This window comes from Acinetobacter sp. 251-1 (assembly GCF_030329305.1).
GTDB classification, from domain to species: Bacteria; Pseudomonadota; Gammaproteobacteria; order Pseudomonadales; family Moraxellaceae; genus Acinetobacter; species Acinetobacter piscicola_A.
This window is the reverse complement of record NZ_JACANS010000002.1, coordinates 1-230,686: the sequence shown is the minus strand read 5'-3', so window position 1 is coordinate 230,686 and position 230,686 is coordinate 1. Positions and strand designations below refer to the sequence as shown.

Genomic DNA, 230,686 nt, shown 5'->3' with positions numbered 1-230,686 from the left:
TCATTACTCAAGTCATACACAACAGCTGCAATATGTGGACGATATGGCGTAAAACCGAGTACATCAAAAGGAGACTGTGTTTGATCTTTTAAGAATGCTTGAATCGGCAACTCAAAAGTTTTGATTTGACCCGCACGCTCTGCCTGAACTTCGATATGCCCCGTTTCACCCACACGATCGACCAAAGCATAATTTAACTTTTCCCAAGTTGTGGTTGGCGTACCATCAATCGCAACAATTTTGTCACCTTGCTGCATCTGTACTGTTGCAGCGGGGGTATTTGGTAAAACTTTGCCTACACGCGTATTTAGCTGCTCTTGTGCAGGTAAAAATAAAATCCAAAATAGAAATATTGCAAAAATCAGATTAATCAAAGGCCCCGCAGCAACAATTGCAATACGTTTCCATGGCGACTGACGGTTAAATGCATAAGGTAAATCTTCTGCACTCACATTACCTTCACGCTCATCTAACATTTTCACATAACCACCAAGCGGTAATGCTGAAAGCTGATATTGAATTCCTGATTTTTTGGATGTCCACTTTAACAAAGTTGGGCCAAAACCAATTGAATACACTAAAACTTTCACACCCAGTTTTCGTGCAACCCAATAATGCCCAAACTCATGAATGGCAATCAATGGACCTAAAAGGAAAATGGCAGCAACAATGATAAATAGCACATTCATAATTTAGCTTTCCAATTGCGCAATATGTTCAGTTGCAATATTTCGTGCAAATTCATCTGTATACAAAATCTTTTCAATTGATTCTGCTGAACTATTTTGAACGTGATTTAAAGTATGTTCAACCACTTGTGCAATGTCTAAAAATTGAATTTTTTCAGCCAAAAACGCAGCGACAGCAACTTCATTGGCAGCATTTAAAATTGCAGGTGCTAACCCACCCGATTGCATCGCTTGGCGTGCCAATTTTAATGCAGGAAAACGCACCAAATCAGGCTGTTGAAAATCTAACTGAGAATGTAAAAACAAATCTAAAGGTGGAACATGTGTTGTGATCCGTGTTGGCCATGCAAGTGCATGTGCAATCGGTGTACACATATCAGGATTACCCATTTGAGCCAAAGTCGAACCATCTACATATTGAACCATTGAATGAATAATACTTTGTGGATGAACAACAACTGTAACAAATTGTTCTTTAATTGAAAATAAATGACACGCTTCAATCAACTCTAAACCTTTATTCATCAAAGTTGCAGAATCAACAGAAATCTTGCGTCCCATCGACCAATTAGGATGTTTACATGCTTGCGCAGGCGTCACTTTTTGTAATTGTTCCAGACTATGATTTAAAAATGGTCCACCTGATGCCGTCAACAATACTTGCTGTACACCCAGTAAAGGCTCACCATTTTTTTCAATGTGTAAGTAATTTTGTGGGAGACACTGAAAAATAGCATTATGTTCAGAATCTACAGGCAACAACAATGCTTGATGCTCTTTTGCCGCTTGCAACATCAAGTCACCCGACATGACCAAAGCTTCTTTATTGGCCAGTAAGACACGCTTACCTGCTTTCACGGCTGCAAGTGTTGGCAACAAACCTGCTGCCCCCACAATTGCCGCCATCACCACATCTACATCAGGACAAGAGGCTACAGCAACCAAACCCGCTTCATCACAAAGAATTTCAATATCTTGCAAATTCTCTTGTTTCAACAAGCGTTGTAACTCAGACACTTTATCTGAAGGTACAACCACGATTTTTGGTCGAAATTGTTTGCAAATTTCACTCAGTTCCTGAATACGGCTATAAGCCGATATTGCAAAAACTGAATAGGTTTCAGGATGTTGTTCTATAATTTTTAATGTGCTGCGACCAATGGAACCCGTAACACCTAAGATACAAACAGATTGTGACATCTACAAATTTACACCAATAAGTTTTAATACAGCCATACCTGCAGCAAAAATCGGTGCCGCAGCAAGCAATGAATCAATACGATCTAGCACTCCACCATGCCCCGGCAAAATACGACCTGAATCTTTAATTCCTGCACGACGCTTGATCATTGACTCAAACAAATCGCCTAAAACAGAACTAAACACAGTAATAATAGAGAGAATTAAAAAGAGAATATGTTGTGGAAGCGTTAGATCCAAGTAATTATATTGCACAATAACAATGACTATTGCGACAGTAACAATACCGCCCAACAAACCTTCAATCGATTTGTTTGGGCTTACGTCAGGTGCTAGCTTACGTTTACCAAATTTACGTCCAACAAAATATGCGCCACTGTCCGCACCCCAAACCAATAAGAATAGGTACATGAGCCACCACGGTGAACTTTCCCATACTTTAAAAATTGCCGTGACTGCAGCACTAATCAACACTAAACCAATCACATTCAGTGTAGCATTATACCAACCATCATATTCAGGATAGGATTTTACCCAATATAAGCTGCACAACCATGTCAGAATAGATGCGCTCCACAAAATCAATGCAAGATCACTAAAATATAAAGCCAAACCAGAAATGCAGGCAGTAAACACACCAAAACAAGCTGCTTGTAGTTTAGACACAGTTTGAGTAGGATGAGGCATGAGTTTAAACCACTCATAACCTGCCGCCCCAGCTGCGATAATCATTAACACTAACATTGGATATTGTGAAGTTGTTGCAAACATACAACTGAGTACGACTGCAACCAACACCAATGCGGTAATTATCCGCTCTAACATTATAAATTCTCTATATGCTCTTGTTGAATTTGTTCAGATGTTTTTCCAAAACGTCGTTCACGACCCGAAAAAACATTAAACGCATATTCTAATTCTTTCACGGTAAACTCAGGCCATAAAGTCTGGGTAAAATACAATTCAGCATATGCAGCCTGCCAAAGTAAAAAATTGGACAAGCGGAAATCACCACCCGTTCGAATCAACAAATCAACAGGTGCCAAATCACCTAAACTGACCATTCGACCAAACATTGCTACATCAATTTGATTCACATCAATTTTTTCATCTTTCACCAATTGCGCAAGTTGTTGTGCCGTATGCGCAATATCCCACATACCACCATAACTAATAGCAATTGTTAAAGTCATGTTACTGAACTTAGCAGTCCTTTGTTCAGCATGCAACATTAATTCTTTTAGCTCAGGTGAAAGTCGACTACGATCACCAATAAAACGTAAAGAAATTTCAAACTTTTCCATACGCGGAATCTGCTCATGAATTGTTTCTTCCAACAATTTCATCAACAAATCCACTTCGTACTGCGGACGGTTCCAATTTTCACTGGAAAATGCAAAAACAGTCAGTGCTTGCACACCCACTTTACGACAATGCTCTACGATGGGGTCAAGAACATTCTTACCCTCACGATGTCCATCACCTTTTTGCAATTGTTTCTTTTTCGCAAAACGATTGTTGCCATCCATAATGATGGCAACATGTTGAGGAAGATGGTTGTCTTCAGATGTGGTCATTATACGTTTTAGACCTTCATCAAATCAGCTTCTTTGGCAGCTAAACGCTTATCAACTTCAGCCACAAATTTATCCGTGATTTTTTGAATATCATCACCTGCACGACGCTCATCATCTTCAGAAATTTCTTTATCTTTCAATAATGACTTAATATCACCCAATACATCACGACGAATATTACGGATTGCAACTTTAGCATTTTCAGCTTCGTTACGTGCAATTTTCAACATGTCTTTACGTGTTTCTTCAGTCAATGCTGCCATAGGCACACGAATTGCATCAGCAGTTACAGGGTTCAAACCTAGATCTGACTCACGAATCGCTTTATCAATCGCATTCACCATTGAACGCTCAAAAGGTTGAACCAACAAAGTACGTGAATCCTCTACACCAATGTTTGCCACTTGGTTTAATGGCACATCAGAACCGTAGTAAGGAACCATGACACCATTGAGAATCGATGGATGCGCACGACCTGTACGAACCTTTGCGAAACCGTGTTCTAAAGAGTCAAGCGACTTGTTCATACGGTCTTCAGCATCTTTTTTAAGATCGTTAATCATCTGATCTTCCTTACTTATCTATCTAAATTGTATAACCAAAAATGGTAATAGTATAAAGTGCTTTACACGTTACGTACATTAGTTTGTAACGTGAGTCCCTTCTTTCTCACCCATCACCACTGAAAGTAATGAACCCGCCTTATTCATATCGAACACTTGCAATGGCACATTATGGTCACGGCATAAACAAATCGCGGTTAAATCCATCACACCTAATTTTTCATCCAATACTTGGTCAAAAGTCAGTGCTTCATATTTCACAGCATCATCATATTTACTTGGATCTTTGTTATACACACCATCAACTTTAGTGGCTTTTAAAATCAAATCTGCTTCGATTTCAATCCCACGTAAACATGCTGCTGTATCTGTCGTAAAGAACGGATTCCCTGTACCTGCAACAAATACACACACTTCACCTTGAGTAAGATGACGAATCGCATCACGACTTGAGTAAGACTCAACTACCGCACCAATTGGTAAAGCAGACATTAAACGTGTTTTAATGTTACGGCGCACCAATGCATCACGTAATGCCAAACCATTCATCACAGTCGCAAGCATGCCCATTTGGTCACCTGTGACACGACCCACTAAACCATCTTTTTGCAATTGGCTACCACGGTATAAGTTACCACCACCAACAACAATACCGACTTGCACACCCAAACCCACCAAGTGTGCAATTGACAATGACATTTGATCCAAAACTTGCGCATCAATACCCATGTCTTTATTACCAGCCAATGCCTCACCTGATAATTTCAATAAAATACGTTCAAAACGTGGTTTTTTTGAATCTAACATTGTCAAAACTCCAATTTCTATACTTAATATTTTTTAAATTTCAAATTTTCAAGCGGATTGAATGCGAATCAATTTTGCAAATAAATCATATTCATCTGCATCTGTAATTTCGACTTCAAGTAAATCACCCGCTTTAATCAAAGACTTATCAATATCTTCAACAAAAACATTACCATCAATTTCAGGCGCATCTGCATAAGAACGTGCCACAGCAACAGGGAATTCTTCTTCCAAATCATCCACTAACACTGTCATAGTTTGACCAATACGTTTTTGCAATTTAGCTGCCGAAATCGCTTGCTGCACTTCCATAAAGCGCTCATAACGCTCTTGCTTAATCTCTTCAGGTACATGATCAGGCAAGTCATTTGCTGTCGCACCTTCAACAGGTGAGTAAGTGAAACAACCTACACGGTCAAGCTGTGCCTCTTTCAACCAATCAAGCAACATTACGAAATCTTCTTCAGTTTCGCCAGGAAAACCCACCACAAATGTTGAACGAATGACTAATTCAGGACATTTTTCACGCCATAATTTGAGACGTTCCAAAGTATTTTCGCTGTGGGCTGGTCGCTTCATCAACTTTAAGATGCGTGGGCTGGCATGCTGAAAAGGAATATCTAAATACGGTAAGATTTTACCTTGTGCCATTAAGTCAATGACTGCATCTACATGCGGATATGGATAGACATAATGTAAACGCACCCAAATTCCGAGCTGACCGAGTGCTTCACACATGTCATAGAATTTGGTTTTTACAGGTTGACCATTCCAAAAATCAAGCTTGTATTTGGTATCTACACCATAAGCTGAGGTATCTTGAGAAATGACTAAAACTTCTTTCACACCTGCTTTTTTCAACGCTTGTGCTTCATTGAGCACAGAACCTACAGGGCGAGAAACTAAATCACCACGCATACTTGGAATAATGCAGAATGTGCAACGATGATTACAGCCTTCTGAGATCTTCAAATATGCATAATGTTTTGGTGTTAAACGAATCCCTTGTTCAGGCACTAAGTCGATAAAAGGATTGTGTTTTGGTGGCTCAGGAACGTACTCATGTACGGCTTCCATCACTTCTTGATATGCTGCTGCACCTGTTACTTTTAAAACATTTGGATGCATTTGGCGAATTTTGTCTTCATCTTTCCCCAAACAGCCTGTGACAATCACACGACCATTGGCACTCATCGCTTCACCGATGGCGTCTAAAGACTCTTGTACTGCAGATTCAATAAAACCACAGGTATTTACAACAACTAAATCAGCACCATCATAATCCGATGCTACATCATAACCTTCAGTCTTTAACTGAGTTAAAATTCGTTCGGAATCAACCAATGCCTTAGGACAACCTAAAGAAACAAAACCGACTTTGGGGGACTTCATGAATCTGCGCTCCACTAGAATGCGCGTATTGTATGTCTTTTCTCACGATAAAAATAGTTGAAATAGTCACTCTTTGCATAATGCACCAAAATACAACCATAAATAATTGCAAATAATATACATGCACCATTTTAGAACATTTTAATTTTACAGTATGATGATGTTTGACATTTAAACCTGTAAAAAGTGCAATTTGCGCGCATATTCCATTGAATGCTCTAAATTTCCGCACAAATATAAAAAGTTGGCTTATTTATTGCTTTATATTAGGTCGATTTAACAACAATGAATTGTCATATTAGAGAATTCAATACATCAGGTTCAGATGCCATTGCGCTATTTTAAAACAGGAACATTCAGCTAATGGATCAACACCCTAGCATTGATTATCGTTTATTGGTGGATAATTTAACCACCGCGATACTTTTGGTCGACTGTGATTTAAATATTTTTTATTTAAATTCATCTTGCGAAGCCTTGTTTGATATCAGTTTACTACGAGCAAAAGGTCAACCTGTCATTAATATTTTACATGCGCCAAATGATGATTTTAATACACTTGATGCACTCAAAAATTCCATTACAACGGGTCAAGCCTATACACGCCGTGAAGCAATTATTAATGTTAATTTTAAAGATATGCACGTTGACTATTCTGTGTCTCAGTTAAACACAGGTAAACCCTACCACCCATTGCTTTTAATTGAGCTTAACCCCATTGATCGAATGCTCAAAATTTCCAAAGAAGAAAACCTCATCCAACAACATCAAATCACTCGCCAATTGGTTCGTGGCGTTGCGCATGAAATTAAAAATCCTTTAGGGGGAATTCGTGGTGCAACACAACTGCTTGCACGTAGTTTAAATGATCCCCAATATATTGAATTTACTGATATTATCATCAGCGAAGTGGATCGCCTGCGAAATCTTGCCGACACCATGTTAGGCTCAAGACAACTGCCTAGCTATGAACCTGTTAATATCCACGAACCACTTGAACGTGTGCGTGCGTTAATTATTAATCAAACCAAAAAGAAAATTAAAATTACTCGTGATTACGATTTATCGTTACCTGATGTCAAAGCTGATCGTGATCAACTCATTCAAGTCATGCTCAACATTAGTGTCAATGCTGTACAAGCCATGACAGAAAATAAAGAGTTCTTTGTTGATGATCAACCTGCACTGATCTTACGTACACGCATTCAACGTCTTGTCACTATTAATGGCGTATTGAATAAATCAGCGATTCGGATCGACATTGAGGACAATGGACCAGGAATTCCGCAAGAATTATTAGAATCTATTTTTTATCCACTCGTTACAGGACGTGCCAAAGGTACAGGTCTTGGGTTGAGTATTGCACAAAACATCATGCACCAACATAACGGAATGATTGAATGCCAATCTATTCCAGGCAAAACAGTATTTAGCTTATATTTACCTTGGGAGTCTCAACATGTCACAAAATAAAATCTGGGTCATCGATGATGATCGTGCAATGCGTTGGGTATTGGAAAAGACTTTCAAAGAAGAAGGTTTTGATGTCAGCAGCTTTGAAGAGGCACAATCTGCTTTAGATCAACTGAATACAGATACACCTGATGTGATTCTGACAGACATTCGTATGCCGGGTATTGATGGCTTAACATTTTTAGGTAAAGTCAAAGCCAATCATCCTGAGCTGCCTGTCATTATTATGACTGCACATTCTGACTTAGAATCTGCGGTATCGAGTTATCAAACAGGTGCGTTTGAATATTTACCTAAACCTTTTGATATTGATGAAGCATTGGCATTAGTGAATCGCGCAATCTTACACATCAATAAACTACAACAACAAGAGTCTGCAAAAACTACACCTATTCAATCTACCGAAATTATTGGTGAATCTCCTGCAATGCAGGAAGTTTTCCGTGCAATTGGGCGTTTATCCCAATCACACATTACCGTATTAATTAATGGTGAATCTGGTACAGGTAAAGAGTTGGTTGCACATGCCCTACATCGCCACTCACCTCGCAGCAGTAAACCATTTATTGCACTCAATATGGCAGCTATTCCTAAAGACTTGATTGAAACCGAGTTATTTGGTCACGAAAAAGGTGCATTTACAGGGGCAAATACTCAACGCCAAGGACGCTTTGAACAAGCCAATGGTGGTACATTATTTTTAGATGAAATTGGTGATATGCCATTTGAAACTCAAACACGCTTACTTCGTGTTTTAGCAGATGGTGAGTTCTATCGAGTTGGTGGACATATTCCTGTGCGTGTGGATGTACGTATTGTTGCAGCAACACATCAAGATCTAGAAAAACTTGTCCATGATGGACGTTTCCGTGAAGACTTATATCATCGCCTCAATGTTATTCGCATTCACATTCCAAAACTCTCTCATCGCTCTGAAGATATTCCGATGCTTGCCCAACATTTCTTGGCAAGCGCAGGCAAAGAACTCGGTGTTAGCCCAAAAATCTTACGCCAAGAAACTCAAGATTATATTAAACAATTGCCTTGGCCGGGGAATGTGCGTCAACTAGAAAATACCTGCCGTTGGTTAACCGTCATGATCACGGGACGTGAAGTTTATCCTGAGGACTTGCCTTCTGAGTTAAAACAAATCCCGCTCAATAAAGCCGATGAGCAAAACAAAGCGCAAGGTGGTATTGATCGAATTGCAGTACATCATTGGGATGAATTACTTGGGCAATGGGCGGTACAAAAGTTAAAAAATGGCGAAATGAAATTACTTGATATTGCCACACCAATGTTTGAACGCACATTGATTAATGCTGCACTGCAACAAACACGTGGGCGTAAGCGTCATGCAGCGGAGCTACTCGGTTGGGGACGCAACACCTTAACGCGTAAACTCAAAGAGTTAGGTATGGACTCCGCTGACGATGATGAAGAAGATGAAAATCATAAAGCGGTGAATGAATAATTTTTAGCTTTAAACCGATAAATTTAAGAATAGAAAGCTTTCGGGTTTTCTATTCTTAACCTCCTGACTCAGAAAATAGAGCCTACATCATCATGCACGACGCATGTTAAAATTTATGCAGCATGTTTTGGAAATTTAACTTGATATTTTTTTCAATATTTAAAAATTCTTGAATCATTTTTTATATCCTATTATTTTTTTAAATAAAAAAGGCATGCAATACGCATACCTTCTCTTTACACCATAACACATCATCAATGCGCAGGTTGAAAACCTAAACGCGCTTCAATCGTGTCATAACACCATTGGAAAATAAAGGTATACACTAAAATACACGAGGTCATGCCCAAATCAAGCAAAATCGCTTGCCAGATACTCATATCCATCGCATATGCCACCATTGGAATGGTCGCCAACATCAAACCACCCTCAAAGCCAATTGCATGCAAAACACGCACACCAATTGTTCTTTTAAACTGGTGTTTCTTTTCCAATTTTTCAAAAAAATGGTTGAAAATCATATTCCAGACCACAGATGTAACTGCCATCGCCACACCTAAAGTCCCCGTCACTTCCATAGGAACTTCAAAAATAAAACTCAACGCAATCGCAATGATCACCAATAAGATGATTTCATAGCTGAGTGCATGAATAATCCTTCTTTTGGAAATCAACATGTTTCAATACTCAAATTTATTCGACAAATGCAATTTTATTTTTATAATAGTGAATAATAAAGTTAGATTCTTTCAATAAAATTGATAGATAAATCCTAAAGTATGAATATCAACCAAGAACAACTGATTGTTTTTAAAACTGTTATGGAATGTGGCTCTTTTTCTGCGGCTGCACGTAAACTTGCAAAAGTCCCTTCTGCCATCAGCATGTCCATTGCAAATTTAGAAATAGATTTGAATTTAAAACTTTTTGAGCGCATTGGGCGTGAGCCTATTCCAACCGCTCAAGCACATGTTTTATATGAAAAAACAGAACAACTTCTGATTGAAATGAATCAATGGAAACAGCAAGCTTTGGCTCTAGCCAATGGCTTAGAAACGTCATTGAATATTGTCGTTGTCACTGAGCTTTTACATACCGATTGGACAGAATACATTGCCCTGCTTGCTGAGCATTTCCCAACCTTACAAATTAATATTTTTTCTGCACCGCAAGAAGATGCTTTAAAAATGCTGATTAACCAAACCGCACAGCTCGCTTTAATGTTTGAACGTGAAATCTTAGAACGCCGTGAACAATTTGTTGAAGTTAAACGTGAAGCTTTAGTACCTGTTGCTGCACAGCATTTTCCACTTGCACAACATGATGTGGTGACTTTCGAGGAAATTTTACAAAGTCGGCAAATCGTAGTGGCAAGCCGAGATAAAACCATTAAACCCGAACTGCTGTATTCTAAAAATTATTGGCGTACTGATAATCATCATTTGGCGTGTTCAATGATTTTACAAGGCTTAGGTTGGGGCGTTTTGCCTTTACAAATTTTTGAGGAAAATAGTCAGTACAAAAAAAATCTTAAAATTTTAAATTTGGCAGATTTTACGCCCAAGTTTGAATATTACGTTGATTTGGTTTGGAATCGTGAAAGTCATTTAGGACAAGCTGCTCGTTTTTTGATTAATCACATCAGAAATCAACGAATTCATACAAAATAATGCACACTAAAACACTGAAACCACTTTCGCTGAAAACACATTGTGATATAAATAAAGTTACACGTATTTTTATCTAAGAATTAAACAGCAATGACACAATCAGCATTAGAGCAATTAAAACAACTCACCACTATTGTTGCCGATACAGGTGATTTAACTGCCATTCAACAATTTCGCCCTTTAGATGCAACCACAAATCCATCTTTAATTACCGCAGCAGCACAGCAACCTGAAAGTAAAGAATTAATTGAGTCTGCTTATTTACAAGCAAAACAAGAAGGTTATGTAGCAGATCAGTTGCTTGAACGCACCATTGACATTTTAACAGTCAAGTTAGGTGTTGAAATTTTAAAACTTGTGGAAGGTCGTGTTTCTACCGAAGTTGATGCTGCTCTTTCTTATGATACAGAAGCAACGATTGCTAAAGCCAAAGAATTGTTAGCATTGTACAAAGACTATGGTGTAGATCAAAATCGCATTCTGATCAAAATCGCTTCGACTTGGGAAGGTATTCAAGCAGCGAAAGTACTTGAGGCTGAAGGAATCCACTGTAATTTAACTTTACTCTTTGGGTTGCACCAAGCAAAAGCATGTGCCGATGCAAATGTGACCCTCATTTCACCATTTGTAGGTCGTATTCTAGATTGGTATAAAAAAGCTGAAAATGTGGATCACTACGCTATTGATAAAGATCCTGGTGTATTGTCAGTAAAACAAATTTATCATTTCTATAAACAGCATAATATTCAAACAGAAGTGATGGGCGCAAGTTTCCGTAGTATTGATCAAGTACTCGGGTTAGCAGGTTGTGACCTATTAACTGTTGCACCAAGTTTATTACAACAACTTGAACAAGATAATCGCACAGTCACTGCACAAATTTCTGCAAATCATGCACATGCACATCAAGAACATGCTTATACTGTGCTAGAAAAAGCACAATTTAAACAAGAACTTGAAAATGACCTTATGGCATTTCAATTATTACAATCTGGCATTGATGGTTTTATCAAAGCACGTGAACAATTACAAAGTTTATTGCGTCAGTCTTTTGGTTTAGATGCTGAAATTCAGGCTTAAATAAATCTAAATTAATTTCTTCATTTTTATGCTCAAAACCGAGTTTAGGCTTATAATCCGACTCGGTTTTTTACCTTTAGATATAAAGTGAGCAGCTGGTGTTTGGTATTACAGATATTGTAACGTTTATTATCGGCACAATTTTTATTGTGATTTTACCTGGTCCAAATTCACTTTATGTTATGTCTGTTGCATCGCGCTTTGGTATTAAAATCGGTTATTTGGCAGCACTAGGCGTCTTTACCGGCGATTTAATTTTAATTTTATGTACTGTTCTAGGTGCAGCATCTTTACTCCATAGTTTTCCTTGGTTATTTATTTTATTAAAAATCATGGGTGCTGCATATTTATCTTATTTAGGGATTCGTTTAATTATTGCGAGCTATCATACTTGGTTAAATACTCACGCTCAAAACATCGAAGCTGCTGACGCCGGCGCGCAAAAAAATATTCATCCTTTTAGAAGTGCATTGACCATTAGCTTACTGAATCCTAAAGCCATTTTCTTTTATTTGTCTTTTTTTATTCAGTTTGTAGACCCTAACTATACTCATCCTACACTTAGTTTTTCGATTCTCTCGATCGTGGTGCAAATCACCAGTATGGCATATTTAAGTATTCTCATTTTTTCTGGCGTTAAATTAGCTCATTTTTTTAACCGTCGTTATAAAATTGCAGCAATAGGAGTTGCCTCAGTAGGCTTACTATTTTGTGGTTTTGGTTTAAAACTGGCTTTTTCAACAATATAAGTGTCTAAATAATATAAATATTCATCATATGAGAATTTTTCATGTAAAGTCTATTTTTGCAGCCTACCCAAACGTGTATGATTTACATACTTTTTAGCTCAACTCAAATCTACGCAACGGATTATGCAAAAACTTCTTCAAGATTTCTCGATCCCCGCTGTCTTCGCTGGCTTTATTACTTTTCTGGTCGGTATTAGTGTTTCTTCAGTCTTGGTAATTCAAGCGGCTCAACTACTCGGTGCAACACAAGCGCAAGTTACTTCGTGGTTTTGGGCTTTAGGCTTAGCAATTGGTTCATGCGGATTATTTTTATCTTGGAAATTTAAATATCCTGTTGCTACGTCATGGTCTACTGCGGGTTTAGCACTTATTCTTGCCTCAGGCAGTGACTATACGCTCTATGAAGCCATTGGTGCTTTTTTAGTGTGTGGGTTACTCACAGCAGTTTTAGGTTTTTTAGGCATTTTTGAAAAAGTACTGACTTATATTCCACAAAGCCTCACGAGTGCCATGCTTGCGGGCGTATTACTTAAGTTTGGGATTGCTATTTTTGCCAGTATGCAAAACGACTGGGGATTTATTCTTGCCATTTTAGCGATTTACATCATCAGTAAACGTCTATTTCCACGCTACTGTATTGTTATTACCGTAATTTTGGGTGTTATGATTTGCCCATTGTTTATGCAATTTAAGACCACAAACATTCATCTAGCACTAGCATACCCTGTTTGGATGAAACCTGAGTTTACTTGGTCTGCTTTGTTTGGTTTAGCATTACCTTTATTTGTGATTAATATGGCATCACAATATCTGCCGGGACTTGCCATGATTAAAAGTTATGGCTATGCGCCTCATGTCAAACACTTAATTGGTTGGACTGGTTTGATCCAAACCATTCTTGCACCTTTTGGCTGTTTTAGTGTCAACATTGCTGCGATTAGTGCTGCGATTAGCTTAGATGATCAAGTGCATCCTGATCCTAAAAAGCGTTATATTGCAGGAATGAGCTGTGGTATTTTCTACATCATCATGGGCTTATTTGCAGCCACGCTCACCAGTATATTGATGTCATTTCCATATTTATTTATTACCGCATTAGCAGGAATAGCACTGTTTGGCACAATCAGCCACAATATCGCGATTGCCTTTCATCGCATTGAAGACCGTGAAGCAGCACTACTGACCTTTTTATTTAGTGCCTCAGGTGTTCAATTCTTTGGGATAGGTTCTGCTTTTTGGGGCTTACTATTTGGCTTAGCGGTTTCTATGATTTTGAAATTCAAACTCAAAAACTAAACTCATTGCATTGAGTTTAAGATTTCATCGATTATGTTGATGAATATGTTGTTCTGTAAATATAATTTCATGCTCATCAAATATCTTCCAAATTTTAGAGTTCCATAACTCCGTCAGACCTTCCTGAAAATCTTCATTGCGATACATTTTTTTGCCAGCTAATGCAATGCACATTTGCTCAGGAATAGGACGAAGAACCTTGGATTTATCATATGTCATTGTCCAATCTATGCCATCCTGATCATGTGCTGGATTGAATGCAATTTCATTCTTGTACCAAAAACCACGGATGTACTTTTCTTCCAAATTTTCAATAAAATCAAAAGTATTAACATACCAACTATCTTTAGCTAAAACTTCATCTCTATTGAGATACTGCTTTGCAAAAGTTGGATCACTCATCCAATAAACTGCTAAAAGCACTGCTCGATCTACCGTCTGATCTTGTATAATCCAATCGAGCAACTGATTATTACTATCCCAGTTGCAACTGATAACAGATTGATATAAATCTTCCGAAGATGCCTGATGCAAATATTCACTCCAAACAAATTGGATTAGCAACTCCAATTGTTGCATCGTAATTTTTTTCATTACATTATTCTTAATAAGAATGATTTAAAGTTTTACAAAAATTCTAGCATACCTTTAATACTATTGGAAAATACAAGAATTGAGCCATAATAATAGCCCACATTCCAAAAAAAAGGACAAAAAAAAGCTTACCCTAGGATGGATAAGCTTGAAAACTGAAAATACTTCATTAGAAACTACAGCGATAATCTATGGATAAGAATAATACCTGCCCATAGAATAAACAAATATTAAAAAAGTATAATTTTATACCTTAAAAATAAATATAAATGAAAACAAAAAGTAAGATGACGTAAGACGTAAAAAACAAAATAGTTTATAGGATCAACGCCGTATCAAACACCTTAACCGATTAGACTTCATTTTAGATTTCAGGATATTGTCCAGTCCCTTCTGGCCAAGGTGAAAGCAATTCAAAACCAGTATCTGTCACATAAACCATATGTTCCCATTGTGCTGTCAAAGAACGATCTTTGGTCACTACGGTCCAACCATCATTCAATTCTTTAACACCCGCTTTACCTGCATTGATCATCGGTTCAATGGTAAATACCATGCCTTTTTTGAGTTTTAAACCTTGTCCTGGTTGACCATAATGTAAAACATTCGGTTGTTCATGATATACCTTACCAATACCATGACCACAATATTCACGTACTACACTATAACCTTCACGATGCGCAACAGACTGGATTGCATAACCAATATCACCCAAAGTTGCATCTGGTTTTACCGCATGAATTCCAGCCACCATCGCTTCATAGGTTGTTTCTACTAACTTTTTCGCAGCAGGACTCACTTCACCCACAAAGTACATACGACTCGTATCACCAAAATAACCATCTTTAATAATAGCGACATCAATATTGATAATATCACCTTCTTTTAAAATGGTTTTTGCCGATGGAATACCATGACACACCACTTCATTCGGAGAAATACAGGTCGTCTTCGTATAACCATAATACCCCACATTCGCAGGGATCACTTTCAATGTATTTACAATAAAATCATGACAAATATCATCTAAATATTCAGTCGTTACACCAGGTTTTACATATTGACCTATCATTTCTAAAACCTGAGCAGCCAAACGCCCTGACACTCTTAATTTCTCAATATCGTGTTCAGTTTTAATCGTGATAGTTGAAGCTTTCATATCTTCTGCCCTCAAATGTAAGCCGTTATTATATGCCTTATATAAAAAAAATGGGCAATATGAATGATAAAATCTAAGCATTTCTGCATTTTATAGCGTTTAATTTTACGTTAAAGCGCTCAATATAAGTACAATTGAAAATAAAATAATTCAAATATTTAAAATCATATTCAAAAAAACATTTTAGAAAAAAGTATATTGTTTTCATTTAGATAAATCCACTGAAACCTTGAACTATAAGTTTTTTATAATTAAATTTCATACGTTTTATAAAATAAAATACAAAACACCCAACTTTTCCCCTAAAATCTACAGTTTTTTGTAACACCACATCTCCTATGACTAATCTCCGTACCAAGGATATTATTGCTTTAGGGTTCATGACTTTTGCCTTATTCATTGGGGCAGGCAATATTATTTTTCCACCTATTGTTGCACAACAAGCAGGTGAACATGTTTGGTTAGCAGCGTTAGGATTTCTAATCACCGCTGTTGGCCTACCCGTTATCACGATTATGGCACTTTCAAAAACTGAAGGTTCTATTGCTATTCTTAGCTCGCCTTTAGGTAAAGTCGCAAGTCTGATTCTTACCGTTGTGTGCTATCTTTCCGTTGGCCCCCTGTTTGCAACCCCTCGTACAGCAACAGTTTCCTACGAAATCGGTTTTTCATCTTATTTTGGCAACTCAAGCTCGAGTCTACTGATTTATAGTGTCATTTATTTCGCATTTGTGACATTGGTTTCACTTTATCCCAATAAACTACTCGACACAGTCGGTCATATCCTTGCACCTTTGAAAATTATTTCATTGGCGATTTTAGGGATTGCTGCATTTGTCATTCCAGCAGGTTTTATTCCTCCTGCGATTGATGGCTATGTCTCAAGCCCCGTATCTGAAGGCTTTGTTAATGGTTATCTGACCATGGATACCCTCGGCGCTCTAGTGTTTGGTATTGTGATTATTCACGCAATCCGTTCACGTGGTGTGAATGAGCCTAAACTTATTACTAAATATGCCGTAATTGCCAGCTTAATTTCGGGTATTGGTTTAACTTTGGTTTATCTGAGTTTATTTAAACTTGGGTTAGGTAGCCACGAAGTTGCACCAAATGCGAGTAATGGTGCAGTGATCCTGCATGCGTATGTTCAACATGCGTTTGGCGATTTAGGTTCTTTATTCCTGACCGCTTTGATTTTCCTTGCATGTATGGTAACCGCAATTGGTTTAACCTGTGCTTGTGCTGAATATTTCTCTTTACTCACTAAAATTCCTTATAAAATTTTAGTATTTATCTTGGTTCTATTTTCTTTAGTTATTTCTAATTTAGGTTTAACCAAGTTAATTGCTGTTTCAGTCCCTGTGCTCAGCGCAATTTATCCACCTGCGATTGTGGTGATCATGTTGAGTTTTTTATGGAAATACTTTAACAATCCTCGCTTAGTCATTGCACCTGTAACCGCAGTGGCATTTATTTTTGGGATTATTGAAGGAATTAAAGTCACAGCATTTGCTGACATTTTACCTGATGCCATTCAGCATTTACCGCTTAATGCCCAAAATCTTGCATGGTTAATTCCATCTTGCGTCGTTTTAGTTATTTTTGTTGTCATCGACAAAGTTAAAAAATAGTTTTGGATGATTGTTCTAAAATCTTATTTTACCCAAATATAGATTTTAACAGCACTCAATAATTGTGACGTTTACCCAACGAACTTTTATTGCTTGCATCCCCCAAAACTAACGTGAATCACCATTCCACTGTTTTTAGTAAATGACCGTCTAGTCTTTTAGCTTATCTTACAATCCAATCACATATTTTACCCTTCTTTCCCCCCTTCCTATTACAAATAAAATATTGTATGTTAAATGTTCTGCAAAACAGATGAGTTAAATCAAATACATACATTCAGCGTGATTTAAGTAATTTATAAATCATCACTTAAAGTCAATTTGTCATAAATATGTCACATTTATTTAGGATAATATGATGTATTTGCATTTAAAATAATAATTTGCTATGGTAAGGATCAACCAAGCAATTCTGACTAAAACAATGGGGTTTTTGTCGAGCAGACAGGAGGGATGAGGATGTTATCACTACATTCAAACAAGCAAGTCTTCATTAATTCTTTGAAGGCGAACAAAAAACTGGTCATTTATCTCAGTACAACTTTTGCACTGATGACAATTTTATTTTTACATGGTCTGATTCAAGGTAACTTAAAACCTGAGTTTTTTGTTTATGCTTTAGTCGTTTCTGCTGCATTTTGCATTTGGGAATTGATTGACCACAAAACACGTAAATCTGCGAAAGCCGCAGCTGCAACAGAATAAAAGATGGATGCACAAGCATCCATCTTTAAAAGAAAATAATTAGAAATAACAAATTGAATATTAATAAAATTTTAAAACCACACCAAAAACTAATATTCCCGTTGCCAAAACCTCACCTAACGCCAATAGCAGCATGGCAAAGCTCATCATCCATTGAGGTAAATGCCATTTTCCCATCTGATGCGGTACTTTAAATTGATTCGTTGTATCTTTTAGTGCGCCATGCAAAATATAGCTCATGATCGCAAAACTAAAAAAAATTAAATTAATCACCACACAAATAAAAGTAATACTTGCTGACCATGCAGAAAAATAAGCTAAAACTGCCAAAATCAAAGTCGCTGGTGCATATAAAAGGCTACTGCGATGTGCAATATCTACATAATAATGCGCCCGTGATTGCGAAGACTGACGGATTTGCATATATTTCCACACGCCTGTCAGCATACCTACCCATAAATATAAACCACTGAAAACAATTGCTATTTTAACCGATTCTGAAAACTGTAAATCATCCATTGTCATTTTGAAACCCTTATATCCTTTTTATAGTGTAGCCTTGTTTAAATCTATTTTCTGACTTTCTAGTCATACTTTTAACAAGTTTCTTTTTGGAACTTATGTATGGTATATATTATTTTCTACAGCTATTTCTTAAAACTTATGCAAACACCACAACAATTAAATATTACCTGTAAAGATGGCTATAGCCTCAGTGCAACTTTTTATGACATAGCATTCTCTACTACAAATTTACCCATTTTGATTTGCCCTGCTACAGGAATTACTCAAGGCTTTTACCGTGCTTTTGCTGAATGGTTAAATGAACAAGGCTATCAAGTTTTGGTCTTTGACTTTCGAGGGATCGGTGCCTCCCTACATGGTCCTTTAAAAAAATCGGATGCCAGTATTCAAGATTGGGGACAACTCGATATTCCTGCAGCTATTGATGCTTTATTAGTCAAGACTGACAAATCACAAGTCATTTTACTAGGACATAGCGCTGGGGGTCAGCTCCTAGGAATTGTGCCTAACTACGCAAAAGTTGCCAAAGTCATTGCGATTTCAGGTTCAACTGGACATGTTAAAGGTCTAAAAGGTCGTACCAAACAATTAGCACCCGTCATGTTTAATCTGATCTTCCCTATTTCAAATCTTTTTAAAGGCTATGGCACAACCAAAATGCTGGGAATGGGGGAAAATTTACCGAAAAATGTAGCAAAACAATGGGCACAATTTTGCAGCCACCCAGGTTATGTTGAAAATGCATTAGGTAAAACCATTTTTGAAGATTTTCATCAAAATATTCGTTGCCCAATTACAGTATTTTGGTCATCTGATGATGAAATTGCCACCGAAGCCAATGTTAAAGATTTAATTCGTTTATATCCAAATGCCTCAACTCAAATGCATGAACTTGTACCCTCAGCTTTAGGTCACAAGCAAATTGGACATATGCTCATGTTCAAAAAATCACATCAAAATATTTGGCCAATCATTGCTAAAGAACTCAATATTTAAAAGTTTATGCACTTAGTGTCGTAATCCATGCTAAGTGTCTTTTTATTTATGCCATAAAAAATGCCTCATCAATGAGGCATTTTTTAATCCAAGTAATTAAGCAACGCTATAAGTAATTTTCACAGTTTTAATACGATTTTCATCCATTTCTAAAACTTCGAAATGTACACCTTCAACTTCAATTTGCGTGCCTACTCGGACATCGGATTGTGCTTTATCAAAAATTAAACCTGCCACACTGAAATAGCCAGAATCTTCTTGAACTAAATCAACGGTTTCAAGTGCTAATTCTAATTGATACAAGTCCAACATCCCCGATGCTTTCCAAGTATGATCATCGACTTTGACCAATTCAAGCTGTTCATCCGCATCTGGGAATTCACCAGCAATTGCTTCAAACACATCGAGTGGTGAAATCAAGCCTTGAATATTTCCAAATTCATTTGTCACGAGAACCAATGAACCTTTTGATGAACGCAAAGTGTGAATCGCATCAATGACCTTCATTTTTTCAAAAATAAAAATCGGACGTTGACGTTTAATCAAAGCTTGTAACTGCTCAGGATCATCCAAAGCATCAATCAATTCTTTAGCACGGACAATTGTAACAACTTTATCCAACTGACCACGACACACAGGGAACAAACTATGAGGTACTGACAAAATTTGTTCACGAATACGCTCAGGATCATCTTCAAGATTCACCCAAGAAATTTGATTTCTTGGCGTCATAATTGAAGCAACACTACGCTCAGCCAACGTTAATACACCACCGACCATGTAGCGTTCTTCATCAACAAAGGTCTTTTGTGCTTCCACTACGTCAGGAGATGCGACAACATCTGCATCCAACTTACTGCCCATCAATTTTAAAATAGAATCCGCAGTACGATGACGTAAAGGAATTTTTGCTTGATGTTTCGCCGCATTACGATTACTAAACTGATTAAATGCTTCAATTAAAATTGCAACACCAATACCAGAATAAATATAGCCTTTTGGAATATGGAAACCAAAACCTTCTGCAATTAAGCTAATACCAATTAACAATAAGAAGCTTAAACATAAAATAACAACGGTTGGGTGACGGTTCACAAATGCAGTTAATGGTTTAGAGGCTAATAACATCACTGCCATTGCGACAATCATTGCAGCCATCATGACATAAATGTTATCCACCATACCAATGGCTGTAATCACGGAGTCTAATGAGAATACTGCATCTAAAATAACAATTTGCGTTACAACCGCAGCAAAGCTGGCATAAACAACATTGGTTGTGACTTGAACTTCGGGTTTACCTTCAAGTTTTTCATGTAATTCAGTGACTGCCTTATAGACAAGGAATAATCCACCAAACAACAAAATCAGATCTCGACCTGAGAAGGTTTTATCAAATACCGTAATCAAAGGTTCTGTCAATGTAACGAGCCATGAAATGGCAAATAACAGTCCCAAACGCATAATCAGCGCAAGAGAAAGGCCTAAAACACGTGCTTTATCACGTTGTTCTGGGGGAAGTTTTTCTGCCAAAATAGCAATAAAGACAAGGTTATCAATACCTAGTACAATTTCTAAAACAATAAGAGTAAGTAAACCTACCCATATTCCAGGGTCTAATAAAAATTCCATTATTAGATCTCCTGCTCATTATTATAATTTACAACAGATAACTTAAATTTTAACCTACACGGCGACGGATCCATACATAAGACCTTTTCAACTAAATTATCTTAATTATGCATAATCTCACTATTTTGTAATTATTTTTTTTATTATTTTACAAATAGACACAAAATTTAAGGTTTTTTCAAGCTGAAATGTATAAGCAAAGATATCTTTATATTTTCGATATTTATTTCTATTTTTCAAAAATCTCATTTAAAAAATATTTTTACTTTAGAGCTTTATAAGCTGCCAATTTATAGTTTAATACAATAAAAAGCACATTGTTGACTATTAGAAACACCATATTGCAACATGCAATAAGGTATAAAACGATGACCTTTACAACAAATATTTTTTATAATCAACTATATTATGCTTAAATCTAAATCAATTTTTTTAAATATATCCCACTTGTCATTAGTGAAAGATATAAAAATAATGACATCATCAGATTAACTTTCTCATTTATACATCCATAGATATAAAAATATACCTACAGCTATTCAATAGAAAACAAAGCAAATTAATGAAGATCAACAAAAATTAAGATACAGTATCCTATCAACCATTACTTAGCATAAAATGATCGAAAAGATTTACATTCAATGATTCAATTTAATGTATCTACCCTATAAAATGAGTAAAATTCAGTCAAAATAACCATCATAATCAAGGAACAAATGAAGTATAGTCTTTGATCCAATCCTATAAAATTGATGTATTATGTATAAAAACTTAATAAATTTCTCATTTTATGCATACTTCACCTCATTTTTATGTTGATTTAGAACATCAATTTACAATACTATTACAATTGTTATTACATTGGGCTAATAATTAGAAAAAACAAAGGAATTTTTGATGACCAAAAAATATTCAAAATTTTTACCAACAACCGATAATTTTAATTTGGCAGAATTTCCGTACTATTGGATTACCCAAGTTCATTCTCAATATGTACTTAATGTCGACCACGCATTAAAAAAATATGGAGTGGATAATTCTCGACGTCGCTTGTTATTGGCACTTGAGTCTAAACCAGATGCGAGTGTTTCAGAACTGTCTGATATGATTGTATCAAAAATGTCAACGACCACTAAAATTGTCTATCGTTTAAAAGATGAAGGCTTAGTGGACACGCGTTCTTGTAGTCAAGATGCACGTATTACACGCGTAAACTTGACTGATGCAGGCAAACAAATGATTATTAAAATCAATGACTTAATGAGTGTCGTTTTAGAACAATCTTTCGAAGGTTTAACACCGCTGCAAATTGAAAAAATGATGGAAAGTTTAAAACACATTTTCAAAAATTTATCGCGCTAATTCATTCATCAAACATACTTAACTGTGGCGAGTTTTTGGCTTGACGTTGTTGTGGACAATAAAAGCACTCAAACTCATCTACAGGAAAGCCTTTGATAAATGGCGCAATATTTATATTTTTCCAACTCACCCATTGCTCGATGTGTTGTTGTGCAATCACAATAATAGAACGTTTAATATTGCCTGGTTCGTGAAACTCTTTCATCATAGCATGATCGATTGCATCCATGGTCAGCATACATGCCGAACGGATAATCTCTCCATTGATCTTGGTGATTTCATACAATGCGGCAATAAAAAAAGCTTGACCATCTTTACGTTTTACGCCCCAACGCTGCGCTTTTCCATTGATATACTTCGCCTCATAAAACTCTGTGACTGGAATCAGTCCAAATTTACATTTGAGCAATGCCTCTCTAAAACTGGCTTTTTCTAATAGCGTTTCATTTCGTGCATTATAGGTTCGTTTTGCAACATCTCGACTTTCAGCCCATTTTGGAATCAAACCAAAATTGACCAAACGCCACTCTAGCCCTAGCGCAGATTTAAACAATAACGGCGTTTGGAAACTAGGATATATTTCTTCAGGATATGAAAATGGAATTTCTGGTAAATTTAAATCGGCAATTTGCGCTAAAGTTGCTGGTTTATAATTTGCACACATAATCTAAAACACAATCATGATATTTGTATGACAGTATTTCAACAGATTACGTGTGCTTTGCAAAGTTAACTTTAATAATGATGTGTCTGACATCACACAAATATGGGGATTTCATCCCTATTTATCCATTTTCAATAATGCCTTGTTCACACAAATTATTTAGGTATTCTTTAGAATAAAATTCTTGTAAAACATGTTGGGTATGTTCTCCTAGACGCGGGGGGGCTCGATGATATTGGATAGGTGTACCTGACATTTTGATAGGCGATGCGATGACTTTAAAATTCGGATTAAAAACATGTGGAATATTAACCACCATCTTGCGATGTCGAATTTGCGGCTCATCTAGCGCATCCGCAATTGAATTAATTACCCCAACAGGAACTTTCAGCGCATGAATGGCATCAACCCAATGCTTGGCAGTATTGCTTAGAAAATACTCTTCCAATAGAGCAATTAATTCAGCACGATTTTTCACACGGTCTTGATTGCGAACATAGTTTGGATTGTCTAATAACTCAGGTTTACCAATCGCAATACACAGATCTTTGAATTGTTTATCATTCCCACATGCAATAATAAATGCTCTATCTTGTGCCTGAAATGTTTGATAAGGCACAATATTTGGATGACTATTGCCCATACGTTTGGGTACAACACCTGAAGTTAAATAGTTCATGCCTTGATTGGCTAAAGCCGCAACCTGAACATCAAGTAATGACATATCAATATGCTGTCCCTTTCCTGTTTGATGACGAGATAATAACGCCGCTTGGATCGCAATAGTTGAATACAAACCGGTCTGTAAATCGACCACAGCCACACCTACTTTTTGTGAGCTTGCACCTCGCTCTCCGTCTTTTTCCCCTGTAATGCTCATCAACCCTGACATACCTTGGATAATAAAATCATAACCAGGTTCTTCAGCACGTGGACCATCTTGCCCAAAACCTGTGATCGAACAATAGACCAATTTTGGATTGATTTGACTTAATGTCTCGTAGTCTAAACCGTATTTGAGCAAAGAACCTGCCTTAAAATTTTCAATGAGCACATCGGCTGTTTTCACAATTTCCTGAATAATTTTTTGACCTTCCGCAGAAGAAATATCCACAGCAACCGACAATTTGTTACGATTTGCACATTGGTAATAACCCGACTCTTTGGTTACTTGTCCATCTTGATCTAACATCCAAGGGGGTCCCCACATTCGGGTGTCATCCCCTAGTTTTGGTCGCTCAATCTTGATAACTTCTGCGCCCAAATCTGCCAAAATTTGCCCACACCAAGGTCCGGCTAAAACTCGGCTTAAATCTAAAACTCGAATTCCTTGTAATGCACCCACGTTTTATTCCTCTTAGACAAGGGCATTTTATTGCCCTGACTGCTCATATTTTAAGTTACGACTTGATTGGTTTTTTTCGTTGTTTTTAATGCTTGATTTTTTACAGTATTATGCTCAACACATTCAGAATGTTCAGTGGACACCAAACTTGATTGTTGTGGGTCATACTGACGCTCACGAATAAATAAAGCGGGGATCACACCTGCAATAAAATATGCCGTGCCCATCACAATAAATGCCATAGTGAATGAACCGCCTGCTGCGATCATGCCAATCGTTGCTGGCGCAATTGCTGCACCTAAACGTCCCATATTGTAAGCACCACCAATTGCAGTACCTCGTACATCTGTCGAGAATGATTCTGTCATATAGGTTGCATTTACACCGTATGGAATACCGTATAAAAATCCAAAAGTAACCAATAAATAAGCAATATTATCTGGCGTATTAAAGAAAATAATCACCGGTAAAAATGTGGCTGTCGCGACTGTACCAAAGACAAATGTTACTTTTCGTCCTAATTTATCTGCTGCATAACCTGCTAATATTTTCCCTAAAATCATCGCGGTATAAGCCCCCACCATATAACCAGTCAATGATTTGAAATTCATGTGCAATTCAGTTTCAAGATAGGTCGGCATCCAGTTATTGACCCCGTAATAACCAAATTGTAAAAATGCAGCTGTCATCATCAAAAATAAAAACATTTTGCGGTGCTGCATATTGCCAAATATACGCTTGTAAATACTTTCACTTTGAACTTGTGACTGCTGAACATTCACAGACTGAGCAAGTTGTGAGTCAACGCCTTGTGCCTGTTTAATCTTCGCTTCTTGCCATGTTGCTGGCTCAGGCACAAAGCGCATGAAAATCAAAGCAAATCCTGCTGGAATAATGGTCACATAAAACAACATCCGCCAACCATGTTCAGGAATAATTGCCCCTGCCATCAAGGTTGCCACGATATAGCCTACAGTTTGACCTGTTTGTAAGGTACCTAAAACCGTGGTTCTATATTTAGTAGGAACATACTCAGCCATCAGGGTATTACACGCCATGTATAATGAACCTAAGCCAAATGCCCCAATAAAACGCAACACCATAAACTGTTCATAACTTTGCGTCATTCCCAAAATACACGTCATGATTGAAAAGAAAACCACCGACCATGCAATCGTCCTTACACGACCAAATTTATCACATGCCCAACCACCAGAAATACCACCTAAAGCCATCCCTGCTAGCGATGCACTGCCTAACATACCCGCTTGAAATGTCGTTAAACCAAACTCAGCTTTTAAACTGGTTAAACTGAACGACAACAGCATGATATCCACACCATCAATCACGAGAGACACAAAAGCAAAAATAAATGCCAACTTCCATGTGCCACGATGAATCTTATGGGTTGTGCCTACATTCGATGGTAGTTTATAACTGAGTACATTGGACTCAGTATTTAAATCTTTATTCATTCCTTTACCTCATTTTCCCAAATGAGTCATCGCAATTCCGTTGCTCTACATCGACCTAAATCTTTGTCATTTTTTATTCTATTTATATTCAAAATTTAGACTGATACATCTGTAGATTCTCAAGAGGTTATTCACGATGAATCCTTTATGTTTTTCTATATTGACCTTTTTTCAGGCATAGGCGCTCTAAGGATGCTCAATGAGGAACACCCTAAAGAATTTTTAAAATTTGATTTAAATAGATTTAATTACAAAATGCAGCAATACCCGTTTGCGCGCGGCCTAAAATGAGTGCATGTACATCGTGCGTACCTTCATAGGTATTGACCACTTCAAGATTAACCAAATGGCGTGCGACACCAAACTCATCACTGATACCATTTGCCCCCATCATGTCACGTGCGACACGGGCAATATCCAGTGCTTTACCGCAGTTATTACGCTTAATCAATGACGTCCCTTCAACTGATGCAACCCCCTCATCTTTCATACGACCAAAACGCAATGCAATTTGCAAACCAAGTGCAATTTCAGTTTGCATATCTGCTAATTTTTTTTGAATCAATTGATTCGCTGCCAATGGACGACCAAACTGTTTACGGTCCATGGTGTATTGGTGTGCTGCATGCCAACAAAACTCTGCTGCACCCATTGCTCCCCAAGCAATACCATAACGTGCACTATTCAAACAGGTAAATGGACCACGTAAACCTCGAATTTCAGGGAAGGCATTTTCTTCAGGAACAAAGACATTATCCATCACAATTTCACCCGTGATCGAAGCACGTAAACCAACTTTGCCGTGTATTGCAGGTGCTGAAAGCCCTTCCCATCCTTTTTCAAGAATAAAGCCTCGAATCTCGCCTACATTGCCCTCAGCAGACACTTCTTTTGCCCACACCACAAATACGTCTGCGATTGGGCTATTGGTGATCCACATTTTTGTGCCTGTTAAACGATAACCACCATCCACTTTTTTGGCACGTGTAATCATACTCCCGGGATCAGAGCCATGATCAGGTTCAGTTAAGCCAAAACAACCTATGTATTCCCCTGTTGCCAGTTTAGGTAGGTACTTTTGTTTTTGCTGTTCTGAACCAAATTCATTGATCGGCACCATGACCAATGAGCTCTGCACACTCGCCATTGAACGATAACCTGAATCCACACGTTCTATTTCACGTGCGATCAGACCATAACTCACATAATTTAAGCCTGCACCACCGTATTGTTCAGGAATCGTCGGTCCCAATAGTCCTAATTCCCCCATTTCACGAAAAATAGATGCATCCGTTTGCTCATGACGAAACTGTTGTAAAACACGTGGCATCAATTTGTCTTGAGCATAGGCTTGTGCTGCATCTCGAATCATACGTTCTTCTGATGTTAATTGTTGCTCGATCAAAAACGGGTCTTGCCAATTAAATTGTGCATGTGATTTTTTAGTTGAATTTAACATTTGATTCATTGCGTCCTCTGCAAATAATATGTTTGGCTTCTATCTGATGCTATGTCCAATTTAAATTTCTTTCAAACGATTAATTTGCATCCAGATATTCCATTTTCGCATAACTTATGTTTTTATAAATCACAAGATTCAATCGATTCACAGTGAATTTCATCACAATATTAATCTATATCAAAATATGTAGATAATGCATTTATTTTAAATTGTATTGCATTTTCAATCTATTATTTAAATAAAAAGCATGGAAATGGTTATGCGTAGAATGATTCCATCATTACAAGCACTACTCTGCTTCGAAGCTGCTGCAAAACATTTAAGTTATACCTTTGCAGCACAAGAGCTGCACCTCACTCAAAGTGCCGTTTCAAGACAAATCCAACATTTAGAAGACTATTTAGGCTTGGCGTTGTTTAACCGTACCCGCCATGGTGTCGCACTCACGCATGCAGGTGCACAATATTATCAAACGATCAAATCTCATTTACTCGCAATTGAACAAAGCACTTTAGATTTAATCTCACATAAAGGTCTAGGAGGCACACTCAAATTAGGTGTTGTCCCCACTTTTGCAACACGTTGGCTATTGCCGCGACTATATAAATTTAATGAGATTCATCCTGAAATTACCATCCATTTAGAAACCAGTACCAAACCTTTTTTATTTAGTGAACATATTTTTGATGCCGCAATTTATACAGGCACGGCGCAACAAGTTGAAAATTGGCCTGATACCAAAGCACATTATTTGCTTAAAGAAGAAGTTGTACCTGTATGTTCACCAAGTTTAATTTATAAGTATTTTCCTGAACTTCAAGCAACAAAAATCACCGATATTTCTCTGAGTGCGGCACAAATAGCCAGTCTACCTTTGCTGCAACAAACCACACGTCCAAACATTTGGAAAGAATGGTTCGATGTATCGGGCTATGACCATCCCCATGCTCAACATGGACAACGGCATGAGCTTTTTTCTATGCTCGCAGTGGCTGCAACACATAGCATGGGTGTTGCCCTCATTCCCCAAACCTTGTTAGAAAAAGAACTTAGCTCTGGTGAGTTAATTATTGCATCGAAAATTCAATTAAAAGGCGTACGTTGCTATTATTTTGTCTACTCAGCACAACATCAAAGTCCTTTAATCGCTAAATTTGTAGAATGGTTAGTACAAGAGGCTGCGCAAACACAAACGAAATAGTCCTATCGTGTGCAACAAAATATTCTATATCTATAATCACTTAGATTTCAGATTTGAATATTTTGTTGCATATTTCAACTGACTTAAATATTAAATTACAGCATTTGGGCTAAAGCCAATATAGCGATATAAACCTTCTACCCCTAAATCCATTTTAAACATTTGATAATCGGCATAAGTCGCTTGTGAAATTTCAGCAAAAATCTGAATGCCTTGCTCATCATTGGCATGGATTTCATCTACAGTGCGTGACATACTTTGCTCAAAGCAATCTGAGATAAATTCAAAGCCTAAATCCATCGCAATAAATAAAGTATGTTCACAGGGTTGAATATATTGTTCTTGCGACCAATCCAAAACGGCATGTTGGCAATAAGGACATGTTACATTTTGCTCAGGATTATTGAGCTCAATCAGTTGAAAAGCCATCTTTTTCAGCACAAAATAAAACGCTAGTTTAAACGATTTTTTCGCGAGTTCGAAATATTGATCACATCAATTTATCATTTTCGAATCACAGCGCCTACATGATCAATCAACAAAAGGATTTTATGTCAACCATCGAAAAAGCCATTGCTTTCGCTGCAAAAAAACATGCAGGACAAGTCGACAAAGGGAATCAACCGTATATTTTTCACCCATTGCGTTTGATGCTCAAAGTTAAAACACCACAACAACAAATCGTCGCGGTATTGCACGATATTTTAGAGGATACCGATACAACCATCGTCGATTTAATCTCTTTGGGATTTGAGCAAGAAATTATTGATGCCATTCTTGCTTTAACCAAAAAATCAGGTGAAAGCCGTATTGATGCTGCATATCGCGCTCATCAAAATCCGATTGCCTGTGCAGTTAAACTCGCGGATGTTAACGACAATATGGATTTATCACGTATTCCACATCCAAGTGAAAAAGATTTACAGCGCTTAGAAGAATATAAGAAGGTTCATGCTATATTGCGTTCTGAAATGTTGTAATCCATACATTTTTATAGTGTAGAGTCTGTAGGTCAGCATTCATATTTTAAAATGAAACGACAATTCCTACATATTTTATGCATTGACATGTAATCACTCATTATTTTTAAAATACATCATTCTCATATTTTTGGAATCATTAATGCTCTCTGATTTAGATGATTTTTACTGTTTTGCCTTGGTTGTTGAACATGGTGGATTTAGTGCAGCAGAACGGGCAACAGATATTCCTAAATCAAAACTCAGCCGCCGTGTCTATAACCTAGAAGAAAGCTTAAATGTACGCTTAATTCAACGCAGTTCTCGACATTTTGCTGTGACTGAAATTGGTATGAATATTTACCGTTATGCCCAAGTGATGATGAATGCGGCACAATCAGCACATGATTTAGTCGATCATCTCAGTGAACAGCCTCGCGGTTTAATTAAAGTGAGTGTTCCCGTTTCCATTGCACAAAATGAGATTGCCCGCATTTTACCAAATTTTTTAAAAAATTATCCCGAGATTAAGGTACAACTTTTAGTCAGCAATCGCCGTGTCGATATTATCAATGAAGGCATTGATCTCGCTTTACGTGTACGTGACAATCTTGATGATGATCCAAATTTAGTATTACGAAAATTTGAACAGATTGAACAGCATTTATTCGCAAGCCAAGCCTATTTAAATGAGTTTGGTCTGTTAAAAAAACCTGAAGATTTATCTGAACATCGTACTTTAAGTATGATGGATGAACATATTGACCAACAAATTGTATTGCATGATGAAGAAGGCCATCAGAAGAAAGTGAAGATCAACCCTGTCATCATGGGTTCTGATCTACTGATGCTCGCAAAACTTGCCAGTCAAAATTGTGGTGTAGTACTTTTGCCTGACTCTATGGTCGAGGACTATGTGGCAACAGGACAATTAGTAAGAGTTTTACCTAATTGGAAAGTACCACAAGGGATTTTTCATGCCGTTTATCCTTCTCGCCGTGGCTTATTGCCTGCTGTACGAGTATTTATCGACTATTTAGTTGAACATTTAACAAAAAGATAGTGTTTACTGATTTTGAATCGCAGTTTATTGCAGCTAATTTGACTAAACTTTGTTACCATTCTCACTGCTTTAAACTTGTCTTTTCGAATTTATATGACTTCCACTTATCAGCTTCAGCTCGATGCCAAAATTGAGCGTATTCGCAATCAATTTAGCAAATTCAATCCACCAGAATTAGAAGTTTTTGCTTCTCCTGAACAAAACTTTCGTATGCGTGCAGAATTCCGAATTTGGCATACCGAAGATGATATGTTCTATGCCATGTTTGAACGTGATGCAGATCAGCAAAAAAAGGTGATTCGCATTAATGAATTTCCGATTGCCGACCAAAGCATTAACACGCTAATGCCCATTTTATTGGCTGAATTAAAAAGCAGCGACATCTTGTCTAAACGTTTATTTGAGGTGCATTTCCTTGCAACTTTAAATGGCGAAATGCTTGTGTCTCTAGTGTATCGTGCCCCACTCAATGAAGAATGGGAAGCTTTAGCCAAACAACTTGCAGAAAAACTGAATATTAAAATTATTGGTCGCAGCCGTGGTCAAAAAATGATTCTCAGCGATGAATTTGTAGTTGAAGAATTGCAAGTATTTGAACGTAAATTTAAATATAAGCAAATCGAAAGCAGTTTTACCCAACCCAATGCACATGTTTGCCAAGACATGTTGGAGTGGGCATGTGATGCAGCTCGACAGTCTGAACGTGATTTGCTCGAACTGTATTGTGGTAATGGCAATTTTACCCTTCCCCTTTCTTTACGTTTCCGCCGTGTACTCGCAACAGAACTGGCAAAGTCTTCCGTTTATGCTGCACAGTGGAATATTGAACAAAATCAAATTAATAATATCCAAGTTGCGCGTTTGTCTGCAGAAGAATTTACCCAAGCTTATCAAGGTGAACGTGAGTTCCGTCGCTTACAAGAAGCTGAAATCGATATTTCAAGTTATGACTTTGACACTGTTTTTGTCGACCCACCACGTGCAGGGATAGACCTAGACACCTTAAAATTAATACAGGGTTTTGAGCGTATTCTTTATATTTCATGTAACCCTGACACGTTATTTGAAAATTTAGAAATCTTAAGTCAAACCCATAAAATCCAAAAATTCGCCTTATTTGACCAATTTCCATACACACATCATATTGAATCAGGCGTATTGCTAGAAAAAATTTAAACAACTTATTTCAATGGTAACTTAGGCTACACGCATGTAGCCTATTTTATAAACACGAATATTTATATTGCTTATCAATGGCTTAATTTTTTAATGCAAAAAAACCTGTCATCATTCCGTTAAATTTTTACTTTATAATCGTTAAAATTCATGTTTTTTATTCAAGCTCGACCTTCGCATAGCTTGTATTTTATTTTAAACCCACTATATTTCAAGCTATGTTTGGTTGCATTAGAAGGCTCTATGAGTTTTTGGCAAAAGCTGTTTACAAAAGATGCGCAGCAAAATGAGCATAAAAATCAGATTGCTTGCGTGGAAAATGATTGCTCTTGTAAATCCAATGATCAGCTTCTTTTGGCTTTATCTCAAGCGAAAGACGAAGATACGATTCTTGGCATTAAGAAAGTTCTCATCTCGCGAGGCTTTAGTCGTAAAGAGCTAAATGAACTTCAACATCCACCGATTCAATAGTCATGGATGACACAAAAAGGCATTCAAAATGAATGCCTTTTTTAATACCTGTCATTTACAGCTCTTTTTTCATTATGTTAATGTGTTGAATAATTCTTTTGATTTATTACATCATCATTTAAATTTTATATCATTTTACAAAATCGAGCTAAAACAATGAAAAAAATCTATTTTGCCCTAACGATCAGCAGTTTACTTTTGAGCGCCTGTAGCAGCAATAAAATGCCAAAAGAATGTGAAGAATCATGGCAACAGATTGAAAAAATGGCCAAAACCAGTGGTATTCCTGAAGAAGCAATTAATAATCAGAAAAAGGCTTTTGAAGATGAAGTAAATAAAATGGGTAAAGAAGAAGCCACCAAAGTATGCAAAACACAAACCGCAATACTGGGTATGGTTAAATAAATTTCTATATGTTCTTAATCTAAGCGATCAGCATTTTAATACGCTCAAATAAAAAAACCCTGACAAGTCAGGGTTTTTAATCGCTTACAGATTAGTCACCTGTATAGCCTTTCAATTTTAAACGGTAAGCATGAAGCAATGGCTCTGTATAACCAGATGGTTGCTCAGCACCTTTGAACACTAAGTCATAAGCGGCTTGATAAGCAAAGCCATCAAAACTTGGTGCCATTGGTGTGTACAGTGGATCGTTTGCATTTTGCTCATCCACAATCTTCGCCATACGCTTAAATACTTCTTCAACCTGCTCTTTGGTCACAATACCGTGACGTAACCAGTTCGCAACGTGCTGAGAAGAAATACGCAGTGTCGCACGGTCTTCCATCAAACCAACGTTATTGATGTCAAGAACTTTCGAACAACCCACACCTAAGTCAACCCAACGAACAACATAACCCAAGATACCTTGTAAGTTATTTTCAAGTTCTTTGGTTTTCTCTTCTTCAGTCCAGTTGGTATCTGTCGCTAACGGCGGAGTTAACAAATCATCTAATGGCAACGCTTCTGTTTTCAACAATTCTTGCTGACGTACAGACACATTACATTGGTGATAATGGATTGCATGAATTACTGCGCCCGATGGAGATGGAACCCATGCACAGCTTGCGCCCGCTTCAGGATGTTCAATCTTAGTTTTATACATGTCTAAAAGCATGTCTGGTTTTGGCCACATGCCTTTACCAATTTGTGCTTTACCACGTAAACCCGTTTGCAAACCAATCATCACGTTACGGTTTTCGTACGCTGGGAACCAAATTTGACCTTTCACTTCACCTTTACGAACGAATGGACCTGCTTCCATGAAGGTATGGATTTCATCACCTGTACGATCCATGAAGCCTGTATTAATAAAGATCGTACGATCTTTTGCTTGTGCAATACAGTTCTTCAAGTTTACAGACGTACGACGCTCTTCATCCATAATCCCGATTTTTAAGGTTTTCGCAGGTAAACCTAGTGCTTGTTCAGCACGTTCAAACAATTCAACTGCAAATGCAACTTCTTCAGGACCGTGCATTTTTGGTTTAACGATATACATCGAACCTTTGCGAGAGTTTTTGTTTTCGTTTTGACCTTTGATGTCTGCAAAAGTAAGCAACGGCGTAATCAATGCATCCATGATACCTTCGTAGATTTCAGCACCATCTACTAGGATCGCTGGATTTGTCATTAAATGACCTACGTTACGAAGTAACATCAATGAACGACCATGAAGCGTTGTTTCACCACCGATCAAGTTTTTATGAGTACGGTCTTTATTCAAAGTACGCGTAATCGTTTTACCATTTTTCTCGATAGACTCTGAAAGTGTACCTTTCATTAAGCCTAACCAGTTACGATAACCTTCAACTTTCTCTTCAGCGTCAACTGCAGCAATTGAGTCTTCTAAGTCTTGAATTGTTGTTACAGCAGCTTCAAGCACTAAGTCTTTTACGCCTGCCGCATCAGTTTTACCAATTGGACTTGTTGCATCTACTTCAATAATAACGTGTAAGCCATTATTTAAAAGTACAATTTCATTTGGTGCAGTTTCATCACCATTAAAACCCACAAATTGAGATTCTTTCGCTAATGTTGTAGTCGAACCATCTTTAAGTGTTACAGCTAATTTTTTGCCATCAACAGCATATTTAGTTGCATCAGCATGAGAACCATTTGCCAATGGGAAAGTTTCATTTAAGAAATTTTTGGCAAATGCAATAACCTTTTCACCACGAACTGGGTTATAGCCACCTTTACCTTTTTCCGCGCCACCATCTTCTGGAATCACGTCAAAACCGTAAAGTGCGTCATAGAGTGAGCCCCAACGTGCATTCGCAGCGTTTAAGCAGTAACGTGCATTACGCACAGGTACAACCAATTGTGCGCCTGCCAATAATGCAATTTCTTCGTCAACATTTTCTGTCGTGATTTGAAAATCTTCTACTTCTGGTAATAAGTAGCCAATTTCAGTCAAGAAAGCTTTGTAAGCTTCTAGTTCAAATTTATTGTTGCGGTGCCATTCATCAATTTTAGCTTGAATGTCATCACGCTTAGCCAATAATGCTTTATTTTTTGGACTAAGATCGACAACAACTTGCTCGAAATCTTTCCAGTATTTTTCGCTGTCTAGACCTGAGCCTGGTAAAGCTTCATTTTCAATAAAATCGTAGAGTTCTTTAGCAATCGCTAACTTGCCTTTTTGAATACGTGCAGTCATTGTCTTTCCTGATATTGCTACTTTTTATAACAAGAGATTCTTAGTATACCGATTTATACCTTGCTGAATAGTAATATCACATTCCTAAATAGTAAGCATTTTAAATTGAATACATACCGATATCATCCAATTAAATACAGTTCAAGAAGTGAATAACATCAACAATTTGAATACTCTTTCCACAGTGTATAAAGTTTTTAAAATGTCGAAATTAGACTTAAGTGCCGAAAAGGTCATTTATTTGATCATTTTAATGTCAATATACTTTTTTTCATCCCCCGATTAAGCCATGAAAAATACACAATGTCGATAAAAGCTTGTGAACAATCTGTTTCATTGAACAAAAAAAAGCACTCTGGCGAGTGCTGAATAAGATGTAACGTACTTATTCCACTTGTAATTCTTTGCCTTGAATCTGGCGATGTTCAGACTGTAAATATTCATCTGATTGCATTTCTAACAAACGTGAACGAGTACGTTCAATTTCAAATGCTAATTTTTCACCCTCATAAATCTCAATGATCGAATCTGCTGAAGTCAGTAATAATTTCACCCCACGATCATAAAACTCATCGACCAAATAAATAAAACGACGCGTTCCTTCTGACAACAAATCATCCAAATGCGGGACATTACTGACTAAAACCGTATTATAAATATTGGCAATTTCAATAAAGTCAGATGGACTACGCGGCTTCATACATAGTTCACGAAACTCACACCACAATACATCTTCAGTATGCCCTAACGTTTCAACTTCACGATTATTGATGATGATCGAACTTTTAGACACCGATTGTGACAAGACTAAAGCATTAAAGCGCTCAGCCATCCATGCCGTATTTTCATCATTTAAAGGTGACTTAAACAATTGTGCTTGTTTTAATACACGTAAACGATAGTCTACACCTGCATCAACATTTAAAATCACACAGTTTTTCTTGACCATTTCAATGGTTGGCAGAAAACGATCACGATGAATACCATTTTTATATAAACCATCGGGTGCAATATTTGATGTTGCAATCAGCGTAATACCGCGTGTAAATAGTTTTTGAAATAAATCACTAAGAATCATTGCATCTGTAACGTTTGACACAAAAAATTCATCAAAACAAATCACTACAGCATCTTTATAAATTTGATCTGCGACCAAATCGAGTGGATTACGTTGACCTGAAAGCTTATTTAACTCTTTATGCACATACTGCATAAAGTGATGAAAATGCATACGGGTTTTACGGCGAAATGGAATTGACTCATAGAATTGATCCATCAACCACGTTTTTCCACGCCCTACACCACCCCACATATAGACACCTTTAGGTGAGGTCTGGCGGCGAAAACGACGAAATGCTTTTTTAGAAGCTTTATAACGTTGAATAAGTTCTTGCCAAACACGATCTAGCTCATGCACTGCTTGCGCCTGTGCTTCATCGGGTAAAAATTGCCCAGATGACAAAGCTTGAGCATAACGCTCAGCAGGAGATACGGGTGTAAATGCGGTGCTATGTGCTGATTTTTTGTCTAACATATTACGAATACTTTTAGGGGCTGATGGAAGTATAGCGAAAATTACAAACTGATAAATAAGACTTTCTCATTAATTTATCTTTGCTATACCGAAAATTGTTTTATTTGCCATATTGGCGTGGGCTTTGCCCAAACCAACGTTTAAATGCATGATTAAATGCCGCAGGTTCAGAATATCCCAATAACTCAGCAATCATCTCAATTGAATATTCTTTATATTCAATCAGACGCAATGCCTTATGCTTAATTAATTGCTCTCGAATCACCTTATAACTCGTATTGAGTTGTTGTAATTGGTGGCGTAATGTTCGTTCTGGCAAATTCAATGCCTGTGCTGTTTCTGCCATTGTCGGCATTACACCTTGTTGTAACTCTAAATAATCCTTTACACGTTGAATCAATACAGGTGTCTCATTTTCAACATCACTTAAACGCTGAATCTCTTCAACACATTTAACCTCATAAATACGATTGGTCATCTGATCCGCAGATGGAATTTTAACATCGAGTACATATTTATCTAACCCAAATGCAGCCGCCTTACCACCAAAGTGTAAGTCCGCACCATAATAATCCTGAAACTGTTTCAAAGTTTCAGCATCTTTAGGTTGAGCAAAAGGTAACTCAATACGTATATTTGGAGTAGGCAAACCCATCATTTTATAAATATCTTGTAAAAACTTATATGTTCCTGAAATTTCACATTGTGCCCGTAACAATCCCATATCAGTCGTGAGATCAATAGGTTGATAGCTTAAAGCAACTTGATATTGGTTTTCTATCAAATTTAAAACGCCATATAAATGTGTTAAACCTTGAAAATGAATACCATTTTTGATTGCATCACCAACCGTCTGACACGTCACCAACAACATGAGCAAAGGACCATAACCCGCTAAAGCATAGTGCTGTCCAATAAATACCCCAGTTTCAGGCTTAACGCCTTGCCCAATGACTTTTTGAATATCCCATTCTAAACTCGGATGAATAATTGAACTGGGTTCAAGGGCATCAGACTGGATACCAATACTTGCAAGACGTGCATCCACATCAATACCTGCATTACGCATGCCCTGAATTAAGTACATCAAACCAAGTATCGATCTTTTCATCTTCATTACAATATTTTTTACTGGCTATTTTTTACTACACTATTACTGATTTGAAAATTGCCGAATTGATCAATTTTTCTGTTGCTATAATCATATTACTGTCTAAAAAATTTCATTAACCTAAACAAAATCAAAAAAACTGGATTTAAAAAATGTGTGCAACAAACACGATCAATCATCAACAACCGACCCAATCCACACAAATTGCGATCATTGGCGCAGGCTTTGGTGGTTTAGCGATGGCTATTCGTTTACTACAAGCCAATATTCATGATTTTATCATTCTAGAAAAAGCCGATGATGTCGGTGGTACATGGCGTGAAAATCAATATCCGGGAGCTGCTTGTGATGTACAATCACACATGTATTCGCTCTCATTTGCACCGAAGAAAGACTGGTCAAAACGTTATGCTGAAGCGCCTGAGATTTTTGATTATATCCAAGACCTGATAAAAGAATATCAGCTAAAAAAATACATCCAATTTAATCAAGAAGTCATTTCAACACGCTACGATGAACAACAATGTCATTGGCATTTAGTGCTAAAAAATGGACAAAAAATTGAGGCACAATTTGTTATTTTTGCTTCAGGTCCTTTGCATGTCCCACAGATTCCAAAAATTAAAGGCATTGAAAAGTTCAAAGGTGAAGTTTTCCACTCGTCACAATGGAATCACCAATATAATTTAAATGAGAAAAATGTAGCATCGATTGGCACAGGTGGTAGTGCGATCCAATATATTCCCGAAATCGCAGCCAAAGTTAAAAATCTTTATGTGTTGCAACGCACAGCAGCATGGGTAATTCCACGCGATGAACGTGCTTATAATGCTTTAGATCAACATCTATTTAAACGTTTTGAATGGTTTAGAAAGTTACATCGTGCACGTTTATATTGGTCAAATGAATCGCGCGTCGTTCCGATTGTACAACCACAAATCATGAAATATGGGCAAAAATTGGCTGAAGCTTTTATTAAATTTCAAGTAAAAGATAAAGCTGTTGCGAAAAAACTGACTCCAGACTATGTCATGGGCTGTAAACGTATTCTGATTTCTAATAAATATTTCCCAACCTTTAACCGTGACAATGTAGAACTCATCACCGATACGATTCAAGAAGTGACTGAAAACAGCATCATCACCAAAGATGGTAAAGAACGTCCAATTGATTGCTTAATTTATGGTACAGGTTTTATTACCGACCCGCGTATTTATCTAAAATCATTTGAATGTTATGGTTTAAATGGTATTGAACTCAAAGATGCATGGAAAGATGGTGCAGAAAGCTATTATGGAATTACAACCAAAAATTTCCCTAATTTATTCCAATTGTTAGGACCAAATACCATACTTGGTCATAATTCTGTGATTTTCATGATCGAATCACAAGTGCAATATATTTTACAACTCATTCAATTGGTTAATAAAACTCAAACTCAAGCAATCACCATCAAACCTGAAGTACAAGATTCATTTAATGAACGTGTTCAAGAACAACTCAAAGGCACTGTTTGGCAGTCTGGATGTGTGAGTTGGTATCAACAAGATGGTGGCAAAAACTTCTCACTTTGGCCAACGTATACATGGAAATTCTGGCTACAGACTCGAACAGTTAACGCTAGCGATTATTTATTATTAGGTCAAAAACAAATGTCTAATAAAAGCACACGTGCTGCTTAAAACTTCAGCTATAATGGGCAAATAGTGACTATTTGCCCATTTTTATGCAATCTCTTTGGCTGATCTTCCAACTTTTATTTTGTTTATTTTTAGGTTTTATTCTGGCACGTCGATTACCCGTTTGGCTAGAAACTATCGCCTTTAAAATTCTGCCTTATTTTACTTATATCTTATTGATTGCCATTGCCATTGAGTTCGCACAAACCCTTCATAGCATCGCCGAACCTGCACAAATTGTGAGTGATGCCATTAGCATTGCTTTAGCAACATCGGTAGGGGCATTTCTATGCTGCTATATATTATTTAAAGTGATTGGCTTTCAACCTACACAAGGTAAAGTTTCAGCAGAACTGTTGATGGGTTCATTAATCAATATTAGCTATGCTTTTATCGCCTTAGCTTTAGGCTATGGTTTATCTGAATTATTTGCTTATTTTGACTATCAACCACAGATCAGCACATGGTATTTACTACTCGTCTTCATGCTGCTGATTGGTTTAGATCTCGCTTACTCTCCATTAGATCGCTCTTGGCTAAACTGGAAAATATTACTTGTACCCATAGGTTGTATTATCGGTTCTATTTTAGGTGCTGTCCTGTGTTCTTTAATGATCAATAACATCAACTTAAAAGATTTGATCATGTTGTCACAAGGTTATGGTTTTTACTCTATGACAGGAATCGTGGTCACTGAATTGAGAAATGCTCATCTCGGCAGTATTGCCTTAATTAATGATTTATTCCGTGAAATTTTCGCCATTTTATTTATGTATATGATCGGTTGGCGTTATCCACGTTCTGCTATTTCTTCTGCAGGTGCAACCGCAATGGATGTGACTTTACCCATGGTTAAACAAGCCTGTGGCAACGAGTTTATACCGCATGCCATGGTCAGTGGTTTTGTTCTCTCGGTACTCGCACCTATTGCTGTAAGTATTTTGGCAGCTTTATAGTTTTTCAAGCCTATAAGTAGAAAAAAAATCACCAATGATGGTGATTTCTTTTTTTAACCAAAATTCAGAACTAGATTCAAAAAATGAGAAATATGCAACTTGAACTAGCACCAATAGAAACACACACTAAAGTAAATATCACCCACTCAAAAATTTTTTAATGCATTCAAAAACGCTCTAACCCACTCAACAGCGTCAATATCTGAACCCCATTCATTATTTCCATTTTGAGCATGTTCTTCCTCTTGTATAGCTTCTTCTGAAAGTTGTTGCAGATTGTCGATCACATATTGTGGTGTATCATTCATTGATAAATTTTGATCAGTCATTTTATTTGTCTCATAGATCAATTTACAATTTCATCATAAACAAGAAAGCCTTTCGATTGAAAGGCTTTCTGCAAAATAACTGTATACCAAATCAGAACGATTACAATGTCACCAAAATATCTTTCAACGTTTGACTTGGATTCTCAGATTGAGTAATTGGACGACCAATCACCAAATGTGTAGAACCATCTAACATCGCTTGTTTTGGGGTCACAATACGCTTTTGATCATCCGCATTTGAACCTACTGGCCGAATACCTGGTGTAACCAAAGAAAAATCTTGACCTAATTCTTCACGCAACATTTTCGCTTCTTGTGCAGAACACACAACACCATCTAAACCACTGTCTTTGGTCAATTTTGCTAAACGTTTCACTTGCTCAAAAGGCTCAATATCCAAACCAATATCACGTAAATCTTCACGTCCCATTGAAGTTAATACTGTTACAGCAATCAATTGAGTTTTATAGTTCCCTGCTTGTAAACGCTCAACACAGGTTTCCATCATTTTACGACCACCTGACGCGTGTACATTCACCATCCAAACCCCCATGTCTCCCGCAGCACATACAGCTTGTGCTGTAGTATTTGGAATATCATGAAATTTTAAATCTAGAAATACTTCAAAGTTACGATCATGCAATGCTTTAACAATAGATGAACCTTCATGTGTAAAAAGTTCTTTACCCACTTTCAAACGACAAAGTGATGGATCTAGCTGATCAGCGATTGTTAATGCGTCATATTGGCTTTTGGCGTCTAAGGCAACAATAATACTCAAGAGATTCTTTCCATCACAATAAGGTGCCTTATTATAGAGATAATCCTGATGAGTACAAAGAATTAATACTTTACTTGGTGATTATTCGAATAATTATTAGAATGCAGAAATGATAAAACCCTCAATCTTTCATTATTATCATGATTGAGGGTTGATAAAATTATAATGGCTTAGAATTTTTATCTTCTGGATAAACATCCATCACTGTTTTTTCATGACGCACACTTGCTGCGGCTTCCGCTGCAGCCAATTGAGCGCTTTGGATTTGCTCCTTACGTAAATGATCAATATCTTTACGTAATCTGCGAATTTCCCAATTATTTTGAAATACTCGGAAAATCTGCACACCGATCAACAACCCCAATACAATACCAATGGCTAATGTTAACAACAACAATAAACCCAAACGCATTGCAGGCACTTGAGTAAACCATAAATCCACAGGTAACTCAGTTCCATTGATCAGTACCAGTGCTAGAGAATAAACAAACACTGCGACCAAAAGTAAACCTAAAATAAAGCGCATAAACACCCCATTCGAATTTTATTTATTTGCAGATTCGTTTACTGCGTCACGTAATGCTTTACCAGGTTTAAAATGTGGTACTGCTTTCGCTGCAACCTCAACTGATTTACCTGTTTTTGGGTTACGTCCCACACGTGGCTCACGATGATGTAAAGCAAAACTACCAAAACCACGAATTTCGATACGATCATCTCCTGATAGTGATGCAATCATTTGATCTATCATAATCTTCACTGCTTCTTCCACCAATGGCTCAGCCAAATGTGGATTTTTAAGTGCAATTCTTTCTATTAAGTCAGATTTGTTTAGAGCTTCAGTTGTCATCTACGACCTCAATTCATTTTAATGCTATTTAGCCTTGCTTCAAATAATATCCTTTTTAAATACAAAAAGGTAGCGCAGTGATCGTATACTACGCTACCTTTTACAGTATTTGTATAAAAAGTATTAATTAATTACATTTAATAATACTTTTTTACAGCAACTTAGTGATTCATTTGAGCTTTGATCAAGTCACCAATAGTTTTTGGACCATTGTCTTGAGCAGTTGTAGTTGTTTTCAAGTTTGCAACCGCTTCTTTCTCTTCAGCTTCGTCTTTCGCTTTGATCGACAAGTTGATAGAGCGAGATTTACGGTCAACGTTGATGATTTTCGCTTCAACTTCTTGACCAACTTCTAAGAATTTAGTTGCATCTTCAACGCGATCACGGTTGATTTCAGATGCTTTCAAAGAAGCTTCAACTTCGTCAGCTAACTTAACAGTTGCGCCTTTAGCATCAACTGCAGTTACTGTACCTTTAACCAACGCACCGCGTTCGTTAGCAGCTAAGAAGTCATTGAATGGATCGCTGTTCAATTGTTTAACGCCAAGGCTGATACGGTTACCTTCTGCATCTACAGACAAGATAACTGCTTCAACTGTGTCGCCTTTCTTGTAACGACGAATCGCTTCTTCGCCTTGTTCGTTCCAAGAAATATCAGACAAGTGAACTAAACCGTCGATACCACCGTTTAAGCCAATGAAGATACCAAAGTCAGTGATAGATTTGATCGTACCAGAAACTTTTTCACCTTTCTCATGAGCTTTAGCAAACTCTTCCCATGGGTTAGCACGAGTTTGTTTGATACCAAGAGAAATACGACGACGTTCTTCATCAACTTCAAGAACCATAACATCAACTTCATCACCAATCTGAACAACTTTAGATGGGTGGATGTTTTTGTTTGTGTGGTCCATTTCAGAAACATGTACTAAACCTTCAACGCCTTCAGCGATTTCAGCGAAACAACCGTAGTCAGTTAAATTAGTTACACGTGCTTTAACGATAGAACCTTTAGGATAACGGTTCATGATCGCTAACCATGGATCTTCACCAAGTTGTTTAAGACCTAGAGAAACACGGTTACGTTCTTTGTCAAATTTAAGTACTTTAACAGTAACTTCTTGACCCACTTCAACAACTTCTGAAGGGTGCTTGATGCGTTTCCAAGCCATATCAGTGATGTGAAGAAGACCATCAATACCGCCAAGGTCAACGAAAGCACCGTAGTCAGTAAGATTTTTGATTGTACCAGTAACTGTTTGGCCTTCTTCCAATTGAGAAAGAAGCGCTTCACGGTCAGCTGAAGATTCAGCTTCCATAACAGCACGACGAGATACAACAACGTTGTTACGTTTAGCATCAAGTTTGATGACTTTGAATTCTAACTCTTTACCTTCAAGGTGAGTCGTGTCACGGATTGGACGAGTGTCTACCAAAGAACCTGGTAAGAACGCACGAACAGGACCGATGTCAACAGTGAAACCGCCTTTAACCTTACCAGAGATAACACCAGTAACGATTTCGCCGTCTTCAAAGATTTTTTCAAGTTTAGTCCAAGTTTCAGCACGTTTTGCTTTTTCACGTGATAAAACTGTTTGACCCATACCGTTGTCAAGCGCTTCAACAACAACATCTACTGTATCGCCAACTTGAACTTCAAGTTCACGTTGTTCGTTTAAAAATTCAGCACGAGATACAACGCCTTCAGATTTAAGGCCAGTATCAACAGTTACCCAGTCAGAATCGATACTAACAACGATACCTTGGATGACTGCACCCTTTTCAACGTTGAGGTTTAATTCGCTTTCTTCAAAGAGGGCTGCAAAAGATTCGGTCATGATATACCTAGAAAAGTCAGCGGTCTTGGATCAGACAAGGCCGGTTTAGTTAAGTCTCCACATAGTCCGTATAAACTGATCAAGCTATGCTTCCACTGAATTTGTTATTTCGCTAACTGTGCATCGATAAAATCAGTCATCAATTTGAATACTTCATCGATATTTAATGTAGAACTATCAATAATATATGCATCTTGTGCTGGCTTCAATGGAGCGACTGTACGCTCCATATCACGCTTATCACGTGCCTGTATGTTAGCTAAAATGTCGTTTATTTTAACATCCAAGCCCATCGCCTGCAACTGTTTTAGACGGCGTGTCGCACGTGACTCTGCCGATGCAGTCAAGTAAATTTTTGCTTGTGCTTCAGGAAAAATTGAAGTCGCCATATCTCGACCATCTGCCACCAACCCCGGTGCTTGGGCAAATGCACGTTGACGGGCAAAAAGCGCTGTTCTAAGCACAGGAATTGCTGCGACTTTTGAAGCAAATTCACCAACACGTTCAGTACGAATAGTTTCAGTGACATTTTCATCATCTAAAAACACTTGTGTCGCTGAGTTTTGTTCACTGACAAACTTAATGTCTAAATTTGTTGCAATTTTCTCGCATTGCGTTAACACATCTGCATCATTTAAAGCATCTAGCAGATTATTTTTATGTAATGACAATCCAAGTAAACGATAGATCGCCCCTGAATCTAACAAGTGAAACTGATAATGCGCTGCTAACTTTGCTGCGAGTGTGCCTTTACCTGAACCACTCGGTCCATCAATCGTAATAATTTGAATTGTCATTGAAATTCCAGTTTTAAGCCATCGACTTTGCTAATTTCTTAAAGCCAAGTGTAATCGCTAGTTTGAGCTGTGCAAGTATTAATTTACTAACAAAGGGTGCACGTGCCTGTAATTCGATCGTATAGTCGACTTGTGTTTTATTTGCACCAAGTTCAGTAAATTCAATGATTCCAATATGATGTTTGATCAAAGGATTCTTGATTAATTTATATTCAATACGTTTATTTACATCCAACAAGGTAATTTGTTCTTGGATCGGTTTAATCGGACCAAGCCCCATACGACGTATAGACCCTAAGCCATCAGGACGTTCAGGATCAGCCGCATCTTTCACGCGTACCACTTGGATTGGAGCAAAAGCAACATTATAAGTCGCATGTTTTGATAACAAATCAAAGACTTGATCAATGGGTGCATTGAACTCTTGTTTTACTTGAATTGAATTCATTTTTATTTCCTTTATAAAGTGACAATACAGATTGTCAAATGTCTAATGATTTTAACTTACTTTATTTGATCTTTTAATGACTTTTCGTGTAAACGTTGCTGCTTTTTTTGCTCACGACGCATCTTAAAAAACTCAGACAATTGATTTGAACACTGTTCTTGCAAACATCCACCTTCGAATTGAAAAATATGATTGTAATAACCATTGTCCAAAAGTTGGCGACTGCTCACCAAAGACCCTGCTTTAGGCTCAGTTGCAGCAAATACCACACGTTGCACACGTGCGTGAATTAATGCCCCTACACACATGGTACAAGGCTCTAAGGTCACATATAAAGTCGCATCATCAGGTAAGCGATAATTTTGAATACTGAAACACGCATGGCGAATCGCTTGAATCTCAGCATGGGCGGTTGGATCATGAGCGGAAATAGGCGTATTGTAGCCTTGCCCAATGATTTGATTTTGACTCACAAGCACTGCACCTACAGGGATTTCACCCTGAGTTGCAGCATATGCAGCCTGCTCGAAAGCCTGCTGCATCCAATATTCATCTTGTATTTTTTGTGTTTCGCTCATTTAAACAATCATGCAATAACATCATAATGACGAAGTAATGCATTCCAGCTTTCGATCGTTGTGATCGGTGGATGACTTGCAAGAATACCTTTGAGCGTCATTGATTCAACTTCTTGCCATTCAGGTGATAAATCCTTATCCACCAAACGTGCACGAACACCTTCCACAAAATCAGGATGACGGATCTTCCAATCAGAAATTTGTGCTTCTAACTCAAACACTTCACTCCATGGATGAACTTGACGCCCCCATTGCCATAACAACCAAGTCAGTGCAGCAGTACTTGGTGACCCCTTTTGCAAGTTCTCGCTGGCTTGACGTAACCAATCACTACGCGCTTCACTCAAACCAATAATTGCATCATAATCTTGTTGAAAGTTCACACCACGACAAACACTATGAATCACATCCAACGAGTTTTGCAAAGGACCAGGCGATACTGGACGGTGTAAACTGTTTAAGGTGTCATCCAATGCGCGAAAATCACCCGCAGGATAATGATCCCAGTCAATATCAATAAGCTTTTGTAATACGACATCACGCTGTGCATCACAAATATGGGTCGCCCAACCAATCCCATAACCACCTGCCGCAGTCATAATCGATCCCGTTAAACCTGTAAACAAACCAACAGGCCCACGATCTGCAAGGAAGCGTGTCGCACCAACATCAGGATATAAACCAATATTGACTTCAGGCATCGCTAAACGTGAGTAAGGGGTAACTAAACGGAAAGGGGCAGCCATAAACAAGCCTAAACCACCGCCCATCACATAACCTTCACCCCAAACCACGATGGGTTTAGCATAGTCATGTAAAAGTAAGTCAAGTGCATATTCTGTTTTAAAGAATTGATTGGCTACATCAACTTCATTATTAATCACAAGTTGGCGTAATTTTCGTACATCACCACCTGCACAAAATGCTTTAGGTGTAGTTGAATCTAACCAAATTGCTTTAACTTGATCATCTGTATGAAAATCTTCAAATAATTTTAATAAAGCTGCAACAATGGACTCATCCAAGGCATGCAACGATTTTGGACGATTTAATCGAATTACACGCCAACCATTGGCTGCTTCTTCAATAATTAAATCAGGATGATAGAGATTACTTTCGGGAGAATTTGTCATGCGTCCAGCTGCCAGTCTATTGGCTCAATGCCATTTTGTTTCAGATAATTATTTGTTTTGGAAAATACCTTACAACCAAAAAAACCACCACGATTTGCTGCCAAAGGTGAAGGGTGGGCGGCTTTTAATACGAGATGTTTTTCTTGGTCTATACGTTGTCCTTTACGTTGTGCATAAGCACCCCACAAGATAAACACGACATGGGTACACTGCTCATTAATCACATCGATCACAGTATCGGTGAATTCTTCCCAACCTTGTTTTTGGTGTGAAGTCGGTTTCCCTGCTTCGACGGTCAATACACTATTGAGTAAAAGTACACCTTGTTCTGCCCATCGAGTTAAATCGCCATGTTTTGACACCGCAATGCCGAGGTCATTATGCAATTCATGAAAGATATTACGCAAAGATGGAGGTAATGCAACCCCCTTTTGTACTGAAAAACTCAAACCATGCGCTTGATTTGGGCCGTGATAAGGATCTTGCCCCAAGATCACCACTTTAACTTTATGCAAAGGTGTTGTATCCAATGCATTAAAGATTAGGGAGTTTTCAGGATAAATTTGTTTATTTTCAGCAAATTGTGATTTTAAGAATGCACGTAAATGATCCATCTTTGGACCCACTAAAAACTCAGCCAAACCTGCTTTCCAACTTTCATCCAAGCGAACTTGATTTAATTTTGCTTGCTCTTGTTCAGTGAATTGCACTGTGTTCAATCCCTCATTTACTCTTAGCCCTGAAGCCAATCCATTTTCGATCTAAATTTTGATCTCATTTATAACGCTATAAAAAATTACAATTTAACTTGTAAATCTACCGTAGGATTTTGAAATTTCAAACCTTTTTTCAGGTTCTCATACATTTCAGGGTCATGCCATTCTGCTTGAACTTGTTCTGAAAAAACAATGTCCTCTAAACTTAAAATGCCCATTTGTTCATTTTCAATATCTTCAATAAAACTTTGTGCATAGCCTGTATCGGTTTCATGCACAATCACTGAATAGACTTCAACATCGCCTTCGCCATTTTGAGTAATGGTCGATTGAAGAACCTGCTGTGCCAAAAAGAAAAAAATACGGGAAAATTGCTCTGCTGAAGGAGATACAGGTAAAGCCACCCAACGCGCACTAAAAGTTTTGCAAGCTTGAATGTACTCAGCACTATCATCTTGCCAAAAACAAATTGCGTGATCAAAACTATCAAAAATGTCTTTAATCACACCCTTGAGCAACCCAAAGTCATAGACCATTTGACCATGATCAAGCTTCGAAGCTTTAAGCAACAATTCTACTTTATAACTGTGGCCATGAATCGAACGTTTACAACGATCCGAGGTACAGTTACGCACAATATGTGCATTTTCAAATTTAAATAACTTACGAATTAACATGTGTCAAATTTTACAAAAAGAATAGTGAAGAAATTTGATTATAAAGCAAAACACTGACGCTGAGGATTAATTTTAACGTTCATTGCAATAGGCAAAAGGTATAAACAAAAAATCATCAGATTCATCCCCTGCTCTTCGTGATTTTATCAGCATATTTTATTTTACAATCGCATGTGGTGATATTGTCCAACAATTTAGTATTGAATTTAAAATGGTGCCAAACTACGAGCATACACGACCACTGTATTGTTTTTACGCATCAAATAACTACTCATTTGACGATTTCGATTGTTTAATGCCACTTCGATTTCTGCTTTAAAATAACCACTTTTTACATCAAAAACTTTTTCTGCCATGGCTTTGTTTGCAGGGTCTATACTTTTAAATGCATCAACACCCAATAGATCTTGCACACTATTAAAGTTTTCCATTTTTTCGAGCTTTTGTTTTTGTAAGCTTGCGACACTTGCAACATCGAGTTTGGGGTCTAATGCAGCCAAAACTAAGGCAGGTGCAGTATTGATGTTAATTTTACTCGTCACATCAGGTAATGCAGACACATATTGTTGGATTAAGTCGTATTTCGTGCCTTCAAAGCCTCGTACAAGTTTCAATTCTTCCACACTAAAAAATGGACGATTTGCCGCAGAATATGAGGGTTGTAAGCCGTTGTAATAATTACTTTCCGCACCCATCGCCCCCATAGGAAGATCATCTTGATCTTGCCAATCGATCACCGCTTGGCTAATTTCCGCAGCTAAGCCTACACGGACTAAAATACGCTCAAAATAGACTTTATTTTCCTCATTCACTTTTCCATCTATTGTAAATAAGCTATTTAAATTAAATTTTCCAGACTCATCTTTGAGTGTGCCTGTGATAAAACCACCTTCAATAGGAAAGGCAGGCATTGGCTTTGCCCAATTTTCTTGCAAATTGTCCGTATTTGGACTGTTTTGTGCATCTTGAATCAATAATTCGGAAAAAAAATCTTCAGCACTTTTGGCATAATTCAATGCTTGATTTTGACGCATCAATACTGCGGTATTTTCATTAGCAGCATATTGGCGTTTAGCAATACTTGCAGCAAGAATAGTTGCTAAAGCCACCATGACCAAAATGGTAATTAATGCGATTCCTTTTTGCTGCTTCATATTTTTCTCAAATCATGATCCATTATTGACAGGTGTACTCGCACTCGTTTGCTCACGCAAAAACTCAGTATCTAATAAACTAAAAATCCACTCATATTCAACATCACGGATCATCACTTTAATTTTAATGCCTCGTGGTAATTGACGCTCATTAAAGGCATTTTCATCAGGCCACCGCTCACCTTCGTTCGGGTTTAGCGTACTGACCTGATATTGATCGACATCGTTGAGCAGTACACTCGATAAAGGCTGTGCAGCAGCAGATAAATTCAAATTGCTATATTTCAAACGATATAATTTTTTATCTTGTGCGCTATAAACATATTCAACGCGCTCAAAACTGGCAAGTCCCTGCTTCAAAGGATCAGTCATCCCTGTTTTACTAAAACTCAATTTCTGCTGATCGAGTTGCAATGCAGGCAATATTTGTTGTCCCATACTCGCTGTTACAGGAATAATTTGCAAGGTATCGCGTTGCATTTGCTGATATGCTTCTTGTAGTTGTCCCAAATTTTGCTCATGCATCGCATTTCGTTCTTTGACTTTATTTAGATAATCAAAAATTTTCCAACCCAACGCCGCCAAAACAGCAAAGATTGCAATGGCAACCATCAGTTCAATCAATGTAAATCCTTGTGTTTTTGTTTGATTAGACATGAAATACACTCAAACTAGGATTGAACATTTTTTTGTGGATTGTTAAAAAACACAGCATTGGTAATACCTGCTTCCACTTTATGAGTTTCAGGATTATATAAACTAATTTGGATCTCTATTTTTTGAATGTTTGGACTGATCGTGCTTTCAGCTTTTTTATCGACTTGCCAGGTTTCACCTTGCGACGTAATTTGTTCAGACTGGGTTCCTGTCAATTTCGCTTGATTAATTTTCATCAACGCGACTTGATTTTGTGCCACAAATTGCGCTTTTGTTCTTAAAATCGCGTTTGCTGTAGACTGGGTATATTGCATCGCAACTTTGGTGAGTGCCATGGCAGCCACCGCAAAAATTGCCAATGCCACCACAACCTCAATGAGGGTAAACCCTAAAATACGATTCAAGTGCACACGGCTTGATGGTGTCGGACGTCTAAAAATGATATTGAATGAAAAAGCATCAGTAAAACCATATTGTGCCTGAGTACGAGATAAGGAATCACACTTCATTTTTTTATTCTTCATCTGTGACTTTTCCCAAATAATCCAAATCAATCAAAGCACCAATTGGCTTTTGATCATAATACATTTGAATTTTGACAGGTTTCGCCTCACCATTGCCAAACCAAATGACTTTAGGGGCATTATTTCCCAACAAATCAGCATTATTGGCATTTACAAAACGATGTTCTTGGCTTTGTACAACAAATGACACACGTTCAGGCAAGCTACGCAAATCAAAATTTTGTACATCTTTCCATGGTTTTCCTTCGATCACTCTTAAACTTTTATCAGCACTTTCAGTAAAAGGCTGATATTGCACAAGCTTATAGCGAAATGGTGCAACATCCGTAGCTGGTAAAATATCAAGCGCATAGATCTGTGCTTGATCATTGGCATCACGGTTTATTTTCTTTAAATCCAGCAATAAAAATTCACGTGCTTGCAAGGCTTTACGATGATCCACACCATCAATATTGAGCATGATCAAAGATGCCATAATGCTTACAATCACAATGACCACCATCAACTCAATCAAGGTAAACCCTTTTTGTAGAATAAATGATGATGGCTTATTCATGACTTAGCCAAACTCGCCAACAGATTGGGCATGTTTTGGCATCAATAAAGCTTGATCAATCAACGCCACACGCAAAGTGTCTCTTGAACCCAAATAACGTTGGTAAAAACTCGAGTTAAGAATTGCAGCACCACCATGGGTGATTGACCAAATTGAAGCCAAATAATCACGCCCTGACATTTGACTGTCAATGTCTGCCAAATATTGATCAGTCATACGAATGATAATGCGCAATCGTTGCTTACGCACTTGGTAAAGCTCATGAAATAAATCATGAATCCCTTGTCCTGTCGTCGATAAACGTTCTTCAATTTGATGAAATAACACAGTACGTTCAGGATGATGCAAATGATGCAACATAAAAAAAGCCAAATGCTCAGGAAATTCCTTTTCTGTATCTTTGACCATCTCCAACAACATGCGCTCATTACGAATAATCAGCAGCATGTACAATTCATCTTTACTCTGAAAATGTTTATAGAGCGTCCCTTTTGCGAGATCTAGTTCGGCTGCCAAAGCATCAAGCGTCATGCCTGACTCACCATTTTCTAGCAATAACTGTTCAGCCACCTGAAAAATTAATGCTTCTCTTGCTCTAAACTGAGCCTGACGATCCATCTTCACTCGATAAACTCTCTTCTTAATCTTATATCTATGGCATTAAATTTAATTTTGTCTGAGTAAATTTTCAAAATTTTGTGATGTGATTAATCCAATTTCCTCAGGTGTTTTATCATATACATCACTTAAGGCTTTGGCTACATAGGGAACGTATTTTGGCTCATTGCTTTTACCCCGATATGGCATCGGCGCAAGATATGGACTGTCCGTTTCAATTAAAACTCGATCGAGTGGCACCTGCTTCGCAACATCGCGGAGGTCTTGTGCATTTTTAAATGACACAATGCCAGAAAATGAAATGTAATAACCACAATCCAAAACAGCTTTGGCAGTTTCCCAATCTTCAGTAAAACAATGCAAAATACCATGTGTAGATTTTTCAGCACGAATAATATCTACAGTGTCATGTTTTGCAGAACGGGTATGTACCACCACGGGTTTTTTGATCAGATGTGAAGCATGAATATGGCGGGCAAAACATTCTTTTTGTTCTGCAATAAACGCTGTACTATGAAAATAATCTAAACCAGTTTCACCCAATGCCCAAACATTGTCAGGCTGTGCCAACTCAACTAACTTTTCAACAGTTGCACGTTGCATTGTGGCAACATCTTCACATGGGTGAACACCCACACTATATCCCACATCAGCATGACGTGCAGCAATGGCAGATAGCGCAATATGATCATCCAAATCTACAGAGATTGCCATAAATTTGGACACACCACCATCACGTGCTTGTTGTAATGCTGCATCCAAATCTCCCGCATAAGGCGCAAGATCTAATAAAGTTAAATGGCAATGGGTATCAACAAACACGATTTTTTCCTAAATTTCTAACGATGGCGACTTACATGGTAAAGCTATTACGTTCAGAGGCTTTTACCCCCGCCAATAATTTTTCAGCTTCATTTTTGTAATATACGCCTTTTTCACCACTGAGTTGGATCGCAAAACCTTGTGGCTTTTTGCCTGATTGTTTTTGCGAAATCCAAATGACTTTTCCTGTTAACGGAATCTTTTGTGATTGTTCAGGTAAAGTCGCCAACAAGAAAACTTCTTCACCCATTTTCACGGCTTGATTAGAAGGCACAAATAAACCACCGCCTTGCACAAAAGACATATAACTTGCTTGTAAAGTTGCACGATCTGCAATAACAACTTGTAATAAACCGCCCATACGTGGTTGCATCATTATTTCCCCAAATTATGAAACATTCATTAATTGTATAGAAAGTTGATCAATAATTAGATTGGTTTGCACATTTTGATCAACTTTTCTTTTTGATTGCTGCAAACCTTCATAGATTGAAAATAATACCTCTAAAACATACTGCTCTGCGAGTGTATTTAAAGTCAAATCGGTGTTTTTTATCTGTTGTTGTAATTTTACCGCGATCATATCCGCCAATAAATACTCAAACATTTCAATAAAATCTTGAAAATTGAGTTCTTTATTCCATTTGGTCGCAAATTGCATAGGCATACTTTTTTGCGTGACTAATTTTTGCCAATCTTGCACAAATTCAGCACGACGATTTAACCATTCTTTTTGGGCTAACTGCATGGCTTGTAATGGCATTTGATTCGACAAATTCATTAACAATTGAATTTGTTGTGTAGATGCCGTCGTTAAATGTTGTTGTAAATAATGCTGTGCTTGCTCAGGTGCAATACGATCTAAAGCAAAATGCTGTAAACGACTGCGAATGGTCGCAGGTAATTTTAGATAATGCGCTGCCAATAAAATAATCAGCACCTTTTCGCCCGGTTCTTCTAAGGTTTTTAGCAATGCATTGCTTGATGCGATATTCAATGCTTCCGCAGGCTCAATCACGATTACCCGCCAACCATCTACCGTTTGCTGCACAAAAGGCAAAAGCTCACGAATTTTTTCGATTTTAATTTTGGCATTTTGCTTTTTATTGTCTTCATCCGTACTGATATGCACATAATTCGGATGTGTATCTGACTTGAGCCACAAACAACTACTACATTCACCACATGCTGCATCAGGTTGTTTATTTAAACATAACACCCACGACAAAAAATGCTGCGCAAATGCATGTTTGCCACAGCCTTTTTTACCGTAAAACAATAAACCATGTCCAAGTTGTGGAAAACGCCCAGTTAACGTTTTCCATACATGTTCTTGCCAAGGATAAACTTGATCATTGGAAGGATTCATACTCATTTTTGCAGCCAATTATTCAAAATTTGACACATCCATGGCATTTAAACGATCCAAATCTGCTTGTGTATCCACACCCGGTGGTAAATTCACTTGCGCAACATCGATGGCAATGCGATGACCATTCTCCAAAATACGCAACTGTTCTAGGCTTTCTAGCTGTTCTAATGTTCCCATATCCCAAGTCACATAATCTTGTAATAAACGCACACGATAAGCGTATAACCCTAAGTGACGATAAGCATGACGATGCAAATTTTTCACCTCTTGCTTTGCACCTTCACGGTCATAAGGAATCGGTGAACGACTAAAATATAAAGCTTCATTCAATTGACTCATCACCACTTTGACAATACTGTCACGCTCGAATTCTTCAAGTTGATGAATCGGTTCACACAACGTTGACATTGAACAATCTGGTTTTGCCACCAATAAATCAGCAACTTGATGTACCAATGCCGCAGGTAATAAAGGTTCATCACCTTGCACATTCACAATAATATCATCCGCTGCCCAACCTTTTAGGCGAGCAACTTCACTGAGACGGTCTGTACCTGACGGATGATTTGGATTAGTCATCACCACATCTACACCTTCCGCACAACATACCTCAGCAATACGTTCATCATCCGTTGCTACACATAAGTCATCAAAATCCAAAACTTTTTTTGCTTGATCTACCACACGTAAAATCATTGGGCGACCATGAATCAACAGCAATGGTTTAGCCGGTAGTCGAGAGCTCGAATAACGTGCAGGAATAACGATATGTTTCATTTTATTCACCTTGTGAAAGTGCAATACCTAGTTCAGCCAGTTGCTGATTTAAGACGTGATAACATTCATCTGAAAGCACAGCTTCCACAGGAATCACCCAAATTTCACGCTGAAAATGCGGGTGTTGTTTTAACAGCGGCAATAATTTTACGGCATCTTTTTCAGTCGTAATAATCGGGTTGCTATCTTCAAACTGTAAGTCTTGAATTTCATAATCATAATGGTCTGGAAATTCATGACATTGAAAATGCTGTACGCCCATACTTTCCAAGGTGTGATAGAAGCGCTGTGGAAAACCAATTCCAACCACAGCATAATAATCCAAACTGGAATCAAAAATCTCAGCTTGGTCATAGCTTGGATTGAGTAAATAGGGTGCCGCAACTTCTAAATGCATATTTAATGCAGACTGCGGTTGATGTGCATGTTCAATCACCGTACTCTGCCGTAAACGAGATACTGGCTCTCGCAAATAACCTTCAGGTAAGAGTTTTTCATTCCCTAACCCACGATTATTATCCAAAACAATCCACTCAATTTGACGTTCTAATGCCCAATGTTGTAAACCATCATCACTAATGATCAGATCAAGTTCATGCTGTTTTAATAACAATTCAACACTGGCTTTGCGATTTGAACCCACCACCATCGGCACATCAGTGGATTGCACAATCAAACATGGCTCATCCCCCACTGTTTCAGGCACAGAATCCAAAGTCACTTGCGCAGGAAAAGGACCATTACCACCATAGCCACGGCTAATCACACCAACACGCACACCACTTTCTTGCAAATATTTAACCAAATGAATAAGCAATGGTGTTTTACCACTCCCGCCCACAGTAATATTTCCAATAATCATCACAGGCACAGGCGCACGATAACGCTGTTTAATACCAGATAGATAAAGCTGACGGTTGACCACAAAACCCAAACGATAGAGCCATGACAATGGGCGCAAAACAATCAACCATTTTGCTTGTCGGTTCCAAGCATTTTGAATGATTTGCGCTATAGACATAAGGTGTTATTCCTCAAAGCTACGTTCATGTAATTGATGATATGCACCATGTTGCGCCAAGAGTGCTGCATGTGTACCCTGTTCAATGATACGCCCTTTATCCATAACCACAATCACATCTGCATTCTCAATCGTCGAAAGTCGATGTGCAATCACAATCGTCGTCCGATGTTCCATCTGCTCATCAAATGCTTTTTGAATAAAATGCTCTGATTCATTGTCCAAAGCACTGGTCGCTTCATCCAAAATCAGAATTGGCGCATTTTTCAAAATCGCACGAGCAATTGCAATACGCTGACGCTGACCACCCGACAGAGTTAACCCCTGCGCACCCACCTCAGTATCATAACCACGGGGTAATGCCATAATAAAATCATGCGCATATGCCGCTTTTGCTGCAGCAATCACTTGCTCATCGGTCGCACCTTCAAGCTGACCATAAGCAATATTCTCACGAATACTACGGTTAAATAATACAACTTGTTGATTCACGATTGCGATTTGAGTTCTCAAACAAGTGATTTCGATGTCTTGAATTTGATAACCATCTAGTTCGATTTGCCCTGAGCTAATCTCATTATAACGCATGAGTAAATTCACTAAAGATGATTTACCTGCACCTGAGCGCCCAACGATTGCAACCGTCTGACCTTTCTCAATGGTCAAAGTAAAATCTGAAATGGCTTGATAACCATCAGGATAAGTCATATTGACATGCTTAAACTCAACACGACCTTGCAACTGCGGTGTCAATGTCCCGGTATTCTTTTCTTCAGGTAAATCAAGCAATTCAAATACAGAATGTGCTGCAGCCATACCACGTTGCAATTTTTCATTCACATCCGTCAAAGTCTTAATCGGCTTACTTAACATACCTGCCGCAGTGATATAAGAGACAAACTCACCCGCCGAAATATCCCCAATAATTTCGGGACGTAGTGCAATCCACATGATAATACTGAGTGCAATCGACATGATCAATTGAACGATTGGACTATTGAGCTGTTGCACCACCACCATTTTCAAACCACGCTTTAAGTTTTCTAAAGAGTGATCCTTAAAACGTGTTTGCTCAGCTATTTGTCCACCAAAACCTTTCACCACCAACTGACCATTCACCGACTCTTGTACCACATGGTTCACATCCCCCATGGTATTTTGCACTTGGGTCGATAATTTACGCATTCGTTTAGAGGCTTTACGAATAATCACCCCAATTAATGGTCCAAAAATCAAAATACAACAGGTTAATTTCCAATTGATATACAACAAATAGCCCAATAGAGAGATAGTGATCAAGCCTTGTTGTACGATAGTTTTAAGTGATTCTGTAGATGCGGCTGTCAACTGCTCGACGTTATACATAATTTTAGCTGTGATATGACCACTGCTATTGTCTAAATAATACTGCGCAGGCAGTCTTAACAATTTAGCAAAGACTTCCTGACGAATATTAAAGATTAAATTTCGTGAAATCACCGCAGTGAAATAACCACCCATAAATAAACCCACGCCACGAAAGAACATGAGCAATACCACTAAAGCAGGAAATAGCGTCGTAAAACTACGGTCTTTTTCTTGAATGGCTGTGATGATTTTTTCAAGTAGTTTTGCAACAGAAACTTCTGTTGCCGCGTTTATTGCAAAACCTAAAACGACTAAAATCGCTATGCCCCAAAATGGCTTTAAATAACTTAATAGTCGTAAATAGACTTTGAAATCTTGTTTCACTAATTAATAACCTCGGGATGGAACTTTGGTGCTGATGTTGATATTAACAAAACCGAGTTGACCTGCAACATCCATCACGCGAATGACATCTTGATGGGTTGCTTTTGCATCAGCAGCAATCACAAACATCAGATCACGCCGATCTTGGGATGTTTGTTTAATTGCGGTACTCAAATCTGCTGTTTCTTTAGATGAAAGGGCCTGACCATTCACAGCATAATGTCCACTTGAGTCTACCACGACTTCAATTTTATGTTGGTAGTCTTTCGGTGGCACACCTTGCGCGTCTGGCAGAGATAAATTGATACGGCTCTGCTGTGTAAATGTCGTAGTTAACAACAAAAACACCAAAATAAACAGCAAGCAGTCAATCATTGGCGTTAAATTAATGTGCAGATCTTCAACACTTTTTCTTTTAAATTTCATTGAAGTTGCCTATTTCTAACCTGCAATTTTTAAATCTTTATCAGTTTGTATTGTATCATTTTGTTGATAAAACAAAGCTGCGTGAAATAAAGTTGCTTGCTGCTCAAGCTCTGCTACATATTCTTGCACTAAACGTTGAAAATAACGATATGCAAACAATGCAGGAATTGCAATTAGCATCCCTGCCGCCGTGGTAATCAGCGCTTTTGAGATTCCAGGAATCATCATGGTTGGATTGGAACTTGATCCTAAATCAATCACCAAAAAGGATTCAATAATCCCTACAACCGTTCCCAACAACCCTAATAATGGCGCAGCAGCACTCAAGGTGCCTAAAAAATTAATATTTTTCTCTAAATATGAAATTTCACGAGATGCCGTAGCTTCCATTTGTGCGCGTGCAAATTGCTCACCCTTACTCGCTGCATCCAAACCTTCATGAAAAATAAATCCCAATGAACTTTGGCTCGCATTTTGGTCTGCTTTTAAGTTGTCAATCACCACAGACACTGGCTGATTTTTTTGAATCAGCAATTTTTTTGGCAAGACAACTACACGCCGCAAACGAATGAAACGTTCAATTGAAATAGCAACGGTAAAGATTGAGCACAATACAAGCGGCAGCATCAGCCAACCGCCCGCTTTGACGAGTTCCCACATGTTTATTTCCCCAAATTTAATTTTTAAAACATGATCTATAAATTTTATTATTCAGCTAAACAAATATTTAAAATGCCATCTAACTCATCCAGTGAGTTATAACTGATTACAAGTTTACCTTTTCCTTGCTTATTGTAATCAAGTTTGACATTTGCACTAAAACGCTCAGCAAGTTTTTGTGTTAACTGCTCAACGTCAGGTGCGATCTGTTTAACTTTATCTTGCTTCGGCGTATTCCAATCACGCACCAATTGCTCAGTTTGACGTACAGATAAACTTTTTTCGATGACTATTTTAGCAATCTGCAATTGATCTTTGGCTTTGAGGGTTAAAATAGCACGTGCATGCCCCATATCCAAAGCACCTTGCTGCATCAAATCTTTAATTTCATCCGCTAAACTTAAGAGACGCAATAAATTACTGACTGTAGTACGCGCTTTACCCACCGTCTCTGCAATTTCTTGATGGCTTAAACCAAACTCTTCATGAAAACGCTGCAATGCCAATGCTTGGTCTATTGGATTCAGATCTTGGCGCTGAATATTTTCAATCAATGCCAAAGCAATGGCAACTTGATCGGTTAAATCACGTACAATCGCAGGTATCTCAGTTAATCCCGCAATTTGCGCTGCACGCCAGCGACGCTCACCCGCAATAATTTCATAGGGTATAGCAGAATCATCAACAGGACGAATCACAATCGGCTGCATTACACCATGCTTTTGAATCGATGCTGCCAGCTCTTGTAAATCTTGTTCATGAATAAAACGGCGAGGTTGATACTCCCCTCGTTTTAACTGACTGACATCAATTTGTTTCAACTGACCATGATCTAAGGCTTGTGCTTCAAGTTGTAATTTTTCTTTTTGAATTGAGCCCAATAATGCATCTAAACCACGACCTTTTGCCAAGCCTCGTTTTTTAATGGTCATGCTTTGCTTCCTTTTTTCACTTTACTTTTTTTCAACATTTCTGCGGCTAAGTTAAGATAAGCAACCGCACCCTTAGAGCTTTTTTCAAAATAAATAATCGGTAAACCATGTGCAGGGGCTTCAGCCAAGCGTACATTACGCGGAATGACCGTTTCGTAAAGTTTTTTACCAAAATATTGTTCAAGCTCTGCCGATACATCACGGGTTAAGGCATTACGTGCATCATACATGGTACGTAACACACCAATAATCTCTAACTCAGGATTTAAAGCTTGTTGAATTTTATCAATCGTTTGTGTGAGATCAGCCAAACCTTCTAAGGCATAATATTCACATTGCATTGGAATCAATACACCATGTACTGCCGCCAAAGCATTCACAGTAATCAAACTTAAACTTGGTGCACAATCGACAATAATATAATCAAACTGATGCTCTATCTCTTTTAACGCTTCACGTAGAATAAACTCACGCCCATCCTGATCTGCGATCGCCAACTCGACACCCGCCAAATCACGATTTGAGCCCAAAACTTTATAACCCACTTCTGCTTTGCTAATCGCTGTTTCAATAGGCACTTCACCTAACAAAACATCCGTAACAGAATACAATAGGTCATTTTTTTGAATGCCTGAACCCATCGTTGCATTGCCCTGTGAGTCCATATCCACCAATAAAACACGCTTCTTTAAAACTGCCAAAGAAGCAGCCAAGTTCACTGCTGTTGTGGTTTTACCTACGCCACCTTTTTGGTTTGCGATTGCTAAAATTTGAGCCATGGTAACCCCAATGCTTAAGATGAGTTAAATTTGTTTTAATAAAAGAAGATGACGCTGTTCGTCTAAACGCGGCACATGCAATTCGATAATGTCACAACTAAACTGTGCTTTCAGCTGTGCAACTTCATCATCAGGAATGAGACCTTTCATCGATGCAATAATACTCTCTGCATGCATAAATGGTTTTGACGCTGCAACAAAGTCGGTGAGTGATGCAAAGGCACGGCTTGTAATAACATCAAACTGGCCCAACGCTTGAATGCTGTCTTCATTTTCCACACGAGTTTGTACTGCAACGACATTTTGTAATTTTAAGTCTGCAATAAATTGTTTTAAGAACCGAATTTTTTTACCATTTGAATCTAGCAATACACATTGGCGTTCAGGCTGACACAACGCAATGATCATGCCAGGCATACCACCACCTGTACCAATATCGAGCAATCGACCTTCAGGTAAAACATTTAAAATGCTTAAACTATCCAGAAGATGTTTCACCAACATTTCTTTAGGATCACGAATCGCGGTTAGATTATACGCTTTGTTCCACAGCACAAGCGCATCTTGATACTTTAATAAAAGTCCGAGTGCTTCATCGCTGAGTTTTAACCCAAGCTTTTCACTGCCTTGCTTTAAGTCTTGAAAATATGGATGCATAAACACGCAACATCTCTAAAAAATTATTCAAAGTATACCGATTTCTTGAGCGTGGAACACTAGTAAACGATGAGTTAATACGCAATTAAGCAAATGAACTGCTACTTAAACGTATTCACCTTGTCGAATCTGCAAATCTAAAGCCGTTAAACGTTCAGGCGTACCAACATCCACCCAAGCTGCTGACATTTTTTCGGCAGAAATTTTCTGCTCTAACATCGCTTGCTTTAGTAATGGCGCTAAAGGTCGTTTCCCTTGTGCCAAACCATCAAACATTTTAGGATCTATCACCGATACACCACTAAAAGTAAGATGCTCACCCTCTACATTTTGATCAAAAGTATACGCTCGACCATTTGCCAAAATAAAATCGCCATTTGGATGCTGACTTGGATTTTCGACAAAAACCAAATGTGCTAAATCATCAACCAATTTTACATCTAATAATTGTGCAAAATCGAAAGTCGTCCACACATCGCCATTGAGCAAAATAAACGGTTCTTCACCAAGCAAAGGCAAAGCATTAATAATACCGCCTGCCGTTTCTAAGCCCTCATTTTCACGCGTCCAACGAATGCTCACACCAAATTGCGAACCATCACCCAATGCCCCAATCAAGACATCAGCCAACCACGCGGAATTGATGATAATCTCAGTCACACCAATATTTTTTAACTTTTCGATATGCCAAACAATTAAGGCTTTTCCACCAACTTCAAGTAAAGGCTTCGGTTTGTATAACGTCAACGGACGCATACGATTACCCAAGCCTGCTGCTAAAATCATGGCTTTCATTTATGCAACAACCTCGTATTTACCATATTTTTGTTGAAAAGCAGGTAAAACTTTAACATGTATAAATTGCATAAATGGTTGTAGTTCTGCATACGGCTGAGACTCTTCCAGTAAATACCACATCACACGTGGTAAATCTTTAAGATAACCTGACTTGCCATCACGCTCGAACAAACGCACAAAAATACCTAAAATTTTAATATGACGCTGTATTGCCATGAGGTCTGCATCTTTTTTAAATTGCTCAAAATCGCGACCTTGTTTTTGTACTTCAGGCAACAAGTCATAGAACACTTTAAACCATGTATAAACACGCTCAGCATTCCACTGTACATAAGCATCACGGGTAATCGAGATTAAGTCATAGGTATCTGCCCCAATCACTGCGTCTTGGAAGTCAATCACACCAAGATCAGTCTCATTGTCTAACTTCATCAAGTTACGACTATGAAAATCACGATGTACAATGACTTGGGGTTGTGCTAATGCCGCATTCGCCAAAATTGCAAAAGTACGCTTAATCAAGGCACTTTCATCTGCACTCGGCTGAATCTTTAAAGAAGGCAATAACCAATCTGTGAACAATTCCATTTCTGAAATCAGTTTTTCATATGCATACGCTGGAAAATACCCTTCACCTTGAATGGTTTGAAGTTGTACCAACTGTTTAAAACTTTGTAGATAATATTGATCTACAGTATCATCATCTAACAAAGTCGATAACAAAACATCACCAAAATCCTCAAGCAATAAAAAGCCTTGCTCAAGATCTTTAGCCACAATATGCGGTACACGTACACCATGTTGGTCAAAGAATTCATCAATCGACACAAAAGGTACACAATCTTCTTGTTCAGGAGGTGCATCCATCAACATAAATGTTTTATTATTCAAGCTAATTCGTGCATAACGACGGAAACTAGCATCGCCTGCTAAAAAGTTGATTTCAAATTGATCTGAATTGAGTACAGATGTTATCCATGTTTGTATCAATTGTTCACGTTGTGTTTTCATTTGCAATTAAATCTATTACAGGCTGTTTTTTTGAAGTGTTAAGTGTAGCTACTTATCAACTTTTTCTCTATGATTCGACAATAATTAATTGCGATCTGCATACTTGGTTAATGAGACAAATGAAGCATCAGTTTAAATTTAATCCTTTAGCGACTGCTATTTTGACACTTCTTTGCGGAAGTTCAGTATCCAGCTATGCCGAAGCTACGGACACTGCACCAGCGGTAGATAATGAAGCATTAAAGTCTGCCCTTCAGGAAAGTTATCCTGGACAGAATTTTTACGCTCAATACTATGTCAATAAAGATTCAGCACAAGCACAAGTGCGCAATATTGACAATGCTAGCAACCGCTACTGTGATGGTGTTTGGGTCACACCATTTAATACCGATCAAAAAGCAGCACCACCTGAAGAAACCACCTCCATCATTACAGCCGATCATGGCTATTACAATCCAAATGGTGACTCCACGCTTACAGGCGATGTCGTGATTGACCAAAATGGACGCATGGTACGTGCTGATGAAGTTGTGATCGACAAAACCCAAACTTTTGCTAAAGCCAAAGGCAATGTGCAAATGGCACAAGGTGGTTTAATCGCACAAAGTGACCAAATTGACTACAACTTAAAAGAACAAACTGGCGAACTCAATAATAGCTTTTATATTGCTGAAGCAACCCATGCCCATGGGCATGCAAAAAAAATTGAAAAAACCTCACCAAGCACAGTCGTACTCGAAGATGCAAGCTATAGTACATGCCCACCAGAACAATCACCAACATGGCAAATCAAAGCCAAACAGATTGAACTTAACCAAGATACAGGTCGTGGTGTTACTCGTGGCACGAAACTTTATATCAAAGATACCCCAGTTTTAGCTGTACCGTATTTTAACTTTCCTATTGATGACCGCCGTACAACAGGGATCCTCAACCCAACCTTCGGTTTTACCAATGATGGGGGTGTGGAGGTTTCCGTCCCTGTCTATTTAAACTTAGCACCAAATTATGATGCAACCATTACCCCTCGCGTGATCAGCGACCGTGGTGTACATGCATCAGCTGCATTTCGTTATTTGACAGAAGATTTTGGTGCAGGTCGTATTTGGGGAAGCTACTTACCTTCTGACAAAGAATATGATGATCAAGATCGTAAAGACTTACATTTACTGCATGCTTGGCAAATCAACGACCAATGGTCAACTAATTTAGAATATAACTACGTTTCAGATAAAGACTTTTTCTCCGACTTAGACAGTGACCCCAACTCACGTACCGAGTTAAATCAACGTCGCGCTTGGGAGTTAAATTATGGGCATGGTATTCCGGGTTTAAATGCCAAATTACGTGTCGAAGACTTCCAAACCCTAGATAAAAGTATTCCTGATGTCGACAAACCCTATGCACGTTTACCGCAATTATTGGTCAATTATGTCAAAGGAAATCCGCAAGGCTTACAATTTGAGTTTAATAACGATACTGCGTACTTCCAAAAAGATATTAATGATTTTAATCAGATCAATAGTACAAATTCTTCCGTCTACCAACCCAGTGGTACACGACTGTATAATGAGTTCACGGCGCGTTATAATTTCCGTAACCCGTGGGGCTTTGCAATTCCTCAAGCCAGTGTACGTACTTTAAATACTTTTTATGATCAAAAAACCATTGATCGTATCGATGCGACCAATTCAAACCTAAGCAATGATAATAAAAATAAATCCGTAATCGTCCCAGAGTTTACGTTCGATACAGGTTTAACCTTTGAACGTGAAGGCAAATATTTACAAACCATTAGCCCACGTGCATTTTATGCGTACGCACCTTATGAAAATCAAAATGGTTATCCAAACTTTGACTCTACCACTGCATCGATCAGTTATGATCAATTGTTTAACCCACGTCGCTTCTATGGACATGACCGACTAGAAGATAACAACTTCCTCTCTTTAGGGGTAAGTTATAGCTTATTTGATACCGTAGGTTTAGAGCGTCTACGTGCAGGTATTGGTCAAAGCTTCTACTTTTCAGACCGCCGTGTAACCTTAAATGACTATGAAAACCAAAAGGATGAATTTGACACAGATCGCCAGTCTGGTCCTGTGCTTAGCCTATCTAGTCAACTAACAGAAAACTTTACAGTCAGCGCTAACTCAGCGTGGATGTCTAATGGCGATAATGCACAACGTGATTTCCAACTGTATTACACAGGCGATAAAGGTAACCTGTACAATATTGGCTATTTCTACCGTGATTATTTACCAGACCGACAAGACAAGTACGACCAAGTCGTTGCATCATTTATACAACCTGTAAAAGACAATTGGCGTATTATGGGCCATGTTCAATATGACATGGACAATAATGTCGCACGTGAATATCTTGCTGGTGTGAATTATGAGTCATGCTGTTGGGGTGTATCACTCTATGGCCGTGAATATTTTAATGATTTAGATAATGTAAATGACCCTGATGTCAAACCTAAACGTGCAGTCATGGTAGAATTTACATTAAAAGGCTTAGGTGGCTTAAATAACAAATTAAGCTCATTGCTTGAAAATCGTATCTTAGGCTTCGATAAAATTAATCAAACTTGGACACATTAATGAAGACGCAAAATTTAAAACAACTTTTTAAGGCTACCGCTCTCGCACTGTTTATTTCTTCATCAATGCCGACATTTGCTGCACCCACTGACCAAGTCATTGCAGTGGTTGGCGATCGTGCAATTTTAAAAAGCGACTTAATACAAGGAATGGCTGAAGCTACACATCAGCTGCAAGCACAAAAAAAAGAAGTTCCACCTGCACAGTTTTTACAACGCCAAATCTTAAATCAATTGATTATTCAAAATGCACAATTGGAACAAGTCAAACGCTATAATTTAAAAATTGACGAAAAAACTTTAAATGATGCAGTACTAAAAGTCGCAAATCAATCAGGTTCAAATTCACTCGAAGCATTTCAACAAAAACTAGATGCAATGGCTCCGGGCACTTATGAAGGTTTACGTAACCGTATTTCAGATGATTTACTCATTCAACGTTTACGTCAACAACAAGTCATGTCACGCATTAAAATTTCAGACCAAGACGTAGAAAACTTCTTAAAATCACCTGAAGGACAAGCCGCTGTTGGCAGTCAAGCACATGTCATTCATATCCGTATTTCAGGTGATGCCAATGCCAATGAACTTGAAAATGTAGCAAAGCAAATCAAAGCTGAGCTCAATACTAGCAATGACGTTAAAGCGCTAGAACAAAAATTTAGCAATGCACACATTCAAGTCGAAGGTGCTGATATGGGTTTCCGTCCATTATCAGACATCCCTGCTGAACTTGCAGCACGCGTGAGCGCTTTAAATGCAGGGCAAACGACAGACCTCATCAAAGCACAAGATGGCTTACATATTCTCAAGCTCATTGAACGTAAAGGTAACGAACAAAAAGCTTTAGTTACACAATACGAAACACGTCATATCTTAATTAAGACGTCTGAAGTCGTAACACCTGAAAATGCTAAACAAAGTGCTGAGAGTATTTTTAACCGCTTAAAAGCAGGTGATAACTTTGCCACACTTGCAGCTACATACTCAAATGACCCAGGTTCAGCACGTGATGGCGGTAGCTTAGGTTGGGTAAGCCCTGGGATGATGGTGCCTGAATTTGACAAAGTCATGCAAAATACACCCGCAGGTGAAATCAGCCAACCGTTTGAAACACAGTTCGGCTGGCACATTTTACAAGTGCAAGATATTCGCAAACAAGACATGACTGCCGAATATCAAAAACGAATGGCACGTCAAATCTTAGGTGAGCGTCAATTTGACTCTGAACTTGATGGCTGGTTGCGTGAATTACGTGCCAACACCTATGTTGAAATCAAAGATAAAAGCTTAGATGATAAAAATAATTAAGCTCAATAATTTTATCAACAATAAAAAACCAGTCTAAATTGGCTGGTTTTTTATAAAAGTAGTTAAATCGCACTTAAAATCAAAATGCAATATTTAACAAATCACTTTAAATGATTCAATATATCTTCAAAATAGCATCGCCATTTACAATATTAGATTTAATTAAAATCGTAGATTCAAAAAATTATCATTTTACAAACAATACAAATCCTTACTTTTTATGAAAAATTAAAATACTCAACAGCCTACTTATAGCACTTCCCATAAGCACAAACAGATGTTGAAGGTAATAATGTAGCAAAATAACGAAATTCCACTAGCTCATGCATAGGAATACTTTAAAGTTGTTCCATATGTACAAAAATTAAATATCAGTCAAATTCAACAATACAGTTTTGCGGCGACTCACTCTACAGTGATTTGCAGTCAACGCATTGGGCATTTATTGGTTATCTATAATTGAATATTATTTTTAGTACAAACAAACTTGATCAATGAATTGAGTAGCATATAGGTCTCTACAATCATTTTAGTGCTATTTTCAATATATAAAAAAATGGGCGCTTTCAAAGCACCCATTTCAATACATCAATTAAAATTTAATTCATGTCAAAATTATAAATTAACGATTGTTTTCGTCATCTTGTGAATCTTCAAACTTCGTTTCGCCTTCGAAACCAGAAGCTGATTGACCACCGAAGCCACCTTGACCACCGAAGCCGCCTTGGTTACCACCGAAGCCACCTTGACCACCGAAGCCACCTTGACCACCGAAGCCACCTTGACCACCAAAGCCACCTTGACCACCGAAGCCACCTTGGTTACCACCGAAGCCACCTTGACCACCGAAGCCACCTTGACCACCGAAGCCGCCTTGACCACCGAAGCCACCAGCTGCTTGACCAGGTGCACCAGCAGGCGCACCAGCAGGACGTGGATTACGTGCTGGAACAACTGTAGAAATCGCATGTTTATAAACCATTTGGCTTACAGTGTTTTTTAATAACACAACGTATTGGTCAAAAGATTCAATATGCCCTTGTAGTTTAATACCGTTTACAAGAAAGATAGAAACTGGAATACGTTCTTTACGGAGAGAATTTAAGAACGGATCTTGTAAAGTTTGACCTTTAGACATTTTATACTCCAAAAAAAAAATTAAATATCAGCGCAAAAACTATCTTTATTTTTCAATTAAAATTTATAAAAAAGATAGTAGGTAAATTTTGCTTTATCCATGTAAGTTTCGCAAGTCTTCTTGAGCTTGCTTTATAGTCAAATAGGTTTTAAATTGGTGAGATTCTTGCAAAGAACGTAACCAAGTGTATTGACGTTTAGCTAATTGTCGTGTTGCGTATAATGATTTATCCTCCATTTCTTGCTTGCTTTTAAGACTTCTATCACTATTTTTTAGATAATCTAAAGCTTGACGATAACCTACCGAACGCGCTGATGGCAAATTATCATTAAGATTATATTTTTCAATCAAAGCCTCAACCTCATTTAAAAATCCGATTTCCCACATATTTTTTAAACGAAGCGCGATTCTCTGATGTAATTCTACCCGATCTGGCAGCAATGCATAATTATGAAAACTGTAACGGTATGCGACATTTTTAGGTTGTTCTGCTTGTAATTTTGTAATCGCTTGCCCTGTCAGCTTATATACTTCTAATGCACGAATGATGCGCTGTTTATCACTCACTTTGAATTTTTCACCCGCAAGCGGGTCAACTGCTTTTAATTCCTCATACACAGCTTGCCAGCCCTCAGCTTCAGCTTGGGCTTCAATTTCAGCACGCACCGCATAGTCTGCACTCGGTAAGTTTGAAGACAAACCTTCAAGTAAGGCTTTAAAATACAACATTGTGCCACCTACAAGCACAGGTGTTTTGCCGCGTGTATGAATATCATCAATCAAAGCACATGCGTCTTCAACAAATTCAGCCGCAGAATATACTTGCAAAGGGCTAATAATATCAATGAGATGATGCGGATATTGTTGCTGCTCTGCTTTGGTTGGTTTGGCTGTTCCAATGTCCATATCTTGATAAACCAAAGCTGAATCCACCGAGATCAGCTCCACATTACCACGCTCATAGAGTTCACATGCCAAAGCGGTTTTACCACTTGCAGTAGGTCCCATTAAATTGATAACAGGCATTTGATTTGACATGAACAACTACTCTCCTCGAGCAAATAATTTATCTAATTGTGCCAATGGAAATGCCCGCCATGTTGGACGACCATGATTACACTGACTGGCAAATTCGGTTTGTTCCATCTGACGTAGCAAAGCATTCATTTCAGATAAACTTAACATTCGATGTGCACGTACCGCACCATGACATGCCATACCTGCCAAAATATGATCACGTTTTTGTTGCAGTGCTTGTGCTTCATCATTTGGGTCTAAATCATTGAGTAACTCTGGCACAAGTGCTGCAAAGTCCGCCTTATGTAAAATAGCAGGCACCCCTCGAATAATCACTTGTTCATCACCATATTGGTCAATATCTAGACCTAAACGTTCAAGTTGCGGCTTTAATTCTTCAACTCTTGTGGCTTGCATTCGGGTAATAGAAATCACTTTTGGAATCAACAGCTGCTGCGATGTCCAAAATTCAGGTTTATCCCATGCCATTTTCATTTGTTGCAACAAAATACGTTCATGGGCTGCATGCATATCAACAATAATCAAACCTTCTGTATTTTGCGCCAAAATATAAATGCCATGTAGTTGGGCAATTGCAATTCCTAAAGGATATTCATCAACTGTTGTTCGCTTCATCGCATTTAGCGCTGCAACTGATTGATCAAATGAAGCTTGATCAGATAGCCCGTTATTCACCTCTATATCGGATGTTTCACGTAAAGGCGTAAGATAACTTTTTAACGCATTATTGAGCTGCTGTGTGCCACGATATTGCTGTTGTGGTTGATAGTGCACAGCGTGTGGTTGATTTGAACTAAAATCAGTCAAAGCTTCAGGTTCAAGAGAGTGGTTACTCTCCAGTTCGCTTAGGCTATTTTGCTGCATGAGTTGTGACGTTGGCGTCATATCTCGGTGCAATTGAAATTGCTCTTGATAACGCGGTTGAACGGATTGACTCTGCGCTTGCACCTGCTCAACTTTCATAGCACTCGATAAATCAGCTGTTGCGGTTTGAAACTGTGACAATGTTTCTTTCGCAAAATGACGTACAAATTCATGCACTTCACGTTGATTTAAAAAACGAATTTCGTGTTTGGTTGGATGCACATTTACATCAATATTTTCAGGATCAACTTCTAAAAATAACAAATATGCCGCATGTTGATGTCCATGCAAAATCCCATCATATGCCATACGCAGTGCATGAGAAATAGTTTTATCTTTAACGATACGCCCATTCACATACACATATTGTAAATCGGCTTGAGCGCGTGCATCGGATGGATGTCCAAGCCAACCTGACAGACGCATACTGATGCTATCTGCATCGATCCAATACGCATTTTCAGTGAATTGACGACCGAGCAACTGTTGTACACGTTGGAAACGCAGCTCACCACTGTCCGCAATGGGAAGATTCAAACGAATATTCTCGTTATGCTCCAACACAAAACGAATATCAAAATGAGTCAAAGCAAGACGTCGAACAATTTCTTCAATATGTCCAAATTCGGTATTGGGTTTTTTTAAAAATTTACGTCGTGCAGGTACATTAAAAAATAAATCTTGTACCCGAATATGTGTGCCCTTTTGCGCTGCAATGGCTTGAATTTCTTGATGATCAAAAGCTGTGCCATTGACTTCAACTTGATAACCAACACCTGATTCATCCTGACTACTGCTCAATGTCAAACGTGACACCGCCGCAATTGAAGCCAATGCTTCACCACGAAAGCCCAAACTGACAATCGCTTGCAAATCATCGGCAGTTTGAATTTTACTGGTCGCATGCCGTGTCACAGAAAGCGCTAAATCTTCTGCGTGAATACCTTGACCATTGTCAATGATTTCAATCAAGGTACTGCCGCCATTCGCCACACGAATGATCAGCTCAGTTGCACCCGCATCAATTGAATTTTCAAGTAATTCTTTCACCACTGAAGACGGGCGTTCAATCACCTCACCTGCTGCAATTTGATTGGCAAGTGCAGGGTGTAATGTATGAATTCTTTTTTGGCTAGATTCCACTGTCGACATGCCGAAACCTATGCGTAATGATCCTGTAATTGTGTATAAAGTGCAGCATCATTCAGTTCAAGAATGACCTCTCGCATCTCTTCATGATTCGTTTTTAAAATGTTTAAAATCAGATCTGCTTGTGGAATTTCATCCCCCCCCTTAGATGGCCATTCAAATAAAAATAAAGCATTTTCAATATCTAAATAGTCACGAATCCCCATAAGTTCAAGTTCATAAGGGTCATTTAAACGATATAAATCAAAATGAAAAACATCTTTATGGTTGATTTTATAGGGTTCAACCAAAGTATAAGTCGGGCTTTTCACTGCACCTTGATGCCCCAATTGTTGCAACCAATAACGTGTCAGTGTCGTCTTACCTGCACCTAAATCACCAATCAAATAAATCACACCTTTTGCAAAATTTTCCGCCAAAATACGGGCGAGTTTTTGAGTATCTTGTTCGTTGCTGAGATTTAATTTAACTGAATACTGCATATTTGGCACGGCATGGTGAAAACAGACCAATATCATAACATTTCATAGCTTTCAATGTAAAAATTACTGTAGTGAAACAAAATATTTCATGTAATTTTCATTTAAAAAAGATCGTGGCTTAGAAATGCCCTGTCAATTTTTTCACTTTCAAAGGCATTATTTTAAATGTAATACTGCATCTGGCTTCAATTTTATCTAAAATCGATACGACCTTTTTAGCTTAAAATTACCGATTTATGTCCACCGCAAAATTTAAGCCACCGATGATTGACGGGGTAAATGCTAGTCAAGTCTATCTTCCTAAACTTGCACAACCCATGGGAAAATTATTTGATTATTTATGTGAAAAATTTCCACATATTGCAGCACACGAATGGCAACAACGTTTCCAAGATCAACTTATTTTTGATGAATATGGTCAGATCTTAACGCTCAATACGCCTTATCTTGAAAATAGTCATATTTTTTATTATCGTTTTTTAGAACATGAAATTCATGTTCCATTTCAAGCACACATATTATTTGAAAATGATCATTTTATTGCAGTCGATAAACCACATTTTTTAACCATCAGCCCTACAGGGCAATATCTGCAAGAAACTTTATTGGTACGGTTAAAAAAAGCCACCAATAATCCTGATTTAACCCCAATCCATCGTTTAGATCGTGAAACAGCAGGCATTGTTTTAATCTCAAAATGTGCTCAGACACGGGGAATATATCAGCAATTATTTGCTGAACGACAAGTGCAAAAAGTCTATCATGCCATTGCAGCTTATCGCCCTGAACTCATATTTCCTCAAGAAGTTAAGCTTAGAATGGAAAAAGGGCAGCCCTTTTATACCATGCGTATCGTTGATGGCGAGATCAACTCTAGTACAAAAATTCAATTACTAGACCATAATCACACTTGGGCAAAATACCAACTTCATCCTGAAACAGGTAAACAACATCAACTGCGTGTGCACTTAAATCACTTACATATTCCTATAAAAAATGATCCGTTTTACCCCACCGTGATGCATAAGAATGAGGCTGATTTTTCTCATCCACTGCAACTGCTTGCAAAAGAATTATGGTTTAAAGACCCGATCAGCCAAAAAGAAATGCACTTCACTACTTTAAAAGAACTGACAATTGAATGACATTGTAATGACAATTTTGTGTTTTTTCATGTCTAATCATTGAAATTACATTTAGTTTGATTAAAATGAAACATCCAAACGACAGCAAATTTTGGCTCATTCATGCGAAAAACCGAAGTCTATCAAGTACGCCTTGATTCACAAGAAAAAAAACAGGCTTTTGCTGTTTTCAAGCAATTAGGCATTACGCCTGCACAAGCAGTTCGTCTTTTTTTCAAACAAGTGGTTTTAACCAAATCCATCCCTTTTGCGATTGAAAATCAAAATATCAATATGGAACAGTTATTGAAATTAAAAAAAATCAAACAAGAGCAAGCACAACCTATAGAAGACAGCCCTCTTTCACATTTAGATGAAGACGATATTTTTGCTGAGTTGAATGCGATCCTGAATGAAAAAAGTGACAAAACTTAACAGTGTCTTATTTCTAAACAATTTTTTTGATTGAATATTCATTTTTTTCGTTATGCTCTCTTTACCACGATAACAAAACAAAGAGAGAAAAAATGATCGTAAAACGTGCTACTGAAAGTGACTTGCAACAACTTGCAATTTTGTTTGATGAGTATCGCCAGTTTTATGGTGCATCTTCAAATACATCTGAATCTTATCATTTTTTAAAACAACGTTTTGAAAATCAACAAAGTGTTATTTTTATTCATATTAAAGATGATGTCATTACTGGTTTTATTTTACTTTATCTTGGCTTTTCATCTTTAGCATGTTCAACCTATTATATTTTAGATGACGTCTATGTTACACCGATCTATCGACGCCAAGGTTCAGCAAAACAGTTGATCGATACTGCCATTTTATTTGCCAGACATGAAAATGCTTTACGCATTAGTTTAGAAACCCAAAAAACCAATTACCAATCTCATCAATTATACGAACACATGGGTTTTGTGCGTGACGATGAGTTTTGTACCTATCATTGTTTTCTCAAATAAATAGACATTGGTACGTATTATTTTATGTGAATATTCATCCTAAATATTCGATACATTCACTTTGATTTTTTGCAGCTTGAATCTGTTGTTCATTTAAATAGACATATTGCCCTTGTTCGAGTTGTCCTAAATCTAGCAAACCCACTTGCTGACGATGCAAAGTGATAACTTTATTACCCACAGCAGCCAACATACGTTTGACTTGGTGATATACACCTTGATGAATCGTTAAAGACAGTTTATTTTCTGCAAGTTTTTCAGCCTGACTTGCCGCATAAATGCCTTTTTCATTGCGCAATTCCACACCTTGCAATAACTGTTCAATTTGTATTGGGCTGATCGGATCTGCAGTTTCTACAATATACACTTTAGGTACATGTTTTTTAGGATGAGTTAAAGCCTGTAAAAATTGACCATCGTCTGTCAACAACAACATGCCCGTTGTATCTTGATCTAAACGACCAATGCACTGCACACCTCGATTTAACAACAACTCATCCATTAAGTCGAAAACACTAAAATGATGGGTAGCTTGATGTGAGCATTCATAGTCTTGTGGTTTATGTAGTGCTAAATAAACCTTTTCACGGTACTGATATTGTTGAGCGAAAACCTGAAACTTTAATTGCTGTTCTGCTATTTTAAATTTTACATCCGTGATCACTTGCCCATCTATCTGAACCGCACCACTTTTGATTAAGTGTTGACAATGTTTACGACTACCAAAACCTTGTGACTGTAAAATTTTTTCCAATAACATCATCTATGCACCATGAATCAAGCCTCGCTATTGTAACGGAATCATGCTGGATTTTGTGATTTGAGATAAAAATTCGGTTTATTGTGATGATATCGCTATACTATTCATGTTTCCCACCAACACTTTTGCATCAGAATTATGAATTTTGCATCACATCTTGATTTAAACTTAATTGTACTTTTGGTTTTATTGGCATGTGGTCTTTTTAGTCATAATAGTGCTGTGACCATTGCTGCTGCTGTACTGATCATCTTTCGGATTAGTCCTTTAAGCGAATATTTTTATTTATTGCAAAATCATGGTTTAAATATCGGGATTGTCATCTTAACCATTGGCGTACTTACCCCCATCGCGAGTGGTAAAATTCCTGGTGATGCGATTTTAAAATCATTTCTTAGTTGGAAATCTCTACTTGCTATCGCTGTCGGTCTTTTAGTGGCATGGTTAGGAGGACGTGGTGTCAAACTCATGACCAATCAACCCAATATTGTCGCAGGGTTGCTGATCGGTACTGTTGCAGGCGTTGCTGTTTTACGTGGCGTACCTGTTGGCCCCCTGATTGCAGCAGGAATTTTATCAATCATCATTGGGCTTTCTTAAGGCTTTAACCCCCATCTTGCTCAATGAAGACTTGTCTTATGCTCAATGCCAATATACTTCATCAAGCTCTAGCTTTCTTATAGAGAGCAACAAACCTATTCAGGTAATTTATGCCCGCAATGTGGACAAAAACAATATTTATTCCGCTCGCGTTCTAATGCGGCTTCGCGGCGTTCACGAATCAGTTGTAATACAATATCTTGCGTTTGTTCTGTAGATAACCCGACTTCCCTACGAATATTGTCTATTTTTTCTTCATCATCAATGATGTCAATTTCACAACTTTCCAATAAATCACGAAACTTTAATTCAAGTTGTTGTTTTCGCAATTCTAATTCATTGGCTAAACCATTGGCTAAAATACCCGCGGGTAATGCAGCCAAACCTACGCCAAGAATCGTAATAAGTGCACCTAAAAAACGCCCTAAAGGGGTGATCGGAGTGACATCACCATAACCGACGGTGGTCAATGTCACTACAGCCCACCACATGGAGGCAGGAATAGAACTAAATACTTCAGGTTGTACACGACTTTCAACCACATAAATACCTGCGGCTGCCATCACAATCATGATCAATAAAATAAAAATTACGGCTTGAAATGAGCCTCTTTCTCGTTCAATCACACGCAGTAAAATCTGTAATGAAACAAAATAACGCGTTAATTTTAATAATCGCAATAATCTTAAAATTCGTAGAAAACGTAAATCGATATGCACAAAGAAGTTAATATACGCAGGTAAAATTGCTAATAAATCAATAATTGCTGCACCACTAGTCACATAGTGCCAACGCTGTTTCCATTCCGACTCAAAAGGCTTCTCTTCAACTACGCTCCAAAAACGCAAAATATACTCGAGACTAAACACCACAATGGAAATATTTTCAAAAGTATCAAAATAAACGCGATATACCTTATAAATATCATTAATGGATTCGAGTAAAACAGCGATCACATTACCAATAATCAAAAAAATCAGTAAGAAGTTGACTGCACGACTAAACTTGGTTTCGTAGTCATCATTATGTAAGTTGTTGTAGACAAATCTGCGAAATGTATACCAAGCGGTTATTCTCATGCGTCATGCTTTGGAATGTATTTAAATTCTTATTATGGTAATACGCAGTTTTTCGCTTTACAAATGTTCATATCCTCACGACATATATTTTATACATTTTAAAATAGGGCATACCGAACATTCATAAATAAAATTTTATAAATATATAAATTTTTATTATAGTATCAATTACACTGTGCTGTTGCACAATCTCACCTACTACATAAATGGATCATTTATGTCATCGCAAAAGCAAAGCCAACTTCAACATGGCTTAAGTAACCGTCACATTCAACTCATTGCTTTGGGCGGCTCGATCGGGACTGGGCTTTTTCTTGGTATTTCACAAACCATTAAACTTGCAGGCCCTTCGGTTATTTTAGGTTATGCCATCGCAGGTTTAATCGCCTTTTTTATGATGCGCCAACTTGGTGAAATGGTGGTCGAAGAACCTGTTAGCGGCTCTTTTAGTTATTTTGCCTATAAATTTTGGAGCCCTTTTGCAGGCTTTATGTCAGGTTGGAATTATTGGGTACTCAATATTTTAGTGTGTATGGCAGAACTCAGCGCCATCGGTTTATATATACATTATTGGTGGCCTGACATTCCAACATGGATGTCTGCACTCGCTTTTTTTGTCTTAATCAATGCAATCAACTTAGTGCATGTCAAAGTTTTTGGTGAAATGGAGTTTTTATTTTCAATCATCAAAATTGTCGCAATCATCGGTATGATCGGCTTCGGTGCTTGGCTGCTCGCGAGTGGTCATGCAGGTGAAACCGCATCCATTTCCAATTTATGGGCTTTGGGCGGCTTTTTTCCGAATGGTTTGACTGGCTTAGTCATGGCAATGGCGATTATCATGTTCTCCTTTGGTGGTATTGAATTGGTCGGGATTGCTGCAGCAGAAACCAAAGACCCAACCAAAACCATTCCTAAAGCAGTCAATCAGATCGTTTATCGTGTTTTACTCTTTTATGTCTTAACCATTGTAGTTTTACTATCGTTATTTCCTTGGAATCAAATCGCTGAAGGTGGTAGTCCCTTTGTCTTGATTTTTGACTCTTTGGGCAGTCAAGGTGTTGCCACTGTTTTAAATTTTGTCGTGCTCACAGCAGCCATTTCAGTCTATAACGGAACAAGTTATGGTACGAGTCGCATGTTACTTGGACTCGCAGAACAAGGCAATGCACCTAAGTTCCTTCGTAAAATTAATCAACGTGGTATTCCCTATGCCGCGATTTTGACGTCGGCATTCGTCACTTTAATTTGTGTTGTGTTGAATTATATTTTCCCCGAAAAAGCTTTTAAATTACTGATGAGTTTGGTCGTATCCGCCATTGTGATCAATTGGATGATGTTGGCATGTACCCATCTTAAATTTAAACAGAAAATGCAAAAACTTAAGCACAATACACTTTTTCCAACCATTGCCTACCCACTGAGTAATTATATTTGTATCGCCTTTATGCTCAGTATTTTAGTCATTATGTGGTTAACACCCGATATGCGTATTGCGGTTTTATTGATTCCTGTATGGATCATCTGTTTGAGTTTAGCGTATGGGTTAAAGCAGAAAAAATGAATGTTATTTTAAAAAATCTAATTCAATATTGACTAAAAATAAATTGCGGACAGTATATTTAAAGGCACCCTTCCTCTAAAGATACTGTCCGCAGAATCAAAACCAGTCTCCCAAATGGCTTTGATTGAATAAATTTAGTATATTGAAATAGTAAGTAAAAAGTTTCTCTTATTTCAGTTTTATTTCTCTGTTTTTTGAAAATATTTTCCCTCGATTTAAATTATATTGAAAATATTTTCTAAATTTAAAGAAACTAACAATAATTATCTTAAATTAATCCTTATCGTTTGAAATTTTTTCAAAAACAACAATCTCAATTTTTAAAATACTTAAACTCAGCATCCAACCACTTATTCATGGTTGATCATCTTCACTGATTTTCTTTCACGCTTGTCTTCATACATATTTAAGTCGGCACATTCAATCAGCTGATCTATGCTCTGTGCATCTTTTGGGAAAATTGCCAAGCCTAAACTTGCCCCTATTTTTAAATCAATATTTTCAAATACAAAAGGCAAACCACATGCTTCAGAAATACGGTTCATCGCAGTTTTTGCTAAAGCTTGATTTTCCACTGAAGATAAAATCACAGCAAATTCATCGCCACCTAAACGTGCAACTAAGTCATCATGTCGAATAGACTTTTTGATTCGATCCGCAATTTCTTTTAAAGCAATATCCCCTAGTCGATGCCCATATTCATCATTGATATGTTTTAAACCATCCATATCAATCATTAAAACACCTAATTTTTTATTATTTTGCTTTGCTGTAAGCAGTCCTTGACGCAAACAATCTAAAAATAATGCCCGATTTGCCAAACCTGTCAGTTGGTCTTGCGTCGCTAACTTATACAGCTCTTGTGCCCCAAAGCGAGTGGCATGATACATTGCAGCTGCGATCAGTTCCGACATTAAAGTTAAAAGTTGTAGGTCACCTTCTTTAAATGCTGACACTTTTTCTGCATAAATTTTTAGCACACCAATCGCATCCCCACAATGAATCAAGGGAACGACCGCCATTGAACGCAGTCCAACTTTTCGACAAGCGACTTTATCTACCCGTGCATCGAGTTCACTATCTTCACAATATAAAATTTTGTTTTGTATAACACATAAGCCCGACAAACTATTTTCTTGACTTAAACGTAAGCCCAATAAATGTGCTGCCCCACCTGATACCGCACGATAGACCATCTCGCCCTCTTCTGCCAACTCCACCACAGCCCCTTTTGCTTGAGTCATCAATTGGGCTTGTTCTGCGACCAACGTCATTACAGCATTTAAATCGAGTCCCAATTTCGCAATTGCAGTTTGGGTTTGAATGACAGCCATCAGTTGTTTTTGTGTCGGTTGTTTGGATTTAGGCATATTGTGAAAGAGCGAATTTAGCGATGATTTCATTCTAAAAATAATTTCATTTTTTGTATAGCGGCTTTCAATATGGTTATTTGCTATTCTTTGACAAGTTGCAAACTTTCAAGCATTTAATGTTGTTTTTTACAGCACTTCGACACGGATTTGTAGTTTTGCATTTCATAACGAGCAAGAGTGTTATAAGCTTTTTTTAATTAAAATATCATTTAATTTTGTCATGACTGATACTGTTTACCAACTTGATCGTATTGATCGAAAAATTTTATCTGAGCTTCGTAAAGATGGTCGTTTGAGTGTGACCGAACTGGCTGAAAAGGTAAATCTGTCGACTTCTCCGTGTTGGACACGTTTAAAGCGTTTAGAAAATGCCCATATCATTGATGGTTATACCGCAAATATTAATCCAAAAGCTTTGGGCATTAATGAGTTATTTTTTATTGAAATTACACTTGAACGGCATGATGATGAAATTTTAGATGAGTTTAGTCATGCCCTTGCCAATATGCCTGAAGTTGTTGAAGCGCATTTAGTCACAGGGGATTATGATTATTTAGTGAAAGTTGCAGTAAAAAATGCAGAGCATTATGAGCGTTTTTTACGGAAAAACTTATACTCTATGAAAGGGATTCGTCATACTCGTTCTATTTTTGCGTTAAGACCGTTAAAGCTGGCAAATAGTGCGGATTTGTTAATGATTGAATAACTTTCAATTTTTCATGATCATCGTTCTATTATAGGTTTCTATTTTTCTCATTTTAAAATAAATGAAGCATTAGCACAGATACATATATCTAGCTGTGCTAATTACAACTATGGTTTATTTACTTTATTGAGCAGTATAACCACCATCTACTAAGATCGCTGTACCATTCACAAAAGAAGCTTTATCACTTGCAAGAAATAGAACAACATTTGCGACTTCTTCAGGCTGACCCAAGCGTCCAATTGGATGTAGTTTAGCGAGTGTTTCTTTTTGGCGTTCATCAGCCGCACTCAACAATGGCGTATCAATATACCCTGGACATACGGCATTAATACGTATTCCTTTGGCTGCATAATCAATAGCAAGTGTTTGGGTGAGCAGTTTTACACCAGCTTTTGCTGCTGCATATGCAGTTACTCCCTTTTTACCGACCCAACTATGGATTGAACCACAATTCACAATCACGCCTTGTTTATTTTCTGCTAGCCAATATTCAATGGCATATTTATCCACTAAATACACTGCTGTTAAGTTAATATCTATAGTTTTTTGCCAGCGATCTAAGGATAACTGGTCAATTGGTGCATCCATCGCTACACCAGCATTGGCAAAGACAATATCTAGACCAGAAAATGTATCGACTGTGTGTTGGATTAAGGCTTTATTTTCTTGTTCGTTGCGTACATCTATTTGGAAATAACTGGTGGTAAAACCTTGTTGATTAAGTTCATCACTCACTGTTTGTCCATGCTGACTTAAATCAGCAATAACTACTTTAGCGCCATTTTTGCAGAATGCCTTTACCGTTGCTAAGCCAATCCCACTTGCACCACCTGTTACAATCACTACTTTATTGTTAAAACTCATCTTTTTCATCCTTAAGCCATTACCTGTTTTATAAATAACATATCTCAGGCTAAAAACCCATTAAGTAAGTATGGTGTGTTCTGATTTATTTTTCTCAATTCTTAGCATCTTGTTTTGGCTAAATTTCTTGTTTTATGTTTTAATGGAAACAGTATGAGATGAGCCTTATATGAGTATCACGCGAGTGATACGACTAGCCCCCTGAATCAGGGGGCTTTTTAATGTCTACAATTTAGTCTATTCAATCATTGAATGTCAAAGACCCATTTTTTAGCGTCTAAATCGCTCGTGGTTTCACAGACATAATAGTCATGATCCCAAGCATCTTGATTAAAGATTTCTTTCTTAAAGTAAGTGATTTTTTTGCCATTTTCAATACAAACAAAGCTTTCGCCTTGGTCTTTGACTTGGGTTCCGTTGAGGAAACCACCGATACAGAGAAAGCGGGGTTGTTTAGACATTCAATTTACTCAGCATACTATTCATATAATTATCATAATTCCCGAGTTGATTTTCCCAAAATCTATCATTCTCAATATCATCAATAAACTGTATAGGATCAACAGCATTCGATTCTTCCTCTAGATCAAATGAATCATCTATGAAGGAATTCATAAAATCAGCCTTTCCATTTAAAGATATAATGATTTCATCAATAGATATTTTTAAATGATTATTAAAATATTGATGATCAAACTCTAAGGTTGTATCTATAATCCAAGAATGAATTTTTACATCATCTAAATTTTCAAAATATTGATTTAAAAATTCATTTCTGACATAAGCCTCTTTCTTTGAAAGTTGATAAGCTGCTTTATTTAAAGTGAAGTTTCGGTATTCGTAAATTTCTTGAATACTGCTTTTAATATAGGTCGACTTAACCTCTGCTACAATTACATGGTTTTCATATATCGCTATCAGATCAATTTCACCCGCATTGCCTATAGTAGGTTGATGTTGGCAAAAAACTTGAAAGCCTACTTTCTTAAATTTTTCAGCTAAATTTACTTCAATATTATCTGTTTCTTCTTTTAGCTCTACACGATTTTTATGCAATTTACGTACATAATTAATCATTGTAGTATTCAAATTTTGATAAGCCGTAAGCCAAGGAAACTGAAAGATAAAATCATCAATTTGATAAAATGGTTTTTGTTGCAATGTTGAAACATCATTTTCGTTATATAAATCACAACTCCAAAAATTTAAAATGGATTCCATTTTCTTCTTTTTTACATTATTTGAAGTTCCCCTAACCCATGAGGACATTCTTTTTACTTTCTCTTCTCGTTTAGCAAAAGTGAAAGGCATTCTATTTTCACCAATTACAAATCCATGCATAGTAAGCTGCGATAAAGCTTGTAAATTATTTTCTACTTTAGATAAAAAACTCATAAATTTTTCGATGTGATCTTTTAAATAATGTGCTTGCGACAAAGTCATCGTTATCATTGTTTCATAAGCATCGAACTTTTGATGATTTATACTGAAATCTGAAATCCCATAAACTTGTTTTAACTGTTCTTGTATACCAAATGCTTTTGATAACGCAATTGCATTAGCTTCTAAATTATTACCTGTATTTATAATGCTATAAATAGCATCAGATTTTAGTAGATTTTTAGTACCAATATTAAGCCAATAGTTTATTAATAAAGAGTTTTTTTCCGACCAATTATTCTTTTCAACTTTTGCATTGGTAAATATCAATTCTGAATTGTTCACACTGTAATTTACAGACTTATCAAAACAAAATGATTCGAGAACATTTCTTTTGTAGTTAATGATCTCAATTTTTATTGCTACGAGCTTTTTATACAATTCATATTGATCGTAAAGCTGTAGAGTCATACCTTCACTAGTCAAGAAAGGCATTAATTTATTTCTTAATGCCAAAGCTATCGATTGCTCAGTCAATTTTTTAGTATTTTTTTTAGAAGTTTTAACAATTTCATCAAAAGCTTTCCAAACTACTTCTGCTGAATTTTTTTCTTTTTTATCAAATTGATGAGGTAAATACTCAAAATAATCTTGATTAGGAATTAAATATTCATAAGCATATAAACTGCCAAAAACCATAGCTGTAATTTGACCAATATTCAGTTTGTTTTTAATATCCTCATAAACTCCTAGTCTAAATTTATACTGTTCTTGTAAGTGCTCTACTGTCCTAATAAAGTGACTTAACTGATCAATAGCCAATTCTTCCGCTACTACTTTCACTATTCCCCAAGAACTATGTTCAGAATTAAGGATAATTCCTGAATAACGAATTGCTAAGATAAAGCTGTGTAAATCAAGTTTTAAATATTGGATACAAATATTTTTATTATTTATTTCGTAACGGATATATTGGCTCAATGCAAGGATGTAATTTTCACTTCGCACATCACTAATATTAAGCAAATTTATAAACCTTGATTGCCAAAACATTTCAAATTTATTTTTAAAATCACCTACTTTTGGTTGTGAGCTTTTATACAAAAGATCTTCCACAATTTTTTCTTTGGCAAGTTTAGAGTCAAATTCCAGAAGTAGTGACTCAAATTTATTTTCGTAATAATTTTGCATAAAAAAATAAGGGCTGAATAATCAGCCCTTATTTTCAACTACTTAATCAATTAAGACAATTGAGCAGCAGCAATTTTTTTCGTATCTACATCAGCAGCAGCATCTGTATAAGTTTCCATCTTATCAAAGTTCAAGTATTGATAGATGTCAGCAGACATGCTGTCGATTTGAGCAGCATATTGTTGATATTCTTCTGGAGTTGGTAATTTACCAAGTACAGCAGCAACAGAAGCAAGCTCAGCAGACGCTAAGTAAACGTTCGCACCTTGACCTAAACGGTTCGGGAAGTTACGAGTAGAAGTCGATACACAAGTTGTGTTCGGTGCTACACGTGCTTGGTTACCCATACATAATGAACAACCTGGCATTTCAGTACGCGCGCCAGCTTTACCATAAGTATTATAGAAACCTTCTTCCATCAATTGGCGTTCGTCCATACGCGTTGGAGGAGCTAACCAAAGACGAGTAGACAATGAACCGCCTGGAACTTTTTCTAACAATTTACCCGCTGCACGGAAATGACCGATGTTCGTCATACAAGAACCAACGAATACTTCGTCAATTTTCCCGCCTTGAACGTCAGATAACAATTTCGCATCATCTGGATCGTTTGGACAGCAAAGAACTGGTTCAGTGATCGTAGAAAGGTCGATTTCATACACTTTCGTATATTCAGCGTCAGGATCCGCTTTAAGAAGTGATGGGTTCGCTAACCATTTTTCCATGTTTTCAACACGGCGTGCCATAGTACGTGCATCGCCATAACCTTCAGAAATCATCCATTTCAACATCGTGATGTTTGATTTCAGGTATTCAGCAACTTTCTCTTCAGAAAGTGTGATTGAACAACCAGCAGCTGAACGTTCAGCAGAAGCATCAGAAAGTTCGAATGCTTGCTCAACAGTAAGATCAGTTTCCATTTCTGTTAAGTCGATCTCTAAGATACGACCAGAGAAGATGTTTTTCTTACCTTTCTTCTCTACAGTTAAGTCACCTTGCTGAATCGCAACATAAGGAATTGCATGTACAAGGTCACGTAGTGTGATACCAGGTTGCATTTTACCTTTGAATTTCACAAGTACAGATTCAGGCATATCGAGTGGCATAACACCAGTCGCAGCAGCGAACGCTACAAGACCAGAACCCGCTGGGAATGAAATACCAATTGGGAAACGCGTATGTGAGTCACCACCAGTACCTACTGTATCTGGAAGAAGCATACGGTTTAACCAAGAGTGAATAATACCGTCACCTGGACGTAGTGATACACCACCACGGTTCATGATGAAATCAGGAAGCGAGTGTTGCATTTGAACGTCAACTGGTTTTGGATATGCAGCTGTGTGACAGAAAGATTGCATAACAAGGTCAGCAGAGAAGCCTAGGCAAGCTAAGTCTTTCAATTCATCACGTGTCATTGGACCTGTTGTATCTTGCGAACCAACAGTGGTCATCTTAGGTTCACAGTAAGTACCTGGAAGTACACCTTGACCTTCAGGAAGACCACAAGCGCGACCGACCATTTTTTGAGCTTGAGTGAAGCCTTTACCTGTTGCAGCAGGTTGAACTGGTGTACGGAACAATGTAGAAGGTGCAAGACCTAATTCTTCACGTGCTTTTGCAGTTAAACCACGACCAACGATCAAGTTGATACGACCACCCGCACGTACTTCATCTAGAAGAACTGGAGTTTTAAGTTCAGCTTCAGCGATTTGAGCACCATCTTTGAATGCAGTTACTTTTGCAGCAGCATGATCAATCTTAAGAACAATTTCGTCACCCATGTTCATGTTTTGAACATCGATTTCTACAGGTAATGCACCTGCATCTTCCATTGTATTGAAGAAAATCGGAGCGATTTTAGAACCTAAACAGTAGCCACCGTCTTTTTTGTTCGGGATGTGAGCAATTTCATCACCAAAGAACCAAAGCACAGAGTTCGTTGCAGATTTACGAGATGAACCTGTACCCACAACATCACCAACATATGCAACTTGGTTGCCTTTTGCGATGAGATCTTTGATTTGGCTTAATGGACCAACTTCACCTGGTTTTTCAGGGTTGATGCCATCACGTTCGTTTTTCAACATTGCATTTGCATGCAATGGAATGTCTGGACGGCTCCAAGCGTCTTGTGCAGGTGACAAGTCGTCAGTGTTGGTTTCGCCAGTCACTTTGAAAACAGTCAGTTTAATTTCTTCAGGAACATCTTTACGACTTGTGAACCATTCAGCGTCAGCCCAAGATTGAAGAACTGCTTTTGCATTTGCATTGCCCGCTTTTGCTTTATCAGCAACGTCATGGAACGCATCAAATACAAGAAGTGTTTTTTTCAATGCTTCAGCAGCGAGTTCACCTAAGGCAGCATCATCAAGCAATGCAACTAATGGTGCAACGTTGTAACCACCAAGCATCGTACCTAGTAAGTAAACCGCACGTTCTTTAGAAACCAAAGGAGAAGTTGCTTCACCCTTTGCCACAGCAGCTAAGAAAGCAGCTTTTACATAAGCAGCTTGGTCAACGCCCGCTGGAACACGATTTTCAAGCAAGTCAACTAAAAAAGCTTCTTCACCAGCAGGTGGGTTTTTTAATAATTCAACTAATGCAGCAGTTTGAGCATCGTCAAGTGGCTTCGGTGGGACTCCGAGTGCGGCACGTTCTTCAACGTGTTGGCGGTAAGCTTCTAGCACGGTGTTATTCCTCTTTTTTAAAAAATTACTTACGAATGTTTTGCTTCCTTGAAAGCTTCATAAGCAATATGGACAATCAAATTTTACTAAAAATCAAGCCAAAAGTTAATGCAAGCAGCGTGTTAATTCGTGATGACCGTTATTTTGTAAATAAATAGTGGCTGCTTTTTGCTACTTTTATATCCAATATATCTCTCACAAACTCATTTTTTAAAATGAATGTGCTTGCATTACGTTTAACAGATCTTAAACCGTAAAAAAGGCAACCTATTGTTGCCTGAATGGGTGAAATTTAGAATACCACCTTAGTGGACTGTGGTGCTACGTAAATAGTCTTGAAAAGCATTTCTACAGCCTTCAAATTTGATAAAAATTTCATCCTCATGCAACATAGCATGTGCAGCACTCGCAAACGAAATATGCACTTGGTAAATTTTTGCAGGCTCATCAATCACTTGGCGAATATGCACCTGATCACCTAAACTTAAAACATAGTGACTTCCACTAATCACTGCAACGCCTTGTTCATCCTCTAAGAGCAAGTCTGCATTATGTAGGTACGCAATAACTTCCATTTTCTCACTCCTCTACATTATGTAATTTTCTATTTCTATATTTTATATATGCTTTTCACTTTTTATGCTAATCATTTTTTATTGCAATATCACCCGCTCTTGCCCCATATTTACGATATGCTTCAATTGAATGCTTATGCATTGCGATCTTAAGATTTTTATTTAAAATAAAGGACATTCTATGGCATACATAGGTTTGTCTTTAACCATTCGTGTTTCTAAGCGACAAATATCATATTTTTTCATGGCAAGCTGATCTACACTTTTACCCTCTTGCGATGCTTGTATCAGTATTTCTAAGGCTTTGTCTTTATCTGCTAAAACACCCTTACCTTGATAATATGCATCTCCTAAAAAGAATTTTGCCCGTGTATTTCCACTATCAACAGCTTTTGAGTAATAATCAAAGGCCCGCTTAGGATCTCGCTCCACCCCTTGTCCGCGTGCATATAAAATTCCTAAATACAACATCGCATCTGCACTTTTGGACTCAGCAGCTTTTTGCAACATTTGCATTCCTTTATTCAGATCTTTTTTGACGACTTCACCTTGGGTGTACATCCATCCTAAATCCGCCAAAGCCTTTAAATGACCATTTTTAGCCGCCTTTTCAGTCCATTTAAATGATAATTCTGGATCTAATTCTATATATTCGCCACTACTGTAGAGCGAACCCAACATAGCTTGTGCATCCACATGACCTTGTTCAGCTGCAAGTGCAAAATATCGAAGACTTTCTTGAATATTCTTTTTTACATAATTCCCATAAAACAATAAACTTCCATAATAATATTGACCAAGTGCAAAACCTTGATCGGCAGATTTTTTTAAATACTCAGCTGCTTTAGTTTTATCCTGCACTACGCCCAGACCATGTGCATAACAATTAGATAAATTAAATGTCGCATCAGCTAATCCTTGCGCTGAAGCATATTTTAATAATTCAAAAGCCTTTTTTTCATCTTGAGCAACGATATCACCACGTTGATATATGGTCGCCAAGTTGACATACGCCAATAGTGAACCTTTTTCCCTGGCTTGATTTAAATAAAACAGCGCTTTACTACTATTTTTAGCTACATTTTCACCTTTATAGTAAAACCAACCTATTGCATTTAATGCTGGTGGATACTCTTGTTCTACGGCTAAATTTAAATATTTCAGCGCCTTTGCCTTGTCATGCTCATAATAATATTCAAAAACTTGATACTGTGCTTTAACATGTCCTGCCTCAGCATCCGCAATAAGTTGTGTTATTTGAGATTGTGATGCAACTGCAGATGGTTCGGATTCGACTGCTTCAACTTGTTGTGACTGACTGCATGCCGCTAAACTAAGACACAGTAAACTCATACTCATTTTGATATAAATTTGTTTTTTATACATGATGCAATGCCCTTAATTATTCAAACTTTCTCATAAAATATGCACGATTTTTTTGTTTGAATATTTTCGATTTCCCCTTGTGCAGACGTCTTTTCCATTGCCCAATAACGATGATCTAGACCTTAGCCATCAAGGGAAAATATTAATTTTTTAAAACGATCATTTCACCCCTTAACAATAAAGTGAAATCGCTTGCAAGATTTTTCGACTCAGCTCATCGGGCACTCAATGGCAGTGTACACTTTACCATCGACCATACTTTTGACTTCACGACAGCCCTTTGAATCCGTTTCTGTACCTTGTAACATGGCAATGGCTTGTAGCACACCTGCTTGCGCTGCCTCTTGTATTAAGCGATAGGCTTTATCCTGATCTTTTTTCGTGCCAACACCATTATAATATGCCAAAGCAAGATTGACTTTCGCCATTGGTTCTCCAAGTGCAACTGACTTTTCTAACAACTCAACTGCTTTTTGGTCATTTTGTTTTACACCATCGCCACGGCTATAAAGCGTTGCTAAGTTTGCATAAGCCAAAGCATTATTTTGTTTTACGCCTTTTTCCAGGTACTCTACGGCTTTCTTATAATCTTGTTTTAGCCCCGTACCTTTGTAATACATCCAACCCAGATTGTTTAAAGCAAGACCATGATTTTGTTTGGCTGCAGCCTCTGTCCACCGAATCCCTTGTTCAATATTTTTCGGTAAAAGCTCACCTGTTAAATAATAACTCCCTAGAGTCGCCTGGGTGTGTGCATGTCCTGATTCAGCAACCTCAGTTAACAGTTTTGTTGCTTCCACAATATCTTGTTTTGAAACGTCTGGACGATGCAATAAGATCATACCCGCCATATATTTTGACTGAGCATCCCCCAAAGCCGCACCTTTTCTTGAATATTGCAATGCTTTTTGCTCATCTTTAGCAACTGTTTCTCCTTTGCCATACATGGCAATCAGTTTGTGAATCGCATCAAGATCCCCCTGATCCGCTTTTTTAACCAATTGTTGAACATTGTCTAAATATACTTTTCCATCGGCATAAGTCACAACAGAACATCCGAGTAAAAATAAAAAACCAAGTGTATGAATACAGCGTTGAATTTTAATAAGTTGCATAATAACCTTCTGGTGTTTTTAAAAAATTTTAATAAATTACATGTATATATTTATAATAGTATTTGAATTATTGCTATTATTTCAATCTTTACATACATAAAAACCGTTCTATTAGAACGGTTTGTAATCTGGCATTTTTTTCGGGTCATGCGGTGTATTTAAACATTGTTCATATGCCTGCTGCTTAAACTTCGCTTGTACAGCCTCATGGTCTGCCTTTAACTCAGCATTTGGCATCGCATAAATTTTTTCAAGATACTGCAATATAAAGCCTTTAGTGGTTGGATCTGTGACTTTATTGGCATAATCCAAAGCTTCTTTTTTGCTAATACCATTTTGACGGTCTAAAGTGATTGAACGTGCTGCATTCCCAATACTCGTACAGTAACCTTTCCAAATTTCTTCAGGGGTAGCAGGTTTTTTTTCAGCACAACCCGATAAGACCACAACTGTACCAAGCACAGCGCAGGTGAATAAGTTTTTCATATATATCTCCTATCGGAGCTTATCATACTGAATTTGGCATCGATTGGCAGTTTTAATTGCACTTTTCTACCTATGCGAAATTCTCAGTACATCCAAGCAGCAGTGCTTAATCCTTTTTCCATCTCCAAATTCCCTACCTAGAAGTTAAATTGATTTCGTCAATCCAACTTCTGATCGTCGTAAATTTTAGAAACGCCAATGATAGAACAAGTCGATGGCTTTTTCTAAAGACTGACTTGCTTCTAAGTACAAGCGTTTATTCATTTGATAACGTAAGGTCAGTTTATTGACTGGTGTAAATACACCCACCCCATAACGAATATATAAGTCAGGGGTAATATAACCCGTTAAACTTACTTGGGTATCATCACCTGTACCTTGTGCATCTAATGCCAAACCACTTAAACCAAACGTTTGCCCTATTTGATTGGTAAAGGCACGAGTACCCCCCAAGCCTAAACTGATTCCTGCTGCGGCAATGGTATTGTTGACATCTGATTTAAAGCCCGCTTCATTACTTAAACCACTTGAACCTTCATTAATACGTCCTGTAATCAGCGCATTCATCGCCTCTTGGTCAGATAAACCAGCATCATTATAAACTTGGATATTTGGGCTGCTTGCAGTACCTGTGACCCGTAAGCCAACAGTACTTCCTGAAATCGTTTTATTGGCATCAACATCGAGTGTTGGATTTGGCAATGCGCCATTAAAACGAGCAATGGCACGATTAAGATCAAGTTTTTGCCCATAGGCTTCGATAGTCACTTTTTGACTAACACCAATGGCACCATTGGCACGCATTGCAGTCTCTAAGCCACGTTGAGATAAATACACACGCCCAATCAATGGAATACGACTATTAAAGCCTTGGAAGATAACTTTATTGCCTAGTTTAACATCAATATCTGCACGAATATCCCAAGGTTTAGCCGCTTTTAAAATCGCCAACTGATCATCCCCCTCATGTACAACACGTACATCAGAAGAAACATTGACTACTGGCGCACTCGACTCGGGCATTGAAATCAAGGCATTCGGTACATCGACTTTACCTTTGACTGTAATACGCTTACTCAAAGGATAAGCATCCATACTCATATCGGTGTCTACAACAGCTGTAATCAACGGCGCTTGACGAACCAGTAATTTGTCACCTTTGAGTGACAATTGAATACGAGGATCATTCTTCCAATCAATGTTCCCTGTCAGTTTACCCACACCACGACCACTGTTGAATGCGCCATCGATAGTGGCTTGATTTTGTTGAATATGTGAATATAACTGTACATTGGTCAAATTTACAGGCAATGAAATCATACTGATTTCACCATTTTTTAATCGCAATGCACCATCAAACAAAGGCTGTGACAAAGTACCACTGATTTTCCCTGCAAGAGAAAGCGTGCCATCCAATTTACGTACATCTGCAATAAATGGCTTCAAGATTTTTAATTGCACTTCATTAAAGGCAACCTCACCACGCATATTTTTTTGCGCAGAATATGGATCAATCACCACACTCGCATAGCCTGTACCCACATTTGGCGCTTTCAGATCTACACGTGTTAATAAACCTTCTGCAATACTTTTCACAATAACACTAGCTTCATCATAGTTCATTGAGGTTGCGGGATCATCGGGATTTTCCGCAGCAATCCCAATTTGACCTTTACGTGTAATGAGTTTTGCATCAATTTTTGGACGTGAGCCTTGTGCCCAAGCAGCTTTGGCATAGCCATTTAGTTCACCTGTTAATGCTAAGCCTTCAGGCATAAATGCAGCAAAGTCATTTAAATCTAATTTTTGGGTAATAAATGAGACATTTCCTTTGGCTGGACTAACCCGTACAGGTTGATCAAAACATAATTTACTTTGTTTACTCGACCAACAATGCTGTCCAACGTAAACCTCAGATTTTGCGGATGTAAAAATAACAGGCGCTGCTTGATCTTGTAATAAATGCGCCCGTACCGAGTCAAACTCACCTTTTTGAATCTGACCTAGCCAATCATTTTGTGCATTAAAGCCACCTGCCAATTGCACATAGAATTTTGAGTAATAATTCCAACCTTGTAGTTGTAATAAATGTGCTTTACGTGTGCCTGTTAAGGTGATCCCTGCATATTGAATCTGACGTGTACCGCTACGCAAATTATCCATACGTGCCACCATTTTTGCAGGTGCGGTATCTGACGTTGGTAACTCACCAATCAAACTCATTTTTTCAATACTGAAGCTATTATTCAAGCCAAATTTATCGACTTTAAGATTTGCTGTAGCACTTAAATGAGGCTGCGCTTGTAGGTTTAAATAACCATATGCTGTTCCCCTTAAACCGGGGTATAGCTCATATAAAGCAGGTGCATTAATTTTTAAACGTAAATTTTGTGCATTGCCTGTCGCTTGCACTTGATTTTGCGCATAAGATAAAAATAAATTATTGGCTTCAAACTGCTGCGGCATAAAGCCTTTCTCATTTGAATTAAGTACTACAGCCAAATTACCTTTTCCACGTAAAGGTTTATTGTTAATAATCCCTGCCAGATTCAAATTTTGAATATTGATACGTTTTAAACGATCTGACCATGTGCCTTGTGTTTTCACATTGCCAGACACTTCACCACGTACAGAAGACACAAAATATTGTGGTTTAAAGCGTACCAACGAGGCGTTTACATCCCAACCAATTCCATTGCTCAGATGAACCAAACCACTGGCAAAAATTTTCCCTGCAATACCATCATGTTGTAATTCTGCGATTTTGATCAGTTCAGGTGTGCCTGAAACACGCGCTTTAAGTACACCACTGCCTTGTTTAAACTGTGAAGCATTTAAAGTCCCATCATAATTGACCGCAAAACTTTTAAAACCACCACCGGCTTTTTCATCATGAAAAATGACTGCTACCGTACTTGTACCTTTGAGTTGAATGGTTTCAGCTTTGGCTTGATCTGCCATCCGTCCAGTTAAATTAATGCCTGTTAAATGAATAATTTGTTGATTTGGCTTTGCATAGCCATTGGCTTTAATTTGACCATTTAACAGATTAACAGGTGCAGCAGGAACAACCGTTTGTGGATTAAAATCCTGAGCATTAAGTAATGCATTCCACTTTAACTGACGTTTTTCATTGGGTAACTCGACCACCGCATTACCCGTTAAACTGCCTTTACCTGCAACATAACGGAATGCTGGGACATGTAAATTATTGCCTTTAAGGTCAAGTTGGGCATTGTATTGCCCTGCAGGCAATGCACCTTTTTCGTGCTGACGTACAACTGTCGCCACATGAATATTTTGCTTTCCTTCCACCAATGCCAGTTTCACTTGACCATTTTCACTACTCAACCAACCAATATACGGCACTGCACGATCAATATTTTTCCACTGCACATCCATAAGCATTGGCTCAGGCGTTTTCTTTTTCTGCTCTGCCTGATCAAGTTTGAGATTCCATGCTTCATATTTGTCAAAATTAACATTGGCAGTTAAATGCATACCCTTTTGTAAAATACCTTTGGACGCAATATTTGCATCCAAACTTGGGGGTAAAAAATCTTGAATTGCTTGGGGAATCAATTTATCTTTGGGGTTAATACGGTCTAAACGCCCTTTCATATCCCAATTCACATGATCTTTCCAACTCACTAAGCCAGCGACATTGACTGCGCCCCCCATGACTTGACCATTGAAATTTTTGATATTTAACTGATTGATTAAATCGGTATGCGCTAAAGCACTATATTGACCTTGTGGAATATTTGCACCACTCAAGTCAGTATTTAAGTCTAAATCTAAACCTTGAATGTCCCCGTTAAACTTGGCAATCCCGTCTTTTGCGAAGAGTTTTTGTTCAGGTAAAATAGGTAAATGGTAATTTTTTAAAATCAATGCACCTTGCATCGGTACATGTGGACGCATCGGATGCAATACTGCCCAAGCAGTTAATAATTCTGGTGTATGGGTTGCAACACCTGCTTGAATGGTATCGAGCGTTCCTCGTGCATGCACATAAATATCTTGAATATTTAAATGACTTAATGCAGGTAGATTTAAAATTGCTTTGGCTTTGAGTGGATATTTGCCTTTAAAATCCATCATCCCTTCGGCATTTTTAACTGCCAAATAGCCCATGTCCATACTCGAATTTTTAAACTTTAACTCAGTCCCAGACCATAAGGCATCTTCTAAATGCACATCTTTAAAATCAACCTTGCTGCTTGAGCTTTGAATCTGCAAATGATCAACATCTGCTTGGTCTAAACGCAGTACAAAAGGTAATTTGATTTCACTAAACTTAAAAGGCTCATTACTCGGTGGCGTTTTACTGATCAGTCTAAGATTACGAACATCTGCATGACTCAAATGAATTTCTTTATCCAAAATCGCACGCCAACCCAAAGACACATCAGCCCGATCAATTTTGACATCCACAGCAGCCAAGGTCACTAAAACATTTTTTAAAATAATCCCTTGTAATAAATTCCCACCTTCATATTCATAGTGGATAATTTTTTGACTGGCTGCAACTCGATCTAATAAAAACTTACTGCCTTTATCCGTTGAAAACATCACAACCAACGCAGCAACTAATAAAACAATAACCAAGCCGATCGACAACAATACATTACGCAATATATTGTGCTTTTTCGGTGTCTGCTCAGCTTGTTGCGGAGGCTTTTGATCATTATTTTGAAGCTCTTGCTGTTTATCGTCAGCCATAATTATCCCAAATGTAAATTTTTATTGAATGAATTAAAGTTGTGAACCAATAAAGAAGTGTAAACGAATTGGATGATCAGGATCAGAAATACCTGATGCAACATCTAAACGAATAGGACCAATCGGTGATTTCCAACGAATCCCGACCCCTACGCCATATTCTGGATCATTGGAAAATTTTTCATCAAAGGCATTACCAAAGTCACTAAAGATCGCTGCACGCCATCCCTCTTTAAATTGATAATTGTATTCTAAAGAACCTACAGCCAAAGCTTGCCCGCCCATTTTATAGCCATATTCTTCTGGGGATAAACTCTTATAGTCAAAACCGCGTAAGCTTTGGTCACCTCCCGCAAAGAAGCGCAAGTTATAGGGGACTTGATCAAATTTTTTGGCAAAAATATAGCCTGTTTCTAAACCTGCCACAAATTGATGATCATCATTTTCCCCGAGTGAATACAATCCTTTCCACGTCGCGTTGACAATTGCCATATCCGTATCAGACAGTAAGCTTTCACTACCGAGTTGTACTTTATAAGATTGTTTAAAACCTCGCGTTGGATTAAGACGATTATCACTGCTGGTTTTCGATGCTTCATAACCCACCAATAAAGATTCTTGCTCTTGGTTCGCACCAGGCACTAAAAATGCTTCAGGAATTTTATCTATGTCCACAATACCTGATTGGGTCACTCGGTCTAAACGATAACGCAGTCCAAAGACATGTTGCCATTCCTTACGAGAACCTTTAATGATACGGTCTGCCCCTGCTACCGCAGACTCAATCACCAAGTTCATATCATTCCCGATACCATCACGTTGTTCGCGCTCATATCCCCCGACTAAACTAATATAGTCATTGAGTGGATGGTTATAAGGAATGTTATAGCGACCATCAAAAGATTGACGAATTTGTGATAATTCCATATTGGCATCAAATGAATGACCATAATGGTTCACAATGGCACGGCGATATTGTCCACGTAAACGTACACCTGTATCCGTACCGTAACCTATACCCGCTTCCACACTATTGAGACGGTCGGCATTTAAAGTGACAATAACAGGAATGACTTTTTCGTCACGAGCTTTTTGCTGTAATAGCTCTGTTTCCGATTGTTTTTCTTGTTGCTGTACTTGTGCAATACGCGCATTTGGGTTGATTTCGCTAGTGCTTGTCCCTGCAAATTGCTTTTCATCTACGACATTTTGTGTCACTTCTTTCGCGGAGAATTGCTGTTTTTGAGTTTCTTTTTGATCTGCAAATGCTGCTTCTGAAACTTTCTCTTGATCCACTAAAGCTTGCAAATCAGGCGGTAACTCTAACGGTTTTTCAATTGGATCTGGCTTAACTGCATCCACTAAGGTGTAGTTAAAATAACGTGAGTTGGTTAAGTTATTCGCTAAAGCATTTACACGCCAAGCGGTATAATCTGCTCCTGCACTCCAAGGTGCCATAGATTTTAAGACTTTTAAATCTATGGGCAATGGCTTGCTTGGATCACTCATTCTAAATTCAACTTCACCGATCTTATAACGCTCACCCGTTTCATAACGTAAGTTAATTTCGGCTTTGTTTTGTGGTTGCGTCACTTTAACATCATGCAAACGCCAGTAGCTGTCAAAGAAACCATTGTTATTGGCAGCATCTACAATCCGTGATTTGGTGGTTTCATATAAACCATGATGTAAAATGTCACCTTCTTCTTGTTCAGGCAAAACACGAATCACTTGGAATTGGGCAAGATTTTGTCCTGCACCCGAATATTCTATCTCTTGTTTTTCAATGGTTACTGGGTCATTGGGTGTGACTAAAACTTTGACTTTATTTTCATTTAATTTCTGAAATTTAAACTGTGCATTATAATAACCTACTGCTTGTGCGGCTTGATTGGCTAAAGTACGTAATTGTGGAACTGCAAAATTAAAATCAGAAAAAGCTTCTGTGGTAAAACTTGAAAGTTTCGCCTTAATATTATCACCAAGGATTGTAGGTGCACCCTCGACTTCAGCACTGATTCGAGAGACTTTTGCCGTATCAAATTTAGGTGGACGAATACGATATAAAGCCCGTTTGAAAATATTGGCTTCTTTTTGTTCCGTTTTTTGCTCGTTTGAATGATCGGTTAAAGTTTTACCTAATTCATTTTCCTGTACAATAATTTTATTATCTGATTCAATCGATTGCATCAATTGTTCAACATTTACAGGTGCTTGGGTAATTTCGCTAATTTCTTGCTGTGTTGCATCATTGACTGTAATTTCAGGTGCTTTTGCTACCCCATTACGAAAATTTTGTGCCTCGACTTTAGCTTCTTCTGCGACTTTAAAAATTTCATTGGCTAAATTTAAATCAACTGTATTATCAGGCAACTCTTCTAATTGTTCAAACGTTATTGGTTTAAATTCATTTAACTGACCTGCTGCTTGCTCTTGTTGTTGCAACATATCCACGCTATCTACAGCGATGGTTTTTTGATTTAGTTCAGCAACATTCTCGTCTATTTTATCAATTTTTACCTGACTTAAACCTTGTTGTTCTGCCGCTTTTTCAAGTTGTTCTGGCGTATTTCCTGCAACTGTATTTGTAGTTTCTGTTGTTTCAGGTCTGTCCGCAGAGTGTGTAATTTGTGCTAAAAACACACTCAAAAAAACACTTGCACACAACAGTTTATTCCGTTCATTTGTGCTAAAAATATGCTGCATACAATGTGCAAGCACTGATTTTTTAAATTTGATTTTTGCTAGCATAGCAAGCTCTAAACACCCTAAAATATGAATGGAAAATAACAGTAATGAACGTCCCCAGACTACAACTTAAATCACTTGGTTTTTCACATTATCTTGGAAGTTAAAATATCATACATGATTTTGCGATATAGTTACTAAATCTCCACACTTCTTAATATAACTTAAATGAATGGTTTTCCGATGGAAAAAAATGAACATATCTTAGCAACACGGCGTTTTTTGCCCATGTTTATGACCCAATTTTTCGGGGCATTAAATGATAATGTGTTTAAAGGCTCATTACTCCTTGTGATTACCTACGGCTGGATTCATTTACATGGTACAGCGATTAGCACTTTAAATAATCTTGCTGCCCTGTTATTTATTTTGCCGTATTTTATTTTTTCTGCCACGGCGGGACAAATTGCAGACAAATATGAACGTTCTTCTTTGGTTCGTGCCATTAAAATCTTAGAAATTATCATCATGCTACTGGCAACAGTTGGTTTTATGATGGGCAATTTATGGGTTTTACTTTTTGCACTGTTTTTAATGGGCACCCACAGTACCTTTTTTGGTCCAATTAAATATGCGATTTTACCTGAGATTTTAAAGCCGAATGAATTAATGTCAGGGAATGCTTTATTTCAGTCAGGCACTTCGATTGCGATTTTATTGGGAACGATCATAGGCGGTGCTGTGATTTCTGTCTCTGCAGGCAATTTAATTTGGATCAGTCTGACGGTTGTGGCGATCGCAGTACTAGGTTTTGTCGCGAGTCTTTTTATTCTTAAACAACCGACTTCAAATACACAGTTAAAAATAGATTGGAATTTTGTGCGTACCAGTTATCAGACCATAAAATATGCGAAAAGTTTACCTTTGGTATTTTTAGTCTTATTAGGAAATTCATGGTATTGGTTCTATGGTGCGACCTATTTAACGCAAATTCCACAAGTAACTTTGCAAAACTTACATGCCAATGAAAATGTTTCAAGCCTATTATTGACGTTCTTTTCTGTTGGTATCGGCGTGGGTTCTTTATTATGCCGTAAATTTGGTGGTCGTGAAGTCAATATTAAAATGGTCCCGATTGGCGCAATCGGTTTAACCGTTTTCGCTTTTTATTTTGCGGCAAGTTTAGCATTTATTCCACACTATACAGGCGAGTTATTAGGCATTGCAGAGGTATTTCAAGCAGGTTGGGCGTATTATCATGTCATGCTTGCTGTCACATTACTTGGTATTTGTGGTGGTTTTTATATCGTACCACTCTATGCCATGATGCAAGCGTATACCCCAAAATCACATCGCGCTCGTGTCGTTGCTGCTAACAATATTTTTAATGCGATATTTATGGTTTCATCAGCAATTTTCTCTATACTTATTTTAAGTGTACTCAAACTTAATATTAAAATATTATTTAGCATTACAGCAATTTTAAGCGGCATATTCTGTATTGGGTTATTAATGCGTTTAAAACCATTAATCGCAACAACTCAAATCACATTGGAGGACTAACATGCGTCATTACACTGGCATCGACAAATTGATTCACTCTTTTGATCAAGCCTTAAGAAGTTTAGTTCCCGGCACGACTTCCGCACAGCGTAGCAATCCTTCTGAAAACACTGAAACCAAGCTTGCTGTCAGTGAAGCACGTCATGTAGCAGGTTTAATGCGTGTCAATCATAGTGGCGAAGTGTGTGCACAAGCACTGTATCATGGACAAGCTTTGACCGCGAAATTGCCCAATGTACGCCGTGAAATGGAGTTTGCTGCGATTGAAGAGCAAGATCATTTGGCATGGTGCGAAGATCGTTTAAAAGAGTTAGACAGTCACACAAGTTTATTGAATCCTGTTTGGTATGGTTTATCTTTTGGTATGGGAGCGATTGCAGGAATCGCAGGAGATAAATACAGCTTAGGATTTGTCGCTGAAACTGAACGTCAAGTGAGTTTGCATTTACAACATCATATTAGCCAACTGCCACCGCAAGATGAGCGTTCACGTAAAATTTTGATACAAATGAATGAAGATGAGTTACATCATCGAGACACAGCATTAAAGGCAGGTGGGGTAGATTTACCAATTCCAGTGAAAATTACAATGACTGCGATTTCTAAGCTAATGACCAAGACCAGTTATTTTATTTAATTGTTTTGTATTTTAATTTTTTAAAATAAGCAATAAAAAGAGCATCCTAGGATGCTCTTTGATCTAAATCAAGTAGAATATGTTTTACCAACTAAAGCCAACACCCACACCACCAGATTTTTCTTCCTCGGTCATAGCACCGCCTAAACTGATGCTGGTATTGTCATTAATCATACGTTGGTAACCCACAGCAACTGCTTTTTCATCCCCTTGAAAGCCTGCACCCACCCCCACTCGATTACGCCCTTTAAGACCTGAAGTACTATTTGCCATGTTCATCATTGCTGCTGTCATCGCCCCCTGACGATCAAAACGTTTATCAACCTCATGGAAACGACGATCTGTTTCTAAACGATGGTCTGAGAATGCATGCTCTAAACGATTAAATTGAGTATCTGTATATTCTTTCGAAGATTTTAAAGTTTCTGCCTCAGCTGCTTGCATTTGTCTTAAGTTCACAGCATCGGTTGCTTCGGTTGCATCTGCCACATGAATGATTTGTCGTTCAGCATCTTTTGCTCCAACAGATACTGTATTATCTCGATCTGATGCTGAATTATTACCTAGAACCACGGCATTTTTGGCTTCAGTGTTGATATTATTTCCTAATACAAAAGTACCATCACCTTTAATTGCATTGTCATTACCAACAGCATAACTATTATTGCCTGACACCTTGTTTGGATCACCAAAAGCACCTGAACGCTCACCAGCCACAATATTCCCTTTGCCCACAGCAGTAGATTGATGACCTGTGACTGTAGAACCTTGCCCAATGGAAGTAGATTGATTGCCTGAAGCCACTGCACTATCACCAATTGCAACAGAACCTGAACCAGTAGCTTGTGCAGGAGTTAAATTATTTTGATCTGCATTTACAGTAACCAAAGGATTACTCTGACTATTGAGCCACTGTTGTTCCGTTCCTTTGTACCCATTTTTTACTGCAACATCATAAGCACTAAGACCTTGATCACCTTTATCGCCTTTCGCACCATCTTTGCCATTTAAACCATCAAGACCATTGGCTCCGTCTTTACCGTTTAGACCATCTTTGCCCGACGCACCTGTTAAGCCTTGATCTCCCTTATCGCCTTTCGCACCATCTTTGCCATTTAAACCATCAAGACCATTAGCTCCGTCTTTACCGTTTACACCATCTTTGCCCGACACACCTGTTAAGCCTTGATCTCCCTTATCGCCCTTCGCGCCATCTTTGCCATTCAAGCCATCAACACCATTGGCACCTGTATCGCCTTTCGCACCTTGCAGTGAACTAAGCCACTGTGTTTCTGTTCCTGTAAATCCGTTATTTTTTGCAATATCATACGCACTTAAACCATTTGCACCTGCCACTCCGCCTGTAGTTTCAACTTTAGATAATCGGGTATCTAAATTTGTCAGCTTCGTATCTACAGCAGTCAATGCGCTTCCTACATCTCTGTAATTTCGATTTTGAATCGTAAAGCTTGGTGCAACAAAGTTGCCATTATTAAATGCGGCTCCTCCTCCTAATGATGAAACGAATGCATTTTCATTACGTTGCACTTGGTTCTGTGTCGCTGCAACATTACCACTCAGATTAAAAAGATCTGCTTGAGCTTGCCCTACATCACCCTGTAAATTGGTGATATTGTTTTCTGCCGTGCCGACACGACCATCTAAGGTGGTCAAATTCGTTTGAGTCGTACCTAAGTTAGTTTGCAAGGTATCAATGTCTGTTTCTGTTTGTGTTACACGCGTATCTAGACCTGTAATCGCTGTGCTATTCGTTGTAATGTCTGACTGCACTTGTACCACATCCCCCTTTAAATTGGTGATATTGCTTTCTGCCGTGCCAACACGACCATCTAGGGTAGTCAAATTCGTTTGAGTCGTACCTAAGTTAGTTTGCAAGGTACCAATATCTGTTTCTGTTTGTGTTACTCGAGTATCTAAGGCCGTTACATTGCTATTGGCGGCATTTAACTGACGGCCTGTCACCGCATCGGTTGAAGTAATATCTAAAGTCGCATCTTGTAAGTTAGTCAGTTTGGTTCCGTTGGTACCTTGTAGACGCACAATATCTTTGTTGACTGTGTCATAAACAACGGCATTCGCTGAAATTCCAACTAAACCATTTTGTAAAGCAGTAATATCATTTGTATTGGTCGTAACTCGCCCATCCAACGCATTCACTGTACTTTGGTCAGCTTTCACCTTTAATTGTCCAAAGTTCACAGCATCATCATCATTAACGCCTGCTTTAAGATTACTAATGCTCGTGCCTGCTGTACCTGCTAAAGTAATGTGTTCTTTGTTTGAGCCTGTATCATACAATACAGCATCTGCGGTTTTCTGATCTGTATAGCCTTTAGCAGTGCTTAATGTCGATGTAGTTTCTTGATCTGTATAGCCTTTGGCAGTGCTTAATGTTGACGCAACTTCTTGATCGGTATAGCCTTTGGCAGTGCTTAATGTCGATGCAACTTCTTGATCGGTATAACCTTTGGCAGTGCTTAATGTCGATGCAACTTCTTGATCTGTATAGCCTTTGGCAGTGGTTAAAGTGGATGCAGTTTCTTGATCGGTATAACCTTTGGCAGTGCTTAATGTCGATGCAGTTTCTTGATCTGTATAGCCTTTGGCAGTGGTTAAAGTCGATGCAACTTCTTGATCTGTATAGCCTTTTGCAGTGCTTAATGTCGATGCAACTTCTTGATCTGTATAGCCTTTGGCAGTGCTTAATGTTGACGCAACTTCTTGATCGGTATAGCCTTTGGCAGTGCTTAATGTTGTGGTTAAACCTGTATTCAAATCCGTAGTGGATGCTTTGCTTGCCAAACCTGTATTTGCATCATTTACTTGATTATTTAATGCTGTGAAATCAGTTTGATTAACTTTTAAAGCCAAACCAGCATTTAAATCCTTGGTTGATGCTTTAGTGGCAACTGCATCATTGGTGGCATTTAACTGTTTACCTGTTACCGCATCTGTTGAGTTTGCATCTAATGTGGCATCTTGTAGATTGGTAATTTTGGTGCCTGCAGTTCCACCTGTAAGGGTAATTTTCGCTTTGTTTGAACCTGCATCATACAATACAGCATCAGCACTCGGTGCAATCGAACTCAATGCATTATCCACATAGCGTTTATTGGCTGCATCTGTTGCATTTACCGCATCTGCCACATTAGTAATGCGTTTTTCTACACCTACTTTTCCTACAGAAACTGTGTTTTCTTCATCCGCAACTGAATTATAACCAATTGCTGTCGCATTTTTAGCAGTTGCGATGCTTGCAACACCAAATACACTGCTATTCTCAGCTGCCGCAATGTTTTGGCTACCCACTGCATTACTTGCTTTACCTAATGCGATATTACCGCCTGTTTTTAGGCTATTAATCACACTGGCTTGATTTTCTGTACTTAATGTAACGCCATTGATGGATGTCAATTTAGAAGGATTAGATTTTAGATCATTCCAATTTGTTGCTGTTGTAACAACTGCCACACCATCAATACGATCTACAGTACCTGAAGAGGTAGTCGTTGCAGGTGTTCTAGCACCTAACTCACTTGACAATGGCGCTGGTAAAGTGACCATTAAATGAGAACTACTACCAATGGCTGATGAACCCTGACCTACAGCTGTATTGTTAGAACCCATCGCACTACTTAAATTACCTGTACTACTATTACCCGCACCAATCGCACTCGCATCTTTACTCGTACTCGATGTTCGGTTATTTGAACCAATGGCATTGCTACCTTTGCCATCTGCAAAGTTTCTTAGACCTAAAGCAGAATTGCTTTCACCCAAAGCACTATTACCAAAACCAACTGCACTACTTTGTTTACCAACAATAGTGTTTTGGCTACCGATTGCACTATTTGCATTGCCAATCACCGTATTTGCGCCTTGTTGTAATCCTTGTAAAAATGCTTGTTTTTCGGCTAATGTTAAGGTTGTATTGCCATTCACAGATGTCAGTTTACTTGGGTCATTGATTAAATCTGCCCAGCTACTTGCGGTGGTTGCTACCGTAATGCCTGCAATTTCAGTGATATTTGTAGCTAAACCATAAGGTTTTAATACAATTTCATTCATATCACTCATCGTTGATGACATTGGACCATTGTTAGAAACCAATCGGCCCGCTACAGAAGATGCACCACCGATTGCAGATGAACCTTCTCCACTGACATAGTTATGCGCACCCATTGCACTACTTTGCTGACCCACAGAAGTATTCGCATAGCCTACAGCACTACTGTTTTTAGCAGATGCAAGGTTTTGTACACCAACAGCGGTGCTTGATGTCCCAACTGCAATGTTACCGCCCTGTTTTGCTGCGGCAATAAAATTTGCAACACGCGTTGGATCTGTAACAGGAACACCATTGGCAGTAAAGCCTGTAATATCATCAATGGATGTCCCTGCACCTGTCGTGGTGACAGTTACACCATCAATGGCAGTAATTTTACCTGTGCTGTCTTTTTGCACTGTATGCGCTGTACCACTATAAGCACCTAAAGCATTATCACTGACATCATGGGCATAGTTCTTGGTAATACCTGTACCACCTGTAACGCTAGTCAATGCTTGGTTTAGGGTATTTAAATTCACCGCATCAGTGCCTTTAGTAGCATTTGCCACATTGGTAATGCGTTTTTCTGCACCACTACGCCCAACTGATACTGTATTGGCTTCATCTGCTAATGAGTCAAACCCTAATGCTGTGGCATTTTGTGCGGTTGCCTGACTACCCACCCCAAATACACTACTACGATCAGCTGTTGCACTCACGCCTGCGCCAATAGCAACGGCACTGACACCTGTTGCTGCTGCGGTTTCTGAGTTCGTCAAATTTCTATTATCAATACTCTGATTTGCATTTTGGTCATACCATCCACCAAAGGCAAGCGCACCTGTTTTATTGGCAACTGCACCTGTACCAAAAGCACTACTTACTGTACCAGATGCTGTATTTTTTAAACCCACTGCTGTTGCGCCAGCTCCGGTTGCAGTATTAACTCTACCAATTGCAATTGCTGCACCATAGGAGTAGCCATCAGAAAAAAATGGACTATAACCAGCTTGGTTTATTGGTTGATCTAAACTTGCATCCGCTGTATTCATATTACCTATTGCAACACTTCCTACACTTAGAGCATTATTCTCCCACCCCACCGCACTGCTCCAATCCCCTGAGGCTTGACTTCTCACCCCAACAGCTAATGAACCAATACCTGTCGCCATTTCACCATTAACATTAGAACCTGTGCTTGTATTAGTAGAGTTCACACCAAAGTATTTGGTTTTACTGTCTTTAAGCTGTTTAACATTTACCGCATCGGTATCTGCTACACCTGCTGTTAAGTTAGAAATGGTTGTACCATTAACACCTCGCAACGTAATCACATCGGTGTTGCTGCTGTCATAACCAATTTTTGTTGCCAAACCTGCGGTTAAATCGGCTTGTGATGCTTTAGTAGCTAGGCCTGTTGCAGTATCGGTCACAATATCATTTAATGCGGTTAAATCGGCTGCTGATGCTTTAGTGGCTAAGCCTGTTGCTGTGTCATTAATCGCTGCATCTAAACTTGCAATATCTGTTTTTGCTGCATTTAACTGTTTACCAGTGACAGCATCTGTTGAGTTTGCATCTAAAGTTGCATCTTGTAGATTGGTAATTTTGGTGCCTGCTGTTCCACCTGCAAGGGTAATTGTCGCTTTATTTGAACCTGTGTCATACAACACACTGTCCGCATTTGCTCCCCCTGTTGGAATGGCTGAAATTAACCCTTGTACTTGTGATAAGTTCACAGCATCTTTGGCTTGCGTACCGTCCGCCACATTGCTAATGGTTGTACCTGCTGTACCACCTAGGGTAATTTTGTCTACATTGCCTGCATCATAACCAATTCTTGTTGCTAAACCTGCGGTTAAATCGGCTGCTGATGCTTTAGTTGCCAAGCCTGTTGCGGTATCAGTCACGATGTCTGTTAAATCAGCCAAATTGGTATTGGTTGTATTTAGCTGTTTACCTGTTACCGCATCCATTGATGCGGTATCTAAAGTTGCATCTTGTAGATTAGTCAGCTTTGTACCTGCTGTACCACCTAGCGTTACAGTGTCTTTTGTGGCTGCATCATACAAAACTGCAAGCCCTGCACCACCACCTGCAATAAGACTTTGTACCTGTGATAAGTTCACAGCATCTTTAGCTTGTGTACCATCGGCGACGTTGGTAATTTGTTTTTCTGCACCTGCTTTACCTACCGATATACTATTGACTCGGTCAGTTTCTGAACCATTACCCAATGCTGTAGCACCTTCATGGCTTGCAATGCTGTTACTACCAAATGCGCTGCTATTTAATGCCGTAGCTTGGTTGTTAAACCCGACGGCATTACTCATATGTCCCGATGCAGTATTTTGTACACCCATGGCACTACTTTGTGTACCTGAAGCAATATTGCCTACGCCTAATGCATTCGACAACATGCCATAAGCATCATTAAAACGAGGGGGTTGGTTATGTAGCAAATCTATAAAAATTTGTTTTTCTTCTAAACTCAAACTTTGACCGTTAATTGTATCGATATCCGTAGCAGTCAAGGTTTGAGCAACATTCTGCGCATTAGGATCGGTGATATCATTCTGCGTAATAACATCAATACCATCTATTGTGATTCTTTTTGCATTATTTGAATCGAGTTCAACCCGCATTTTAGGTATATTCGTAATGCTATTCCCCACCGCATTTGAAAGAATGCCTGCGGACGTATTGCCAAAACCCATTGCAGTACTTACAAAGCCTGTAGACTGATTTCCAAAACCTATTGCAGTACTTGCAAAACCTGTAGATGTATTCTGAGTACCAACCGAATTTGCAAACATTCCTGAAGCAGTATTGTTCACACCGACCGCATTGGCCATCAATTCTGAAGCAATATTATTCATACCGACTGCATTGGTTTGTATTCCTATAGCCAAGTTCCCTCCTTTCTTGGCTGCATTTTTAAAGGCAGCAAGTTCTGTCGGGTCTGTAACGGTTAAATAACCTCCACTCATAGGATTTTTTATTTTATATGAAATAATATCATCTATATTTAGACCGTTTGCAGTAACGTCTATTCCTGCAACTTTGGTTAATGTTGTTCCATCATTTTCAGTCAAATGTTGGTTGCCTGTAGCTACGCCTAATGCATTACTACCAGAATTACTTAATACATAGTTATCATTTACAACCGTACTCCCTGTTGGAATGGCGGCAATTAAAGTTTGTACTTGTCCTAAATTCACAGCGTCAGTGTTGGCTGTACCCGCTTTCACATGGGTAATTTGTTTTTCTGCACCTGCTTTACCAACAGATACACTATTTGCACGGTCTGTTTCGGCCTGATAACCAATCGCTGTGGCATTGGCATGATTGGCAACGCTTTGATACCCAATTGCTGTACTAAAATTTGCTTGCGCCTTATTTTCAGCACCAATTGCTGTACTCGATTGTCCAATAGCCTCATTTTTATAACCCACTGCTGTGGTGTCCCAATGGGAGGCCTTATTCTCTACACCTATGGCAGTACTTCCAGCCCCAGAGGCAATATTTTGATAACCTAAAGCAACATCATGATACGATTCAGCTTTATTCTCTAATCCCACAGCAATGCTTTCTGTTCCTGCGACAATATTATTAAGCCCAAGTGCAGTGCTTGATGTACCTGCAGCAATATTCCCCACTTGCCAACTTTGCGCTAAAGCGATCACATTGCGCTTATCATCATCAGATAATAAATTTCCTGATAAACCATTAAATTCTGAAATTTGATTAATATCATTTAAATCATCAATATCAGTGACTGTTGAGGTAATTTGAATCCCAAAAAGAGAACTTAATGTACCCCCTGTACCGTTATATTCTGGATCAGCACTTAAAGTAAATTGTCCAGAGCCACCTAAAGCAACAGAAAAATCGCCTAAAGCCGCATTCCATGAACCTACCGCATTGGCTTGTGAGCCTGTAATATTGTTTCTGCCTAATCCTGTACCTGTATTACCTACCGTATTATTACGGCCTACCGCAATACCAGAATTTTGTACTGAATTATTGCGTCCAACACCTAATGCACTGTCTCCAACAATATTATTTGTTCCCATCGCATCGGAATCTGATTCCACAGTATTTTTTAGTCCAAACGCCGTGCTAGTCGATGACATAAAACCATTCACGGTATTCAGTGTACCCACACCAATGGATAAATTTCCCGAAACATGATTACTTGTTCCAATAGCATTGGCACCAATACCATTGGCAATATTTTTACCACCATTTTTAATCAGTGCTAAAAATGCATCCTTATCAAAAGACCAAATTAGACCACTTGTTTGGTCAAATTCATACAAAGTATTTGCATTTAATTCTGCCAATGTTGTAGCTGAAGTATTCACTCGAATACCATCTATGGCAATAATATATCCATTTACATCCTTCGTTAATTTGGAGGTATCAATCCCCGCACCTATTGCATTAGACAATGTATTTGAAGCCTGATTATTATTCCCTATTGCATTAGAATTACCACCTGAAGCTAAATTCGATGACCCCATACTGCTACTATTAACGCCACTTGCCCAATTGTTATTGCCAACCGCAGTGCTATTTTTCCCAAGTGCTAAATTTCCACCTTGCGTCATTTTTAATAATAAATTTTGAGCTTCAATCGGTGTAATGGCTTTACCATCAATATGGGTTAAATTGGCAGGATTAGCCAAAATATCAGCCCAAGTTAAATTTACGTTATTACTGGCTAAAGTAATGGCCAAACCATTGATATGTGTTATCGCATTTAAGGTATAACTCTTTGAAAGTACAGGTGTTGTAGAAGTCACAAAAGGGCTTGCACCCATTGCAGTACTACCTGTATTAAAAGTTGTATTATTGATACCACAAGTAAAATTCGTAGGATCTAGGGATGGACTTGACGGTGGTACAGACGATAAGCATTCCACAGCCCAACTGCTATTTAATCCGAGTAACAACATGGTGGTTGCCAATAAAGTACGACTTAAAGGCACCGCTAACCCTACAGATGTATGAACACTGTTGAGTTGTGTAATTTTTTCAGAAACACCGCCTTCTGTATGCTGTTTTTTTCCTGAATTTTTGGCATTTTCAGACACAACAACCATACGTCCTAAAGACTTATTCCAAATTTTTTTAAAAATGTGATTCATGACTTAAACTTCCATTTATGTAGTAATTGTTATTATTTCAGTACATATTTGTTATTTTTTATATCCCTGAGATCAGGTATTCTGACTAACATTATTTAAAATAAATAAAAATTAATATTTCCCAATAATAACAATATTATCTTTAAACTTTATTGAATTACGCCAAAAAACCATCAAATACCCAATTTCAGGGATATGCAAAGCATAAGAATAAAGGCACAGTATAGAAAATAAATTATTAGAGAGTTGTGATGATTAATAATGAGTTAAGTTTACCTGTTCCTGTCATTATTGTTGAAGATGAACCACTTATCCAAGTTCGCCTCAAAGAAATATTACTCAACATTGGCTATATGCCTGAAAATTTGTTTTTTGCAACCAATTTAAAACAAGCCCATTCCTTATTACAAAGGCATTCTGTTTCATTTGCACTCATCGATCTCGGTTTACCTGATGGCAATGGCATAGATTTTATTAAAACTTTAAAAAAATATGATCCGAGTATTTTAGTGCTCGTTGTGTCAGCATGGAGTACAGAAGATGCGATTCTCATGGCGATCAGTGCAGGTGCAACAGGCTATGTGTTAAAAGAACGAGATAACCTTGAAGTTATGCTCTCTATCCGCAGTGTACTTCGTGGCGGTGCTCCGATTGATCCTTTTATTGCACAAAAAATCTTACAAAAATTGCATTTAGATGAATCATCAAGCCAAGTCATGTCAATTGAATCAACTAAAAAACAAGAAAATACCGAAGTTTTATCCAAACGTGAACAAGAGATTTTAATTTTAGTTTCACAAGGTTTAAGCAATAAAGAAATTGCGGAACAGCTCAATCTTTCTCGTTATACCATAGAGTCACATGTCAAACATATTTATAGAAAATTATCGGTATCGACGCGTATTATGGCTGTAGATGTTGGACGAAATTTAGGAATTTTAGATTGATTTTACGTCTAATTTTAAGCTTTGCTTTATATTTTATTTTTCACCTCACTTATGCACAGCCTTTGGTAGAAACACCCACAACATTAAATAACTGTGATTTTAAAATCATCAGCACACAAGTGGTTAAAGTCGCCAATAACTCAGAGCAGATTCCTCAAACAGGATGGGAAAATGTAGCTTTGCCACACAATTGGGATCTAGCATGGAAAGACTACTCAGGTACAGCATGGTATAAAATTCTTTGGCAACGTCATTGCCACTCAAAAGTTGCTCAAGCACAGCCTGCTGCTTTTGTTGTCGATCGGATTAACATGGCAGGAGCTGTCTATAGTAATCATGAACTCCTTTGGCATGATCAATCTATGGTTGAGCCTTTATCACGTAGTTGGAATATTCCTCGCATGTGGGTCTTACCCGCTTCCACCCTGAACCCAGATACAAATGAAATTTTGATTAAAGTCATTGGGGTACAAACTCAAGCGTCAGGTTTAAATACAATTGCGTTTAACTCAGTCGATTATATTACTCAGTTGCACCAACAATATATTCTTGAAAGACGTAGCACTTATTTTATTAATCTAATTATTACTTTGGTTTTAGGCTTAACAGGTTTGTTTATATGGTTATTCCGTCGTAAGGAAGATGCTTTTGGTTGGTTTGCTTTAACATCGCTATTTTGGATTTTATTTATTAGCAATATTTTAATGACCAAACCATTGCCATTTACAGATACATTGCTGACATCTCGTCTAAATATAATATTTCTATTGGGCTATGTAAGCTGTTTATGTTTATTTTCATGGCGCTTTGCCAAACAGCGCTATCAAAGAACAGAATATATCTTGTTTGGTATCAGTATATGCCTCGCTATTTTATTATTAGTTGTACCGCTACAATATTTAAAAAATACCCTTCTATTTTGTTTTATTTATAGTGCTTTAGTATTTTTTAGCAACTGCCTATACTTTCAATGGCTGGCGTATAAAAATCGTAGTGCCGAAATATTTATGTTAGCAGCAGTTTTTATTATTTTTATAGTGATTTGCCTACATGACGTTGTAATCTATCAAGCTAATATTCATGCGTTTTTGTGGTTACCATTTGCAGCACCTGTGACCAGTTTGGCGATCTCCTGTATTTTAGCATGGCGCATTGCACAAAATATTAACCAAGTGGAGCTATTTAATAAAAAATTGAGTAAGACAGTTGAAACAATTACCTTAGATTTAGAACAATCATTAAGTAAAAAATATCAACTTGAAGCCAATAATATGCGACTCCAAGAACGTTTAAACCTTGCGCATGAATTGCATGATGGTTTAGGTGGCTCAATTTCCCGTTCAATGATTTTGCTCGATTTAAATGACAATATCGACAAAGCACAAATGATGTCGATACTTAAACTATTACGTAATGATTTACGTCAAGTTATAGACTCAGGTTCTAGCTTTGGCTCTAAAGTTCCTGACAATCCTGTACTTTGGGCAGCTCCCGTACGCCATCGTTTTGTACAAATTTTTGAAGAAATGGATATACATTCAACATGGCAAATGCCAACTGCATGGAAAAACACACCAAGTATGATTCAATCTCTTACTTTGGCACGTGTCGCTGAAGAAGCTCTCAATAACATTGTCAAACACAGTCAAGCCACAGAAGTGAAAGTGACCTTATATGAAAATGAACAAGCATGTTTAATTTTAGAAATTCAAGATAATGGCGTTGGCTTTGATGCGGCTTCGGTACAGCAAGGTTTTCATGTCGGTTTACACAGTATGCAAGTGCGTGTGCAGCGCTTAGGCGGTGATTTTGAAATGTTATCAACAGTAGGAGAAACCATCATTCGTACATCCATTCAACTGTAAAACCAACTCAACCTGTGTATACACCAAAAGATAAGAGAGGATGTCATCCTCTCTTTGGGCATCTATATGAGATTTTTTAAATTGATGATTGTTTGCGTCTATCAAGCGGTGCAATCATCACTATACTCGCCAAGACAAATATCGCCGCCAAAAACACAAGCGCTTTTTTATGTTCAGTTTCAGGTTTTTGTGGTGTGCTTGGTGAGTTAAAATCTAAATCAACAATGATCGGCTCATGATCTGAGCAACGGAATGCATCAGCTGTATAAAAATCTGCTTTGTGAGATTCAGTTTTATATTCTTCATTATAATCCAATGCTGTAGGTTCATTAGCATTGATATACCATGCACATTTTGGATTTGATTCCCCTACTCGCAAAGTATTTTTCGCATTGAAGCATCAGGCATAGTGCTTTATTTGGGTTACGATAACCATCATCCAAAATAATTTTAGACAATACATTATATTGGCTGAACATCAATTGTGCATGTGCTGAAAAGAAACAACCTAATAGACTCAGGCTCAGCGCAAAATATTGTAGTTTTAATATTTTCATCGTTTTGACTTTTTGTTCAATCAATTTTATTCAGTTGCTAAGCAATATCATTTTAATAAATGCCATATCATATACAGCTTCGCGCTAAATCTCAGTATTTCCCCTACATAAATGACAAAAAAGTTTGACTTGATAATTAGAGGTCTTAAAATACGCCTTTTGAATTTTTGGTAATCCCCAAGCTTATGTCGAACGATCAAATTGAAGCGCAAGTTGTAGAGTTAGACAATTTGCATGAGCACCGCGAAATTGTGACGTTTATGCGCCGTTCTGCGCCATTAAATACCTCACAACGATCTGCGCTTGAACAACATCGTGATCTAATTTTGGAATACCCTGTTGGCGATTTACGTCAGCATTTTCCACATCCTGAACGTCCTTTAACGGTAGAAATCGGTTTTGGCATGGGGCGTTCTTTGGTACTGATGGCAAAAGCAAATCCTGAACGCAACTTTGTTGGCATAGAGGTGCATGTTCCAGGTATTGCACAATGTGTCTATGAAGCAGGTGTGGCCGAAGTGAAAAACTTACGTGTTTTAGATGCCGATGCCATCCAAGTATTACGTGAAATGCCAGATAATAGCATCAACACTGTACAATTATATTTCCCTGATCCTTGGCAAAAGAAACGCCATTTTAAACGTCGTTTTGTTTCTCATGATCGTATGCCATTGGTTGAAGAAAAATTGGAAATTGGCGGTACATTCCATGCTGCAACAGATTGGGAACCGTATGCTGAATGGATGCTTGACGTTTTAGACAATCGTCCACGTTTAGAAAACTTAGCAGGTAAAGGCAACAGCTACCCACGTCCTGACTGGCGTCCACAAACCAAATTTGAACGTCGTGGCATCGAAGCTGGTCACAAAATTAATGATTTTATTTTTAAGAAAATAAGTTAATAGTTTACTGTTATTCAGTAGGTTCTAGTAAGTTACAATAACAATATAAAATACGCTATTTATTATATATTTAGCGTATTTTTTTATTTCTTTATTATTCAGCTATATTCAATAAATTCAGTTAGTGCTATGCTTTTTTAGTTGCAGATAAGTTGCAACTTAACTTAACAACCACTTTGCACCTAAAAAATTATGCCTAAAGACAATGGATATTCTTTTGGAACACCGAGAGAAATAGATGCTTTAAAAGCACTTGAAAAACGCTATATGGCAAAGGACAAGCTAAATAACGGCTTGTTTATAGAAGTGAAACCGACTGGAAGCAAAGTATGGTTATATCGCTACACATATAATGGAAAACAAGAGCGTTTAACGATTGGTCGTTACCCTGATATTTCTCTAAAAGATGCAAGAGCAAAGCGAGATGAAACAGCTTCATTAGTTGCCAAAGGTATATCGCCAAAATTAGAACAACAAAAAAATGAAAAGTATCAAGTCACCTTTAGACATTATGGCGAGCAATACATTAACGAGGTCGTTGCCAAAGATCGTGTGACAACTACAATCATGGAGCTATATTTAAACAATGATATATATCCAGTTATTGGAGATTTAGCATTTAATCAAATTACCATTGAACATATACGTTCTATTATTTGGAAGAAAAAAGATGAGGGCAAAGACCCTACAGCTTGGCAGATTCGCAGCCTACTTAGTCGAATGTTTGAGTATGCCATTACAAAAGGCTTAGCAGAGTACAATTTAGTCCTAGCGATTCAAGCAAAGCATGTCTATAAAGCAAAACCAAGAAATCGTCATTTATCTATTGCGGAAATACGAACTTTCTACACCACTCTTTTTGAAATGCCAAAAATTCAGGAAAGCTACAAACTGGGGTTACTCCTTTCCTTGCTTACACTACTCAGAAAATCAGAACTGACCAATGCGAAATGGGAACACATCGACTTTGAACAAAATACGTGGCTGGTCCCCAATCCAAAGTCAGACAACAACGGTTTAACAAGATCAATGGTTGTTTATTTGTCTGAGCAGATGATTGATATTTTAAAGAAGTTGCAGCAAATCAACAGTGAAAGTCCTTATATATTTGCAGGGCGGTTTAATCGTTCCCCTATTTCACATAACACGCTGAACAGCGCACAAGAAAAAGCCATGTTAAAAGCCAATGTAGAACATTTCACTATTCACGATCTAAGACGCACGGCAAGCACCATTTTAAATGAACAAGGTTTTAATGCTGATGTGATAGAGAAATGTTTAAACCATAAAGCGACAGGTGTACGTGCTGTTTATAACAAGGCTGAGTATGCAAATGAGCGTAAAAAGATGATGCAGAAATGGAGTGATTTTGTTTTTAGTGTAATTTATGAACAAAATTTAATCTTTTTCAATGAAGCAAAAGGGGCTTAATTGTATCTATTTGTAAAACTTTAATAATAACAGCGTTATTAAAATTATTCATTAATGAATAAAATGTTCAGTAAACTGAACAACTTATATAGAATTCTCTATATTATTTTAGCAATTAAGTCAAAAGCTTGAATAAATAATAGCATTTATTTTAGTTTGAAATATTAAAGGTTCAAATTTGAATAATAGCGTTATTTTGATGTCGATTTTTCTAGCAATCGCTCAACAATGGGAGTAGCCATTTAATAATTTTTACCGTAGAGTTACAGCATGTTCATTGAGTTGTAATAAATGCGAAAGCAATCAATGAGCAATAAAAAAGAGCTAAGAACGCCAATTCTTAACTCTTTTGGATGACATGAAAGAACGCCAATTCTTTCATGTCGATATTTTTAAACTATGTCCTACCAAGACACAAACCTAAAGGAACTTTAGAAATGTAAACAGCTTAAAAACGTCTTTTGTCGTATATACGATAGTTGAAACTATAGTAAACCTTTTATTCAAAGTAAACCTTTTGTTTACTATTGCTGATATTCATTAGTTCTTATTGAACTTATTGAATGGTAACTAATAACTATATCTATCTGATAAAACTTAGTTTAAAAGCTCAAACATTCCTACGTTCCTTTTTTGTGTCTAGGCATTTCCACTACTGGAGAATGTTTAGATGACTTTATCTAAATCGCAACAAACTGAAAATAATCGCTTGATTCGCCGTAAAGAAGTCCAAGAAAAAACAGGACTTGGAGCTTCATCCATCTATGCCATGATGAGAAGCGGTGATTTCCCCCAATGCTTAAACCTGTCAGAACGCCGTGTCGCTTGGATTGAATCAGATGTCGATTCATGGGTAGCAGATCGTATAGCCAAACATAAAGCCAACATTGTAACGATGGAGGCTTAAACATGAACCATCAAACCCAAGTTTTAAACCACCTCAAGCAAGGTAAAACCTTGAGCCAAGCCGAAGCAATCAATCTATTTAATTGCTATCGCCTGAGTGCTGTCATACAGCGTTTACGCCGTTCAGGTTGTGACATTGTGACCCACCAAGAGGCGAACTTAAACCGTGACGGCTACCACGCTCGTTATGAATTGATCGGGGAGTTTGTTGCATGAATCCATCTATTTTTAATTTTAATGAACACGGCGTTCGAGTTGCCTTTGATGAAAATGGACAGCCTTTATTTTGCTTGGCTGATGTTTGTAAGGCATTAGATATGCAAAGAGCAAACCCAAGCCGATTTAACTTAAATCCAAAGGGTACACATAGTTTGTGTACCCCTACCACAAGCGGAAATCAATTCATTACTTTTATCAGTGAAGAAAATCTTTACCGCATTGTTTTCCGATCTACCAAAAAAGAAGCATTAAATTTCCAAACTTGGGTATTTAAAGAGGTATTACCAAGCATTCGTAAGACTGGCAATTATTCAGTTACAGCACGACAAACCGCTTTTGATGAATTAAACCGCCTTTGCATACAAGAAAAAATATCCAAGGACAAAGGCTCATTTCATAGTCTTGGAATGCACCGCCGTAAACGTGAAAAGCACCAAAACGCTATCCGCATCGAAACATGCAAGGCAAATATTCAACTTAGTTTTGAGGGGGTTACACAATGAAAAATCATACACCCCCTAAAATTCAGGCAATAGATACGCTCAAATCTGAGTGCATCTATTTAGATATGAGCAAATTTGCTCACATTTATTCTGACAGTATTTTAAATCCTATGGGGGTATGCCCAAAACTGGATACACCCCTACAATATTTTGAGGCATATAACATGCTGTTTTCAAAGATTAATCTAAAATCGGCTTTACGCTTAAACCTGAAAAATAAATCACTTAATATTGCCAACATGCCCAAGTATGGTTATGCTGTAGACCTCTCAAAACTTACTAGCGTCACCCCACAGCGTCATTGTGGTTTTATTGTGCCTAAATTTTGCATAGGCTCTCAATCTATGCTCAAAATACAAGGTACAAGTGTTTCAGCTACACACACAAGGCTGCAATCCCTCTATGAGGGGATGACACGACAAAATAAGGTTTTGCCGAATATGTCGGGCGGTTCTAGTAAGCCGAGAGTGAATCCCCTCACCCTAATCTCTCAAATTAGCGTGATTCTCAACTCAAAATTACTAGGAGGCAATCATGCCTAATCAAAACAACACTACAAACACGCCTAAAACTTATAACGCTGGTGACATGCATGATTTAGCTTCAATGGCTGAGTGCGATATGGATTGGATGAGTACCGCCCTATCAAATGTGCAACTCAAAGTTAAACAAATTAAAAAAGATTTAATGGCTCGCTATCCAAATGCTGAATACCATTTTTCAGACCTAGAGAAAGTCTTAGAAATGTTTGTATATTTAGCAGAAGATCGTTGCCGTTATCATGAAAAAGAAGCTGAAAAATTCAGAGAAGAATACGAAGCAAATAAAAAGGCGGTGACACTATGAATATCACCACCTCCACCATCAAACCCGATTCGATTCTAGCAAATTGTACGTTGCTTAATCCATCGGATGACACATATTTAAACCATCCCATCATTGAACGCTTTGGCAGTCCATCACAGCCGATCTATGTTGATCAATGCAAGGTAGACATTAACGGCGTGACCTATGAACAGCCTTTGATTCTGCCGATCTATGACGCTCAATTGGAACTCGTACAATGCGCCGTATTGCAGAATGAACAACGTATTCAAGTCATACCTGATGGATTGGCAAAAGGCTTTGCTTGCTATGGTGAAATGCAGAAAGATAAACCTGTCATCATCACCCATAACTTAGAGGTATTTTTTAAACTTGCCTCCAGTATTGCCATTGGTTTTGAACCACCATTACAGCCGTTTTCCGTTGTATTGGTGATATTGCCTAACCTATGCAATATCAACCTAACAGAACTCAAAGCCTTTGATTTTGAGCAAATACAATATGTTATTCAGCAGTTATCTAAAGCAGGCTATCAACAGTTATACCTACCTGTTAGACCTGAACAGATACAGCTTGAAGCATTCCAAAACCTCGAGAGAAACACGTCTGTCCATTTGCTCAATCAATATATCAAGATTGGTGAAAGCGAGTTTTTTACTGAGTTGAATAAGGATAATGACGTTGAGGAAGTACAAGCATTTATAACTGAATCAATAGCTTTATTGCCTGAACTCGACCCATTACCTAAAGGACATTTAGCCAAGCCATTTCGTTATGGTGATGGTGTATTTCATCTTTTAGATAGTGGCTTGTACTACATTGAACAAACAAAGGATGATGAGTATAGACGCTATATTTCCAGTCCGATTCGAGTATTGGCACAAACAAGGGACACCACCAATAACGCATGGGGTCGATTGCTTGAATGGTACGATGCAGACGGTGTAAAACACACACAAGCCTTATCAATGGAACTATTCCAATCTGATGGCGTGGAACTTCGCAAGGCTTTGGCTTATCAAGGCGTTATCATTGCACCAGATGGCAGAGCAAGAAATTTATTGCAAAGTTATTTGATGAGCTACCCAACCCATGCAAGGGCGTTATGTGTTGATCGTGTTGGATGGCATGACAATGTTTTTGTGTTGCCCAATGAGCAGATCGGACAACATGAACATGACGATTTAATTGTCTATCAAACCACACAAGGCATTGATAGTAACTATCAGAGCAAAGGCAGTTTAGAACAATGGCAAAGTCATATTTCTATGCCACTTGCTGCTCATTCCAAATTAGTTGTGGCGTTGAGTTCGGCTTTTGCAGGGCAATTGCTGACCCCACTGGAACAGCAGACAGGTGCAGGCGTTCACTTCAAAGGGCAATCCTCTAAAGGCAAAACCACCGCTTTATATGTCGGTTGTAGTGTATGGGGCAAGCCTAGCCAATATTGCAAAACATGGAAATCAACAGGCAACGCTTTAGAACATACCGCATATATTCACAATGATGGTTTTTTGGCACTGGATGAGATTGGAGAAGTCGCCAACCCTAAAGAGTTGGGTAACATTGCCTACATGCTTGCCAATGGTAAAGGCAAAGCAAGGCTAACTAAGGAAATCAAAGCCAAGCCCTCTTATGCTTGGAAAGTCATTTTCCTATCTACAGGTGAAAAGAGCCTGAAAGAAATCATGCAAGAGAACGGACAAAAGACCAAACTAGGGCAAGAAATCCGTTTGATTGATATTGATATAGATCAGTCTGAATATGGTTTATTTGATCAGATCGACTTTGCCGAAGATGGTGCAAAACAATCTAGGGTATTGGTCGAGCGTTCTAATCAGTTCTACGGCGTTGCAGGCATGGCATGGCTGAAATACCTCACCCAAGACAAAGATAATGTCATGCAGCAGGCTAAGCAGCTATTGGAGCAATATCACCGTGAATTGGTAGCAGAACACAATCAAGGTCATATTGTCCGTGTTGCAAATGCCTTTGCCTTGATTGCTGTTGCAGGTGAACTTGCTACACAAGCAGGAATTACAGGATGGCAACCAGGTACAGCATTTAACGCCGTGAAAGACGTATTCAATGCTTGGGTCAATGAGTTTGAATATGTCGGGGACTACCAAACCAAAGAATATATTTTGCATGTTAAGGCATTCTTTGAGGCAAATGAATCAAGTCGTTTTGAATCTATCACCCCTGACCCTGACCAAATCGAAAAGATCATTAACCGTGTGGGTTACTGGAAGATCGAGAACGGCGAAAAGTTATTTCTTGTGTTGCCTGAACAGTTCAAAAATGAAGTGTGCAAAGGACATGACAGTCGAAAAGTGGCAAAGGCTTTATTGATTGAGAAGTTACTAGAGCATGATACTGGCAAGAATACAAAGACAGTCCGTCTACCCAGTCGAACTAAAGCGATTCGAGTTTACGCCGTAAAAGACGCTATTTTTAGTTGGGAATAGCAAAAACATAGGGCAACAAAGGCAACAAGGGCAACACCCTTATAAATAAAGGCTTTGAACCTGTTGCCCATATAAAATGGCAACAGGCAACAAAGGCAACACGTTAAGATATTCTTATGTTTAATTTCATTTTCACTGAAATGTTGCCCATGTTGCCCAAGTGAAAAAAAAGAGGCAACAGCCTGAAACCCTTTGACAGCAAGCATGTTGCCTATGTTGCCCACGTTGCCCCTTAAAAATAGACATTCCAAGAGAATTTAAGAGATTTAGAACAATGCCAAACGTAAACAAAGTTATTTTAATGGGCGTTTTAGGTCGTGACCCTGAAACAAAGAATTTCCCCAATGGTGGCAGTATTACCAATTTCAGCATAGCAACGACTGAGCAATGGAAAGACAAAACCACTGGAGAACGTAAAGAACACACCGAATGGCATCGAATCAGTACCAATAACCGATTGGCAGAGATTGCAGGCAAGTACCTTAAAAAAGGCAGTAAGGTTTATATTGAGGGCAGTTTAAGGACACGGAAATGGAAAGATCAAAGCGGTGTAGATCGGGAGATAGTCGAAGTTCGGGCGGATGTATTACAGTTGCTTTGATCTGCATTGAGCCTCTTAAATGAGGCTTTTTATTGAACTACTATTTTTTATGGCGTAACAGTGATTACATATTGAACTCATTATGACATAACAAAAACTATAACCGGGTAAAACTCACGGTGAGTAACGGTAGTCTTGAGTACAAAGTGAGCAAATCATATTTTTATAGGTAGTAGTGAAAAAAGGTATATCTATTTTCATATTTACCATATCGACATATAAGACACCTCATGTCGATTTTTTAGCTTTCTATCGACATACACAAGAAGCTCTTAAATATCTGCATGGTCATTTTAACCATTGAGGTTTAACTTGCTGAGATTCTAAATGTGACCAAGTGGATCTATTACTGAAATCATGATGATTGAAAGCTCGTTTTTTTTGACGACCTTAATAAGTTGAATACGATAGTCTGATGTAACGGCACACCTATCCGCATTTCAAATGCCAATGCGTCATCATTTCTTTTGACGATATTAATAAACTGCAAAACGCAAATTTGCGTTCACCTTAAAAATCATGAATGGATAGATTTTAAATGCTGCTTTATTCACCCTTAAAAGAGGTATTTGGCTTATCGTCAAAAGTGACAACAACCCAAAGGGTCGCATTTCAAATGCCACCCTCAAATTGAGGTTAAAACTTCCCTAATCCCTAAAATATTTTTTGAATGGTTGTTTATAGTTGTCATTGCCTACAGATCAAGGCGATTGAACTCGCCATTTTAAATGTGAAAAACATAATGAACCCGAACAAGTCACCAGTAGAATAAAATGCACTGGAGCGCATGAGGGATAGCATTCCAACCACTCATTTATTATTCATCAAGTCAAGACCCTCAATTTTTAATTTCGGGCGTATAAAAATATGTTTATAGGTGCGGTCATGTAGCTTTAAACCTCTAGATTTTTGGTTACCCCCTACGATTGCTTAAATCATCCGTAAATCCATCTTTTGTTTATTTAGTTGCAAGTTAGTTGCAAATTAAAATATAAAATAATAAGTTATTGTTTATAAATAAATAATAGTGATTAATTATTTTCTTTTTAAGAAAATCAACTAGTTTTTAAAATCTTAAAAAATGCCAAATCATCTGATTTGGCATTTTTATTGACTTCCATGTTTTTAATCAAAAAGCCAACCACTCGAAAGTGATTGGCTTTTAGTTATGGCATATTCAGTGAATCTATCAACTTAATTTTAATTTAGAAAAATCAAGTTGGCCATTTTCAGCACTAATCAAAATCGTATCACCCGCGCTAAAATCACCCGCCAAGATACGTTGTGCCAAAGTATTCTCGATCTGTTGTTGAATAGCTCTTTTTAAAGGACGCGCACCATACACAGGATCAAATCCTGCATCAATCAAGATATCGAATGCTTGATCATCCACAGTCAACCCAATATCACGTTCAGCTAAACGAGAACGTAAACGATCCAACTGAATATCGGCAATGCCACGAATTTGTGATTTTTTCAACGAATGGAAAACCACAAGCTCGTCAATACGGTTGATGAATTCAGGGCGGAAATGTTGTGAAACTGCTCCCATCACGACCGCACGAACTTCTTCATCCGTTGCACCATCACCCAACTCACGTACATCGCTTGAACCTAAGTTTGAAGTCATCACAATCACGGTATTTTTAAAGTCAATTAAACGACCTTGTGAATCCGTTAAACGACCGTCATCCAACACTTGTAGAAGTATGTTGAATACATCAGGATGTGCTTTTTCAACTTCGTCAAACAACACAATGCTATAAGGTTTACGACGTACAGCCTCAGTTAGCACACCACCTTCTTCATAACCCACGTAGCCTGGAGGCGCACCAACCAAACGGCTCACCGAATGTTTTTCCATAAACTCTGACATATCGATACGAATAATTGCATCATCACTATCAAACAGGAAATTACCCAATGCTTTAGTCAATTCAGTTTTACCAACACCTGTTGGCCCAAGGAATAAGAATGAACCACTTGGACGGTTCGGATCGGACAAGCCTGCACGTGAACGACGCACAGCATTGGATACGGCTACGACTGCCTCATCCTGACCCACCACACGGTTATGTAAGAATTCTTCCATATGAAGCAATTTCTCGCGTTCACCTTGCAGCATTTTCGATACAGGAATACCCGTTGCAGCACTGACCACTTCAGCAATTTCGTTTTCAGTAACTTTGGTACGGATCAGTTTCGGTTCTTCATTGACTTCCGCAACTTCTTCTTCATTCAAGCGTTTTTGTAACTCAGGAATCACACCATATTGCAAACGACTTGCTTCTGCCAAGTCACCTTCACGTTGTGCTTTTTCAAAGGCTGTACGGGCTTTATCAAGTTCAATCTGAGCTTGATTTGTACCATCGATTAAGCGTTTTTCCGCAATCCACACTTCTTCCAAATCGCTATATTCTTTCTGAACTTCAGCAATTTGTTTTTCAAGATGTTCAACTTCAGCTTTGCTGACAGAATCAGCATCTTTTTTCACTGCTTCCAACTGCATTTTGAGTTGAATTAATCGACGATCTAAACGGTCAAGTGGCTCAGGTTTTGAGTCAATTTCCATTTTAATACGTGATGCAGCTTCATCAATCAGGTCAATGGCTTTATCGGGCAATTGACGGTCTGTGATATAGCGATGCGACATTTTCGCCGCAGCAATAATGGCTGAGTCAAGAATTTGCACACCATGATGGGTTGCATACTTGTCTTTAAGACCACGAAGAATCGCAATGGTATCTTCAACACTCGGTTCATCGACCAATACTTTTTGGAAACGACGCTCTAAAGCTGCATCTTTTTCAATGAATTGACGATATTCATCTAATGTTGTTGCACCAACACAGCGTAACTCACCACGTGCCAATGCAGGTTTCAACATATTACCTGCATCCATTGCACCATCACCCTTACCTGCACCAACAAGTGTATGTAACTCGTCAATAAATAGGATGATTTCACCATCGTATTTAGCAAGGTCTTTTAACACTGCTTTTAGGCGTTCTTCAAACTCACCACGATATTTCGCACCTGCAAGTAAAGAACCTAAATCAAGTGATAAAACACGTTTACCTTTCAAGCTTTCAGGCACTTCCCCATTGACAATACGTTGTGCCAAACCTTCTACAATCGCGGTTTTACCTACACCAGGTTCACCGATCAATACAGGGTTATTCTTGGTACGGCGTGACAATACTTGAATGGTACGACGAATTTCTTCATCACGACCAATCACTGGGTCTAACTTGCCTGACAATGCGCGTTCAGTCAGGTCAATGGTGTATTTATTTAACGAATCACGTTGATCTTCATGGTTATTTGCCATAACTTGTTCGCCACCTCGAATATTTTCAATTGCTTTGCGTAGCTTGTCAGTTGTTACACCTACGCTTGTTAATAATGTTTTGGTTGCGCCTGTTTCAGCGAGTGCCAATATCACCCAATCGGTAGACAGGAATTCATCCCCAGCTTTTTGCGCAAAACTATCTGCTAAATTCAGCGCACGTACCGCTTCAGGGTTCAGGTTTATATCACCTGTAGGTGTTCCAATTTTGGGTGCATCATTGAGTGCTTGTTGTAGTTTATTTTTAAGTTCAGGTAAATTTGCACCTGATTGTTGCAATAAACTGAGATTAGAAGGTTCTTCTAATAACGCTGAAAGAATGTGAATTCCTTCAATGGCTGTATGGTCTTTGCCCATCGCTAAAGATTGTGCATCTGATAACGCTTGCTGTAGGCGGTTTGTAAATTTTTCAAAACGCATTCTTGTTATTCCTCACAACAAATTTTGTACTTGAATATTAAATGGGAACGCTTTTTTAGATTTCAACACCAATTTTAAATTATTTAATATATTTTTCAAAAGCTTACTAAAACACTCAAGATAAATTTCAGTACTAATATGCGCCCTGAATGTTTCTTTTTCAAGTCAACTGTTTAGAAAAATATAAGGGCTAATTTAAAATATTTGTATTTGCATGATAATGTTTTAAAGTAAGCTGAAATGAGAATTTTTAGAATAAAAACAATGTTGATTTTTGGTAAAAGATGAATGCATATAGCAATTTCACAACGATTTTAAAATAGGATAAATTATGGGCGAACAGACACAACATATAACTATCGCTTTATTTAGCAATGAGAGCCATATTTCTAAATTTATCAATATATTAGTAAATACCTATCAAATTAAAATTTTAGAAAAAAAGTTTTATGCCAACGCAAGACCGTATAGGTTATATTTCATTAATGAATACCCTCATTTCTACTCTGAAGAATTCATTAAGAAATATCAAAATTATATTTATGATTTTGAACATTCAAACAGCTTAGGATATCCTTACGAAAATTTAGCGGATTCCGCGATCTCACTCACTATCAATTAGAGGTTGAGTTTTACGAATATTTTAGATTTCTTATTGATGAAAATGCCCCCATAGAAATTTTAAAAAATAAGATAAATAAACAAACTTTAATGCAATTTGATATATTTTTTTATTTTGATATTTTTTTAAATAAATATGTTCTATTTCAGGTCATTACGAGTGACATATATAATTTACTAAGAAGTTATTTTTTTTATATAAACGACAGAAAAAACTATCTACTTTATGCAAAAGAATTTATGCAATCAAATAACGGCTTGATTAGCGAAGAATGTGAAGATTTATATCAAAAAAATTTTTACTACTATGAAAAATTAATGGTTCAGACATTAAATCCATCAGTATTTATTGATTTAATAAAATACTCAGATTGTTTTAGTTTTGATGAAGATACAATATTAAACCTAAACTACTATTTCTTAGGGAAACACAATCTAAAATTAAAAAATGATTTTCACTGGAATAGAATAAACAAATTATATTTGAATTTTGATAATTAAATATAAATCAAATTTCACTCTTAATATTTCATATATGATTAAAAATCAATCACATATGTAAAAGTAGAGTGTTCCAATGCCACAATTGACATTGGAATTTTTAATGCAAACTAAACTTTCGATTTGGTTGCTGAACTTTGCGATACCGCACTATTGGCAGGCACACTTTGTGTAATCCATACATTCCCACCAATAATTGCCCCTTGACCAATGGTAATACGCCCTAAAATCGTCGCACCTGCGTAAATCACCACATTATCTTCAACGATTGGATGACGTGCATATTCTTTCTGCAAACGACCATCACCGTCCACTTCAAAACGTTTTGCACCTAAAGTCACTGCCTGATAAATACGGACATTTTTACCAATAATGCAGGTTTCACCAATCACGACACCTGTTCCATGATCAATAAAGAAACCTTGATCGACTTGTGCACCAGGATGGATATCAATCCCTGTTTTAGAATGCGCAATTTCAGCAATTAATCGTGCTAATAAAGATAAATCTTTTTTATAAAACTCATGGGCGATACGGTGGTAAATGATCGCTAAAACACCCGGATAGCACAGTAAAACTTCATCAACACTGCGTGCAGCAGGATCCCCCTCATAAGCAGCGATAACATCTGTATCTAAAATACGGCGTAACTCAGGCAATTTCTGTGCAAACTCAGTCACTAAACGTTGTGCAAGAATATCTGCAGCCTCAACATCTTGCTGCTGCTTTTTATATTTATAATCATAGCTTAGATTTAATTTCACCTGTTCTCGTAAAGCATACAACGTTTTTTCTAGTGTATGTGCGATATAAAAATTTTCACTTTGTTGGCGTAAGTCATGTGGTCCTAAACGCATAGGAAATAAAATTCCACATAGATCATTCATGATTTTTTTGATTTCTTCTTTTGAGGGTAATTCTCTCCCACCAAAATCTTTAAGACTTTTCTGTTTTGTACGCCATTCATTACGTGCTTGCTGTAATGCTGTGACAATATCTTGGATGTTCCATTGAGTCATGGGCTTACCTGCATGAGATTTCTTTTTTCATTATATGAATAAAGTGCTGTCAACAACATTCCTTATTCAATTGTTGTAGATAATCTTATTTTATTTGCCAAGTTTTAGATAAACATTGTTGATATATTCATATCTGAATTTTGTATTTAACACTAAATAACACTAGAGCATTGTATTAATTGCTTACAATCTATCATCACGGGATTTAGAATAATCGATAAACTCTTCTTTTTTAAAAATAAGAATAAGTAATTCAATTTTTATTCATTTTCAGAATATAAAAAATCATTATATTTAATATCAACTTCTCTAATAAATTATTTCAAATGCTGGAAAGCTTCGCTTTAAAGCGACTTTTCCTAGCATTAAATTTAGGTACATGACATGAACGGCATAACTCAAATTGACATCCCAACTTTGAATGATCATAACATTCAACAAATCTTCGCTGATGCCAAGCAACGTGTTGAAGATCATTATCTAGAATTTACAGGGACAGTGTTACCACATGAAGCATGGGCTTTATTTCAAGCTGGACATGCAGTGATTGTGGATGTACGTACCAATGAAGAACGTAAATTTGTGGGCTATGTTGAAGATACCATACATATTCCTTGGGCAACAGGCACTGCGCTAAATCGTAATCCTCGATTTGCGAAAGAACTCGAAAATAAGGTTGGCAAGGACAAAATCATTCTTCTACTGTGCCGAAGTGGTAAACGTTCAGCTGCTGCTGCAAATGTGGCATTTAATGCAGGTTTTGAAAATATTTATAATATTGAACAAGGTTTTGAAGGTGATCTCGATGAAAACAATCATCGTGGTGTTTTCAATGGTTGGCGTTTCCACAATCTGCCTTGGCGACAAGAATAAATTTGGGATATAGGAATAAAACAAAGCTTTATTCCTTATATCTAAAGTATTTTTTATGAAATATTAAGATTGATTAAATTTAAAGCATAAATACAATCAATTTAATCCAATAAAAAACCAAAAATGAAAATTTAACATACTCATTAAATTATTGGAGAAGATAAAAAAGTAACACCTTTTCAAACAGCAATAAATAACGAATTAAATACAACCAAGGATTTATACATGGCTAAGAACCAAGAAGTGGCACGCCAAGCGCTGAACGATCAGGCAGCTCGTCAACTTGCCAATGCAACAAAAACCGTTCCTCAACTCTCGACCATCACACCACGTTGGTTAACACATTTATTACAATGGACGCCTGTTGAAGCAGGTATCTACCGTGTCAACAAAGTCAGCAATACCGATGATATTCAAGTGGCTTGTACACAACGTGATGAAGCAACTTTGCCACAAACTTTTGTCGATTATGAAGTAAATCCTCGTGAATATTTTCTAAATGGCGTTTCAACTGTTCTAGATATCCATACCCGTGTTTCCGACTTATATAGCAGTCCGCATGATCAAATTAAAGAACAATTACGCTTAACCATTGAAACCATTAAAGAGCGTCAAGAAAGTGAACTGATCAATAACCCTGAATACGGTTTATTGGCAAGTGTTGCAGACGAGCAACGTATTTCTACATTGACAGGCGCACCGACACCTGACGACTTGGATGATTTGTTACGTAAAGTATGGAAAGAACCAGGGTTCTTCCTTGCTCATCCTGATGCAATTGCTGCATTTGGTCGTGAATGTACACGTCGTGGTGTTCCGCCTCCTACAGTTAGCCTATTTGGTTCGCAATTTATTACTTGGCGTGGTATTCCTCTTATTCCATCGAACAAGATCCCAGTTGAAGATGGTAAAACCAAAATTATCCTGCTTCGTGTAGGTGAAAAACGTCAAGGTGTAGTCGGTCTATTCCAACCAGGGCTTGCAGGTGAACAAGCACCAGGCTTATCTGTACGCTTCATGGGAATCAACCGTAATGCCATCGCATCTTACTTAATCTCATTGTACTGTTCTCTTGCGGTACTTACAGATGATGCGCTTGCTGTACTTGAAGATGTGGAGGTAGACAAATACCATGACTATCCAACAACTTACAAGTAATCAACCCACAGTAGATATTTCTTCGGGTACACCTGATGCACCGATCAGTGAATCTATAATTGCACAGTTGGCTGCTGAGTTTTTCACTGCATTACCAAAGCAAAACCCACAAGGTTTTAACTTTGATTTGCCAAGCCACCAACCACAGCCCAAAGATCCTATTGCAGCACTTTCAGGTCGAGTGCCTGCTGTCGTTCAACAAACCAGTTTAAATCCTGCTTCGACGCAGCATTTTGTTGAACCTACGGCTGACCATCCTGAGCGTAGAATCTTGTCTTCTGCTCCCGTGATTGGTGGTGCAAATACGCCTGACCCTTTGGCAGCAACACATGGTCTTGATTTGTCTTTTGCGTCTACAGCATTAACAAACTCAGTGCCACAGCAAGCTACACCAGCAAATGTACCTGCTGCGACACCAAGCCCTGCTCAACCAAACAGTGCATCGTCAAATTACTACTTTTTGGATTTACCTCAACCTGAGGCTGTGAATCCGCAAACTGTAAATAGCAATGCGAGTCAAGTTGATGTATTGAAAAATCCGTATGCTTTTGACAATTTTCATGTGACTGATGACCATCAATTACATGGTGTTTTGCAAGATCGTAATGACAAACCTGCTACAGCAGCATCTGGTTATTATTTTCTACAATCTCCAACAATTGAAACGGCTCGTCCACATTCAGATTTGCAAATCCCAACGACAGCACAAAACTATCAACCGATTGATATTTTGCAAATTCGTAAAGATTTTCCAATCTTGCAAGAACGCGTCAATGGTAAGCAATTGGTTTGGCTAGACAATGCTGCTACAACGCATAAGCCAAAAGCCGTGATTGATCGAATTTCATATTTTTATGAGCATGAAAACTCGAACATTCACCGTGCTGCACATGAACTTGCAGCTCGCGCCAGTGATGCTTACGAACATGCGCGTGATGTAGTTGCTCGATTTATTGGTGCACCTGCTGCAAAGAATATCGTCTTTGTGCGTGGTACAACTGAAGGCATTAATTTAATTGCTAAATCATGGGGCAAGCAAAATATTCAAGCGGGTGATGAAATTATTGTCTCTCATCTTGAACACCATGCAAATATTGTCCCTTGGTATCAATTAACCAAAGAAACAGGCGCTAAACTGCGTGTGATTCCTGTTGATGATACAGGTCAAATTCAGATTGAGGAGTTTGTAAAACTGCTTAATCCAAGAACTAAACTTGTTTCAATCACTCAGGTTTCCAATGCCTTAGGTACTGTAACACCAACTCAAGAAATCATTGCCCTTGCACATGCTGCGGGTGTACGTGTTTTGATTGATGGTGCACAGTCTGTTTCGCATATGCCGACTAATGTTTCTGCACTAGATGCTGACTTCTTTGTGTTCTCTGGACATAAAGTCTTTGGCCCTACTGGGATCGGCGCGGTCTATGCCAAATCTGAATTACTCGACACCATGCCTGTTTGGGAAGGTGGCGGTAATATGATTCAAGACGTGACTTTTGAAAATGTGATTTACCAACCTGCGCCAAATAAATTTGAAGCAGGAACAGGAAATATTGCTGACGCAGTCGGTCTTGGTGCAGCGCTCGAATATGTTGAAAGCATTGGTATCCATAATATTGCACGTTATGAACATGACTTGCTTGAATATGGTCAACATGCCCTACAAAGCGTTTCAGGTTTGCGTTTAATTGGAACAGCACTCAACAAAGCCAGCGTGATGTCATTTACTTTGGCAGGTTATGAAACTGAAGAAGTGGGTAAAATTCTTAACCAATATGGAATCGCAGTTCGTACAGGGCACCACTGTGCTCAACCGATCTTGCGCCGTTTTGGTGTAGAACGCACGGTACGCCCTTCTTTGGCGTTTTATAACACCACTGAAGAAATTGATTTATTGGTTTCGGTATTGCATCAACTGAGACGAGCAAAACCCTACAAATCTTAATTATTTTATCTATAGATAACCGTCACATGCTTAATTGATTAGGCATGTGATTTATTTCTTATCATACAAATTTGTTTCTAACCGCTATTTTTTGCAGCTTTTCTCACTACAAAAAATGCTTAGGCTATTTAATAGTAACAATCAAGTGCTTGAGTTTACACTTTCAAAAGTTACACTTGATAAGAATTTATCACACTTTAAAAGCTTATGTTTTCAATCAAAAAAACCTTTATTCTCTGCGGATTACTAACAAGCACGCAACTTTTTGCTCTACCGCAAGACTCACGCCGTGCAGGTGGAATTGCAGTGATCCCGCTTTCACAAAATATTTCCGAAGTAAAATATAAAGACCAACCGATTTTAATCACGCAACCCAATGCCCAACGTTATGCAATTTTTGGGATTCCTCTTTCTACCCCTGTAGGCTCACTAGAACTACAAACCAATGCTCAACCCATTCAAATTGAAATTCAGCCTTATAAATATGCTGAACAACGACTTTCTGTAAAAAATCAGGATTATGTAAACCCACAACAAGAACAACTTGATCGATACGTAGTAGAAGCCAAAGAACAAAATGACATTTATACCTCTTTCAGTCCTGCACAATTTTCTGATTTTCCAAATTTTATACGTCCAACTGCTGGAAAGTTTAGTAACTCTTTTGGACGTAAACGTTTCTTTAATGGTGAAGAACGCGCACCACACTCAGGTTTAGACATTCCTGCCCCTGTCGGACAGAAAGTAGTTGCTCCAGCAGCTGGTGTTGTCGTAGGGGTAGGTGATTATTTCTTCAATGGTAAAACTGTTTTAGTTGATCATGGGCAAGGCTTAATCAGTATGTTTTGCCACTTAAGTAAAGTTAATGTTGCAAAAGGACAGAAATTAACGCAAGGAGAAGTTTTAGGCTTAGTCGGCAAAACAGGCCGTGTAACAGGTCCACATCTACATTGGGGAATGAGTTTAAATAATGCTCGAGTTGATCCACAATTATTTTTATATCAATAAAATTTAAGTGATTTGCTTATATTTAAGTGAAAATTGAAAAATAGAAACATTTTGTAATAATTTTTATTGATCTTTTTTCAATTTAAATAAATTTAGTGATTTTCATCAATTTTTTAAAATTAAATGTTGACTGATATACTCGGCATTCGACTTAAATACGATCAAAATCACATAAAAAAAGCCAAAAAACATTTTTTTGGCTTCATTTTTGCTTTCTATTCTGCTGCTAGGATTTCAAAATCATGGCTGATCTCAACACCACCGTCTGATAACATTTTACTTGCAGAACAGTACTTTTCAGCAGAAAGTTCAACAGCTTTAGCTACTTGTTTTTCTTTTACATCTCGTCCCGTCACGACAAAATGTAAATGAATTTTAGTAAAGACGGCAGGGATTGTATCTGCTCGCTCAGCTTTAAGCTGACATACAACACCTGTCACATCTTGGCGAGATTTCTTTAATATTGTCACAATATCAAAAGAAGCACACCCACCAAGTCCCATTAATATCAGCTCCATGGGACGTGGTCCACGGTTTTCTCCACCATATTCAGCAGAACCATCCATGACAACTTGGTGCCCACTTTCCGATTTTGCTTCGAAAGCAACATTCTCTAACCAATGTACGCTAGTTTGCATTGCAACTACCTAAAAAAAGCTATAAATTTATAGTGTACGGTACACTAGCATAAAATGAGTTGATAAGGAATTTCATCTCTTTCGCTTCTACGTGACGAGTTCAATTTAGATTTATGATCTAGTTATTATCCAATTTGGAATTTTTAGCATGTCTTCTAATTTAGCACAACTAAGTACAGACGCTTTGTCACCAGGACAACTGCCTGAATCTGTCAAAGCATTACTCAAGCGTGCTCACATCAATCGCTTCCCGAAACGTACCACTATTGTTGATGCGGGTTCAGAGTCAAAATCACTGTATTTAATTTTAAAGGGATCAGTATCAATCATTTTACGTGAAGATGATGATCGTGAAATTGTGGTTGCATATCTCAATCCAGGCGATTTCTTCGGGGAAATGGGGTTGTTTGAACAAAACCCACAACGTACAGCAGAAGTAAGAACACGTGATGTTTGTGAAATTGCTGAAATTTCTTATGAGAATTTTCATGACATCAGCAAACAATATCCTGACTTAAGCTATGCTGTTTTCGCACAATTGGTCAGACGTTTAAAAAATACGACGCGCAAAGTAACAGACTTGGCATTTATTGATGTGTCGGGTCGTATTGCACGTTGTTTGATTGATCTTTCATCACAACCTGAAGCCATGATTTTACCAAATGGCCGTCAAATCCGCATTACTCGTCAGGAAATTGGACGTATTGTGGGTTGTTCTCGTGAAATGGTGGGTCGTGTTCTGAAAACACTTGAAGAACAAGGCATGATCGAAACAGATGGTAAAGCAATTTTAATTTTTGATGTATCTTTAGAAGAATCTTCGTATTCTGACGACGATGAACAAGATGACGAATAATTCGTTTTAAATCTCTAAAAAGCAAATCTTCGGATTTGCTTTTTTGTTTAGTCATCCTTTAGAAATCATTATACACAATTCAGAAATCAAAATAATTTACACAGGCTATGATGTTTAAGCGCAATATATTGAATAACATCAGTTCAACCAAAACATTTAAGGACAATCTCAATGAAATTTAATCCACTGGGTCAATCCGGTATTCTCGTTCCAGAAATTTGCTTAGGGACCATGACCTTTGGTGAGCAAAATAATCAAGTACAAGCTTTTGAACAACTCAACTATGCTTTAGATCAAGGGTTATATTTTTGGGATACTGCGGAAATGTATCCCGTACCGCCTAAACCTGAAACACAAGGTGCAACCGAACAAATCATTGGCAATTGGATTGCACAAAATGGGCAACGAGACAAATTATTCCTTGCATCTAAAATAGCAGGACCACAACAAGGTGGCAGCCATATTCGAGATGGGCAGACTAAGTTTATTGAAAGTGAGATTTCATCAGCTATAGATGGCTCTTTAAAGCGCTTACAGACCGATTATATAGATTTGTATCAGTTACATTGGCCACAGCGCCCAACTAACTTTTTTGGCAAACTCGGCTATAGTAACCACGAAGCACAGCAAAACCAAGAGATTACCCCTCTTGAACACACCTTAGAAGCATTATCGAAAGAAGTTGAAAAAGGTCGTATTCGCCATATTGGTTTATCCAATGAAACCCCGTGGGGAACGTTGAAATTTTTACACTTAGCTGAAAAATTAGGCTTAGAAAAAGTCGTTAGTGTACAAAATCCATATAACTTACTCAATCGTAGTTATGAAGTTGGCATGGCCGAAATTGCACATTATGAAGGTGTTGGATTATTAGCATATTCACCGTTAGCTTTTGGTTATTTGACAGGAAAATTCCGTCATGGGGCACGCCCTGCTGATGCCCGTATCACGCTATTTAGTCGTTTTAGCCGCTATAGCAATCCTGAAAGTGAATGGGCAATCGAACAATATGCTTTATTAGCAGAAAAGCACAATTTGAGCTTAACGCAACTTGCTTTAGCGTATATTCAACAGCAATTTTTTGTGACCAGTACCATTATTGGGGCGACCAATTTAACGCAGCTCAAAGAAAATATTGCTGCTTTTGATGTGACATTGTCAGATGAAGTTTTACAAGGTATTGAAGATATTCATCGTCAACAACCAAATCCCGCACCTTAATCGATTAGATTGATATTGCGCTTCTTTTGCATTCATTGGAAGCAAATAAAAAAAGACTTCCTCGGAAGTCTTTTTGCTAATTTCAAGGAAGATTTTATCTTAGCGCCCTAAAATGCCACGTGCGACAATTTCTTTCATAATTTCATTGGTTCCGCCATAAATACGCTGAATACGCGCATCGACAAAGAAACGTGAAATTGGATATTCAGTCATATAGCCATAACCACCAAAGAGTTGCAGTAAATTATCAGCAACTTTCATTTGCATGTCTGAGCTAAAACTTTTCAATGCAGCCGCAGTTTCTACATCCAGTTTCTTTTCTTTATATAGCGCTAAGTTTTGGTTATAAAATGCTGCTGTTGCCAATTCATCAATCTTCGCTTGTGCTAACACAAAACGTGTATTTTGGAAGCTACCAATTTTTTGACCAAATGCTTGGCGTTCTTGCACATATTGCGTAGTCACATCAATTGCACCACGAATCGCACCCAAAGCCGTTGCAGCAATCGCTGTACGCTCACGTGGTAACTCTTGCATCAAATAGGCAAAACCTTGCCCTGCATTCCCTAACAGTTGATTGGCTGGCACTTTGACATTGTCAAAGAACAGTTCAGAGGTATCTTGTGAATGTAAACCAATCTTGTCTAAGTTCGTCCCCTTTTTAAAGCCTTCTAAATGCGTATCGACCAATAACAACGAAACACCTTTAGCACGTGCTTGAGGATCCGTTTTTGCAGCTAAGACCACTAAGTCTGCATGCTGACCATTAGAAATGAACGTTTTTGAACCATTTAGCACATAATGATCGCCATTTAATATCGCAGATGAGCGCATACCTTGTAAGTCTGAACCTGCACCTGGTTCAGTCATCCCAATCGCACCAACGACATCACCTGCTACCATTTTAGGTAACCAATATTGTTTTTGTTCTTCATTTGCAATGTTTAAAATATACGGTGCTGCGATTTCTGAGTGACATGAAATCGCTGTAGAAAGTGCACCATAGCCTGCGCGTGCTGACTCTTCAACCAACATTAAAGAATATTCAGTTGGGACACCATAACCGCCATATTCTTCTGGTACATCCACACAGAGAAAGCCGTTGTCACCCAATAATTTCCACATCGAACGTGGCATTAAACCGTCTTTTTCCCATTGTTCATAATGAGGTGCAACGTGTTCATTCATAAAGCGTTTGAAATTATCTTTAAAGAGTTCTAAGTCTGCATCGTATGCCAACATCTGCGATTTTCCTTTTGGGCTTATTCTTGGGTAATTGTCTTGTTTATCTTATCTGAGTTTTAATTTTAATGTCATGACTTTTCATGACGAGAGCATCAGGTTAATTCGGTCAATAGTCAAAGTATAACTGTATAAAATTAAGACATTTTGAGTCTAAGTTATTTATCAGTAAAACTAACCAATCGCTTTAAATTTTATATTCTGAAAAAGATGCATTCACTGCAAAAAATGATATAAAAAAACCGCAATACAATGACACTCATCATATTGCGGTTGGATACATTTCACCGAGACGGGTTTCACCCCAATATCAAGATTTAAGCATGCTTTTGAGTTGTATCTTCAAGCATTTGCTTATCTAATTCTTCAGGATGGTTCAATGCATAATTCAACTTGTCTTGGTCCAAGTGACCTACCCATTTTGCAACGACAATCGTTGCCAAAGAGTTCCCCACAAGATTGGTCAAAGCACGTGCTTCTGACATAAAACGGTCAATTCCGAGGATCAATGCCAAACCTGCAACAGGAATATGTCCTACCGCAGATAAAGTCGCTGCCATAACAATAAAGCCAGAACCTGTTACCCCTGCTGCACCTTTCGATGAAATCAATAACACCACAAGTAAAGTAATCTGATGGGATAAATCAAGCTGTGTATTGGTCGCTTGCGCAATAAAAATAGCAGCCATGGTCAAGTAAATCGAAGTACCATCTAAGTTAAATGAATACCCTGTTGGAATCACCAAACCAACAACCGATTTTTCACATCCTGCGATTTCCAATTTTTTCAACATTCGTGGTAAAACCGACTCTGAAGATGATGTACCCAGTACAATCAATAATTCTTCACGAATCATACGAATCATTTTTAAGATGCTAAAACCACAAACACGGCTGATTGTACCTAGCACAATAAAGATAAATAACAAACAAGTGAGATAGAAACAAATGATCAACTGAGCAAGTTGTGCAAGACTACCAATCCCATATTTACCAATGGTGAATGCCATTGCACCAAAAGCACCAATTGGTGCAAGTTTCATGATCATATTCACAATGTTAAAAAACACATGTGCAATTTGATCAACCAACTTCAATACAGGTTTGCCTGCATCGCCCAATTTATGTAAAGCAAATCCAAATAAGATTGCAAAAAGTAAAACTTGTAAAATTTCACCTTCGGCAAATGCCCCAACCACTGTATTTGGAATAATATTCATCAAGAAATCAACAGTTGACTGGGATGCACCCGACTCAACGTATTTAGAAATACCTGATGTATCCAATGATGCAGGATCAATATTCATGCCTACACCCGGTTTTGCAATATTGATGACCAACAAACCAATCAATAAGGCAATAGTGGAGACAATTTCAAAATATAATAAAGCAATACCACCTGTCTTACCGACAGATTTCATACTTTCCATACCTGCGATACCACTGACCACCGTACAGAAAATAACAGGTGCAATAATCATCTTAATCAGACGAATAAACGCATCTCCCAGTGGTTTTAATTGCTCACCAATACCTGGAATATGTTTTTCAACACCATTGACCAATTGTGTGGTACTTGGGAAATAATGCCCCACAAGCACACCTGCAATAATGGCAACAATCACTTGGAAATAAAGTGACTTATACAAAGGTTTTTTAGCCATAATGATAACTTCTTTCGATATTTCTAATAACAGAAATATTTTATTTGTAGTGATCCTGAAAAGAAACACAGCCAAGTCGTTCTCATTCAACTCGATAAAGACTGATTTTTAAAAATAGAAATCTCCCTAGAAAATAGCATTTTCTAGAAAATTCATATCCTTAAAAAATTTTAATGCGCCTTAATTAAGACTTAAAAGCAATAAAAAAATACTTTTAAATTTTAAGAGAACAGGAGATTTAAAAATAAAACTTTTTAAGTTTAATAAAAAATCATGATCTAGACGCAAAAAAAATGTAAAAATCGAATACTTATTAATCATATCTACATTAGACCTTAGTATTAGACACATGTCTTTGCTGCCTTTCTATACTTTTTATGTCATAGTATTTTGTAGATATTTCTAACTTTTTATCAGTCATTTATGAATACAAAACGTAATTTATATCAAGATTTTGAACATCCATTTGCGCAATATATCCGTATTATTGGAAAGGGTAAAAATGGTGCACGTTCCTTGACCTATGAAGAAGCCTATCAAGCTTTTTCGATGATTCTAAAAAATGAAGTTTTGGATGTGCAACTTGGCGCTTTTTTGATGCTGCTACGAGTCAAAGAAGAATCTGTTGATGAACTCGTAGGATTTGTGCAAGCCACTAAAGACCAATTAACCTTCAGCCCCCTAGACGTCGATTTGGATTGGTCATCCTATGCTGGTAAACGTAAACATTTTCCCTGGTTTTTACTCGCAGCACTCACCTTAGCAAAACATGGCTATAAAGTCGTGATGCATGGTGCTTCGGGACATACGATTAACCGAATCTATACCGAACAAGTTCTTGAATACTTAGGTTATCCAATTTGCCAAAATGAAAATGACGTTGCACAACAGTTAGCAACGCATCATTTTGCCTTTCTGCCTTTACATGTCATCTCACCCATTTTAAGTGATCTCATTGGTTTAAGAAATGTGATGGGGCTACGTTCACCTATTCATACATTGGCACGTTTGATTAATCCTTTTCATGCCAAAGCAACCATGCAAGCCATTTTTCACCCTGCATATCGTAGCTCACATCAACAGTCTGCTTTCAAATTAGGTTATCAAAATAGTGCTGTAATCAAAGGTGAAGGTGGCGAATTTGAACGTAATCCTGATGCCAAAACCCTAATTTGTGGAATTAAACATGGTGAACTGTATGAGCATGAATTACCAAAGCTCACCGACAACCGTAGCCCCGCCGAAGAAGAATTAGATTTAGAGATTTTTAAAGCGGTATGGTTAGGTCAACAAAAACATGAATATGGCGAAGTTGCCGTTGTTGAAACTATGGGGATTGCACTCTATACCATGGGTGTAGTGAATGACTACAATGAGGCAATGTTAAAAGCTCAAGTGCTATGGAATAGTCGTTTTTAACTGTTTTAGTTGCTCGGTCAACCTTATCGCAGACAGGGCACAAATACAAAAAAGGACGAATATCAATCGTCCTTTTTTCATGTTCATTTATACGAAACGAATGGGTTTAAACTCAGGTTCAGGTACATGAGAATCACATTCATCCCCCTCTTCTTTATGCCCTTTATCAATATAACCCGAACGTTCTTTTTCATCTAAATTTTGATGTTCCCATGCAATGACCGCTTGCATACAAATTTCACGTTGCTCTTTCGTCAAAACAATACCATTTGGCCATTTACCAATTTCAACGGCAGTTTTCAAACGTGCTACGACATCTGCGTCAAGCATAGAAAGCATTTGTTCAATATTCATGATTAATCCTGCTGTTGCAATGAATCAAAATCTTGGTTCCAACCGAGTTTAGTACGACATGCCATATAGAAATCATAACCCGGTGGATGGATAAGCGTTAATTTAAAGGGATGTTTACGAATATGCAAACAATCGCCTACATTTAATGAAATACTGCTTTGCCCATCTGCACTGACCATCGGTAATACACGATTTTCGCGAATTTCAATTTTAATTTCGCTTTGTCCACCGACCACGATTGGACGAGAAGATAAAGTATGTGGATGCATAGGAACTAAGGCAATGGCATCCATACTCGGATGTAAAATCGGACCACCACCAGAGAGTGCATAAGCCGTTGAACCTGTTGGCGTTGAAACAATTAAACCATCACTGTGCTGACGATAGACATATTGACCATCTATTTTGAGGTCAAAATCAATCATGTGTACAGATTTACCCGAATGTAACACCACGTCATTGAGTGCGATTGCTTCATAAATGCTTTGATTCTGACTGCGAATTTCCATTTCCAATAAGAAACGGCGGTCGATCTGAAACTCACCTTTTAACACTTGATCTAATTTAAAGATTACTTCAGTCGGTTTAATATCGGTTAAAAAGCCCAAACGCCCCCGATTCACCCCCAATACAGGTGTACTGTATTTCACCAAAGCACGTGCAGCATGTAGCAGTGAACCATCTCCCCCCACCACGATGACCAAATCCACAACTTCACCCAACAGATGTCGACTAACTGTTTGTGTATTGGTATAAGGCACCAATTCTGCTGTTTCAGAATCAAAAACTGGATGTAAACCTAAGCCAAGCAAGTGATCATGGATCAAACACAAAGTGTCGACCACAGAAGATTTATCTGGGCGACCAATCAGACCAATATTTCTAAATGCTTTTGACGAGATATGTGTTGGGTTCATCAATTTCCTTTATATCAACCTGATAAAACTGCATCCAAATCATGCAACGCAGCTTAGTTTCAAAGCATTTCTTCGGATTGCACTATTATTCTAAACGATGCAATGAATTATACATATTAAATATCAAGGCTTAAACTTTTATTGCAATGCCCTATTTATTTTGTATTTTTAAGCAAGTGGTTCAAAGTATTTGAAAAAACAACCTCCCAAAAAACCAAAAAACATAATTAAAATTCAAAAACCTATAAAATGAAATATTGGTGTTCATATATTTTTCACTCATCGTTAAAAAATCAGCTTAAATGTGTTGTTTTACAATTTATTGTATGGTTTCAATGTGAAATTGCTTAATTTCACAGTTTAATTATTGCAAATTCCTAAAAAGCTTCGCATGATTGACAAAATTTCTCAGGTTTTTTGCATATTTTTATGAAGTCAGAACGTGGAATAGGCATCATTGCACTAATTTTCTGTGTGCTCATTATTGCTGGATTTTTAGCTTTTAGTATTTATTTGGTTCGATTAGACACAATTATTCGAGATAAATTTGAGGGAAATCGTTGGGATATTCCTGCGAAAGTTTTTGCACGCCCATTAGAACTTTATGCAAATGCTCCTGTGACAACCAATGATTTTGAACAAGAATTAAAACTACTTGGCTATAGCAAAAAAGACAGTTATGAAAAATCTGGCAGTTATGTTGTTCAAAATAATAGCTATTATGTGCATACCCGCGGTTTTGACTACGGCGATAGCGTAGACCCTGAGCAAATTTTACAAGTTTCATTTAATGAAGATACCGTTGCTGATATTAAAGCTACAAAACCTTCCAATACAGGTATTGCTCGTTTAGAGCCAATGTTGGTGGGTGGAATTTTCCCACAACATAATGAAGATCGCGTCCTCATTAAACTCAATAAAGTGCCAAAAACTTTAATTGAAGCCTTAGTGGCAACTGAAGACCGTAATTTTTATCACCATCATGGAATTTCATTCCGTGGTACAGCACGTGCCATCGTCAGTAATGTCACAGGTGGCAAACGTCAAGGTGGTTCAACACTGACACAACAGCTCGTTAAAAACTTTTACCTTTCACCTGAAAAAACTTTAAAACGTAAAGTAAATGAAGCATTTATGTCTTTATTGCTTGAGTTTCATTATAGCAAGGATGAAATTTTAGAAGCGTATTTAAATGAAGTAAATTTAGGGCAAAATGGCAACTACTCTATCAATGGTTATGGTTTAGCCTCACAATTTTATTTTGGTTTACCTTTACGTGAACTCAATATTGCACAACAAGCTTATTTAGTCGGCTTAGTTCAAGGACCAACGTTATACAATCCTTGGAAAAACCCTGAAGGTGCAAAAAAGCGTCGTGATATTGTTCTCAACAATATGTTGGTGATGGGTTATTTAACCCAAGAAGAATATGAGCGTGAAACTGCTCGCCCGCTCAATGTCGTCAAAAAACCAACAACAGGTCCTTCAAAATTTCCTGACTTTTTAGACATCGTACGTCGTCAGTTGAAAAAAGAATACCAAGAATCTGATCTAACCAATCAAGGCTTGCGTATTTTCACTACGCTTGATCCAATTGCACAGACTAAAGTCCAACATAGCTTCCGTGACACTGTAAGCCGTTTAGCAAATGCCAATCCATCCCGTTTAAAAAATTTACAAGGTGCTGTGCTCGTGACACAACCTGAAAATGGTGAACTGATTGCAGCAGTAGGCTCAACCCAAGATTTCACAGGTTTTAACCGTGCGATTGATGCAAAACGTCAAGTGGGATCTTTACTGAAACCGATCATTTATTTAAGTGCTTTAGAGTCAGGGCGTTATACATGGGCAAGTCAAATTGAAGACAGCCCAATCAGTATTCCTGTCGATGGCAATAAATCTTGGACACCAAAAAATTATAGTGGTGGTGGACATGGTTATGTACCGATGGTGCAAGCTCTTGCACATTCTTATAATTTATCTGCGGTACGTTTAGGGCAAGAATTTGGTCTATCTACATTTAAAAATCAACTGACCAAATTTGGTGTAGAGTCTAATATTCCAAATTATCCGTCTATTTTCCTAGGTGCAGTCGATATGTCACCGATGGAAGTCATGAGTATTTATGGCAACTTTGCAACAGGCGGTTTTAAATATCCAACCAAAGCCATTCGCTCAGTCGTAGATGCCGATGGTCGTTTGCTACAACGCTATAGTTTAAATGTGCAACAAACGATCGACCCATCCTCTGCTTATATTTTGAATTATGGTTTACAACAAGTGATGTCATCAGGCACAGGGCAATCTGCTTATGGCAGTCTATCATCTGAGCTAAAACTGGCGGGTAAATCAGGCACAACCAATGATACCCGCGACTCATGGTTTGCTGGGTATTCAGGTAACCATTTAGCCGTAGTATGGCTCGGACTTGACGATAACAAAGTGACAGGCTTAACAGGCTCATCAGGTGCTTTACCTGTATGGACCAATGTCATGAAACAATTGCGCCAAAAACCAGTCAATCTGCGTCAAACTGACAATGTTCAATGGCAATGGATTGACAGTGAAAGTGGTCAACTTTCCGCACAAGGTTGTGCCAATAGTTTTTATATTCCGCTCTTGCGTAACTCAGTACCTCGACAAGCTACAGCATGTGGTATGCCACATTATCAAGTAGAGCCGACTTACATTCCTGATACGCAAAATAACCCACCTGCCGAGAACTCTAACGATAGTATAGAAAATTACATTCGTGAAAGTGAAAGCAACATGGATCAAGATTTAAATAGTCAAGGTCATGTAATTTCAAGTGGTCGTTATGAAAATTAAGAGTGTTATTATGCAAATCGTTCCACCAAAGATGCGCCAAAAAACTCAGCAGAAAATCATACCAATCAAATACCTTGGTGCATTGGCGATTGTACTTGCGATCGCAGGTTGTCAATCTAATCCGATTCAAACAGGTTCAGGCAAGAAACCTGAACCTGTGCCACAAAACCCCAAAGCGAAAGTCGAAACACCTGACGGGGTTAAAATCATCCCTTATGATCGCCCTGAGATCAAACGTGAATCCATGCAAGTGATTGTACCCGAACAAAAAGCTCAATCACAAAAGTTTGATGATGGACACAGCATTCCTGCTTTTAATCAATTGATTAAAAAAACTGAGGCAGCATTTCGCCAAAGCAAATGGAATGAGGCAGAAAATTTTGCGCTGCAAGCACAGCGTTTAGCACCACAATCTGCTGAAACCTATTTATGGTTAGCATTAATCGCCAATCATAAAAATCAGGCAAAAAATGCCGAATCTTTGGCGAGACGTGGTTTAAGTTTTGCACAAAGTGATGCGATGCGTAAGCAATTATGGAATGCGATTTTAAAATCTGCACAACAGCAAAAAAATGCTAAAACCATTGCAGAAGCACAAGCAAAGATCAAAGCGCTTTAAGCCTTGATCTTTTCATTTGTCATCTTGCTATCAAAAGCTGTAAACATTGTGTTTAACGTTAAAATGCCCGAATTCCTGCAACACCATAAGCAAAATACTGCTGTGCGATCGCTAAATCTTCAGGCTTTAAACCACCTAAAGCAAACACAGGAACAGCGCAGTCTTTTGCCCATAGTGCAAATTTCTCCCAACCTAAAGCATTGTTTTCTGGGTGCGTTGCGGTATGCAAAACAGGACTGAGCAATATGGCCTCAAAACCTAAATGCTGTGCTTTTTGCAAAGACAATAAATCATGACAAGCAGCGATACAACGCACACCAATATTGAGATCATGTCGCTGTGCTTGCATCACTTGAGATTGTTTGAAATGTACTGTGAATATTTGAGTTTTAATCTGCTCAGGTAGCTTGCGCCAAAGATCGACATTCACCACTAAACGCGCTAATTTTGTTGGATCTAAGTGCATGAGAAATTGTAGGTCTTCAACATGCAATTCATCCACTCGCCAATACATTAAATACTCAGGATTTAGCGTTTCAATCTCTTGAATATGCGCTGAGATCTTAATGAAATGTTGCCAAAATAAACGTTCAACAATGGCTTGATTGGCTTTGGGAAAATTTAATTTTGTCAGTTGATCACGTGTGTACCATGTCCAAGGCGATTGAATATTTTCCAAATTTTCAGCATTTACTTGGCCATGAAATACATGTAAATTCACAATAATATCGTCATATTCGTGGCAAATCACATCAAAGATATGCCAGTCTTGAACTCCTATTCCGACTTCTTCAAACACCTCTCTACGACAGGCTTGCTCGGGTGTTTCGCCATGTTCAACTTTACCCCCAGGAAACTCATATTTGTTACCTTGATGTTGCGCTGCTGCTCTCCATCCAACGAGTACTTTAGTTTGATGAAATAATAAGGCGATCGCCACATTTACCACAGGTTTTGTCATCACTTTTTCATCACTTATTTTACAGAATGTAAGTAAATCGCTTTTTTTTGCAAATAACAACAATTATCGTTGACAGCCTTATTCGATAATGATTATCATTTAAAACATTAAATGACGTCCCACACGGAGTAGAACAATGAACGCACCTTTTAGCTTATTCACACGTAATAATGAATCGACCAATGCCTTACCGATGCTACATTCCAACAATTTATTCGCGCTTGGTCGTGAAATCCGTATTATGCATGCAGGTGAAGAATACCGCTTACGTTTAACACGTAATAACCGTCTTATTTTAACCAAATAAGTATAAAAATAATTTAATAAAATAAAAATTGTGGGAACAAGCAGTATGAATCAGCGCATACTGCTTTTTTAAACAATGCTGTATTGTAAACGTTCTAGGCATTTTCAGCGACAGAACCACTGTACTGTTTACTACCAAATCCATTGAAAAGACAAACATAATAATTACTACACAAACTAGAACCTAAAATCTTCCTTCCCACATAAATATGTGAGCAACAATCTGCTTTGCAAAGATTTTAAGCTAACTTTTAACGTAGCTTTTCATCAATATGCTTACAATTCACCACACTCTTTGAACTGATATATTGCTTACCTAACCAAACCAAATGTGGATCTCGTGCATGTGGATTAACATATTGATATTCCACCAAAACAGATGTTAAAAAATCCCACAGTTTGCGATGCTGCTGATATTCACTATTGGACATATTCACAGGTTTGACACGATTTACATATTCTGTAAATTTATTGGTCAGCATACAGTTGTCTAGACCTTGGCTTACATGCTGCACCAGCAAAGAGGTCATAATATGATCAGAATGATCTTGTTGATTAATATATAAATTATCTTCTGCAATATTAAAAGTAATCTCTTTTTTGCCTGCTTCAAGTTGCACAATATCGGACAGTGTTTGAATTAAATCTTGTTGAGTATACGTATTTTGTTGATCAATGCTTGAAATTGTTTTTATTTTTCCACGATACAATTTTTCCAAGCTTTGAAATTGGGTTGTGGGGAAACCATTTCCCGTCATATTCCCATCAGGTAATAAAAAATTATAAAATACAATATTTTCACCCAATTGCTTTCGCTGAAAAGTATGTTGATTAATTTTAATTTCAGTGCTGATAATCCTATTTTTATCATGATTCCAATGATTCACTGATTTCTCATGCGCCAATAAACGTGCTTCCCAATACGTTTTTTTCATCGCAGAATAGTGAGGTAAATGTATTGCTTCACCACCATCACCTGCGGTCGTCAAAATAAATACATTTTTATTTTGATGTTGCACATAAAACTGTGCATTTTTCGCCATAAATAATTGAATATCATCGGGATGTGCTGCCACAAAGAATTGCACGGTTTTATTTTGTGTTGGTGTCACTTGCGGTTCTATCGTGGGGGTATTGTCCTGTTCTGAAGAACCTCCTCCACACGCACTCAACAATGTTGACAAAAATAAAATCGAAGTTAAAAAAGTAATTTTAAAATTATTATTCATAATAGAAAAATGTTGTAAATTATGCGCACATTATACAAAAGATTTCAGCTTAATTTCATTTTATCCAAATATTAATGCAAAAGTTTTAAACCCATCTTTACAATAAAATTTGGTTTCTATTTTATGGAACCTGTTGAAAATATTCACTCAAATGAGTTAAATTTAACCCAATCTATTTTCAAGAATTTTTATTTATAAAAATAGTTTTTTAATTTTAGTTAGAATTGTGCACTTTAAAATTTAATTTTGGGCATTCATTGTCGGATTTTTAATATGTTAAATGTAAATAAAATCTTCGCCCTTACTTTCACTTTGGGTATAGCCCAACATACTCTGGCGGGGTACTCCGATGAAATCAGTTATTTTGAATTTCTTGAAAAACGAGATGTGCCTAAAGAAGTTACGACACTTATTCCAGTCAATGAAAAACTGTTGGATTTTAATTTTGGTCATTTAAATGATGACGTATTATGGGATCTTGCACTCATTACAGTGCCAAGCGATGAGTTTAATCTTGCTCAACAAGAAAATCGCTTACCCAAAAAAAGAACACTAAATCTATATTTAGGTGATGGTCAGTCATTTAAGCTAAAACTCCAACATCAATATGCCTTTAAAAATCTTGATGAAAAAGCAATTCTAAGTATTTGGCAAACTGGAATTCTAGATACTGAAAATCACTATATACATCCTAAAGTTCGTAAAATTTATGATCTTTTAGATCCAGATGCGCCATTTCAACAAGCCACTGGAGGTTTTACCCTAAGTCAAAGTTTTGAAAATTATTCATATTCCATCAAATTTATTTGGGATAAAAAGCTTCAAGACTGGATTTATGCAGGTGCATTAGGAACGACTCATTCGAATCCGCAACTTGATGCGACCTCGGAAGATGAAAGTTCAGTGACTGCAGCTACTGAAGTAGCATCTTATGAAACAAGTTCAAACTATGTATTGCTGCTAAAGGAAAATCCAGAAACCAAAGCCTTAAAAGATTTTTACTTTGATCATCCTGAATATGAAGATAGTTATTCCTTTGATCCTGACAACTATGGTCCACCTGAATAAAGCTTGAGCATAAATGAAAATTTTAAATATTCGAACATCTTGTATTTCAACACTATTATTGCTTTGCTCAGCAACGATCTACGCTGAACATTTGGTGTATATTCCCCAAGATATGCGACAAAGTATTGATGCAAATGACACTGCGATCCATCTCAAATATGGTCCATTCAGTCAAAAAGAAAAATATGATGCGCTGGTCATCACCATCAATGCCAAAGATAGAAAGAAATTTAAAAGTGATTATCAAAACTTATATACCCTTCCTAGAAGTATTTATATCTTCAGTTGGCGTGACCAAAAATGGCAATTGTTAGGTAAAAATGATGTGATTTTAAAACCAGTATCAGAACGCGAAAACTATTCTCCTAATATCGATCAAGTTGAATTTATACGGGATGATGACCCTCAAATTCCACCTTATCTATATATTATTCGCGAAGGTGAAAATAGGAAATGGGCAGATTCACAAGCCTCTTTTAACTTAAAATTCGATACTGAAAATCAAAAAGTTTATGTTACTGAAGAATCTTATTCTTATAAAAATCCTGAAAATGAATTCTTCCCATGTTCAATCACCCAAAAATATCCATTAGGTCAACAAGCTTTTAATACTTTTACCGATCATGAGGATGCACTTATTTCCGCACAACTCAAAACCAATACATGCGAGAATGTGATCATTGAGTAACACTTCAAGAGCATTCTGGAATGCTCTTTTTCATGTGTGATATAAGTCAAAAACTGATATTTAGTTTAGAGGCACAACCCTTAAAACTTCTTCCAAAGTAGTGATCCCCTCCAATACTTTACGTGCCCCTGCGATACGTAATGGATCAATCCCCTCCTGCTTAGCCTGAGCCCGTAACTCATCAAGTGTCGCATTGGCGGAAATTTTTTGCTTGGCTTCTAGACTAATCGGCATAAATTCATAAATTCCAACACGCCCTTGATAACCTGTATGACGACACTCCTCACAACCCACGGCTTTAAAAACAAAATCAGGCATGTGTAATGAATAACCAAATGTTAAATGTTTCCATTCTTGGTCATTAATAAAGGTTTCTTGTTTACAATGTGGACAAAGTTGACGTACTAAGCGCTGCGCCAAAACACCTAAAATCGTTGCTGCGGTTAAAAATGGTTGTACTCCCAAATCATGCAAACGAGTCAAACTTGAAGGTGCATCATTGGTATGCAAGGTTGACAACACCAAATGTCCCGTCAATGCGGCTTGAATTGCCATATTCGCAGTGTCTGAGTCGCGGATTTCCCCGACCATAATAATATCAGGGTCTTGGCGCATCAATGCACGAATACCATCTGCAAAACCCAGCTCAATCCCGTGATTTACCTGCATTTGGTTAAAACTCGGCTCTAACATTTCAATCGGGTCTTCAATAGTACAAACATTGACTTGCTCAGTAGCTAACTGCTTTAAAGAGGAATATAACGTGGTGGTTTTGCCTGAACCCGTTGGCCCTGTCACCAAAATAATCCCATGACTATGCTGAGTCATCGCTTGCCAAGCTTGTAGTAAATTTCCATCAAAACCAAGCTGCTTAAAGCTCCGCACCAACACTTCAGGATCGAAAATACGCATGACCAGCTTTTCACCAAAAGCGGTTGGAAGTGTTGCTAAACGTAGCTCAGTTTCTTGCCCTTTTGGTGTACGAGTTTTTAAACGTCCATCTTGCGGTTTACGCTTTTCTGCAACATTCATTCGCCCTAAAATTTTAATTCGGGAAATCACGGCGGTTAATGTATTGGCAGGCATATTATAAATAGTATGCAATACACCATCGATACGAAAACGAATTTTCCCATTGTCTTTGCGTGGTTCTAAATGAATATCGCTGGCCCGTTGTTCAAACGCAAATTGTAAAACCCAATCCACCAATTTCACAATGTGTTGATCATTTGCATCAGGATTTTGTGTATCGCCTAACTGCAATAATGCTTCTACGCCTTTATTTTCTTTTTGGTGTGCACCTGATTTTTGTGATGAAATGACAGCTCGACTGACTTGGTAATATTCCACCAAATAACGTTGCAATTGTTCAGGATTTAACAATACTCTTTGAATTTTTTTGGGTTTTAAACTGCTTTCAAGGTTTTGCATCCAATCAAGAATAAAAGGCTGATCTGTGCCAATCAACACTTGATCAGGCTGAATCTCAACAGCCAAAATACGATTACGTAAAGCAAATTCTTGCGACATCACCGCAGTCAAATTCGCCACATCTGCTTTTAATGGGTCAATGATGTAAAGCGGCAAATTGGTTTTATCTGCTAGCCATTGACACAGAGTACTCAGGGTTAGACGTTTTTGAGGTTCGTTTTGATCTGTTAAATTAAAATTGGCAATCCATTGTAATGGATGCCATTTCAGTTGATCACGTTGCCGATGTGTGGTTTGCACCAACAGTTTTTCACGCTCTGTAATCCGTTGATCTTTTAATAATTGTTCTAAACACCAAGTGGTATCAATTTCAAAGTTAAATTGCATTATTATTTCCCCAATCGTGTTATCACTATAACAAATAATGCTTTGTCATAAGCCTTATCACGCGATATTTTTCGAGCAGATGTTTAATTTTTATAAAATCTGACGCAACATCTGCCTTAGAAATATTTTAAATGCCTTTAACTTTGACTGATCGGCTTAAACCTATACCATGTCACTCCATAGTAGCGCGATTTTCTGCATTAACTGCGCTCGATACGGTGCTGTTGGATTACAAGGATTACGCTTTACTTCATTTTCATAAAATGCTTGCCACGCTTGCACCATGGCTAAAGTCACGCCTTTTTCCTTAAAACCTGCAATATCTGATTTTTGTACACGGTTCAAACGCTGTTTTACACCCTCTTCACTTGTCCCAACCGATTACACCTTGCTCAAATATCGGCAAATTCATATAGTTTGGCGCTTGCGGAATTGCATGATGTTGAATATTTTCATACACCGGACATTACCTTTGTACAGTATTTTTCACTTGCGCTTGTTCCGTTGAACAAGCACTCAACATATATGCATTGAGTAAAATAATTGGAAATAGTTTCATTTTCAAAATCTCGTGATTAAAAATTTAAACGAATATCAATCAAGAATTAGCGCCGCATTTCTAAGAAAAACCAACTCATTCTTCTCACTCAAAATTTATTGAGATCTGTGATATCAGGCTACTGTGACTACCATTTATAAGTAAATTTACATACAATCAAATGAGAAGCAGTAAGGGAAGCCAACAAAAAATGTCATTTAAAATTCATGTGATTGATGTCAAAAACCAACTCCAAAATTATATTTGGTTACTTGAACACACCATAAGCCATGATGTGGTGGCAATCGACCCAACTGAAGCACATTTGGTTCAATCCTACTGTTTAGAAAATCAATTAAATTTAAGTCAAATTTGGCTCACCCACTGGCATAAAGACCATGTTGGTGGTGTTCCTGCCTTGATTACTAAACAAAATCTCGCAGTGTATGGACCACGGGATGAATTAAGCCATTTGCCTTTTATCAACCATCCTTTACAACATGATGATCAATTTGAATTTCATGGTTTAAATATTGAAATTATTGCAGTGCCAGGACATACGCTAGGGCATATTGTATATTTTATAGATGAATTAGACAGTGTTTTCTGCGGAGATACATTATTTGCGATGGGATGTGGACGCATGTTTGAAGGTACAGCTGAGCAATTTTATCATTCCTTAAACCGCTTAGCAGCATTGCCACCACGCACACAAGTCTACTGCACACATGAATACACTTTGTCGAATGCAGAATTTGCCTTACATGTAGAACCTGATAATTTTGCACTACAACAACGTGCAGAAAAAGTTCGCCAATTACGTGAACGAGGTGAAATTACCCTGCCTAGTACAATTGAACTTGAACTAGAAACCAACCCTTTTCTACGTGTCGATAGCGTTGAAGAGTTTGCTAGAATTCGTGCGCTCAAAGATAACTTTTAAACGATCAATATCATGTAATTCAAATCAACATCTGTGCATTTACAAGGCATTCATTACTAACTGTATTGCTTTTACGCAGCGCAGTATGAAAATGACCGCAACGAGAACGACTTTGAAACAAACAGCAATCTGCTGCATACACACCATGATAGCGATGAAATAAACTTAAAATAATTTTGCTGGGAAAATATTGAGCAATACTGCTGAATTTATAAGCATCTTGATATATTTTCTTACAGATTCATAAAAAATTTCATCTTAAAAGAGATATATCAAATTATTTTTAAATTGGCTTAAGCATCTTGATGATATTTTAATAAAATTTATATTTTTTATAAACTTACTATCAAAAGAGCAACTCAATCAATAAAAAAATGATCCCAATATTCGAAAAATTAAGTTCCCCAATTGATCAAAAATTGCTATAAAAAAATTATTTCATCATTTCTCCCCTTTAAAAATTTGAAAGTCATCCCTATTAATTTTACAGACAGGAATTAAGGAGAGCCTTCCATGAAAAAGGTAGTGAAAGCAAAGAATCTAATCGCATTTCGTATTTGGTTAGAAAAGCTTGGATATTCAGTGAAAAATTTAGCAGATGGCAAAGGCTTTACCTTCAGCTTTAAAAAAGAATATGGCTTAGTGACCTGTGACCTTGCTGGCAATAACTTAGCATTCCAACTGGGTGAAGAATTTGAAGATCATTTAAAAGCTTAAAATTTTAAATATTTTCTTGCTTAAATCAATATCAAAGGCATCTGTTTTGGATGCCTAAAAATTTTTATATTTTTAAAAAGGCATAAAAAAAGCAAGACCGATAAATCTTGCTTTTTAAAATATGGTGGGGACGGAGAGACTCGAACTCTCACACCTTGCGGCGCTGGAACCTAAATCCAGTGCGTCTACCAATTTCGCCACGTCCCCGAATTTTTATCACTTTCGTGATTAAAATTAAATAAGTTGGCAGAGGATCAAGGACTCGAACCTTGACGAACGGTTTTGGAGACCGTCATGCTACCATTACACCAATCCTCTAGTGCAGATTACTAAGTTTTCGGACCACCTAATAATTGCTTGGTGGGGACGGAGAGACTCGAACTCTCACACCTTGCGGCGCTGGAACCTAAATCCAGTGCGTCTACCAATTTCGCCACGTCCCCGATGGCTGTGTATATTATAGAGATCATTTGGGTCTGACAAGCCCTTTTTTATAAAAAAACACTTGTTTGTTTAAATATAAAACAAAACCACCTTTCTTCGTCTTTTCTTTAGCCAATTTTGCTTAATAGTTGTTTTATTTGATAAATATTTGTACAACGTTGTGAAATTTGTTTACGTAACATCAGACTCAAAACTTCTTCAAAGGCTTGAAATTGAGGTGTAAGCTGTATTTTTAAGTTTTGACAATGCAAAAAAGCCCAATCTTGATAACTTCTTGCTTGCAATTTTTCTTGTTTCAACCATTCTAACCAAATAATCCCTAAAGCATACAGATCGGATTGGAACGATTTCGGCTTTGCATGGAATAACTCAGGTGCCATATAACGTGGTGTTGCAGTATTTGGCATATCTTTGACATCATCAAGATGAGCACTTTGTTCAAAATCAATTAAGCACAAACGTCCTGATTGTTGTCTAAAATGTTCAATTTTTAAATCACCATGAATAAAACCCAGTTCATGCAGATGTTCCAAGACCTCTAAACTTTGCCTTAAAATTTGAATTACCTGGAAAAGTTGCAGTTGTAATATATTCTCTGCAAAAAGTGCTGCTGCGTCTTGTAACTGTAAAGAATCACGCAATAAAAGTGGTGAAGAAGCACTAGAGTCTATCGTGCTGGTAATGGAAAAATCACATAAAAATGAATAATTAGGAGATTCCAAAGCATTTAAACGACTATACATCTTGAGTTCATGTAAAAAACCACGCTCATAGTCTGCATTCACATGGGCAAGCTGCTGCTTAATCCAGTACTTACCCGTTGTATTTTCTACACAATAAATTCTCCGCCCAAAACTTTGGCTTCGGGCAGAATTTATAGCGGTAGCCAATGGTTTGATGTTCATGCCTGCTCTTTCTGTCTAGCATTCACTTTATTTTTCAAACTAAAGTTTAAAACCTCTAAACAATGTTGAATGGTTTTACCTATACGTGCATGGGTTTCTATACTTGAAATTTTTGGCCAAGTTGCACGTTCACCCTCTCGCTGAAGCAATGCAAATAATTCAGGGCGTGGATTTTGTAACATGTACTGATAATGTTTCAGGCTATAATTTCCAATGATATTGACATCACCATAGTAGCGCTGATCAATAATACCGTAGCCATGTTCTAACAATCTGCGAACGGTTGGAATGCGCCCTACACGATCTCGGGTAAAGTCCATCACATCCATGGCAATAGTTTTACCGTGTTTGCGGACTATACGCTCAGGCCAACTCAGTAAATCTTTACGAAAGCGTTCAGTGTCTGTTTGCATAAATGGCACAATATGCGGATTGACCTGACTGGCAATGGTATAATTAATATTATATAAGCGCGACATTTTTTCTTGTGGAAAATCACTACGTACACTGCCATCCACCCAACGGGTACTGGCTAAATAGGGTGTATGGACCGAGTCATAACGCTTGCCTGTTAAACGTACAGGCGGGAATAAAATTGGAACTGCGCATGATGCCAAAACCGCACTCCACACCAATAAGTCAGGTGCAGTATATTTATTCATAATACGTGCATCTTCATGTGAAACATTATACGGCGCAACACTGATATTAATATCCAAGCCAGACTGTTGATAAGCCTCCTCAAAAGTCAAATCACCTAGATTTTCAACCAAAAATTTCTTTAAATAGTGAACATCAGCAAAACCACCATTACCCTTGATCAGCTCACGCAAGCTTCTAAAATGAAATGCCTCACTATAAAAGTGTTCACCTGACAAAATATCAAATATTTCACTTGGTTTTGAAATTCCCAACATCGCCGTCATGATCGCCCCAGCACTAGAACCTGACAGCACTTTGGGCAATAGATCTTGTTCAATCAGTGCTTTACATACACCCGTATGAAAAAGCCCCAGTGTTGCACCGCCCGAAAACATGATGGCAGGCTGCCCATAGACTTTTTCACAATTTTTAAAAAACTCAATTTTTTCCTGTACGCTCAAATCTTCACAAGCCACAGAAGCAATAAATGCCAAACTTTGACTGACTTCTTCGACATAATCTTCAATGAGTTTCTTCGTACCCACATAGGTTTCGGTAAATAATAAAGGATGAGCAATATTAGCAAGATCGTGACTTAAACCTTCACTTAATATGTAAATTAAGTCCGCAGTGCGCTTTTGATGGCGATAACGACGTAGAATATTTAATCTGTGGGCAATAATTTCAGAGTCAAAATAAGGTGAGCTATTGTCATATTTCCATTCTTGCGTACCACTTTCTTCATCCAATTTTAATGCTGTCGCCTTCCACTCTTCATAACTTTCAGCTTGTGCAAGTTGTCTTTTTAATTTTTTGATGCGATAGGCTTGATGTGGATTGAGATCATGTTTAAATTCTATGTTCATTTGTCGCATGGTCCTATAATTTAACTCTAAAAATAGAGTGTGTGTTCCATTCACTATGCTGAATATTCTTTACAGAAGCAATTACTCAAAACGACTATTTTTTGACTAAGATGTTCATTTCCACAGTATTTCGTTTGTCTTCGGTGTATGCTCATAGCATATCTTAACAAACTGTAAAATATTAGCGAACTGTTATGGCCACTCTTGATTTACCTGATCATTTAATCCAATCCTTATCTATCGTGCTTGAACAACTAAAAAACGTACTGCCTGAACCCAAGCAAGATCCTGATTTTTCTGCGCCTGCCTTTCGTTGGCAAGACAAGCAGCTCAAACCCATTTATCAACCTAAAGCGATTTTATTAGCAGACCTTAAAGGCATCGAACGTCAACGTGATAAAATTTTGCAAAATACTGAACAATTTTTAAATGGTTTACCTGCCAATGATATTTTGCTAACAGGTTCACGGGGTACAGGTAAATCTTCGATTGTGCGTGCATTATTGCCCCGATACCAAGCTCAAGGATTACGTTTGATTGAAATTGAACGTGATGACCTATCTGACCTTCCTGAAATCCAAAAAATGATCCAAGCACGTCCTGAAAAATTTATCGTGTATTGTGATGACTTGGCATTTAATGCTGAAGATGAAAACTATCGTAGTTTAAAGAGTGTTTTAGATGGCTCATTACAGTCAGGTTCAAACAATTTCATCATTTATGCCACCAGTAACCGCCGTCATTTACTGCCTGAATTTATGCATGAAAATACCCCTGTTATGCGTGCAGATGTGCCTCAACATAACGAATTGCATCCCCAAGAAGCCATTGAAGAAAAAATTTCACTGTCAGATCGCTTTGGGCTTTGGTTGTCTTTTTATCCGATGGATCAAAATCTTTACCTAGAAATCGTTGCGCATTATTTAGCCAAAGAAAATATGCCTTTTGATGATGAAACACGTGCCGAAGCCCTACGTTGGTGTCAAGCACGTGGGCAACGTTCTGGCCGTGCAGCCTATCAATTTTCAAAACATTGGATTGGCGCTCAACAATTAAAAGCCTTATGATATAAATATAACTAGAATGTAAATCAATAGACAATATGCTGGATCATATTGTCTATTTTTATGAAATCACCACACTATTTAAATAAAAATAATAAGTGCTAAAACTTCCTATAAGTGTGAGCCAAATCGGTAATTTACTTTTTAATAATGCAATGATTGTGATCACAAAGAGTAGATCTAACCATTGCACAATGTATTTCTCAGTCATTTGTACAATCAAACACAATAACAACCCGACGACAGCAGCATGAATCCCCTGAATTGCTTTATAAATTGTTTGTTGTTGCATGAACCAAGACCAATACGGCAAAGTAGCAAAAATCAATAAAAATGATGGGATATAAATCATGAGTGTCGCTAGACTTGCATTCACAACAACAGATGATGTAAATGGCAACAAAGCCCCCAAATAACTGGCAAAACTAAATAATGGACCTGGCATTAGCTGTACAATCGCATAACCCAAATCAAAACTTTCATTGGCGACTAAATCCGTTGCAACAAAATCTTGATGTAGCATCGGTAAAATAATATGCCCACCTCCAAAAACCAAAGAAGCAGAGCGATAAAAACCCTCAAAAGCTTGCAGAAACAATGATGGACTCAAATGATTTAAAATTGGAAATAATAAAAATGGCACAATGAATACAATCAACCACATATAAGCTTTGGTAGCTTTAAACGAAATGCTATTGTTTTCAACATCATGCTGTGGATCTTTTGCTTTTGCTAAAAATAATCCAACAATTGCAGCGAGTAAAATTACAATGATTTGATTTGCTGATACAGGCACAACATAAATAAAAATCATAGCAAATAGCATCAGCAAATATTGCCAAAAATACTGACAAAGACTACGTAACATTTGCCAAAATGCGAATATCACCACAGCCAACACAATCAATTGAATGACATGAAAAAAATGTTGATTTAGACTGGTAAAAAAATACTGTCCCAATACTGCGGCACAAGTCATCAAAATCGCCGAAGGCAAAGTAAATCCCAACCAAGCACAAAACGCACCGCTATAGCCATTTTTTAAATAACCAATGGCAATCCCTACTTGACTGCTGGTAGGTCCAGGAATAATTTGTGCCAAAGCAAGTACTTTAAAATATTCTTGTTCATCTAACCACGATGATCTCTTAATCAAAAAATTATGAAATAAAACAATATGTGCCGCTGGTCCACCAAAGGCAATACAACCTAGCTTTAGAAAAGTGATAAAAATATAAAAATTTGAAAATCTATTTTGAGTTAAAGCGATCATAAAAACATTCAAATAAAGCCAATAAACAATTAAAAAAAATTTAAGTATCGTATTGAGCGCAAAATACCTGATCTTTAGTTGCACAGTCTCCAATGCTAATCTTCTTCAGTGACAAAGCTATGACATGCTCTTGATCAGCAAAAGTCATTTTTAATCTATAACACAGCAAGACTTTCACTTTAATGTCATGCTTACACCTCATCTAACTATAGATTTTTGATGCCTGATTTTTATATAAAAAACACAATTACATTTCATAATTTCAACAATTTAACTGCTCAATCTATTTTAAAATGATACTACTTCTATTTTAATAAAGCGTTATAAAAATGAGCATTGATAATTTTAGACAAACCATCCAACCCTTCTTTTGGGTAGCGCATGAAAACAGCTATTCAGTATGCCTCACCGAGTTAAATTTTAAATCAGAAATTATTGCAAGTCGTGCTGATGAAGGCTTTGAAGGAAATGGCTATGATTGGGCAGCATTGGCAAGCACTTATGTCGACAAACAACTGCCTGAATTAGTGGACACGATCAAGTTTGACCCTGAAGCGGATATGTTTTGTGCTTATTCAAAAGATGCCGAAGCTCTAAGGAAATTTATTGTGTTATTTAGACATGCTTTGGACAAAACCGAGTTTATGATTGAAATATTTTCTTATGCAGAGTTAGATTAGCCACTACTTTAAAATACATTATTTTTCTGGTGTGCTTCATAAAGAAAGGGGCTTTTCGCCCCTTTCTTCATTTAACATTTTTTTAATTTTAAAAAAATTATTCAGGCTTGGTTAACTCAGTCATCGGCCAACGTGGTGTCGTCGTTACAGACAAACCATCCTGCTGCCCTGCTTTAAGACGCTGATAACCCGCAAAAGCAATCATGGCGCCATTGTCGGTACATAAAGCAGGTTCAGCATAGTAAACCGTCGCTTTAATTTTCGCTAAATCGGCTTCTAAACGCTCACGCAAACGCTTATTGGCACTGACACCCCCTGCAATCACCAAACGTTTCATTCCTGTTTGCTTCAGTGCTTTGACTGATTTTTTAACCAATGTATCTACAAGCGCTTCTTGGAATGATGCGGCAATATCAGCATCCCGATTTTCATCGTCTAGTTTTTTCAGTTGCACTGAAACCGCAGTTTTTAATCCACTAAAAGAAAATTCTAAACCTTGATGCAACATTGGACGCGGAAATTCAAAGGCATTTTTATCGCCCTGTTCTGCTAAACGTGAAATATTTGGCCCACCTGGATACGGCAATTTCAACATTTTCGCAACTTTATCAAAGGCTTCACCCGCGGCATCGTCGATCGATTCGCCTAAAATTTCATATTCACCAATCCCATGAGCAGCCATTAATTGCGTATGCCCACCTGAGACCAATAAAGCGACAAACGGAAATTCTGGTGGTGTAGCCGATAAAAGTGGTGCAAGCATATGACCTTCCATATGGTGCACACCAATCGCAGGCTTATTTAATGCAAATGCCAAAGTTCGACCAAACAATGCGCCTGTCATCAGTGCCCCCATCAAACCAGGTCCACGTGTATAGGCAACCGCATCAATCTCAGATTTTTTTATCTGACTGTCTGCAAGCAGCTGATTAATTAAAGGAATAAGTTTACGCACATGGTCACGTGAGGCAAGCTCAGGGACGACCCCACCATATTCAGCATGTAATTTGATCTGACTATATAACACCTGTCCTCTTAAGCCGACTTCACTGTCGTACAGCGCCAAACCTGTTTCATCACATGAAGTTTCTAAGCCCAGAACGATCATTAAACTACCTTTTACCCGTATCAAAATATTGCCAAAGCTATTATAGACTTGTGATATGAGATGTAAATGAGTAAAATACTGTCCTTCACTTGTGATCAAGGGTAATTCCACCCTGATCTTATCCATAACTTAATGAGGATTCTTCATGCCACAAGTTAAATTGAAAGAAGGCGAACCAGTAGACGTAGCGATCCGTCGTTTCAAACGTTCATGCGAAAAAGCAGGTGTTCTTGCTGACGTTCGTAAACGTGAATTCTACGAAAAACCTACTCAAGAACGTAAACGTAAAAAAGCTGCTGCTGTTAAACGCTACCAAAAGAAATTGGCGCGTGAATCAGTACGTACGACTCGCCTTTACTAAGATTTATTTGTGAATGATTGACTGACTGGACAACTTAAATGACTACTTTAAAAAACCAAATCACTGACGTTTTAAAAGCCGCTATGCGTGCTAAAGAAATGGATAAGTTAACGGTAATACGTGGTCTACAGGCAGCAATCAAGCAAATCGAAGTCGATGAGCGCATTGAGCTTGATGATACTCAGGTTCTTGCGGTCATTGAAAAGCAAATCAAACAACGCAAAGAGTCGGTTAAAGCCTTTTTAGGTGCTAATCGCGAAGATTTAGCTAGTAAAGAACAAGCCGAAATCGAGGTTTTATCTCAATTTCTACCTGAAGCTATGTCAGAGGACGAGCTTGATTCTCTCATTGCGCAAACGATTGAAGCGCAAGGTGCTACTAGCATGAAAGATATGGGTAAGGTGATGAATTCTCTACGTCCGATCATAGCCGGACGTGCCGATCCTGCACAAGTTTCGAGCAAAATTAAAGCAAAACTTGCTTAATTTCCCAGTCTAAAATCTATCTATTGTTTGGTTTGGTCTATTCATACAGCAATAAAATTATTTTGCAATGAAATAATCACTGTTGAATAGCCCAAATGAATTCTCTATATTCTTCTCATCTTATCTAAACAAACACTTCCGATTTTCAAGCTAACTTTTTACGGCACATCTATTTTAAATACATATACTTTTAAGGTGTACAGCTTCAACATTTAAAAGCAGTAAATATTTAATTTCCACATGCATTTCATTTAACTATGATTCAAATCACACTGAATATTATATTTTTTAAGGATTTGCATCTCAGGTGAACTATTGACCTTATTAATTACATCTTGTTTCGTGATTGACATATAAGATGGCGGTAAACTACTGCGATTTTCATCTGTCACTTTATACATATCATCCACGTAAGTTTTTACGATGGCACAATATTGTGTTTTTTGTTGTGCATCAAACTGCGTGATTTGAGGGTTGAGACTGCGTAAAAAGTTTTTCATTTGCATATTGTATTGCGTTGAAATTTTTTCAACTTGTCTTGCATAACGTTCCACCGAGTCCGCCACTGCATGTTGTGCACACCCCACGAAAAGTAAAACTGCCATTATTTTTTTCATAAATTTACTTAAAAATTAAAAGAGTTGATTTTAGAATAAGATTAACTTTTTCCATAGAAAATAGATATTTATATTTGTTACAAAGTGAACATTCAAACATTTTTTGTGCAATTAAATCTTTAATTTACGTTCATCTTGCATCACTTTTAAGCGTGTATCAATGCGTGCGGTCATTGCATTATTCCCTTTTGCCAAACGTTGTGCATGCAATAAAGATTTAATCGCATTTTCCTCGTCCCCCCCCCAATACTGTACTTCTGCACGGTAATACAATACATTCACTGTACGTAACGGATTATTTTTATCTAAATTTGCAGCTTGTTGTAATAATTGCCAACCTTGTATATCGGTTTTATTTTTGCTGACAAAACGATTCACCAATTTTTCAGCATCTTGCCCTTTATTCTGTCGAATATACACCTCAGCAAGCTTATAATTTAAAGCACGGTTTTCAGGCATGATACGTTGTTTGTTGATAATCGCTTGATAAGCATCTTCAATTTTATTTTGCCCTAAATAAACATCAGTTTGAATAATATGCAACAAAGTATGATCAGGATTTATTTTCTTTGCTGTATTTAAATAGCCCTGTGCTTTGGCATAATCACCTTGCTGTGCATTAAATTCACTTGCAGCTAAAAGTCCAGCAAAACTATTTTGTTGAATTAAACCCTCTAATTGTTGTTGTGACGTCTGTCCCGAAACTGCCGCTGTATACCACTTAATCAGCTCAAATTCTTGTTGATTATTATTTATTTGCACTCGTGGAAATTGGTTGGCACGTAAACGAGCCTCACTCATTCGCTCACTCGTTAAGGGATGAGTCAACCAAAAATCAGGTAAAAAACTTAAACGACTAGTGGTACGGTGCATAGTTTCAAAAAAATCAGCCATGCTTTGTGGATTATAGCCCGCACCATACATCAATTGCATACCAATACGATCAGCTTCACGCTCTTGATTACGACTATAAATAAGCTGTTGATCCATCAATGCGGCTTGAGAGCCCAGCATAACTGCACTCCCCACATCGCCATCTGCCTTAGATGCTAAAGCAGCCCCCACAATAATGCCAGCAAGTGCCAATAAGCCCTGTCCCTTAAATGCTTCTTGCGAACGGCTATAATGACGCTGTGTCACATGGGCAATTTCATGTGCCATCACCCCTACCACTTCATCCATATTCTTTGAAGAAGTGACCATTCCCGTATTTAAAGCAAATAATCCACCAGGTACAGCAAAGGCATTAATTTGCGGATCCTTCACAATCACTAAACCAATCGGAGAGCCCATTTGGGTTTGACTTAAAATACGGGAAAAGACCAGCATAAATTGGTCTTCTAACCAAGGATTTTGCACAATGGGCAGTTGGTGCTGTACCTCTCGATACACTTTTTCACCAATTATTTTTTCTTTTTGTTGATCAATTAAGCCGATACCACTACCAATCTCAGGAATTTCCACTTGTGGTGTATGCATTGGGTAAAAGTCTTGTATTGCATGCACAGTACAGCTCAAACTTAAACCCAATGTCAGCAAAATCTTTTTCAATGCCATACTCTAACAGATATTTCCTACCACTATAGCATTGGAATTAGCACAAATTCGAGGCAAAATGTAGCAGTTTTTTAACGACATTTTAGCTAGAAAAATTTTCATTGACCAAATAACGGGGTACACGATCTTCAAGTGCATCAACAAGATTTTGATAAGCCAACTTCACCATTTTTTGTCGTGTTTCAGCCGTTGCTGACCCAATATGAGGCAACGTCACCACATTTTCTAAGTCAAATAATGGCGACTGTTGTAATGGTTCTTTTTGATAGACATCCAAACCTGCAGCAAAAATTTTGTGCTGTTGCAAGGCATCAATTAAAGCCTGTTCATCTACGACTGAGCCGCGAGAGATATTCACAAAGACCGCATGTTTTTGCATCAAATCAAATGCTTCTGCATTGATCAATGCTTTAGATTCTGCATTTAAGTCTACAGCAACCACGACAAAATCAGACTGTTGCAATAAATCTTTTAGACTACGGTATTGTGCATTGAGTGGTTGTGCCAATTCTAATTTTTCACGCCGATTATGATACAAAATATTCATATTAAAACCATGAAAACCCCGCCGTGCAATGGCTTCACCAATATGACCTAAACCAACAATTCCAAGTGTTTTACCAAAAATTTCTTGCCCAAACTGCGCCCCACTGACTGTACGCTTCCACTCACCTTGCTTCGTCCACTGATCCAAACTTGGGACTTTTCGTGCAGCACTCATCAGCAACGTAAATGCTAAATCTGCTGTAGTTTCAGTCAGTACATGTGGTGTATTACTCAGCCAAATTTTCTTTTGATTTAAATAAGCCACATCATAATTATCATAGCCGACACTCACCGATGAAATAATTTTTAATTTTTGTGCAGGTGCTAAATTAGTTTCATTTAACAAACGCCCTGCACCAATCATTGCATCGGCATCCACAACATGTTGACGAATTTGCTCATTCACATCACCCATCTTAGGATTAATCACAACCACGTGATACTGTGCTTGCAATGTTGCTAAAACATCAGCATCAATTTGGCTAAATACGATCACTTTTTTCTGCATCACCTATCCCTGTTGTGCCTTCTTTTCTTAAATGTTTAATCTACTGCGATTGTTGCATAAATTGCCATAAACGACGTTTTAATTTTGGTTGTTGCAACATCTCTTGCAAACTTGCCAACTGAATAATATCCGCATTATGCAAATGTGGAATCTCACCTAAACTCAGGACAACTTTATCTTGTCTGAGCGCATCCAAAAAGCCTTGAATATACATCGAAACACCACGACCATCTTGAAATTGCAAGATTGGAAATGGCCACTTCAACTCAAAATACTCACCGAGTAATACATTCTGAATATTCAACCAAAGTTTTTGTTGCGCTGCATTTATCTGTGTTGCATCGATGATCATCACACAACTTTTCAAGCAAAAAGCCTGTAACTCAAATGCTGCGATTGTTTGCGCTTCAACTATTTCATTAACAATATTTTTTTGTGCTGTTTCAACAACTGTAACAGTTTGACCTGTTGTTAAAGATGCATCTTGAATCGAATCCACTCGAGCAGATTGCGCTTGAGTAGCGAATTGCTGAAGGTCTAAGACAGGATTTAACGGTGCTTTTGGTGTTTCAGATGTGGCACGATCAACATTAAATTGGAGATTTGAAGTGATCTCTTGCGCCGCAACATCACGGTATAATTGGTTTTGTACGTGACGTACAGACACATCTTTCTTGGGAATCCAAAGATCAATCCCCATTGCAGCCAAAATACTTCGCTGGTGTTCCTGTACGTTCACATTCATCACATTATTCAACTTTCTATTCGATGCATATTCTACCGAGCTTTGCATATTTTTGTTGTGTTTTATATTTGCCTGCACATTTAAACAGCAATACTTTTAAGCCTTCATATTGTCACTACAGATCAAATTTTAAAATCAGAAAATTTAGATAATCATCACACTATTTTTCTTTTGCATCTGATCCACAATTTCTTCAGTTTCAAAACCTAAACGCCAATACAAGAGTTCTAAAACATCCAATTCATCTTGGGTAATAATGCGGTCATTCCACAAACACACTTCTGCAACACCCAAAATACTCAACCGATCTCGCAATAACAATCCCGCAATATCATTTAGAATCTCACTGAGATCAATGGGTTCATCTGAAATTTCACGGAATAATTCAAGTTCTTCTTTACTCAGAACACGCTGTAAAATGTGATAGCGTGCTTCCAGTTGATTTTCACTATTAATCTGCTGTACATGGAGTAAAGCATCAATCAAACGTACAATCTGCGGTTTAACAATCTCTAAAGAGGAAGGTGTATGAATAGGTAAGAGATGCAGTTCTGCTTTAACTCGCTCAATCAGCAAAGCATCCAGTAAACCAATCTCCCCATCTTCTTGAATAATTTTAGCCAGTTTAGTCACAAATTGACGTGCGCTCGTTGCAGGCATATTGCCCAAATTGGCACATGCATCATGAAAAATTTGGATATGTACCCGCCCATCCAAATGTAAAAGCGCATCTACAATTGCACGGCTCACCTCCGCATTAGATGGAATAAATTCTCGATATTGTCGAATCATCAAAATGGCCACCATCACTTCACGTGAACCTGTGGGGGTTTGCATCGCCCGTTGCAACAAATCTGGGCGTTGCATTTGTCGTCGAACTTCAGAATTTAATGGTTTAATCGCATCGTTCAATGCAAAACTAATCGGAGATAAACGAATTAAAGGCAAAGGCTGTGGCGAAATCCACGGTGTATAAATTTCTGTATTTAATTCTTCTAAAGGACGCATCAACACAAATAAAGGCTGACTACGTAATTTTTTCAAATTTTCAATTTGTAAATCTTGTAATAATGTGGGATTCAACTCATAAATGCGATCTTCAATACTAGGGTGAATATTCAACCAACTTTGTGGACTGAGTGAGTTTGCAAAACACATGTGCGCAATTGATTCTGAATATTCACTATGAATCTGTGACCCTGCATGATGTACATAGATTCGCAACAATGTTTGTATATTGGCATTATTTAACATCAAGCGTTTGGTTTTATAATCGTTATAAAACGTTCGCCCACCCAAAGTAAAATATTTAATCAAACGAGAAATCAAAATCCCCATACTACCAATGAGCCAAATCACCCCCCCAATTGCAACAAAACTTGTTTCAAACTTGTGGCGGCGACCTTTCTCATACACAGCAAAACCTTGTTTGGCAATTTTACTGCCAATCTGACTAAAAGACGTTAAGCCACTATACAAAATTTTCAGACGAGTATTTTCTTTAGCTTCACCTGATAAAATTTGGTTGAACTCATGCCCCAATAAACCATAAAGCTCTAATTCATCAAGGTTTTGTAACGCCCCCCAAGTTAAAATAATTACAGTATCTCGTGGATGAAATCCCGCTGTTAAAGCATTTACACCAATTTCATCAGGTAAAACATATACAGTTGGACTATCAATATCAAAATTTTGTGCTAATTTTTCCGTAATTTTTAAGGCAATATTTTCTTCTGGCGTACTTTCTATTAAATTTAAGCGTCGTGCTTTAAGCTGTTTCGCTAATGAATGTCCACCTGCACGAAAAATATAAAACTCATAAACGATTGAGCCTAAAATCACGATCAGCAACAAACTCACGCAAAATGGACTAAGAACGTGCCAAAAAATTGATTCCGAAGGATGTACATAATGAACCAACAACCCTAAAACAGTATTTAAAATAAAAATAGTAATGAGCACTGCAACAGAACAAATACTTGCAGACCAAAGTATATTCTTGTTTTTTATTAAATAATGACTGACATCTTTCAATGTAAGCATCCTCATTACATTGTTAGGATATTGAAATAAAAAATCATATCATCAGATTTTTTGATGAAAAATATCATAGCGCAAAAAAGCGGGAATGCCCCGCTTTTTTAACAGTTTAATTCTACTTTAAGAATTAAGAACTTTCTTTAATACCACTGAGATCGACTGATGCTGCATCAATATTGACATCAATATAACCATCTTTTTGCTTTTTCGCTAAGTCGTTACGACTCATCGCCAAATCATCTAAATATGCGGTATCAATATCACCTGTGACATAAACTCCATCAAATACAGAACAATCAAAGTCTTGTACTTCAGGCACTTTGCTGGTTTTTACCGCAGTTTTTAAATCTTCCAAATCTTGGAAAATTAAGCGATCTGCACCAATAATCTCTTGAATTTCTTCAACACTACGATTCGATGCGATCAACTCCGACTTCACAGGCATATCAATACCGTACACATTTGGATATTTCACCATCGGCGCAGCAGAAGCAAAATACACTTTCTTCGCACCAGCATCACGTGCCATTTGAATGATTTCATTACACGTTGTACCACGAACGATTGAGTCATCGACCAAGAGTACATTTTTACCTTTAAACTCAAGCTCTACAGGGTTGAGTTTTTGACGTACAGACTTTTTACGTTGTTGCTGTCCTGGCATGATAAAGGTACGACCGATATAACGGTTTTTCATAAACCCTTCACGGAATTTCACACCTAAAGCATTTGCCAACTCTAATGCAGAAGTACGGCTTGTATCTGGAATCGGAATAACAACATCAATATCGTGTTGCTCACCCCAGTCACGTAAAATTTTCTGCGCTAAAGTCTCACCCATTTTCAAACGCGCTTTATACACTGAAATACCATCAATGATGGCGTCTGGACGTGCAAAATAAACATATTCAAAAATACATGGGCGATAACGTGAATTGTCTGCACACTGTTGGGTAAATAGTTGACCCTGTGCGTCAATAAACACCGCCTCACCTGGGGCAATATCACGCTCTACTTTAAAACCAAGTGCAGTAATTGCCACTGATTCAGACGCAATGATATATTCTTTTTCACCCGTCTCAAGCTCACGTGAACCATAAATCAATGGACGAATCCCATTCGGATCACGAAAACCCACGATCCCATGCCCAGTAATCATGGCAACCACACCATAAGCACCCTTACAGCGCTCATGCACACGTTTTACTGTGTGGAAAATATCTTCAGGTTTTGGCTCTAAAGTACCGCATTTTTGCAACTCATGCGCAAACACGTTAAGTAAAACTTCTGAATCAGAATCTGTATTCATATGACGCAAGTCAGTTTTGAATAAATCATCATGAATATCAGCTGCATTGGTCAAATTACCATTATGTGCAAGCGTAATTCCATACGGCGAGTTCACATAAAATGGCTGTGCTTCAGCACTACTTGATGAACCTGCCGTTGGATAACGTACATGCCCAATTCCATAGTTACCTAATAATGCACGCATATGACGAGTATGGAATACATCGCGCACCATACCATTGTCTTTTCTGAGAAATAATCGACCGTTATGACAAGTTACAATCCCAGCTGCATCCTGTCCTCGATGTTGTAACATCGTTAACGCATCAAATAACATTTGGTTAACAGGTGACTTACCGGCTATACCAACGACTCCACACATAGCTACCTCGCAGACCAGCTAGGATTAATAAAATGGGTTCTTAGTTGAGTGTATTGAGCGATCTTCTGACGAGGAAGACTGACTCGAAGACTCCGTTTTTGAAGCATCCTTAGGATAATCTTCAGAATGAATATGATTCAACGCTTCATTTGCCGCATCTTTAGACAGAGCTGTTGCTAAAGGCGCATAAGGCAAAAGTGTTTGAATAACTTTAGACTGTTTCCATACAGGTGAACTTTCCACCCAAGGTCCTAAACCTTGCATTGTTATGAGGACGATGAACAAACCTTTCAAGGTACCTAATGTGCCACCCGCTAAACGATTGAGTGGTCCAAGCTTAAACGTCTTTAAAATTTTATTCAGTAATGCAGTTACGATCCATGTCAATACCACAATAATTAAGACAATAAATGCAAATGCAGCAATTTTTTGTACTACAGGATCTTGACTGAGTACGCTCATGGTGGGCGCGAAAATAGCTGAATATTTTGCTGCAACAATGAGTGCAAAAACCCAACCCACTAAGTTCGCAAAGGCATTAACAAATCCTTTTCGCAAACCGTTTAGCCCTCCAATGAGCAAGAGTATAAGTACAATAATATCTACGGTGTTCATTTTAGGTCATAGCGTCAACGCAATCTTTAATTAAAACCGGACCTGTATAAATCATACCACTGTAAATTTGTACTAGACTTGCACCTGCTTGTTGTTTAGCAACCGCTTGTTCACCTGATAAAATTCCACCCACACCAATAAGCGGAATCTGATCTTTTAAGATCTTTGCAAATGCTGCCAAACATGCTGTACTTTTTTCAAAAACTGGTGCACCTGACAAACCACCTGCTTCATCACCAAAAGGTAAACCTTCAACTCCTTCACGTGACAAAGTGGTATTGGTGACAATTAAACCGTCTATTTTAAATTCTAATAACTGTGAAGCAATAAACTGAATATCACTTTGTTCTAAATCTGGCGCAACTTTTAAGACCAAAGGGACATAATGCTGATGTTCTTGAGCAAGTTCAAGTTGACGCTTTTTCAACGTTTCAAGTAATTCAGTCAGTGCATGACCACTTTGTAATGAGCGTAAATTTTTGGTATTTGGTGATGAGATATTGACCGTAATATATGATGCATACGCATATACTTTTTCAAGGCAAATCAGGTAATCTGAGACAGCGTCTTCAACAGGTGTTGTGGCATTTTTACCAATATTGATGCCTAAAACGCCCTTAAATTTTGCAGCTTTTACATTTTCGACTAATTGATCGACACCATCATTATTAAAACCCATACGGTTTATAATGGCTTTGGCTTCTGGAATACGAAATAAGCGCGGTTGCGGATTACCTGCTTGTGGTTTTGGTGTGATTGTACCGATTTCGATAAAACCAAAACCTAACGCTGCTAAAGCATCAATATATGCACCATTTTTATCCAAGCCTGCTGCAAGACCGACTGGATTTGGAAACTCAATGCCCATACAAGTGACAGGTTTAGGCGCAATTTTCTGACGCATTGCACCGACTTTATGCGCTGATTTTAACAACGATAATGTCAGTTCATGTGCACGCTCCGGTGCTAAAGAAAACAACAATGGGCGAGCAAGTGAATACATCATAGCTACAAAAGTCTACTGCTTTTTAAGTTGCCGTATTATAGGCACAGTATAGAAAAAAGGCTATGCTTCTCACTGCTTTATTTTCACTGCTTAATGCACTGTCGCTGTTAATTTAATCTGTCCATCCGCTTTCGCTAATTCCATTTTTTCAATACTGACACCCATTTGCGCAATTTGTGTCAAAAAATTTGCCAAGATGGCATAATTTTCATGTTGCCCAACAATTTGAAACTGCTCTCCGACTTGCTGACTCGCAATCGAAAGACCTTGTTGTTGAGCCACACGCTGGATTTTATCAGGTACAGTCAGTGACAAATCATCTGCGGGTTTCATCGTAACCACATTACTTTGCATCCAAACCACGAGGTCTTTAAGCTCATTTAAACGCTTTTGTTGATTTTCTGCTGCCCGATGCGTATACCACAATGCTGAACCAATGATTGCGACGGTCACAAAAATCGTGGTGAAAATCACCATTACACGCTCACGCACTGTCATTTTATCAAGCTGATCTGAGATTTGATCTGCTAAAGCATCAAACTTATTTTGGATATTTTCAAATGCTTTCATTATTGTATTTTCACCAAGCCAACCACTGAAGCACCTTGCGTTTGAATCGCACCAAGTTCTGCTTTAAAACCTTGTTGATTCAACTGCTGCACCAAAGTCTGTAATTTATCCGAACTATTCGCAACCAAATCCATATTTAAAATCGCAGTATCATAATTGACTTTATTCGCCACAATTTGGTGCTGCATCAAAATCGGTCCAACACGGCTCAGTAACTGTAAAGCCTGAGTATTCGCACTTTGACTTAAACGCAAATTACTTTCAAATTGACTTTTAATATTTTGCTCAGTCACCCGACTATTTGCACCAAACCAAGATTTATACTGATCTATAGCAATCACTGCTGTCTGATCTGCGACCTTTTTCAGCTTTACCCAGCGCAACGCATCAAAACTCAATTGCACAGCAATCAAAGCCACACATAGCAGTGCACATGCCTTCCAATAACCTGACACAGCACCATTTGACTCTTTGGCTTTTGGCAAAACATTAAAGGGATGATTTTTCGCTTTTTTCGGTACAAAAAATTGATAATTAAACGGCTCTAAGCAATCCGAAGTGGTCATTGCAGACACACTTTCTAACTGTTCTGCTGTGAGTTGCGCATATTTATAATGACGCTCTTTTGCTGCATACTCTAAATACACACCTAAATCATCTATAGAATTGCCCGCCCATTCATTTTCACGCACCAATAAACGACCATTTAAATGAGCAAGCACAGTTTGATGCTCAGTTGGTACAGGTAAAATCAAGAAGTCCGGTAATAATGAAACAATTTTTACAGGCAATAATGACAATGAATGCTGCATCGTAGTGACAGCGTGCTGATTGATCCCCAAGATAGTCACTTGATTCGGTGCTTGAAAATGTGAAAACACCTTCATCTGATCAATTGGAACAATGACATATTCTTCTAGTAAATATTTTAAGCCATCTTGACCTAATTTTTTATACTGCTCTTTGCTTAATTCTTGTTGAAGAATTTGCACTTCACGACTTGGAAAATAAACAACTGCTTCTTGTGCTTGATGTTCTTTCAACACTTGAATCACTTGCTCAAGCGTTGCAGCCGTTTTCCATTCTTCACCACGAGACCATTGCCAAACTCCATCGGCTTCTGGCATCCATAAATACAACATTGCTTGTGTTCTGCCGTGTAATTTGTTTTTAAAAGACTTTTATACTGTTGGAATAAAGGCTTTTTGTTGTGTAGATAATCCTTGTGCAATGACGCTTTGCTCATAGATTCGAGCTTCTGCCAATGCATATGGATGAAAATTTTCATGGGTTAATTGCTCTGCAATATGAGCAACCACATTCATGTGACACACAACCACAATATTTTCAAAAGGTAATTGCGCCAACCAATCAATGGCTTGTTTGGCATCATCATCTGGTTTGATCTTATCACAGATCAACACATTTACATCGTGAAAGTGTTTTTGAAGATGTGCTAAGGTTTCCTGCGCACGCAACAATGGACTCACCACAAAAATATCAGGTTTCACTATATCTTTTAAGAAATCTGCTGTTTGTTGAGCTTGTGCATGACCACGCTCAGTGAGTGGACGTTTATAATCATTTCCATTCAAAGGTGGTGCTGCTTCACCATGACGCACTAAAGTCAGTTGCATAAAATTTCCTTATGGCTTTGCAATGAATTATACCCATTCTTTATGACAACACTATCTCCGTTTCGCATTTTTTAAACCGCATGATGCGGCAATACAAACTCAACATCACTGCGATGTCCATTTTTCATTAAAGAAACCGCAATATTTAACGGTGGTGCACCTTCAAAAATCACTTCATGCAGTGCTGTGGTAATTGGCATATATACATCCAATTCTTTTGCACGAGTATTCACTTGCATAATCGTATTAATCCCTTCAGCAGTTTGCCCGAGCTCTTTGGTTGCTTGTTGCAAGGTTTTTCCCGAACCTAACGCAAAACCCACTTGATAATTACGACTGAGTGGACTGTTACAAGTGGCGAATAAATCCCCCACACCAGACAAACCTAAAAATGTTAATGGATTGGCACCCAGTTTGACTGCAAAACGACTCATTTCCGCCAAAGCACGAGTCAAAATCATACTTTTGGTATTTTCACCCACCTTATAAGCTGCTGCCATACCCATTGCCACAGCATAAATATTTTTCAGCGCACCACCGAGCTCAACCCCATGCACATCATCACTGGCAAAAACACGGAACAAAGCACTATGTAAGGCTTGCTGCACGGCATAGCGCACTAACTCAGAATCACTAGCGATCACAGTTCCAGCTGGCTGCCCTGCCATAATTTCTTTGGCTAAATTTGGTCCCGATAGCACACCATAAGGTACTTCTGGTAATTCTTCACAAATAATATCACTCATAAAGCAAAAGCTTTTTGCTTCAATCCCTTTGGTCAAAGACACCACAGCTTGTGAACTAATAAAAGGCTTAATTTGCTTTAAAACATCACGAAAAGAATGACTTGGAATCGCCACTAAAATAATATCACGATCACGAACTGCTTTTTCTAAATTGGATTCTGCTTTCAAGCCCATTTCTAAAGGATAATCAGGCAAATAACGTTTATTCACATGCGTTGCATTCATTTCTGCTGCAACATTTTCATCACGAATCCAAATGATTGTATCACAGCCATTACGGGTGGCTGTATTTGCCATCGCAGTTCCAAAACTACCACCACCTAGAACAGTGACACGCAATGCAGTTTTTTGATTCAACACTACGGGTTCAACCAAATCCGTAAATTTAAGCTCTGACATTATTGTTATCCTGATTTATCACTATTGAGATTAACACTGATTTCTATCTTTATATTTTAGCTTTGATCTACCTGCCAAGTACTCACATAATTATGTGTACTTTGTTCAGCACGTGGTCCGATGACTTTCGCAGCAGTTCCCACATAAATAATTCCTGAAATCAGATCATGCACATTTAAACCTAATTTTGTTTTTAATAATGCAGACTCTACCACAGCACCACTACGCCACATGCTTGCAAAACCTTGCGCTTGTAAAGAAAGTAGTAAATTCTGCACCGCTGCACCAGTACTTAAAATTTGTTCAAATTCGGGAACCTTTTGATGCTCTACAATTTTAGTCACTGCCAAGATTAATAAAGGTGCACGAAATGGATGATGCTTCACGCGCTCTACTTGCGCAGCATCGACCTCACCCAAGTCTTGGATCGCTTGTGCTAGCAATTCACCAAAAGCTTGACGTTGCTCTCCTGCCACCACAATAAAACGTGTTGGTTTGAGGCGATGATGGTCAGGCGCAGTCAAAGCAGCTTGAAATGCCATCTCCAATTGCGCTGCATTTGGTGCAGGCTCAATCAAATGCCCAACGGACTGACGTTGATGAATATTTTGATGCACAATTTGAAGATTTGAATCCATCATTAACCATGTTCTACAAAAACCTTTTCCAACAAGATTAGCATAAACTTTCAGAAAATCATGCTATTTACTGAATTTACCTTGCACAATTCTTCGTATTTCACAGGATTACCATACAAAGCATCATTTTTAATACATATTTGGACATTTTTATTTGCATTCCTATGCTGCAATATCATCATCTTTCTATTTAAGATTTTTAGGGCGGATTTATGAAAAAAACTCTTGTAATCGCATCTATGTTATCCAGCGCTGTTTTGTTTACAGCGTGTAGCTCAAACCCCACACAAACTCAAGCGATTCAAAAACCCAATAATCAATATGAAGTAACAGGTTTGGGTAAAAGCCAAATTATTTCTAAAAATAATGCCATTACCGCAGCAAATAATGCCTGTGGTAAAAAAGCAGCACCTGTTGTTGTAGACGAAAAAGTTGAATTTAATGGTGCATTAAAAGGTGTATTTGACGAACAAACCGGCAAAATGATTACCGCAGCAGCAGGTGTTTTAGGTTCAGTCATTGGTAAAGGAGGTATTGAAAAAGACACAGATTACCAAACCACGCTCACCTTTAGCTGCCAATCAAAACTTTAAAATTCTAATTTAAAACAAAAAACCGCTCAAATTTGAGCGGTTTTCAGCAAGAATCATTCACACGATTTGACGTATTTAATCAGCAATGAATTAACAATAACCCTCTAAACGAGTTAAAGGTAATTTTTGACCAATCGCTTTTTCAATCTCAGGTAAATAAAAAGCATCATCTTCAGACAAGAAACTAATACTAACGCCTTGTGTACCCGCACGACCTGTACGACCAATACGATGCACATAATCATCAGACTGTTCAGGCAACGTAAAATTAATCACATGTGACACACCATCAACATGAATCCCACGACCTGCCACATCGGTTGCGATCATGATATTGTGTTGCCCATTTTTAAATTGGTCTAACATTTTCAAGCGTTTGTCCTGCGCAATCTCACCTGATAACATCACGACCTTATAATGATCCCGTTTTAAGTGGTCATATAATTTACGTACTTGATCACGACGATTTGCAAAGATCATTACTTTTTCAATCGGTTCATCACTTAATATTTCACGTAATAATTTATACTTATCACGATTTTCAACCACATAAACACGTTGCTCTACATCTGCATTGGTTTTCTTTTCAGGTTCAATTTCAACTGTGACAGGCTCATACAACCATTGTTGTGCTAGATTCAACACATCATAACTAAAGGTTGCAGAAAATAATAAAGTTTGACGTTGTTCTTTTCGTGGTGAATATCGCACAATGCGCTTTACCGATGGAATAAAACCCATATCCAACAACCGGTCAGCCTCATCAATGACCAAAAATTCAATTTGATCCAACCAAACTTCTTTTTGTTCTGTAAAATCAATCAAACGTCCAGGTGTTGCAACAAGAATATCAACGAATGCTTCATCTAGTTGCTTACGTTGTTTGTCAAAATCTACACCACCGACCAAAGTTAGCACGTTTAAATTTGAAAACTTAACCAATTCACGCGCATCATTTTCGATTTGAATCGCCAACTCACGTGTTGGTGCAAGAATTAAAGCTCGTGGCTCACCACGAAAACGCTTTTCTTTAATTGGATTATTGAGTAAATCATTAATAATACTGACTAAAAATGCAGCTGTTTTTCCTGTTCCTGTTTGCGCACGCCCAATCGCATCATGTCCTGCCAAAGTATATTTCAATACTTTTTGCTGAATGGGGGTCATTTCTTTAAACCCTAAACTATCAATCGCTTGCTTCAGTTGTGGATGTAAATTTAGGGTTTCAAAACCTGATGACATATATACGTGCTCTAACTATTAACGACTGAAATAATGTGGTTATTATAAACAAAGATGACCATAAACAAAAACGCCCCAATTCATTAAAATTGGAGCGCCACTTAAGTTTCTACAAACTTAAGAATTAGTCTAAAGGCTGAACTTCTTCAGCTTGAAAACCTTTTTGACCTTGAACAACGCTAAATTCAACACGTTGACCGTCACGTAGTGAACGGTGACCGTCGCCTTGAATTGCACGGAAGTGTACGAATACGTCATCGCCACCAGCGCGTTGAATAAAGCCAAAACCTTTAGTATCATTGAACCATTTAACAACGCCTTGTTCACGAGCTGTCATAAGTTAATCCTCAGTTATTTAGAAAAAAGGACCACCCGGTGTTGCAAACAGCAGAGCAAACAAAGTTTAAAATTTCTTGTAATTTCAAAGCTTGTAATCATTCTGTAAGACTATTAACAAAATCCCGGTTACATCCACTTGTAATAAAGGAGAGCAAACAGTTTTCACCGTCCCTCTCTTAAAGTACGCAACGAGCTTAACATGGGTGAATCACAATTAATAGAATTTTTTTAGATAATTATAAGATAAATATTTTCACATTTTTATCACTTAATCCCACAAGTCTCTATAAACGCTGATTTATGGAAGTAAATAAATTAATACTTTGGGCAAATCCGTTTTCTTTGTTACACTCAAATATTGTTGATAGATAAATGTTATTGCTCAAAAAATGTCTGAAAATTTTGACTCTTCTGTGATCAGTGTCGATGCCATGGGTAAGCCTTGTCCTATGCCACTGTTGTTGCTTAAAAAGCAATTAAAAAGTTTACAAAATAATCAAAATATTTTGTTAAAAGCCTCTGATCCACACAGTGAAATTGATGTTTTGCGGTATTGTGAGCTGCATCAATTACAATGCCAATTCAAACAAATTTCAGAAAATGAGTTTCATTTTTTAATCAGAGTTTAAGTCTTTTCATTTTTAATTCATAAATATTCAATATTTTGCGTTAATACTTGTATAATTGAATAAAAGTTTACATTTCTATACCCAATTTTCCTTAATTATGAATGCAAATACAATTAAGATGAAAGCCATGGTATTACCACTATTATCCTATAAGGAGAACTCATGAGTGACAGCAGCAATCAATTGATGCCCCTGTCCTTATCTGCGCCAGGTGTAAATCTGGGTGCTTATATCAGCACTGTCAACCAAATTCCAATTTTGACAGCCGAACAAGAAAAAGAGTTGGCTGAGCGTTATTTTTATGATCAAGATTTAGATGCAGCCAAAATGTTAGTGATGTCACACTTACGTTTTGTCGTCCATATTGCCCGTAGCTATGCAGGCTATGGCTTGCCACAAGGTGACCTGATTCAAGAAGGTAACTTAGGTTTAATGAAAGCTGTTAAACGCTTCGACCCGAATATGGGAGTGCGTTTAGTTTCTTTTGCAGTGCATTGGATTAAAGCTGAAATTCACGAATATGTTATTCGTAATTGGCGTATTGTCAAAATAGCAACAACCAAGGCACAACGTAAACTCTTTTTCAATTTACGTAGCTTAAAAAAATCGAGTAAAAAACTCACGCTAGAAGAGGCAAAATCCATTGCCAATGACTTGAATGTTACGCCAGAACAAGTCCTAGAAATGGAAGGTCGTTTAACGGCATACGATGCTGCTTTTGAAGCACAAGGTGATGACGACGATGAAGGTTCAACCCATGTTGCTCCAGCGCTTTATCTTGAAGATAACCGTTATGATCCTGCCCGTTTGATCGAAGAAGAAGATTATGAAGAACAAAGCACATCTGCATTACATGATGCGATGGAACAGCTTGATGATCGTTCACGTAATATCTTACAACGCCGTTGGTTAGATGACGATAAATCAACCTTGCATGAACTTGCTGCCGAATATAATGTTTCTGCGGAACGTATTCGTCAGTTAGAAAAAAATGCCATGGAAAAAATCAAAGTGGCAATGTCATCAAATTAAAGTAACCATCAATAAAAAGGGCGAATTGCCCTTTTTATTTTGCCTATGATTTCAACTAAAAATAGTCTTTGTACTGTATTTTAAGCGCAATTCTCTTGCTAAATTATGTTAAGGTAACGTGCAAATTCTTTGAGATGACCTTGGTTTATGTGGATCGCAATTTCAGCACTCAATCTTGCTATTGCTGTCATGCTAGGTGCATTTGGAGCGCATGGTTTAAAAAAAATCGCCTCGCCTGAACAATTGGCTTGGTGGCAAACGGCAACTGATTATTTTTTCTATCATGCACTTGGCTTATTGGCTTTAGGTATAATCAGCAAAGTGCTTCCTGCCCTACCCATTAAAATGAGCTTTATTCTCATTCAAGTTGGGATTTTTTTCTTTTGTGGTTCACTGTATGTTATGGCTTTGGGCTTACCCCGTATTTTAGGTGCAATTACTCCCATTGGTGGCGCACTCATGATCGCAGGTTGGTTGCTACTGGCATGGCATGCGCTCAAACATGGAAATTAAGCACATCTCGTTGAAATAAAATAGATATGGACGCATCATGCAAATATTTTTAAATGGCGAAGCGCAACAGACAAATTGTGAAAATTTACAGCAACTCATTCAAGCGCTCGCACTTGAAGGTAAACGTTTTGCCGTAGAAAAAAATGAAATGATCATTGCTAAAAGCAAACTTGAGCAAACCCCCATCGCTGATCAAGATCGAATTGAAATTATTCACGCTGTCGGTGGCGGCTAATTCGGAGCATCCCCATGCAAGACTCTCCCCTTATTATTGGTTCTCGTACATTTAATTCTCGCCTTTTGGTCGGCACAGGCAAATATAAAGATTTAAATGAAACAGATTTAGCCATTCAAGCCAGTGGTGCAGAAATCGTGACGGTAGCGATTCGCCGCGTCAATATTGGTCAAGATCCTAACCAACCCAATTTACTGTCTGTGATTCCACCTGAAAAATATACCATTTTACCCAACACTGCAGGTTGTTTTGATGCTAACAGCGCTGTGCGTACCTGTATGCTTGCACGCGAACTGCTTGATGGTCACAATTTGGTTAAACTTGAAGTTCTAGGTGATGAAAAAACACTTTATCCCAATGTAACTGCAACGCTTGAAGCTGCCCGCACTTTAGTTGAAGATGGTTTTGAAGTCATGGTCTATACTTCTGATGATCCTATTGTAGCGCAAGAACTTGAAAGCATGGGCTGTGTTGCCATTATGCCTTTAGGCAGCTTGATTGGTTCAGGTTTAGGGATCTTAAACCCACACACCATTTCCATCATCAAAGAAAATGCCAAAGTACCTGTTTTAGTCGATGCTGGTGTCGGTACTGCTAGTGATGCTGCGATTGCCATGGAATTAGGTTGTGATGGTGTGCTCATGAACACAGCGATTGCTGCAGCGCAGAATCCGATCTTAATGGCATCTGCGATGAAAAAAGCGGTTGAGGCAGGTCGTGAAGCCTATCTTGCAGGTCGTATGCCACGTAAACGTATGGCAAATGCTAGCTCGCCTGAAACGGGTTATTTCTTTAAATAAAAGACTAAATAAGATGCTTGAAAGCATTATAAATTTTAGCAAAACGATTAAGGTTACTTTGGTAGCCTTTTTTAATTTATTCAAATCATTCTATCTATTTAAAATTTTCACTAACTGTTAAAATATCATATACATATCATTATATTATTAATTTAAAATTCACAATCGGGGGATCAAGTGAGTTCAATTAAATATGCAATTTTTGGCATTTCATTACTCATTCCAGCACTTTCTTATGCAAATGATTGGATACGCATAACCTCAAGTGATGAAAGCCATTTATATCTGAATGTACCAAGCATCAAAGAAAAGAAACAATATAATCAAACCCTTGTACAAGGATGGCTTAAGTCAGTTATTTTTAATGATCTCACCCAAGATGGTCTTGCAGTCGGCGACTATTATATGACGCTTTATCAAGCAGATTGTAATGAACAAAAATTTGGTACTATCACACAAACTAAATATAAAAAAGACAAAGTTTTTGGTCAAAGCTATCAACCTTATTCAGTCAATATGCAATATGCAATTCCTGAAACAATTGGAGAAAGCATTCTCGAATCTCTGTGTCTCGCCAATGAGATTAAACAAGGTCGCATGAACCCAAATGATGAATAGTCAGTCTTCATCATCTAATCATAAATAAAAAAACAGCCTGTTTAGGCTGTTTTTTTTATTTTTTGTATGGATTAATCAAGGAATTAAACCTTCATCACGCATCGCAATTTGTACTGATTGACGTTCAGCAACTAAGTTGCGTAGTGCAACGATATTTTTAAATGGTGTTAAGTCATGATGAATCACATTCGACCAATTGGTTAGGACAAATAAATAAGCATCCGCAGGTCCAAAACGATCATTCACCAAATAATCGTACTCAGAATCACCCAAATAATCATCAATATATTTCAACATTTTATCTAGGGTTGCATAACCACGCTGTTTTTCCTCTTCAGACACAGCCGGATTAAAAAACACTGCATATTCATCATGTAATTCTGAGTTTAGATACCCCAACCACTCCAAAACTTTCGCACGCCCCAAACCTGAGGGTGGAATCAAATCTTGCCCTGCATCATGTTGTGCAATAAAAGGAAGAATGGCGACATTTTCAGTTAAGATCAAGCCGGGATTAATTTCTAATGCTGGAACATAGCCTTTAGGATTAATTTCGTAATAATCTGCACCTTTTTCAGTCGTGTGTGTTTTTAAATCAACACGTACTAGATCAAAATCAACATTAATTTCATTGAGTAAAATATGAGCAGCTAAAGAACACGCACCTGGAGAATAATACAACTTCATATCTAATCCTTGTTATATGATTGTTTCAGTTTTAAAAGGCTTATACCGCAATTTCAAGGGATAAAACATGAAAATTGCAAATAAGCGTAAATTTTATAAATTCGGCTACACTTTGAATATTCAGCAAAATGAAGTTTTTTTCAAGTCAAAGTTTGCCGTATTAGACTAATCGATGTTTTAACATACGTTTCTTTAAAATTAATGAAATACTTTGAAGTTCTAGAAAGGTCGATCATAAAAAAGCAGAATCATTTAAATTCTGCTTTTTTATATCTTGAGGAGACATGAAACGCTAATTCAATCAGGATTTAATTTTGCCACTGCGCCAAAGTGACACGGTCATTTCCACCATAGTCTTTCACGGTACGGATTTCTTTAAATCCATATTTTTGGAAAATGCCTTGTACCGCCTCAGCTTGATCATAACCATGTTCTAAAGCAATCCAACCTTGATGAGTTAACCAATTTTTGCCCTGTTTAATGATAAGCTCGATATCTGCTAAGCCTTGGTTTGCTGCGACCAAAGCACGCTCAGGTTCTGATGCTAAATCACGCATATGCACATCATCTGCATCAATATAAGGCGGATTCGATACAATCACATCAAAATATTGACGATTAAGCGCTTCAAACCAATTGCCTAAATAAAATTTCACATGTGTTAAATCATGCTTTTTCGCATTAGACAATGCAACCTCTAAAGTTGCCTCATAGATATCTGTCGCAATCACAGACCATTCAGGTCGTTCACTCGCTAAAGATAAAGCAATTGCGCCCGTTCCTGTGCCTAAATCAACAATACGTGCATCTTCAGGGACATCAAGATGTAATACCGTTTCCACCAACACTTCAGTATCAGGACGTGGCACTAAAGTATCTTTAGTCACGGTTAAATCTAAAGTCCAAAATGGCTGTGAACCTGTAACGTATGCTAAAGGCTCACCATCCGTAATACGTTTTAAACCCTCAACATATTGCTGTTCCTGCTCTGTTGTCAGTTCTTGCTCTTTTTTCATCACCAAATCAAAAGAATCAATTTTGGTAATGTGTTCAAGCAACCACGCATTTTCTTGACGCTCATAGCTTTCTGGCTCACCACGTAAAGCAAGCGCTTGTGCGATATTCATTAGCCACCGTTCTGCTGAGCAAGAAGTGCCAACTGATCTGCTTGATATTCACGATGTAAACTATCAAGTAACTCTGTCAAATCACCCTCCATTACTGCATCTAGCTTATATAAAGTTAAGTTAATACGATGATCTGTCATACGACCTTGTGGATAGTTATAAGTACGAATACGTTCAGAACGGTCACCTGAACCGACCAAGTCACGGCGCATTTCTGAGGTTGCAGCATCTGCAGCCGCACGTTTTGCATTTTCCAAACGTGAAACTAATAGAGCCATCGCTTTAGCCTTGTTCTTATGCTGTGAACGCTCATCCTGACATTCCACCACTGTACCTGTTGGAATATGGGTAATACGCACTGCAGAATCGGTTTTGTTAATGTGCTGACCACCCGCACCTGACGCACGATAGGTATCGATACGTAATTCGGATGGGTTAATTTCTACAGTCGTATCTACATCAATTTCAGGTAAAATCGCAACCGTACATGCAGACGTATGTACTCGCCCTTGAGATTCTGTCGCAGGAACACGTTGCACACGATGTGCACCACTTTCAAATTTTAAGCGACCATACACGCCTTCACCATTAATCAGGCAAATAACCTCTTTATAACCGCCATGTTCGCCTTCATTTTCAGACAAGATTTCAATACGCCAACCTTGTGTTTCAGCATATTTACTATACATACGAAATAAATCACCCGAGAAAATGGCTGCTTCATCACCACCTGTTCCCGCACGAATTTCTAAATAGGCTGAGTTGGCATCATTGGGATCTTTAGGAATCATTAAAATATTCAGATCCGCTTCTAAAGACTCAATCAATGCTTTATTTTCTTTAATTTCTTCAATTGCCATGTCTTTAAAGTCAGGATCTGAAGTCATTTCCTCAGCCGTAACAATGTCTTCTTCAGCTTGTTTATATTTTTTCCAAACATTGGTAATTTCAGTCAAATCATTATGTTCACGTGACAAGTTACGAAAACGTTTGTTGTCTGAAATCACTTCCACATCGGCAAGTAAAGCCTCTAATTCTTCGTGTCGATCACACAATTGGTCTAATCGTAAACGTAACGACTCTTTCATTTAACTAAAATCTCAAGCTTAAGCTTACCCCAATTCATTGACGATAATATGCAGTATCAGAATAAATACGGTAAGACATTTTAAAAATTGTGCCTAGTTTAACGATTCTCGCTTTTAAATGACACAGCAAACTCAACTTCTGTTTATTTTTCATAAGATAAATATTTTTATGGCCCTCCATCAAGAATACACTCTCTAAATGGAGGGTTGTAACTGAAAAAACCAAGACTCAATGCAAAGTCGATATTTATTTCATGTCTAAATCTACAGCATTTTTAAATTTGGCTTAAAATCGGACAATTTAATTCATCCTTTCTACATCATTTCGCAAAATATGCCATTTTAAAGCACAATTTTAATAGAAAGCATACATTCAGATACTAAACACCTTCATAAAGGGAAATCTTCTCCATATTTTCCATGTCGCCTTTTGTTACATTTACCTCATCGAATAGAGATATAGAGCTGTCCACCTCAGGACATGGAGCAAGACATGAAATTAAATGCATTATTATTAAGTTCTGCTTTAGCAGTAACCTCAGTTTTTACAGTAAGTGCCCATGCTGACAACTCAACTCGTATTGCTGCAACTTCTGCATTAGGTAGCGTGGCAGGAACTGCTATTGGTAAACAAATGGGCGGTAATACGGGTGCAATGATTGGTTCTGCACTCGGTGGTGCAGGCGGTGCTGCCGTAGCAACCAATAAGCGTGACCGTACTGCTGCTGCAATCGGTGGTGGTTTAGGCGGTGTAGGTGGCTATACTGTTGGTAAAAATGTGGGTGGCTCAACAGGCGGTTATATTGGTTCGGCTTTAGGTGCTGCGGGCGGTTCTGTTCTAGGTAAAAAAGTATCAGAAGACCGCCATTATGATGATCGTAAATACAACCGTAAATATCGTAGACATCATCGCTAAGCCTGTAGAATTAAGTTATAAGCACCTAAGTTTAGGTGCTTTTTTTATTGTCTTAAAATATTACACAGATCATCTCGGTTTATTGCAAAAATTTTATTATATCTAAATATTTAGAAATTATTTCCCTAGCCATACTCTGCAAAGTTAAACAGTTTAATCTTAAAATATTTTGATGCTTAAGCTCCCCCATTGCTAAAAATTAACGATGAATGAATAAAAGTTACAAATTGTTTACGCTTTGCATCCATTTCATTACAACGACATTCATAATCACACCGCAGTTGTTCGGTAAATTAAGCTCAAGTTAAAAATTTAGATAAGCTTCGAGAAGGAGTTTGAACATGAAATTACATGCAATGATTGGTGCAACTGTACTTGCAGCAACCTTAATGACCACCGCACATGCAGACAATGGCACACGGGTTGCCCTTTCTTCTGGCCTAGGTAGTGTCGTTGGTGCTGCAATCGGTAACCAAATGGGTGGTAGCACAGGTGCAATGATTGGTTCTGCACTCGGTGGTGCAGGCGGTGCGGCAGCATCAAGTAACCGCCGTGACCGTACAGGCGCTGCCATTGGTGGTGCATTAGGTGGTGCAGGTGGTTATAGTGTTGGTCGTAATGTGGCAGGTTCAACAGGTGGCTATGTTGGTGCAGGTTTAGGCGCAGCAGGTGGTTCAACTTTAGGACGTAAAGTCAGTGAAGACCGCCGTTATGATGACCGATACGATAATGATCGTTATGATCGCCGTTACAACGATCGAGGCTATCGTGGTAGCAACTACCGTTATAATGACCGAAACTACCGCCATGACAATGGTCGTCATTTAGGTCATTACAAACATAAACATCGCGACTAATCAAATCATCCATCATACATTTTATTTTTAAAAACACGTTTTAAGTTTTCACCTAGAAAATTGGATCACAAGCCGATTTTCTAGGTTTTTTATTTATAGGCATCTCACTTTAGATTTTGTAAATATTTTTTAATATCGAATATTTTCGATATGCAAACTGTTTTTTATATCGTATTATTTCGATATATCCTGTTTTGAGTATGCCAATGCGATCTTTAAAAAATACCCAATTTTCCATCTTAGAATTAGCCCCTGTTCGTGAAAATCAGGACGTGGCTTTTTCACTTCATCATGCACTTGAACTGGCACAGCATGCAGAAAAATTGGGATATGATCGTTTATGGCTCGCAGAACATCATAATATGGATGGGATCGCTAGCTCTGCAACAGCAGTATTATTAGGTTATCTCCTTGCAAATACCCACAGCTTAAAAGTGGGTTCAGGAGGCATTATGCTCCCTAACCATGCCCCCTTAGTCGTCGCTGAACAGTTTGGAACATTAGCAACACTCTATCCCAACCGCATTGAGCTGGGTTTAGGTCGTGCGCCAGGTTCAGACCAAGTTACTATGCGTGCTTTACGCCGTGGTCGCCAAGAAACTGAAGAACAATTCCCCAATGATGTGGTGGAAATTTTAAGTTATTTTGCTGATGCTCAACCTCATCAACGCATCACAGCAACTCCTGGACAAGGGACGCATGTGCCTGTTTGGTTATTAGGCTCAAGTTTATTTAGCGCACAACTTGCTGCACGACTAGGACTGCCCTACTCTTTTGCTTCACACTTTGCACCACGTATGTTAGGACAAGCGATTGCACTATATCGAGATAATTTCCAAGCATCGGCTTATCTAGATCAACCTTATGTATCGATGGGTGTACCGACGGTGGTCGCTGAAACAGATGCTGAAGCAGAATATTTGGCAACCAGTGTTTACCAACGTATTCAAAATCTTGTGACAGGTGCACCGAGCATTAAACTCAAACCACCTGTAGAAAGTATGGAAGGTCGTTGGTCTGTTGCAGAAAAAATGGCTGTCCAAAACTTTTTAGCAATGGCACAAATTGGCTCACCCACTACAGTCAAACAAGGCTTAGAAAATTTACTAGAACAGTATGAGGTCGATGAGTTTATTTTTACTTGTGACATCTATGACACACAAAAACGTTTAGACAACTTCAGTTTATTGATGAACATAAAAACATCTTTATAGATGATACTGATCTTTTAGGTTTAGACTCAAAATAGCCATCATTGTATGGCTATTTTTATATCCATGTTTTAAAAGCTGAAAAATAAAATCGTAAACAAAAAATTGAGCCGTTTATTTTTAAATTTCATGCCCTTTTATTTGAAACAATTTGCCATCCCTTTTCCTTTTAGCATAATGAATGATATAAAACAGTAAAAGCGATAAGGAAAATAACAATGGATCAATTCATCAATAAACCAACCCCAGCTTTTATTGCTGCAAGTTGGGTTGCCTTACTTGCAGGTGCGGTTGCCTATATGGTGGGATTATTTAATGCAGATATGTTACTGAATGAAAAAGGTTATTATTTAATTCTGATTTTATATGGTTTGTTTTCAGCAGTTTCATTACAAAAAATTATCCGTGATCGACTTGAAGGTATGCACGTCACACCTATTTATTTTGGATTATGTTGGGCATCGGTGATCATTTGCATTGTACTTTTAGCCATGGGTTTATGGAATGCAAATCTACTCTTAAGTGAAAAAGGTTTTTATATTATGGCTTTTTTACTGAGCTTATTTGGTGCTGTGGCGGTACAAAAAAATATTCGAGATTTAGAATATATTCGTAATAAAAATGCACCCGAACTCACCACGAAAATTTTAGAGGAAAATCATAAGGCCATTGAATCTACAAAAGATATTTATAGTGATGAAAAGTTTTAACGCTAAATAAGAGGTGCTTTTCGCACCTCTTATTGAATCCATTTATGCTTTTTTCAACTCATAATCAGACAATACACCTTCATCATCATAATGCAGTACGATACTTTTAGATTTTTGAATTTTTGATAATTCATCTGTACTGATTAAAAAGTCCTCTGCCAAAGTAGACTGAGTCACATTTAACACTTTAGGATCTTTAGTTTTGCGATAGCGTAACCAATTATAACTTGCCCACAGCAACAAAGAGGCACAGCACAGCATAACAATCAATGCCAACCAAGCAAAATTGTATAATTGCACATAAATTTGTTCAGCAAAAATATAATTTTTAATCAATTTAACCTGATAAACCCATAAAATGGCCGTGACCAAAGGCAATAATAGCAGCGTCCAGAGCATCCACCCCATCATTTGCAAGGTATAATGCATTGCTTTATTTTTCACATAATGAGGTTGGTCAATATATTCAGGAATATCGAGCTTAGACTCATCTGTAATTATATTTGATTGGAAATCACTCATACATCATCTCCTCTAAAACCACGATCTGGACTGACCCATCTCGCTCTCTTTTTTTGCGCAAATAATGCCTTTGGTACAGCAGCAATTGTGGTTGCTGCCCCTAAAAGCCAGAAAAATAAGGGATACCAGATCACCCAAAAATAATTTCTAAAAAACCGACGATCATCGTAGCGTTTATCAATATATAAACTGATGAAGAATTGGATCAGACAGGTAATGGCTAGAATCACGCCATACCATTGTGGAAGTAATGATTTTATATACCATGCTTCAGGCAAACTGAAGAATAAACCTACAAAAAACACAATAATAATAAGCAAAATAACATAAGCCCAAACCATACTCATCAATGCTTCCAAAGCCACAGGCCACATCTTTAATGCACTGATTTTAAAAAGTTTCGGGAAATAACTACGCAGTACTTCAACACCACCTTGCGCCCAACGTACACGCTGTTTCCATAAGCCCGTAAACGTTTCAGGCATATAGATATAGCACAGCGCATTTGGCACATAATGAATATCCCATTGTGCTAATTGGATTTTCCAAGAAATATCTATATCTTCCGTGATCTTATCATCTGACCAAAAACCCACCTGTTCTAATGCTGTTTTACGAAAGCCTGCAATCACCCCTGACACTGTGAAAATACGTCCATAGGTTCGTTGCGCACGTTTAATCAAACCAATAATGGATGAAAACTCACCTACTTGTAGTTTTCCTAAAATGCTAGAACGATTTAGAATACGTGGATTACCTGTAACAGCACCCACACGATTGAATTTGGTCAAATGGTACATCATCCAAATTGCAGCATGTGGATGCAACAATGCATCACCATCAATACAAATTAAATACTCAAACTGACTGACCATCATGCCTGAACGTAAAGCAAACGCTTTACCTTGATTTTCAGCGAGATGTACCACACGCAAACTCGGATATTGCTGTGCTAACTCATCTAAAATTTCTGCGGTACGATCAGAACTACCATCATTCACCGCAATCACTTCAAATTTTGGATATTGTGTTTGTAAAGCATAGCGAATGGTTTCTCGAACTTGGGCTTCCTCATTAAAACATGGAATAATAATGCTACAGCCTTGTTGGGAAATCTCAGGTAATTGGTTTTGTTTGTATTCTCGTTTAAAGAAAAACCATAAGCCACCAATCATCCACGTCCAAGCCATCACGAGAGGATATAAAAAAGCAAAAAGAAATAAATACTCAATGATGGTCATGGCGACTTCCCTTTCGTTGTATAAATAAAGGGATTGCGATAGGTCAATGGACTTTGGTTCAAACTTAATGGTGTATATAAATAGGTTTGAATTTTGGCTGCGTTATTTAAGTCATAACGATTTACTGCCAACTTTTGAATACCTATCCGTTGCAATACTAAAAAGTTGGCTTGAATATTCTGCCAATTTTGTTCTGTTTGTACTGAATCCAACACCAAAGTCACCATTATTTTGGCTTTTTGCTCTGCATTCAACGACTGAACTTGCTGTATAAATTGTTTAAAAGTTTGTGGTTGACGAATACTGTCTAATTCAAAATTAAATAGCTCAACCTGATCATGATATTGATTAAGAAATGCCAACAATTTGTCCGACTTCAGTTCAGACAGTTGCACTTGCAAGCCCAATTTAAATGGATTACTGATATTAGAATAACGAGCAGCATTTTGATTTAAATGTTTTAAAGTCTGTAACAGATGCTTTTGTTGCTCAGCACAAGACGATGTCTCCACACGCTGAAAAACGCATTGCACTGCTGTATCTGTATTTAAAATAATGCCATCTAAACCTGTATTATTTTTCAACAATTCTGTGGCTAGTTGCACTGAAAACTGCGCTTTCTGCTGTTCCAAAGCATAGGGTAATTGTGCATAAACACTATTAAAAATTCTTGTTTTTGCTTGCCAAACTGTTCGATTTAGCACATCTGCTTTGACAGGCAAATCGTGATTTGGGAAATAGGCTGAATCATATACGCCATCTCGGTCCTGGTCTTCCACGACATTTAATAACAACGCATTACTTTTTAAAGCATTGGTTAAATCTAAAATTTGTCCCAATTGCTGATCGGCTTGCGCATAGTTTTGTGAAAACTGACCTAAATCTAAACTCAGCGCACGAATTGGCTCATACAGCGTAAAAGCTTTGTAGTGAATAGAATCCGTCATTTGTTCATACAAATCTTCTGAATTTGGATTATTCACTGCCAACCCCCGTTGGAAAGTGCCATCTTGCACATGATTAACTGCATCTGTCCCTAGACTAAAAGACAATGGCAACCCCGCTTGCTGCGCTAATTTTTCAGTTTCAACATTCACTGCACCATAAGGCCAAATGATGGCCATAGGAGCAACCCCAACTTCTTTAGTCAAAATTTCTCTGGATTTTCTTAAATCTTGCAGAAGACGTTGCTCATATTCTTGCTGTGTTTCATAACGTTTTGATGCGGCTAAATATTGTCGTGTAATTGCCGCAGGTTGTTGATTATTTTGCGGATTAGCTAAAATACCTTGATGTAAATCATGTGAATGACTGGCAAACTCAACCCATCCTGATTTTTGCATTTCTCGTACTTGATCCCATGTCATTGCATTGCCTTGACCATAGGCTTCATAAATGGCTTTGGTATTGCCATTCATCCAACTGGTCACCAATGCAAAGACCACGGGAATTTTATATTCCTTCACCAAAGGAAATACTCGACTATAATGACTTAAAGCACCATCATCAAAGCTAATAAGCACTGCATTTTTAGGTAAAGCTGTACCTCCCTGGCGTGCCTGCATAATCTGTTTCAAACTCACAGGATGCCAATCCGAACGTTTTAACCACTCAAAAAATTGCACCAAATTTTGTGTGCTTATTGCATAAGGATCTCGATCTCCAACTTTCAGGACATCATCTCGCACATCATGAAAAGTTAAACTGACAAAATGCTGCTGATCAAAAAAGACCTTTTGTTCAGCTTTAACCATTAACTGCGCTAAGGGTTGATCTGCAAAAGCAGATCCACATATCACTAAACAGGCACTCATCAATACTGATTTTGAAAGCTGTTTCGAAAATTGCTTGAAATTTTTCATTAGAAACGCCCCTCAAAACCTAAATTGCCATAGACTTGTTTTTCATATTCACCATCGTAAGCGTGAATGCCATAACCTATGCCATAACGTAAAGCCCATGTCCTCGACAATTTCCATATATGTTGATATTGCAAATCAGCGATTGGTTTACTGTCAAAGTTTTGTTGTTGAAAAACACCTACACCGAAGCCAAAGCGTTGAGTCAATGAGCGTTCATATTCACGCCAAGTTAACCAATCATGAGTTAGATTCACGCCCACACTAGCACTTTGTTTTGGGCTAAAATAAGACACATTATTCAGTCGATTTTTCCCATAATATGCATTTAGACCTGCAGTTGTGGTGTGATGTGGACGAAGAAAAATACGCTGAGAATAATCCACAGAAAACTCTTGCCTTAAATTACCATCATCAATATCGGTCATGTTGTAGCCAAAGCCCGCTTGGCGAGATTCGTTTTGTTTCCAACGAATACCCCCACCAAAAGAATATCCTTCTTTATCTAGTTCAACAGCTTGTAATGGAATATCCGCTTGGCTATTGGCATTTAAATAATATTGCCAATGATCATTCAATTGATGCGTCCATTCAGCTTCTATCCCTTGCTGCTCTGCATGACTATTTTGCGATGCGGTCACAGTGAGCGATTTGCGTTGATCTTGCCATTGCACCCCGACACCATAACGTTGCTGCTCTAAATCACCTTGACGATATTTTCCCCAAATATCACGATGCTCAATAAAAGCACGATAATTATCAGCAAACCACGGCGTATAAATGGTGGTATTCAACTCGCGATCACGAGACCCTTTTAAACCTTCTGAAATATTACTTTGGTCTGCATGACTACGAGAAAAACGACTGCTGTGTTGAATCGTGGCATGATCACGATCTTCTAACTCTTTGCGACTTTTCAGCACACCTGTATCATTTGGATAATCTTGGCTCAATTGCACATTAAGCTGTCGCCAATCTTGGATATTGCCCAAAGCCTGTGCATTTTGCATCTGATTAATTCGAGTTTGCTTGGTCACAGGTAATAAACCATTTAAACGAGCCAAGGTCTGGGCAGCTTGCTCAGGTTTATCACGCCAACGCTGAATTTGGGAAAGCTGATTTAACCCATCATCCGTATTTGAAGTCTTTTCCACCAATCCTTCAAAGTAGGGCTCAGCGATATCCAAACGATTACTATATGCCCAGTTTAAGCCGCGCAAACCAATATATTGCGTACGATCAGTATGTACGGATTTATCCACACCTTTGGCTTGACTATACTGAAATGTTGGCAATAAATGATCAATCTCATGAATCAATTGATTGGCTTGATCATATTTTTCTTGTTCAATCAATGAATAATAAAAAGCACTATAAACCGACATATCTGAATAATTTTTTTCAGTAATCAAGGTACGATATAACTGCTCTGCTGATGCAGCCTGACGTTGTGCCAAATACGCATCTGCAATGGCTTGACGCACATAAGGAGGCATAGTTGTTACAGGAGGCAAATTCACATGACTTAAAATATGTAATACTTGTTGCGAACGCCCCCGATAACTCAACGCATATAAATAGTCATAATAAAAACGATTAAAAAAAGGCTGCACCCATGTATTCTGCTGTGCAATCTGATCTGCTTCAACCAAAATCCGATCTAACTTTTCATAACTGACTGCATCACTTTCACCACGACCAGACAAATATTGATGACGCTTCACCGCAGCATTCATTTCTTGTGCCAAATGTCCAAGCTGAATTTGCTGACTTAAATGACTTTCCCATAGTGTGTTCGGATATTGCTTCATCAAGGCATCAGCACGCTGATAACTGCCCAATGCCATTAAACTGTTGACATATTCTTTTTGAATATTTTGATCTAATGGCTTTTTTTCATACGCATATTGAATTGCATGCAGTGCCTCAGCAGGATGGTTAATCATTCGATAACTATAAGCAATCTGCATCAGTTGATCTGCAGTTAACGCTTTTAAATCTATTGTTTTTAAAATTTCATAAGCTTGTGGTGCTTGTTTATTTTCACTATATAAAATTGCTTTTAAAATATTTACTTGCTTCTGATTTTGCTTTTGATCAGACTCAAATTGCTGCAATAAAGAAAGTGCTTGGCTAAATTGTTTTTGATCTCGTAATAATTTTACCACGGTCAACTGAGCATACTCAGGAAACTGTTTTGGCTGAATCCGCTGTGTTAAATTCAATAAGGTCACAACATCCAATTGATGAATCGGGGCAACCACCATTAAATAATCAGCAATCATCTTTTGATTATCAGGATATTGTTTTAATAATTCTGTCAGTGCTACTAATCCTTGTTGTGTTTGACCATTTTTTATTTGTAGTACCGCCTGCTCTCTTAACATATCAGGTGTGTTTGCTGCATAAGTTATACTGACACCTAAATAAAAAAACATACCCAAAGGAAAAAAATAACGTGGCTTATGCATAATAGATCTAATTAAAATGTGAACTGTTTATCGTTTTAATTCTATAAAGATATAAATCATATGCTGTTAACTTATGTTCACACTATTTTTTTGTCGATTTAAAAAAATTAATTACATATCAAGATGCTATGATTATTTAGCTTTTAAGGGAAAATTTATTTTATATTTTCACGTAATTCTTATCTATATATTTGTATAAAAAATTTTAAATAATACTTAATAAATACTTCACAATAAAGCTAAAAAATTAGCCCTTCAAAAGAAGTATCACCATAACCAAGACAAACACATTTTATGATAACAGAATTACAATATGTATTTCATAATAAAAAACAAACTTTTATAAATTATTTTGTGCAAATCAAGCACAAAAAAATTTTACCTATCGGTATATTTTTGGTAAATATTTACAATATATTTACCGTATTGATATGTTACAAAAATTAATAACCAAGTGAGAACCTCAGATTAATTATTCGCTTTTTCGGCAGAAATTAAAAATTTACTTAGGCTATTTAACCCAATGGTAATGCTGTAGTCAGCTTGATTTTCTGCAAAGGAATTTCAGTTTTCACATTTTGAATCCCTGAGATTTTATTTAAACGTTGAATTTGAAATTTACGATATGCATCTAAATCTGTAACAACAATACGCAAAAAGAAATCACAATCACCTGCCATCAATTGGCATTCCACAATTTCGGGAATATCCATCACAGAATCAATAAAATGATTGACAGTTTTTTCATCCTGCCCTTTGAGCCAAATACGTGCAAACACAGTTAAACCTAGATTGACTTTTTGTGGGTCGATTAATGCTGCATAGTGATGAATCACGCCAGCATCCTCAAGTTGTTTGACACGGCGTAAACAGGGTGATGCAGATAACCCAACCCGTTCAGCGAGTTCATTGTTTGTTAATTTTCCATCCTGTTGCAAAGTCTGCAAAATCCTTCGATCAATCGCATCCAACTTCATCAAGCTTCACTTTTTAAAATATTATTGCTTATACTTTATTTTCTAAAGCAATATATTTCAATCTTTAAAAATATTTTAGAAAATTTAGCGAAAAATTTCATATTTACTAGCATAAAATAATGCATTGAAAATTATTTCTGCTTTGTCTTGCTTGAGTCATTACCATGTTCACGTTCAAAAACACATCGAAAACATTGAGTTATTCACCTCATTTCCGGGAGTTTTTACGTGGTCTAAAAGTCTCAATCCCGCTCTTACTTGGCATTATTCCTTTTGCTTTAGTGCTCGGTGCACAAGCTACACAAAAAGGTTTTTCAGTCCTTGAAGTACCTTTACTTACAGGTTTAAATTTTGCAGGTGGGTCTGAATTTGCCATTTTGGAAGTTTGGACTAATCCACCGAATATTATTATGTTGATGTTTATTACTTTTTTAATTAATAGTCGACATTTATTAATGGGGGCAAGCTTCGTTCCTTATTTACGCCATTTACCCAATAAAACTGCCTTTTCAGCCCTATTTTTCATGTGTGATGAAAGTTGGGCTTTGGGCTTGGCAGATGCACAAAAAAAGCAAAAGAGCCTGGGGGTTCAACAGGCATTTAGTCTAATGTTTTACGCAGGTCTTTGTTTTGCTTTGTATGTGATGTGGATCGGATTTACCACTTTAGGGGCATGGATCGGCCCCATGTTTGGTGACATTAGTCGTTTTGGTTTCGATATGGCATTTCCTGCGGTATTTTTAGTTTTACTACGTGGCATGTGGAAAGGCATACGTGCGGCGCGTCCGTGGTTGGTTAGTTTAATTGCAGCAGCATTGGCCTATCATTTTTTACCTTCAAGTTGGTATATTCCCGTCGGTGCAATCAGCGGCATTATTTCCGCTTTCTTTTTGATTGGAGATGATGAATGATTCACTCAGCAACATTAATTGCAATCTTATTTATTGCAGCCACCACCTATTTAACACGTATTTTAGGCTACGTGCTGTTAAAAAATAAAACCTTGACCCATAAGCAACGTAAAATTATGGAAGTTGTTCCCGGCTGTGTCCTCATCTCCGTCATTGCACCTTATTTTGTACGTCATCATCCCGCCGATCTGATGGCAATCATGATTACATTGTTGGCTGCATCACGCTTTTCGTTATTGCCTACAGTTATTATCAGTATGTTTTCAGCGGCGTTATTGCGACTGATATGGGTTTAGTTCTGACCTACACGCTCTTTAAATAAATATATTTAAGGCACTTTATGGTTTAATCACTTTAGCAATTAAATCCACCAAATCACGATTTTGCCCTTCCAAATTTTTTACTTTACTGGTGGTCTGCTCTAATAACTCACTTTGACCATGCACATTATTGGCTAAATCATGCATAATTTTCAAAGTTTTAGCCAAATGCTCCTCATGATGAATCAAGCGTTTTTCTTGTGCAGCCAATACTTTTTCCGTCTCAAGTGCTTGCTTTTTTAAACTAATTACTTGCCATAACAATACAAGGATTGCCAAATATGCCAACCCCACACTGATTAAAAGAATCCCCATACATTCCCCCTAAATTGTGTAGTTATTTTAAAAAGCATGAAGCCTTTATTTAAAATAAAAAGACTCACATAAATCTAATAAGCGATTTGCATAACCCCATTCGTTGTCATACCAAGCAAATACTTTGGCTTGATGCCCAACCACCATCGTTTGCGTTAAGTCCACCACCAAAGAATATGGTGAATGATTAAAATCACTCGACACCAATGGCTCATCGGTCACTGCCATAATTTCTGCATAATCATATTTTGCAGCAGCCGTAAGCTTTTGATTAATTAATTCAGCGCTTAAGTCTGAAGGTGTGGTAAAGGTCAAATCAATTGCTGCCACATTAATGGTCGGTACACGAATCGAATAACCATCAATACGATTCTCCATTTTCGGCATCACTTGTTTTAATGCCCCCAAAGCCGAAGATGTCGTCGGAATAATATTTTGTCCTGAAGCTCTTGCACGACGTAAATCACGATGTGCTCGATCCAATACAGATTGATCTGCAGTAACCGCATGAATTTCAGTCATTAGTGCGGTGTCAATGCCAAATTCATCATCTAAAATTTTCACCAAAGGCACAAGTGCCTGCGTAGTACATGAGACACTTGAAATGATTTGATCAGTTTTTTTCACATCATGATGGTTTACACCATAGACAATGGCGGCATCCACCGTATCAAATGGTGCAGCGCCAATGATCACACGTTTCGCACCTGCGCGAATGTGCTGAGTTGCTGCTTCACGCGAGCGGAATAAACCAGTACATTCCAACACAACATCTATGTTTAAATTATGCCACGGTAAATTTTCAGGCTTGGCTTGTTGTAAAATTTGTACTCTAAGCTTGGTTTGACGTGCGTCTATACATAGAAAAACATTGTCATTTTCTTGCTCAACATTCACCGCACCATCAAAGCGCCCATGCGTGGAATCATATTTAAAAAGATGGACTAAGGTTTCAACATCGGCAACATCATTGATCGCAACAATTTCAAAATGAAAAGGTTTTGGATTTTCAAACCACGCTCTTAACACATTTCGTCCGATTCGCCCAAATCCATTAATTGCCACACGTTGCATCGTTTTTCCTTCGGATTGAAAACCTTTGTATCCGCCTTATGTTAATGGATTTTCGCTACGCTTAGATATAGCGAAATACAAACAATCCCATTTAAAATCAATTTAAACCTTAAATAATACGTGTACTTTAAGCCAAAGATAAGGATCTCGTAAAATGAAAATAACCACTCCTCTTGTCATGACCATAGCATTCAGTTGCTGCTCAGCACTTTATGCACAAACACATTATCAACGATGTAGCACTCTTGAAATAAATCAGTTCATCAGCATCTCACGTATCCAAAAACTTATCTTAATCAAAAAGAAGTTGCCCGTTTTAATCCAGATTTTCAAGATTGTTTAATTATAAATTCAAAGCATGCTTTGCTTGTGCTCTAAGTCAAGCACTAGATCAAGCTTCAGATAACGCTGGAAATTATCAACTTGATTTATTTCTAATCCAGCGTCGAAAACAAAAACTCATTCAACATTATCATCATCCCGAAATACTTATCCCGCAAACACGCTTGCAAAATATCAAATTTGATGTGAATGCTTTTTCAAATATTCAAAATCAGCATGTGATTGGCTTAGCATTCAATGATATTCATATCGGCGGTGTAAATAGCTCAACGCGAACTTTACAATTATTCCACGTACAACCGACACAACCCATCACATGGGTTCTACAAGACTTCATCACTGATCAGTCAGCAAGTTCAGCACCTTATCAATGCGATGATGCTCAGCGTTCTGAACTCAAAAGAAAATTCATTTTACTGCGCTCCAAAACACACGGTTTAGCTGATCTCCGAATCAATGAAAATATAGAAAATATTCATGTGGATATGCAAAACTGTCATGTCAAAAACATTCAATAAAAACAATCGAAAATTTTAAAATTTGATGGCAAAAAATATTATTTTAAAGCTAAAAATTTGTTGCAAATCGATATTTAACACTGAACCAATGAGTTGACTATCACGCCTTACCTTGGACATGTATGTGATAAATTTTGCTCAATCGTTGATTTTAACTATAAATCACACTTATTCCCCTGAAAATCATTGGTGGATCAAGCTTTTTCCGTTATAATTTGGCGTTTTAAAAAATTAAGCCCGTGTATAGTGAAGCATAAAAGTTAGACTTTACTACACACTTTTAGCCAATACGAAATTGAGGAGTGACTTGGTTGTGAGTACTCGTTTTATGACAACTGCTGAAATACGTGAAGCATTTTTGCGTTACTTTGAATCGCAAGGACATACACGTGTCGCGTCGAGTTCACTTGTACCCGCCAACGACCCTACTTTGCTTTTCACCAATGCAGGGATGAACCAATTCAAAGACTGTTTCTTAGGTCTTGAAAAACGTGACTATGTACGCGCAACAACATCACAAAAATGTGTACGTGCAGGCGGTAAACATAACGATTTAGACAACGTCGGTTATACAGCACGTCACCATACTTTCTTTGAAATGCTAGGTAACTTCTCTTTTGGTGATTATTTTAAGCGTGATGCCATCCGTTTTGCTTGGGATTTCCTCACAGGCGAAGAATGGTTAGCACTGCCTAAAGATAAATTGTATGCCACTGTTTACCATACAGATGACGAAGCATTTGACATTTGGAACAAAGAAATTGGTCTAGATGCAAGCCGTATTATCCGTATTGGTGACAATAAAGGCGAAAAATACGCATCAGATAATTTCTGGGCAATGGGTGATACAGGTCCATGTGGTCCATGTTCAGAAATCTTCTTTGACCACGGTGACCACATTTGGGGTGGTTTACCTGGTACACCTGAAGAAGATGGCGACCGTTATATCGAAATTTGGAACAACGTATTCATGCAGTTTAACCGTACTGCTGATGGCGTTTTACATGACCTTCCAGCTCCATCTGTCGATACAGGGATGGGCTTAGAGCGTATTTCTGCGGTTTTACAACATGTAAATTCAAACTACGAAATCGATTTATTCCAAAACTTACTTAAAGATGCTGCTGAAATTATCGGCGTCGATATGACAGAAGCTGTTGCAACAGCGCAAGCAAATAATACCCCTGTAGAGTATCCTGCTTCGCTTAAAGTTGTTGCTGACCATGCACGTTCATGCTGTTTCTTAATTGCTGATGGCGTGAATCCTTCTAACGAAGGTCGTGGCTATGTACTCCGTCGTATTATCCGCCGTGCAGTACGTCACGGTAATAAAATGGGCGCGACAGGCACATTCTTCTACAAAATGTTGCAACCATTGATCAATGTCATGGGTGAAGCCTACCCTGAATTGGTTGAACGTCGTCAAGTCATCGAAACTGCGCTCATCCGCGAAGAAGAATTATTTGCTAAAACACTTGAGCAAGGTTTGAAATTGCTTGAAGGTGAACTTGCAAACCTTAAAGGTAAAGTCATCCCGGGTGCAACAGTATTTAAACTTTATGATACTTACGGCTTCCCAACGGATTTAACTGCAGACATCGCACGTGAACGTGAATTAGAAATTGACGAAGCTGGTTTTGAAGTTGAAATGGCTGCACAACGTCAACGCGCACGTGATGCAGGCAAATTCGCCGTTGACTATAACAGCATTGTGAAAGTTGAAGGTGAAACTCAATTTGACGGTTATGATGCAACTCAAGGTCAAGGTCAAATCGTTGCGATCTATAAAGACGGCGTACAAGTTGATGAAGTGGTTGAAGGCGACGAAGCTTTAATCGTACTCAACCAAACACCTTTCTATGCAGAAAGCGGTGGTCAAATCGGTGATACAGGTATTTTCAAAAACGATACCGGTATTTTCGAAGTTCAAGATACTAAAAAATCGGGTGGCGCATTTGTACACCAAGGTATCGTGACCATGGGTAGCTTAAAAGCAACTCAAGCAGTTGAAGCAATTGTAAAAGCCGATATTCGTGATGCCACTGCACGTAACCACTCAGCGACTCACCTTTTACACGCTGCTTTACGCCAAGTTTTGGGCGAACATGTACAACAAAAAGGTTCATTGGTTGCGTCTGACATTTTACGTTTTGACTTTGCCAACGACCAACCTGTTTCATTTGCACAAATTCAGCAGATTGAACGTATTGTCAATGCTGAAGTGATTGCTAATACTGCTGTTTCTACTGAACTGCTTGACATCGAAGCTGCGAAAGAAAAAGGCGCAATGATGTTGTTCGGTGAAAAATATGGCGACGAAGTTCGTGTACTTTCTATGGGTACAAGCAAAGATGAGAAAAACTTCTCAATCGAACTTTGTGGTGGGATCCATGTAAAACGTACAGGTGATATTGGTCTTTTCAAAATCACGTCTGAAGGCGGTGTTGCTGCGGGTGTACGTCGTATCGAAGCTGTGACAGGTACCAAAGCACTTGAAGTTGTACAAAAACTGGATGCGGATATTGTTCACATCAATGACTTATTAAAAGCGCAAAAAGACCAAACGGTTGAGAAAATTGAGCATTTAGCTGCTAATGCTTCAAGTTTGCAAAAGCAAATTGAGCAATTGAATCAAAAATTGGCAAACTTCCAAGCAGATGAATTGCTTAATCAAGTGCAAGAAATCGCAGGTCGTAAAACTTTAATTACTACTGTACAAAATACTGATGCAAAAGCATTACGTAATTTACATGATGGTGTGAAATCTAAACTCGATCATGCCATTATTGTCATTGCTGGTATTGATGCTGATAAAGTGAGCCTAATCGCTTCTGTCGCAAAAGAATTCACTTCAACTGTAAAAGCAGGCGACATCATTAAACACCTAGGTCAAGAGCTTGGTGGTAAAGGTGGTGGTAAACCTGATCTGGCACAAGGTGGTGCGCCATACAGTGATCAATTAGCAACTGTAATGACAAATTTAAGTACTTGGATTGCAGAAAAATAATCGGTTGAATATTTCATAATTTAATAAGGCTTTGTATATGCTTTTACATTCAAAGCCTTATATAAACTGAAAATACTTTTTTCAATATGAAATTTACCTTTTAACTATGTCGATAAAAATGATTGTAATCTTTGCAGCTTATAATCAAATCAACATAAAACAACCTGTAAAACTAGAATTTCTTTTGAATTCACAGCCATTAACAGGATGAAAATAGCGAAGTTGAAAAAGTGATATCAATCTCTGTTCACTTTTCAACATTCGATATCTGTATAGACTTCAGCATTCATCTTAACTGAAGTGTACGTACGACGTGGTATTTTGGAGTTTGTGTATTTTTTCCGACTTCAAATATGTGTAAGTGTTAAGTCTTTTGACTTATTTACTTGGTAAGGATAGTTATGGCACTAATCGTTCAAAAATATGGCGGTACTTCAATGGGTACTCCAGAGCGCATTTTAAATGTTGCTCGTCGTGTAAAGCGTTGGCATGATCATGGCCACAAGGTGGTTGTGGTTGTATCAGCAATGAGTGGTGAAACTAACCGCTTATTGGCTTTAGCGAAAGCCATTACCGAAACCCCTGATCCACGTGAATTAGACCAAATGGTGTCTACAGGTGAACAGGTAACGATTGCAATGTTGTCTATGGCTCTTAACTCCATTGGAGTTGAAGCAAAATCACTTACGGGTCGCCAAGTTGGTATTAAAACTGACAGTGCATTCACCAAAGCACGTATCGACTCAATTGATACGGATGTCATGACGGGTCATCTCGATGCAGGACGTGTAATTGTTGTTGCAGGTTTCCAAGGCTTTGATGCTGAAGGCAATACCACAACATTAGGTCGTGGTGGTTCAGACACTTCAGGTGTTGCACTTGCTGCTGCATTAAAAGCAGATGAATGCCAAATTTATACAGATGTAGATGGTGTTTATACCACTGACCCACGTGTCGCACCAAAAGCCAAAAAAGTTGATCGCATTTCATTTGAAGAAATGCTTGAAATGGCATCACTTGGTTCTAAAGTTTTGCAAATTCGTTCTGTTGAATTTGCAGGAAAATACCAAGTGCCTTTACGCGTATTATCAAGTTTTGATAATGACGATGATGGCGCATTCGACGAAGATTTTAAAAAGAACGTTGGAACACTAATCACCACTGAAGCGGAAGACAACATGGAAAATCCTATTATTTCAGGTATCGCATTTAACCGTGACGAAGCAAAATTAACCATTTTAGGTGTGCCTGATGAACCAGGTATCGCCTCTAAAATTTTGTCACCGATTGGTGCTGCAAATGTTGAAGTGGATATGATTATCCAAAACGTTGAAGAAGATGGTACAACGGACTTTACATTTACAGTAAACCGTGGCGAACTTAAAAAAGCCAAAACAATTTTAGAAGATACTGCAAAAGCAATTAACGCACGTGAAGTCGCAACGCGTGATGACATCGTAAAAGTGTCAATCGTCGGTGTAGGTATGCGCTCACATGCAGGTGTTGCGAGTAAAATGTTTACTGCACTTGCAGATGAAGGTATTAATATCTTAATGATTTCAACTTCTGAAATTAAAATTTCAGTGATTATTGAAGAAAATTATTTAGAACTTGCTGTTCGTACATTACATACAGCATTTGGCTTAGATCGTGAACATGGCGAATCTAGCACGCGCGCTTAAAATTTAATCAAAATTAACCTATTATTGGCAATTTTGACCTAGAAAATGATAGAGCCACTATAGTTTTTTATAGTGGCTCTGTTATATTAAGTGCTGAGGTTGTAAAAAAATTTCGCCAGAGTGATTTAAAGTGAAAACTTGATCACATTATTCTGTTAAAATGCTCTCTGTTTTCGAGGTTGCTTTCTAAAGAAATTCATTGCAGGTTTAGCGTTTTGCAAGGAGATAAACATGCTGATTCTGACCCGTCGTGTCGGAGAAACATTAATGATTGGTGATCAAGTCAGTGTTACTGTGCTTGGTGTCAAAGGTAATCAAGTTCGTATTGGGGTAAATGCACCGAAAGAAGTTTCTGTCCATCGTGAAGAAATTTATCAACGCATTCAACATGAACGTGCGATGCACGAACATTTGCAACACATTGATCAAGATTATCAACCTTCATTTGAAGAAGATAATTATGCCCAAAATAATGATAACTTTAACCGTTAAGTTATTGTTAGTTGGGAAAGTATAAAGCGGCTCAAGAGGCCGCTTTAAATTTATCTATGCACAGCAAAATACAACTTATTTAGAAGACTATTCAAATAATTTTAATGCTTTTTTGACAGGAGCATAGCTTCGGCGATGCTGCTCAATGACACCATGCGCTTCAATGGCTGCAAAATGTGCTTTGGTTGGATAACCTTTATGTTTGGCAAATCCGTATTGTGGATAAATAGCATCAAGTTCAACCATCTCACGATCACGCGTCACTTTAGCTAAAATACTTGCTGCACTGATTTCTGGGTGCAGTGCATCCCCACCGACTACAGCATCGCAACTCATCTGCAATCCTTGGGGGACTTTATTGCCATCCACACGAACATGCTCAGGTACAAGTGCTAATGCCTCTACTGCACGACGCATTGCCAATAAAGATGCTTGTAAAATATTGAGTTCGTCAATCTCGGTATGTGATGCTTCTGCAATTGCCCAAGCTAACGCTTTTTCTTGGATTTCTTTAAATAACTTTTCACGTTTTTTTTCAGTGAGTTTTTTAGAATCATTCAAACCTTCTATTGGATTGTTTGGATCTAAAATCACAGCCGCAGCCACAACAGCCCCGACTAAAGGCCCTCTGCCCGCTTCATCAACACCCGCAATTAACATCTGCTTTTCACCCATAAAAAAAGAGGCTGAACCTGTCAGCCTCTGCGCATTATAACACAAATTATTTTACAGCTTCTGCCACACATGCATTGATGGTTTTGGTCACTGCATTTGATACAATCGTTGCACGGGCATTTGGATCAATTGCAGCCGTTGCTAAATCTACCGCCGTTACGCTTTGTGGTGCTTTGTCGCTTACACAACCACAAATTTCACCTTGAACATTGTTTTTTTGCTCAGTAGTCATTAATTTGGTTGCAGTTTGCCACGCAGGTAAATTATTCAGTTCTGTTGTACATTTTGCATTAATTGCAATTTTTAATGCTGCTGTGCCAAGTTGTTGCGTCGTTGACGCAGCTGTAGAAGTACCAGTTGTACCTGAAGTCGATGCGCAAGCTGTCAATATAAGCGCGATTGGCGCAAGCACTGCAATTAATTTTTTCACAATATTTTCCTTGTTATGAAAATTCAGTGTGCGTATTGTGCCGAAAGTGCTATAGAGTTTAAACCTGTAATTTTCTATAAAAATGTAATTTGCTAAAATTTGTACTATTTTCAAGCATTTTATATTCACTTTAGCTGAGCGTTGCAAATACAAAACAATTCGTTGAATTTTTAATAGTGATCTTGTATTGAAAAATAAATATGATACTTCTAAATAGATCTATGGAACATGGTTCAATGCCACAACAATCAAAATATTACACAAGAACAGCCCAATGCCTACATTGGATTATGGCAATTATTTTCATTAGTGCTTGGTTCATTGGTTTTTATAGTGGTAATTTTTTAAGCTATGAAACTGATGGTAGCTTTAAAGGGGATATGATTACTTTACATAAAAATATTGCATCAACGATTCTTTTCTTAGTGGTTATTCGTATCTTTTGGCGTTATACGCACCCTGCACCTGCACTACCCAATACCATGTCACCTGCAATGAAAACATTCGCGCATTTAGGACATTTAGCACTTTATTTTATGTTGTTGGCTCTTCCTATTACAGGTTGTTTGTTTAGTTGGAGCGCAGGACATCCTGTGCCTGTTTTATATTTATTTGAAATCCCAAGATTAGTTCAGGACAACCCCGACTTAATGGACATTGTAAAACCATTGCATATTTATCTTTCATGGGCAGCGGGTTTACTCTTAGTTGGGCATATTGCCGCAGCGTTAAAACATCATTTTATTGATAAAGATAATGTATTACGCAGTATGACACGTCAAAGTGACTAAGCTCGATAAAGCACAATTTGTTTAAAACATCAAAGCACATCATTAGATGTGCTTTTTAGTGCAAAAAATAATGAAATTATACAGTTACATCTACAATTATTATTTAAAAATCTCAGCAGCACATCCTTTCAAACTATTCACCACTGCTTTTTCAATCAATTTATTTTTTGCAGATTCATTCACTGAAGCAACCAATAACTCCTTAGTGCCCACATTATTTAAAGCATTTTCGCTGACACAGCCACAAATTTTATGCTGCGCATTGCTTTGTTGTGTCGTGCTCCAAAATAATGATGATGTCTGCCAAACTTTTGAGTTTTTGAGTTCAGTTGCACATTGTTGCTCAATTAATGGCTTTAACATTTTTTGTGTCACTGATTTAGAATCCGAATCGGCACATGCCACCGTAATTGGTACAATCATCAATAATGTTAAAGCAGTAAAAATTTTCACATTCAATTCCTCATAAAAAAGCAGTGTAAATACACTGCTTTCTTGTTAATGCTTAGGATAAACCGAGTTTTATACCAATGCATCGATTTGATTGTTCCACTTTTGCTTTTCTGCATCAGAAATAAATGATGCTGCAAAAGAATTTTGTGCAAGCTGTTTCAGCTCTGCATGACTTAAATCTAGCGCATCTGCAATCGCAAAGAAATTATCATTCATATACCCACCAAAATAAGATGGATCATCTGAATTGACCGTTACATGCACGCCCTGCTGTAATAAACGTTGAATGTTATGCTGTGTCATATCATCAACAACACACAGTTTTAAATTACTCAGTGGGCAAACAGTCAAAGGCATTTTTTCTGCAATGAGGCGTTGCATAAGCTGAGGATCTTCTTCAGAACGTACACCGTGATCGATGCGATTCACTTTGAGTAAATCCAAAGCTTGCCACACATAATCCGCAGGACCTTCTTCACCTGCATGAGCTACAATCAAAAAGCCTACTTCACGTGCTTTAGCAAAAACACGCTCAAACTTAGACGGTGGATGCCCTACTTCACTTGAATCCAAACCCACACCGATAATTTGCTCTTTATAAGGCATAGCTTGTTCTAAAGTTGCAAATGCCGCCTCTTCACTTAAATGTCGTAAAAAACACATAATTAAATGTGAACTAATATTTAATTTTTCACGTGCATCATCACAAGCACGTTGCAAACCATTGATCACGGTTGCAAATGCTATACCACGATCAGTATGAGTCTGTGGATCAAAGAAGATTTCTGTATGTACAACATTGTCTTGCGCACATTTTTCAAAATATGCCCAAGCCAAATCATAAAAATCTTGTTCATGAATCAGAACAGCCGCACCCGCATAATAAATATCTAGAAAAGACTGTAAATTATGAAAATTATAGGCTTGTTTCACTTCCTCAACGGATTTATAAGGAATGTCGATGTGATTACGCTGAGCAATCGCAAACATGAGTTCTGGCTCAAACGTTCCTTCAATATGCACATGTAATTCTGCCTTTGGCAAAGCACGTATGAGTTCATTTCTATTCATGTTTTATCCTCAAATTTCACAATAAGATTTACATTTATTTCAAAATAAAAAAGGGTGCAAACTGAGTTTACACCCTTTTCTGAATACCGAAAATTAGCCGCCAAATGCAACGAACTTAATCACCCAAAGTACAGCAATAATCCATACCATATATGGAACAGTTGCAGCTTTACCTGTGAATAATTTCACCAATGCATAACTAATAAAGCCCATCGCAATACCATCTGCAATCGAATAGGTAAATGGCATAAATACAATAGTTAAAAATGCAGGAACAGCTTCAGTAATGTCATCCCATTCAATATTGGTGATTCCTTGAATCATCAACACACCAACGAATAACAATGCTGGTGCAGTGGCAAAACCAGGAACTGACTGTGCCAAAGGTGCTAAGAATAAACAGGCAATAAATAGCAAGCCTACGACAACTGCCGTTAAACCTGTACGTCCACCTGCTGCCACACCTGCGGAAGATTCGATATAAGGTGTAGTTGATGAAGTACCAAGTGCAGCACCCGCAACAATAGCTGTCGAATCGGCAAATAAGGCTTTTTTCAAACGAGGTAATTTACCATCTTTGAGTAAACCAGCACGATGTGAAACACCAACCAACGTTCCTGTAGAGTCAAATAGATCCACCAAGAAAAATACAAAAATGACGCCAATCAAACTCGCAGTAAACAGACCTTCAAAATCCATTTGCATAAACGTTGGCGCAATCGATGGAATCGAACCAACTACACCTTTAAACTCGTTATAACCCAATACCGTAGATAATGCTGTAATCACTAAAATACTGATGATGATCGCACCGCGTACTTTAAAATGGTGCATAATCACGACAAGGAAAAAGCCAAATAATGCTAACAATACAGTCGGTTGCTTTAAATCGCCCAAACCTACAAGCGTCGCTTGATTATCAACAATAATGCCTGCATTTTTGAGCGCAACCAATGCAAGGAACAAACCAATCCCACCACCGATGGCAAACTTTAACGACATCGGAATCGCATTGACAATCGCTTCACGAATTTTGAACATGCTGATCGCAATAAAAATGAGACCTGACATAAACACTGCTGCTAAAGCTGTTTGCCAAGGCACGCCCATACCGATACAGACTGAATAAGTAAAGTACGCATTTAGCCCCATGCCGGGTGCAAGTGCGATAGGATAATTTGCCACGATTCCCATCACTAAACAACCAATTGCAGCAGCTAAGCAGGTTGCGACAAATACAGCCCCATGGTCCATCCCCGTTTCAGAGAGAATTAAGGGGTTCACAATGATGATGTAACACATGGTCAAAAATGTAGTTACACCAGCAAGAATTTCAGTTCTAAACGTAGTTTTGTTCTCACTGAGTTTGAATAAGCGTTCAAGCAAACCCGCAGAAGGATTTGGAGTCGTCATTGGTGAGCCCCTATAAAAATTGAGCTATGTGTTGATAAGGTTTTGTGCATAAATCGAAATGTTCTCAAAAAACTAAGAAATACATTCAATTTACATACCAAAAAGATAGAAATAATAAAGATTTTTTGAACTAAAAAAGCTGCAAAAAATGCAGCCTTTTATCCATTTTCAAGCTCACTTCAGTGCTCGCCTGTTCTTTATCTAAAATACGGTTGGCAAATTATACCATATTGTTTATTTATTTTTTAAAAATCGCCAACCATACACCATAATTTGAAGATTACTTTGTTAACGCATATTATTATGGGGATTATTTTCTACCGTTAAAATAGTTTTATTGGCTTCTTGAATCAATTTAAGCATATTTTGCTCTTTACGCTTATTTGTATCGATATATGTCCAATATCCGACTGCAAAAATGGTCGTAATGAAAAATAATGCGGCAATCTTAAACATAAGCTTCTTAGTTATAGTGAATTTCATCTATTTTAACACCAAAATTGTGACAATGTTTGCATTTTTTAAAATTTTCTAAAGAATCTTGTTAGATCTACAAATCAATCTCAAAGCAATAAACTTTAAGCTACTGATCTGATTTCATCCAACATCTTCCTCTAGTTATAAAAGCGGTCTATGAAAAATATATTTACACGCGAATTATTCAAGATATAAAGTATAAAAACAAATCAGACAATAACAAAAAAAATCATTCAAACAATAATTTAGTTATACCAAAATAAAAAATTGTGCTAAAAACGGGACATTACATTTTAATTTTTCTTAATAAAATGGTGAATCTAGCAATTGCGAATAGCGATTTACCGAGATATACAAAAAATCAAACTTCAGAATGAAGATACACTTGCGGATATCGATGAATTGCATGATTAAAAATAGGATTTTCCCAAATATTGCGCATGGGTATTTTTACATCTAAAGCTAACGGTAATTTTTTGGGGTTAAATTGCATTTCACTTAAGTCTTTGCCCCATGCAATCAAATCAATATCTAAAGAAATTTGGTGTGAAGGTCTGACTCGCCCTGAGTCCTGTTCCATTTTTTTTAAAATCTTCTGTATTTCATCTAAAGATAAGGTACTTTTTAATAAACAAGCTGCATTCCAATATTCTGCACCAACACCATCACGACAAGGAATAACGTAAATATTGGAAAAGATCACCTCGCCCAAAGTTGAAATTTGAGCAAAAGTATTTTGAAAATAGTGCTTAGGTTGATGATTACTGGCGAGTGCTAGGGCGAAAATCATTTCGGTGGCGTTCAAGACGAATTCCTACAGAATTTGCTTGCGGGATAATGGCAGGCTTACGAACCACAATGATAATAGATTCGATTGCAGAAAAGGTAGTAAAAAGTGCATTCAACACTAATTTTGCGGCATGTTCGATTAATTTTGGGGCAGCCTCTTGAATAACATGCGCTGAAATTTCACAAATCTCTGCATAATTCAGCGTATCCACTAACTCATCTGACTCTGCTGCTTGTTGTAAAGATGTATGTATCGTCAAATCTAGCATCAAAGGTTGAATAATCTGTCGCTCCCAATTAAAACAGCCGACAACTGTATCAACTTTCAAACCTTCAATAATAATTGCATCCATGACACTCAAATTCTCTATTTCAATTTTAAAAAATATCTCCTTTAAAAAAGGAGATATTTAAGGGAATTTTCTAATAAAAAACTCCCTTATCACTTCCATTTTAAAAGAAGGAACACTCAATCACTGCTTCAATAAAGTTGCAGGATCTAGATGTTGTACCATTTGCAAACGTTGATCTGCATAAATATCAGTATATGGCGCAAGAACACGCATAAAACGATCAAAATACAACATTTGCTTAAATAATAAAGCAAAATCACGTGGGAAACGAATGCCATGGCGCTCACCGACTGCCACCATATCCAACATAATGTCATTGAGGTCAGACGGATTTGAGGTCATGATTTGCTGCGGATCTGCCAATAATACACCACTAAATAAACGCTCCAAATCATCGGCAAGCACTTTAGTGTCAATTTGTTGATCTGTCATGCCCATTTTCAGCATATTTTCAGCCATTAAAATATAGTCAGTACGTTGTAAAGCATCCATAAATGCCATACATGCTGTCCATACTTGTGGGTTTAACTGACCTACAATGCCAAAATCAATAAAACCTATACGACCATCTTCAAGTAACATCAGGTTACCTGCATGCAAATCGGCATGGAAACTTTCACACATCATTAAACTACCAAACCATGTATTCATTGCGGTAATTAATACTTGTGATGGGTCTTTTGCCACTTTTTTAACAACTTCAAAGTCAGTCAGTGGCACACCATATAAACGCTGCATGGTTAAGACACGGCGTGTTGAATATTGGTGATAAACTTTCGGTGCAGTTGCGGCCTGATTTTGTGAAACATTTAAATAATTCACAAAATCATCTAAGTTTTTGGCCTCTTCAATAAAATCAACCTCACGTACCATACGTGTTTTGATTTCATCCACAATGTCCGCCAATGAAGCAAATTTTACTTTAGGCACCGCTTTTTCAAGCAGTTTTGTTGCCCAATGCAGTACATTTAAATCGGTATAAAGAATGGTTTCTACACCTGGTTTTTGTACTTTAATAACAACATCTTCGCCACTGACCAGTTTTGCTGCGTGTACTTGGGCAATAGAGGCTGAAGCTAAAGGCTTTTCTTCAATAGAAGCAAAAATCTCAGTCAAATCACGACCCGCAAATTCTTCAGCTAACACAGTTTTCACATAGCTAAAAGGTAAATAAGGCGTTTGATCTAGACAGCCTTGAAACTCTTCCACATATTCACGTGGAAATAATGAAGGTGTACTCGCAACAAATTGTCCTAGTTTAATATAGGTTGAGCCTAAAGACTCGAAAGTCTCTCGCATCAATTTTGCATGACTTGGTTTTTCAGTGGCATATTTAATGCCCGCTTTTGCTGCAATCACTGCCGTTTCACCGACACGGGCAACGGAGCGCAGTCCATCTAAGAAAATTTTGTTTTTCATCATGTCTAAGTACAAGCAAAGAATAAGAATAATGGGATTGAGTTTAACAAATTAAATGACATTTGCAGTATGGCTTGCCTGACAGTTTGCACAATCTTGATCTTTTTCAAAGCTTAAAATTCGTTGTTTCATTGTTAAGCCATCCCAAAGTAAGAGTTTTTGTTTCAATGCCATCCGATTTAAACCTAAATATAAAAGTGCATGATGTGCTTGCAAACTTGCCATTACATTCGGTGTCGTTGCCAGAACACCTGTATCAGCACAACGTAAGCTTTCATTGGCATGTTGTTCTTTGGGAAATAGACATTCATAACATGCCGAATGCTCTGCCACCATAAACAATTGCCCTTGGAAACCAATCGCAGACGCACTAATCAAAGTAATATTATGTTGAGTACATATTTGATTGACCAAATAGCGAGTTTCAAAGTTATCACAACCATCTAATACTAAATCTTGAGCATGAATGAGTTGCTCAGCATTTTTTGATGTGAGTTTTTCTGTAATACTTTCAACCTGTATAAAAGGGTTAATTTGTTGCAGTCGTTTCGCCAAAATTTCGGCTTTATAAAAACCAATATCTTGCTGACTATACGCAATTTGTCGTTGTAAATTACTCATTTCTATTGTATCTGCATCAATCAGGGTAATTTTCCCTACACCTGCACGTGCAAGTAATTCAGCAGTGGTACAACCAATTCCGCCACATCCCACAATAAGCACATTGGCAAGTTTTAATTTTTCCTGCGCTTCAATATCCCAACCATCAAGCAGTATTTGACGTGAATAAAGATGCATTTCTGCATCACTGAGTTCCAAATCTAGCGCAAGTTCTGTTACCACTGGAATATCCTTTTCAGATGAATCTTGATCAGTTGAGGTATTATTATAGTTGATCTACTGTGATTAGGAGATTTAACTTTAAATACTTATTTCAACACTTGTTAAATTAAATTTAAATTATTGAAATTTGACAATATTTTTAAATAATGTAGAATAATTTCTTAAGCAGCCTAATTTATTCAAATCAGCTTCATTCGCTCAATGAATTTAGGTCATTTTTATCTTTTTATAAAAGGAGTAAATGGCAAATGTTTAAAGCGTTTAAACAATTATTTTGTAAACATCACTTCGTTCAATATGAGATGCAACATTTACATATTGCTGAATGTGTCAAATGTGGTGTGCAATTTCCGCATTAAATGGTCAACCTGTAAAAACCGTTTTACGACTTGAATCAAAGGGTAGATTCAGAAATCAAAGCACCCATTTCGGGTGCTTAGAGAAATTCTGAAACACTTAAACGGCTTGTTGCATCATCTGTAACTTTGCAATTTCTTGTTGTTTCAATAAATTACGCTGAATTTTTCCACTCGATGTTTTTGGTAAACGCTCTACAAACTCGATCTCACGTGGATATGAATGCTTAGATAAACGAGAACGCACATAATCTTGTAATTGAATGGCTAACGCAGCCGATGCCGCAACTTGAGGTTTTAAAACCACAAAGGCTTTGACAATTTCAGTACGCTCTACATCAGGTTTACCAATGACTGCTGACTCTAATACTTCTACACATTCTAAAAGTGTACTTTCAACATCAAAAGGACCTACACGATAGCCTGATGTTGTAATCACATCATCAGCACGACCCACAAAATCAATCCCACCTAATTCATTGAGTTTGACCGTATCGCCTGTTAAATAATAATGCCCAACAAATGATTTACGGTTATTACCGCCATAACCTTTAAACCATGTTAGGGGAGATTTTGAAAAGTCGATTGCCAATGTTCCAATCTCACCACGCTCGACTTCTTCATGATTTTGGTTAAGTACAGCAAAACGATGTCCAGGATTTGCAAAACCTGCTGAACCGATCTTGATTGGATGCTGCAAAGCATGATGATTACCAATCACCATTCCCAATTCAGTTTGCCCATACTGATCAAAAATATTGACCTTTAAATCTTGATTAAACCAATGAATCACTTCAGGTGTTAAGGGTTCACCTGCACTACTGACCACACGCAAATGCGTTTGAATTGAAGCATCAAATTTTTCTTTAAAGCCAAAGAACATACGAAAAGCGGTTGGTGAACCTGTTAAATTACTGACTTTGTATTTTTTGATTATTTCTAAGGCATTATCTACACTAAATGCACGTTCATCCATAATGATGCTATGCCCTAATGCCAATGGACCTGTAATACCATAATACAAACCATATGCCCAACCAGGGTCAGCTAAATTCCAAAACGAATCTTCTTCAGTTAATCCAACTGCATGCAACATATATTCTTTAAATGCCAAAACTGCCTTTAAAGGAACAGGAACAGATTTTGCCAAACCTGTCGTTCCTGAGGTAAACATCATTAAAAAATCATCATCAAAACCAAGTTGCACAGCTTCAAATGCTGCATCTTGTTGCCCCACTTCTTGCCAAAAATCTGGGTCAATTCTTTTCTCATGTTGATCTGTATAAACCGTTAAAATTTGTGCAACTTCAATATGATTTAATTTACTTCGTTGCTCTAAATTGGTCACAACCAATTGAGTATTGGCAGTATCAAGGCGATGCTCTATCGCTTTCGACTCAAAAGCAGTAAATAAAGGCTGATAAATTGCCCCCATTCGCCATGTTGCCAAAATAGTGATTAATAACTCAGGCGTACGCGGCAATAAACCTGCAATACAATCCCCAGTTTGAATCCCCACATGCTGAAAGTAATTGGCTAATTTTCCTGAAGCTTCCGCAAGTTGCTCAAACGTCCATTGTTCAGATCTACCATCTTTCGCTTGCCAAATCAGCGCAACTTTATCTGAGCCAACATAACGTTCACAGCATTCTATGTACGCATTCAGTGCTTGTGGTGTACCCACTAAACTTTTTGAAATCAATGCTTCATAATCAAAATCTTGATGCGCTTGCTCTAATGTCTTCATGACAATATCCTTTTAATCCTTGTACAAACATCATAATTTTTATGACATTTTTCGCATATTTTTATTTTGAAAGCTCATTCATTGAGCATTTCTAAAGATAGGAATAGATAATCATGAATATAAATATTGAACAATTTCCAAACACCGCAAAGATCATGCAGTTTTTGGATATTTAACAATAAACTCGATTTTATTATTTTTTACAAAAATGTGAGTTAATCAATTCTTCATCCATAAGCGATTACTCACATCAACCATAGGCTAAAACAGTCTGATTCAAATTTTAAAAATTTGGTCGATAATCAAAATTTTTCAACAAAATTGGATCTGAAAATGGACGTATTGCCTTTTTTGATAAGGTCAGTGTATTAATTAAATTGTTGGGAAAAACTTGAATTGTATTGTTAAATGCTTCAACATTTCGATTAAAAATCGTAATGGCTGCGCCCACATTTTCATTCTGCTCTTGAATCTCATCCATCATTTTTAGATAAATCTGATCTGCTTTGAGCTCAGGATAATTTTCGACCACGACATTTAAATTTTTTATCAAATCTTGACTGAGCTTTTCAATATGTTGCAATTGAGAAACATCTGTATGATTCAAATTGAGATTTAAAATTTGTTGACGTAATTCAGTGACTTTTTCTAAAGTCGATTTTTCAAACTCAGTATATTTTGTCAAAACTTGTTCTAGATTGCCTAAAATTTTGGCTTTTTGTACTTCAAAATTTGCCACTTCAGCCCAAGCTCGTTTGGTCGCATTAAAATAACGAACAATATTATTACGAATAGCAATTCCCCAAATAAACATAAGGACAAAAATTGCAATAAAAATAAACCAGCCCATATTGTTTTCCTTATTGATTATGAAATTAAGTTTAGCATGTGTTGCTGAAAGCGTTCATATTCAGCCATACGCAAAGTACGTAAATGTCCTCTTAATTGCGAAACATCTCGAATTTTTTCGATATTTTGACGATGTTGCAACAAATTTTGATCCCCCATATAGCACAGCATATCTTCTTCAAAATGAAATACAACTTCACCTGAATAATCTTGAAAAAAATCACTCAATTTTAAAGTCATCATTGGGCTAATATGACGTGCAAGTTGATTCTGATCATGTCCAAAGATGTTTAGATTTTCATTCACTAAAATATCACTGGTTGACCATTTTTGTGTATAGGGTTCAAAAAATGCGTGACGCTGATTACTTGCTGCAAAGCCCAAACGGGGTGTAGCAAATACAAAAGCGCCCCACTGATCTTTACGTATCCCTTGCGTTTTATTCTGATCTTTATTGAACTGACTCATTGGCAATTCATTGATGTAATAATAATGAAACAATAAGACTGGATATTTTTTATGTTCAAATTCCCATGTTGTAGCAATGTATTGAGTAATTTCATTTATCGCATTTCCTTTTGAAAATAAAGGAAAAGATTGCTTTAATTTACTCATAACCAAAAGCGAGTTGCTACTTTGCGGCAAAAAAGATGGTACACGATTGAACTGTAAATCATATTTTAACATCAACATGCGTTTTTCTAAAAACTGTATTACTTCTTCAATCGGTGAACGAGGTTCATAAATTAAATAAGCAAAAAATAAACACAACATAGCGACCAAGAAAGTCAAAGCAAAGGGAATATAAACATCAATCATCCAACCAAAAATCAGAATAAAAACACCTAAAACTATGAATAAATGGGCAATAAAATTGTGGAAATATAAATCTTTACACTCTCCCCACGGGTGTAAAGCATCTAAAATCTCTTGGGGATCGCGTGCTTTTTCACCAATATTCCATAAACGAGCAACATTACGCATCACCTGCTGATTTTTTTGCGTGGTTAAATGTAGCCAGGTTTCAACGGTCTTTATTGGCATAAATACTTTAAATTTAAATGATTAAAACAAGTGTTTAACAATATCACGATGCATGATCGCTTTAAAATAAAAAATAAAATCATCAATAAATGATCAATGCTTTTTTAAAATACACAAGCATAAAAAACCGAGCGAATAAATTCACTCGGTTTTTCCAAACTGCTTAACGTATTGCAAAGAATGCTTCCATAAAACAATGTCGGGGAAATATTAACCACAAAGCGATAACTTTTATTTAGCGAGAAATACCGACCTCATGCATGATTGCGGCTTTCTTGCGGTATTTCGCCATATACATAAAGCCTAAAAATACCAACCACACAGGAATCATTACCACGGCGATGCGCATATCTGGTGTAAAACTCATCACAATTAAGATAAAGAATACAAAAGCAATCGTGAGATAATTTGACCACGGTGCGAACAAACTGTTAAATGCAGTCTGCTCACCTGTACTTAACATCACTTTTCTAAATTTTAAATGTGTAATCGAAATCATTAACCAGTTAATCACTAATGCAGAGACCACCAACATCATTAAAAGCTCAAACGCTTTGCTTGGCATGATGTAATTGATCAAAACACAAAGTGCTGTCACAGCCGATGACAATAGAACAGCATTCACAGGAATGCCACGTTTATTTACTTTCTTAAGAAATTTAGGTGCATTCCCCTGTTCCGCCAAACCATGTAACATTCGTGTATTACAATAAATACAACTGTTATAAACTGAGATCGCGGCAATCAACACCACAAAATTTAAAACATTGGCCACGCCACCACTATTTAAAGATTGGAAAATTAATACAAATGGGCTGCCACCTTGTGCAACCTGATTCCATGGATATAGACAAAGTAAAATCCCAATTGCACCCACATAAAAAATCAGCACGCGGTATACAATTTGATTAACTGCTTTCGGAATGGTTTTCTGAGGATTTTTGGTTTCTGCCGCCGTGATTCCAATCAACTCAAGCCCACCAAAAGCAAACATAATCATTGCCATTGCCATGATAAAACCATGTGCACCATTGGGGAAAAAACCACCGAATTGCCAAAGATTACTCACGCTTGCCTGTGGACCTGCCTGTCCACTTAATAATAAATAAGCACCAAAACCAATCATGCTTAAAATCGCTATGATTTTAATCATTGAAAATAAAAATTCAGATTCACCAAAAAACTTCACATCAATGAGGTTAATCCCATTGATCAAAATAAAAAAGAACAGTGCTGTTAACCATGTTGGAATTTCGGGCCACCAAAAATGTATAAATGTACCAATCGCAGAAAGCTCTGCCATACTGACCAAAACATACAACACCCAATAATTCCAACCTGACATAAAGCCAGCCATTTTACCTAAATATTTATTGGCAAAATAACTAAAAGAACCACTGACAGGCTCATGTACGACCATTTCACCGAGTTGTCGCATGATCAAAAATGCGATCACACCCGCCAAAGCATAACCTAATAATACTGAAGGTCCTGCAAGCTTAATGGTTTGAGAAAGTCCAAGAAATAAACCTGTTCCGATTGCACCACCAAGTGCAATCAATTGAATATGACGATTGGAAAGCTCTTTTTTTAGCGTATTTTTTTCCTGAATTTCCATATTAACTCCTGTGTTGTCATATCCGTGACAACTTTTTTAGAAGAAATGATCTTTAACAGCTCATACCTTAAAGATCACAGTTTGATTAGCATCACATTTTAGAAATAACTTGAATTGGAAAATAAAAAAGAAGAGGAAATGTAGCGCTGCTACTACATTTCCTCTTTGCGTCAAAACGAAATCGCATCCTGACATTTCACATATGGTTCAGACATTTTTAGTTTTTGGTAAGCATGATCACCATAATCATAACGAGCTACAACATCGGCAAATTTTTGTAGGCTAAGTGGCGCATCCATCGCGGGGAGTTTTAATTCAATAAATGATAAATGCTGATGATCATTAATTTTTTCTAAGGCTTGCTCAAGCTCTAAGACTGTTTCCACGGTACATGTTTCATAGGTATTTTTCCCATTAAATACATGAACCATTTCGGTATATTTCCAGTTTTGAATGTCGTTATAAGCTGCCTTTTCTCCTAAGATCAAACGCTCAATGGTATAACCGCCATTATTAATGACAAAAATAATCGGCTTAAGATCATGTCGAATAATCGTTGAAAGTTCTTGCATGGTCAGTTGTATAGAACCATCACCAATAAACAAAACATGACGACGTTTTGGTGCTGCTTTCATTGCCCCTAATAATGCGGGTAAGGTATAACCAATCGAACCCCAGATTGGCTGAGCGATGTATTTTGCTGTTTTCGGCAATCTAATGCCTGATAGAGCAGAATTTGAAGTACCGACTTCACCAATGATTACATCATTTTCTTTTAAAAATGCACCCATATATTTCCACAAAATATCATGTGAAAGCTTTCGTGAAGCTTGAATGCTTTGTGGCACAAAAGGCGTTGCCTCTAATACAGGTTTGAGAACTTTTCGAGTCGGTAAAGCATGACAGAGTGCAGTCAATAATTCAGATAATTCAATTGCAGGAAAATTTTGACCAAAAATATTTAAATCATACTGCTTAATATCTACAAACGTTTTGGGGTTAATTTGATGGCTAAAATAACCAGAACCCACATCTGTAAATCGTGCACCAATTGCAATTAAACAATCTGAATTTTCAACCAATTGGCGGACGATTGGCTGACTTGCTACGCCCACATATACACCTGCGAACAATTGCGAGGATTCATCAACAATATTTTTCGCCGTACTTAAACACACATAAGGAATTGCATATTGGTTTGCTAATTTTTCCACAAGCTGCGTCACTTGGAAGATTTGCGCTTCATTATCAATCAAAAGCACTGGACTTTTTGCATGCACAATTGCATTCGCCAGTGTTTCAATTGCATTTTCAAGTAATTCAGGATCACTTTTTGGCATAACAAAATTTAAAGGCTGCTCTTCCACCTGTATTTTGACATGCGTAATGTCTGATGGAAGTTGGATGTGCACAGGTCTTTTTTCGATAAAACATTGTTGCAATACACGGTCTATTTCTTTGGCTGCATTTGCAGGCGTTAAACGTGTCTGCGCCACTGTAAACTCTCGCATACAGTTCATGATATTGTCATAATTACCATCAACCAAGGTATGGTGTAAAAGTGCACCATTTTTTACTGCATGCAAAGGTGGAATCCCGGAGATATGAACCACCGCAACATTTTCAGTATAAGCACCTGCAATCCCATTGATCGCACTTAAGTCTCCTACACCATATGTGGTTGCAAGCGCAGAAAAACCGTTGATTCGTGCATAACCATCAGCAGCATAAGCGGCATTGAGCTCGTTGCAATTACCAACAAAATCAAGCTGTTTCTCTTCTTCAATCTGCTCTAAATAAGATAAATTAAAATCACCAGGTACACCAAAAACATGTTTAATTCCAAGCTCTTGTAAACGTTTATTCAGGTACTTACCAATTTCTATTAACATATTCACTTTCCTTTACATTATTATTCCCTTTATAAAAATAATATTGCATTTTATTTTTATATTTCATGCATAATAGAAACAGATTTTTTGCAATATGCATGATCTGTGTATCATAAAAGGATTTTATGCAATGGATAAGTTTGATTGGCAAATCATACAAGCATTACAACGCAATGGACGTTTAACCAATCAAGAAATTGGCGACACGATTGGATTATCAGCTTCACAATGTTCTAGACGTCGACAGATCTTAGAACAAAAAGGCATTATTTTAGGTTATAGCGCCCGAATTCTTCCACAAGCACTCGGAATAAACGTTATGGCAATGGTTCATGTTAATTTAAGTACGCATGGTGCTGTATCAAAACAGGCTTTTCAAGATTTAATTGAATGTGAAGATCAAATTCAGGAGGCTTTTTCTTTAAGTGGAGATGCAGACTATATGCTCAAGGTTGTTGCTGAAAATTTGGAACAACTTTCACATTTTGTCACAGAGCGTTTGTTGTCTTGTGACTTTATTGGACACATAAAGTCTTACATTGTTTTAAAAAATTTTAAAGAACAGAATCAGATCATGATGAAATCTAAATTTACTTAATGAGAAATACACGATTTAATCAAACTTTTATTTTCAAATCAAAAAACCCAGTGCTAAAACTGGGTTTTTCTTTGATAAATACAATGATTAATCAATTGCAGGCGTATAACTACCATCCGCAATAGCATCTTTAATACGATCAGCTTCTGCAAGCACTAAAGCAAGTAAATTCTGTACGTTTTCTAAAGTTGCCACTGGACTTAAAGTGGTCATTTTCAATGATTGAACATTGCCCACTTTGGTCACACCAATATTGGCTTCACCACGTGCAAACAATTCATCTGCCACGTTTTGATTCAGAGAGTCCAATAATTCCACAGGATAACCTTCAGGAATCACACGGAACAACACAGACGCAAATTGTGGATCGACCAACATTTCTAGACCGTCTGTTGCATTGATATAATCCGCAACTTCACGTGTAAGTTTCACACCGTGATCGATCATTGAACCATAAAGCTCTTCACCCAAGTTCTCAATCGTCATCCACAATTTCAATGCATCAAAACGACGAGTTGTTTGTAATGATTTAGACACTAAGTTTGGAACACCATGCTCTTCATCATAAGCAGAGTTTAAATACTCAGCTTCGTAGTGCATGAAACGATAGTTCGCTTCATCTTTTAACAAGAATGCACCACATGAAATGCTTTGGAAATAATGCTTATGGAAATCCAATGTGATCGAATCAGACAATTCAATACCATCTAACATTGAACGGTAGTCATTTGAAAGAATCAACGCACCACCCCATGCCGCATCGATATGCATCCACGCGCCATATTTGGTAGTAATTTCACGAATTTGTTTCAGTGGATCAATGGCACCCGCATCGGTTGTGCCCGCAGTTGCCACCACACATGCCACGATTTTGCCTTCAGCTTGCAAATGCGCCATGGTTTTTTCCAGTGCATCCACATCCATCTGAGCATTTTCATTGACAGGAACTGTCACGACTGATTGGAAACCCATGCCCATCATTGCCATGTTCTTTTGCACAGAGAAATGCGCATTTTCAGAACAAATGACTTTGACATTACGCATTGCTTCATTTGGCACGCCATCGCGCTGAACCGACCACGGATTACCGTTTTCGTCTTTCCAGTTTTTTGCGATACACCAGTCACGAGCAAGTAGTACGCCCATCAAGTTAGATTGTGTACCACCAGAAGTGAACACGCCTGCTTGACCTGCACCATAACCCACTTTTTGACGTAACCAATCGATCAATTGAACTTCCATCAAAGAACCCGCAGGGCTTTGATCCCATGAGTCCATCGACTGGTTCGTTGCATTAATCAACACTTCAGCGATTTGACTTGTCACCATGGTTGGGCAATGCAAATGTGCTAAAGAATGTGGGTGATGTACTTTTAAGCTTTTGTTTAAGAATAACTCAACCATACGCTCAAGCGATTGGTGAAGACCTAAACCTTGTTTAGATGGGTTAAAAGAAATCGCTTGGCGAAGTTCTTTAATGCTACCACCTGTGTACATTTTGTCGTTTTGCAACCATGCTGCGACCGCTTTGGTCGCCTCACCCATTGCTGACTCATAGTCAGCAATAGATTGAGCATCATTGCAGAGTAACGCTTTACGATGTTCTGCAAAATCTACCATAAATTACGCGCCTCGAACTGCAACAAGCGCTTCTGCAACAGCTTTCTTAAAGCGTGCAATAGCTTCTTCACATTCTTCTTGAGTGATGATCAATGGGCAAAGCAGACGAATCACTGTGCCGCTACGACCACCTTTTTCAAGCAATAATTTATTGTTGAAACAAGCAGTTTGGATTGCAGCAGCCAATTGCGAATCTGCAGGAAGAGAACCCATGTGATCCGCTTGCTTACGTTCATCTACGATTTCAATACCGATCATTAAACCACGACCACGAACATTACCAATACATGGGAATTCTTGCGCTAATTTTTTCAATTCAGCTTGTAAGAAATCACCACGTTCTTGCGCATTTTGAGCAAGATTTTGTTCTTTAATTGTTTTAATGGTTGCAAGACCAGTACCCATAGCAAGTTGGTTACCACGGAAAGTACCCGTGTGACCTGCAGGTTGCCAAGCATCAAACTTACGTTTAATTCCTAATACAGCCAATGGTAGGCTACCACCCACTGCTTTCGACATCACAACGACATCAGGTTCGATACCCGCATGCTCAAAGGCAAACATTTTACCTGAACGCGCAAAGCCCGCTTGAACTTCGTCTAAAATCAATACGATGTTGTGACGCTCTGTCACTTCACGGATTTTTTGCAACCATTTTACAGGTGCAGTCACCACACCACCTTCACCTTGAATTGCTTCAAGAATTACAGCAGCTGGTTTAGTGACACCACTTTCTACATCTTCAATGAAGTTTTCGAAGTAATACGTTAAAGCATCTACACCTGCTTCACCGCCAATGCCTAATGGGCAACGGTATTCATGCGGATATGGCATAAATTGTACGCCTGGCATTAAGCCATTGACCGCATTTTTAGCAGATAAGTTACCTGTCATCGCCAATGCACCGTGGGTCATCCCGTGGTAACCACCAGAAAAACTGATGACTGTGCTACGACCTGTATAGGTTTTCGCTAATTTAATTGCTGCTTCTGTACCATCTGCACCAGATGGACCACAGAACTGTAAGCAATATTCTTCTTGACCACCTGGAAGCTGTTCAAGAAGTGCTTCAGTAAAAACATCTTTTAAAGGCGTTGTTAAATCTAAAGTATGCAGAGGAAGACCACTTGCTAAAGTGTCCTGAATACTTTTAATCACCGCAGGATGATTATGGCCTAAAGCCAATGTTCCTGCCCCAGCTAAACAATCGAGGTACTTTGTACCTTCAACATCGGTAACCCAACAACCATGTGCTTCCGCTATCGCTAACGGTAATTTACGTGGATAACTACGAACATTCGATTCCATCTGACTTTGGCGAGTCAAGTAGTATTCGTTTGTGGAAGTGGCAGCAGGATTTACAGAAGTAACGCTCATATCGAATTACCATCTCTGATATGGGTTGAAAGAAATAAGTCGGGTGACTTGCGGTCCTTTGACTCGGTGCTTTATAGAATCTAGTTAGAGCGATTTTGAATATTCATAACTAGGAGCGCGATAATACAGTTTTTTTCAAGAAAATAAATATCTTTTATGTACTTATCGCCTATTCGTTTATCGAAAAAAACGCTCATTAACATCTATACTATAATTATCATCATACTCTGTGACAAAGCAAAGAAAAGTCGATGATTTGCTCGTTTTTAATTTCTACAATATTTTAATCTATTTATTTTTTACAAAACACAAATAACACACTAATTTATATCATATTTTAATTTATTATTTGTTGCAAACTTGGTATAAATTATTACAAATGCACCACAAATTATGCAAAAGCTCTCCCTGACTTGTGCTTAATATCAAATAAAGAATTTCAATGAATACTTCTAAGGAAAAACTATGCGTTATTTAGCTTTAACCACTTTACTTTTAGGAACAACACTGAGTACCCTAACTATGGCAGCAGAAAATGACGCATTGAACTATAATGTTGTCAATGTACAAGCAGATGCAACCCGTCAAGTCTCTAATGATGAGATGCATGCTGTCTTATTTATTGAAAAAACCAACAAACAACCTGCTGAATTGTCTGCCCAAATCACACAGCTCATGAATCAAGCCATGAGCATTGCCAAAAAATATCCACAAGTTAAAGTTGAAACAGGCTCTCAAACCACTTACCCAGTCTATGACAATGACAACCAAAAATTAAAAGAATGGCGTGGTCGTGCCGAAGTTCAAATTGAAAGCAAAGACTTTAAAGCCGCGAGCCAGTTGATCAGCGAGTTACAACAAAGCTTCCAAACTCAATCAATTAATTTTACAGTATCTGATGAGCAACGAAAAAAAGTTGAAAATGAACTCATGGTTGAAGCCTCCAAAAACTTTCAGCAACGTGCACAAATTTTGACACAGGCATGGAATAAATCGGCATATAACTTGGTGAGCTTAAATATCAACACCAATAATTCTTATCCTCAGCCGCTCTATGCAGCGCGCGCTAGCATGGCAAAATTTGAAGCAGCCGATGCAGGTGGGCAAAACATGGCTTCTGGTGAATCTAAAATCACTGTCAACGCCAATGGATCTATCCAATTTAAATAAGTCTTCTTATTTTTGAAACACACATACCTTATAAAACAGTAGATCAAGCCATGGTTCTACTGTTTTTTATTCAATAATCGCAAAATACGTCTCAAATTTTGAGTTACATTGTTGGCTTTAGGTGAGCACTATATTTCATTTTAATGACAAGATGCTTACAGTAGCCTACCGTCGCTTTACTTGAACTTTCCTCTAATGTCGATTGAAAATTTAAATTTTGCTATATTTAATCTTTTAAATGCGCCCGAACATGCATCATCCTTTATGGTGCACTATGCGATTTTCATTGCTAATGATTTATTGTATTTAATGATTGTTGTATTTGCCATCCTGTGGTTTCGTGGCGATGAACAAGTCAAAAAACAAATTTTAAAAGCATTCATTTTTACTTGTGTGACGCTGTCAATGAGTCAGTTAATTTCACATTTTTTTTATTCTCCACGACCTTTTGTCATGGAAGTCGGTCAAACCCTCATTCAACATCAACCGACAGGTTCATTTCCAAGTAATCACATGACGATTTTTAGTAGTATCGCCTTTGCTTACTATTTTTCATCACAACGTGAATTGGGTAAATTGCTGATTTTGGTCGCGTGGTTAGTGGCATGGTCTCGTATTTATGTGGGTGTGCATTTTCCACTCGATATGATTGGTGCTTTTTTGTTGGCATTATTGGTCAATTTTTCTGGACTCATGTTATGGCACAAATATAAAGACTTGATTTTAAATCTGGTCTTATCAATTTATTATCGTATTTTTAGACCTTTCATTGATAAAGGGTATATAAAATAAGCATCGCCTTACACATTAGATCAACCAAGTCTCAAATCATGAGACTTGAGTAATTTTATGACTTTCATTGTAAATACTTCTAGCATAAACTCGCAACATCTCCTTTAAATATCAGCGCTGACCATGGAATATCAAACCCTTTTAATGGGTCTCGGCTTTTTCGCATTCTGTGGTGGGCTGATTGATGCAGCAGTAGGTGGTGGTGGTTTAGTCCAATTACCTGCCCTCATGCATGCTTTGCCAAAACACAGTTTAGCCACTGTTTTCGGTACCAATAAAATGATTGCAATGGCAGGTACATTGTCTTCTGCACTTGCTTACTTTAAGAAAGTAACTATCAATTGGAAGTTAATCTTACCGACCATGGTTGCTGCATTTATATTTTCTTTCTTTGGAGCAATGTCAGTTTCGCTCATTCCCAAAGAACTCATGCGTTATATCGTGTTCTTTTTGCTGATTGCAATTGCCATTTATACATTTGCCAAAAAAGATCTTGGCCAAGTTCATACCGTTTTACAAGCAGGGAAAAGGGAAATTGCGCTCGGCATTTTGTTTGGCGCATGTATTGGTTTTTATGATGGTATTTTTGGTCCCGGAACAGGCAGTTTTTTATTATTCTTATTTGTCAAAGTCTTTGCTTTTGACTTTTTAAATGCCTCTGCTTCGGCAAAACTCGTCAATGTTGCGACCAATGCAGCCGCAATGTTTTTCTTTATTCCAACAGGTCATGTGATTTGGCTCGCAGCCGTTGTCCTTGCTGTATGTAATATTTTGGGAGCTATTACAGGTACGGCGTTGGCAATGAAATATGGCAGTGGTTTCATTCGTATTTTCTTTTTGATTTTATTGGTCTTTTTAATTGGGCGAATGGGTTATGATCTATTCTCTTTGTCTTTATTTTAATGCTTTTTTCAATCTTCAATGCTCATACTGAGCACAGTCAATTTATCGTCTTAATCATCATGACAACACTCAAACTTATTCCCAATAAAAAAACCGCTCTAAAGCGGTTTTATTTCAAAATGAATGCTGATTATTTTTTAAATGGAAAAGCATATTTGACAATACGTCCAAGTACCTGACCATACTGTTTGAATAAGCTTGCATTGTTATAGTTCAAACCATATTTTTCACATACAGCCTGTACTTTCGGTGCCATTTTACGATAACGACGTGCAGGAATTTCAGGAAATAAATGATGCTCAATTTGATGGCTTAAATGACCCGTCAGAATATGGAATGCTTCTGAACCCGTTAAGTTCGAAGAACCACGAATTTGACGCATATACCAATGTCCACGGCTTTCATTTTGTAATACTGTTTTAGGAAAAACTTCTACATCTTTAGTGAAATGACCACAAAAGATAATACTAAATGTCCAAACGTTACGAATGCCATTTGCAACTAAATTGCCCGTGAACACAGGCAACGCCGCAGGTCCTGCAATTAAAGGAAAAAATACATAATCTTTAAAAAATTGCTTACCTATTTTTTTCTGCGTCGGTTTCCATTCTTCTTTAAATTGTGCCCAAGTTTTACGCTTATAAAAAACTTTACCAATTTCAAGATTTTGGATTGCAACACCCCATTGGAATAACAAACAAAATGGAATGCTGTATAAAGGCTGTAATAAATAGCCTGGTTTCCAACGCTGTTCAGGGAAAAGACGCAATAAACCATAACCAATATCATCATCCATACCTTTAATATTGGTATAGGTATGGTGTTTATAGTTATGGGTCTGACGCCAATTATCAGAAGTGCCGACAATATCCCACTCGTAATCAGTACCCTTAAAACGTGGATCATTCATCCAATCATATTGTCCATGCATGACATTATGACCTAGCTCCATGTTTTCCATGATTTTGGCAAAGCCAAGTAAACCTGTGCCTAACAACCATGCTGGTGGGAACCAACCCGCAAAAAGACACGCGCGCCCTAAAATACTGCTATAGCGAATCGCTGCATAAACCTTTTTAATGTATTTCGCATCTTTCTCGCCAATATCATCAAGAACTTCTTGCTTAATTGCATCAAGTTCACGGGCAAGTTCATCTAACTCAAACTGAGTTAACTCACGGTTTTTAGGATTGGTAAAATATTGAATTTTAACTGGCATATTCATGATAAAACTCGCTTAAATGTCGATAACTAAATCAGTTTGTGCAGTATTTACACAAATTCTAAGTAAATTGTTAGGTTCAGCGTTTTCTTGACCATTGACCATATTTTTGGTTGCACCTTGGGCTTTATTACATGCACACTTATTGCAAATTCCCATACGGCAGCCATGCTGTGGTTTAATGTTTTGTTGTTCTAAACTCACCAAAATAGACTGACCTTTTGGAATCGCCAGCACCTTATTCGACTGAGTTAAAGTCACATTTACAAAGCCTGTTTCATCAGAAATGATCGGCGTAAGGCTAAAGGCTTCACTTTTAAAATCATGTGCAGACTGAAATAAACTTTCCCCAGTGCGGACAAAACCTGATGGACCACAAGCATAAACTGTACTTTGTGTAAGGTCTTTCACCAAATGTAAATATTCAACATTTAAACGTGCATCTTTAGGCGTATCTTGTGTATAAAAAACATCAAATTTAAAGTTTGGATATTGTACTGCCCATTGTTCAAACTGCTGTTTAAATGCAACATCGGCATGTTTTTTTACCCAATACAGCAGATGTACGGTTTGCTCTTTATTTTTTTTGTTTTGAAGCAAATCCTTCACCAAGCTATACATTGGTGTAATGCCGCTTCCCGCAGCCAATAATACAAGTGGCTGGGTTGTGTTTGGCAGTTGCATTTCACCATAAGGCTGACCAAACTCAAGAATATCTCCGACTTTTGCTTGTTCATTCAACCACTGACTAACGATACCTTTTTCAACTTTTTTTACTGTTAATACAACATGTTGTTTATCAAGTTGAGTCAAACTGTAAGTACGCTCATAGCGACGACCATTGATTTCAATCGTGATGGGATGATGTTGCCCTGCTTGCCCATGTTTAAAATTACGATTTACTTGAATGGTCAAACTCACCATATCAACAGCGGTTTGTTCTTTTTGGACAATTTTTCCAAGTGCTTGTTGAATTGACCATAAAGGATTAATTTTTTGTAGCCAGAAGTTGCTTGCATGAGTGCCCAATACAACTTCAAATATTGAATTTATAGGAGATTTTTGCTTTTCAATAGCATGCATCAGAGGCGTACCACTCAATAGAATTTAAATTATTATACATATGTATATATATTTGTATATACACTTGTATTGTATCTAGACATTTCATTTATGTAATCGCAACGGCTATAATAGTTAAATAACTTAATTTACTTGATATTTATGAAGCAAAGCTCTGCACTCTCTGAAAATTCTATTTCCGTTCAAGACACAGATTCTGCTCTTGAAAAAGTATCTGTGCGTTCAGTAGGCAGAAAAGCAACCATTACTAAAGAAGAGCTTTTTCAAGCTGCATTAAATTTAATTAGCCCACAAAAAAGTATTTCTTCTTTAAGTTTAAGAGAAGTTGCACGTGAAGCAGGCATTGCACCCAATAGTTTTTATCGACACTTTAAAGATATTGATGAACTTGCAATTGAGTTAATTGACCGTGCAGGCGGTGTTTTACGTCAAATTTTGCATCAAGCACGTTTACAAGCAACTAAAAATGGCAGCATTATTCGAAGTTCTGTTGAAGTATTCATTGAACAATTAGATGCTGACGAAGGAAATTTAAGTCTATTATTACGTGAAGGTTATACAGGTTCAATCCAATATAAACATGCGGTAGATCAACAATTGGCTTTTTTTCAACAAGAGTTACAAGAAGATTTAATTCGCTTAGAAAAACTGAATCGGCATAAACTCATTCATCCTGAGCTTGTCGCTAAAGCCATTACACAATTGGTCTTTAACATGGGAGCAAAAGTATTGGATCTGCCAAATCATGAACGTAAAGAAGTAGCTGAACAAACGATGATTATGATTCGTATGCTGCTAGAAGGTGCGCGTCATATGAATGAAGCAACTATTCCTTAAATCTTAAAATTACCTATGCATAAAAGCTTATTATTTACTAAATAATAAGCTTTTATTTTGTACAACATGAATGACTTTAGTACGAGAGTTTACTTCAAGTTTTTGATCAATATTTTTGATATGAACATCCACTGTGTATTTCATAATCACAAGTTAATGATTCATTCAAATTCAATTCAATAGCAAATTAAAAGCAATCGCCCACATTATCAAAGCAATCATCATATCCAAAATTTTCCATGCTTGAGGTCTTTGAAAAATCGGTTGCAAAAATCTTGCACCAAACCCTAAGAAAAAGAAAAATATAAATGAAGCTGTCATTGCACCGAAAGCAAAATACATTTTGTTTGCTGCATACTGTGTAGAAATTGAACCCAACAAAATCACTGTATCTAAATAAACATGCGGATTTAACCATGTTAATGCAGCGCAAATGGCTAAAATCTTCCACACATTTTCTGCTTGAGTATCACTTGCAGATAAGCTTTGATTTTGCGTTACAGCAGCATAAAAATGTTGTGCACCATAAATAAATAAAAAAGCAGCACCAAAATATTTTGCGATGCTCAAAATTAGCGGATAATTTTGAATGACTTGGGCAAAACCTGTTACCCCTAGCGCAATTAAAATTGCATCAGAAGTGGCACAAAGTAAACATACCCAAAATACATATTGTCTTTTTAAACCTTGTTTGAGAACAAAGGCATTTTGTGCCCCAATAGCCACGATCAGACTCATACCAATCGCAAATCCATGAATAAATGATTGCATTTTAACTATACGATAACATCACTGAATGTCGTCATTATCTCGTTTTCCATTCAAAAATAAATTATTCTTAGAAAATCTCATCCAAACTAAATTTTTCTTAGCCAAATAAAGCCCAAATGAGCCATAAATATGTTACGAAGCAAACAAAGTGAAGCATTTTTAGCCATTGCTGAAACAGGAAGTTTTGAACTCGCTGCAATCCAACTCAATATCACAGCTTCAGCAGTCACATTACGGCTACAAACATTAGAAAAACAATTAGGACAAGTATTAATTTTACGAGAGCGTCCTTGCCGTGTCACACCAATGGGAAAAACGCTATTACAACATCTACAACATATTCGCTTAATGGAAAGTGACCTATTACAAAATTTTCAAGGTAAACATCCGGCATCTACTTTTTATAAATTAAAAATCGCAACCAATGCAGACTCTTTAGCCACATGGTTATTGGCTGCACTACAACAATCTGTACAACAACAGAACATTTTATTAGATTTAAAAATTGATGATCAAACTCAAACCCATCATTTACTCGAAGCAGGTTTGGTCAATGCCTGTATTTCTACCGAAAAAACAGCTATGCATGGTTGTCACACACATGCTTTAGGAAAAATGACCTATCGTATGGTGGCAAGTCAAGCTTTTTATCAACAATATTTTAAAAATGATATTTCACGTGAAATTTTAAAAAATACACCTGCTGTAATTTTCAATGAAAAAGACCAACTACATCAGCAAATTTTAACGCAACATTTTGGCTTAACTCAAACTATGTTTCCTTATCATAGTGTCCCATCTTCAACGGCTTTTGCAGAAGCAATTTTATTGAGCTTTGGTTATGGTCTACTGCCTGACTTTCAAATTGAGAATCGCGTTCAGAATGGTCAACTCATTGAAATAATGCCTTTTGCCCAAATACAGATCCCTTTATATTGGCATCATTGGAAGCGACAATCGCCTCAACTCGAAGCTTTGACACAGCATCTGATTCAACAGAGTAAATATCTATTTGAATCAGAATAATGTATATATTTAAAATTTTCGATTAAAGCTCAATATTCGATGTATCTTGAGCTGCAAATTTAGCTTTGAGTTGCTGATAATGATCAGTGTGTTGAAATTTTTGTAAAAACTCCACTGTTCCAAGCGGAAATTCAGCCTGTTTAATTTCACCCTGAAAGTATGCTTCCCTTAGTGGTGTTGCTGAAATTGACCCTTTCAAACTATCTAACTCAACCATTTTCCATTCAGGAAAAAGCTGTAAATAATAAGAAGATTCATCCTTAAAGTGACCAATTAAACCGACTCGGTCATCAGGCTTAACCACTTCATTGACCAAAGACTTCACTAATTTTACCCATTTCACATCATTATAAACATCAATAACATGCACAAAATGGATACGTTTTTGATTTTCAGCTGAAAAGTTAGAGAGAATCATATTTTCACGTTCTTCAGCACTAAAAGGATTTTTAATATTACGCTCATTTTGTGCCGAACCTAATGCCAAAATTATATTTTGACTTTGCGCTAATGCAATGTTTATAGTTTGCATATGTGCCAAATGAAAAGGCTGAAAACGACCTATATAAACCAGATAATCAAAACAATATTGCATCATAGTCCTCATTTTTATGAACTGACCAGTTTGCGTCTACACATAAAATATGCGACATAATGGCGTTATAAAAATCCAATGAATTTTAAAGCAAGGATAGTACGATGACCCTCAGTTGTATTCAACAGCCACATCCACATTTAAATGCAAATTTAGACAACGGCACACTCACTTTAGCGATTAATCGTCCTGAAGCAAAAAATGCACTTTATGGCGAGTTATATTTATGGATTGCGCAAGCATTGGATGAAGCCGATCATGATGATGCTGTACGCAATATCATTCTCCGCGGTCAAGACAATGACTTTACGGCTGGTAATGATATGCAAGACTTCTTGGCTTTTGCACAAAAGCCTCTAGATCGTAAAGCAGGTATGAATCCGCCATTTGTGTTATTAAAGTCGGCTGCTCGTTTTTCTAAACCATTGATTGTCGCTGTGCGCGGCGTAGCCATTGGAATTGGTGTCACTATTTTATTACATGCAGATTTGGTTTATAGCGACAATACAGCATTATTCCAAATGCCGTTTGTTAGTCTAGGTCTATCTCCTGAAGGTGCCGCAACACAGCTTTTGGTACAACAAGCAGGTTATCATAAAGCGGCTGAGCTTATTTTTACTGCACAAAAATTTAATGCAGAAAAAGCTTTCGCTACAGGCTTAGTCAACGAAATTGTAGAAGATGCTTATACACATGCTGAAGCACAAGCACGCCATTTATCTTCACTTCCATTGGCTTCATTAAAACAAAGTAAAGCCTTAATGAAACACAATTTACAACAAATCATTGAGTGTGTAGATCATGAAGCTGAAATATTTATGAGCCGTGTCAAATCACCTGAAATGGCAGAAGCTGTTTCAGCATTTATGCAAAAACGTAAACCCGATTTTTCTCAATTTAACTAATTGAGTATATGATGAGCCAAAGCCACTGAAGTCATAATATTCAGTGGCTTTTTCATTTTAAATGCTAATTTATTTTTCATCTTAGGCAAATCTTATGTCACAAGAAAATTCAACTAAACAACGTTATTATGAACCTGCTCCACAAGATATTGATGTTGATAACTTTAAGCTTGTTCTGCAAAGCCGCCGCTCTGTACGTAAATTTACAGAAAAGCAAATTCCAAACGACATTTTAGAGCAATGCTTAGATTTAGCTTTGCTTGCACCGAACTCTTCTAATTTACAGCCTTGGACATTTTATGTTGTGCAAAATCAAGCGAAGAAAACACAATTGGTCAAAGCTTGCTTAGGTCAATTGGCTGCAAAAACAGCTGCTGAACTGATTGTTTGTGTCGCACGTACCGATCGTGTCAATGAAATGTCAAAACGTAATATCAGTGAATTTCCATTTCCTGAAGTACCACCAGCGGTGCAAAAATATTACAAATATATTCCGTATAACTATAAAACGGGTTATTTCAATACTTTGGGTAATTTTAAAAAGGTGGCATTTAAAATTGCCCGTAGTATGAATAAGCAATTGCCTGTAACTGCTTTTAATCCTGCTGATGCCCAGCTTTGGGCCGCAAAAACCACTGCATTGGCTTGCGAAAATTTTGTCTTGGCTTTGCGCGCGTATGGTTTTGATAGTTGCATGATGGAAGGCTTTGATGAACCTATGCTACGTCAAATTTTAAATTTGAATGATCAACAATATCCCGTTATGGTGATTGCCGCGGGTGAACGTGCCAAAGATGGCGTATTCTTCCCACAGTATCGTTTTGATCGTGATTTATTTATTGAAAAGGTTTAAAAATAAAGTCCTCTCTCCCGTTGAGGGATGAGAAATACTGTTTCGTAAAGAGAGGATACTTTTGAACTGACTTATGTCAATTAATGTCAATTAATCTCAACCATCTGAATAAACTCAAAAGCAGGCTCTTCATAAGGATGGCTTGCTTTTAAAGCTTTTGCCACTTTTTTCGCTTTATCTTCAGGAACAATCGTTTCCACACGCCATTCAGGGATTTGCTCTAAAACATCCAACTCACCAATAAATGGATGTGCGCCTTGCACAGGTTTAAATTGCCCTGTGCCTAACACTTGCCATGCACAATGTTCATAATTTCCAATTCCACCTGCACCTGCTGCAAATATTGCTGTTTTTGTCGTCTCTAAATGTGACTCGGGAACATAATAAATTAATTTTAACATCTCAGTTTATTTCCAATAAAATAGCATAGGGTTTCAATTTTTTTGCAAATATAATACTCAAGCTATTTTAAATTCTAAAATACCCTAAACTCAACTTGAAGCCATATCCAAATAAATTTGTAAAATATAAAATAAACAACAAAAATTAATCCTAAAATATAGATTATTATTGAAGAAATATTGTTTTTATAATTTTTCAAACAACTGAATAAAGATGCAATACAAATGCTAGAAGCAATAATAAAAATTAAAATGAGTGAAAATACATACATGTTTTTTGTATAACGGATTTTATTGTATCTTTTAAAATTTGGATCTGCATTTTTAAAATAGATACGTGCTTCTTGTCCCTCACTAATCACCGTTGCTTTGCTGAGGCTTTGTTGCACAAACCTATCTGTAAAGGCTTTTTCAGCGATATAATTTTCAAATGAAGAAGCCTACACACAAAAT

The 230,686-nt window shown here is 37.7% G+C and carries 214 protein-coding genes, 3 tRNA genes and 2 pseudogenes (1 of these 219 cut by a window edge); 85 read left to right on the top strand and 134 right to left on the bottom strand.

Annotated features, from left to right (window positions below; genetic code table 11):
- From rseP to rimO, 7 genes are all read right to left on the bottom strand, one after another.
- Positions 1-689: the 5' portion of an RIP metalloprotease RseP gene (gene rseP / locus HX129_RS02455; RefSeq protein ID WP_286433261.1), read on the bottom strand. The gene continues 667 nt to the left of window position 1, outside the view; only the first 689 of its 1,356 coding nucleotides appear in the window; its start codon is at positions 687-689; the stop codon falls past the left edge of the window.
- Positions 690-692: 3 nt separating this feature from the next.
- Entirely contained in the window at positions 693-1,889 is a 1,197-nt protein-coding gene (gene ispC, locus HX129_RS02450; protein WP_174492870.1) for a 1-deoxy-D-xylulose-5-phosphate reductoisomerase, read from the bottom strand.
- Positions 1,890-2,714: a phosphatidate cytidylyltransferase gene (locus tag HX129_RS02445; RefSeq protein WP_286433262.1), complete on the bottom strand. Its 825-nt coding sequence runs from the start codon at positions 2,712-2,714 to the stop codon at positions 1,890-1,892.
- Positions 2,714-3,466, bottom strand: coding sequence for a polyprenyl diphosphate synthase (uppS, locus tag HX129_RS02440; RefSeq protein ID WP_174492871.1), 753 nt, complete (start codon positions 3,464-3,466; stop codon positions 2,714-2,716). Before uppS ends, HX129_RS02445 begins: the two co-directional genes overlap by 1 nt.
- Positions 3,467-3,474: 8 nt before the next feature.
- Positions 3,475-4,029, bottom strand: coding sequence for a ribosome recycling factor (gene frr / locus HX129_RS02435; RefSeq protein WP_130073837.1), 555 nt, complete (start codon positions 4,027-4,029; stop codon positions 3,475-3,477).
- Between the two features lie 78 nt (positions 4,030-4,107).
- Complete coding sequence (pyrH, locus tag HX129_RS02430) at positions 4,108-4,836, bottom strand: UMP kinase (protein ID WP_111857931.1); 729 nt, start codon at positions 4,834-4,836, stop codon at positions 4,108-4,110.
- Between the two features lie 48 nt (positions 4,837-4,884).
- A complete protein-coding gene (gene rimO, locus HX129_RS02425) occupies positions 4,885-6,228 on the bottom strand; it encodes a 30S ribosomal protein S12 methylthiotransferase RimO (RefSeq protein ID WP_174492872.1) in 1,344 nt (447 codons plus the stop codon).
- A gap of 363 nt (positions 6,229-6,591) precedes the next feature.
- Between rimO and glnL the strand changes: the two genes are divergently transcribed.
- Together glnL and glnG are read left to right on the top strand one after the other, a co-directional pair.
- The gene (gene glnL / locus HX129_RS02420; protein WP_180046696.1) at positions 6,592-7,701 is read left to right on the top strand and encodes a nitrogen regulation protein NR(II); all 1,110 of its coding nucleotides are present in this window, start codon (positions 6,592-6,594) and stop codon (positions 7,699-7,701) included.
- Positions 7,688-9,175, top strand: coding sequence for a nitrogen regulation protein NR(I) (gene glnG / locus HX129_RS02415; RefSeq protein WP_286433263.1), 1,488 nt, complete (start codon positions 7,688-7,690; stop codon positions 9,173-9,175). Before glnL ends, glnG begins: the two co-directional genes overlap by 14 nt.
- 254 nt (positions 9,176-9,429) lie before the next feature.
- On the opposite strand, the gene aceI is transcribed toward glnG, so the two are convergent.
- Positions 9,430-9,852: a chlorhexidine efflux PACE transporter AceI gene (gene aceI / locus HX129_RS02410; RefSeq protein WP_130073841.1), complete on the bottom strand. Its 423-nt coding sequence runs from the start codon at positions 9,850-9,852 to the stop codon at positions 9,430-9,432.
- A 102-nt stretch (positions 9,853-9,954) separates the two neighbouring features.
- Between aceI and aceR the strand changes: the two genes are divergently transcribed.
- The 4 genes from aceR (at position 9,955) to HX129_RS02390 (ending at position 13,970) form a co-directional block, all read left to right on the top strand.
- The gene (aceR, locus tag HX129_RS02405; protein ID WP_130073842.1) at positions 9,955-10,845 is read left to right on the top strand and encodes an HTH-type transcriptional regulator AceR; all 891 of its coding nucleotides are present in this window, start codon (positions 9,955-9,957) and stop codon (positions 10,843-10,845) included.
- Between the two features lie 90 nt (positions 10,846-10,935).
- Complete coding sequence (gene tal / locus HX129_RS02400; protein WP_130073843.1) at positions 10,936-11,925, top strand: transaldolase; 990 nt, start codon at positions 10,936-10,938, stop codon at positions 11,923-11,925.
- Between the two features lie 98 nt (positions 11,926-12,023).
- Positions 12,024-12,674 carry a leucine efflux protein LeuE gene (gene leuE, locus HX129_RS02395; RefSeq protein WP_286433264.1) on the top strand — a complete coding sequence of 217 codons (651 nt, stop codon included), beginning with the start codon at positions 12,024-12,026 and terminating at the stop codon, positions 12,672-12,674.
- A gap of 123 nt (positions 12,675-12,797) precedes the next feature.
- Positions 12,798-13,970: a benzoate/H(+) symporter BenE family transporter gene (locus HX129_RS02390; protein ID WP_286433265.1), complete on the top strand. Its 1,173-nt coding sequence runs from the start codon at positions 12,798-12,800 to the stop codon at positions 13,968-13,970.
- A 24-nt stretch (positions 13,971-13,994) separates the two neighbouring features.
- Here the strand turns inward: HX129_RS02390 and HX129_RS02385 are convergent, their stop codons facing one another.
- Together HX129_RS02385 and map are read right to left on the bottom strand one after the other, a co-directional pair.
- Entirely contained in the window at positions 13,995-14,564 is a 570-nt protein-coding gene (locus HX129_RS02385) for a DUF4274 domain-containing protein (protein ID WP_286433266.1), read from the bottom strand.
- Between the two features lie 364 nt (positions 14,565-14,928).
- Positions 14,929-15,723, bottom strand: coding sequence for a type I methionyl aminopeptidase (gene map / locus HX129_RS02380; RefSeq protein ID WP_130073847.1), 795 nt, complete (start codon positions 15,721-15,723; stop codon positions 14,929-14,931).
- Positions 15,724-16,061: 338 nt separating this feature from the next.
- Between map and brnQ the strand changes: the two genes are divergently transcribed.
- Entirely contained in the window at positions 16,062-17,354 is a 1,293-nt protein-coding gene (gene brnQ, locus HX129_RS02375) for a branched-chain amino acid transport system II carrier protein (protein WP_286433267.1), read from the top strand.
- A gap of 459 nt (positions 17,355-17,813) precedes the next feature.
- Positions 17,814-18,059, top strand: a complete 246-nt coding sequence (locus tag HX129_RS02370; RefSeq protein WP_174492879.1) for a hypothetical protein — start codon at positions 17,814-17,816, stop codon at positions 18,057-18,059.
- Between the two features lie 60 nt (positions 18,060-18,119).
- Here HX129_RS02370 and HX129_RS02365 read toward each other — a convergent pair whose 3' ends face one another.
- A complete protein-coding gene (locus HX129_RS02365) occupies positions 18,120-18,578 on the bottom strand; it encodes a hypothetical protein (RefSeq protein WP_130073864.1) in 459 nt (152 codons plus the stop codon).
- A gap of 144 nt (positions 18,579-18,722) precedes the next feature.
- Between HX129_RS02365 and HX129_RS02360 the strand changes: the two genes are divergently transcribed.
- Positions 18,723-19,580 carry an alpha/beta hydrolase family protein gene (locus tag HX129_RS02360; protein ID WP_286433454.1) on the top strand — a complete coding sequence of 286 codons (858 nt, stop codon included), beginning with the start codon at positions 18,723-18,725 and terminating at the stop codon, positions 19,578-19,580.
- Between the two features lie 96 nt (positions 19,581-19,676).
- Here HX129_RS02360 and HX129_RS02355 read toward each other — a convergent pair whose 3' ends face one another.
- Entirely contained in the window at positions 19,677-21,212 is a 1,536-nt protein-coding gene (locus tag HX129_RS02355) for a TerC family protein (protein WP_130073850.1), read from the bottom strand.
- Positions 21,213-22,109: 897 nt separating this feature from the next.
- Between HX129_RS02355 and HX129_RS02350 the strand changes: the two genes are divergently transcribed.
- A complete protein-coding gene (locus HX129_RS02350) occupies positions 22,110-22,574 on the top strand; it encodes a MarR family winged helix-turn-helix transcriptional regulator (protein WP_180046648.1) in 465 nt (154 codons plus the stop codon).
- A 1-nt stretch (position 22,575) separates the two neighbouring features.
- On the opposite strand, the gene HX129_RS02345 is transcribed toward HX129_RS02350, so the two are convergent.
- The 4 genes from HX129_RS02345 to HX129_RS02330 all read right to left on the bottom strand — a co-directional run bounded on the left by HX129_RS02345 (position 22,576) and on the right by HX129_RS02330 (position 27,526).
- Positions 22,576-23,238, bottom strand: coding sequence for an SOS response-associated peptidase family protein (locus HX129_RS02345; protein ID WP_286433268.1), 663 nt, complete (start codon positions 23,236-23,238; stop codon positions 22,576-22,578).
- Positions 23,239-23,359: 121 nt separating this feature from the next.
- On the bottom strand, positions 23,360-24,583 hold the full coding sequence (locus HX129_RS02340) for a CaiB/BaiF CoA transferase family protein (RefSeq protein ID WP_286433269.1): 1,224 nt from the start codon (positions 24,581-24,583) through the stop codon (positions 23,360-23,362).
- A 50-nt stretch (positions 24,584-24,633) separates the two neighbouring features.
- The gene (locus tag HX129_RS02335) at positions 24,634-26,058 is read right to left on the bottom strand and encodes an MFS transporter (RefSeq protein WP_286433270.1); all 1,425 of its coding nucleotides are present in this window, start codon (positions 26,056-26,058) and stop codon (positions 24,634-24,636) included.
- A 244-nt stretch (positions 26,059-26,302) separates the two neighbouring features.
- On the bottom strand, positions 26,303-27,526 hold the full coding sequence (locus tag HX129_RS02330; RefSeq protein WP_286433271.1) for an acyl-CoA dehydrogenase: 1,224 nt from the start codon (positions 27,524-27,526) through the stop codon (positions 26,303-26,305).
- A gap of 253 nt (positions 27,527-27,779) precedes the next feature.
- Between HX129_RS02330 and HX129_RS02325 the strand changes: the two genes are divergently transcribed.
- Positions 27,780-28,721, top strand: coding sequence for a LysR substrate-binding domain-containing protein (locus HX129_RS02325; RefSeq protein ID WP_286433272.1), 942 nt, complete (start codon positions 27,780-27,782; stop codon positions 28,719-28,721).
- A gap of 90 nt (positions 28,722-28,811) precedes the next feature.
- Here the strand turns inward: HX129_RS02325 and HX129_RS02320 are convergent, their stop codons facing one another.
- Positions 28,812-29,150 carry a hypothetical protein gene (locus tag HX129_RS02320; RefSeq protein WP_130072527.1) on the bottom strand — a complete coding sequence of 113 codons (339 nt, stop codon included), beginning with the start codon at positions 29,148-29,150 and terminating at the stop codon, positions 28,812-28,814.
- Between the two features lie 122 nt (positions 29,151-29,272).
- Here HX129_RS02320 and HX129_RS02315 point away from each other — a divergent pair, with 122 nt between their 5' ends.
- The 5 genes from HX129_RS02315 (at position 29,273) to HX129_RS02295 (ending at position 32,795) form a co-directional block, all read left to right on the top strand.
- The gene (locus HX129_RS02315) at positions 29,273-29,701 is read left to right on the top strand and encodes an HD domain-containing protein (RefSeq protein ID WP_130072529.1); all 429 of its coding nucleotides are present in this window, start codon (positions 29,273-29,275) and stop codon (positions 29,699-29,701) included.
- Positions 29,702-29,843: 142 nt separating this feature from the next.
- Entirely contained in the window at positions 29,844-30,743 is a 900-nt protein-coding gene (locus HX129_RS02310; protein WP_130072532.1) for a LysR family transcriptional regulator, read from the top strand.
- Positions 30,744-30,836: 93 nt separating this feature from the next.
- Positions 30,837-31,919: a tRNA (uridine(54)-C5)-methyltransferase TrmA gene (trmA, locus tag HX129_RS02305; RefSeq protein ID WP_286433273.1), complete on the top strand. Its 1,083-nt coding sequence runs from the start codon at positions 30,837-30,839 to the stop codon at positions 31,917-31,919.
- 243 nt (positions 31,920-32,162) lie between these two features.
- Positions 32,163-32,390, top strand: a complete 228-nt coding sequence (locus HX129_RS02300; RefSeq protein WP_130072536.1) for a hypothetical protein — start codon at positions 32,163-32,165, stop codon at positions 32,388-32,390.
- Positions 32,391-32,546: 156 nt separating this feature from the next.
- Complete coding sequence (locus HX129_RS02295; protein WP_130072538.1) at positions 32,547-32,795, top strand: hypothetical protein; 249 nt, start codon at positions 32,547-32,549, stop codon at positions 32,793-32,795.
- A 91-nt stretch (positions 32,796-32,886) separates the two neighbouring features.
- Here the strand turns inward: HX129_RS02295 and HX129_RS02290 are convergent, their stop codons facing one another.
- From HX129_RS02290 to HX129_RS02280, 3 genes are all read right to left on the bottom strand, one after another.
- Positions 32,887-35,052, bottom strand: a complete 2,166-nt coding sequence (locus HX129_RS02290; protein WP_286433274.1) for a malate synthase G — start codon at positions 35,050-35,052, stop codon at positions 32,887-32,889.
- 385 nt (positions 35,053-35,437) lie between these two features.
- Positions 35,438-36,586, bottom strand: coding sequence for a cell division protein ZapE (zapE, locus tag HX129_RS02285; RefSeq protein ID WP_130072544.1), 1,149 nt, complete (start codon positions 36,584-36,586; stop codon positions 35,438-35,440).
- A gap of 100 nt (positions 36,587-36,686) precedes the next feature.
- A complete protein-coding gene (locus tag HX129_RS02280) occupies positions 36,687-37,697 on the bottom strand; it encodes an AraC family transcriptional regulator (protein ID WP_286433275.1) in 1,011 nt (336 codons plus the stop codon).
- Positions 37,698-37,849: 152 nt separating this feature from the next.
- Between HX129_RS02280 and HX129_RS02275 the strand changes: the two genes are divergently transcribed.
- Both HX129_RS02275 and HX129_RS02270 read left to right on the top strand, forming a co-directional pair.
- Positions 37,850-39,379 (top strand): flavin-containing monooxygenase, encoded by a 1,530-nt coding sequence (locus HX129_RS02275; protein WP_130072550.1) that lies wholly within the window; start codon positions 37,850-37,852, stop codon positions 39,377-39,379.
- Positions 39,380-39,423: 44 nt separating this feature from the next.
- Positions 39,424-40,332: a LysO family transporter gene (locus tag HX129_RS02270; RefSeq protein ID WP_286433276.1), complete on the top strand. Its 909-nt coding sequence runs from the start codon at positions 39,424-39,426 to the stop codon at positions 40,330-40,332.
- Positions 40,333-40,478: 146 nt separating this feature from the next.
- Here HX129_RS02270 and HX129_RS02265 read toward each other — a convergent pair whose 3' ends face one another.
- The 29 genes from HX129_RS02265 to HX129_RS02125 form a co-directional block, all read right to left on the bottom strand.
- Complete coding sequence (locus HX129_RS02265) at positions 40,479-40,661, bottom strand: hypothetical protein (RefSeq protein WP_130072555.1); 183 nt, start codon at positions 40,659-40,661, stop codon at positions 40,479-40,481.
- A gap of 100 nt (positions 40,662-40,761) precedes the next feature.
- Positions 40,762-41,442, bottom strand: coding sequence for an orotidine-5'-phosphate decarboxylase (gene pyrF, locus HX129_RS02260; protein ID WP_130072558.1), 681 nt, complete (start codon positions 41,440-41,442; stop codon positions 40,762-40,764).
- Between the two features lie 160 nt (positions 41,443-41,602).
- Positions 41,603-41,968 carry a lipopolysaccharide assembly protein LapA domain-containing protein gene (locus HX129_RS02255; protein WP_130072561.1) on the bottom strand — a complete coding sequence of 122 codons (366 nt, stop codon included), beginning with the start codon at positions 41,966-41,968 and terminating at the stop codon, positions 41,603-41,605.
- Between the two features lie 18 nt (positions 41,969-41,986).
- Positions 41,987-42,292, bottom strand: a complete 306-nt coding sequence (locus HX129_RS02250; protein WP_130072563.1) for an integration host factor subunit beta — start codon at positions 42,290-42,292, stop codon at positions 41,987-41,989.
- 161 nt (positions 42,293-42,453) lie between these two features.
- Positions 42,454-44,130, bottom strand: coding sequence for a 30S ribosomal protein S1 (gene rpsA / locus HX129_RS02245; protein WP_286433277.1), 1,677 nt, complete (start codon positions 44,128-44,130; stop codon positions 42,454-42,456).
- A 104-nt stretch (positions 44,131-44,234) separates the two neighbouring features.
- The gene (cmk, locus tag HX129_RS02240; RefSeq protein WP_180045348.1) at positions 44,235-44,927 is read right to left on the bottom strand and encodes a (d)CMP kinase; all 693 of its coding nucleotides are present in this window, start codon (positions 44,925-44,927) and stop codon (positions 44,235-44,237) included.
- Between the two features lie 13 nt (positions 44,928-44,940).
- A complete protein-coding gene (locus HX129_RS02235; RefSeq protein ID WP_174492892.1) occupies positions 44,941-45,375 on the bottom strand; it encodes an SRPBCC family protein in 435 nt (144 codons plus the stop codon).
- A 56-nt stretch (positions 45,376-45,431) separates the two neighbouring features.
- Positions 45,432-45,953 (bottom strand): tRNA adenosine(34) deaminase TadA, encoded by a 522-nt coding sequence (tadA, locus tag HX129_RS02230; RefSeq protein ID WP_286433278.1) that lies wholly within the window; start codon positions 45,951-45,953, stop codon positions 45,432-45,434.
- An 8-nt stretch (positions 45,954-45,961) separates the two neighbouring features.
- Positions 45,962-47,086 carry an enoyl-CoA hydratase/isomerase family protein gene (locus tag HX129_RS02225; protein ID WP_130072585.1) on the bottom strand — a complete coding sequence of 375 codons (1,125 nt, stop codon included), beginning with the start codon at positions 47,084-47,086 and terminating at the stop codon, positions 45,962-45,964.
- Complete coding sequence (gene ung, locus HX129_RS02220; RefSeq protein ID WP_286433279.1) at positions 47,083-47,796, bottom strand: uracil-DNA glycosylase; 714 nt, start codon at positions 47,794-47,796, stop codon at positions 47,083-47,085. The genes HX129_RS02225 and ung overlap by 4 nt, the downstream gene beginning before the upstream one ends.
- 86 nt (positions 47,797-47,882) lie before the next feature.
- The gene (locus tag HX129_RS02215; protein WP_130072591.1) at positions 47,883-48,479 is read right to left on the bottom strand and encodes a 6-pyruvoyl trahydropterin synthase family protein; all 597 of its coding nucleotides are present in this window, start codon (positions 48,477-48,479) and stop codon (positions 47,883-47,885) included.
- Positions 48,480-48,685: 206 nt separating this feature from the next.
- Positions 48,686-49,633: a type II secretion system minor pseudopilin GspK gene (gene gspK, locus HX129_RS02210; protein WP_286433282.1), complete on the bottom strand. Its 948-nt coding sequence runs from the start codon at positions 49,631-49,633 to the stop codon at positions 48,686-48,688.
- Positions 49,634-49,645: 12 nt separating this feature from the next.
- Entirely contained in the window at positions 49,646-50,290 is a 645-nt protein-coding gene (gene gspJ / locus HX129_RS02205; protein ID WP_130072596.1) for a type II secretion system minor pseudopilin GspJ, read from the bottom strand.
- 14 nt (positions 50,291-50,304) lie between these two features.
- Complete coding sequence (gene gspI / locus HX129_RS02200; RefSeq protein WP_353620001.1) at positions 50,305-50,694, bottom strand: type II secretion system minor pseudopilin GspI; 390 nt, start codon at positions 50,692-50,694, stop codon at positions 50,305-50,307.
- 109 nt (positions 50,695-50,803) lie between these two features.
- A complete protein-coding gene (locus tag HX129_RS02195) occupies positions 50,804-51,370 on the bottom strand; it encodes a type II secretion system protein (RefSeq protein ID WP_180045346.1) in 567 nt (188 codons plus the stop codon).
- A 3-nt stretch (positions 51,371-51,373) separates the two neighbouring features.
- Positions 51,374-51,988, bottom strand: a complete 615-nt coding sequence (locus HX129_RS02190) for a TetR/AcrR family transcriptional regulator (protein WP_130072600.1) — start codon at positions 51,986-51,988, stop codon at positions 51,374-51,376.
- A 48-nt stretch (positions 51,989-52,036) separates the two neighbouring features.
- Positions 52,037-52,810: a TatD family hydrolase gene (locus HX129_RS02185; RefSeq protein ID WP_286433286.1), complete on the bottom strand. Its 774-nt coding sequence runs from the start codon at positions 52,808-52,810 to the stop codon at positions 52,037-52,039.
- Between the two features lie 31 nt (positions 52,811-52,841).
- Positions 52,842-53,183, bottom strand: a complete 342-nt coding sequence (locus HX129_RS02180; protein WP_130073031.1) for a PilZ domain-containing protein — start codon at positions 53,181-53,183, stop codon at positions 52,842-52,844.
- Positions 53,184-53,198: 15 nt separating this feature from the next.
- Complete coding sequence (locus HX129_RS02175) at positions 53,199-54,179, bottom strand: DNA polymerase III delta subunit-related protein (protein ID WP_286435971.1); 981 nt, start codon at positions 54,177-54,179, stop codon at positions 53,199-53,201.
- Between the two features lie 18 nt (positions 54,180-54,197).
- Positions 54,198-54,959, bottom strand: coding sequence for a 3-deoxy-manno-octulosonate cytidylyltransferase (gene kdsB / locus HX129_RS02170; protein ID WP_286433288.1), 762 nt, complete (start codon positions 54,957-54,959; stop codon positions 54,198-54,200).
- 1 nt (position 54,960) lies between these two features.
- Positions 54,961-55,980 carry a tetraacyldisaccharide 4'-kinase gene (gene lpxK, locus HX129_RS02165; protein ID WP_286433289.1) on the bottom strand — a complete coding sequence of 340 codons (1,020 nt, stop codon included), beginning with the start codon at positions 55,978-55,980 and terminating at the stop codon, positions 54,961-54,963.
- Positions 55,981-55,986: 6 nt separating this feature from the next.
- Positions 55,987-57,711 (bottom strand): lipid A export permease/ATP-binding protein MsbA, encoded by a 1,725-nt coding sequence (gene msbA / locus HX129_RS02160; RefSeq protein ID WP_286433290.1) that lies wholly within the window; start codon positions 57,709-57,711, stop codon positions 55,987-55,989.
- Between the two features lie 3 nt (positions 57,712-57,714).
- Positions 57,715-58,137, bottom strand: coding sequence for an ExbD/TolR family protein (locus HX129_RS02155; protein ID WP_130072609.1), 423 nt, complete (start codon positions 58,135-58,137; stop codon positions 57,715-57,717).
- Between the two features lie 15 nt (positions 58,138-58,152).
- Positions 58,153-58,797: a MotA/TolQ/ExbB proton channel family protein gene (locus HX129_RS02150; protein WP_130072611.1), complete on the bottom strand. Its 645-nt coding sequence runs from the start codon at positions 58,795-58,797 to the stop codon at positions 58,153-58,155.
- A 47-nt stretch (positions 58,798-58,844) separates the two neighbouring features.
- The gene (locus tag HX129_RS02145) at positions 58,845-59,729 is read right to left on the bottom strand and encodes a ParB/RepB/Spo0J family partition protein (RefSeq protein ID WP_130072613.1); all 885 of its coding nucleotides are present in this window, start codon (positions 59,727-59,729) and stop codon (positions 58,845-58,847) included.
- A complete protein-coding gene (locus tag HX129_RS02140; protein ID WP_130072615.1) occupies positions 59,726-60,508 on the bottom strand; it encodes a ParA family protein in 783 nt (260 codons plus the stop codon). The genes HX129_RS02145 and HX129_RS02140 overlap by 4 nt, the downstream gene beginning before the upstream one ends.
- A gap of 24 nt (positions 60,509-60,532) precedes the next feature.
- Positions 60,533-61,165 (bottom strand): 16S rRNA (guanine(527)-N(7))-methyltransferase RsmG, encoded by a 633-nt coding sequence (gene rsmG / locus HX129_RS02135; protein WP_130072617.1) that lies wholly within the window; start codon positions 61,163-61,165, stop codon positions 60,533-60,535.
- Between the two features lie 105 nt (positions 61,166-61,270).
- Entirely contained in the window at positions 61,271-61,960 is a 690-nt protein-coding gene (gene murU, locus HX129_RS02130; protein ID WP_286433292.1) for an N-acetylmuramate alpha-1-phosphate uridylyltransferase MurU, read from the bottom strand.
- Entirely contained in the window at positions 61,961-62,974 is a 1,014-nt protein-coding gene (locus HX129_RS02125) for an aminoglycoside phosphotransferase family protein (protein ID WP_286433293.1), read from the bottom strand.
- Positions 62,975-63,093: 119 nt separating this feature from the next.
- Here HX129_RS02125 and HX129_RS02120 point away from each other — a divergent pair, with 119 nt between their 5' ends.
- Entirely contained in the window at positions 63,094-65,580 is a 2,487-nt protein-coding gene (locus HX129_RS02120) for an LPS-assembly protein LptD (protein ID WP_286433294.1), read from the top strand.
- Positions 65,580-66,890 carry a peptidylprolyl isomerase gene (locus HX129_RS02115; RefSeq protein WP_286433295.1) on the top strand — a complete coding sequence of 437 codons (1,311 nt, stop codon included), beginning with the start codon at positions 65,580-65,582 and terminating at the stop codon, positions 66,888-66,890. The genes HX129_RS02120 and HX129_RS02115 overlap by 1 nt, the downstream gene beginning before the upstream one ends.
- A 622-nt stretch (positions 66,891-67,512) precedes the next feature.
- On the opposite strand, the gene hfq is transcribed toward HX129_RS02115, so the two are convergent.
- From hfq to tsaE, 4 genes are all read right to left on the bottom strand, one after another.
- A complete protein-coding gene (gene hfq / locus HX129_RS02110) occupies positions 67,513-68,028 on the bottom strand; it encodes an RNA chaperone Hfq (protein WP_286433296.1) in 516 nt (171 codons plus the stop codon).
- Between the two features lie 93 nt (positions 68,029-68,121).
- The gene (miaA, locus tag HX129_RS02105) at positions 68,122-69,066 is read right to left on the bottom strand and encodes a tRNA (adenosine(37)-N6)-dimethylallyltransferase MiaA (protein WP_286433298.1); all 945 of its coding nucleotides are present in this window, start codon (positions 69,064-69,066) and stop codon (positions 68,122-68,124) included.
- Between the two features lie 6 nt (positions 69,067-69,072).
- Positions 69,073-71,082: a DNA mismatch repair endonuclease MutL gene (gene mutL, locus HX129_RS02100; protein ID WP_286433299.1), complete on the bottom strand. Its 2,010-nt coding sequence runs from the start codon at positions 71,080-71,082 to the stop codon at positions 69,073-69,075.
- 8 nt (positions 71,083-71,090) lie between these two features.
- Complete coding sequence (gene tsaE, locus HX129_RS02095) at positions 71,091-71,561, bottom strand: tRNA (adenosine(37)-N6)-threonylcarbamoyltransferase complex ATPase subunit type 1 TsaE (RefSeq protein ID WP_286433300.1); 471 nt, start codon at positions 71,559-71,561, stop codon at positions 71,091-71,093.
- A 236-nt stretch (positions 71,562-71,797) separates the two neighbouring features.
- Between tsaE and HX129_RS02090 the strand changes: the two genes are divergently transcribed.
- The 3 genes from HX129_RS02090 (at position 71,798) to HX129_RS02080 (ending at position 73,656) form a co-directional block, all read left to right on the top strand.
- Positions 71,798-72,706 carry a pseudouridine synthase gene (locus HX129_RS02090; RefSeq protein WP_286435968.1) on the top strand — a complete coding sequence of 303 codons (909 nt, stop codon included), beginning with the start codon at positions 71,798-71,800 and terminating at the stop codon, positions 72,704-72,706.
- Positions 72,707-72,808: 102 nt separating this feature from the next.
- Entirely contained in the window at positions 72,809-73,120 is a 312-nt protein-coding gene (locus HX129_RS02085; protein ID WP_180045336.1) for a type II toxin-antitoxin system RelB/DinJ family antitoxin, read from the top strand.
- A 92-nt stretch (positions 73,121-73,212) separates the two neighbouring features.
- The gene (locus tag HX129_RS02080; protein WP_286433302.1) at positions 73,213-73,656 is read left to right on the top strand and encodes a GNAT family N-acetyltransferase; all 444 of its coding nucleotides are present in this window, start codon (positions 73,213-73,215) and stop codon (positions 73,654-73,656) included.
- 34 nt (positions 73,657-73,690) lie between these two features.
- On the opposite strand, the gene HX129_RS02075 is transcribed toward HX129_RS02080, so the two are convergent.
- Complete coding sequence (locus HX129_RS02075) at positions 73,691-74,416, bottom strand: pseudouridine synthase (protein WP_180045382.1); 726 nt, start codon at positions 74,414-74,416, stop codon at positions 73,691-73,693.
- Between the two features lie 138 nt (positions 74,417-74,554).
- Here HX129_RS02075 and HX129_RS02070 point away from each other — a divergent pair, with 138 nt between their 5' ends.
- A complete protein-coding gene (locus HX129_RS02070) occupies positions 74,555-75,016 on the top strand; it encodes a DUF441 domain-containing protein (protein WP_130072640.1) in 462 nt (153 codons plus the stop codon).
- Between the two features lie 95 nt (positions 75,017-75,111).
- On the opposite strand, the gene HX129_RS02065 is transcribed toward HX129_RS02070, so the two are convergent.
- Positions 75,112-76,095, bottom strand: a complete 984-nt coding sequence (locus tag HX129_RS02065; RefSeq protein ID WP_180045335.1) for an ion transporter — start codon at positions 76,093-76,095, stop codon at positions 75,112-75,114.
- Positions 76,096-76,312: 217 nt separating this feature from the next.
- On the opposite strand from HX129_RS02065, the gene HX129_RS02060 reads away from it, so the two are divergent.
- The gene (locus tag HX129_RS02060) at positions 76,313-77,659 is read left to right on the top strand and encodes an amino acid permease (RefSeq protein ID WP_286433305.1); all 1,347 of its coding nucleotides are present in this window, start codon (positions 76,313-76,315) and stop codon (positions 77,657-77,659) included.
- A 350-nt stretch (positions 77,660-78,009) separates the two neighbouring features.
- Here HX129_RS02060 and HX129_RS02055 read toward each other — a convergent pair whose 3' ends face one another.
- Positions 78,010-79,029 (bottom strand): sensor domain-containing diguanylate cyclase, encoded by a 1,020-nt coding sequence (locus HX129_RS02055; protein WP_130072646.1) that lies wholly within the window; start codon positions 79,027-79,029, stop codon positions 78,010-78,012.
- A 223-nt stretch (positions 79,030-79,252) separates the two neighbouring features.
- On the opposite strand from HX129_RS02055, the gene HX129_RS02050 reads away from it, so the two are divergent.
- On the top strand, positions 79,253-79,738 hold the full coding sequence (locus tag HX129_RS02050; RefSeq protein WP_130072648.1) for an Lrp/AsnC family transcriptional regulator: 486 nt from the start codon (positions 79,253-79,255) through the stop codon (positions 79,736-79,738).
- Between the two features lie 123 nt (positions 79,739-79,861).
- Here the strand turns inward: HX129_RS02050 and HX129_RS02045 are convergent, their stop codons facing one another.
- The 10 genes from HX129_RS02045 to HX129_RS02000 form a co-directional block, all read right to left on the bottom strand.
- A complete protein-coding gene (locus HX129_RS02045) occupies positions 79,862-80,605 on the bottom strand; it encodes an SDR family NAD(P)-dependent oxidoreductase (RefSeq protein ID WP_286433307.1) in 744 nt (247 codons plus the stop codon).
- A 245-nt stretch (positions 80,606-80,850) separates the two neighbouring features.
- Positions 80,851-81,066 carry a hypothetical protein gene (locus tag HX129_RS02040; RefSeq protein WP_286433308.1) on the bottom strand — a complete coding sequence of 72 codons (216 nt, stop codon included), beginning with the start codon at positions 81,064-81,066 and terminating at the stop codon, positions 80,851-80,853.
- Positions 81,059-83,176 carry a hypothetical protein gene (locus HX129_RS02035; protein ID WP_286433310.1) on the bottom strand — a complete coding sequence of 706 codons (2,118 nt, stop codon included), beginning with the start codon at positions 83,174-83,176 and terminating at the stop codon, positions 81,059-81,061. Before HX129_RS02035 ends, HX129_RS02040 begins: the two co-directional genes overlap by 8 nt.
- Positions 83,177-83,226: 50 nt before the next feature.
- Complete coding sequence (locus tag HX129_RS02030) at positions 83,227-85,866, bottom strand: bifunctional aconitate hydratase 2/2-methylisocitrate dehydratase (RefSeq protein WP_286435967.1); 2,640 nt, start codon at positions 85,864-85,866, stop codon at positions 83,227-83,229.
- 305 nt (positions 85,867-86,171) lie between these two features.
- Positions 86,172-86,441: a hypothetical protein gene (locus HX129_RS02025; RefSeq protein WP_286433313.1), complete on the bottom strand. Its 270-nt coding sequence runs from the start codon at positions 86,439-86,441 to the stop codon at positions 86,172-86,174.
- A 162-nt stretch (positions 86,442-86,603) separates the two neighbouring features.
- Positions 86,604-87,827, bottom strand: coding sequence for a tetratricopeptide repeat protein (locus tag HX129_RS02020; protein ID WP_286433315.1), 1,224 nt, complete (start codon positions 87,825-87,827; stop codon positions 86,604-86,606).
- Between the two features lie 209 nt (positions 87,828-88,036).
- On the bottom strand, positions 88,037-88,942 hold the full coding sequence (locus HX129_RS02015) for a tetratricopeptide repeat protein (protein ID WP_286433317.1): 906 nt from the start codon (positions 88,940-88,942) through the stop codon (positions 88,037-88,039).
- A 111-nt stretch (positions 88,943-89,053) separates the two neighbouring features.
- A complete protein-coding gene (locus tag HX129_RS02010) occupies positions 89,054-89,428 on the bottom strand; it encodes a hypothetical protein (protein ID WP_174492916.1) in 375 nt (124 codons plus the stop codon).
- A 186-nt stretch (positions 89,429-89,614) separates the two neighbouring features.
- Positions 89,615-94,153: a translocation/assembly module TamB domain-containing protein gene (locus HX129_RS02005; RefSeq protein ID WP_286433320.1), complete on the bottom strand. Its 4,539-nt coding sequence runs from the start codon at positions 94,151-94,153 to the stop codon at positions 89,615-89,617.
- Positions 94,154-94,186: 33 nt separating this feature from the next.
- The gene (locus tag HX129_RS02000; protein WP_286433323.1) at positions 94,187-96,904 is read right to left on the bottom strand and encodes an autotransporter assembly complex protein TamA; all 2,718 of its coding nucleotides are present in this window, start codon (positions 96,902-96,904) and stop codon (positions 94,187-94,189) included.
- A gap of 180 nt (positions 96,905-97,084) precedes the next feature.
- On the opposite strand from HX129_RS02000, the gene HX129_RS01995 reads away from it, so the two are divergent.
- A complete protein-coding gene (locus tag HX129_RS01995; protein WP_286433325.1) occupies positions 97,085-98,404 on the top strand; it encodes an MFS transporter in 1,320 nt (439 codons plus the stop codon).
- Between the two features lies 1 nt (position 98,405).
- Positions 98,406-99,041 carry a 2-polyprenyl-3-methyl-6-methoxy-1,4-benzoquinone monooxygenase gene (gene coq7, locus HX129_RS01990; RefSeq protein ID WP_180045327.1) on the top strand — a complete coding sequence of 212 codons (636 nt, stop codon included), beginning with the start codon at positions 98,406-98,408 and terminating at the stop codon, positions 99,039-99,041.
- Between the two features lie 84 nt (positions 99,042-99,125).
- On the opposite strand, the gene HX129_RS01985 is transcribed toward coq7, so the two are convergent.
- Entirely contained in the window at positions 99,126-108,263 is a 9,138-nt protein-coding gene (locus HX129_RS01985) for an ESPR-type extended signal peptide-containing protein (RefSeq protein WP_286435966.1), read from the bottom strand.
- 251 nt (positions 108,264-108,514) lie between these two features.
- Here HX129_RS01985 and HX129_RS01980 point away from each other — a divergent pair, with 251 nt between their 5' ends.
- Positions 108,515-109,210: a response regulator gene (locus HX129_RS01980; RefSeq protein WP_130072676.1), complete on the top strand. Its 696-nt coding sequence runs from the start codon at positions 108,515-108,517 to the stop codon at positions 109,208-109,210.
- Positions 109,207-111,075, top strand: a complete 1,869-nt coding sequence (locus tag HX129_RS01975) for a sensor histidine kinase (RefSeq protein ID WP_286433330.1) — start codon at positions 109,207-109,209, stop codon at positions 111,073-111,075. Before HX129_RS01980 ends, HX129_RS01975 begins: the two co-directional genes overlap by 4 nt.
- Before the next feature lie 76 nt (positions 111,076-111,151).
- Here HX129_RS01975 and HX129_RS01970 read toward each other — a convergent pair whose 3' ends face one another.
- A complete protein-coding gene (locus tag HX129_RS01970) occupies positions 111,152-111,454 on the bottom strand; it encodes a hypothetical protein (RefSeq protein WP_286433459.1) in 303 nt (100 codons plus the stop codon).
- Positions 111,455-111,817: 363 nt separating this feature from the next.
- On the opposite strand from HX129_RS01970, the gene trmB reads away from it, so the two are divergent.
- The 9 genes and pseudogenes from trmB to ssb all read left to right on the top strand — a co-directional run.
- Complete coding sequence (gene trmB, locus HX129_RS01965; protein WP_174492924.1) at positions 111,818-112,534, top strand: tRNA (guanosine(46)-N7)-methyltransferase TrmB; 717 nt, start codon at positions 111,818-111,820, stop codon at positions 112,532-112,534.
- Between the two features lie 192 nt (positions 112,535-112,726).
- The gene (locus tag HX129_RS01960; protein ID WP_286435965.1) at positions 112,727-113,965 is read left to right on the top strand and encodes a tyrosine-type recombinase/integrase; all 1,239 of its coding nucleotides are present in this window, start codon (positions 112,727-112,729) and stop codon (positions 113,963-113,965) included.
- A gap of 670 nt (positions 113,966-114,635) precedes the next feature.
- Entirely contained in the window at positions 114,636-114,872 is a 237-nt protein-coding gene (locus tag HX129_RS01955; RefSeq protein WP_180046921.1) for a helix-turn-helix transcriptional regulator, read from the top strand.
- Between the two features lie 2 nt (positions 114,873-114,874).
- Entirely contained in the window at positions 114,875-115,087 is a 213-nt protein-coding gene (locus HX129_RS01950) for a helix-turn-helix domain-containing protein (protein ID WP_286435964.1), read from the top strand.
- Positions 115,084-115,593 carry a BRO-N domain-containing protein gene (locus tag HX129_RS01945; RefSeq protein ID WP_286435963.1) on the top strand — a complete coding sequence of 170 codons (510 nt, stop codon included), beginning with the start codon at positions 115,084-115,086 and terminating at the stop codon, positions 115,591-115,593. Before HX129_RS01950 ends, HX129_RS01945 begins: the two co-directional genes overlap by 4 nt.
- Positions 115,594-115,832: 239 nt before the next feature.
- Positions 115,833-116,135, top strand: coding sequence for a hypothetical protein (locus HX129_RS01940; protein ID WP_286435970.1), 303 nt, complete (start codon positions 115,833-115,835; stop codon positions 116,133-116,135).
- On the top strand, positions 116,128-116,439 hold the full coding sequence (locus tag HX129_RS01935; protein WP_286435962.1) for a hypothetical protein: 312 nt from the start codon (positions 116,128-116,130) through the stop codon (positions 116,437-116,439). The genes HX129_RS01940 and HX129_RS01935 overlap by 8 nt, the downstream gene beginning before the upstream one ends.
- A complete protein-coding gene (locus HX129_RS01930) occupies positions 116,436-118,886 on the top strand; it encodes a DUF927 domain-containing protein (RefSeq protein WP_286435961.1) in 2,451 nt (816 codons plus the stop codon). Before HX129_RS01935 ends, HX129_RS01930 begins: the two co-directional genes overlap by 4 nt.
- Positions 118,887-119,160: 274 nt before the next feature.
- Positions 119,161-119,484, top strand: a pseudogene (gene ssb / locus HX129_RS01925) (single-stranded DNA-binding protein); the annotation flags it as partial.
- Positions 119,485-120,676: 1,192 nt separating this feature from the next.
- Here the strand turns inward: ssb and clpB are convergent.
- Positions 120,677-123,256 carry an ATP-dependent chaperone ClpB gene (gene clpB / locus HX129_RS01920; protein WP_286433332.1) on the bottom strand — a complete coding sequence of 860 codons (2,580 nt, stop codon included), beginning with the start codon at positions 123,254-123,256 and terminating at the stop codon, positions 120,677-120,679.
- Positions 123,257-123,587: 331 nt separating this feature from the next.
- Here clpB and HX129_RS01915 point away from each other — a divergent pair, with 331 nt between their 5' ends.
- Both HX129_RS01915 and HX129_RS01910 read left to right on the top strand, forming a co-directional pair.
- The gene (locus HX129_RS01915; protein WP_286433334.1) at positions 123,588-123,878 is read left to right on the top strand and encodes a hypothetical protein; all 291 of its coding nucleotides are present in this window, start codon (positions 123,588-123,590) and stop codon (positions 123,876-123,878) included.
- A 239-nt stretch (positions 123,879-124,117) separates the two neighbouring features.
- On the top strand, positions 124,118-124,378 hold the full coding sequence (locus tag HX129_RS01910) for a hypothetical protein (RefSeq protein ID WP_130072686.1): 261 nt from the start codon (positions 124,118-124,120) through the stop codon (positions 124,376-124,378).
- Positions 124,379-124,488: 110 nt separating this feature from the next.
- Here the strand turns inward: HX129_RS01910 and epsC are convergent, their stop codons facing one another.
- A complete protein-coding gene (gene epsC, locus HX129_RS01905) occupies positions 124,489-125,397 on the bottom strand; it encodes a serine O-acetyltransferase EpsC (RefSeq protein ID WP_286433338.1) in 909 nt (302 codons plus the stop codon).
- 384 nt (positions 125,398-125,781) lie between these two features.
- On the opposite strand from epsC, the gene HX129_RS01900 reads away from it, so the two are divergent.
- The 4 genes from HX129_RS01900 (at position 125,782) to HX129_RS01885 (ending at position 130,381) form a co-directional block, all read left to right on the top strand.
- A complete protein-coding gene (locus tag HX129_RS01900; RefSeq protein WP_286433341.1) occupies positions 125,782-126,270 on the top strand; it encodes a rhodanese-like domain-containing protein in 489 nt (162 codons plus the stop codon).
- A gap of 225 nt (positions 126,271-126,495) precedes the next feature.
- Positions 126,496-127,428, top strand: a complete 933-nt coding sequence (locus HX129_RS01895; protein ID WP_180044731.1) for a family 2A encapsulin nanocompartment shell protein — start codon at positions 126,496-126,498, stop codon at positions 127,426-127,428.
- Positions 127,403-129,373, top strand: coding sequence for a family 2A encapsulin nanocompartment cargo protein cysteine desulfurase (locus HX129_RS01890; protein WP_286435960.1), 1,971 nt, complete (start codon positions 127,403-127,405; stop codon positions 129,371-129,373). The genes HX129_RS01895 and HX129_RS01890 overlap by 26 nt, the downstream gene beginning before the upstream one ends.
- Positions 129,374-129,580: 207 nt before the next feature.
- Complete coding sequence (locus HX129_RS01885; protein WP_180044733.1) at positions 129,581-130,381, top strand: peptidoglycan DD-metalloendopeptidase family protein; 801 nt, start codon at positions 129,581-129,583, stop codon at positions 130,379-130,381.
- Positions 130,382-130,596: 215 nt separating this feature from the next.
- Here HX129_RS01885 and HX129_RS01880 read toward each other — a convergent pair whose 3' ends face one another.
- Entirely contained in the window at positions 130,597-131,019 is a 423-nt protein-coding gene (locus HX129_RS01880) for an OsmC family protein (protein WP_130072698.1), read from the bottom strand.
- Between the two features lie 148 nt (positions 131,020-131,167).
- On the opposite strand from HX129_RS01880, the gene crp reads away from it, so the two are divergent.
- Both crp and HX129_RS01870 read left to right on the top strand, forming a co-directional pair.
- Positions 131,168-131,875, top strand: a complete 708-nt coding sequence (gene crp, locus HX129_RS01875) for a cAMP-activated global transcriptional regulator CRP (RefSeq protein ID WP_130072700.1) — start codon at positions 131,168-131,170, stop codon at positions 131,873-131,875.
- Positions 131,876-132,046: 171 nt separating this feature from the next.
- On the top strand, positions 132,047-133,096 hold the full coding sequence (locus HX129_RS01870; RefSeq protein ID WP_130072702.1) for an NADP(H)-dependent aldo-keto reductase: 1,050 nt from the start codon (positions 132,047-132,049) through the stop codon (positions 133,094-133,096).
- 99 nt (positions 133,097-133,195) lie between these two features.
- Here HX129_RS01870 and HX129_RS01865 read toward each other — a convergent pair whose 3' ends face one another.
- On the bottom strand, positions 133,196-134,338 hold the full coding sequence (locus HX129_RS01865; protein ID WP_130072704.1) for an acyl-CoA dehydrogenase family protein: 1,143 nt from the start codon (positions 134,336-134,338) through the stop codon (positions 133,196-133,198).
- A 317-nt stretch (positions 134,339-134,655) separates the two neighbouring features.
- Positions 134,656-136,002 carry a dicarboxylate/amino acid:cation symporter gene (locus HX129_RS01860; protein ID WP_130072706.1) on the bottom strand — a complete coding sequence of 449 codons (1,347 nt, stop codon included), beginning with the start codon at positions 136,000-136,002 and terminating at the stop codon, positions 134,656-134,658.
- A 423-nt stretch (positions 136,003-136,425) separates the two neighbouring features.
- Between HX129_RS01860 and HX129_RS01855 the strand changes: the two genes are divergently transcribed.
- Positions 136,426-137,421: a glycosyl transferase family protein gene (locus HX129_RS01855; RefSeq protein ID WP_286433353.1), complete on the top strand. Its 996-nt coding sequence runs from the start codon at positions 136,426-136,428 to the stop codon at positions 137,419-137,421.
- An 87-nt stretch (positions 137,422-137,508) separates the two neighbouring features.
- Here HX129_RS01855 and HX129_RS01850 read toward each other — a convergent pair whose 3' ends face one another.
- Together HX129_RS01850 and HX129_RS01845 are read right to left on the bottom strand one after the other, a co-directional pair.
- Positions 137,509-137,775: a YeaC family protein gene (locus tag HX129_RS01850; RefSeq protein ID WP_130072710.1), complete on the bottom strand. Its 267-nt coding sequence runs from the start codon at positions 137,773-137,775 to the stop codon at positions 137,509-137,511.
- Between the two features lie 2 nt (positions 137,776-137,777).
- Complete coding sequence (locus HX129_RS01845) at positions 137,778-138,692, bottom strand: NAD(+) kinase (protein ID WP_130072712.1); 915 nt, start codon at positions 138,690-138,692, stop codon at positions 137,778-137,780.
- A 429-nt stretch (positions 138,693-139,121) separates the two neighbouring features.
- On the opposite strand from HX129_RS01845, the gene mrcB reads away from it, so the two are divergent.
- On the top strand, positions 139,122-141,521 hold the full coding sequence (gene mrcB / locus HX129_RS01840) for a penicillin-binding protein 1B (RefSeq protein ID WP_286433356.1): 2,400 nt from the start codon (positions 139,122-139,124) through the stop codon (positions 141,519-141,521).
- 10 nt (positions 141,522-141,531) lie between these two features.
- Positions 141,532-142,140: a tetratricopeptide repeat protein gene (locus HX129_RS01835; protein WP_502872624.1), complete on the top strand. Its 609-nt coding sequence runs from the start codon at positions 141,532-141,534 to the stop codon at positions 142,138-142,140.
- A 58-nt stretch (positions 142,141-142,198) separates the two neighbouring features.
- Here the strand turns inward: HX129_RS01835 and HX129_RS01830 are convergent, their stop codons facing one another.
- Positions 142,199-143,101: an NUDIX domain-containing protein gene (locus HX129_RS01830; RefSeq protein ID WP_286433358.1), complete on the bottom strand. Its 903-nt coding sequence runs from the start codon at positions 143,099-143,101 to the stop codon at positions 142,199-142,201.
- Between the two features lie 136 nt (positions 143,102-143,237).
- On the opposite strand from HX129_RS01830, the gene hemP reads away from it, so the two are divergent.
- On the top strand, positions 143,238-143,408 hold the full coding sequence (gene hemP / locus HX129_RS01825) for a hemin uptake protein HemP (RefSeq protein ID WP_130072718.1): 171 nt from the start codon (positions 143,238-143,240) through the stop codon (positions 143,406-143,408).
- 250 nt (positions 143,409-143,658) lie between these two features.
- Here hemP and HX129_RS01820 read toward each other — a convergent pair whose 3' ends face one another.
- Positions 143,659-144,636: a PIG-L family deacetylase gene (locus tag HX129_RS01820; RefSeq protein WP_286433360.1), complete on the bottom strand. Its 978-nt coding sequence runs from the start codon at positions 144,634-144,636 to the stop codon at positions 143,659-143,661.
- A 273-nt stretch (positions 144,637-144,909) separates the two neighbouring features.
- Between HX129_RS01820 and HX129_RS01815 the strand changes: the two genes are divergently transcribed.
- Entirely contained in the window at positions 144,910-145,704 is a 795-nt protein-coding gene (locus HX129_RS01815; RefSeq protein ID WP_286433363.1) for a hypothetical protein, read from the top strand.
- Positions 145,705-145,717: 13 nt separating this feature from the next.
- On the top strand, positions 145,718-146,392 hold the full coding sequence (locus HX129_RS01810) for a hypothetical protein (protein WP_130072724.1): 675 nt from the start codon (positions 145,718-145,720) through the stop codon (positions 146,390-146,392).
- A gap of 60 nt (positions 146,393-146,452) precedes the next feature.
- Here HX129_RS01810 and tfpB read toward each other — a convergent pair whose 3' ends face one another.
- Together tfpB and HX129_RS01800 are read right to left on the bottom strand one after the other, a co-directional pair.
- Positions 146,453-148,210, bottom strand: a complete 1,758-nt coding sequence (gene tfpB / locus HX129_RS01805; RefSeq protein WP_174492942.1) for a type IV pilus assembly ATPase TfpB — start codon at positions 148,208-148,210, stop codon at positions 146,453-146,455.
- A gap of 162 nt (positions 148,211-148,372) precedes the next feature.
- Positions 148,373-148,622: pseudogene (locus HX129_RS01800) on the bottom strand (DUF4951 domain-containing protein).
- A 337-nt stretch (positions 148,623-148,959) separates the two neighbouring features.
- On the opposite strand from HX129_RS01800, the gene gloB reads away from it, so the two are divergent.
- Positions 148,960-149,691: a hydroxyacylglutathione hydrolase gene (gloB, locus tag HX129_RS01795; RefSeq protein WP_130072728.1), complete on the top strand. Its 732-nt coding sequence runs from the start codon at positions 148,960-148,962 to the stop codon at positions 149,689-149,691.
- A 513-nt stretch (positions 149,692-150,204) separates the two neighbouring features.
- Positions 150,205-150,408, top strand: a complete 204-nt coding sequence (locus HX129_RS01790) for a hypothetical protein (protein WP_065991968.1) — start codon at positions 150,205-150,207, stop codon at positions 150,406-150,408.
- A 122-nt stretch (positions 150,409-150,530) separates the two neighbouring features.
- On the opposite strand, the gene HX129_RS01785 is transcribed toward HX129_RS01790, so the two are convergent.
- From HX129_RS01785 to HX129_RS01765, 5 genes are all read right to left on the bottom strand, one after another.
- A tRNA-Leu gene (locus HX129_RS01785) sits at positions 150,531-150,615 on the bottom strand.
- Between the two features lie 37 nt (positions 150,616-150,652).
- A tRNA-Trp gene (locus tag HX129_RS01780) sits at positions 150,653-150,726 on the bottom strand.
- Positions 150,727-150,766: 40 nt separating this feature from the next.
- Positions 150,767-150,851: transfer RNA gene (locus tag HX129_RS01775), tRNA-Leu, on the bottom strand.
- 108 nt (positions 150,852-150,959) lie between these two features.
- On the bottom strand, positions 150,960-151,757 hold the full coding sequence (locus tag HX129_RS01770; RefSeq protein WP_286433367.1) for a protein kinase domain-containing protein: 798 nt from the start codon (positions 151,755-151,757) through the stop codon (positions 150,960-150,962).
- A complete protein-coding gene (locus HX129_RS01765; protein ID WP_286433369.1) occupies positions 151,754-153,265 on the bottom strand; it encodes a DUF3336 domain-containing protein in 1,512 nt (503 codons plus the stop codon). The genes HX129_RS01770 and HX129_RS01765 overlap by 4 nt, the downstream gene beginning before the upstream one ends.
- A gap of 194 nt (positions 153,266-153,459) precedes the next feature.
- Between HX129_RS01765 and HX129_RS01760 the strand changes: the two genes are divergently transcribed.
- Positions 153,460-154,332 carry an ATP-binding protein gene (locus HX129_RS01760; RefSeq protein WP_130072731.1) on the top strand — a complete coding sequence of 291 codons (873 nt, stop codon included), beginning with the start codon at positions 153,460-153,462 and terminating at the stop codon, positions 154,330-154,332.
- A 58-nt stretch (positions 154,333-154,390) separates the two neighbouring features.
- On the opposite strand, the gene chrA is transcribed toward HX129_RS01760, so the two are convergent.
- Entirely contained in the window at positions 154,391-155,602 is a 1,212-nt protein-coding gene (gene chrA, locus HX129_RS01755; RefSeq protein WP_286435959.1) for a chromate efflux transporter, read from the bottom strand.
- A 329-nt stretch (positions 155,603-155,931) separates the two neighbouring features.
- Between chrA and HX129_RS01750 the strand changes: the two genes are divergently transcribed.
- The gene (locus HX129_RS01750) at positions 155,932-156,282 is read left to right on the top strand and encodes an immunity 51 family protein (RefSeq protein ID WP_130072733.1); all 351 of its coding nucleotides are present in this window, start codon (positions 155,932-155,934) and stop codon (positions 156,280-156,282) included.
- Positions 156,283-156,379: 97 nt separating this feature from the next.
- On the opposite strand, the gene tsaD is transcribed toward HX129_RS01750, so the two are convergent.
- Positions 156,380-157,390 carry a tRNA (adenosine(37)-N6)-threonylcarbamoyltransferase complex transferase subunit TsaD gene (tsaD, locus tag HX129_RS01745; RefSeq protein WP_286433374.1) on the bottom strand — a complete coding sequence of 337 codons (1,011 nt, stop codon included), beginning with the start codon at positions 157,388-157,390 and terminating at the stop codon, positions 156,380-156,382.
- A 145-nt stretch (positions 157,391-157,535) separates the two neighbouring features.
- Between tsaD and rpsU the strand changes: the two genes are divergently transcribed.
- The gene (gene rpsU / locus HX129_RS01740) at positions 157,536-157,751 is read left to right on the top strand and encodes a 30S ribosomal protein S21 (protein WP_001136722.1); all 216 of its coding nucleotides are present in this window, start codon (positions 157,536-157,538) and stop codon (positions 157,749-157,751) included.
- A gap of 38 nt (positions 157,752-157,789) precedes the next feature.
- Positions 157,790-158,236: a GatB/YqeY domain-containing protein gene (locus tag HX129_RS01735; protein ID WP_065992076.1), complete on the top strand. Its 447-nt coding sequence runs from the start codon at positions 157,790-157,792 to the stop codon at positions 158,234-158,236.
- Positions 158,237-158,487: 251 nt separating this feature from the next.
- Here the strand turns inward: HX129_RS01735 and HX129_RS01730 are convergent, their stop codons facing one another.
- From HX129_RS01730 to HX129_RS01670, 13 genes are all read right to left on the bottom strand, one after another.
- Positions 158,488-158,853, bottom strand: a complete 366-nt coding sequence (locus HX129_RS01730; RefSeq protein ID WP_130072734.1) for a hypothetical protein — start codon at positions 158,851-158,853, stop codon at positions 158,488-158,490.
- 111 nt (positions 158,854-158,964) lie between these two features.
- Positions 158,965-160,404 (bottom strand): M48 family metalloprotease, encoded by a 1,440-nt coding sequence (locus HX129_RS01725; protein WP_372405097.1) that lies wholly within the window; start codon positions 160,402-160,404, stop codon positions 158,965-158,967.
- An 88-nt stretch (positions 160,405-160,492) separates the two neighbouring features.
- Positions 160,493-161,464, bottom strand: coding sequence for a 2-hydroxyacid dehydrogenase (locus tag HX129_RS01720; RefSeq protein WP_180044748.1), 972 nt, complete (start codon positions 161,462-161,464; stop codon positions 160,493-160,495).
- A 40-nt stretch (positions 161,465-161,504) separates the two neighbouring features.
- Positions 161,505-162,209 carry a hypothetical protein gene (locus tag HX129_RS01715; RefSeq protein WP_286433379.1) on the bottom strand — a complete coding sequence of 235 codons (705 nt, stop codon included), beginning with the start codon at positions 162,207-162,209 and terminating at the stop codon, positions 161,505-161,507.
- Positions 162,210-162,353: 144 nt separating this feature from the next.
- Positions 162,354-164,243 carry a M48 family metalloprotease gene (locus HX129_RS01710; protein ID WP_130073038.1) on the bottom strand — a complete coding sequence of 630 codons (1,890 nt, stop codon included), beginning with the start codon at positions 164,241-164,243 and terminating at the stop codon, positions 162,354-162,356.
- 133 nt (positions 164,244-164,376) lie between these two features.
- Positions 164,377-165,921, bottom strand: a complete 1,545-nt coding sequence (purF, locus tag HX129_RS01705) for an amidophosphoribosyltransferase (protein WP_174492952.1) — start codon at positions 165,919-165,921, stop codon at positions 164,377-164,379.
- Between the two features lie 24 nt (positions 165,922-165,945).
- Positions 165,946-166,536: a CvpA family protein gene (locus tag HX129_RS01700; RefSeq protein WP_130072738.1), complete on the bottom strand. Its 591-nt coding sequence runs from the start codon at positions 166,534-166,536 to the stop codon at positions 165,946-165,948.
- Between the two features lies 1 nt (position 166,537).
- Positions 166,538-167,542: a quinone-dependent dihydroorotate dehydrogenase gene (locus HX129_RS01695; protein ID WP_130072739.1), complete on the bottom strand. Its 1,005-nt coding sequence runs from the start codon at positions 167,540-167,542 to the stop codon at positions 166,538-166,540.
- 90 nt (positions 167,543-167,632) lie between these two features.
- Positions 167,633-168,112: a type II secretion system protein M gene (locus tag HX129_RS01690; protein ID WP_130072740.1), complete on the bottom strand. Its 480-nt coding sequence runs from the start codon at positions 168,110-168,112 to the stop codon at positions 167,633-167,635.
- Positions 168,112-169,254 (bottom strand): type II secretion system protein GspL, encoded by a 1,143-nt coding sequence (gene gspL, locus HX129_RS01685; protein WP_286433382.1) that lies wholly within the window; start codon positions 169,252-169,254, stop codon positions 168,112-168,114. The genes HX129_RS01690 and gspL overlap by 1 nt, the downstream gene beginning before the upstream one ends.
- A 39-nt stretch (positions 169,255-169,293) precedes the next feature.
- Positions 169,294-169,749 (bottom strand): phosphohistidine phosphatase SixA, encoded by a 456-nt coding sequence (sixA, locus tag HX129_RS01680; protein ID WP_174492954.1) that lies wholly within the window; start codon positions 169,747-169,749, stop codon positions 169,294-169,296.
- Positions 169,750-169,820: 71 nt separating this feature from the next.
- Positions 169,821-170,894 carry an NAD(P)H-dependent glycerol-3-phosphate dehydrogenase gene (locus HX129_RS01675; protein WP_130072743.1) on the bottom strand — a complete coding sequence of 358 codons (1,074 nt, stop codon included), beginning with the start codon at positions 170,892-170,894 and terminating at the stop codon, positions 169,821-169,823.
- Positions 170,895-170,950: 56 nt separating this feature from the next.
- The gene (locus HX129_RS01670; RefSeq protein WP_286433385.1) at positions 170,951-171,535 is read right to left on the bottom strand and encodes a nitroreductase family protein; all 585 of its coding nucleotides are present in this window, start codon (positions 171,533-171,535) and stop codon (positions 170,951-170,953) included.
- 209 nt (positions 171,536-171,744) lie between these two features.
- On the opposite strand from HX129_RS01670, the gene HX129_RS01665 reads away from it, so the two are divergent.
- The gene (locus tag HX129_RS01665) at positions 171,745-172,125 is read left to right on the top strand and encodes a hypothetical protein (RefSeq protein WP_130072745.1); all 381 of its coding nucleotides are present in this window, start codon (positions 171,745-171,747) and stop codon (positions 172,123-172,125) included.
- Positions 172,126-172,215: 90 nt separating this feature from the next.
- Here the strand turns inward: HX129_RS01665 and rhlB are convergent, their stop codons facing one another.
- Together rhlB and HX129_RS01655 are read right to left on the bottom strand one after the other, a co-directional pair.
- Positions 172,216-173,367, bottom strand: a complete 1,152-nt coding sequence (rhlB, locus tag HX129_RS01660) for an ATP-dependent RNA helicase RhlB (protein WP_174492955.1) — start codon at positions 173,365-173,367, stop codon at positions 172,216-172,218.
- A gap of 124 nt (positions 173,368-173,491) precedes the next feature.
- Positions 173,492-173,704: a cold-shock protein gene (locus HX129_RS01655; RefSeq protein ID WP_004822370.1), complete on the bottom strand. Its 213-nt coding sequence runs from the start codon at positions 173,702-173,704 to the stop codon at positions 173,492-173,494.
- Between the two features lie 391 nt (positions 173,705-174,095).
- Here HX129_RS01655 and HX129_RS01650 point away from each other — a divergent pair, with 391 nt between their 5' ends.
- The 6 genes from HX129_RS01650 to HX129_RS01625 all read left to right on the top strand — a co-directional run bounded on the left by HX129_RS01650 (position 174,096) and on the right by HX129_RS01625 (position 177,533).
- Positions 174,096-174,335, top strand: coding sequence for a sulfurtransferase TusA family protein (locus HX129_RS01650; protein WP_130072747.1), 240 nt, complete (start codon positions 174,096-174,098; stop codon positions 174,333-174,335).
- Positions 174,336-174,497: 162 nt separating this feature from the next.
- A complete protein-coding gene (gene rpoH, locus HX129_RS01645; RefSeq protein WP_130072748.1) occupies positions 174,498-175,367 on the top strand; it encodes an RNA polymerase sigma factor RpoH in 870 nt (289 codons plus the stop codon).
- A gap of 147 nt (positions 175,368-175,514) precedes the next feature.
- On the top strand, positions 175,515-175,880 hold the full coding sequence (locus HX129_RS01640) for a DUF423 domain-containing protein (RefSeq protein ID WP_286433389.1): 366 nt from the start codon (positions 175,515-175,517) through the stop codon (positions 175,878-175,880).
- 37 nt (positions 175,881-175,917) lie between these two features.
- Positions 175,918-176,115, top strand: coding sequence for a sulfur carrier protein ThiS (gene thiS / locus HX129_RS01635; protein WP_130072750.1), 198 nt, complete (start codon positions 175,918-175,920; stop codon positions 176,113-176,115).
- Between the two features lie 14 nt (positions 176,116-176,129).
- Positions 176,130-176,915 (top strand): thiazole synthase, encoded by a 786-nt coding sequence (locus HX129_RS01630; protein ID WP_174492958.1) that lies wholly within the window; start codon positions 176,130-176,132, stop codon positions 176,913-176,915.
- A gap of 177 nt (positions 176,916-177,092) precedes the next feature.
- A complete protein-coding gene (locus HX129_RS01625; RefSeq protein ID WP_130072752.1) occupies positions 177,093-177,533 on the top strand; it encodes a surface-adhesin E family protein in 441 nt (146 codons plus the stop codon).
- A 75-nt stretch (positions 177,534-177,608) separates the two neighbouring features.
- On the opposite strand, the gene HX129_RS01620 is transcribed toward HX129_RS01625, so the two are convergent.
- From HX129_RS01620 to prfA, 3 genes are all read right to left on the bottom strand, one after another.
- On the bottom strand, positions 177,609-178,220 hold the full coding sequence (locus HX129_RS01620) for a glutathione binding-like protein (protein ID WP_180044755.1): 612 nt from the start codon (positions 178,218-178,220) through the stop codon (positions 177,609-177,611).
- A gap of 308 nt (positions 178,221-178,528) precedes the next feature.
- The gene (gene prmC, locus HX129_RS01615) at positions 178,529-179,347 is read right to left on the bottom strand and encodes a peptide chain release factor N(5)-glutamine methyltransferase (RefSeq protein WP_286433393.1); all 819 of its coding nucleotides are present in this window, start codon (positions 179,345-179,347) and stop codon (positions 178,529-178,531) included.
- Positions 179,347-180,435, bottom strand: coding sequence for a peptide chain release factor 1 (prfA, locus tag HX129_RS01610; RefSeq protein WP_130072755.1), 1,089 nt, complete (start codon positions 180,433-180,435; stop codon positions 179,347-179,349). The genes prmC and prfA overlap by 1 nt, the downstream gene beginning before the upstream one ends.
- Positions 180,436-180,928: 493 nt before the next feature.
- Between prfA and HX129_RS01605 the strand changes: the two genes are divergently transcribed.
- The 4 genes from HX129_RS01605 (at position 180,929) to yiaA (ending at position 184,129) form a co-directional block, all read left to right on the top strand.
- Positions 180,929-181,351: a glycine zipper domain-containing protein gene (locus tag HX129_RS01605; protein ID WP_130072756.1), complete on the top strand. Its 423-nt coding sequence runs from the start codon at positions 180,929-180,931 to the stop codon at positions 181,349-181,351.
- A gap of 341 nt (positions 181,352-181,692) precedes the next feature.
- Positions 181,693-182,208, top strand: coding sequence for a hypothetical protein (locus HX129_RS01600; protein ID WP_130072757.1), 516 nt, complete (start codon positions 181,693-181,695; stop codon positions 182,206-182,208).
- 206 nt (positions 182,209-182,414) lie between these two features.
- On the top strand, positions 182,415-183,422 hold the full coding sequence (locus HX129_RS01595) for an LLM class flavin-dependent oxidoreductase (RefSeq protein WP_286433397.1): 1,008 nt from the start codon (positions 182,415-182,417) through the stop codon (positions 183,420-183,422).
- Positions 183,423-183,637: 215 nt separating this feature from the next.
- Positions 183,638-184,129: an inner membrane protein YiaA gene (yiaA, locus tag HX129_RS01590; protein ID WP_130072759.1), complete on the top strand. Its 492-nt coding sequence runs from the start codon at positions 183,638-183,640 to the stop codon at positions 184,127-184,129.
- Positions 184,130-184,171: 42 nt separating this feature from the next.
- Here yiaA and pgaD read toward each other — a convergent pair whose 3' ends face one another.
- From pgaD to HX129_RS01565, 5 genes are all read right to left on the bottom strand, one after another.
- Entirely contained in the window at positions 184,172-184,651 is a 480-nt protein-coding gene (gene pgaD / locus HX129_RS01585; protein WP_130072760.1) for a poly-beta-1,6-N-acetyl-D-glucosamine biosynthesis protein PgaD, read from the bottom strand.
- Entirely contained in the window at positions 184,648-185,892 is a 1,245-nt protein-coding gene (gene pgaC / locus HX129_RS01580) for a poly-beta-1,6-N-acetyl-D-glucosamine synthase (protein ID WP_286433401.1), read from the bottom strand. Before pgaC ends, pgaD begins: the two co-directional genes overlap by 4 nt.
- Entirely contained in the window at positions 185,889-187,754 is a 1,866-nt protein-coding gene (gene pgaB, locus HX129_RS01575) for a poly-beta-1,6-N-acetyl-D-glucosamine N-deacetylase PgaB (RefSeq protein ID WP_130072762.1), read from the bottom strand. The genes pgaC and pgaB overlap by 4 nt, the downstream gene beginning before the upstream one ends.
- A complete protein-coding gene (gene pgaA / locus HX129_RS01570; protein WP_286435958.1) occupies positions 187,754-190,222 on the bottom strand; it encodes a poly-beta-1,6 N-acetyl-D-glucosamine export porin PgaA in 2,469 nt (822 codons plus the stop codon). The genes pgaB and pgaA overlap by 1 nt, the downstream gene beginning before the upstream one ends.
- A gap of 515 nt (positions 190,223-190,737) precedes the next feature.
- Entirely contained in the window at positions 190,738-191,193 is a 456-nt protein-coding gene (locus HX129_RS01565; RefSeq protein WP_174493603.1) for an Lrp/AsnC family transcriptional regulator, read from the bottom strand.
- A gap of 170 nt (positions 191,194-191,363) precedes the next feature.
- Between HX129_RS01565 and HX129_RS01560 the strand changes: the two genes are divergently transcribed.
- Complete coding sequence (locus HX129_RS01560; RefSeq protein ID WP_130072764.1) at positions 191,364-192,110, top strand: AzlC family ABC transporter permease; 747 nt, start codon at positions 191,364-191,366, stop codon at positions 192,108-192,110.
- Complete coding sequence (locus HX129_RS01555) at positions 192,107-192,406, top strand: AzlD family protein (RefSeq protein WP_174492964.1); 300 nt, start codon at positions 192,107-192,109, stop codon at positions 192,404-192,406. The genes HX129_RS01560 and HX129_RS01555 overlap by 4 nt, the downstream gene beginning before the upstream one ends.
- 42 nt (positions 192,407-192,448) lie before the next feature.
- Here the strand turns inward: HX129_RS01555 and HX129_RS01550 are convergent, their stop codons facing one another.
- Both HX129_RS01550 and gap read right to left on the bottom strand, forming a co-directional pair.
- Positions 192,449-192,745 (bottom strand): hypothetical protein, encoded by a 297-nt coding sequence (locus tag HX129_RS01550; protein WP_130072766.1) that lies wholly within the window; start codon positions 192,743-192,745, stop codon positions 192,449-192,451.
- A gap of 45 nt (positions 192,746-192,790) precedes the next feature.
- The gene (gene gap / locus HX129_RS01545) at positions 192,791-193,819 is read right to left on the bottom strand and encodes a type I glyceraldehyde-3-phosphate dehydrogenase (protein WP_174492965.1); all 1,029 of its coding nucleotides are present in this window, start codon (positions 193,817-193,819) and stop codon (positions 192,791-192,793) included.
- A 335-nt stretch (positions 193,820-194,154) separates the two neighbouring features.
- On the opposite strand from gap, the gene HX129_RS01540 reads away from it, so the two are divergent.
- From HX129_RS01540 to csrA, 4 genes are all read left to right on the top strand, one after another.
- Positions 194,155-194,679, top strand: a complete 525-nt coding sequence (locus tag HX129_RS01540) for a hypothetical protein (protein WP_286433409.1) — start codon at positions 194,155-194,157, stop codon at positions 194,677-194,679.
- A 313-nt stretch (positions 194,680-194,992) separates the two neighbouring features.
- Positions 194,993-197,686 carry an alanine--tRNA ligase gene (gene alaS, locus HX129_RS01535; RefSeq protein ID WP_171457445.1) on the top strand — a complete coding sequence of 898 codons (2,694 nt, stop codon included), beginning with the start codon at positions 194,993-194,995 and terminating at the stop codon, positions 197,684-197,686.
- A gap of 401 nt (positions 197,687-198,087) precedes the next feature.
- Positions 198,088-199,368, top strand: a complete 1,281-nt coding sequence (locus HX129_RS01530) for an aspartate kinase (protein ID WP_130072769.1) — start codon at positions 198,088-198,090, stop codon at positions 199,366-199,368.
- A gap of 231 nt (positions 199,369-199,599) precedes the next feature.
- Positions 199,600-199,860 carry a carbon storage regulator CsrA gene (csrA, locus tag HX129_RS01525; RefSeq protein ID WP_130072770.1) on the top strand — a complete coding sequence of 87 codons (261 nt, stop codon included), beginning with the start codon at positions 199,600-199,602 and terminating at the stop codon, positions 199,858-199,860.
- An 87-nt stretch (positions 199,861-199,947) separates the two neighbouring features.
- Here csrA and rnhB read toward each other — a convergent pair whose 3' ends face one another.
- Together rnhB and HX129_RS01515 are read right to left on the bottom strand one after the other, a co-directional pair.
- Entirely contained in the window at positions 199,948-200,535 is a 588-nt protein-coding gene (gene rnhB / locus HX129_RS01520; RefSeq protein WP_267313465.1) for a ribonuclease HII, read from the bottom strand.
- Positions 200,536-200,581: 46 nt separating this feature from the next.
- Positions 200,582-200,965: a hypothetical protein gene (locus tag HX129_RS01515; protein WP_130072772.1), complete on the bottom strand. Its 384-nt coding sequence runs from the start codon at positions 200,963-200,965 to the stop codon at positions 200,582-200,584.
- Positions 200,966-201,201: 236 nt separating this feature from the next.
- Here HX129_RS01515 and HX129_RS01510 point away from each other — a divergent pair, with 236 nt between their 5' ends.
- Complete coding sequence (locus tag HX129_RS01510; RefSeq protein ID WP_286433412.1) at positions 201,202-201,756, top strand: cytochrome b; 555 nt, start codon at positions 201,202-201,204, stop codon at positions 201,754-201,756.
- Positions 201,757-201,855: 99 nt separating this feature from the next.
- On the opposite strand, the gene HX129_RS01505 is transcribed toward HX129_RS01510, so the two are convergent.
- From HX129_RS01505 to HX129_RS01445, 13 genes are all read right to left on the bottom strand, one after another.
- The gene (locus tag HX129_RS01505) at positions 201,856-202,209 is read right to left on the bottom strand and encodes a hypothetical protein (RefSeq protein ID WP_174492969.1); all 354 of its coding nucleotides are present in this window, start codon (positions 202,207-202,209) and stop codon (positions 201,856-201,858) included.
- Positions 202,210-202,278: 69 nt separating this feature from the next.
- Positions 202,279-203,280 carry an adenosine deaminase gene (locus HX129_RS01500; RefSeq protein WP_286433414.1) on the bottom strand — a complete coding sequence of 334 codons (1,002 nt, stop codon included), beginning with the start codon at positions 203,278-203,280 and terminating at the stop codon, positions 202,279-202,281.
- Positions 203,281-203,373: 93 nt separating this feature from the next.
- Entirely contained in the window at positions 203,374-204,693 is a 1,320-nt protein-coding gene (locus tag HX129_RS01495) for an NCS2 family permease (RefSeq protein ID WP_286433415.1), read from the bottom strand.
- A 288-nt stretch (positions 204,694-204,981) separates the two neighbouring features.
- Complete coding sequence (locus tag HX129_RS01490; protein WP_165353033.1) at positions 204,982-205,149, bottom strand: hypothetical protein; 168 nt, start codon at positions 205,147-205,149, stop codon at positions 204,982-204,984.
- A gap of 382 nt (positions 205,150-205,531) precedes the next feature.
- Positions 205,532-205,975 (bottom strand): 2-amino-4-hydroxy-6-hydroxymethyldihydropteridine diphosphokinase, encoded by a 444-nt coding sequence (locus HX129_RS01485; RefSeq protein ID WP_286433418.1) that lies wholly within the window; start codon positions 205,973-205,975, stop codon positions 205,532-205,534.
- A complete protein-coding gene (gene folB / locus HX129_RS01480) occupies positions 205,932-206,312 on the bottom strand; it encodes a dihydroneopterin aldolase (protein WP_130072778.1) in 381 nt (126 codons plus the stop codon). Before folB ends, HX129_RS01485 begins: the two co-directional genes overlap by 44 nt.
- Before the next feature lie 120 nt (positions 206,313-206,432).
- Entirely contained in the window at positions 206,433-207,731 is a 1,299-nt protein-coding gene (locus tag HX129_RS01475) for an ABC1 kinase family protein (RefSeq protein ID WP_130073041.1), read from the bottom strand.
- A gap of 51 nt (positions 207,732-207,782) precedes the next feature.
- Positions 207,783-208,529: a HesA/MoeB/ThiF family protein gene (locus tag HX129_RS01470; RefSeq protein ID WP_130073042.1), complete on the bottom strand. Its 747-nt coding sequence runs from the start codon at positions 208,527-208,529 to the stop codon at positions 207,783-207,785.
- A gap of 501 nt (positions 208,530-209,030) precedes the next feature.
- A complete protein-coding gene (locus HX129_RS01465) occupies positions 209,031-210,677 on the bottom strand; it encodes an AMP-binding protein (RefSeq protein WP_286433420.1) in 1,647 nt (548 codons plus the stop codon).
- Positions 210,678-210,960: 283 nt separating this feature from the next.
- Entirely contained in the window at positions 210,961-211,527 is a 567-nt protein-coding gene (locus HX129_RS01460) for a LemA family protein (protein WP_286433421.1), read from the bottom strand.
- A 17-nt stretch (positions 211,528-211,544) separates the two neighbouring features.
- On the bottom strand, positions 211,545-212,570 hold the full coding sequence (locus HX129_RS01455; RefSeq protein WP_286433422.1) for a hypothetical protein: 1,026 nt from the start codon (positions 212,568-212,570) through the stop codon (positions 211,545-211,547).
- A 235-nt stretch (positions 212,571-212,805) separates the two neighbouring features.
- On the bottom strand, positions 212,806-214,188 hold the full coding sequence (locus tag HX129_RS01450; RefSeq protein WP_286433423.1) for an amino acid permease: 1,383 nt from the start codon (positions 214,186-214,188) through the stop codon (positions 212,806-212,808).
- A gap of 170 nt (positions 214,189-214,358) precedes the next feature.
- Positions 214,359-216,080: an alpha-keto acid decarboxylase family protein gene (locus tag HX129_RS01445; protein ID WP_286433424.1), complete on the bottom strand. Its 1,722-nt coding sequence runs from the start codon at positions 216,078-216,080 to the stop codon at positions 214,359-214,361.
- A 130-nt stretch (positions 216,081-216,210) separates the two neighbouring features.
- Here HX129_RS01445 and HX129_RS01440 point away from each other — a divergent pair, with 130 nt between their 5' ends.
- Positions 216,211-216,678 (top strand): Lrp/AsnC family transcriptional regulator, encoded by a 468-nt coding sequence (locus HX129_RS01440; RefSeq protein ID WP_286433425.1) that lies wholly within the window; start codon positions 216,211-216,213, stop codon positions 216,676-216,678.
- An 87-nt stretch (positions 216,679-216,765) separates the two neighbouring features.
- Here HX129_RS01440 and HX129_RS01435 read toward each other — a convergent pair whose 3' ends face one another.
- Both HX129_RS01435 and HX129_RS01430 read right to left on the bottom strand, forming a co-directional pair.
- Complete coding sequence (locus HX129_RS01435; RefSeq protein ID WP_286433426.1) at positions 216,766-218,298, bottom strand: pyridoxal phosphate-dependent decarboxylase family protein; 1,533 nt, start codon at positions 218,296-218,298, stop codon at positions 216,766-216,768.
- Between the two features lie 3 nt (positions 218,299-218,301).
- Positions 218,302-219,675: a diaminobutyrate--2-oxoglutarate transaminase gene (locus HX129_RS01430; RefSeq protein ID WP_286433427.1), complete on the bottom strand. Its 1,374-nt coding sequence runs from the start codon at positions 219,673-219,675 to the stop codon at positions 218,302-218,304.
- A gap of 465 nt (positions 219,676-220,140) precedes the next feature.
- Here HX129_RS01430 and HX129_RS01425 point away from each other — a divergent pair, with 465 nt between their 5' ends.
- From HX129_RS01425 to HX129_RS01415, 3 genes are all read left to right on the top strand, one after another.
- Complete coding sequence (locus HX129_RS01425) at positions 220,141-220,845, top strand: SIMPL domain-containing protein (protein ID WP_174492977.1); 705 nt, start codon at positions 220,141-220,143, stop codon at positions 220,843-220,845.
- A 195-nt stretch (positions 220,846-221,040) separates the two neighbouring features.
- Entirely contained in the window at positions 221,041-221,637 is a 597-nt protein-coding gene (locus HX129_RS01420; RefSeq protein ID WP_174492978.1) for a phosphatase PAP2 family protein, read from the top strand.
- Between the two features lie 123 nt (positions 221,638-221,760).
- The gene (locus HX129_RS01415) at positions 221,761-222,540 is read left to right on the top strand and encodes a sulfite exporter TauE/SafE family protein (RefSeq protein WP_174492979.1); all 780 of its coding nucleotides are present in this window, start codon (positions 221,761-221,763) and stop codon (positions 222,538-222,540) included.
- Positions 222,541-222,670: 130 nt separating this feature from the next.
- Here HX129_RS01415 and HX129_RS01410 read toward each other — a convergent pair whose 3' ends face one another.
- Positions 222,671-223,765, bottom strand: coding sequence for a fatty acid desaturase family protein (locus HX129_RS01410; protein WP_130072790.1), 1,095 nt, complete (start codon positions 223,763-223,765; stop codon positions 222,671-222,673).
- A gap of 12 nt (positions 223,766-223,777) precedes the next feature.
- Positions 223,778-224,845, bottom strand: coding sequence for a ferredoxin reductase (locus HX129_RS01405; RefSeq protein WP_286433432.1), 1,068 nt, complete (start codon positions 224,843-224,845; stop codon positions 223,778-223,780).
- A 141-nt stretch (positions 224,846-224,986) separates the two neighbouring features.
- Here HX129_RS01405 and fabR point away from each other — a divergent pair, with 141 nt between their 5' ends.
- Positions 224,987-225,682, top strand: a complete 696-nt coding sequence (fabR, locus tag HX129_RS01400) for an HTH-type transcriptional repressor FabR (protein ID WP_130072792.1) — start codon at positions 224,987-224,989, stop codon at positions 225,680-225,682.
- Positions 225,683-225,712: 30 nt separating this feature from the next.
- Here the strand turns inward: fabR and HX129_RS01395 are convergent, their stop codons facing one another.
- Together HX129_RS01395 and HX129_RS01390 are read right to left on the bottom strand one after the other, a co-directional pair.
- Positions 225,713-225,826 carry a LuxR C-terminal-related transcriptional regulator gene (locus HX129_RS01395; RefSeq protein WP_130072793.1) on the bottom strand — a complete coding sequence of 38 codons (114 nt, stop codon included), beginning with the start codon at positions 225,824-225,826 and terminating at the stop codon, positions 225,713-225,715.
- Positions 225,827-225,853: 27 nt separating this feature from the next.
- Positions 225,854-226,453: a LysE/ArgO family amino acid transporter gene (locus HX129_RS01390; protein ID WP_286433435.1), complete on the bottom strand. Its 600-nt coding sequence runs from the start codon at positions 226,451-226,453 to the stop codon at positions 225,854-225,856.
- 129 nt (positions 226,454-226,582) lie between these two features.
- On the opposite strand from HX129_RS01390, the gene HX129_RS01385 reads away from it, so the two are divergent.
- The gene (locus HX129_RS01385; protein WP_286433437.1) at positions 226,583-227,479 is read left to right on the top strand and encodes a LysR family transcriptional regulator ArgP; all 897 of its coding nucleotides are present in this window, start codon (positions 226,583-226,585) and stop codon (positions 227,477-227,479) included.
- Positions 227,480-227,501: 22 nt separating this feature from the next.
- Here the strand turns inward: HX129_RS01385 and HX129_RS01380 are convergent, their stop codons facing one another.
- Positions 227,502-228,074: a nicotinate-nicotinamide nucleotide adenylyltransferase gene (locus HX129_RS01380; RefSeq protein ID WP_130073043.1), complete on the bottom strand. Its 573-nt coding sequence runs from the start codon at positions 228,072-228,074 to the stop codon at positions 227,502-227,504.
- A gap of 104 nt (positions 228,075-228,178) precedes the next feature.
- Here HX129_RS01380 and HX129_RS01375 point away from each other — a divergent pair, with 104 nt between their 5' ends.
- Together HX129_RS01375 and HX129_RS01370 are read left to right on the top strand one after the other, a co-directional pair.
- Positions 228,179-228,979 carry an enoyl-CoA hydratase-related protein gene (locus HX129_RS01375; RefSeq protein WP_286433439.1) on the top strand — a complete coding sequence of 267 codons (801 nt, stop codon included), beginning with the start codon at positions 228,179-228,181 and terminating at the stop codon, positions 228,977-228,979.
- A gap of 94 nt (positions 228,980-229,073) precedes the next feature.
- Complete coding sequence (locus HX129_RS01370; RefSeq protein WP_130072797.1) at positions 229,074-229,832, top strand: nitroreductase family protein; 759 nt, start codon at positions 229,074-229,076, stop codon at positions 229,830-229,832.
- Between the two features lie 86 nt (positions 229,833-229,918).
- On the opposite strand, the gene HX129_RS01365 is transcribed toward HX129_RS01370, so the two are convergent.
- Positions 229,919-230,233, bottom strand: coding sequence for a YqfO family protein (locus HX129_RS01365; RefSeq protein ID WP_130072798.1), 315 nt, complete (start codon positions 230,231-230,233; stop codon positions 229,919-229,921).
- Positions 230,234-230,686 lie beyond the last annotated feature (453 nt).

Bases quoted from the DNA above. Each gene is read 5' to 3' on its own strand.
- ispC (WP_174492870.1), bottom strand. From the start codon at position 1,889: ATGTCACAATCTGTTTGTATCTTAGGTGTTACGGGTTCCATTGGTCGC.
- HX129_RS02445 (WP_286433262.1), bottom strand. From the start codon at position 2,714: ATGTTAGAGCGGATAATTACCGCATTGGTGTTGGTTGCAGTCGTACTC.
- uppS (WP_174492871.1), bottom strand. From the start codon at position 3,466: ATGACCACATCTGAAGACAACCATCTTCCTCAACATGTTGCCATCATT.
- frr (WP_130073837.1), bottom strand. From the start codon at position 4,029: ATGATTAACGATCTTAAAAAAGATGCTGAAGACCGTATGAACAAGTCG.
- pyrH (WP_111857931.1), bottom strand. From the start codon at position 4,836: ATGTTAGATTCAAAAAAACCACGTTTTGAACGTATTTTATTGAAATTA.
- rimO (WP_174492872.1), bottom strand. From the start codon at position 6,228: ATGAAGTCCCCCAAAGTCGGTTTTGTTTCTTTAGGTTGTCCTAAGGCA.
- glnL (WP_180046696.1), top strand. From the start codon at position 6,592: ATGGATCAACACCCTAGCATTGATTATCGTTTATTGGTGGATAATTTA.
- glnG (WP_286433263.1), top strand. From the start codon at position 7,688: ATGTCACAAAATAAAATCTGGGTCATCGATGATGATCGTGCAATGCGT.
- aceI (WP_130073841.1), bottom strand. From the start codon at position 9,852: ATGTTGATTTCCAAAAGAAGGATTATTCATGCACTCAGCTATGAAATC.
- aceR (WP_130073842.1), top strand. From the start codon at position 9,955: ATGAATATCAACCAAGAACAACTGATTGTTTTTAAAACTGTTATGGAA.
- tal (WP_130073843.1), top strand. From the start codon at position 10,936: ATGACACAATCAGCATTAGAGCAATTAAAACAACTCACCACTATTGTT.
- HX129_RS02390 (WP_286433265.1), top strand. From the start codon at position 12,798: ATGCAAAAACTTCTTCAAGATTTCTCGATCCCCGCTGTCTTCGCTGGC.
- HX129_RS02385 (WP_286433266.1), bottom strand. From the start codon at position 14,564: ATGAAAAAAATTACGATGCAACAATTGGAGTTGCTAATCCAATTTGTT.
- map (WP_130073847.1), bottom strand. From the start codon at position 15,723: ATGAAAGCTTCAACTATCACGATTAAAACTGAACACGATATTGAGAAA.
- brnQ (WP_286433267.1), top strand. From the start codon at position 16,062: ATGACTAATCTCCGTACCAAGGATATTATTGCTTTAGGGTTCATGACT.
- HX129_RS02370 (WP_174492879.1), top strand. From the start codon at position 17,814: ATGTTATCACTACATTCAAACAAGCAAGTCTTCATTAATTCTTTGAAG.
- HX129_RS02365 (WP_130073864.1), bottom strand. From the start codon at position 18,578: ATGGATGATTTACAGTTTTCAGAATCGGTTAAAATAGCAATTGTTTTC.
- HX129_RS02360 (WP_286433454.1), top strand. From the start codon at position 18,723: ATGCAAACACCACAACAATTAAATATTACCTGTAAAGATGGCTATAGC.
- HX129_RS02355 (WP_130073850.1), bottom strand. From the start codon at position 21,212: ATGGAATTTTTATTAGACCCTGGAATATGGGTAGGTTTACTTACTCTT.
- HX129_RS02350 (WP_180046648.1), top strand. From the start codon at position 22,110: ATGACCAAAAAATATTCAAAATTTTTACCAACAACCGATAATTTTAAT.
- HX129_RS02345 (WP_286433268.1), bottom strand. From the start codon at position 23,238: ATGTGTGCAAATTATAAACCAGCAACTTTAGCGCAAATTGCCGATTTA.
- HX129_RS02335 (WP_286433270.1), bottom strand. From the start codon at position 26,058: ATGAATAAAGATTTAAATACTGAGTCCAATGTACTCAGTTATAAACTA.
- HX129_RS02330 (WP_286433271.1), bottom strand. From the start codon at position 27,526: ATGAATCAAATGTTAAATTCAACTAAAAAATCACATGCACAATTTAAT.
- HX129_RS02325 (WP_286433272.1), top strand. From the start codon at position 27,780: ATGCGTAGAATGATTCCATCATTACAAGCACTACTCTGCTTCGAAGCT.
- HX129_RS02320 (WP_130072527.1), bottom strand. From the start codon at position 29,150: ATGGCTTTTCAACTGATTGAGCTCAATAATCCTGAGCAAAATGTAACA.
- HX129_RS02315 (WP_130072529.1), top strand. From the start codon at position 29,273: ATGTCAACCATCGAAAAAGCCATTGCTTTCGCTGCAAAAAAACATGCA.
- HX129_RS02310 (WP_130072532.1), top strand. From the start codon at position 29,844: ATGCTCTCTGATTTAGATGATTTTTACTGTTTTGCCTTGGTTGTTGAA.
- trmA (WP_286433273.1), top strand. From the start codon at position 30,837: ATGACTTCCACTTATCAGCTTCAGCTCGATGCCAAAATTGAGCGTATT.
- HX129_RS02300 (WP_130072536.1), top strand. From the start codon at position 32,163: ATGAGTTTTTGGCAAAAGCTGTTTACAAAAGATGCGCAGCAAAATGAG.
- HX129_RS02295 (WP_130072538.1), top strand. From the start codon at position 32,547: ATGAAAAAAATCTATTTTGCCCTAACGATCAGCAGTTTACTTTTGAGC.
- HX129_RS02290 (WP_286433274.1), bottom strand. From the start codon at position 35,052: ATGACTGCACGTATTCAAAAAGGCAAGTTAGCGATTGCTAAAGAACTC.
- zapE (WP_130072544.1), bottom strand. From the start codon at position 36,586: ATGTTAGACAAAAAATCAGCACATAGCACCGCATTTACACCCGTATCT.
- HX129_RS02280 (WP_286433275.1), bottom strand. From the start codon at position 37,697: ATGAAAAGATCGATACTTGGTTTGATGTACTTAATTCAGGGCATGCGT.
- HX129_RS02275 (WP_130072550.1), top strand. From the start codon at position 37,850: ATGTGTGCAACAAACACGATCAATCATCAACAACCGACCCAATCCACA.
- HX129_RS02270 (WP_286433276.1), top strand. From the start codon at position 39,424: ATGCAATCTCTTTGGCTGATCTTCCAACTTTTATTTTGTTTATTTTTA.
- HX129_RS02265 (WP_130072555.1), bottom strand. From the start codon at position 40,661: ATGACTGATCAAAATTTATCAATGAATGATACACCACAATATGTGATC.
- HX129_RS02255 (WP_130072561.1), bottom strand. From the start codon at position 41,968: ATGCGCTTTATTTTAGGTTTACTTTTGGTCGCAGTGTTTGTTTATTCT.
- HX129_RS02250 (WP_130072563.1), bottom strand. From the start codon at position 42,292: ATGACAACTGAAGCTCTAAACAAATCTGACTTAATAGAAAGAATTGCA.
- rpsA (WP_286433277.1), bottom strand. From the start codon at position 44,130: ATGACCGAATCTTTTGCAGCCCTCTTTGAAGAAAGCGAATTAAACCTC.
- cmk (WP_180045348.1), bottom strand. From the start codon at position 44,927: ATGACAATTCAAATTATTACGATTGATGGACCGAGTGGTTCAGGTAAA.
- HX129_RS02235 (WP_174492892.1), bottom strand. From the start codon at position 45,375: ATGAATTCAATTCAAGTAAAACAAGAGTTCAATGCACCCATTGATCAA.
- tadA (WP_286433278.1), bottom strand. From the start codon at position 45,953: ATGAGCGAAACACAAAAAATACAAGATGAATATTGGATGCAGCAGGCT.
- HX129_RS02225 (WP_130072585.1), bottom strand. From the start codon at position 47,086: ATGACAAATTCTCCCGAAAGTAATCTCTATCATCCTGATTTAATTATT.
- HX129_RS02215 (WP_130072591.1), bottom strand. From the start codon at position 48,479: ATGTTAATTCGTAAGTTATTTAAATTTGAAAATGCACATATTGTGCGT.
- gspK (WP_286433282.1), bottom strand. From the start codon at position 49,633: ATGAAGCAGCAAAAAGGAATCGCATTAATTACCATTTTGGTCATGGTG.
- gspJ (WP_130072596.1), bottom strand. From the start codon at position 50,290: ATGTCTAATCAAACAAAAACACAAGGATTTACATTGATTGAACTGATG.
- HX129_RS02195 (WP_180045346.1), bottom strand. From the start codon at position 51,370: ATGAATAAGCCATCATCATTTATTCTACAAAAAGGGTTTACCTTGATT.
- HX129_RS02190 (WP_130072600.1), bottom strand. From the start codon at position 51,988: ATGGATCGTCAGGCTCAGTTTAGAGCAAGAGAAGCATTAATTTTTCAG.
- HX129_RS02180 (WP_130073031.1), bottom strand. From the start codon at position 53,183: ATGCAACCACGTATGGGCGGTTTATTACAAGTTGTTATTGCAGATCGT.
- HX129_RS02175 (WP_286435971.1), bottom strand. From the start codon at position 54,179: ATGAATCCTTCCAATGATCAAGTTTATCCTTGGCAAGAACATGTATGG.
- kdsB (WP_286433288.1), bottom strand. From the start codon at position 54,959: ATGAAACATATCGTTATTCCTGCACGTTATTCGAGCTCTCGACTACCG.
- lpxK (WP_286433289.1), bottom strand. From the start codon at position 55,980: ATGTCTATAGCGCAAATCATTCAAAATGCTTGGAACCGACAAGCAAAA.
- HX129_RS02155 (WP_130072609.1), bottom strand. From the start codon at position 58,137: ATGAAATTTAAAAGAAAAAGTGTTGAAGATCTGCACATTAATTTAACG.
- HX129_RS02150 (WP_130072611.1), bottom strand. From the start codon at position 58,797: ATGTGGGAACTCGTCAAAGCGGGCGGTTGGCTGATGCTGCCGCTTGTA.
- HX129_RS02145 (WP_130072613.1), bottom strand. From the start codon at position 59,729: ATGACCATTAAAAAACGAGGCTTGGCAAAAGGTCGTGGTTTAGATGCA.
- HX129_RS02140 (WP_130072615.1), bottom strand. From the start codon at position 60,508: ATGGCTCAAATTTTAGCAATCGCAAACCAAAAAGGTGGCGTAGGTAAA.
- rsmG (WP_130072617.1), bottom strand. From the start codon at position 61,165: ATGCATCCATATTTTCAAGACTTAAAGCAAGGCAGTGAAAAGCTTGGG.
- murU (WP_286433292.1), bottom strand. From the start codon at position 61,960: ATGAAAGCCATGATTTTAGCAGCAGGCTTGGGTAATCGTATGCGTCCG.
- HX129_RS02125 (WP_286433293.1), bottom strand. From the start codon at position 62,974: ATGAAAACACAACGTGAACAATTGATACAAACATGGATAACATCTGTA.
- HX129_RS02120 (WP_286433294.1), top strand. From the start codon at position 63,094: ATGAAGCATCAGTTTAAATTTAATCCTTTAGCGACTGCTATTTTGACA.
- HX129_RS02115 (WP_286433295.1), top strand. From the start codon at position 65,580: ATGAAGACGCAAAATTTAAAACAACTTTTTAAGGCTACCGCTCTCGCA.
- hfq (WP_286433296.1), bottom strand. From the start codon at position 68,028: ATGTCTAAAGGTCAAACTTTACAAGATCCGTTCTTAAATTCTCTCCGT.
- miaA (WP_286433298.1), bottom strand. From the start codon at position 69,066: ATGTCAAATCAAATGCCTGTTATCAATTTAATGGGACCTACTGCAAGT.
- mutL (WP_286433299.1), bottom strand. From the start codon at position 71,082: ATGTCGACAGTGGAATCTAGCCAAAAAAGAATTCATACATTACACCCT.
- tsaE (WP_286433300.1), bottom strand. From the start codon at position 71,561: ATGCAGTATTCAGTTAAATTAAATCTCAGCAACGAACAAGATACTCAA.
- HX129_RS02090 (WP_286435968.1), top strand. From the start codon at position 71,798: ATGTCCACCGCAAAATTTAAGCCACCGATGATTGACGGGGTAAATGCT.
- HX129_RS02085 (WP_180045336.1), top strand. From the start codon at position 72,809: ATGCGAAAAACCGAAGTCTATCAAGTACGCCTTGATTCACAAGAAAAA.
- HX129_RS02080 (WP_286433302.1), top strand. From the start codon at position 73,213: ATGATCGTAAAACGTGCTACTGAAAGTGACTTGCAACAACTTGCAATT.
- HX129_RS02075 (WP_180045382.1), bottom strand. From the start codon at position 74,416: ATGTTATTGGAAAAAATTTTACAGTCACAAGGTTTTGGTAGTCGTAAA.
- HX129_RS02070 (WP_130072640.1), top strand. From the start codon at position 74,555: ATGAATTTTGCATCACATCTTGATTTAAACTTAATTGTACTTTTGGTT.
- HX129_RS02065 (WP_180045335.1), bottom strand. From the start codon at position 76,095: ATGAGAATAACCGCTTGGTATACATTTCGCAGATTTGTCTACAACAAC.
- HX129_RS02060 (WP_286433305.1), top strand. From the start codon at position 76,313: ATGTCATCGCAAAAGCAAAGCCAACTTCAACATGGCTTAAGTAACCGT.
- HX129_RS02055 (WP_130072646.1), bottom strand. From the start codon at position 79,029: ATGCCTAAATCCAAACAACCGACACAAAAACAACTGATGGCTGTCATT.
- HX129_RS02050 (WP_130072648.1), top strand. From the start codon at position 79,253: ATGACTGATACTGTTTACCAACTTGATCGTATTGATCGAAAAATTTTA.
- HX129_RS02045 (WP_286433307.1), bottom strand. From the start codon at position 80,605: ATGAGTTTTAACAATAAAGTAGTGATTGTAACAGGTGGTGCAAGTGGG.
- HX129_RS02040 (WP_286433308.1), bottom strand. From the start codon at position 81,066: ATGTCTAAACAACCCCGCTTTCTCTGTATCGGTGGTTTCCTCAACGGA.
- HX129_RS02035 (WP_286433310.1), bottom strand. From the start codon at position 83,176: ATGCAAAATTATTACGAAAATAAATTTGAGTCACTACTTCTGGAATTT.
- HX129_RS02025 (WP_286433313.1), bottom strand. From the start codon at position 86,441: ATGGAAGTTATTGCGTACCTACATAATGCAGACTTGCTCTTAGAGGAT.
- HX129_RS02020 (WP_286433315.1), bottom strand. From the start codon at position 87,827: ATGTATAAAAAACAAATTTATATCAAAATGAGTATGAGTTTACTGTGT.
- HX129_RS02015 (WP_286433317.1), bottom strand. From the start codon at position 88,942: ATGCAACTTATTAAAATTCAACGCTGTATTCATACACTTGGTTTTTTA.
- HX129_RS02010 (WP_174492916.1), bottom strand. From the start codon at position 89,428: ATGAAAAACTTATTCACCTGCGCTGTGCTTGGTACAGTTGTGGTCTTA.
- HX129_RS02005 (WP_286433320.1), bottom strand. From the start codon at position 94,153: ATGGCTGACGATAAACAGCAAGAGCTTCAAAATAATGATCAAAAGCCT.
- HX129_RS02000 (WP_286433323.1), bottom strand. From the start codon at position 96,904: ATGCTAGCAAAAATCAAATTTAAAAAATCAGTGCTTGCACATTGTATG.
- HX129_RS01995 (WP_286433325.1), top strand. From the start codon at position 97,085: ATGGAAAAAAATGAACATATCTTAGCAACACGGCGTTTTTTGCCCATG.
- coq7 (WP_180045327.1), top strand. From the start codon at position 98,406: ATGCGTCATTACACTGGCATCGACAAATTGATTCACTCTTTTGATCAA.
- HX129_RS01985 (WP_286435966.1), bottom strand. From the start codon at position 108,263: ATGAATCACATTTTTAAAAAAATTTGGAATAAGTCTTTAGGACGTATG.
- HX129_RS01980 (WP_130072676.1), top strand. From the start codon at position 108,515: ATGATTAATAATGAGTTAAGTTTACCTGTTCCTGTCATTATTGTTGAA.
- trmB (WP_174492924.1), top strand. From the start codon at position 111,818: ATGTCGAACGATCAAATTGAAGCGCAAGTTGTAGAGTTAGACAATTTG.
- HX129_RS01960 (WP_286435965.1), top strand. From the start codon at position 112,727: ATGCCTAAAGACAATGGATATTCTTTTGGAACACCGAGAGAAATAGAT.
- HX129_RS01955 (WP_180046921.1), top strand. From the start codon at position 114,636: ATGACTTTATCTAAATCGCAACAAACTGAAAATAATCGCTTGATTCGC.
- HX129_RS01950 (WP_286435964.1), top strand. From the start codon at position 114,875: ATGAACCATCAAACCCAAGTTTTAAACCACCTCAAGCAAGGTAAAACC.
- HX129_RS01945 (WP_286435963.1), top strand. From the start codon at position 115,084: ATGAATCCATCTATTTTTAATTTTAATGAACACGGCGTTCGAGTTGCC.
- HX129_RS01940 (WP_286435970.1), top strand. From the start codon at position 115,833: ATGCCCAAGTATGGTTATGCTGTAGACCTCTCAAAACTTACTAGCGTC.
- HX129_RS01935 (WP_286435962.1), top strand. From the start codon at position 116,128: ATGCCTAATCAAAACAACACTACAAACACGCCTAAAACTTATAACGCT.
- HX129_RS01930 (WP_286435961.1), top strand. From the start codon at position 116,436: ATGAATATCACCACCTCCACCATCAAACCCGATTCGATTCTAGCAAAT.
- clpB (WP_286433332.1), bottom strand. From the start codon at position 123,256: ATGCGTTTTGAAAAATTTACAAACCGCCTACAGCAAGCGTTATCAGAT.
- HX129_RS01915 (WP_286433334.1), top strand. From the start codon at position 123,588: ATGGGCGAACAGACACAACATATAACTATCGCTTTATTTAGCAATGAG.
- HX129_RS01910 (WP_130072686.1), top strand. From the start codon at position 124,118: ATGCAATCAAATAACGGCTTGATTAGCGAAGAATGTGAAGATTTATAT.
- epsC (WP_286433338.1), bottom strand. From the start codon at position 125,397: ATGACTCAATGGAACATCCAAGATATTGTCACAGCATTACAGCAAGCA.
- HX129_RS01900 (WP_286433341.1), top strand. From the start codon at position 125,782: ATGAACGGCATAACTCAAATTGACATCCCAACTTTGAATGATCATAAC.
- HX129_RS01895 (WP_180044731.1), top strand. From the start codon at position 126,496: ATGGCTAAGAACCAAGAAGTGGCACGCCAAGCGCTGAACGATCAGGCA.
- HX129_RS01890 (WP_286435960.1), top strand. From the start codon at position 127,403: ATGACTATCCAACAACTTACAAGTAATCAACCCACAGTAGATATTTCT.
- HX129_RS01885 (WP_180044733.1), top strand. From the start codon at position 129,581: ATGTTTTCAATCAAAAAAACCTTTATTCTCTGCGGATTACTAACAAGC.
- HX129_RS01880 (WP_130072698.1), bottom strand. From the start codon at position 131,019: ATGCAAACTAGCGTACATTGGTTAGAGAATGTTGCTTTCGAAGCAAAA.
- crp (WP_130072700.1), top strand. From the start codon at position 131,168: ATGTCTTCTAATTTAGCACAACTAAGTACAGACGCTTTGTCACCAGGA.
- HX129_RS01870 (WP_130072702.1), top strand. From the start codon at position 132,047: ATGAAATTTAATCCACTGGGTCAATCCGGTATTCTCGTTCCAGAAATT.
- HX129_RS01865 (WP_130072704.1), bottom strand. From the start codon at position 134,338: ATGTTGGCATACGATGCAGACTTAGAACTCTTTAAAGATAATTTCAAA.
- HX129_RS01860 (WP_130072706.1), bottom strand. From the start codon at position 136,002: ATGGCTAAAAAACCTTTGTATAAGTCACTTTATTTCCAAGTGATTGTT.
- HX129_RS01855 (WP_286433353.1), top strand. From the start codon at position 136,426: ATGAATACAAAACGTAATTTATATCAAGATTTTGAACATCCATTTGCG.
- HX129_RS01850 (WP_130072710.1), bottom strand. From the start codon at position 137,775: ATGAATATTGAACAAATGCTTTCTATGCTTGACGCAGATGTCGTAGCA.
- HX129_RS01845 (WP_130072712.1), bottom strand. From the start codon at position 138,692: ATGAACCCAACACATATCTCGTCAAAAGCATTTAGAAATATTGGTCTG.
- mrcB (WP_286433356.1), top strand. From the start codon at position 139,122: ATGAAGTCAGAACGTGGAATAGGCATCATTGCACTAATTTTCTGTGTG.
- HX129_RS01835 (WP_502872624.1), top strand. From the start codon at position 141,532: ATGCAAATCGTTCCACCAAAGATGCGCCAAAAAACTCAGCAGAAAATC.
- HX129_RS01830 (WP_286433358.1), bottom strand. From the start codon at position 143,101: ATGACAAAACCTGTGGTAAATGTGGCGATCGCCTTATTATTTCATCAA.
- hemP (WP_130072718.1), top strand. From the start codon at position 143,238: ATGAACGCACCTTTTAGCTTATTCACACGTAATAATGAATCGACCAAT.
- HX129_RS01820 (WP_286433360.1), bottom strand. From the start codon at position 144,636: ATGAATAATAATTTTAAAATTACTTTTTTAACTTCGATTTTATTTTTG.
- HX129_RS01815 (WP_286433363.1), top strand. From the start codon at position 144,910: ATGTTAAATGTAAATAAAATCTTCGCCCTTACTTTCACTTTGGGTATA.
- HX129_RS01810 (WP_130072724.1), top strand. From the start codon at position 145,718: ATGAAAATTTTAAATATTCGAACATCTTGTATTTCAACACTATTATTG.
- tfpB (WP_174492942.1), bottom strand. From the start codon at position 148,210: ATGCAATTTAACTTTGAAATTGATACCACTTGGTGTTTAGAACAATTA.
- gloB (WP_130072728.1), top strand. From the start codon at position 148,960: ATGTCATTTAAAATTCATGTGATTGATGTCAAAAACCAACTCCAAAAT.
- HX129_RS01790 (WP_065991968.1), top strand. From the start codon at position 150,205: ATGAAAAAGGTAGTGAAAGCAAAGAATCTAATCGCATTTCGTATTTGG.
- HX129_RS01770 (WP_286433367.1), bottom strand. From the start codon at position 151,757: ATGAACATCAAACCATTGGCTACCGCTATAAATTCTGCCCGAAGCCAA.
- HX129_RS01765 (WP_286433369.1), bottom strand. From the start codon at position 153,265: ATGAACATAGAATTTAAACATGATCTCAATCCACATCAAGCCTATCGC.
- HX129_RS01760 (WP_130072731.1), top strand. From the start codon at position 153,460: ATGGCCACTCTTGATTTACCTGATCATTTAATCCAATCCTTATCTATC.
- chrA (WP_286435959.1), bottom strand. From the start codon at position 155,602: ATGATCGCTTTAACTCAAAATAGATTTTCAAATTTTTATATTTTTATC.
- HX129_RS01750 (WP_130072733.1), top strand. From the start codon at position 155,932: ATGAGCATTGATAATTTTAGACAAACCATCCAACCCTTCTTTTGGGTA.
- tsaD (WP_286433374.1), bottom strand. From the start codon at position 157,390: ATGATCGTTCTGGGCTTAGAAACTTCATGTGATGAAACAGGTTTGGCG.
- rpsU (WP_001136722.1), top strand. From the start codon at position 157,536: ATGCCACAAGTTAAATTGAAAGAAGGCGAACCAGTAGACGTAGCGATC.
- HX129_RS01735 (WP_065992076.1), top strand. From the start codon at position 157,790: ATGACTACTTTAAAAAACCAAATCACTGACGTTTTAAAAGCCGCTATG.
- HX129_RS01730 (WP_130072734.1), bottom strand. From the start codon at position 158,853: ATGAAAAAAATAATGGCAGTTTTACTTTTCGTGGGGTGTGCACAACAT.
- HX129_RS01720 (WP_180044748.1), bottom strand. From the start codon at position 161,464: ATGCAGAAAAAAGTGATCGTATTTAGCCAAATTGATGCTGATGTTTTA.
- HX129_RS01715 (WP_286433379.1), bottom strand. From the start codon at position 162,209: ATGAATGTGAACGTACAGGAACACCAGCGAAGTATTTTGGCTGCAATG.
- purF (WP_174492952.1), bottom strand. From the start codon at position 165,921: ATGTGTGGAGTCGTTGGTATAGCCGGTAAGTCACCTGTTAACCAAATG.
- HX129_RS01700 (WP_130072738.1), bottom strand. From the start codon at position 166,536: ATGAACACCGTAGATATTATTGTACTTATACTCTTGCTCATTGGAGGG.
- HX129_RS01695 (WP_130072739.1), bottom strand. From the start codon at position 167,542: ATGATGTATTCACTTGCTCGCCCATTGTTGTTTTCTTTAGCACCGGAG.
- HX129_RS01690 (WP_130072740.1), bottom strand. From the start codon at position 168,112: ATGAAAGCATTTGAAAATATCCAAAATAAGTTTGATGCTTTAGCAGAT.
- gspL (WP_286433382.1), bottom strand. From the start codon at position 169,254: ATGTTGTATTTATGGATGCCAGAAGCCGATGGAGTTTGGCAATGGTCT.
- sixA (WP_174492954.1), bottom strand. From the start codon at position 169,749: ATGCAACTGACTTTAGTGCGTCATGGTGAAGCAGCACCACCTTTGAAT.
- HX129_RS01675 (WP_130072743.1), bottom strand. From the start codon at position 170,894: ATGTCAGAGCTTAAATTTACGGATTTGGTTGAACCCGTAGTGTTGAAT.
- HX129_RS01670 (WP_286433385.1), bottom strand. From the start codon at position 171,535: ATGATGGATTCAAATCTTCAAATTGTGCATCAAAATATTCATCAACGT.
- HX129_RS01665 (WP_130072745.1), top strand. From the start codon at position 171,745: ATGAAAAAAACTCTTGTAATCGCATCTATGTTATCCAGCGCTGTTTTG.
- rhlB (WP_174492955.1), bottom strand. From the start codon at position 173,367: ATGTCATCAGGTTTTGAAACCCTAAATTTACATCCACAACTGAAGCAA.
- HX129_RS01655 (WP_004822370.1), bottom strand. From the start codon at position 173,704: ATGACAGCTCGTGAACAAGGCGTTGTTAAATGGTTCAATGATACTAAA.
- HX129_RS01650 (WP_130072747.1), top strand. From the start codon at position 174,096: ATGTCTGAAAATTTTGACTCTTCTGTGATCAGTGTCGATGCCATGGGT.
- rpoH (WP_130072748.1), top strand. From the start codon at position 174,498: ATGAGTGACAGCAGCAATCAATTGATGCCCCTGTCCTTATCTGCGCCA.
- HX129_RS01640 (WP_286433389.1), top strand. From the start codon at position 175,515: ATGTGGATCGCAATTTCAGCACTCAATCTTGCTATTGCTGTCATGCTA.
- thiS (WP_130072750.1), top strand. From the start codon at position 175,918: ATGCAAATATTTTTAAATGGCGAAGCGCAACAGACAAATTGTGAAAAT.
- HX129_RS01630 (WP_174492958.1), top strand. From the start codon at position 176,130: ATGCAAGACTCTCCCCTTATTATTGGTTCTCGTACATTTAATTCTCGC.
- HX129_RS01620 (WP_180044755.1), bottom strand. From the start codon at position 178,220: ATGAAGTTGTATTATTCTCCAGGTGCGTGTTCTTTAGCTGCTCATATT.
- prmC (WP_286433393.1), bottom strand. From the start codon at position 179,347: ATGAATATCGCACAAGCGCTTGCTTTACGTGGTGAGCCAGAAAGCTAT.
- prfA (WP_130072755.1), bottom strand. From the start codon at position 180,435: ATGAAAGAGTCGTTACGTTTACGATTAGACCAATTGTGTGATCGACAC.
- HX129_RS01605 (WP_130072756.1), top strand. From the start codon at position 180,929: ATGAAATTAAATGCATTATTATTAAGTTCTGCTTTAGCAGTAACCTCA.
- HX129_RS01600 (WP_130072757.1), top strand. From the start codon at position 181,693: ATGAAATTACATGCAATGATTGGTGCAACTGTACTTGCAGCAACCTTA.
- HX129_RS01595 (WP_286433397.1), top strand. From the start codon at position 182,415: ATGCGATCTTTAAAAAATACCCAATTTTCCATCTTAGAATTAGCCCCT.
- yiaA (WP_130072759.1), top strand. From the start codon at position 183,638: ATGGATCAATTCATCAATAAACCAACCCCAGCTTTTATTGCTGCAAGT.
- pgaD (WP_130072760.1), bottom strand. From the start codon at position 184,651: ATGAGTGATTTCCAATCAAATATAATTACAGATGAGTCTAAGCTCGAT.
- pgaC (WP_286433401.1), bottom strand. From the start codon at position 185,892: ATGACCATCATTGAGTATTTATTTCTTTTTGCTTTTTTATATCCTCTC.
- pgaB (WP_130072762.1), bottom strand. From the start codon at position 187,754: ATGAAAAATTTCAAGCAATTTTCGAAACAGCTTTCAAAATCAGTATTG.
- pgaA (WP_286435958.1), bottom strand. From the start codon at position 190,222: ATGCATAAGCCACGTTATTTTTTTCCTTTGGGTATGTTTTTTTATTTA.
- HX129_RS01560 (WP_130072764.1), top strand. From the start codon at position 191,364: ATGTTCACGTTCAAAAACACATCGAAAACATTGAGTTATTCACCTCAT.
- HX129_RS01555 (WP_174492964.1), top strand. From the start codon at position 192,107: ATGATTCACTCAGCAACATTAATTGCAATCTTATTTATTGCAGCCACC.
- HX129_RS01550 (WP_130072766.1), bottom strand. From the start codon at position 192,745: ATGGGGATTCTTTTAATCAGTGTGGGGTTGGCATATTTGGCAATCCTT.
- gap (WP_174492965.1), bottom strand. From the start codon at position 193,819: ATGCAACGTGTGGCAATTAATGGATTTGGGCGAATCGGACGAAATGTG.
- HX129_RS01530 (WP_130072769.1), top strand. From the start codon at position 198,088: ATGGCACTAATCGTTCAAAAATATGGCGGTACTTCAATGGGTACTCCA.
- csrA (WP_130072770.1), top strand. From the start codon at position 199,600: ATGCTGATTCTGACCCGTCGTGTCGGAGAAACATTAATGATTGGTGAT.
- rnhB (WP_267313465.1), bottom strand. From the start codon at position 200,535: ATGGGTGAAAAGCAGATGTTAATTGCGGGTGTTGATGAAGCGGGCAGA.
- HX129_RS01510 (WP_286433412.1), top strand. From the start codon at position 201,202: ATGCCACAACAATCAAAATATTACACAAGAACAGCCCAATGCCTACAT.
- HX129_RS01500 (WP_286433414.1), bottom strand. From the start codon at position 203,280: ATGAATAGAAATGAACTCATACGTGCTTTGCCAAAGGCAGAATTACAT.
- HX129_RS01495 (WP_286433415.1), bottom strand. From the start codon at position 204,693: ATGACGACTCCAAATCCTTCTGCGGGTTTGCTTGAACGCTTATTCAAA.
- HX129_RS01490 (WP_165353033.1), bottom strand. From the start codon at position 205,149: ATGTTTAAGATTGCCGCATTATTTTTCATTACGACCATTTTTGCAGTC.
- folB (WP_130072778.1), bottom strand. From the start codon at position 206,312: ATGGATGCAATTATTATTGAAGGTTTGAAAGTTGATACAGTTGTCGGC.
- HX129_RS01475 (WP_130073041.1), bottom strand. From the start codon at position 207,731: ATGAAAAACAAAATTTTCTTAGATGGACTGCGCTCCGTTGCCCGTGTC.
- HX129_RS01470 (WP_130073042.1), bottom strand. From the start codon at position 208,529: ATGCATCTTTATTCACGTCAAATACTGCTTGATGGTTGGGATATTGAA.
- HX129_RS01465 (WP_286433420.1), bottom strand. From the start codon at position 210,677: ATGAAGACATTAGAGCAAGCGCATCAAGATTTTGATTATGAAGCATTG.
- HX129_RS01460 (WP_286433421.1), bottom strand. From the start codon at position 211,527: ATGGGCTGGTTTATTTTTATTGCAATTTTTGTCCTTATGTTTATTTGG.
- HX129_RS01455 (WP_286433422.1), bottom strand. From the start codon at position 212,570: ATGCCAATAAAGACCGTTGAAACCTGGCTACATTTAACCACGCAAAAA.
- HX129_RS01450 (WP_286433423.1), bottom strand. From the start codon at position 214,188: ATGGAAATTCAGGAAAAAAATACGCTAAAAAAAGAGCTTTCCAATCGT.
- HX129_RS01445 (WP_286433424.1), bottom strand. From the start codon at position 216,080: ATGTTAATAGAAATTGGTAAGTACCTGAATAAACGTTTACAAGAGCTT.
- HX129_RS01440 (WP_286433425.1), top strand. From the start codon at position 216,211: ATGGATAAGTTTGATTGGCAAATCATACAAGCATTACAACGCAATGGA.
- HX129_RS01435 (WP_286433426.1), bottom strand. From the start codon at position 218,298: ATGGTAGATTTTGCAGAACATCGTAAAGCGTTACTCTGCAATGATGCT.
- HX129_RS01430 (WP_286433427.1), bottom strand. From the start codon at position 219,675: ATGAGCGTTACTTCTGTAAATCCTGCTGCCACTTCCACAAACGAATAC.
- HX129_RS01425 (WP_174492977.1), top strand. From the start codon at position 220,141: ATGCGTTATTTAGCTTTAACCACTTTACTTTTAGGAACAACACTGAGT.
- HX129_RS01420 (WP_174492978.1), top strand. From the start codon at position 221,041: ATGTCGATTGAAAATTTAAATTTTGCTATATTTAATCTTTTAAATGCG.
- HX129_RS01415 (WP_174492979.1), top strand. From the start codon at position 221,761: ATGGAATATCAAACCCTTTTAATGGGTCTCGGCTTTTTCGCATTCTGT.
- HX129_RS01410 (WP_130072790.1), bottom strand. From the start codon at position 223,765: ATGAATATGCCAGTTAAAATTCAATATTTTACCAATCCTAAAAACCGT.
- HX129_RS01405 (WP_286433432.1), bottom strand. From the start codon at position 224,845: ATGCATGCTATTGAAAAGCAAAAATCTCCTATAAATTCAATATTTGAA.
- fabR (WP_130072792.1), top strand. From the start codon at position 224,987: ATGAAGCAAAGCTCTGCACTCTCTGAAAATTCTATTTCCGTTCAAGAC.
- HX129_RS01395 (WP_130072793.1), bottom strand. From the start codon at position 225,826: ATGAAATACACAGTGGATGTTCATATCAAAAATATTGATCAAAAACTT.
- HX129_RS01390 (WP_286433435.1), bottom strand. From the start codon at position 226,453: ATGCAATCATTTATTCATGGATTTGCGATTGGTATGAGTCTGATCGTG.
- HX129_RS01385 (WP_286433437.1), top strand. From the start codon at position 226,583: ATGTTACGAAGCAAACAAAGTGAAGCATTTTTAGCCATTGCTGAAACA.
- HX129_RS01380 (WP_130073043.1), bottom strand. From the start codon at position 228,074: ATGCAATATTGTTTTGATTATCTGGTTTATATAGGTCGTTTTCAGCCT.
- HX129_RS01375 (WP_286433439.1), top strand. From the start codon at position 228,179: ATGACCCTCAGTTGTATTCAACAGCCACATCCACATTTAAATGCAAAT.
- HX129_RS01370 (WP_130072797.1), top strand. From the start codon at position 229,074: ATGTCACAAGAAAATTCAACTAAACAACGTTATTATGAACCTGCTCCA.
- HX129_RS01365 (WP_130072798.1), bottom strand. From the start codon at position 230,233: ATGTTAAAATTAATTTATTATGTTCCCGAGTCACATTTAGAGACGACA.